The sequence below is a fragment of the Microbacterium sp. A84 genome (assembly GCF_051842815.1).
GTDB lineage: Bacteria > Actinomycetota > Actinomycetes > Actinomycetales > Microbacteriaceae > Microbacterium.
The window spans coordinates 111,330-342,015 of sequence record NZ_JBPXMS010000001.1 but is presented as its reverse complement, the minus strand read 5'-3'; the positions used below and the strand labels follow the sequence as shown (position 1 = coordinate 342,015).

Here is a 230,686-nt window from a genome sequence, read left to right as displayed (position 1 = left end):
GCGGAAGTACTCGTTCAACGAGAATCCGTTGAACTCGCCCTCGTCGGCCTCCGCCTCGGCGTCAACTGACATCTTGTAGGTGTACATCTCCATCCGCGGGAGATCGATGTACGGGTTCTCGCCACTAGATGCTGGCCATGCTGCCTTCTCGCGCTGTTCGTCGATATAGGTCCAGTTATAGATTGCGTCCTCGTTAAACTCACCGTTGGTGATTGCGCGGAACGGTGTGCCCGACAGCAGCAGATAGTTCTGAGTCTGCATGCCGAGACTTTCGGCGGTGACGTCTTCGTCCGGCTCTTCAGCGGCCGCAAGCTTGCTGTCAGCAGGGTCGTACATTTCGCGGGCAGAGTCCCGCCACGCACCGAAATGGTATTCGTCGATGACGATTGCATCCCAGTCGAGCAGGTAGATGGGCTCGTTACGTTCCTTGACGGCTCCGCCGGTCTTGCCGTTCAGGTCCTGGAATGACGCAAACCACACGAATGGTGCATCACCGTCGGCGATCTGAACCGCCTCAGTAATCGGCGTCTTCGCATCGATGAACCGCCACCCTTCGAAGTCCACGTGGCTGTTGAGATCTTCCTCCCATGCCGTTTGCACGGCGGGCTTGTAGGTGAGTACCAGTACCTTCGACCACTCCATCTCACGGGCGAGCTGGTAGCTCGTGAACGTCTTGCCGAAACGCATCTTCGCATTCCAAAGGAACCGTGCGGGCTTCGAATCGTTCGCGTGCTCGCGGAAGTACGCAGCCGTCTCAGCGACAGCTTCTTCCTGCTCGGGCCGCATGCCGAAATCGGCAGTTCGCGTCGAATCGAAGCGCCGCCCTGCGCGGACAACGCTGATGGCTGCCTTCACCTCGTCAAGGGTGGCTTCGAACCATTCACCATTAGGACGGCGGATGCCCGCTGCGACGAGAGCGCGGTGCACATCATGATCGCGGAAGAATGTTCCGTCTGTGCGCTGGGCGTTCTCGTCGAGCAGTATGTCCACGCCGACCAAGTCGGGATACGCGGTCCCGAGCTGTTGATGAATGCGTTCGCGTGCCGTTGCGCGAGTCGTTTCACCGACCTTTATGAGGCCCGTACCGCTAACTACGGTGCCGGCTTGGTCCCGGGTCCAGGCGACATCGTTGCGGCCGGGAGCCGTGTACGCGTAGACGCGACGGGCAACTGGCGCGGATCCGACTGTCTCTTCGACGTCGTCAGAGGTCAGGATCGTCATCCTTCTACCTCGATAAGAGCTTCTGGCATCTCGCGAACCTGCGACTCGATGAATGCGATCTCGTCGTCGGTGAGACCGTAGCGCTCGTAGAGCTTCTTGTCAGTCCACTCGCGGTCGAGAGGAACCTCCGGAATGAACGAATAGACGCCCTTCGCCGCGTCCTGCGTGGACTTGCGCAGCGACACCAAGAATCGGGCGAAGCGCGTGCGCAGGTAGGCCGCGTACCACTGAGCATCGATGCTGTTGCTGAACCGTCCGGTGACAAGGTATGTCTCGGTGCAAGCGGTGCCGGGTCCTGCGACGATGGGCTTGCCCAGGAACTGTGTCTCGATGGCCGAGCTCGTTCCTTGGACGCGTGTGACCAGTACCTTCCAATCATCCACCCAAGCGCCGTTCTGCGGGATGGTCTCGCGGGACACCCACGAGATGCGTTGCGATCCGAATAGCTTGACTGGTTTCTCCAAGCCGTCGCCGGCCTTTGCGCCGTGGAAGTTTGTCGGATAGCCGAAAGGCTTACGGCTTGACACCCGCTTATCGAGAGTCGCTTCGTCTTTGGCGCGCACCTTCTCGAGGATGGAGACCGCTTCGTTGCGGCGCACGAGCACGTCGTAGGCGTTCAGTTCACGTTCCACGGGTTCTCCGATGGGCTTGCCGTCCCACATCGTCTGAATCGTGCAAGGTCCGGAGTATTCGCGATCCCAGAGAAAGTACGAGACACCGCCGCGGATCTTCACACCCGGAAACCCGTCATAGAGCTTTGGATAGTCCACCAGTTTCTTCATCCGGCGGTCATTGAGCATGCGGTCACGATAGGTGTCCAGCCCTTTGCCGCCAGCGAACCATCGGCTCGGTGTAATCATCAGGACGTAGCGCGGATCCATCTCGATGGCCGCTTCAACGAACCGGTGATAGATGGGACTAGCGCTGGCGCCGTTGCCACCGTCGTCCATCTGGAATGGCGGATTTGACACGATTACGTCGAATTTCATGTCCTGCAGCTCCTTGGGAGGGAACGCGTCGTGAATAAACGCGTAGGCGTGGGATTCGCGGGTATCGCCGCGGTCAATGGTGTCGGCCGCGCCACAGACGCTGCACCGACCCTTCTTGAAGGTGTGCGCTGCGGGAACGAGTGGAAGGTTGCCGGCTTCCGTGCCGAACTGCAGTACAGAGTGCTCGCTAGATGCGTCACGCGAGTAGTAAAGACTGCGGCGTCCGATGAGCGCGGTCATCTCCGTAATCGGGAGTCCAAACAACATGTTCTCGAAGATGTGCCGCCGGCGCTTAGTAAAATCGGGTTCCCAGTTCGCCAGGCCGTCAAGCAACCGGCGGGCAACCTCTCGGAGCAGGACGCCCGACTTCACACCCGGGTCAAGCCAACGCAATGCCGGGTCGCTCCATACTTCGGCAGGGAGCAGATCGAGCATCGCGCGCGCAAGTTTTGGCGGCGTGGGAACTTCGTCATTAGATAGCTGCGCCAGGCAGTCCAGGATGTCCGGGACATGGCGGCGCTTGCGAGTGATCGTCATTTCACAGCTCCGGCGGTCGTCGGTTCAGGCATCGAACTGAGTGTCGTGTAATGCACTGGTGTTTCGTCCCGCCTGGTCTCAAACATCGAGAACAGGCCCATCGTTTCTGCTTCTGCCTGCATCGGAGACCACTCGCGAATGAAGGTACTGCCGCGGCTCGGATGGTAATCCACGAAGGTAATGGAGTCCACGTCGGCCAAGGAATCAGCGTGAAGGATGTTGGTGTTCAGAATGGCGTCAACCGCGGCAACGAATCCTTCGGTTGCTGGCTTCGTGTTGAGCTCCATGTCGATGTGCGATGCGACGAGCGAACGCAGTCGATCCCTCGACTCTTCGACATTCTCATCGTTGATGTCGATGGCGTAGATGCTCGCAAGAGCGCGCAGGGTTCGGTGCTCAAACGTCGCGCCGGTGCCGTAGGCGGCGGTCGTCACGAACTCTAGCTTGCGCGTCAGAATCTCCTCGAGAAAGTTGCCGCTGCCGCACGCTGGTTCAAGAAACTTCTTGTCGATGTCACCCGGCCGCTCCGCGTTCGGAAACATGTCAGGCACCAGATTGAGCATCGCGTCGACTTCGCGCTTGTGCGTGTAAACCTCGGCGAGGTCACGCACCCGCTCACGCGATTTGATCTGCCCGCGGTGAGAGGACTCGTCACGAGAAATCGGTGTGGCCATTGCTCCTGCTTCATACAAGTTTCGACGTCGGCGTGCTCGTGTCGCCGACGAGTCAGTGGTAGCGATTCCACCGGCTCAAGCCCAGCGTATCGACAGTCACCTACGCTGGGCTCATGACAGGCGCAATGATGTGTCCGAACGGCTGCGGACCCTTGGAGCTGTACATCATCGAGGCTGGCCCGTATGTAGGCTGTCCGAGTTGTCTCTACGCATCACATCTGCACGCGGACGATGAACTGCCGCCGCGAATCGAGCCGCACATCGGTCCAGGCGAGACGGTCTGAGTCGCGCGTCCAGCAGGACATCTCCGTGAACGCCGCCATCACCAGTGCTCCGGGTACGTCTGCTGAAGCTTTCGATCCCGCTTGCGCGCGTCGTGCACGCGGATTAACCAGCGGCGTGCGGTCCAGTCGTCAGCGTCACATACCGCGACGGTGAACGCGATGTGCGGGAATCGTTCGCGCAGTGGCGTCACGTCAAGCATCGAATCGTGAATGATAATGAATTCCCGAACCCGCACAGTTGCTCGTTCCAGGGCACTCTCTGCGAGATCGATGAGATCGAGCGGTGTCATCGTCATATCCGTTTCGCCGTCCCGGCGGAAGGCCGTGAATACGTCCGCCGACAACGCCGCCGGCAGGTACTTCTGGATCTGAATGGAATCGAGAAGCGGATGAAGATGCACGGGTGGTGTGACGAAGACAATGGCTGGCTTGTCGTAGGTGGTGGGCTCGCTCATAGGTCACCCATGCGCAGTGCGCTTCGGACCGCTAACCTGTCGACCATGCAAAGCGCTCTCCACGTGGCCACATTTTGGCCACATCTTCATTTCAAACCAGTGATGCTGAGAGATGCTGAGAGAGCCGAAAACCGCGAGAACACGCACATTTCCACACCATCACTGGGCGCTGTTTTTCCTTCACACGGAAGAGGTCATCGGTTCGAGTCCGGTATCGCCCACCACAAAGGAAATCTCAGATCGTCTGAGATGATCATCCGCTCCCCGCCGCAGCGCTTCAGAGAAGATCTTCCGGGCTGACCTGCAGATTTGACTGCTACGGTGAGCAAAGTCGGCATATTGTCGACATCAGGGAAGACTTCTTGTCGACCAACGGGCCGCATCTGCCATTTCGTTCTCCGTCGCCTCCTCTGTCTGATCTGAGGAGACTTGATTTCTGTGTACCCGTATACCCATTTCGCTGACACGAGTTCAGACGATAAGCCGGGCTCGATCCCGGTACTCCCGGCCGGCTCATCCGCGATCGTGTACTGCGAAGGCCAGTTCGGCGAGCAGGACGGCAAGACGGCGAACGGCCTCGTCCGCCACTCCGAGAAGTACGACATTCTCAGCGTGCTCGACAGCCGCCATGCCGGGGCAGACGCAGGCACATTCCTCGATGACATTGCGAACGGCATCCCGATCCTCGCGAGCCTGCCTGAAGCCATCGCGCACGCGGGCCATGTTCCGGACTACCTCATCTGCGGCGTCGCGCCAGCGGACGGCCTCCTCTCCCCCGCACAACGCGTCGTGCTGCTGGATGGCATCGCCCGCGGCATGCACATCATCAACGGCCTCCACGAGTTCCTCAACGACGACGTGGAGTTCGTCGCGGCCGCACTCGTTGCGGGCGTCACCATCACCGACGTGCGCCGCCCGCGGGATAAGAAGGATCTGCACCTGTTCTCTGGGCGCATCTTCGACGTCACCTGCCCGAGGATCGCTGTCCTCGGCACCGACGGTGCCATCGGCAAGCGCACGACCGCGACGCTCCTCGTTCAGGCGCTCCAGGACCACGGCATCCGCGCGGTGATGGTCGGCACCGGACAGACCACGATCATCCAGGGCGGTCGCTACGGCGTCGCACTCGACGCCCTTGTCCCGCAGTTTTGCTCGGGCGAAGTCGAGCATCAGGTCGTCCGCGCCTTCGAAGGCGAAGATCCCGACATCATCATCGTGGAGGGCCAGGGCGCACTCAGCCACCCCGCCTATCTGACCTCAGCGCACATTCTGCGCGGCAGCCGCCCTGCGGGTGTGATTGTTCAGCATGCGCCGGGCAGGCGCGTGCTCGGAGATTTCCCGATGATGCCCATGCCCGACGTCGCCAGTGAGATCGCCCTCATCGAAGCGTTCGCTGACACCAGGGTGATCGGTGTGACCGTCAACCACGAGCACCTCACCGACGCCCAGGTCTCGGCGGCGATCGATGAGATCGAACTGGACCACGGAGTTCCCGCCACCGATCCACTGACCCGCCCACTGAGCAGACTCGTCGATATGGTGCTGCAGGCATTCCCTGAGCTGGAGAAGGCACTACCCGCCCAGCGTGTGTGAGACACGCCAGGCGCGTGAGGCCTGTTTAGCTGTTCCTGGCCCAGCCGTAACGCGTCGTCAGCGCTTTCGATACCCTGTCGTACCGTCCACGGTCGAGAACAGCAGCTTCACGCCGCATCCCATCCTCGTGCACGCTGTACAACTGCTCTATGTCCACCCAGGACTCACGGCCCTGCGCGTCCCATTCCCCGCTGCCGATCGACAGGTAGTCACGGTCGCGGTCGTGTGTCTTACTGGTCATCCGCACCGCGTACACGCGTGACGACGACTCCCGTCCGATCACGAGCACCGGGCGATCCTTGCCACGCCCATCGTTCTCCTCGTAGGGCACCCAGGTCCAGATCACCTCTCCGGCATCCGGTGCGCCGTCCTTCTTCGGCGCGTAGCGGACAACAAGCCCCGGGATGCGATCAGGGTCCACACTCACCGTCTCACTCCCCTGCTGACGCCCCAGATCCGAGCCGGTTGAAGAATCAGAGGACGACGCGCCAGATCGCCTCGGCTCCTGCTTGGCAGGCCGAGACGATCTGGGCAGAAGGGCTTTGAGGACGAGCTCGACAAGCTGGCCGAGGATGCTCTGGGAAGAACTCACCCCGTCACCTTATCGAGACAGCGGCACGCTACCGAGACAGTGGCACCCTTTCGAGACAGGATGCGCTCACGCGTCGACGAGCGCGTAACCTTCCTCGCCGTGCACGACCGAGTCGACACCGGCGATCTCGTCTTCGTTCGTGATGCGGAAGCCGATCGTCTTCTGGATCACCGTTCCGATGATGAAGGCGATGACGAAGGAGTAGATCAGCACGCCGAGTGCGGCAATCACCTGGACGGCAAGCTGACTTGCGTTGCCGCCGACGAACAGACCGGTCTCCGTGGCGAAGAAGCCCAGGTAGATCGTGCCGAGCAGGCCACCGACGAGGTGAATGCCGACGACATCAAGCGAGTCGTCGAAGCCGAGGCGGAACTTGAGCTCGACGGCCAGCGCGCAGGCGATACCGGCGAGAGCGCCGAGCAGGAGCGACCACCCAGGCGTGAGGTTTGCGCACGCGGGGGTGATGGCGACAAGACCGGCGACAGCACCGGAAGCAGCGCCGACCGAGGTGGCCTTGCCGTCTTTGATCCGCTCAACGAGAATCCAACCGAGAATCGCGGCCGCCGTCGCACCGAGTGTGTTCAGACCGATGAGGCCGACACCGCCCATGTCCTCCGACAACCATTCGGCACCGGCGTTGAAGCCGAACCATCCGAACCACAGGATCGCCGCACCAATGAGCGTCAGCGGCACGTTGTGGGGCTTCAGGATGCCCTTCTGGAAGCCGATCCGCTTGCCCAGCACGAGTGCCAGCGCCAGCGCTGCTGCGCCGGCGTTGATGTGCACCGCGGTACCACCGGCGTAGTCAATGACGGAAATGCCGCTGTCGGCGCCGAAGAGCGTGGTGCCGAGTTCCATGATCCAGCCACCGCCCCAGACCCACGCCGCGATCGGGAAGTAGCCGACGGTGGCGAATACACCGGCGAAGATCAACCAACTGCCGAACTTCGCGCGATCTGCGATTGCACCGGAGATCAGGGCGATGGTGATGATCGCGAAAGTGGCGCCGTATGCGACACCAAGCAGCGCGACGTTCGACCCCTCACCTGATGCGAGCGAGCTCAGACCGAAGTCCGCAAAGGGATTGCCGGCGAACTGACCGGGGCCGTCGACAGCGCTCATGGAGAAACCAAAAAGAATCCACAGCACCGCGACCAGGCCGATGGAGCCGAAGCTCATCATCATCATGCTGACGACGCTCTTCGCCTTGACGAGCCCGCCGTAGAAGAACGCCACACCAGGCGTCATCAGCAGAACCAGCGCCGTGGCGGTAATACCCCACGAAATGTTGCCGGGAGCATCCATAGGAAAACCTCACATCCGAAGTAATTGAGAACTTCAGTGTGGCGATGCTCGATTTCCGGGATGCGCGTCGCGTGTTTCCCCGTTGTTACACGCTGGTCCGGCGTGTAACCATCGCGTTACGCGTTGCTCGGCGCTGTCGCAGAGTGTGTCAGCGCGTTCAGGCGAGAGAGCGCACGGAGGTACTTCTTGCGGTAGCCACCGCCGAGCATCTCTTCGGAAAAGACCTGGTCCAAAGCGCCGCCGGTCGCGATGATCGGGAGCTGGGCGTCATAGACCCGGTCGACGAACGCCACGAATCGCAGCGCCTCGGACTGATCAGTCAGCACGCGCACGTCACGAAGTCCGACCAGCGTCAGGTCATCGATCAACCGGATGTACCGCGAAGGGTGCACCTTGGCGAGGTGACGGATGACATCATCGAACAGGTCATCGGATGCTGTGCCCACTGCCGCGGCAGACGCGATGCGCTCGTGGTACTCGGCATCCTCGAAGATGACCGCCTGGCCGTCCAGTGCACGCTGGCGGAAGTCGACACCGTCGATGCGGATCGTCTCGAAGCTGTCCGACATCGCATGGATCTCTCGCAGGAAGTCCTGTGCAGCGAAACGTCCCTCACCGAGTGCGTTTGGCGGGGTGTTTGATGTCGCGGCCAGCCGCGTGCCGGTCGGAACCAACTCAGCCAGCAACCGGGTCATGACCATGGTGTCGCCTGGGTCATCCAACTCGAACTCATCGATGCAGATGAGATCAGCTCCACGCAGGAGGTCGACGGTGTTCTTGTATCCGAGTGCCCCGACCAGCGCGGTGTACTCGATGAACGAACCGAAGTACTTCCGACGCGCGGGCATCGCGTGGTAAATCGATGCGAGGAGATGGGTCTTGCCCACGCCGAATCCGCCATCGAGGTAGACGCCGGGCTTCAGCGCCGGCTCTTTCTTGGCACGGCCGAAGAATCCGCTTCGTTTGGCCGGAGCACCTCGCCCGGCGAACCGCTCCAAAAGGCCCTTGGCATCCGCCTGCGACGGGTACGCATCATCCGACCGGTAGCTCTCAAACGTCGCGGAGTCGAACTGCGGCGGAGGCACCATGCTCGCGAGCATCTCGGCGCCGGTGACCACTGGCTGTCGGTCAGTGAGGTGCACGGCGTTCGGGCTGAGGATGTCGGGCATACGTTTCCTGTGTCGAAGTCTTACAGAACGGGTCCGGAGCAGACCAAACCGCTCTATCGTCGAAGGGACGGCTCAACACTACGCCGTCGCAGCCAGAGCCTTCGCTCGCTTACCCATCGAGGAGCGCCACGTGTCCATCGAGTTCGATTCTTCTTCTGCAAAGTTCGCCGAGTATTCCGAGCCTGGCCGGCTCGTCACCACCGAATGGCTGGCGGATCATCTCGGTGACCCAGGGCTCGTCGTCGTCGAGTCCGATGAAGACGTGCTGCTGTATGAAACCGGGCACATTCCTGGCGCGGTCAAGGTCGACTGGCACACCGAGTTGAACGACCCGGTCGTTCGCGACTACGTCGATGGTGAAGGTTTTGCAAAGCTGCTCAGCCGCAAGGGCATCTCCCGCGATGACACCGTCGTCATCTACGGCGACAAGAACAACTGGTGGGCCGCCTACGCCCTCTGGGTGTTCTCCCTATTCGGCCACGAAGACGTGCGCCTCCTCGATGGTGGCCGCGACCGCTGGATCACCGAGGGCCGCGACACCACGACCGCAGCAACGACGCGTGCCGCGACCGAGTACCCGGTCATCGAGCGCGACGACTCGCTCCTGCGTGCGTACAAGGACGACGTGCTCGCCCACTTGGGCAACCCGCTGATCGACGTCCGCTCCCCCGAGGAATACAACGGTGATCGCACCACTGCTCCCGCATATCCTGAGGAGGGCTCACTGCGCGCCGGCCACATTCCCACGGCGCAAAGCGTGCCGTGGGGCAAGGCTGTCGCAGAAGACGGCGGTTTCCGGCCGCGCGCTGAGTTGGATGCCATCTACCGTGACGGCGCCGGGCTGCGCGACGGCGATGATGTCGTCGCCTATTGCCGCATCGGTGAGCGCTCCAGCCACACCTGGTTCGTGCTGAAGCATCTGCTGGGCTTCGAGAAAGTACGCAACTACGACGGCTCCTGGACCGAATGGGGCAGCGCCGTCCGTGTGCCGATCGTCACCGGGTCTGAGCCCGGCACGCTCTGAGCGTGGGAGAATTGCAGGGATGAGCACCACGCACCTTCCTGACACCCTCGCGCAGATCCGCGACGACTTCCTCGAACTCCCCGAGTCCGAGCGTCTTCAGCTGCTGCTGGAGTTCTCCTACGAGCTCCCCGCTGTGTCCGAGGCGGTCGCGAGTCATCCAGAGATGTACGAGCGCGTGGCCGAGTGTCAGTCGCCCGTCTACATCTACGTCGAAGTCGCTGATGGCGTTGTCACCATGCATGCGACGGCGCCACCCGAGGCTCCGACGACGCGCGGATTCGCCAGCATCCTGGTGCAGGGCATCACCGGTCTCACTGCCGATGAAGTACTCGCGATCCCGGACGACTACTCACAGTCGATCGGGTTGACCCGCGCCGTGTCGCCGCTGCGAATCGGTGGAATGACCGGGATGCTGCTGCGCGTGAAGCGACAGGTCACTCAGAAGCGCTGATCAGTCAGAAGGGCTGAAGCCGTTCGCGCTCGTCCAGTCGGTGATCGCCCCGGTCCAGCTCATCTGGTCGTAATTCCAGAGCTTGGTGTGCCGCGCCACGGTGAATCGTGGCATGGTGACGAGGTCCGGTCGTGCTTCGGCAAGCGCGTGCGAGGCATCCGCAGGCACAAAGCCGTCATCGTCGCTGTGCAGCACGAGAATTGGCACGGTGAGCTCATCGGCTCGCGCGACCATGTCGAGTTTGTCGAAAGGGATCGTTTCGCCTGACCCGCTTAGACGCGCCGTCAATGGAGACGACAGTGCGTTCATCGCCAGGGCAGGGAACGGAGCGCGGATGCCGGATTCTCGTGCCTGGAATCGCAGCACCGTACGCCAGTCGACGACAGGAGACTCCAGTATGAGACCGGCGATCTTCTCTCGGTGCGCGGATGACACAGCGGTCTGCAGCGCGATCGCACCGCCCATCGACCAGCCCATCAGCAGCACTCGCGTGGCACCGTGGCGAAGCGCGTAGCCGATCGCCGCGTCCACATCTCGCCATTCCGATGCACCCAGCGCGTAGGAGCCACCACGCACGCGCGGTGCTTCGCCATCGTTGCGGTAGGAGACGACAAGGTTGGGCAGCCCCATCCCGTGAAACACCGGCACCGCACGTAGGCACTCAGATCGAGCCCCACCGCGGCCGTGGACCTGGATCACCCAGGTCGTCGATTCGGCAGGAAAGAGCCAGGCAGGACAGGGCCCTGCCGGCGACCCGATCAACAAAGATTCCCACGGCAGGTGCAACTCGCTCGGTGTGGAGTAATACCAGCCACTGAACGATGCCGCGCGATCGAGCTTCGCACCCGTCTCGACCTGTGTGAGCAGCTTGCGCCGTACTCGCTTTTTGTCCGCGCTCAGCACCGCACCGAGCTTCACATAGCCCGTCGTGCCGGTGGTGAACAGGCCATACCGGCCCGGCAACTCGGTATCGGGCGTGCGAGTGAGCTCGATCGTCTGTGCGCCGGTATCTACCGCGAGGATCTCGGTGTCAGTGACACGAACACCTGGTGTGACCACCTTTCGGGCGATCGCGAACACAAGAAACATCGCTGCGGCGCCCAGAGCGAGCAGTGCGGGTACCAACAGCGCAACGGCGTGCCTGAGACTCTTCATCGCTTCCTGACTCTAGCCTGTTCCCGTGACCGCACATCCCGATGCCGGAGCGCACTTCGAACGTGCCGCAGCAGAACTGCGCGACACGGTGTTCCGTGATGACATCGTGGTGCGTGAGATTGCGGCACCGCAGGGGCTCGCGCCCTTCGCGATCGCGCTCGCCGCTGACGTACGCCCCGATGACCATGGCGACTCGATCTACGGCACCGGGCGCTTCGTGCTTCTGCATGATCCGGAGGAGCCCAATGCGTGGGGCGGCGCATGGCGCGTCATCACGTTCGCTCAAGCGCCCCTGGAGCCTGAGATCGGCACCGACCCACTGTTGGCGGATGTGACCTGGTCGTGGCTCGTGGATGCACTGGCGTCACGAGATGCGGTCTACCACGCAGCATCCGGCACCTCAACGAAGACCCTGTCAAAGGGGTTCGGCGGTTTGAGCGATGAAGGCGACGGGGCGCAGATCGAACTACGCTCGTCTTGGACACCGGAAGAACCATTCCGGCCACACGTAGAAGCATGGGCCGAACTCGTCGGCATGCTCGCCGGGCTTCCGCCCGGGTCAGAAAACATCGCCGTGTTCGGCGCACGAAGGGCAGGTCGTGACTGAGTACACCGTCATCGACGATCCGATCGAGTTCAAGGCAGCCTGCGAGCTGCTCGCGGCGGGAACCGGACCGGTTGCTGTCGACGTCGAACGCGCTTCCGGTTTCAGATACTCGCAGCGCGCCTACCTTGTGCAGGTATTCCGTCGCGACGTCGGCGTTTTCCTCTTCGACCCCCCTGCGATAGGTGACTTCTCGCCTCTGCAGGACGCCATCGGGAACGTCGAATGGGTTTTCCACGCCGCCAGCCAGGACCTCCCGTCTCTGCGTGAACTCGATTTAGACCCGGCGAGCATCTTCGACACCGAGCTCGCCTCCCGCTTGCTCGGCCACGATCACGTCGGTCTCGCGGCCGTCGTCGAAGAGACCCTCGGCATCACGCTCAAGAAAGAGCACTCCGCAGCGGACTGGTCGACCAGACCGCTGCCCAAGACGTGGCTGGACTACGCGGCTCTCGATGTACTCCACCTGATCGATGTGCGCGATGCGATCGCCGCTGAACTCGACGAGCAGGACAAGACCGAGTTCGCACGACAGGAGTTCGCTGCGACCCTGGCGCAGCCGCCGCGACCACCGCGTGAAGACCCCTGGCGTCGCCTGAGCGGTCTGCATCAGGTCAAGGGCGCGCGCGGTCTCGCCATCGCCCGATCAATGTGGGAAGCGCGCGAAGAGTACGCCCAGCAGGAGGACACCTCTCCGGGACGCCTCGTCCCCGATCGCTCGTTGGTCGCCGCTGTGCTTGCGAATCCTCAGAGCAAACAGGCACTCGCCAGCGTGCCGGCTTTCACCGGACGTGCCAGCCGTTCGCAGCTGGATCGATGGTGGCAGGCGATCGTGCGCGGTCGCGAGGCGGAGATCCTCCCCCGCGTGCGAGTGTCCAACGATGCGCTCCCGCCCGCGCGGGCGTGGGCCGAACGCAACCCGGAAGCTGACGCACGGCTCAAGCTCGCGCGGCCTGTTGTCGAGGCTCAGGCCGAAGAACTGGCGATGCCCACGGAGAATCTGCTCAAGCCGGACACCCTGCGCCGCCTGGCCTGGACGCCCCCGGAACTGACGACGGATGCCATGTCGACTGCGCTCGAAACGCTCGGCGCGCGCGCATGGCAGATTGAGCAGACTGCACAGAAGATTGTGGATGCCTTTGTAGAAGCAGCGCAATCGCCTGAACCGGCCGTCGTGTCGGAGTCGTAGGTTCAATCCAAGCGATTCCATTCGCATCGCTGCGACTCCTAGGCTGAGGTCATACCTAACCTTGGAGGCAGAGTGGCCGAGATCTCGGACGTCTTCTTCGTCGATGGCGTGCGCACCCCGTTTGGGCGCGCCGGCGAAAAAGGCATGTACTGGAACACCCGCGCAGACGATCTCGCCGTGAAGGCGACGATCGGTTTGATGGAGCGCAACACAAGCGTTCCCGCGGACCGCATCGATGACGTCGCAATCGCGGCGACATCCCAGACCGGTGACCAAGGACTGACCCTTGGTCGCTCTGTGGCCATCCTCGCAGGACTCCCCAACACCGTTCCCGGCCTCGCCGTCGAGCGTATGTGTGCGGGTGCGATGACCAGCGTCACCACGATGGGCGCTTCCATCGGCATCGGCATGTACGATTTCGCACTCGCCGGTGGCGTCGAGCACATGGGGCATCACCCGATCGGCGCCAATGCCGATCCGAACCCGCGTTTCGTGTCGGAGAAGATGGTCGACCCCGGTGCACTGAACATGGGTGTCACCGCCGAGCGGATCTTTGACCGGTTCCCGCATCTCACGAAGGAGCGTTCCGACCGCTACGGCATGCTGAGCCAGCAGAAGGTGCAGGCAGCGTACGACGCGGGCAAGATCCAGCCCGACCTCGTGACTGTGGCCACCAAGGGCGCCGACGGCGCCTGGGGACTCGCCGCCGAAGACGAGGGGCGCCGCCCGCAGACCACGATGGCAGACCTGGCATCGCTCAAGACGCCGTTCCGTCCGCACGGTCGTGTGACCGCTGGCACTTCATCACCGCTGACCGACGGCGCAACCATGTCGTTGCTGGCCGGTGGTGGCGCGGTCAAGGAGTTCGGGCTCGCGCCCAAGATGAAGATGGTCTCGTTCGCCTTCGCCGGCGTGCAGCCGGAGATCATGGGCATCGGTCCGATTCCATCGACGGAGAAGGCACTGAAGAAGGCCGGTCTCTCGATCGCTGACATCGGGCTGTTCGAGCTCAACGAGGCGTTCGCGATTCAGGTCATCTCGCTGCTCGATCACTTCGGCATCGCGGACGACGACCCGCGAGTCAACCAGTGGGGCGGCGCGATCGCGATCGGGCATCCGCTCGCCGCTTCTGGGGTGCGGCTGATGATTCAGCTCGCGGCGCAGTTCGCCGAGCGTCCCGACGTGCGCTACGGCCTGACCGCCATGTGCGTGGGTCTGGGCCAGGGCGGCTCTGTCATCTGGGAGAACCCCCACTACGACGGCAAGAAGCGGAAGTGACGAACGTGACCGATTACGAATTGATCGATTTCTCCCCCATCGTCGCTCTGGCCGATGACGAAGTCATCACGCACTCCATCGTGCGCGATGTCCGCCTCGCATCCGGCAAGGTGCTGGCGCTGATCACGCTCGACAACGGCCGCGATCACAACCGACCGAACACGCTGGGTCCTGCCACGCTCACCGAGCTCGGCGAGACCCTGTCGACGCTCAAGGCGCGCGCAGCGGCTGGCGAAATTCAGGCGGTCGGCATCACCGGTAAGCAGTACATCCTCGCTGCCGGTGCCGATCTCTCCGACATCTCCAAGGTCGGGTCGACGGATCAGGCTCTGCTCATTGCGCAGCTCGGGCACAAGGTCATCGGCTCGCTCAGCGAACTCGGCGTTCCCTCGTTCGCGTTCGTGAACGGACTCGCACTCGGTGGTGGACTCGAGATCGCACTGAACTCGACCTACCGCACAGTGGATGCCTCAGCGGCCGCCATCGCGCTGCCAGAGGTGTTCCTGGGGCTTATCCCCGGCTGGGGTGGCGCGTACCTGCTGCCGAACCTCATTGGCATCGAGAATGCCCTCGAGGTCGTGATCTCGAACCCGCTGAAGCAGAACCGCGTCCTGAGGCCGCAGCAGGCCTTTGACCTGGGTATCTTCGATGCGATCTTCCCCGCGTCGACCTATCTGGAGAAGTCCCTCGCCTGGGCGGATGCAGTTCTCGGCGGCAAGAAGGTCGAGCGTAAGAACGAACCTGGCAAGATCGAGCGCCTCACCAAGTGGCCCATCGCCATCAAGATGGCGCGCGGAATGCTGGAGTCGAAGATCGGCACCGTTCCCAAGTCGCCATATGCTGCGCTCGAACTGCTCGACAAGGCGAAGAGTGGCACGAAGGCCGAGGGATTCGCGCGTGAAGACGCGGCGCTCGCCGAGCTCGTGACTGGCGATCAGTTCGCGGCATCCATGTATGCGTTCGATCTCGTGCAGAAGCGTGCCAAGCGTCCTGTCGGCGCGCCGGACAAGGCGTTGGCGAAGAAGGTCACCAAGGTCGGCATCATCGGCGCTGGCCTGATGGCCAGTCAGTTCGCGCTGCTCTTCGTCCGCAAGCTCCAGGTGCCGGTGCTCATCACCGATATCGATCAGGCGCGCGTCGACAAGGGCGTCTCCTACATCCATGAGGAGATCGGCAAGATCGAAGCGAAGGGACGTCTCGACAGCGACAGCGCCAATAAGCTGCGCGGTCTCATCCACGGCACCGTCGACAAGAGCGAGTACGCAGACTGCGACTTCGTCATCGAGGCAGTGTTCGAAGAGATCGGCGTCAAGCAGACGGTGTTCGGCGAGATCGAGAAGTTCATCGCTGACGACGCCATCCTTGCCACGAACACCTCGTCGCTGTCGGTCGAGGAGATCGGCGAGAAGCTCGCTCACCCCGAGCGGCTCGTCGGATTCCACTTCTTCAACCCGGTTGCGGTCATGCCGCTGATCGAGATCGTGAAGACGCCGGCCACCAACGAGCAGACACTGGCCACCGCGTTCGTGGTGTCTCGCGGACTCGGTAAGAACGGTGTTCTCACGGCCGACGCACCGGGCTTCGTGGTCAACCGACTGCTGGCGAAGGTCATGGGCGAGGCAGCTCGCGCCGTCTACGAAGGCACGCCCATCGTCGACGTCGAGAAGGCGTTCGGTCCGCTGGGCCTGCCCATGGGGCCGTTCCAGCTCATCGACCTCGTCGGCTGGAAGGTCGCCGCGCACGTGCAGGACACGATGGTGCGGCATTTCCCGGAGCGCTTCTACGCGAACGAGAACTTCCACGCACTGGCGGAGCTGGACAAGGTCGTCGAGAAGGACAAGGGCGGCCGGATCACCGGTTGGACGAAGGCCGCTGAGAAGGCACTCAAGGGCGCTGTGGGCTCCTCTCCTGCATCCGCTGACACGATTCTGCGCCGTGTGCAGGACGGTCTGGCACAGGAGATCAAGCTCATGCTCGACGAGGGCGTCGTCCCAGAGGTCGAGGACATCGATCTCTGCCTGATCCTCGGTGCAGGTTGGCCGTTCATCGACGGCGGCGCCTCGCCGTACCTCGATCGTGAGGGCGCTGCGGAGCGGGTCTTCGGTGGCACGTTCCACACTCCGCCGATCCGCGGCATCGCGAACAGCTGATCAGTTCACGACGAGAGCGGGGTGGCCTTCGGGCCGCCCCGCTTTCGCGTTGTCGGCACGTCGCTCAGCGTCGTTCGTGCAGCGGCAGGTCGATTGCGCCGGTCTCTCCCGCGTTGCGCGCGACCGGAATGCGGGTGCCGAGCACCTGCGCGACGACATCCTGAGCGATCTTGGAGGCCGTGAGTCCGGCATCCGCGAGGATCTGGTCACGGGATGCGTGATCGATGAACTCGTCGGGCAGACCGAGCTCATCCACAGCCGTGTCGATTCCGGCCTCGCGGAGTACCTGACGCACGCGCGTGCCGATCCCCCCGACGCGGATGCCGTCCTCCAGCGTGATGACGAGGCGATGGCGAGCGGCGAGCTCGACGACAGATTCCTGTACCGGAATCGCCCATCTGGGGTCGATCACGGTGGCACCGATGCCCTGCGCACGCAGGCGCTGGGCAACATCCATCGCCATGGCGGCGAACGGACCGATCGCGACGATCAGCACGTCTTCGCTCTCGCCACGCGAGAGCACATCGACGCCATCGCGCAACCGCTCGATCGCAGGCAGATCTTCGGCTACCGAACCCTTCGGGAAGCGGATCACCGTCGGCGCATCGTCGACTGCGACAGCCTCGTCGAGTGCTTCCTGCAACCGCGCGCCATCACGAGGCGCAGCAATACGAATGTGCGGCACGATCTGCAGCATCGCCAGATCCCACATGCCGTGGTGGCTTGGCCCGTCAGGACCGGTCACCCCTGCGCGATCCAAGACGAATGTCACACCGGCCTTGTGCAGAGCCACATCCATCAATACCTGGTCGAATGCGCGCCCCATGAATGTGGCATACATCGCGACGACAGGATGCAGTCCGCCGAAGGCGAGCCCGGCCGCCGAAGCCACCGCATGCTGCTCGGCGATCCCGACGTCGTAGACACGGTCGGGGAAACGCTCGGCGAACGGTGCGAGACCGGTCGGGCGCAGCATGGCAGCGGTCATGGCGATGACCTTCGGGTCACGCTCGCCCACGCCGACGAGAGCGTCAGCGAACACGTCCGTCCACCCCGTGCCACTGCTATTGAGCGGCTCACCGGTCACCGGATCCATGCTGTTGACGGCATGGAACTGATCTGCCTCGTCATCCAGCGCCGGCTGGTACCCGCGGCCCTTCTCAGTGATCGCGTGAACGATCACCGGCGCGCCATAGGACTTCGCGAGCTCGAGCGTCTCGATGAGTGCAGGAAGATCATGACCGTCAACGGGGCCGAGGTACTTGATGTCGAGATTCGAGTACAGCGCGACGTTGTTCGTGAAGCGCGACAGGAAGCCGTGCGTGCCACCGCGGACGCCACGGAACACCGCGCGTCCCACCGGCCCGAACAGACGGAAAAAGCGATCGGAGCGGTGGTGCAGGTCTTTGTATGCGCCGGCGGTGCGCACACGGTTCAGGTACCGCGACATTCCGCCGATCGTCGGAGCGTAAGAGCGGCCGTTGTCGTTCACTACGATGATGAGATTTCGGTCGTTGTCGTCGGAGATGTTGTTCAGCGCTTCCCAGGTCATCCCCCCGGTGAGCGCGCCGTCTCCGACCACTGCAATGACGTGGCGATCGGCGCGTCCGGTCGCCGTCAGCGCACGAGAGACGCCATCAGCCCAGCTCAGTGAGCTGGACGCATGCGAGGACTCGACAACGTCGTGCGGGCTCTCACTGCGCTGCGGGTAGCCTGCCAGGCCGCCACGCACGCGTAAGGCAGAGAAGTCCTGGCGCCCCGTGAGCAATTTATGCACATACGACTGATGGCCGGTGTCGAAGATGATCGGATCATCAGGTGACTCGAAGACACGATGCAGAGCGAGCGTGAGCTCGACGACACCGAGGTTGGGGCCGAGATGACCGCCTGTGCGCGAGACGTTCTCAACGAGGAAGGAGCGAATCTCCTCCGTCAACGTGATGAGTTGAGCGGGGCTCAGCTCGTCGAGATCTCGTGGACTCGTGATGCCGGGAAGAATGGGCATCCGCACCTCCTGAACGTCTTCGCCGATCGCCTCCTCGGAAACGGACGACGACCATCCGATCCTACCGCCGCGGGCAGAGAATCCCCCGAGGATGAACCGTAAAGGGCTCGGATGCCGAAGCATCCGAGCCCTTTATGCGATCAGAGTGGATCAGACCAGCGAACGCAGCACGTACTGCAGAATGCCGCCGTTGCGGTAGTAGTCCGCCTCACCGGGGGTGTCGATGCGGACGACCGCGTCGAACTCCACGGTCTGCTTGCCCTCAGCCGAGTGCGCGCTCGGCACTGCCGTGACGCGGACCGTCTTGGGCGTGGTGCCGTTGTTGAGCTCCTCGAGCCCGGTGATCGAGACGATCTCGGTGCCGTCAAGACCCAGCGTCTCCCAGCTCTCGCCGGCCGGGAACTGCAGTGGGACAACACCCATGCCGATCAGGTTCGAGCGGTGAATACGCTCGAAGCTCTCGGTGATGACTGCCTTGACGCCCAGCAGACTCGTGCCCTTGGCCGCCCAGTCGCGCGACGAGCCGGAGCCGTACTCCTTACCACCGAAGACGACCAGCGGCGTGCCCGCATCCTGGTAGTTCTCGCTGGCATCGTAGATGAACGTCTGCGGGCCATCCGGCTGCGTGAAGTCACGGGTGAAACCGCCCTCGACCTCTGCACCGTCGTTGACGGCGCGGACCAGCTGGTTCCTCAGGCGGATGTTCGCGAACGTGCCACGAATCATGATCTCGTGGTTTCCACGACGCGAACCGAAGGAGTTGAAGTCCTTCTGACGCACCCCGTGCGCCTCGAGGTACTTCGCCGCGGGCGTGCCGGACTTGATGTTTCCGGCAGGGCTGATGTGGTCGGTCGTGACCGAGTCACCCAGCGTCGCCATGACACGTGCACCCTGGATATCCGCGACCGGGGTCAGATCCATCGACATGCCGTCGAAGTACGGTGCCTTGCGCACGTACGTCGAGTTCTCGTCCCACTCGAAGATCGGTCCGGTCGGCGTCGGCAGGCTCGTCCAGCGCTCGTCACCGTCGAAGACAGTGGCGTACTGCTTGATGAACTGTTCACGCGAGATCGAGGAATCGACGATCGCCTGCACCTCATCAGGAGCGGGCCAGATGTCCTTGAGGAACACCTCGTTGCCATCGGTGTCAGTGCCCAGCGCGTCGACGTCGAAGTCGAAGTGCATGGAACCTGCCAGCGCATAAGCAACGACCAGCGGGGGCGATGCGAGGTAGTTCATCTTGACGTCGGGGCTGATGCGGCCCTCGAAGTTACGGTTACCCGAGAGCACCGCGGTCACAGCGAGGTCGTGTTCGTTGATCGCAGCAGACACTTCTTCGATCAGCGGACCGGAGTTACCGATGCAGATCGTGCAGCCGTAGCCGACGGTGTAGAAGCCGAGGCCTTCGAGATCCTTGTCGAGACCCGACTTCTCGTAGTAGTCGGTGACGACCTTGGAGCCGGGGCCGAGCGTGGTCTTGACCCACGGCTTCTGCTTCAGGCCGCGCTCGCGCGCCTTGCGTGCGAGCAGACCTGCCGCGATCATCACCGAGGGGTTCGAGGTGTTCGTGCACGACGTGATGGCGGCAAGAGTCACCGCACCGTGGTCGAGGATGTACTTCTCGCCGGAAGGCGTCGTCACCGGAACCGGCTTCGAGGAACCGTTCACACCGCTGGAAATGTGCACCGGACGGGTGTCGTGATCTTCCTCACCGGGGACTGCACCCGGGTCAGAGGCCGGGAACGAGTGCTTCGATTCCAGGTCAACGATCGAATCCGAGGTGCACGGCTCGGCGTAGTTGACGATGTCCTTCTCGAACTGCGACTTGGCATCCGAGAGCAGGATGCGGTCCTGCGGGCGCTTGGGGCCTGCGATCGACGGCACAACCGTGCCGAGGTCGAGCTCCAAGTACTCGCTGAAGATAATTTCGCTGTCCGGGTCGTGCCAGAGCTTCTGCTGCTTGGCGTAAGCCTCCACCAGCGCGACAGCCTGCTCGTCACGACCGGTGAGACGCAGGTAGTCCAGCGTCACATCGTCGATGGGGAACATCGCCGCGGTGGAACCGAACTCCGGGCTCATGTTTCCGATGGTCGCGCGGTTCGCGAGCGGCACGGATGCAACACCAGCGCCGTAGAACTCGACGAACTTACCGACCACACCGTGCTTGCGCAGCAGTTCGGTGATCGTGAGCACGACGTCGGTGGCGGTGACGCCGGCCGGGATCTCACCGTTCAGCTTGAAGCCGACGACGCGCGGGATGAGCATCGACACGGGCTGGCCCAGCATGGCTGCCTCTGCCTCGATGCCACCGACGCCCCAGCCCAGCACGCCAAGGCCGTTGACCATGGTGGTGTGTGAGTCGGTGCCGACGCACGTGTCGGGGTATGCCTGGAGGACTCCGCCGTTGGTTCGGTCATAGATGACCTTGGCGAGGTGCTCGATGTTCACCTGGTGCACGATGCCGGTTCCCGGAGGAACGACCTTGAAGTCGTTGAACGCGGTCTGGCCCCAACGCAGGAACTGGTAACGCTCGCCGTTGCGCTCGTACTCGATCTCGACGTTGCGTTCGAGCGCGTTCTCCGAACCGAACAGGTCGGCGATCACAGAGTGGTCGATGACCATCTCAGCGGGCGAAAGCGGGTTGATCTTGTTCGGGTCGCCGCCCAGAGCAGTCACGGCCTCGCGCATGGTGGCGAGGTCGACGATGCAGGGCACACCGGTGAAGTCCTGCATGACCACACGGGCCGGCGAGAACTGGATCTCCGTTGTGGGCTCTGCCGCGGCATCCCACGAACCGAGCGCCTCGATCTGCGACTTCGTCACGTTGGCACCGTCTTCGGTGCGAAGAAGGTTCTCGAGGAGAACCTTCAGGCTGAACGGGAGCTTGTCGAAGCCCGGAACCGTGTCAACCCTGAAGATCTCGTAGTCGGTACTGCCGACTGTCAGGGTGCTCTTGGCACCGAAGCTATTCACCGTGGACACGAATCCGTCTCCTTCTTGTCTGATGGAAGCGATAGGCGAATCCATCTTGCTCGCCTGCGGCGCCCGCTGCCACCAAGGCACACCTAACAGTGTGCGCCGTTTGGTACGGAAGCGAAAGCCTACAATTTATCTTGATATCAAGATAAATCTATCACGAAGCGGATGCCTGATCCAGGCGCGACTCGCGTGGATAGAGCCGGCGAGACAGAATCCAGGTTCCCGCCAGAAGTGTGGCGAAGAACGGGATGCCCATGATGATCTTCACCGTGCCAAGGGTGGCCACGTCTCCGGCGAAATAGAACGGCAACTGCACAGTGAGGCGGGCGAAGAAGAGCACGGCCCAGGCGACGGTCAGCCAGAAGAACGTGCGACGCTTGCGCCGATCGCTTCGCCATTCGAGACCCTCACCCACGAGAAAGCCCACGAGAACGCCGATCAGCGGCCACCGCACGAATGCGGAGATCAGAAAGGCAGAGCCGTACGCGATGTTGGTGATGAAACCGATGACAAACTGATCCTCTGCGCGCCCGGTGAAAAGCGGCAGTCCAGCGGCGACGACGGCAGCGACTAGCCCGGACAAAGCGGCGACCGGTGGTGATTTGGTCAGCAGTCGGATCAGGGTAAACACCGCTGCCGCACCCACGGAGAGCGCAAGCGCGAGCAGCAGATTCTGCGTCGCGGTGAATGTGATGATGAAGGCGAGCACCGGCAGAACCGACTCGGCTACGCCTCGCCAGCCGCCAATGACCTGCCAGACGATCTGGCCAGCCGGCGCATCCTTCTCGGGATCGAGCCCTGCCCTGCGCGCGGCGGAGCCGATGGCCGCACCGACCAGATCAGATGCCGAGGGCTCCTGCTCTTCCGCGTCGTTCGGGTCCTGCGAATCAGGTGCAGCGGATGCGTCAGAGGTGTTCACGCGGATCCGGGAGTGGCCGGCATCTTCAGCGGGATGAGATCCCGCGGGGGCATTGGCGAATTACCGCGAACGACAACGATCGAGCGGAATAGATCCTCGACCTTCGCCGCAGCCTCTGGGTCGGATGCGGCGGACCCGCCGATGACGCCACGCAAGAACCATCGTGGTCCATCCACTCCCACGAAACGAGCCAGGCGAAGCGTCGACCCTTCCGATGCTGGGCCGGGTACCTCGGCGAGCAGCTCATGACCGAGTGGCCCCTCGCGCTCCTCGACACGTCCACCCTGCTGGCGCACCTGATCGACCAACTGCATGCGCGTCTCGTGCCAGAGCCCGAGCGTGCGCGGTGCAGCGAACGGCTGGACCTGCAGTGAGGAATTTTCGTAGTCGAGCCCGACAGCGACGATGCGTTTGGTCTGCTCTTCCACCTCGAGGCGCAGGTTCAGGCCCTCGCGCGGGAGGATCTTGATGCCGCCGAGGTCGATGTACGGGCGAATCGGGTTCGCTTCGCTTTCATCGAACGGACCCTCGGTGGCACGGTTCACTGGAGCCGATTTTGACGACGGCTGGGTGATCTCTTCAGTCATTTACAAGTTCCTGCCTACTCGGCTGCCTGTGTGGGCACCTGGGATCCGGTGGAGCCGAATCCGGCTGCACCACGCACACTGTCCGGAAGCTCCTCAACCGGAATAAAGTTCGCGCGGGTGACCGGCATGATGATCAGCTGGGCGATCCGGTCCCCAACCGCCACATCGTACGCGCTGGAACTGTCTGTGTTGAGCAGACTCACCTTGATCTCGCCGCGGTAACCGGCATCAACGGTTCCCGGCGAGTTCACGATCGTGATGCCGTGCTTGGCTGCGAGACCACTTCGTGGCACCACGAAGGCCGCATATCCGTCGGGCAGTGCGATTCTCACGCCCGTAGGGATGAGCGCACGCTGTCCCGGCTCGAGGCGCACGGCCTCGGCCGACACCAAGTCTGCGCCGGCATCACCCGGATGGGCGTAGTGCGGCATCACAGACGCGATAATGGGAAGATCAACGGAATCACTCACCCCAAGAGGATAATGCAGAAGCCCACACCTGACACACGTGTCCGCTATCGCGAGCGTCTTTCGCCAAGTCTGTGGCTACTCGTGACCGCGGCAGTCATTGCCCCGATGGTCACGCTCACGCTCACACCACTGGGATCACTTCCGGCACTGTTCATCGGCATCGCTGCGGGTGCACTGCTGATCACCGCGCTCATCGCCTGGTCACCGATGGTGCGTGTCGACGGCGCTGTGGTCCGCGCCGGCCGGGCGCACATCGATGCGCGCTGGCTTGGCCCGGTGACTGTCCTTACCGGTGCTGACGCGCAAGCGGCGCGAGGCTCCGTGCTTCCCGCGCGCGGCTGGCATCTGATCCGTAGCGGCATCGACGGGATCATCGTGGCTCCGAACATCGACCCAGATGACCCGGCGACGCACTGGACGATCTCCACGCGAACGCCCGACCGTTTGGCGGCCGCGATACGCGACGCACAAGCCGCGGCATCCACACCGGTCTGAGTCAGCACCGGGAGACGACAACGCGCCCCAAGCCAACTGGCCGGGGCGCGTAAACATGAGGTCGACTGCTGTCAGGCAGCGCACTCCTTGCAGATGAGACCGTCTGCTCCGTCGTGATCAAGCTGTGAGCGGTGCTGCACAAGGAAGCAGCTCATGCAGGTGAACTCGTCCTGCTGCGCTGGCAGCACGACGACATCAAGGTCGAGGTCGGAGAGGTCTGCACCCGGGAGGTCAAAATTCGACGGGTTGTCAGAGTCCTCGTCGCCGGTCGTGCCAGACAGTTTGTCCGGCACACGCTCCTTCAGAGCTTCGATCGACTCAGAGTCGTCTTCGCTCTTTCTGGGGGCGTCGTAGTCGGTTGCCATGCGGTAGATCTCCATTTATGGTGCTTGTGGGTGGTGTGCCAACGGGTAGTGGCGGGCATAGTTTGCCCGACGCGAGAGCAAATAGCAAATGCGGTCGCGCATACGAGATCAAACTGACGGCGCGCCCAGGCTATTCCCTGGTCTGCGGTCACTCCCGTGACACCATGAAACAACACCCATTCAGAGGGGCATTCGCATGGAAAACGTCACTATCATCGGCACCGAAGACGACCTGCTGATCCTCGCCACCGAATCCGGCGAGCGATTCACACTCGCCATCGACGATGTGCTTCAGCGTGAGATCCGTCGCGCCCGCCGGAGAGACACACAGGAGTCGCCGCGCCTTGCCGCGAGCCCCCGTGAAATCCAGGCACACATCCGATCTGGCCTCGCCGCGGCCGAGGTCGCTGAACTTCTCGGCATCAGCCTCGACGATGTCGCGCGCTTCGAGGTCCCCGTACTCGCAGAGCGTGAGCACGTCATTGGTCAGGCACTCGCCGTCCCCGTGCTCATCGGCAGCGAAGTCGAGCCCGACGCGCAACCCACGTTCGGCGTGGCGATTCGGGCGAAGCTCGCCCAGCTCGGTGCGTCAGATGAACGATGGGCAAGTTGGAAAGACGACTCCGGCTGGATCGTGAAGCTGGAGTTCACCGCCAACGAGGTCGCACACGACGCTCGGTGGGGCTTCGACCCGCGCCGCAGTTCGCTGTCTCCCGTGAACGCCGATGCCACGCAGCTCTCTCGCCAAGGGTCATTACCGGAAGGTCTGATCCCTCGCCTTCGTGCAGTGGACAGCGAGCGGGTCGAATCGCCGTACAAGGACGAAAGCCGATTCGATTCCGGTGCGTTCGGTCCAAGGCTGCTGCCCATTCTCGACGCGGATGTCGAAGAATCAGCGGTACCGGAACGTTCAAACGCTGCTGCGCAGCAGGCTGCCATCAAACGCGCTCCCGACCAGTCGACGACCAGCGCTGACACAGCCGACCTACTGGAGGCGCTGCGCCGCCGCCGTGGTCAGCGAGAGAACGCGCCATTACTCGACGACGAGGACTCCGAGCCCACAGAGCGCCCGAGAAGCTCCAACCCGATCGCCCTGTTTGATGCCTTCGGACAAGACTCCGACGCTCACGACGAAGAGCCGCAACCCGAACCGGCCCCGCAGGAGACCACATCCGATGCCTCTGGTCGTCGACGGCGCCGCAATGCGATGCCGTCGTGGGATGAGATCGTCTTCGGCGCCCGCACTGACGACTGATTAACTCGCTCGACTGATCCGCACTGACGACTGATCCGCACTGACGACTGATCAGCTCGCGAAGGCGCCGCGCCTGATGTACGGCACCTGGCGTTCCTCTGGCGTGCAGGCACCGTGCTGCCCGATCATTTCGCGTGCGCGCAGGTCACCTGCCGTACCGTCGTAGAACGCACGGTTGCCGCGTGCGATCACGAGCAGGTCTCCGATGCGTGACTTCGCATCGGGCGTGAGCACCACGCCGAACAGGTTGGTTGTCTCCGCCTCGGCCCGGCTGAGCACGTCCGCCTGCCCTTCGCTCTCGCGCCGCCAACAGGCCAGTACAGCATCGGGGTCTGCACCCTGCTCCAGATAGATATGGAGCATGCGCGGCTCTCCCCCGATATGACGGATGCCGGCGAAACGCGGATCGCCTTCTTCCAGAACCACCTGGCGGTGGGCAGGGACGTCGATCATGCCGTGATCCGCCGTGATGAGCACGCCGACCTGGCGCGGAACTGTCAGCGCCAGCGCCGCATCGATCTCCTCCAACGCAGCGATCCATTCGGCGGAGTCCACGCCGTGTTTATGTCCCGCCTTGTCAACCTCCGGCAGGTAGCAGTACACGAGCGATCCTGGCGTGTCTGCGGCCAACTGATACGCGATGGAAACCCGCTCAGCCGGCGACTTCGCTGCCACGAACTGAGCCCCTCGCAGCGTCGCCTTTGTGAATCCGCTCTGTGCGTAAGCGGAGATCCCCACCGCATAGCTGGCGTGGCCTGCCGCCGCCGCTCGCTCGAATATGGTCGGCGTCGGCTGCCAGACGAGCGGGTCGATGCCGTCGCTCTCCCACCCCGAGAGCTGGTTCACCAGCACATCGCGCGAGCGATCAAGTACGCGGTAACCGACGAGCCCGTGCACGCCGGGCTCTGCGCCGGTGAGCGTGCTCGTCAGCGCTACGGCCGTGGTCGTCGGAAATACCGAGTAGGCGACGTCTTTCTTGCCGAGCCCAGACGTGAGATGCCTGGCGTGCCCAGCGTGCCCGCGTAGCTGAATGGCGCCCAATCCGTCCACGATGACCAGCACGACCGATCTGGCAGCTGCCAGTGGCCCGTCTGGGCCCTCGAGCGCAGCGATCAGGTCGCCCGCCACCCCGCTCAGAATCCGAGCGGAGGGTGGCGTGGTCGGTAGAATGAGAGACATCAAAGCCAGTCTTTCACAGGCCCAGCAACGTACCCAGGAAGTCCATGCCCCGCACCGAATCTGCCGAGCCCGTCGAGGAGCGCATCCAGGACATCGATCTGTCCAGCGAGATGCAGGGATCGTTCCTCGAGTACGCCTACTCGGTGATCTACTCCCGCGCGCTTCCCGATGCTCGCGACGGGCTCAAGCCCGTGCAGCGCCGCATCCTCTACCAGATGGCAGAAATGGGCCTGCGCCCCGAGCGCGGGCATGTGAAGAGCGCGCGTGTCGTCGGCGAAGTGATGGGAAAGCTCCACCCGCACGGTGACTCCGCGATCTACGACGCCCTTGTTCGCCTGTCTCAAGACTTCGCGCTGCGCGTGCCACTTGTGGACGGCCATGGAAACTTCGGATCTCTGGATGACGGCCCAGCGGCCTCTCGCTACACCGAAGCTCGCCTTGCCCCGTCAGCCTTGGCGCTGACCGAGAACCTCGACGAGGACGTCGTCGATTTCGTGCCGAACTACGACGGCCAGTTCCAGCAGCCAGCGGTGCTTCCCGCGGCCTTCCCCAACTTGCTCGTCAACGGTGCCAGCGGCATTGCCGTGGGTATGGCGACGAACATGGCCCCGCACAATCTCATCGAGGTTGTCGGGGCAGCAATACATCTGCTCGAGAACCCGGATGCGACCCTCGACGAGCTCATGGAGTTCGTGCCTGGCCCTGATTTCCCCTCCGGCGGCATCATCATGGGCCTGGACGGCATCAAGGATGCCTACACGAACGGCCGCGGCGCATTCAAGGTGCGTGGCAAGATCTCGGTCGAGCCCATCGGACCTCGGCGTACGGGAATTATCGTCACCGAACTGCCGTACATGATCGGCCCCGAGCGACTGATCGAGAAGATCCGCGATGCGGTGCAGGCGAAGAAGCTGCAGGGCATCAGTGATGTCCATGACCTCACCGATCGCCAACACGGGCTTCGTGTGGCGATCGGCATCAAGACCGGTTTCGACCCGAATGCCGTGCTCGAGCAGCTTTACCGGCTCACCCCGTTGGAAGACTCGTTCAGCATCAACAACGTCGCACTCGTTGAGGGCCAGCCCCGCACGCTGGGCCTCCGCGAGATGCTCAGCGTCTACGTCGGCCACAGACTCGAGGTCATCACCAGGCGCAGCCGTTACCGGCTCAACCGCCGGGAGGAGCGCCTGCACCTCGTTGAGGGCCTCCTCATCGCGATCCTGGATATCGATGAGGTCATCCAGGTCATTCGTTCATCCGATGACTCCGAGCAGGCGCGCTCGCGACTCCGGTCGGTGTTCGATCTTTCTGAAGCTCAGGCTGAGTACATCCTCGAGCTGCGCCTGCGGCGTCTGACGAAGTTCTCCCGTGTCGAGCTCGAGACCGAGCGCGATGCACTGCAGGCCGAGATCGCGCAACTGCGTGAGCTGCTGGGCAGCCCCGTGCTGCTGCGAGCTCAGGTTGCGAAGGAATTGGATGCCGCAGCCGAGGCCTACGGCACACCTCGGCGCACTCTGCTGATGAACGCGAAGCCGGCGGCACCTCGTCGAGCGAAGCCGGGTGAGTCCGACCTGCAGATCGCGGATGCCCCGACCATGATCGCTTTGTCGACGACCGGTCGCGCAGTGCGTGTGGATTCCACAGAGGGTCAGGAACTGAGCCGGCCGGTGCGCCGCAGCAAGCACGATGCGATCCTCTCGACGGTGTCGGCGACCGTGCGTGGTGAGGTCGGTGCGATCACCAGTACCGGTCGCCTCCTGCGCTTCTCCCCCGTCGATCTGCCGTCTGTACCTGCGACGTCAGTGCAACTGGGTGCCGGCGCACCCCTGCGGGATTATCTCGGCATCACGTCTCGTTCCGAGAAGGTGCTTGCGCTGGTTGATCTCGCCTCCGAAATTCCGATCGCGATCGGTACCGCACAGGGAACCGTCAAGCGCATCGTTGCCTCGGCTCTCCCCGTGCGTCAGGAGCAGGAGGTCATCGGCCTCAAGTCCGGTGACAGCGTGGTGGGTGCGGCAGCCGCCCCCGATGACGCCAACGTCGTCTTCCTCACGACGGATGCGCAGTTGCTGCACTTCCCGGCTTCCGCAGTGCGTCCACAGGGCGCGCCAGCAGGCGGCATGGCCGGCGTCAAACTCGGAGCCGGTGCATCGGTGTTGTTCTTCGGCGTCGTGATTCCGTCCGAAGAGGTCACTGTCGCCACCGTCTCCGGCACCGACGGCATGATCGCCGGAACGGACGCTGGTCGGGCCAAGGTCTCCGCATTCTCCGAGTTCCCTGCCAAGGGTCGTGCGACTGGCGGTGTGCGTGCGCACGCCTTCCTGAAGGGCGAGGATCGCCTCACCGCTGCATGGGTAGGCACAGAGCCCGCCTATGCCGTCGGCAGCGACGGTGCCGTGCGCACGCTTCCGGAGACTCCGGCGAAGCGCGATGCATCAGGCCAGCTCATCGACGGCGTGATCGGCTCGATCGGCCGCCCGGTTATTTAGAGTGTGTCTCCCCTGCGGGGAGACACACCCTAGTCACCCGCCATCGCCCGCAGCGCCGCGAGGTGCCCATCGAAGGCACGGCGCCCCTGCGCGGTGAGCTTGACTGTGGTCGTCTGGCGCGCGTCCGTTCGCTGAGGCGATGCCTGCTTGCTCGTGACGAGATAGCCAATTTCGACGAGGTTTCTCACGGTTTTTGACAGGTTTGCCTCACTGAGCTCTAGCGTCGCGGCAATCGCTGCGAAATCCGCGTCGGCGAGCGGGCGCAGCATCGCACACAGACGCAGCCGGGTGGGCGCGTGGATCGCCTCGTCAAAGCGGGGTTTAGCCCGCATGGCGCACCTCGGCAGCATACGCACGGTCATAGGCCACGACGATAAGCGCGGTGACGACGCCCACGGCCACAGCGACGGCAACCACCCATCCGGTCAGCCCGAACAGCGCGAGTCCCAGGCTGATCACAAACGAGAAGAAGAAGATCAAGAAGAGCGCAACCAGCAACCACCACCCGCGAGGACCAGCCGGTCGGGTAATGCCGAAGCCACTGCGCTTACGAAAGAGCACCTCAACGCCGACGAACACCCCCACGCTGAGCACAAAGGGTAGCCACGCCCATGCTAGTCCGGCCGCGGGGGCCACGAGGATAAGCGCCGCACCCAAGCCCTGCGCAGGTGCAGCCCACCAGGTTTCGGCCGTGATCCGTTCGCCGATTCGGCCACGGTCGATGCTGAGCGTCTCGAGCATGCCTGCCGGGTCACGCTGATCCTCGAAGTTACTTTCCATGTAGTTGAGTTAATCACTTAACCAAGGGTTAAGCAACTTCGCACTCACATGAGCCGCCCAAAGGGCCACCCCACGCGTTACGCGTCGATCGCCTCACGCGACAGCTGATCTGACGAGTCGATAATGAACTCACGACGCGGCGCAACCTCATTGCCCATCAGCAGTTCGAACACGCGACCAGCTGCCTCGGCATCTTCCATGCGCACTCGACGCAGCAGACGGCCGGACTTCTCCATCGTGGTGTTCGCCAGCTGATCAGCATCCATCTCGCCGAGACCCTTGTAGCGCTGGATCGGCTCATGCCAACGCTTGTTGGTCTTGCGGAGCTTCGCGAGCAGCGTGTGCAGCTCCTGCTCGCTGTACGTGTAGAGGGTCTCGTTCGGCTTAGAGCCGGGGTTCATCACGATCACGCGGTGCAGCGGCGGCACAGCGGCGAAGACACGGCCCGCCTCGATCAGCGGCCGCATGTACCGGAAGAACAGTGTGAGCAACAGCGTGCGGATATGCGCACCGTCGACGTCGGCATCGCTCATCAGGATGATCTTGCCGTAACGCGCGGTATCAATGTCGAACGTGCGACCAGAGCCGGCACCGATCGTCTGGATGATCGCGGCACACTCCGCGTTCGAGAGCATGTCCGCGACCGAAGCGCGCTGCACGTTCAAGATCTTGCCGCGGATCGGCAGCAGCGCCTGAATCTCGCTGTCGCGCGCACGCCGAGCGGTTCCCAGTGCCGAGTCACCCTCGACGATGAAAAGCTCACTGCGTGAGACGTCGTTCGAGCGGCAGTCGACGAGTTTCACGGGGAGCGAGGAAGATTCGAGAGCGTTCTTCCGGCGCTGCGTCTCCTTGTGCGTGCGCGCAGAAACGCGAGCCTTCATCTCGGAGACAATCTTGTCGAGCAGTTGGCTCGCCTGGTTCTTGTCGTCTCGCTTGGTCGAGGTGAAGCGTGCCCCGAGTTCCTTACGAAGTATCTGCGCGACGACTTGGCGCACGGCCGGAGTGCCGAGCACTTCCTTGGTCTGACCCTCGAACTGCGGTTCTGGCACCTCGACGGTGAGCACCGCGGTCAGCCCCGCCATGACATCGTCTTTCTCAAGTTTGTCGTTGCCGACCTTCAGTCGACGCGAGTTCTGATCGACCTGTGCACGCAACACCTTGAGCAGTTCCTGCTCGAAGCCCTGCTGGTGCGTACCGCCCTTAGGCGTCGCGATGATGTTCACGAACGAGCGGGTCGCCGTGTCATAGCCGGTACCCCAGCGCATCGCGATATCGACGCGGCACTCGCGTTCGACCTCCTGCGAGGCCATGTGCCCATTGGCCTGCAGCACCGGGACGGTCTCTTTGAAGGAACCCGTGCCCTGGATGCGCCAGGTGTCAGTCACCGGAGCATCCGTGGCGAGGTAGTCGACAAACTCAGCAATGCCACCCTCGTAGCGATACGAGGTCTCTACCTTCTCTTCGCCCCGTTCATCACGGATGACGAGTTCGAGCCCCGGCACGAGGAAGGCGGTCTGACGCGCGCGGGTCTCGAGCTCGGCGAGCTGGAAGGCCGCATCCTTGGTGAAGATCTGTCGATCCGCCCAGTAGCGCACCCTGGTGCCGGTCACGCCACGCTTGGCCTTGCCGATGACCTGTAGCTCGCTGCTCTTCTCGAACGGGGTGAACGGAGCATCCGGCCGTTTCTCGCCACTGTCAAGGAAGGAGCCAGGCTCACCACGATGAAACGACATGCCGTAGGTCTTGCCGCCGCGATCGACCTCGACGTCGAGCCGCTCAGACAGCGCGTTCACGACCGAGGCACCAACACCGTGCAGACCGCCGGATGCTGCGTACGATCCGCCGCCAAACTTTCCACCCGCGTGCAGCTTCGTGAAGACGACCTCGACACCGGTGAGACCGGTGCGCGGTTCGATATCGACCGGGATACCGCGACCGCGGTCGTGGACCTCGACGCTGCCGTCGGCGTGCAGGATGGTGTCGATGCGAGCGCCATTGCCGGCGACTGCCTCGTCTACCGAGTTGTCGATGACCTCCCAGAGGCAATGCATGAGCCCGGGTGAACCGTTCGACCCGATGTACATGCCGGGGCGCTTGCGGACCGCTTCGAGCCCTTCAAGCACCTGAAGATGGTGGGCGGAATACTCGGAGGTCACAATCATCAATTCTATTCTCGACAGCCCCCGCAGGTCCGCAGACACTCCCCACTGCGGGCATGCCTGGGCCCGCGCGCTACGCGGTGAGCGAAACACGCCGCCTTCCGGGCATGACTCACAGTGGTTCGTGGTTGTATTGAGCACATTCCAACCGGAAGCCGATACCCGAGGAGGCACCGAGATGAACGCTACAACCGAACGTGAGACCTCCACTGTCGAGTACCGTCTGAGCGCGGCCGACCGTTGCGACTCTTGCGGCGCACAGGCCTATATCGCCGCCGAGGTCAACGGTTCCGAACTGCTCTTCTGCGCCCACCACGGCCGCAAGTACGAAGAGAAGCTTCGGAGCGTCGCGACCTCTTGGCATGACGAGACTGCCCGTCTCGTCGACGCCGTCTGACAGTCGACTTCTCAGCCCACTATCACCCGTCGCTTATCACCCGTCTAACCCTTGAGGTGAGGCGGGTGATTATTTCTTCCCCGACGGTGTCGATGTGCTCGGCGAGTGTCGTGGCCGTCTGCTCCCCGTGTTCACCGGGTCCGAGTATCCACACCGCATCGCCGATCGACGCCCCCGGCCAGGTGGAGACCTCTGAGGTCGTCTGAGCGACACTTCGCAGTTCCCTGCTACCGGCAGGTGTGCCCACCTGTATGCCGCTGAGCGTGGAGGGCAACCCATCGAACGCGCCGATTCCCACGACCACATGATCGTCGTGAACTTCCTGCACAGAGGCGCTGAGCGCACTGATCGGTCGGATCCCTTCGAGCTCGGGACCATCAGCGGAGCGGATGCCATAACAGAAGGCTCCGATCCGTGACAGTGATCCGCGCAGCTCTGGCCGCCACCAGGATGCTGCCGAGGCAGTGAGGTGCAGAGCCTCCGGGGTCGAGCCGGTCGCACGCACCGCAGCCACTGCGTCAACAAAAATTGTCTGCGCCTCGTCGTCCTCATCGTCGCTGGCCTCTGCGAGGTGGCTCCACACGCCAACAACGGCCGGCGCACCGGTCAGCTCTGCCGCACGTGCCAGCGCCGCAGTGGCCGCCCAGGCTTCCGGGCGGATGCCACTGCGGTGAAGCCCGGTATCGATCTTGAGATGCACTCTGGCGAGAACGCCGATGCGCTCGGCCGTCGCGATCACGAGTCGCAGGTATTCCTCCGTGCCGACTCCGAGATCGATATCCGCCCGCACTGCTGCTTCGACTTCTTCGACTGTCGATGTCGCCCAAGCGAACACACGACCAGCCCGGTCGCCCAGTGCTTCCCGGATGCGGATGCCGGTGCGCACGTCGTAAGACCCGTACCACTGGACGTCAGCGGTGGCTGCGGCATCCACTGCCCAGTCGATGCCGTGGCCGTAGGCGTCGTCCTTCATGACGAGCATGAGCGCAGACGGAGAAATCCGCGCGCGCACGGCGTCAAGATTCGTGAGGAACTGCGCTCGTGAGATGTGAAGGATCGGTTGCATCAGTCCTCTTCCCCGCGCACGGCGTGTTTCGCTGCAACGGTGAGCAGCTCTGCGGACGTCATCCCGGTCACACTGGCCCATTCCGCTAGCTGGTGTGCCGCGGGGCCTTGACCGCCGAAGAACGTGATCTCATCGCCAGGCGCGGCGTCCACGCCATCCAGGTCGATAACGCACACATCCATCGCGACGCGCCCGATGATGGGCCGCAGCACCCCATCGATCTCCACGTGCGCACGGTTTCCCAGAGCACGGACTATCCCCTGCGCATAGCCGCCTGTCACAAGGGCTACGTTGCCGTCGGAGGGCGCGCGATAGGTGTACCCGTAGGAGACGGCATCGCCGGCTTGCAGTGCCTTTGTAGAGAGGATGCGCCCGGTGAGGCGCAGCACCGGGCGTGGGTCCGATCGGCTCGCCGCATCAGGAATGCCGTAGAGCAGCCGCGCGTCGATGTCAGGGGCGCCTGACGACGTCGACGCAATGCCCTCCCGATTCAGGAGTCTCGCTTCTTCCAGAGAATCAACGACCACCGATTGTGCACCGGCCGCGATGACTGCACGCGCGACTATCAGCACGCCATGCCCGTAGGCGTCACCACGCAGATCCGCGATTCGTCCTCCGGCTGCGACAGCAACAACCGCGGCATCCGCCAACGCCGAGCGTGAAATCAGGGCCCGTATCGCCGAGCTGGAAGTCATTTCACCCACGCCCTCCACACTAGCTTCGCCCACCAGCTTCTCCGGCGCACCCCACGTAGACTGGTGGAATCCCCAACCTCCGGAGCCTCATGTCACGTCTTTCCCTCGCGCCCCGCGTCCGCTACTTGATCGCTCGCGCCCGCCGCATCGACACCGGCTCAGTGTTCGAGCGTGCAAAGGAAGCCTCTGCGCAGCACCACAAGGCCGTACCGGGGATCGTCATCGACATGCTGTGGTCTGCTGCACGGCACAACGTCGGTTTCCAGGACTACATCGATTACGACTTCGCCATGCTCACGCGCGCCGAGCGCGCCACGTTCATGACGCACCCGGTGTCGAATGAGCTGTCACAGAAGTACGATCACCCTGATTTTCGCTGGATGTTCCAGGACAAGGTCGAGTTCGACAAGATATTCTCCACGCACCTGCACCGCGACTGGATCATCGTGGAGGAGGGCAATGCCGAAGCCGTTCGTGAGTTCACCCAGCGCCTGGGCACGATTGTAACCAAGGAGCCGGTGGGTCAGGCCGGCACCGGCGTGCACCGCTATCACGCCGCAGACGTCGAGGATTGGGAAGAGTTCCACCGGGGCCTTCTCACTCGCGGTGAGCTGCTGATCGAAGAAGTGATCCGTCAGCACGAAGACCTCGCGGCTGTCTGCCCTGGCACGGTCAATACGACCCGCATCACCGCGTTCTTCGACGGCGAGAAGGCACACATCCTGGCGATGGCGCAGAAGTTCGGCCGCGGTGAGGTGAGCGATCAGATGACCTTCGGTGGCTTCTACACGATGCTCGACGAGAACGGTCACGCAGTGAGCGCCGGCTACGACTCGCACGGTCATGTATACGAGACGCACCCTGACTCCGGTTTTCCGATCGCGGAGTTCCAACTGCCACATATGGACAAAGTGCGTGCGTTCATCGACGAGGTCGCCCGCGTCGTGCCGCAGATCCAGTACGTCGGCTGGGACATCGTGGTCTCCCCCGATGGTCCCGTACTCGTCGAGGGCAACTGGGGTGCCGGCGTCTACGAGAACAAGCCCAGCGTGACCGGCATCCGCACCGGACACAAACCGCGTTACCAGCAGGTCATCGGGTTCTGACGGCACCCAACGAAAAACCCCGGATGCTCAGCATCCGGGGTTTCTTTCGTGTGAAAGCGTGCGTCAGACTTCGCGAACGATACCGAGAGGTGTCGACTGGCGTCCCTGCCCCAGCGGATTGTCGCCGAGGACCTTCACAAGACGCTGCTCGCCAGCCTTGTCGAGGGTGGAACCGAGGATGTTGCCGCCGAGGTCATTAATATCGACCACTGCGACATCGGCGATTCCGCCGATGAGCTTCTTCACGTGCGCTGCGACGCCATCCGGATCATTCGGTCCCAGCACGACCGCCTCGTTGTAGGGCGGGATGGTGTGCTTGGTGGGACCGTCGATCGCACGTGCCTTGTCACCGGCGATACGGTAGAAGTCGCCCTTGCGTCCGAAAGCCTTGGTCACCGCCGCGACGGCAGCCGCGAACAGGATGCGCGGCGTGCCGCACTCTCGAAGTGCCATCTCCATCGTCTCTGGCATGCCCAGGCCGATGCCGTAGGGCGTGCGCGTGACGTACTTCGACAGGAACAGTGCGAGCTTACGAGGCTCGATCTCGTCGAGTCGGAAGGACCGACCCTGCGTGATCGCGACGATCTTCTCGGTGACGAACAGCAGGTCACCGGGCTGAACGGCAGCGGCGGCATACTCCGTGATGATCTCGTCGAGATCGTCATCGGGCATGACGACGCGCGTACGCAGCGGGATGCGCGCGTACTTCTTGCCGTCGACGCTCGTTTCGAGCGCCTTACCGTCGTTCGCCTGACTCATTCGAGGTAGTCGCGCAGCGACTGCGAGCGGCTCGGGTGACGAAGCTTCGCCATCGTCTTCGACTCGATCTGGCGGATGCGCTCACGCGTCACGCCGAAGGTGTCACCGATCTGGTCGAGCGTCTTGGGCTGACCGTCGCCGAGACCGAAGCGCATGCGAATCACGCCGGCCTCACGCTCGGAGAGCGAGTCAAGAAGCTGCTCGAGCTGGCGCTGAAGCATCGTGAAGCCCACCGCGTCGGCAGGTACGACAGCCTCGGTGTCCTCGATGAGGTCACCGAACTCGCTGTCACCGTCTTCACCGAGCGGAGTGTGCAGCGAGATGGGCTCGCGGCCGTACTTCTGCACCTCGACGACCTTCTCCGGCGTCATGTCGAGCTCACGGCTGAGCTCTTCCGGAGTGGGCTCGCGACCGAGGTCCTGCAGCATCTGGCGCTGCACGCGGGCCAGCTTGTTGATGACCTCGACCATGTGCACCGGGATGCGGATCGTGCGAGCCTGGTCAGCCATCGCGCGAGTGATCGCCTGACGGATCCACCAGGTGGCGTACGTGGAGAACTTGAAGCCCTTGGTGTAGTCGAACTTCTCGACCGCACGGATCAGGCCCAGGTTGCCCTCCTGGATCAGGTCGAGGAACTGCATGCCACGGCCGGTGTAACGCTTGGCGAGCGAGACCACGAGGCGGAGGTTTGCGCCGAGCAGGTGGCTCTTCGCTCGCTGACCGTCACGTGCGACCCACTGCAGGTCGAGACCCAGCTGGTTGGTCTTCTCGGTGTCCGTCATGTCCGAGAGCTTCTCTTCGGCGAACAGGCCAGCTTCGATGCGCATCGCGAGCTCGACCTCTTCGGCCGCGTTCAGCAGTGCGACCTTACCGATCTGCTTCAGATAGTCCTTGACCGGGTCAGCGGTAGCACCGGTGATCTGCGACGAATAGACAGGGACATCGTCTTCGTCTTTCGACGTGAGAACGATAGCGCCGGTCGGCAGCGGCTCGGTGAAGACAGGCTTCTTGTCCTCGTCCTCGTCCTCTGCGACGGCATCCGCGTCAACGGCATCATCGTCGACGAGGTCGTCGGCCTTCTTGCGCTTGACAGGGGCCTTCTTCGCCGCCGGCTTCTTCGCGGCAGGAGCCTTCGCTGCGGCAGCAGCCTTCGTCGCAGCAGCCTTCGTCGTAGCTGGAGCCTTCTTCGCCGCCGGCTTCTTCGTGGCAGCGGTGGCTTCTTCGGTCTCGACAGCCTCACCCTCGGCTGCGGTCGTCGTCGTCCTGGAGTTTTTGGTCGCGGCAGGAGTCACGTTTCGCCTTTCACGGGGCATCGTTACCCGCCCCGGGACATTTCGGACACTAGTAAGACCCTTGTCAAGTCGCCAGCCTTACGGCAGACGATTGACAACGGGTCAGACAACCAGTATGTCACACGAACTGCCATCCGGTCACATTCGGCGGCCTGAGATCAGGAACGCGGACGCTTGTCGTCGTCGCCCGGCGGGCGCGTGGCGAGATAGCGCTCCAATTCGGCGGCCAGTTCATCTGCACTCGGCAGATCCCGCTCATCAAAACCGCCCTCGTCGAAGCGATCCATATCGCCTGGAGTGTGCCCTGCCATATAAGAGTCGTAACGATGCTCGAGCGTCTGCACCATCTGGCGCAGCTCGTCATTGTGCGCCACCTGATCATTCACCTTGGCGAGGTACTCCTCACGGCTCTCGCGCAAGTCGTCGAGCGCCAGCACGATGCCGGTAGCGCTCATGACACGGTCAGCGGCAGCGATCACCGCATCAGGGTTCTCGGTCTCAGCCAGGTAGTGCGACACGAGCAGTACGAAACCGACCACGCGGTCGCCACGCTCGGCGAAGCGGTACTCGAGAAGATGTCCCGCTGTCGCTGGCACCTGCGTGCGCGGGCGCCACACCGACAGACTCGCTGTGAGCTCCTTGCGGTTGCCGCTGACCGTCGTGCTGATCGGTCGGGTGTGCGGCACCGGCATCGCGATCGAATGCACCCAGCTGACGCCGGAGACGCCGAACTCCGTGGCGAGATCAAGCATCGTCTGGGTAAACGCGTTCCACGCGAAATCCGGCTCGTAGCCGGAAAGCAACAGGAACTGCTGACCCAGCGTGTCGTGCGCCAGCGACAGCTCTAGCCGTGCCGGCCGAAACTCGGTCAGGTGGTCCTGCTCGAACACGATGATCGGGCGGCGCGCACGGTAATCAAGGAGCACATCATTGTCGAACATCACGATGGGCTGCAGGTCGCTCACGTCCCGGAGGTGGTCGATGAGCCCGGAGACAGCGTTGCCCGCATCCGTGAATCCAGTCAAAAGGATCACCAGTGGAAGCCCCTGCGGGACGGCGGGGGCATTCGAGACGCGTTCGTACAGCTCTCCGGAGACGGGCATGCATCCATGCTACGAGCCGGTGAAGTCCGAGGGGGCGCCATCGTGATGCTCACAGCGAACACATCTGGAGGCATGGGCCAGCCGGGCGCATAGGATGGATGCATGTCGCTTCCTGCGCTCTCGCACACCATTGATCCATTTCCCGGGGGCGCTGCCGACGCAGCAGTGCTCGTCGTTCCGGACACCACCGCGTTCCCCCAGGCCTTGGATGCGTATCCCGGCCTTGCAGAGGTCCTGAGCGGGATCGGCTTCACTGGCGCCGCGGCGGCATTCGCCCGCGTGCATCTGCCGTCGCTCACGACGCTCCCCTTCGCCGTAGTCGGAACCGGCAGCACTGTGAACGCTGCATCGGTCCGCGACGCGTCTGGCGCCGCGCTGCGTACGCTGACCGGATTCGAGAACGTCGCGCTCGGCCTCGCCGGGCCGCTCGATGAGTTCGCGGCCGCAGCCGCTGAGGGCGCAGCGTTCGGCGGCTACCGGTTCGAGGGGTACCGCGCGAAGCCGGGCAAGTCACGCGCAACGACCGTCGCTGTGCACAGCTCGACGATCACCGACGACGACGTATCCCGTGCACGAATTCTCGGCGAGGCTCTCGCACTGGTGAAGGATCTCGTATCGGTGCCGGCGGAATGGCAGAGCCCGGCTGATCTCGCGCAGAGTGCCGTCGATGCTGTCGCCGGACTCGATGTCACTGTCGAGGTACTTGATGAGAAGGCACTTGCCGCACAGGGATACGGCGGCGTTCTCGGCGTCGCTCAGGGTTCGGACCGCCCGGCGCGCGTTGTGCGCCTCGAGTACTCGCCGGCCGACTCAACCCGCCACATCGCGCTGGTCGGCAAGGGCATCACCTTCGACACGGGTGGGCTCTCGCTGAAGCCCGCCGCCAGCATGGTCGGAATGAAGTTCGACATGGCAGGCTCCGCCACGGTGCTCGCCTCCATCCGCGCAATCGCCGAGCTCCGCGTGCCGGTGCGCGTCACCGCCTGGATGCTGATCACCGACAACATGCCCTCCGGAAAGGCGACACGCCCAGGAGATGTGCTGCGGATGCTGGACGGCACGACCGTTGAGGTACTGAACACCGATGCCGAGGGCCGGCTCGTCCTCGCCGATGGACTGGTCGCCGCGAGCCGGGAGAAGCCCGATGTGATCTTCGACGTCGCCACCCTCACCGGCGCGATCCTTGTCGCGCTCGGCCACCGACACACCGGTGTCATGGGCGATGACGCGGCGGTCACCAAGTACCTCGCGGCTTCTGAAACGGCCGGCGAGCTCGCCTGGCCGCTGCCGCTGCCGGAGTACATGGAAGACAGCCTCGACTCCCCCATCGCTGACATGATCAACGCCAACATGAGCGACCGTGCCGGTGGTTCGATGTTTGCTGGCCTCTTCCTGCAGCGCTTCATCGGCCGCACCAGCGATGCAGAGGATGCTCCGCGCATTCCGTGGGTCCACCTCGACGTCGCCGGATCCGCTGAGCACAACAGCGCACCGTTCGGCTTCACAGACAAGGGCGCAACGGGCGCAACAGTTCGATCGCTGGTCGCATTCGCAGAGGCAACTGCCAAGGAGTCATGATGACCACTCACACCTTCGACATCGTCGTGCTCGGTGGCGGCAGCGGCGGATACGCCGCCGCCCTGCGGGCAGCTGAGCTCGGCAAAAGCGTCGCGCTCATCGAGAAGGACAAGGTCGGTGGCACCTGCCTGCATCGCGGCTGCATCCCGACGAAGGCGCTGCTGCATGCCGCCGAGGTGGCAGAACATGTCCGTGACGCGGCGTCCGTCGGGGTCACGGCAACGTTCGAAGGCGTCGACGCCGCCGGTGTGCGCGCATACCGCGAGAACATCGTCGCCAAGAAGTTCAAGGGTCTCGAAGGCCTGATCAAGGCGCGTGGCATCACCACCATCGCCGGCACGGGTCGTTTGAACAAGGACCGCAGTGTGAGCGTCGGCGACGATGTGTACGTGGGCGCCGATGTCGTGCTCGCCACGGGGTCGTACAGTCGGTCATTGCCGGGACTGGAGATCGGTGGCCGAGTCCTCACCAGCGAGCAGGCCCTCGCACTCGATGTCATCCCGGAGCGCGTTCTCGTACTCGGCGGAGGGGTGATCGGAGTCGAGTTCGCCAGCGTATGGCGCTCTTTCGGCGCCGAGGTCACCATCATCGAGGCACTTCCACATCTGGTTCCCAACGAAGACATCGCGCTCAGCAAGGGACTGGAGCGCGCGTTCCGGCGCAGGGGCATCAAATACTCCCTCGGCACGCGTTTTCAATCTGCAACACAGGATGATTCCGGTGTGACCATCACACTCGAAGACGGTCAGAGCTTCAGCGGTGAGTACCTGCTCGTCGCTGTCGGCCGCGGACCCGTCACCGAAGGTCTCGGTTTCGAGGATGCCGGCGTCACTATGGATCGCGGATTTGTCATCGTTGATCCAGAGCTTCGCACCGGTGTTCCCGGCATCTGGGCGGTCGGCGACATCGTCCCAGGACTCCAGCTGGCACACCGTGGATTCCTGCAGGGGATCGCCGTTGCAGAGCGCATCAGTGGGCTCTCGCCAGCGCCGATCCCCGAATCGCAGATTCCCAAGATCACCTACTGCAACCCGGAAGTGGCATCAGTGGGAGTCACCGAAGCGGCTGCCATCGCCGAGCACGGTGCGGACTCGGTCATATCTTACGAATACAACCTCGCCGGAAACGGCAAGAGCGAGATCATCGGTACAAGCGGCCTCGTCAAGGTCGTGCGACTGAAGGACGGGCCTATCGTAGGTATGCACCTTCTCGGCGATCGTGTGGGTGAGCTCATCACTGAAGGGCAGCTCGCCGTTGCCTGGGAAGCGCACCCCGAAGACCTCGCCCCGCTCATCCATGCGCACCCCACGCAGAGCGAGGCCCTGGGCGAGGCATTCCTCGCACTCGCCGGAAAACCATTGCACGCCCTCTGAACACCAAACGGTGTCAGGGTCACTAAGCTGAATACGTCACAAACATTCTTGAAGGAGACTCCGTCATGAGCACATCCGTGGTCCTCCCCGCTCTCGGTGAGAGCGTCACAGAGGGTACGGTCACCCGCTGGCTGAAGCAGGTGGGAGACACCGTTGAGGCAGATGAAGGCCTCCTGGAGATCTCGACCGACAAGGTCGACACCGAGATCCCTTCGCCGGTCGCTGGCATCGTCGAAGAGATTCTGGTCGCCGAAGATGACACCGTTGAGATAGGCGCGCTTCTGGCCCGAATCGGCGATGGCAGCGGTACCGCACCCGCAGCGGATGCTCCGGCAGCCGCAGAGGCTGCGCCCGCACCGGCCGAGGTGGCTCCGGCCGCCGCGCCTGCCCCTGTCGCCGCACCGGCAGCTGAGGTTGCACCGGCTCCTGCGTCCGCACCTGCTGCTGAGGCTGCACCGGCAGCTGCCGCACCCGCTGGCGACACGACCGATATCGTGCTCCCCGAGCTGGGCGAAAGCGTCACCGAGGGCACCGTCACTCGCTGGCTGAAGCAGATCGGCGACGAGATTGCCGTCGACGAAGCGCTGCTGGAGATCTCGACCGACAAGGTCGATACCGAGATCCCTTCGCCGGTCGCTGGCGTGCTCCAGGAAATCCTGGCCGCTGAAGACGAGACGGTCGCCGTCGGCAGCGTCCTCGCCCGTGTCGGCTCTGGCGCTCCTGCGGCTCCAGTCGCTGAAGCTGCTCCGGCTGCGCCTGTCGCTGAAGCTGCTCCGGCTGCCCCGGCTCCAGCGCCCGCACCGGCTGCACCCGCACCGGCTGCTCCGGCTCCTGCTGCTCCTGCTCCGGCTGCACCCGCACCGGCTGCTCCGGCGGCACCTGCTGTTGCCGCACCGGCTGCTCCTGCACCCGCCGCAGCTGCAGACAGCAACGACGGCATCTACGTCACTCCACTTGTGCGTCGTCTCGCCTCCCAGCAGGGTGTCGATCTGGCGGCTGTCACCGGATCCGGCGTCGGTGGACGCATCCGCAAGGAAGACGTTCTGAAGGCCGCTGAAGCCAAAAGCGCTGCTCCGGCCGCGGCGGCTGCCGTTGCTGCCCCCGCACAGCTCGAGGCCTCGCCGCTGCGCGGCACGACCCAGCCGATGTCGCGTCTTCGCAAGGTCCTCGCAAAGCGCGCGGTCGAGTCGATGCAGCAGACTGCTCAGCTGACCACCGTGGTTGAGGTAGACGTCACGGGCGTGGCGAACTACCGCGACAGCGTCAAGGCAGAATTCCTGCAGAAGACGGGCGACAAGCTCTCCTTCCTGCCGTTCTTCGCCCTGGCCACGGCGGAGGCCCTGCGGGCATTCCCGATCGTCAACTCCACCGTCGATGGCGAGAACATCGTTTATCCGGCGACGGAGAACGTCTCGATCGCAGTCGACACCGAGCGCGGTTTGCTCACTCCGGTGCTGCGTGATGCTGCATCGAAGACCATTGCTCAGATTGCGCACGAGATCGCTGATCTCGCTGCACGCACGCGTGACAACAAGCTGAAGCCCGATGAGCTTGCCGGCGGCACGTTCACGTTGACCAACACTGGTTCACGTGGCGCGCTGTTCGACACGCCTGTCGTGTTCCTGCCGCAGTCCGCAATCCTTGGCACCGGCACGGTCGTCAAGCGGCCCGGTCTGGTCAAGGTTGATGGCGTCGACGCGATCGCTGTCCGTTCGTACGTCTACCTTGCACTGTCGTACGACCACCGCATCATCGACGGCGCAGACGCTGCACGCTTCCTCGGAGCGATGAAGGCGCGCCTTGAGGCTGCGAACTTCGCAGGCAACCTCGGCGCCTGAGCACAGGCACGCATTCACTCTGGCTGGTGCGCGACGTCATACACGTCGCGCACCAGCCAGATGTCGTTCCGGCGCTCCAACACCAGCATCTGCTCCCCTGCCGAAGCAGGATCGGCGCCCACCGGTGTGAGCCTGATGACAGCCACATCACCGTAGTCGTCGACCAGCGCTGCTGTGCTCGCATCCGAACCCTCACCCGCGGCACCTTCCGTCGGCATTCGCGCGCCTTCCGCAACCGCATCGAGGCACACTTGTGCCGCTGCATCCACGCAGGCCCGGATCGTATCCAGCAACGCGGGGACGGCACCCAGCGCATCGTCTTCGCTGACAGCGGCATCACTAGGCTCGTCGGGAGCCGACGATTCTTCCGCGGGTGGTGCTTCTGCCTCCTCCACCGATTCCTCGATCTCGGTCGTTCCCGGCGCCGTCGGCACCACCGTCTCCGCCGTCTCCGCATTCGCACCGTCTGAGCTATCTCCGCTTGGCCACATCAGCCCCACCACCAGCACTGCTGCGGCGAGGGATCCGGCCAGGATCAGCGGTCTTCGACGAGAGGCCTTCGGCGAGTCGACTGCTGTGCGGGCTTCATCCCGCCGGAAGTGTCCGAGCAACACCCGCCCCCGTTCGCTGGCGTCGAGGACACGCTCTCTCACACGGTTACGGAGATCGCGCCTCGGTCGCAACGCTCTACTTCTCGCTCGACGGGTGCCAGGTGCGTCAAGAGGAACAACCCTTCTCGGCATCCGGTGCGCGACGATATCAGCGGCGCGCTCCGGCGCGAAGACGTCGAGCCTGAGTGCACGCGGTGCCGCAAGCGCGAACAGCTGTTCCTCCCACCGCTGGTCATCCGCGACGTGGTGACGCGGTTGACGCAATGCCGCCGCGATCTCTTCAAGGATGCGCACCGTGGCACGGTCCGTGTTGTGCTGGATGACCCGATCGACGAGGGCTGCGGTGCCTGCTCGAGCGGCTCCGCCCTCGCCATGCACGAACAGCGGCCGCCCGTCATTGGTCAGCCACCAACAGCCGATCACACTGTCTGCCTCGTTTCCCAGCTCACGCATCCCACGAAGCAGACTCACGACGAGCGTTCCCAACTCGCCCGCCGTGAGCCGTGCCTCGGCGACCTGCCTGCGCCCCAAGAACGTCTCCACACGCTGCGTGCACCATGGCAGGAGCACATCATGACCGTCGGTGCGACGACGAACATCCATCACCCCACAGATGTGTTCGGCATCCGAGAACGCCCACCCATCCCAACTGGCGAGCGACTCAGCATCCACGCACACTGCCATACCGTCATCCCCCGTGACGAGCGCGCCGGCAAATGGGCCTTCTCGCCCGTCCACAGCACGGATCAGTCGATGGGCCCCAGGCACCAACGACGAACGATCTGCGACAGTATTCGTCTCGGTCATCGCTTCATCACATCGGATCCTGAAGGTCGGCAGGGTGAGAACGCGAAAATGTGGACAGATATCTCACCGACCGAAATGTGCAGAACCAGTGCGCCTCCCGCGAACGCGCACATTCAGGCGCCGCCGAGTCGGTAGTCTTGTATGCATGGCTAAGAGTGCTCCAGAACCCGAGAAGCGTCCTGGGTTCTTCTCCCAGATCAAGTCCCTGTTCCGGTTCACCCGTGAGGTGTACGGCTGGTTGCCCTGGGCCCAGATCGCGATCCTCGTCGGCGGCGTTCTGCTCGGACTTGTCATCGGATACATCATTCCGCCATTCCAGGTATGGACTCTCGTCCTCTGGGCCGTCACCGGTCTGATGCTCGGTGTCCTCGGAGCACTGTTCCTGATGACACGCCTGTCGACGAAGGCCATGTACGCCAAGATCGATGGCATGCCCGGGGCTTCCGGCCACGTCCTGAGCTCCAGCCTCGGCCGCAACTGGCAGGCATCGGATACCCCGGTCGGCATCAACCCGAAGACGCAGGAAGCGGTCTATCGCGCCATCGGCCGCGGCGGGATCGTTGTCGTCGGTGAAGGCACACGCGGGCGGCTCACACGGCTCGTCAACGAAGAACGCACCAAGGCGCAGCGCGTCGCACACGGCGTCCCCGTGCACGTCTTCTACGTCGGTCACGGCGAAGAGGACGTCGCGATCGCCGACCTCGCGAAGACCATCAAGAAGCTTCCGAAGGCGATCAACAAGACCACCCTGGCCGCCGTCATCCGCCGTATTGACTCGGTCTCACAGTCGGTCTCATCGCTGCCGATCCCGAAGGGCATCGACCCGACCAAGGTTCGGGCACAGCGCCCGCGTTGAGCAGGTACCGGCCCTGAACCGGGTCGCTGTCAGCTCAACGGCTCTTTGGGAAGTCGTCGCACCTTCGCGCGGCGTCGCCGACGCTCAGGAATCATCCCGCGCATCTCGTCGAGCTTTCCGAAGCAGAGCAGGCGGTCGTCCGCTTCAAGGACGACGTGCTTTCGCGGGTTCGGAATCACGCCGACCCCGCGGTGCAGCGTGAGCACTGTGATGTCCCGCTCCCACAGGCCCGATTCGCCCAGCGTTCTTCCGACCAGTTCTGCGGCGTTGTGCACGAGCAGTTCTGCAACGCCGTATCCGGTCGACACGGTGAGTCGCTGGCGCACGTCGATCTCGGGGAACGCCACCTGCGCCGAGATGTAGTCGATGATGGCGCCGGCGACATCGAGGTTCGTGGCCTGCTCGATTCCCTGCAGCCCCGGCGAGGAGTTGACCTCCATCACCAACGGACCGTCGTCGCCCTCGAGCATGTCGACACCGGCGACGCGCAGCCCCATGATCTGCGCGGAGCGGACGGCGACCTGCTCATAGATCGGGTCAAGCTCGACAGGCTCCACACTGCCGCCGCGGTGCACGTTGGAGCGGAACTCGTCGCCGGCCGCCACGCGCCGCATGGCAGCGACCACACGGTCTCCCACGACCAGCGCCCTGATGTCTCGTCCCCGACTCTCGGCGATGAATTTCTGGATCAGCACGTTCTGCTTGGTGGAATGCAGGGTCTCGATGATCGCTTCGGCAACTTTGACCTGGGGTGCCAGGATCACGCCGATCCCCTGCGTACCCTCGAGGAGCTTGATGACGACGGGCGCACCGCCTACGCGCTCGATCGCTGGTCGCACATCGGCGCGGTTGCGTACGAATGCGGTCGGTGGCATCGCGATGTTGTGGCGCGAGAGGATCTGGTTCGCACGGAGCTTGTCTCGCGCGTTAGAGATACCGTTCGCCGTATTGGGCGTGTAGACATCCATCTGCTCGAACTGGCGCACGACGGCGGTACCGAAGTACGTGATCGAGTTGCCGATGCGAGGCAGGATCGCGTCATAGTCGCTCAGCTGCTTGCCCCGAAAATGCAGGTCAGGTTCGTCTGCGGTCAGATCGATCGCGAACCGCAGTGTGTTCAGTACCTTGACGTTGTGACCACGCTGAAGTGCGGCCGCGCGTAGTCGCTGCGTCGAGTAGGCGTGCGGGGCACGAGAGAGAACTGCAAGCTTCACGAACTTTTCCTGCCAAGATGTATCGAGTGGATAGGACTTCTCATTCAAACACTCTTACGGGGTGGCGTGAATGGGTGAGCCTGCCGGATGCGGGTGTCGACTGGATCAAAGCCAAGATTGACACCGGCGCACGCACGTCGTCTCTGCATGCGTTCGATATCGAAGAGTTCGAACGCGAGGGCGAGGAATGGGTGCGCTTCCGCGTGAATCCCTGGCAGGACACCGATGCGGATGCCACGTTCGTGGAGTGTCCTGTCCATGATCGCCGGGAGATCCGAAGCTCCTCCGGCCATGCGCAGCAACGTTTGGTCGTACTGCTCGCGATCCGTCTCGTTGAGCGATTGATCGTCTCCGAGGTGACGCTCAGCAACCGCGACGAGATGGGCTTTCGAATGCTGATTGGCCGCGAGGCCTTGCGACGCGGGTTCATCATCGATCCTGCACGTTCGTTCCTCGGCGGACGTGCCCCGAAGGAAGCGCGGCATCGCAACCGCGGTCGCCTCTGATTCACGTCACGCCCGGATCAATACCGCGCCCACGGCCTTGTCGTGCAGGCCTCGTTGATCTGGATCCCAGATGACGGCCGGGATGACCAACACCAGCAGGAACGTGCGTACCAGCGGACGCCACAGCCCCACCCAGGCTCCGTTCAACATCACCAGTCGCATGCCGAGGATGCGGTGCCCAGGGCTACCGCCGAGCGTCGGAATGAACACGATCTGTACGATCGCGAAGATCAGCAGCGTGGCGATCGAGTCGTATTGGAAGAACGCCACCGAGATGATCACCGCAGCGGCCCAGTCAATAGCGAGAGCGCCGATCCTGCGGCCGACCCTGCCGATGCTTCCGGTGCCGGTTTTGGGAAAGCCAAGACGCTCTCCGGGGTACATGTTCTGAGCATCCGTCACGGTTCAAGTCTACCGAGGGTCTGTAACATGGCCGAAACAAGGAAGACACGGCGGAGTAATCCCTCCCGCCTAATCTTCGTTTAGGTCTGAAGACAAAAATCCGCATTACCCAGGAGTGATACATGTTCACTGATTCGTCCGAGGTGCTGAGCTACATCAAGGAACACGACGTCAAGTTCCTTGACATCCGTTTCACTGATCTGCCCGGCGTGCAGCAGCACTTCAACATCCCCGCAGCGACCGTCGATGAGGCGTTCTTCACCGAAGGCCAGCTGTTCGATGGTTCCTCGATCCGTGGTTTCGCGAGCATCCACGAATCTGACATGCAGCTCATCCCGGATGTCACGACCGCATACGTCGACCAGTTCCGCGAGGCGAGCACCCTCGTGATGCTCTTCGACATCTATAACCCGCGCACCGGCGAAATCTACTCGAAGGACCCCCGTCAGGTCGCCAAGAAGGCCGAGAAGTACCTGGCCTCCACAGGCATCGCCGACACCGCGTTCTTCGCGCCAGAGGCCGAGTTCTACATTTTCGACGACGTCCGCTACTCGGTGAACTCGAACTCGAGCTTCTACAGCGTCGACTCCGAAGAGGGCGCGTGGAACACCGGCCGCGAAGAAGAAGGCGGCAACCTCGGCAACAAGACGCCCTACAAGGGTGGCTACTTCCCGGTCGCACCAGTCGACAAGACTGCGGACCTGCGCGATGAGATGACGCTCAACCTCATCGAGGCGGGCTTCGCCCTCGAGCGCTCGCACCATGAGGTCGGCACCGGTGGCCAGCAGGAGATCAACTACCGCTTTGACACGATGGTGCACGCGGCGGATGACATCCTGAAGTTCAAGTACATCGTCAAGAACACTGCCGAGCAGTGGGGCAAGACGGTCACCTTCATGCCGAAGCCGCTGTACGGCGACAACGGCTCTGGCATGCACACCCACCAGTCGCTGTGGAGCGACGGCAAGCCGCTGTTCTACGACGAGGCAGGTTACGGCCAGCTCAGTGACCTCGCCCGCTGGTACATCGGTGGCCTGCTCAAGCACGCGAACGCGGTCCTCGCGTTCACGAACCCCTCGCTGAACAGCTACCACCGTCTGGTCAAGGGCTTCGAGGCACCGGTGAACCTGGCGTACTCCGCCGGAAACCGATCGGCTGCGATTCGGATCCCGCTGACCGGCTCGAACCCGAAGGCCAAGCGCATCGAGTTCCGCGTTCCTGATGCCTCCAGCAACCCGTACCTCGCGTTCGCCGCCCAGCTGATGGCAGGCCTTGACGGCATCAAGAACCGCATCGAGCCGCTCGCGCCGATCGATAAGGACCTGTACGAGCTTCCGCCCGAGGAAGCCAAGAACATCCCGCAGGTTCCGAACTCGCTGCTCGACTCGTTGGAGGCACTGCGTGAGGATCACCAGTTCCTGCTCGAGGGTGGCGTGTTCACGGAAGAGCTGATCGAGACCTGGATCTCCTACAAGATCGACAACGAGATCATTCCGACTGCACAGCGCCCGCACCCGTTCGAGTTCGAGCTCTACTACGGCGTGTAACACTCGCTGACGAGACATCCAATGCCCCGGTTCTTCACGGGCCTCTCCATGGAGGGGCCGGTGCGGACCGGGGCTCTGTCGTGAACGCTACGCCGAGGAGGCGATCGCCGAGGCCAGGAACTCGCGGGCCAGCCGGTTGAACTCGTCGGGCTGGTCGTATGTGACGATATGACCGGCATCCGTCATCGTGACCAGGCGAGAGGCGGGCGCGGCGTCGGCAGCGGCCACCAGCTCGGCGTGACCGACGAGCTGGTCCTTGTCACCACGGATCCAGAGCGTCGGCACGGACAGCTTGTGCAACAAAGGGAGCAGATCGAGGCGCATCGAGAATGGTCCGTAGGATCGGATCTGCCAATCGTCCAGCGCCCGCTCTCGATGCTCTTGCTTGGCTTGCGCTTCTTCGGTGACGAGATCGACGATCGTCTCGAAACCCCGGGTGTCCGCGCCAGCCGTGAGGAACCCGAGCATCGATTTCCTGATCGCCTGCGGAAACCGTGCCAGATACCAGGTGGTCATCCGCATCACACCGGGCGTGCGGATGCTCAGCCAGGTGATGAACTGCGCCTGACGTTTCGCGCCGATGCCTCCAGGGCCGATGGCGATCAGCGCACTCACTCGTTCCGGATGATCGATTGCATACCCGGCCGCGATACCCCCGCCCATCGACAGTCCGATCAGCGCCACCCGCTCCAGCTGGAGCGCATCGAGCAGCTCATGGATGAATCGCCGGTAGAACACATCGTCCAGCGTTCCGCGCCAGGGCCGGCTTCCGCCGTGCCTGGGCATGTCGATGAGATGCACATGGTAATCAGCGGCAAGCGCCGGGGCGACTTCTCGCCACACTCCCCGTGCGGTGTCGAACATCGCGCCGTGCAGGAGAAGCAGAGGCGGACCCTTGATGTTGCCTCCCCGATACAACCGCACCGGGCCTCCTGCCACGGTCAGATCAGTGTGCGTCTCGAATATTGCACTCACGTGGTGCCTTCCCGCTGTCGCAGTGCGCGTGCTCAGTGCACCTGCAGCGCGCCGGCCTGCACCCGCACCTCGAATGCGGAGACCTCACCGACCTCTTCACCGTCGATTTCAAAGGCGAGCGGCGTCTCGAGCTCGATCTTCACGCGCTCTGCTGTCAGGTGCCGGGTCGACTCCGTGCTCACTGCACTTTCCTCGCCCTTGAAGAGGCGGCGGATGCCGTTATCCCAGATCACCGAACGCGCGGTGTCCAGCCACTGCAGTGCGCCGTCCGCACTCACGAGCAGAAGGTCGAGCACCCCGTCGTCAACCTTGGCATCCGGCAGAAGACGAATGCCTCCCTGCACCATTCCGCAGTTGCCGATCAACAGTGTGTGTCCCCGGAGTTCCTGCGGTTCTCCCCCGTCGATCGTCATGGTGATGCTGGTCATCTCGGTGCCAGCCATCGCACGCCCCATCGCCTCGATGTAGGCGAGCCAGCCCGCACGATCCTTCAAGTCGTCGTCGGTTTCGACCAGCATCTGCGCGTCGACGCCGAACCCGACCATGACCGCGAAAGCCCGCTCCTCGCCGTTGAATTCAACCCAGCCGAGATCGATCGTCCGCGGATCACCTGTGCTGATCCGCGCAAGCGCTGCAGGGATATCATCGAGCGGCACCTCGAGGTTGCGAGCCAGCAGGTTCCCGGTCCCCTGCGGCACGATGCCGAGCGTGACCTCGGTTCCAGCGAGAGCCTCCGCGACGGCACGCACGGTACCGTCGCCGCCGACGGCGATCACCGTCGTGCACCCTGCTTTCACCGCATCCTTCGCCATACCGAGACCAGGATCATCCTTGCTCGTCTCCCACCACTGAACGGTGACTTCGTCGCCGGCGGTTCCGGTGAGGTGCGCGTCTACGGCGGAGCGCAGCTCGCCCTCATCGATCTTCGACGGATTCCAGATGATGCCGATTTTCGTCCCTGTCATATGCTCAGCCTGAGCCTGCAGCTGCGAATCTGCAACTCATCCGTAGAAAAGGTGCTCGAAGACTCGCCGTGCGCGCCTGGTAACGCCGGAGAAGTCCTCTTCGACCGCCGTCGCCGAGCGGTCAGGGTAACCGAGTAGCCGCCCGATAGCGTCAAGTTCTCGGCGGTCTTCGGGCAGGATGTCGCTGGTCTTTCCGGTCAGGAGAGTCATGGCCGAACGCAGCCGACTCGACAACAGCCAGGCTTCGCGAAGCAGCTCGGCGTCTTCGGCCGGGATGAGCTCGGCATCCACCGATGCCTGCAACGCGCCAAGAGTCGAGGTGGTGCGCAACGCCGGTACCTGGTGGGCGTGCTGCAGCTGGATGAGCTGTACCAACCATTCCACGTCGCTGAGCGTGCCCGGACCGAGCTTGAGATGACGATGCGGATCGGCGCCCTGTGGGAGCCTCTCGCCCTCGACTCTCGCCTTGATCCGCTTGATCTCGCGCAGGCCTTGCTGATCAGTCTCCTCGGGATACCTGATCGTGTCGGCCAGCGCGGTGAACTTCTCGATCAGCGGTTCGCTGCCCGCCACTCCTCTGGCACGTAGCAGCGCCTGTGCCTCCCACGACACCGACCAGCGTCGGTAATACTCGGCGTACGCGCCGATCGAGCGCACAAGCGGGCCCTGACGACCCTCGGGTCGAAGATCTGCATCCAGGTCAAGCGGGACCCTGTGGTCGGTGAGGTGATCCCGTAACCCAGAGACAAGTTTCGTTGCCAGTGCCTGCGCTCGTTCCGGATCGATTCCGTTCGCGTCATACACGTAAAGAATGTCGGCGTCCGATCCGAACCCGAGCTCGGCGCCACCGAAACGCCCCATGCCGATCACAGCGAATTCCAGCGCGTCATCTTCGGCCGACACCACCTCGCGGCGCACGGCACGCAGCCCAGCCTGAATCGTCGCGTCAGTGATGGCGGTGAGCGCGGTTGCCAGCTCTTCGATCGTCAGCACGCCCAGCACAGCGCCCATCGCGGTACGCAGCAGTTCACGACGCCTCAGCGCCCGCACAGCCTTGAGCGCAGACGCCACCGAACTGTGCCGTGTCTGGATCGCCCGTGCCTCCTCGTACAGTTTCGCTTCGCCACGCGGGCGAAGAAGATCGGCACTGTCGAGCCAGGCGACTGATTCGGGAATCCACTCCATCAACTCGCCGATGTATCGCGAGGACGACAAGAGCCGAGTCAAGCTCTCCGCTGCTCCTGACGAATCCCGCAGCATGCGCAGGAACCATGAGCTGTCGCCCAGACGCTCGCTGATGCGGCGGAAAGCGAGCAGTGCATAGTCGGGATCACTGCCGTCGGCGAACCAGCTGACCATGACCGGGATGAGGTGGCGCTGGATCGTGACCTTTCGGCTGATACCCGTGGTGAGTGCGCCGATATGCCGCAGTGCGCCCGCAGGGTCGCGGAATCCGATGGCCGCCAGGCGATCTCGTGCGTGCTCTGTGGTCATCGTGCGCTGATCTTCCGGCAACTCCGCGACAGCGCTCAGCAGCGGCCGGTAGAACAGCCTCGTGTGGATCTCCCGCACTTCCCGCCGTACCCGGTCCCACAGCGACCAGATGCCGGCACCGTCTTCCGCGAGACCGGTCGCTCGTGCGAGCACACGTAGCCCATCGGGAGTGCGCGGCATCAGATGCGTGCGGGACAGCTCGCGCAGCTGCAGGCGGTGCTCCAGCAGACGCAGCATGCGGTAGTCAGCGGCGAACGTCGCCGCATCATCGCGGCCGATGTAGCCCCCTGCAACCAGCGCATCCAGACTTTCCAGCGTTCCCCGTGTACGGATGCTGGGATCGGTGAGTCCGTGTACCAACTGCAGCAGTTGCACGGTGAATTCGATGTCGCGCAGACCTCCGGCGCCAAGCTTGATCTGGTAGCCGGCGTCTTCCGGGTCGATGTGCTCGGTGACTCGCTCCCGCATTCGCTGCACGCTGTCGACGAAATTCTCACGTGCTGCGCTCGACCAGATCTTCGGTTGCACTGCTTCGATATACGCCTGCCCGAGCTCCGGGTCCCCGGCAAGTGGCCGCGCCTTCAGAAGGGCTTGGAACTCCCAACTCTTCGCCCACCGGTCGTAATACGCCAGGTGCGACCCGAGCGAACGGACCAGCGCTCCCTGCTTTCCTTCCGGTCGCAGGTTCGCGTCGACCTCCCACAGGGGCGGTTCGATCTCGGCGGCCGACAGCGCCCGCATCATCTCTCTTGCGAGCTTCGTCGCGATGTCGATGGCGCGCGATTCCTCGAGCCTCGCTTCGTCTGCGGTGCCGCCGACAAAGATGACATCGACATCGCTCACATAGTTGAGTTCCCTGGCGCCCGCTTTACCCATGCCGATGACGGCCAGTTGGGTGAGCGCGACTTCTTCACGTGAAATCACGCCTGAGACACGTGTGCGCGCGATTGTCAGTGCGGCTTCCAACGCGGCCCCGGCCGCATCCGCAAGCGCCGCAGAGACAGCCGCGATCCTGGAGGCCGGATCCGTCGTTGTCAGGTCGATCGCCGCGATCTCGGCAATGGAGCGTCGATAGGCGACGCGCAACGCAACCCAGGCGGATTCGTCACCGGCAGCGGCGAACCCCTGTTCCGCTCCCACGGCGTGCAGCATCCGTTCGGTGAGAGTTGTTGCATTCGGCACGAGTGCGCCGACCTCGCCCAGAACTTCAAGCTCCGAAGGGTGGCGGAGAAAGAAATCCGCCAGCCCGAGGGAGGCACCGAACACACGCCAGACGATCGCGCGCGACTCGTCGTCACGCATGATCCGTCCCAGCGCGACCGCATCGCGGCGAGCCACGTGCAGCATTCCCGCGACAGCAGCATCCGGATCCGCCGCCGAGGCGCCGCTGACCAACACTTCACGTTCGAGTCCGATCAGACTCGACAACTCATCGAGCGCCGCAGAACCGGCACTGAGCCTGGTGAAGCCCAAACGCGCAAGCGCCGACAGTGTGAAGGCAGAGCCTGACCGAGCCATCGGCTCAGAGAAGCTCGAGGTTGCTCTTCAGCTCGAACGGAGTGACCTGGCCACGGTAGGCCTCCCACTCCTTGCGCTTGTTGAGCAGCACGTAGTTGAAGACCTGCTCGCCCAATGTCTCCGCAACGAGCTCAGAGCTCTCCATGAACTCCAACGCGTGGTCGAGGCTGGCAGGCAGAGACGAGTAGCCGAGAGCACGGCGCTCGGCATCGCTCAACGACCACACGTTGTTCTCTGCCTCGGGCGGAAGCTCGTACTCGTTCTCGATGCCCTTGAGCCCGGCTGCGAGCAGCAGCGCGTAAGCGAGGTACGGATTCGCCGCGGAATCCAGGCCGCGGTACTCGACACGAGAGGACTGGCTCTTGTTCGGCTTGTACATCGGCACACGCACCAGCGCGGAGCGGTTGGTGTGGCCCCAGGTGACGAAGCTCGGTGCCTCGTCACCACCCCAGAGGCGCTTGTACGAGTTCACGAACTGATTGGTGACAGCCGCGATCTCGTTCGCGTGCTTCAGGAGGCCTGCGATGAAGTGACGGCCGGTTTTGGAGAGCTGATACTTGGCGCCCTCTTCCCAGAAGGCGTTCTGGTCGCCCTCAAACAGCGACATGTGCGTGTGCATGCCGCTGCCGGGCTGATTGCTGATCGGCTTCGGCATGAACGTCGCGTACACGCCCTGCTCGATTGCGACCTCTTTGATCACGGTGCGGAAGGTCATCACGTTGTCTGCGGTCGCCAGAGCATCGGCGTAACGCAGATCGATCTCGTTCTGACCAGGGCCGCCCTCATGATGGCTGTATTCGACCGAAATGCCCAGATCTTCCAGCATCCGCACAGAGCGTCGGCGGAAGTCGTGCGCCGTGCCACCCGGAACGTTGTCGAAGTACCCAGCGGAGTCGACGGGAACCGGCCCGTCCGGGCCGAGTTCCGAAGACTTGAGGAGGTAGAACTCGATCTCAGGATGCGTGTAGAACGTGAACCCGGCATCGGCGGCCTTGGCCAGCGCGCGCTTGAGAACATGCCGCGGGTCAGCGACGGCAGGCTGACCATCGGGGGTGGTGAGGTCGCAGAACATGCGTGCTGTCGGGTCGATCTCACCGCGCCACGGCAATGTCTGGAAGGTTGTCGGGTCCGGCTGCGCGAGCAGGTCGGACTCGAAAGTCCTCGTCAGACCCTCGATGGCCGACCCGTCGAAGCCGATGCCCTCTGCGAACGCACCCTCCACCTCGGCGGGCGCGATCGCCACCGACTTGAGAGTTCCGATCACATCGGTGAACCAGAGACGAACGAACTTCACGCCGCGCTCTTCAATCGTGCGCAGCACGAAGTCTCGCTGCTTATCCATGCCCATGTGGTGCGCTACTTCCCATCAACTTCGGTCGCCTTGCGCCAGTCTTCATCGATTGCTTCTTCGACGGCCCAGGCTTCGGAGCGCTCACGCAATGTCTGCAGGGCGTGCGCAGCCTGCTCTTTCGTATCGAAGGGACCGATCCGATCGACGGCGGGTGAGATGTACCCGTACTCAACCTCGGTGGTGTGAGTGTTGTACCAGTACTTGCGTTCACCGCTGGACATGTACACATCTTTGTCCTCAGACATGGCGCCATCCCTTCGTAAGCATCTGTCACGATCCTACTGTCGCATTGCAGTCTCGGTAGGCTATTGCTCATGGCAAAAGCGATCGGCGTCGACATCGGCGGCACAGGTATCAAAGCAGGCATCGTCGACCTCGAGCACGGAACGATGGCATCCGACCGTGTGCGCGTCCCGACGCCGGAGGGCGCGTCCCCGCAGGACGTCCTCACGGCAGTGCAGACGGTTCTGGAAGAGCTTGATGTACACGACGCGACGGTGCCGCTTGGCGTGGCTTTTCCCGCCATCGTCAAGCGCGGAAAGACGCTGTCTGCAGCGAACGTTTCTCAGGAATGGGTGAACTTCGAGGCAGAACAGTTCTTCCGCGACGGACTCGGACGCAACATCGTCTTCGTGAACGATGCCGACGCAGCAGGCGTCGCCGAAGCGCGTCACGGTGCGGCCAGGGACGTCAGAGGCCTCACGCTGCTGACCACTCTCGGAACCGGAATCGGGTCGGCGTTCCTCTACGACGGCGTGTTGATCCCCAACACCGAACTCGGGCACCTGAACTTCCGCGAGTACGAGTCCGTCGAGCGTTGGGCCGCCACTTCGGCACGCGAACGCGAGGGACTCTCGTGGGAGGCGTGGGCCGAGCGTCTGCAGGCGTTCTACTCGCACATCGAGTTCCTGTTCAGCCCTGACCTGTTCGTGGTCGGCGGCGGCGTGTCCAAGAATGCCGCCGATTTCCTCCCGCTGCTCGAACTCAAGACGCCGATCGTCCCGGCGATCCACCGCAACAACTCAGGCATCATCGGCGCGGCGTCGCTCTCCGGAGACTGATCCCGCGAAACCACAAAACCACGCCGAGACAGCACGGAATCGTGCATGTTTCGGCGTGGTTTTGTCGTTTCGGGAGCTGTAATGCGAATGGGCCAGCCTGTACGCCGGGTTCTGTTCCGGGGCCCCTCTCGGGGATTCCCTTCGACGGCCATCTCTCTACGCGACACGTTGCCATGCCGCTCTAGCGGTCTACCCGAGGACTCAGCGAGCCGCGTCAACATCCTCTGTCTGACCTTGCTCCGGACGAGGTTTACCTGGCAGGTCATGTCACCATGACCCCCGGTGGTCTCTTACTCCACCCTTTCACCCTTACCTCGACGCCACTGAGACAAGCTCGGTGTCGGCGAGGCGGTCTACTCTCTGTGGCACTATCTCGCGGATTGCTCCGGGTGGGTGTTACCCACCGTCCTGCCCTGTGGAGCCCGGACGTTCCTCGGTACGGTTGCCCGCAACGCGGCCGTCCGGCTGACCCATTCGCGTGCCCAGTCTACTTCTCTGCGGTCTGAACGATCTGCAGGTCCAGTGGCACGTCGATGGGGAACGAACCGAAAAGACGCCTGGTCGCGATGGCCGCGGCCTCTCTGACAACGCTTGCCGCAGCCTCCGCCTGTTCTTGCGGCACGTGCAGGATCACCTCATCGTGAAGGAAGAAGGCCAGGTGCGCGTGGCGTGCAAAAGGACCGGATGCCGCGGCCTCTGTCTGCGCATCTCCCAGCTGGCGCAGTCGATGCCGAATCTCCGCCAACCAAATCAGCGCCCACTCGGCTGCCGTGCCCTGCACGACAAAGTTGCGAGTGAAGCGACCGCGCTCTCTGGCGCGCTGCCGGGCCTGCTTCACTGCGGCGGGATCGACATCGGCGCCAGTGGCCTCTGCCTGCTGAGCCGTCCAGTCGCTATCCGGGCGTGGCGAGGAGCGTCCGAGACTGGTCGAGACTGTGCCGCCGTCCTCGCCTTTACGGGCCGCGTCATCTACGAGGTGCATCGCTCTGGGATATACCTTGCGCAACCGAGGAACAAGGCGCCCGCTGTCTCCAGTTGTCGCTCCGTACATCGCACCGAGCACGGCGTACTTCGCCTCCTCGCGTGTCTTCACCGCACCGGAGGCGACCACACCCTCGTAGAGATCACGCCCGCGGGCTGCTTCCGCCATCACTTTGTCCTGCGCCATCGCGGCCAGCATCCGGGGCTCGAGTTGCGCGACGTCCGCGACGATCAGAGTCCACCCCGGATCGGCGCGTACCGCGGGGCGCAGGATGCGCGGAAGCTGCAACGCTCCCCCGCCTGCGGATGCCCATCTGCCGGTGACGACACCACCAGGGATGTAAACCGGGCGAAAACGTCCGTCATGCACCCACTCAGCGAGCCACGCCCAGCCGTTCGCACTGAGCAGCCGGGACAGCTTCTTGTAGGCGAGCAACGGCGGGATCACCGGGTGGGAGATCTCGCTGAGCTCCCACTGGCTCGTCGACTCGACGTTCACACCAACTCGGTGCAGCGCGCGCAACATCTTCACGTGACTTTCGAGGTGTAGTTGCGGGTCTCCCAGGTGGAAGCGCACCGCGTCTGCGTGTTCGGCCATATGAGCCGGCAGTCCGCCGCCAGCGGGCCTCGCACCGAGCACCTCGGTGAGGATCCTGTCGTGCTCGTCCGGATCCCAGGGAAGCCCTGCCGCGCGCATCTCTTCCGCGATGAGACCGCCGGCCGATTCTGCCGCGCACAGCAGGTTGAGACGCCCGCTGCGATCCGCTGCGATGACGCGACGCTGCTCCGAGTACTGCTCGAGGAGTGCTTCGACCGAGTCGGTCGCCTTCTCATCGATCACGTCGAACAGGGCTGGTGCGGGCGTGTCGAGGTCTGGTTCCCGCGGAAGCCAGGCCGACGATGGCGCCAGCGGACGCGCCACGCGGTCGGTGTCTCGAAGAATCGCATGGCACAGCAGCAGGTCATGCGTTCGCGCGAGCTGCACGCCCTCGGCCAGAAGTCGCGGGTAAATCTCACGCGCGCTGCGGATCACCCAGCGCGGCGCGCGAGCCGATTCGATGTCGCGCACCCAACCAACGAGATCAGCGCGGAGCAGACTCGTTCGATTGATCTCTGTTCCTTCGCCGTCGAATTCAACGGTGAGGAAGTCGCCAGAACCGGTTGTTGCCAACAGGATCATGACAGGTGAGTCACAAGCCCGATTCGTCGGTGCGAACCAGGATGGCGCCACATTCGGGGCAGGAAAGCACGTCGTCAGGCGCGGCACGGCGGACATCGTTGAGATGGACGCCGGAGAGCATCATGCGGCAGCCTTCGCAGGTGCCACGGCGCAACAGGCCGACACCGATGCCGCGCGACGCGCGCCGGGCGTAGTCCGCGAGCAATTCGGCCGGGATGACTGCGCTGATCGCCTCACGATCGCGCGTGAGGTGCTCAACCTCGGTCGTTGCAGCTGCCACGCCCGCCTTTGCCTGCGCGGTGAGCTCAGAACCTTCCGCGGTGATCACATCGATCAGCGCCTGCTGGGTGGCAACGGCAGCGTCTGCCTCTTCGACCTTGGACATCACCTCGAGCTCGATGTCTTCCAGGTTGCTGACACGCTTGGCGAGGCTGGCAAGTTCGCTCTCGAACGCCTGCGCGTCTTTCGCATTCGTGGCGGATGCCAGCCGCTCCGAGTCGCGCGTTCGGCGCTGCTCAACCACCTTGACGTCAGACTCGATACGCGTCAGCTCGGTGCGCGCATCATCACGAACGCCGGCCAGAGTGGTCAGCTCGCGCAGCTGCTCTTGACGCTCTTTCACGAGCTCGTTGATTCGCGGCCCTTGCGGTGGCGTCGTACGCGCGCGCTCGGCCTGCTGGATGCGCAGATCCAGGTCGGCGACGTCGAGAAGGATGCGCTGGTGCTCAGGGCTGGCTTTCACATGTCCAATCTACCTGTGGCTGGGGACATCCGCCGATCGGATCGGTCAGCCGGGCGCGCCATCCAGGTACGTCCAGGTGCGGTTCTCCCGTGTGAACCGGCTTCGCTCAGTCATAGATTCCTGTCGTCCATCCTCCCGATAGAACGCCTCAAACTCGACAACACCTGTCATGTCGAACGGTCCGCCGGATTCAGTGCCGAGGATATCCAGCCGCGTCCAGCGAATCGCCGGGTCTAGTTCGAGCTCTGCAGGCCTGGTCGATGGATGCCACGAGCGCAGGAGGTATCCGGCATCACCAACGGCGAAAGCACTGAAGCGCGAGCGCATGAGTCGCTCGGCGGTGGGCGCCATCGCATCACCCGCGTGGATAGGACCGCAGCACGACTCGTATGTGTCGCCGGATAAGCAGGGACAGCGCATGAGTCCATTGTGCCGCGTACGCTGATCGCAGACGTCGAAGGAGATTACAGATGACCACGATTCCCACCCGCACCGCCCACAACGGATTCGAACTTCCCGCGATCGGCTTCGGCACGTATCGCCTGAACGGAGATGCGGGGGCAGCCGCGATCGCGGCTGCAATCGACGCTGGCTATCGACTGATCGACTCCGCATTCAACTACGAGAACGAGGGCGCGGTGGGCCGCGGTGTAGCGGATGCCGTCACGGATCGCGCTGACGTCATCGTCACGACGAAACTCCCCGGTCGCCACCACCCATCCCAGAAGGCCCGCACCAGCATCGAGGAGAGTCGCTTCCGCCTCGGTCTGGATGTTACTGACCTGCACCTGATCCACTGGCCGAACCCGATCCAGGACGAGTATGTGCAGGCGTGGGCCGCACTGGTTGATGCGCAGCAGCGTGGCGTCGTCCGTCAGATCGGCGTGTCGAACTTCCTCCCCGAACATCTCGAACGCATCGAGCGCGAGACGGGCGTGCGTCCGGTGGTGAATCAGATCGAACTGCACCCGTACTTCCCGCAGTCCGAGCAACTCGCCTACCACCGCGAGCACGGCATCATCACTGAGGCTTGGAGCCCGATCGGTCGTGCCAGAGAGCTGATCGAAGAGCCGGTGATCACCGAGATCGCCGCGGCCCGCAGCATCTCCCCCGTGCAAACGATTCTCGCCTGGCACGTGGCGCGCGAGACGGTCGCGATTCCCAAGGCGTCTTCGCTTGAACATCAGCAGGCCAACCTCGCTGCCGCATCCGTCGTTCTCGATGACGCGGAGGTGGATGCGATCACCGCGTTGGGACGGGCCGACGGCCGTTTGTTCGACGCCGATCCCCGTACGCACGAGGAGTCCTAAGCCCGCAAGCCTGACATAGCGGTCGGCGGTCTCCGCGAGGGCCATCTGTACGATGTCGAACGGCACCAATGGGCGCTTCGCGGATTCACCGCTGGTGAGATCTGTTCAGAATGTAGGGCGCGGGCAAGGGCGCCGCCGAACCAAGCGGGTGACACGCTCAGCTACCGTCCCGGGTCTGGTGCACTGCCGGGTTCAGCAGATGGCTCACACTCACCCAAATCGGCCAGCCGACCAGCCAGATCGCGGTGACTAACCAGACCCTGAGGAACCAGCTTGACAATTCCTCAGTGCGAGACGGGTCGTTCACCAGCACAATGATGGCCCCGAGCACCGCACTCGCGAGCACCGCACACCACAGCATGCGGAACCACTGATTCCACTCGTACCTCACGTGCGGGAGTCCAGATTTCGGAGGCTTGACCGGTTGCGGGCCGTCTGCAAAACGGTGCGCTGACCATGCGTCGACGCGGACGATGATCTGGTGGCCGAACGCGACCGTGAAACCGAGATAGACCGCCCCCAGCCCGTGCGCAAAGTCGGCAGTCGTTCCATTCGCCAGCAGATCCCAGGCAATCAGCGAGAGCAGGAACACATCAAGCAGGGGTACGCAAAGAAGCAAGATGGTCGAGAGCCTCTGCAGCTTTAACACGTATCGAGCAAAGAGCCCGAGAGCAAGCACGAGCCAAAAGCCGATCTCGCACGCCACGATTCCGATCACGATGATGTTCATTCCGCCAGTCTGTCGGCGGTCAGCATCCGTTGGATCCTGCGGGTGGCCGGTCGGCCTCCTCCGAACGGATGAGACGAAAAAGTAGCCTTCCGGCAGACTATGAGGCATGGTGGCGCGCTGGTGGGAACGATTGAACGCGCACCCCGCGAGCCGAGACGCGGTCGTCGCTGCGGTGTGGCTATTGCTCGGCCTTGCGCTCTTGCAAGCGGGCGGCTACCACTTGTGGCGCGACGTCGTGATCTTCGACACCAACGGAAGCGCATTTATCGTCATCCTTGGATGTATGGTCGCCGTCGCAACGCTGCGATCACGACGACCGTTCGTCGCTCTCGCCATCGGGATCGTCGGGGCCGGAGCGGACCTCCTCTTTGGCGGCAGCGTCGGCGTGGTGCTGATCCTCACCGACCTCATCTACGCGGCCATGAAGTACGGGAGTGATCGCGGCGTGCGGTACCTGCTCTGGGCCGCGGTCGCCGGCGCAATCCTGCTGGGAACGGGACTGATCGTCTTCCGCCCCGAGGGGAATATGGTTCCGGTCATCGTCGTCCAGTGGGTGCTCATTGTCACGGTCTCTGGCGCATGGGGATGGAACGTGCGCAGCGAACGGCTGCGCACCCACGCCGCGATGGCCGAGCAGCATAGCCGGGGCACACGGCAACTGCGCCAGAGTATCGCCCACGACCTGCACGACCTCGTCGCGAACCAAATCGCGGTGGCGGGCCTGCACATCGAAGCCGCGAAACTCCTGGCCAGGCCGGCGGCGAGCGATGTCACCTCGCTGGTCCAAAGCTTGGAGCAGTCCAAGCGCGGAACCGACCAGGCGTACCGTGAACTTCGAAACCTCATCACGGTGCTCACCGCGGTCGACGATCTCGAAGAGCCTGTCCCGGTCCAGTTCGAGAACGAACTCGACCAGTTGACGCAGTTGCTCCCGGCAGGCCGCTCACTGGTCTGGATCGAAGGCGGCGCAGGGGCCATGAAGGCTGCCCTGCACCCGCAACCCGATTCGTGCCAGCGCATCGTGCTGCGAGTGCTCCAGGAACTCGTGTCGAATGCCGCCAAGCATGGGGTCGGCGACGTTACCGTGTGCGTCACCGGCGAGCAGCCCGAACCGCGGCACTCGGATGCTTGGAGGGAGCCCACGGAAGCAGTCGTCACACTCTCGAATGCCCGTGCCGCTCACGGTTCCACTGTTCCTGGCACAGGGCTCGGCATCGGTGGCGCGAGACTACTGCTCGCCGGCATCGGCGCGAATCTCATGACAGAATCCGGCGCACGCGGCGAGCCTTGGCGGGCAATTCTTACGATCCCGACGACCCCGAGCGAAGAACAGAGGAAGTGGAAGTGACCAACAAGGTGAGGGTCATCATTGCGGACGACCACGAGGCGGTGCGCAGCGGAGTCGCTGCGATCCTCGGCACCGATCCTGGTTTCGAGATCGTGGCAGAAGCCGAGAATGGTTTCGACGCTCTCGCCGTCTGCATCCGGCACGCTCCCGACGTCGCTCTGGTCGATCTGCGGATGCCCGGCACCGACGGCATCTGGGCGACTGAGCGGATCACCGCTGAGACGACCACCAGGGTCATCGTGCTCACTACCTACGATTCCGATGACCTCATCGCGCGGGCGCTGACCTCCGGTGCGCGCGGCTACTTGCTGAAAAGTACGAGCGGGGCCGAGTTGATCCAGGCTGTCCATCACGTAGCCGCGGACCGACACGTCATCGACCCGGCGATTGCGGGCGGCGTTATTGCGCGTCTCACCGCCGCACGACACGCGGGACACGGTGCGGAGGATGCTCCGATGCTGGATCCTTCCCAGCTCACGTCACGTGAACGCCAAGTGTTCGACCTTCTCACAACGGGCATGACCAACCAGGCGATCGCCGAGCGGCTGGGTGTCGGGATCACAACGGTGAAAACCCATGTGGGCGCACTCTATGCAAAGACGGGCGCGGACTCACGCGTGCAGCTCGCGCGGCTCGGCGCGGTGTGATCTCCCGCCACGACTAAGAACTAGCACCAGGATCACAGACTGTCCCGGCAGCGATGAAGGATCGCCTACCAGTCCGCTTGAGTGGTTCACTGCCGTGCTCTTAGACGCGCCGGCTCGACCACTTGCGTGCCGGTCTCACCCAGCTCAACTGACAGTGCGAGACGGGAATACCCGAGTGCGCTGCCTGCTTGCATTCGGCATGAGAGCAATCGTGTACACAGGCAAGGGCGACTCAGAGACGCTCACGTTGATCGAGCGCGAGGCGGGACAACCGGGCACCGGTGAGGTGCGCATCCGCATCCACGCCTCGGGAGTGAATCCCACCGACTGGAAGGCTCGAGCGTCCTCGGGAACGCCGATGCCGTTCGATCAGATCGTGCCGAATCAGGACGGTGCCGGCGTCGTAGATGCGGTCGGTGACGATGTCGGTGACCTGCAGGTCGGAGATCGTGTGTGGGTATATCTCGCGGCACACGAACGTCCGACCGGGACCGCTCAGGACGTCACGGTCGTTCCCGCTGCTCGCGCCGTCCGACTTCCGGATGGGGTCGGTTTCGACGTCGCTGCGAGTCTCGGCGTACCGGCGATGACTGCGCATCGCGCGCTAACCGTGCATGAGTACGGCCCATCGCGGCTCTCCCCTGGCGCTCTTGCCGATCGGACGGTCCTCGTTCAGGGTGGAGCCGGCGCCGTGGGTCATGCTGCTATCCAGCTCGCCGTCTGGGCAGGCGCAAGAGTTCTCACGACCGTCAGCAGCGACGAGAAAGAGGAGCTCGCCCGCGCAGCCGGCGCGCACCATGTGTTCCGCTATCCCGATGACCGGCTGGCCGAACGAATTCTCGACGTCGCACCGTCGGGCATCGACCACGTCGTCGAGGTCTCGCCCGCCATGAACGCCGCTTTGGATGTCGCGGTGCTGGCGAACCACGGTTCGATCGCGTTCTACGCGAACGACAAGGGCGACACGATCACAGTCCCCATCATCACCAGCTTCGCGAAGAACGCCCGCTGGCAGGGATTGCTCCTGTACACAGTCGGAGTGGAGGCTCTCGCCACGGCGGTCGAAGACATCACGGCTGCACTGGAGGACGACGCGCTTCCCGTCGGCGCGGCAGCGGGGCTTCCCCTCACTTGGTTTCACCTAGAGGAGACCGCCGCCGCTCACGACGCGGTGCAACAGGGCACGATCGGCAAGGTCCTCATTCGCGTCACGGAAGACGACGCCTGAGCGGGAACTGATGTGGTGGGCCTTCGTAGGTGCTTCTCACACCCGTTTGAGTGCCTCGAATCAAAAGGAGGGGCTCGATGGTTATGCGGTTGCCGTGCCGGTTCAGGATCTAGCAGCGGGGCTCCGCATTCCGGCCAAGTTCGCGTGTCTATTCAGGCCATGCTGAGCCTCGAATGACCTCCACGAAGTCACCACGTTTGAACCCGGGCACGAAGTGCGCCAGCACATCCGCCTTCACGTTCCCGAATGTTGTGTCTGGCCGATCCTTGAGCCCATTGGTGAAGGCTGCGAGAATCTGATTCTTGAAATTAGGGCGTGGGTGCGCCTCGACAACGGCCTGGCGCTGCTCGTCATTGATTGCGTTGTAGCCGAGCCCGAGCACATCCAGCTCTACCCCACGCGTGACAAGTGCGATCTCCGGTGCCATATGCAGGGGGATTTCCGGGGTTGTGTGCAGAGCGATCGCTGTCCACACGGTGTCAGCGTCGTTGGCGTCAATTCCGTGTTCGTGGAGGAATCGACGCGCTTCATCGGCAGCGTCGATCTCGAATCGCTGGTCCGTGCGTCGGTACTTATCGGTCAGTCCGAGGTCGTGGAACATCGCGCCGACATACAGCAGCTCGGGGTCGTATTGCAGCCCCTGCTCCTGGCCGCGAAGCGAGCCAAAGAGGAACACCCGTCTGGAGTGGTGATACACAAGCTCGGATGCGACATCCTGCACAAGTGCAGTGGCGTCCTTAACCATGGGGCTATCCGGAATTGCGATCCCGGCAATCGTCTCTGTCATCTTTTGGTCCTTTCGACGAGATACGTCGTTCTGTCGGTTCTCGTTCAAGGATCGCAAGATCAGGTAGTGTGTGCGTATGTCATTTTTGACCAGTTCCCCTCAGATTCAGACATGACGCATCGAATCGGCCTTATTGTCTTTGACGGGATGACGCTTCTTGATGTCTGCGGTCCGGCCGAAGTGTTCCGACTCTCAGACCGCGCTAATGATACGTACAAGCTTGAATTCATCTCGCCGCGCGGCGGGCGGATTCGTACGTCGTCTGGCATTCAGATCGACAGCACTGCTAGTACGCAGATAGCTGGGCTCGACACTCTCCTCGTCGCGGGTGGGGAGAATCTCGTCGATCAGCCTTTGGAGTCTGATCTACTCGCTACGGTCGAGCGGCTCGCAGCAGGTGCAGAGCGTGTGGCATCTGTGTGCACTGGAGCGTTCGTGCTGGCGCAGTTGGGGCTTCTCGATGGTCGGCACGCTACCACTCACTGGCGATACGCCACTGAGTTGGGCCGCCGCTATCCGAATGTCAAGGTTCAACCAGATGTGATTCACATTCGAGACGGCCGGTATATGTCGTCAGCGGGGATCACGGCTGGGATTGACCTCGCACTCGCGATGGTCGAAGACGATCTGGGCGCAGAAGACGCGCGAGCAGTGGCGCGCGAACTGGTGATGTTCATGCAACGGCCTGGTGGACAGAGCCAGTACTCGACCGCCCTGCGTCGACCCGCAGTGAACAGTGAGCCATTGCGCAGACTCATGGATGAGGTAGTCGCTGCTCCCGGCAAGGAGCACACACTACCTTCAATGGCCAGAACGATTGGAGTCAGCACCCGCCACTTGAATCGGTTATTCCAGGCCGAAGTTGGGATGACGCCCTCACGCTGGCTTGAAGAAGCCAGGGTGGATGCGGCTCAGGCACTGATTCTCGACGGGTACCTAATTAACCAGGTGGCACATCTGAGCGGTTTCGGCTCTGACGAGACACTACGGCGTGCTTTTGCGCGTCACTTCGGCACTACACCCAGCGCGTTCCGTGATCGATTCGCAACGACTCGAACAGCCAGCAGGCTGTAGCGACGACAATTCCGAAGCTCATTCCTCAGGCCGGGGTGCCGATGCGAGTTCCAGGACTGAATACTGAAAACCAAACTCGCACAAGGGATGGGTCCCCTCGCCCTGTGCGGGTAGCACCGTCGCTGCCAAGATCGATCTAGACCCACCTTGGCAGCTGTGACGGCGCGAGGACAGCCCCAACATACGAGATTATTGCGTACGAGCCGGGTACTTGCGGCCCAACCACCCGCTCACCAAGCACCCGCTGATCAGGCTCCGGTTCCCTACGCCTGACGTGTGCGCCGCGCTCGCTGCCTAGCGACCAGCAGTATCGCGCCCGCCGCAATCGTCAGCCCCCCGCTGAGGAGCCCAAGCTGCCCTAGCGGCAACTCTGCCCCGGTAGCCGCAAGTTGCTTGGCAGAGGTGTCATTCTTCGCAGGCTCCGGCTTGACGACCGGGGTCACCGGCACAGGCGCAGGTGTCGGATCGGGGGTTGGTGCCGGCTCAGGTGTTGGTGCCGGCACAGGCGCAGGCGCCGGATCGGGGGTTGGTGCCGGCACAGGCGCAGGTGCCGGATCGGGGGTTGGTGCCGGCTCAGGTGTTGGTGCCGGCTCAGGGGTTGGTGCCGGCTCAGGGGTTGGTGCCGGCTCAGGTGTTGGTGCCGGCTCAGGTGTTGGTGCCGGATCGGGGGTTGGTGCCGGCTCAGGGGTTGGTACCGGATCGGGGGTTGGTACCGGATCGGGTGTTGGTGCCGGCTCAGGATCCGGCACCGCGGTCACCGTCACTGTCAGTGCAACGAGCGACGTCGATGCCGCGTTGTTGAGATCTCCGCCGTAGGTTGCGGTGATCGAGTGAGTACCGACCGCGAGCGAGGCGGTGGCGAGGATCGCGCTCGCCGTTGTCGCCGACGCGCCGGCAGTTGTGCTTGCGCTACCCAGCGAGGTGCCATCGGCGAAGAACTCGACGGTGCCGGTGGGCATCGCCCCCGTTACCTCGGCGTTGAAGGAAACCTCAGTGCCGGCTTCCACAGACGCGTTGGCTGCAGTCACGACCGTCGTGGTCGCCGCTACTGGTGGTTCTACTTCGACAGTCACCGGCGCTGATATCGATGGTAAAACCCAAGTGTTGCCCGCATAGTGGGCGGTGATCTGGTGGGATCCGCTGGTCAAAGCCACGTTAGGGAGGGCAGCCTGGCCCGTCGCGGACACCGGAACCTCCCCGAGGCTGGTAGCACCATCGAAGAATTCGACACTGCCCTCGAAGTTCGCCGTAAACCCCGGGCGTGCAACCGTTGCAGTCAGGTCAACAGGGTCTCCCGCAGCGACCGTGCCACTGCTGGCGGTGAGCGCGGTGGTGGCACCTAAGAGGGTGGTGGCGGTACCAAAAATTCCGGGGCCCGAGGCGCGGTAGCTCACAGTGCCCGATTGGCCCCCGAACCCAGCGAGCACCATCGTGTACTCCACGTCAGCTTCGAGATTCACCAGCCCGAAGTCGTCAACCTCCGCAACACAGTTACTGACGTCATTCCGGTCGAAGGCTCCTTCAAATATTATGAATCGCCCATCCACCGGACTCTTTAAGTCACGGAAGGTGTACAGACCGGTTGCACTCACGACGGCCACCGAGGTGATCGCACGACGTCCACCGCCATCCCAAGCCGCCTCCGTTGAGCAGTCGCCGCCACTGGGCCAGGCGACGGTGCTCGGGTCTTCGTTAGTGACGGTGTATTTGAATTGGTAAGAGATGGCATCCGCGTAGGCGGGAGTGCTGATGAACAGGGCACCAGCGGCGAGTGCAACGACGGCGCTCGCGCTCAAAAATGATCGACGCATAATGCTCGATTTTAATGTGCATTGGGGGGTGCATATTTCAACAACGCGAAGAACAAGACCGCATCACCAGGCGGCTCGCGTTCCTCGACCAAGCGTTCTTTGAACGCATCAATGTCTACGAAATCGAGAACATCGACACTGTGGAAGGCGAACCCGGTGAATCGTTCGATTCGCTTCTTGATCCGAAGCTCCACGCGGCAGCGCTGGCCTACGAGGCCAGCGTGCGCGCGGAGGGAGGATGTCAAACCTGCGGACCTCGCAAGTTTGAACATCGACTACTGGGTGGGCCCGGCCGGGATCGAACCGACGACATCCACGGTGTAAACGTGGCGCTCTACCAGCTGAGCTACAGGCCCTGGTGCATCCATTCTATCCATGCCGAAGATGTGCGCCGACACCGATGAACAGGACTAGGCTAAATGCGGCGCGCGTTGTGCCGAGCCGACAAGGCTCCCCGCGTCGCTTCCCGTTTCCTTGGCAAGACCTGCCAGCTTGACGAAAGGCTCCACGTGACCGTTCACGACCAGGATCCGTACTCCCAGAGCCCCCTCGACAGTGATCCGGAGGAGACCGGCGAATGGCAGCAGTCACTCGACGAGCTCGTCGATGTGAAGGGCCCGGGGCGTGGTCGCGAGATCATGCTCAGCATGCTCAAGCGTTCCAAGGAACTGCACCTCAACGTTCCGATGGTTCCGACCACGGACTACATCAACACGATCGCGTCCGAAAACGAGCCGGACTTCCCCGGTGATGAAGAACTCGAGCGTCGTTACCGTCACTGGATTCGCTGGAACGCCGCGATCACGGTGCACCGCGCGCAGCGCCCCGGTATTGGAGTCGGCGGTCACATCTCGACCTACGCCTCAGCGGCGTCACTGTATGAGGTCGGCCACAACCACTTCTTCCGCGGTCAGGGCGACGCGGCCGGCGGCGACCAGATCTTCTACCAGGGTCACGCCTCCCCCGGCATGTACGCCAGGAGCTTCCTCGAAGGTCGTCTGAGCGAGGACCAGCTCGACGGCTTCCGCCAGGAGAAGTCCGCGTCGCCGAACGGCATCCCCTCCTACCCGCACCCGCGCATGATGCCGGAGTTCTGGCAGTTCCCGACCGTATCGATGGGTCTCGGACCGATCAACGCCATCTACCAGGCGATGACGAACAAGTACCTCGCCAACCGCGGCATCAAGGACGTCGCAGACTCCCACGTGTGGGCGTTCCTCGGCGATGGCGAAATGGACGAGGTCGAGTCCCGCGGTCAGCTGCAGGTCGCAGCAAACGAGGGCCTCGACAACCTGACCTTCGTGATCAACTGCAACCTCCAGCGCCTCGACGGCCCGGTACGAGGCAACGGCAAGATCATCCAGGAGCTGGAGTCGTACTTCCGCGGCGCCGGCTGGAACGTGATCAAGGTCGTCTGGGGACGCGAGTGGGATGACCTGCTCGCCCGCGACACCGACGGTGCGCTGCTGAACCTCATGAATGTCACCCCCGATGGTGACTACCAGACGTACAAGGCTGAGAGCGGCGCCTTCGTGCGCGAAAACTTCTTCGGTCGTGACGAGCGCACTGCCGCCATGGTCAAGGACTACACCGACGACCAGATCTGGCACCTGCGCCGTGGTGGCCACGACTACCGCAAGGTCTACGCCGCCTACAAGGCAGCCACCGAGCACAAGGGCCAGCCGACCGTCATCCTCGCGAAGACGGTCAAGGGCTATGGCCTCGGCCCGCACTTCGAGGGGCGCAACGCGACGCACCAGATGAAGAAGATGACGCTGGACGACCTCAAGTTGTTCCGCGACACCATGCAGATTCCGATCACGGATGCTCAGCTCGAAGCCGACCCGTACCGCCCGCCGTTCTACCACCCCGGCGCGAAGGACGAAACGATCCAGTACATGCTGGACCGTCGTCATGAGCTCGGCGGCTTCCTTCCGGAGCGGCGCACCACGCACGTGGGCCTCACGCTCCCCGAGGACAAGGACTACGCCTTCCCGAAGAAGGGCTCTGGCAACCAGGAAGTCGCCACGACGATGGCGTTCGTCCGCATGCTCAAGGACCTCATGAGGGTCAAGGGCTTCGGCGAGCGAATCGTGCCGATCATCCCGGACGAGGCTCGCACGTTCGGCATGGACGCCTACTTCCCGACCGCCAAGATCTACAACCCGAACGGTCAGAACTACACGGCCGTCGACCGCGAGCTTCTCCTTGCTTACAAGGAGAGCCCGCAGGGTCAGATCATGCACGTCGGCATCAACGAGGCCGGTGGCACCGCGGCCTTCACCGCGACCGGCACCTCGTACTCAACGCATGGCGAACCTCTGATCCCGATCTACATCTTTTACTCGATGTTCGGATACCAGCGCACCGGCGATGCCTTCTGGGCTGCGGGTGACCAGATGGCACGTGGCTTCGTCATCGGCGCCACCGCGGGTCGCACGACTCTGACCGGCGAGGGTACGCAGCACGCCGACGGTCACTCTCCGTTGCTCTCATCGACTAACCCGGTCACGGTCACGTACGACCCGGCCTACGGCTACGAGGTCGCGCACATCGTGCAGGCCGGTATCGAGCGCATGTACGGCGGGAACCACCCGGACCCCGACGTCATGTACTACATCACGGTCTACAACGAGCCGTTCAAGCAGCCCGCTGAGCCGGAGAACGTTGATGTCGAGGGCATCCTCAAGGGCATCCACCGCGTCGCGCAGGGCGAGGGCGATGGCCCCCGCGTGCAGCTTCTCGCATCCGGTGTCGGTGTGCCGTGGGCGCTAGAAGCGAAAGAGCTGCTGGCCAAGGACTGGGGCGTCACCAGTGATGTCTGGTCGGTCACCAGCTGGAACGAGCTGCGCCGCGACGGACTCGCTGCCGACGAGCACAATTTCCTGCACCCTGAGGAAGAACCCAAGGTGGCCTACCTCACGCAGAAGCTGCAGGGCGCTGCGGGTCCGTTCATCGCGACGAGCGACTTCATGCACGCCGTGCAGGACCAGATCCGCCAGTGGGTACCAGGCGACTACTACACGCTCGGCGCCGACGGCTTCGGCTTCGCTGACACGCGTGCAGCAGCCCGCCGCTTCTTCAAGATCGATGGTCCGTCGATGGTGGTCCGCGCCCTTCAAGGCCTCGCTGACAAGGGACAGGTTGACCGCTCCGTGATCGCGCAGGCGATCGCGAAGTACGACCTGCACAATGTCAACGCAGGAGCGAGCGGAAACGCCGGCGGCGATAGCTGAGCCGCGCGTGACTGGATCGTCTCCCGCGTCGATGGATAAGCCGACGACGCTCGCCTGGCTTCGCCGGATCTCCGGCGATCTCGCTACGGCGACCATTCAGCGGCTAGAAGACACGCTGCCCTGGTACGCCGATATGCCACCAGCCCGCCGCTCTGCGGTCGGGCTGGTGGCCCAGGCGGGCATCACGTCGTTCATCCAGTGGTTCGACGATCCAACTTCGACGCCGTGGATCGCTGCCGATATCTTCGCCGCCGCTCCCCGCGAGTTGCTCCGCAGCGTCAGCCTGACCCAGACGCTGCAGCTGATCCGTGTCACGGTCGAGATCACCGAGGAACGCATCGCCGGCAAGGGCGAGAACCTCCGCGAGGGAATCTTGCTGTACTCCCGTGATGTCGCTTTCGCGGCCGCCGATGTCTATGCGCGCGCTGCCGAGGCACGGGGGCTGTGGGATGCGCGTCTGGAAGCCCTCGTCGTTGACTCGATCCTCACCGGTGAAGCCGATGAGGAGCTTCCCAGCCGCATCGCAGCCCTCGGCTGGCACGGTCATGGTGAGGTCTGCGTCCTCGTCGGCACCACGCCCCCGCAGTTCGATGTCGATCACGTGCGTCGCACTGCACGCAAGCTGTCTGTCGACGTACTCATCGGAGTACAGGGGTCACGTCTCGTGCTCGTACTCGGACGCGCCCGCATCGCCGGGCGCGAAGAGGAAGATGACGATCTCTCCTTCGATGAGATCGCCACGCGACTCGAGCCGTCATTCGGGCCCGGGTATGTCGTGCTCGGCCCTCCTGTTGCGGCGCTGGTGGATGCAGGGCAAAGCGCCCGCGCGGCACTGGCCGGATTCGCTGTTGCACGCGCGTGGCGCACCGCACCACGGCCGGTCGAAGCAGACGACCTGCTGCCCGAGCGGGCCCTCGCCGGCGATCCGCTCGCGAAGCAGACTCTGATTGACCGCATCTACCGCCCACTTCAGGCGCATTCCACAGACCTCGTCACGACTCTGTGGAGCTATCTCGACAACGGCCGGTCTCTCGAAGCAACCGCCCGTGAGTTGTTCGTGCATCCCAACACTGTCCGCTACCGGCTCAAGCGCGTCAGTGAGGTCATCGGCTGGGATGCCACCGGACCACGCGAAGCATTGATTCTGCAGACCGCTTTAATTCTGGGCTCCATCGGCACCACAGAATCGGTGCGCCGTCGGTCCACTGGACGCCGCTCACGCTGAAGCCGCCAAACCCGCTGTACGCCACACACAAACGATTTGCACAATCTTGTGATGGATCATCCACCGAATCCGGCGGATCGTTGGCAGACTGGGTAGGTGATTGTCGTCGCTTGCCCTGGACAGGGCTCACAGACCCCCGGCTTCCTTGCCCCTTGGCTCGAGCTGGATGGTGTCGCGGACACCCTTGCCATTTATTCCGAGGCCGCTGAGGTTGATCTCGTCCTCCACGGCACGAAGTCGGATGCCGACACGATCCGTGACACCCGTATCGCGCAGCCACTCATCGTCGCCGCTTCCCTCATCGCCGCGCAGGAACTGGAGCGGCGCTCTGTGCGCCGCCCGGACGGTATCGCCGGACACTCGGTCGGAGAGCTCACCGCCCTCGTGGGAGCTGGCATCCTCACGGCCGAAGACGCGATGCGCCTGGTTGGTGTGCGCGGCCGCGCGATGGCCGATGCCGCAGCAATGACGCCGACCGGAATGAGCGCTGTGCTGGGCGGTGATGAGCAGGCGCTGCTCGCCCGCCTCGCCGAAATCGACCTCTCCCCCGCGAACTTCAACGGAGGCGGCCAGATCGTCGTCGCCGGATCGCTTCCCGCACTCGCCGAACTGGCAGAGCAGCCACTGAAGGGCACCCGAGTCATCCCGCTCCAGGTCGCGGGCGCGTTCCACACCGCATACATGGCGCCGGCAGTCGCCACCCTCCAAGCTACGGTCGCCGCACTCGCACCGGCAGATCCGACCATCACGCTGTGGACCAACAAGGACGGCTCGATTGTGACGTCCGGCGCGAAGGCACTCGAACTCATCGTCAATCAGGTCTCATCTCCCGTGCGCTGGGATCTGTGCATGTCGTCGTTCGCCGACGGCGGCATCACCGGCCTGGTCGAGCTGGCTCCGGCCGGGGCACTGACCGGCCTCGCAAAACGAGGACTGCGCGGCACGCCGACCGTCGCCGTCAAAACACCCGAAGATCTCGATGCAGCGGCTGAGCTGCTGATTGGAGCAGCCGCATGACCGCTACGTTGAAGCAGGCCACAGGCCCGCAGTACACCCGCATCCTCGCCTACGGCGCAGCTCGCGGTGAGAACTTCGTGCCGAACGAAGACCTGATCGGTCCGATCGACTCCAGCGATGAGTGGATCCGTCAGCGTACGGGCATCATCACGCGAACGAGGGCCAACAAGGGTACCAGTGCGATCGACCTCGCATCCCTCGCCGGCGCTGAAGCGATTGAGAAGTCAGGGGTTGCGGCATCCGATGTCGACCTCGTCATCGTCGCCACCATCAGCAACCCGAAGCAGACGCCCTCGGTGTCAGCGATCGTCGCAGACCGCGTCGGCGCTAACCCAGCCGCGGCGTACGACGTCAACGCAGCGTGTGCTGGCTACGCCTACGCGATCGCGCAGGCCGATGCCCTCATCCGCGCCGGCGCTGCCCGCTACGCGCTCGTGATCGGCACGGAGAAGCTTTCCGATGTCGTCGATCCCACTGACCGCAGTATCTCCTTCCTTCTCGGTGACGGCGCAGGCGCCGCGCTGATCGGCCCGAGCGACACGCCCGGCATCGCACCTGCCGTATGGGGTTCGGATGGCTCAAAGTCAGACGCCGTCGGTATGAACGGCACCCTGACCCAGTTCCGTGATGGCGAAGTTGAGTGGCCGACCCTGCGTCAGGAAGGTCCTACGGTGTTCCGTTGGGCTGTCTGGGACATGGCAAAGGTCGCCCGTCGAGCGCTCGAGGCTGCCGGCATTGAGGCATCCGACCTCGCCGCCTTCATCCCACACCAGGCGAACATGCGCATCATCGACGAGTTCGCAAAGCAGCTGAAGCTTCCTGAGACCACGGTGATCGCTCGCGACATCGAGACCACAGGCAACACGTCAGCGGCATCAATCCCCCTGGCAAGTCACCGTTTGATGGCTGAGCACCCCGAGCTTTCGGGCGGTCTCGCGCTTCAGATCGGCTTCGGTGCCGGACTCGTTTTCGCGGCACAGGTCGTCGTCCTTCCCTGATCTACCTCTACCGTTGCCTAAACTATTCAACGGTTCCGATTACAACCCGCAAGAAAGAGGAAAACCACATGGCTTTCACCAACGATGAGGTCCTCGCAGGCCTCGCCGAGCTCGTCACCGATGAGACCGGCATCGAAGCATCCGAGGTCGCACTCGCGAAGTCCTTCACCGATGACCTCGACATCGACTCGATCTCGATGATGACGATCGTCGTCAACGCAGAAGAGAAGTTCGGCGTCACGATCCCCGACGACGAGGTCAAGAACCTCAAGACCGTCGGCGACGCCGTCAACTTCATCGTCGCTGGCCAGGCGTAACACCTGATGGATGCCACCCCCCGTCGTGTGCGGGGTGTGGCATCCTCTGCTTTCCCTTCACTCGAGAACTACCCGTTCGACAAGGAACCCCACGCAATGACCAAGCGCATCGTCGTCACCGGTATCGGCGCCAGCTCAGCCATCGGCGGAACGGCCCCAGACAACTGGACCAATCTGCTCGCTGGTATGTCCGGCGGAAAATCCTTGGAACACGAGTGGGTTGCCGAGTTGGAGCTGCCTGTCACCTTCGCAGCTGAGGCGATGGTTCGCCCCGAAGAAGTGCTGGCGCGGCCTGTGGCCAAGCGCCTTGACCCTTCCTCGCAGTTCGCATTGATCGCGGCGATGGAAGCCTGGGCAGACGCAGGCTCCCCCGACGTCGATCCCGAGCGGCTCGGCGTCGACTTCGCCACTGGTATCGGCGGCGTGTGGACTCTGCTGGATGCATGGGACACCCTTCGTGAGAAGGGCCCGCGTCGCGTCATGCCCATGACGGTGCCGATGCTCATGCCGAACTCTGCAGCCGGCAACCTTTCACTTCACTTCACCGCTCGCGCCTTCGCCCGCACCGTCGCCTCGGCGTGCGCGTCGAGCACCGAATCTCTCGTCAACGCCTACGAGCACCTGCAGTCAGGGCTCGCCGACGTCGTGATCGCCGGAGGCACGGAGTCTGCCATCCACCCGATCACGATCGCATCCTTCGCCTCGATGCAGGCGCTCTCGCGTCGCAACGATGATCCGGCGACCGCATCGCGTCCCTATTCCGAGGACCGCGACGGCTTTGTCATGGGTGAGGGCGCTGCTGTGCTCATCCTCGAAACAGAAGAGCACGCTAAGGCACGCGGCGCGAAGATCTACGCGGAACTCGTCGGTGGTGGTGTCACGGCCGACGCGTACCACATCACCGCGAACGCTCCCGAGGGCGCTGCGCGTGCGGTCAAACTCGCGCTGGATGCCGCTGGCCGCACTCCTGACGACATCACGCACATCAACGCGCACGCCACCTCGACTCCGGTCGGAGATCCGAACGAGTACGCGGCGCTGAAGAGCGTCATCGGTGATCGCGTTCATGAGATTCCTGTGTCGGCGACCAAATCGTCCACCGGCCACCTGCTCGGCGGCACCGGGGCGCTCGAGGCGATCTTCACGATCCTGGCCATCAAGAACCGCGTCGCTCCCCCGACAATCAACCTCACCACCCAGGATCCTGAGATCCCTCTGCTCGTCTCCGGTGACCCGCAGCCTCTCGGCGACGGCCCGCAGCTAGCTATCAGCAACTCCTTCGGCTTCGGCGGCCACAACGCCGTCGTCGCGTTTGCCGACTACGAGGGCTGATCTCATGTCGAAGGCCTCGTCCCCGATTCTCTCGGGGCGAGGCCTTCGTCGTACGGGGCGGGATTCGCGTTCTCAGAGTCCGGGATCACTCACCGGCATCCGATACTGACGCCTCCCGACGCCCGGGTCCATGCGCGGCCGAGACGATCAGCCGACCTTGTGCAGCCAGACGACGCTGGCGTCATCACTGGCGTGACGGAAGGGCTCGAGTTCCACGTCCCATGCCGAGCCGAGTGCGACATCGAGTTCGCGCTGAAGCTCCACTGCGCTGCCTGCGGCGATCTCCATCGCGTAGCGGATGCGATCCTCACCGATGACGATGTTGCCGGCAGCGTCCGTCTGCGCGTAATGGATGCCGAGATCTGGCGTGTGCAGCCAACGGCCACCGTCACTGCGCGGCGTGGGGTCTTCAGAAACCTCGAACCGCAGGTGCTCCCAACCGCGGATCGCGGTCGCGAGAGTGGCGCCTGTACCGACCGGGCCATCCCAGTAGAACTCGGCACGACGAGACCCTTCGAGCACGGGCTGATCAGCCCAATCGAAGTTCACCGCGCGACCAATAGCGCGACCTACCGCCCATTCAAGGTGCGGGCAGAGCGCGCGAGGTGCAGAGTGGATGTACACCACTCCGCGAGCGTATGCCGTCGCCATGATCTCTCCGTTTCTTCAGGTGCGTCTTCCCCAACGACCTGAGCCAACGAAGTGTGGCGAGAATATGCGGTTATATGGCGATTATCGCCCAGTCCAACGGAAATCACAAGCGTGTGATTATGACGGAAGCCCCGGTCATCCGACCGGGGCTTCCAAATCATGCGTAGTGAGGCGCAACGAGCGGAGGTTTACGCCTCGCTCATCGCCAGCTTGGCCTGCTGGCCTTTAGCCGCGTAGTACGCGTCACGGGCGGCATCCTTACGAGCCTGCTCTGCATAGCCAGCCTCAAGAACCTCCTGCGGGACGTGGTAGTTCTCAACATCGTCAGTACCGTGGTACTTCTCGATGTAGGCGTCGAGCTCCGGACCCGACGTCCACGACGTGATGAGGTTGTAGCGCGGCTCGGAGCCCGTGTGGGTCGCGGCGTGCCAGAGACGCTGCGTGTCGACGATGAGCTGCGCGCCGGCCGGAAGTGCAAGGCGCACCTCACCAGCAGGGTCTGTGCGGTTCTCACGCAGGACGAAGAAGCTGTCCTTGTCATCGCTGAGGTTGAAGAATCCTCGCACCACCCAGCCAGTACCATCCGGGTTCAGGCGGTTGTTGTCGTCCTGGTGGAGGTTGTAGAGGCAGTCACCATAAGGAGTGGGCTGCAGCTCGATCACGCGGCAACGGCCGACGTTGGCACCAGGTTCCTGTGCGCGGCGGGTGAGGTTCGGTGCCTTGGCGACCTGTGAGTCGATCCAAACGCCGTCCTTGTCAGTGCGCGGCGGCTTGTGGTTCCAGAAGCCGTTGCACTCGATTTCGCCCTTGGCGCTCGCCAACGGAGCAAAGCGAGTGTCGCCCGAGGACTTCCAGTCGTTGTACTCGATGTCCAACCACTCTTTAGGGTCGAGCTCCTGGTTGTAGCCGTCGAGGACGACGAAGCCCTTTTCTTCAAGGGCTGCTGATTTGATATATCCCATGATTAGGTCATGTCCTTTCATCGGGGGCCAGCACGTTTTAACAGGCCCTGATAAGGCAAGCCTAACAGCGGAGGCTGAGCACTCCACGGAACGCAACCGGAGAAAATCAGCGACGGCTAGACTCGATGGCGGTGGATCGCAGGTACCCGCCGCTGTGAGGAGCAAGAGCGAAGAACATGGCAACTGCCACAAATGTCGAAGCGACCGCCGTCAATACGATCGAGTGGCTTTCCGCCCCAGCGACGACAATCGTCGTTCCGGTCTATCAGCGCCAGTATCGCTGGGATATCGGCGGATGCGAGCGTCTGCTTGCTGATATCCGCGCTGTCGCTCATGAGGACGACACGCACCGCCACTTCATCGGTTCGATCCTCTCGGCTCAGGATGCCTCCGAGACAGATCTGATCCTCATCGACGGCCAACAGCGCATCACGACGTTGATGCTCCTGGTCGCGGCCTTGCATCATGCTGTCCGCGATGCCGACCCGACGATGGCAGCTGAACTTGAGCGTGTGCTGGTTCGCGCTGACGACACCTCGCGCACCAAGCTGCGTCCGCACCATGCCTGGGCCGAGTACTACGAATCGGTCATCCTCGATCGTCGCGGCGACGAGGAACGCGAGTCTCGCTTCGATGACAACTACGCGTTCTTTCGCAGTCAAGTGCACGCCGACGAGGCACCGAGAATCTGGCGCGGACTGCAGAAGATCGAGCATGTCTCGATCACTCTGAGCGCGAATGCCAATGCGCAGCAGATATTCGAGAGCCTGAACTCCACTGGCGAGCCTCTGCGTGATCACGAGCTGATCCACAACTACATCCTGATGGGGCTCAGCCATGCCGAGCAACTCGATGTGGAGGAGCGCTTCTGGTTGCCGATCGAACGCCACACGGGCGAGGCGATTGGCGCGTTCTGGCGACACTACCTGGTGATGACGACCGGTCGCGAGGTCGCCGCGAATGGCGAGCACGGCGTGTACAGCGCGTTCCGTCACTCGTTCCCTCGCGTGAACGTCGAGCGTCTTCAGGCGGATGCCGAGACCTGGCGGCACTACGCCGAGATCTACGGCATCCTGTTGGATCCGACTCTGGAGAAGGACGCGGAGCTGCGCCGTCAGCTCGAACACATCAACACCTTCGGCAAAGCAGCCTATCCCCTGGCGATGACCGCCTACAGCGAGCATGCCCGCGGCCTCATCAGCCGAAACGAACTGCTGGAGACGTTGGAGTGGACCCAGGCGCTGTACTTGCGGCGTGCACTGGTGAACCTGCCGACAGAGCGACTTATCGCCCGACTCTGTCGCGCACGCACAGCGGGTCGTGATGCGCTCATGCGCGCCTTTGCACGGATCACGCCGTCAGATGAACGGGTCAGTGCTGTCCTGAAGTATATCGAGCTCCCCCACGCCGCGTACGTACTGGGGCGACTCGAAGGCGTCGATGACACCTCAGCATTCGATGTGGAGCACATCGTTCCCGTGGCCCCCGGCGAAGCCTGGTCTGGCGATGGTTCGCGAACGTGGAGCGAATACTCCGAAGATGAGCAGAACAGCCACCGCACATTGGCCCCGACGCTCGGAAATCTGACGCTGCTGGAGCAGTCACTCGCGGAGCGAGTTTTCGGAGCTTCGTACCCGGACAAGCTCACAGATGCGTACGCACGCAGCGCCGTTGCGGCGACGAAGCAACTTTTTGAGACGCCCGCCTGGGGCACGGCCGCGATCTCGCAGCGCACAGCGCGACTCAGCGCAGAACTGCTGCGTATCTGGGCGCGCCCTACCCTTCCCGAGATCGACGACGATGGCTTGACACCGGTGCTGGATGCCGTGCGTCGACGCGGTTGGCCGGCCGGATGGGATCGCGAGTTCGACTATGTCGAGTACCGCGGCGAGCATTGGGAAACCAAAGACGTTCGCGCGCTGTTCAACCGTGTGTTCCGCCGTGCATGGACCGATGACCGCCCGGCTGCCATCGCTTACTGCACGAAACACGGCGGACCGATTTACAATGAGATGGCGTGGAAGGGCCAGTGGGACGCACTGGATGACGAGAACTTCCTCTACATGGGCTGGGACTCGAACTATATGATGAGCGCCGCGCAAGGAATGTTGGAAGAGTCGGGCATCGCCGCCGAGGTGTTCGTGAAGTACTCGTATATCGGCAACGTGATGTGATGCGACAAGAAGCTCCGACCCAGGTTCCGGTTCTACCGGATCTCAGTGCTGACCCTTTCGACCAGGCTTTCGCCGACCTGTCACTCGGCTGGGACGATGACGCACCTCAGGAATGCGAGTGCGATCACGGCGATGAAGCGGCGTACGCACCATGCGGCCGTCGCGCCAAGTGGCGAGTGACGATCGACTGCACCTGTGGCGAAGACCACCCGCGCACGGTAGAGCTGCTGTGCACCAAGTGCCTGCGCACCGCGCGCAAGGATCTCGGCAAAGAGTCGGTCACCGCGCGTCCGCTGTAACCGACCCGTTGCTACTCGGTCGCGAGGCGAACTGTCGTCGTTGTGCCCAACGCCGTCACCTCGTATGAGATCTCGCCATCGTCGTATGTGAACGTCTTTGTGGTGTCACCGGAGGCGAGCAATGCACTGTCGGTCTTTGTGGTGTCGTTCACGGAATCCCAGGAGAATGTCTCTGAGCCATCCTCGGGAACCTCGATGGTCCCAGACCAGTACAGGGACTTCGAATCAGGCGCGTTCCAGAACACCTCAATAACGTCCACGGTGATCGTCGCTGTCTGAAAGCTGTCAGCACTGTTCGAATTCATCTGCTTCCACTCCCCGACGAGATCGACCGGCTCAGGAGCTTCCTCGACGACATCCGCCTCTTGTGACTGCTCATCGCTGTCTTTAGGTGTTGACTCAGCAGAGCTTGAGCATCCGGCCATTCCTAGTCCGAGAATCGCCAGCAGTGCGATTGATGCGGTAACGGTCGGCTTATACAGATTCATTTGTGCCTCTCGGGTGCAGATATCTATTCCTTTGAATCTATCAGGAGCGGCATACACTCTCGTTCTGCGGGTGTCGTGAGGCGGTCGGACCGCGCGTCCGCTGTGACCGACCCGTTGCGCCGACCTGGCTGAGGTCAGTATTCGATCTGCCCCAAGCGGTCGAAGAACGCTCCTGTAGGCCCCTCGAGGCCGAGCTGGGCGAGCATCACTGTGGCGTCTGTGCCCTCTGTCACGCTCTGGTGACCGGAGTGATTATTGAAGTCCGTACTCGTGTACCCGGGGTCGCTCGCATTGACGCGGAACGCAGGGAGAGATTTTGCGTACTGCACCGTCAGCGCAATCACCGCAGCCTTAGAACTGGCGTAAGGAACTGCCTTCACCGGGTACTCATCCGCGTCCGGAGTCATGAGCTTCCGGGGAGAACCGACGCCGGAAGCGACGTTCACGATGACAGGGTTCTGCGATCGCTGTAGCGCCAGGAGGAATGCCTGCGTCACGCGCACCAAGCCGATGACATTCGTCTCCATCACCTCTCGCATGGTTTCGGCGCTCAGATCCTCGAGCGCGAGGCTGCGCCCCAGGATGCCGGCATTGTTGACGAGCACATCCAGTGCGGGCAGTGCTGCGGCCGCCGCATCGACACTGTGCTGGTCGGTCACATCCAGTGCGATCGGGGTCGCACCGATGCGTTCGGCCTCCGCAGCAGCGGTCAGGTCTCGCATCCCGGCGTAGACGGTGTGGCCCGCCTCGACGAGCCGTCGAGCGGTCTCCAGTCCAAGGCTTCGATTGGCTCCTGTGATGAGTGTTGTTGTCATGTGTCCAGGTTCACAGCGATGTGAGTGATGACCCAGGCCCCGCTTGACAGTGGGTCTGGCAGTGCCACCCACAGCGATCGAATCGGCCCCATGATGGAAGGGTGGAAGAATTTGCGACCGTACTGCGCGCCTGGCGTGACCGGGTGAGCCCAGAGCAGCTCGGTTTCCCTCATGGCTCGAATCGCCGGACGAAGGGACTGCGTCGGGAAGAACTCGCGCTCACAGCCGGCGTGAGCGTCGACTACTTGGTGCGGTTGGAGCAGGGACGCGCGACCAATCCCTCCCCTCAGTTGCTCGGGGCGCTGGCCAGGGCGTTGCAGCTCACAGTCGACGAACGCGATCATCTGTATCGCCTCGCCGGTGCCGCCGTCCCGAATCTCGCTTCCGTCCCCATGCACATCGGACCCAGCGTGCAGCGAATCGTCGAGCGACTCGGCTCCCTGCCAGTGGCCATTTACAGCGCCGCTCAGGATCTGTTGTGGTCGAGTCCGCTGTGGGCAGCATTATTCGGAGACCCGACATTGCACACCGGCGACGAGGCGAATCTCGTCTGGCGCGTGTTCGTCAGCCACGATGTCTTGGTCACCCACGATGGAGGTGAAGAGAAGTTCCTTGCCGCGATCGTGGCAGATCTACGTGCCGTGACAGGCCGCTATCCTGACGACCTCCGGCTGCGCGGACTCATCGAGCGGTTGCGAGCAGCTTCCGACTCCTTCGCTGAGCTCTGGGCTCGAGCGGACGTCGCCAAGCAGCACTCCAGCCACAAGGTCGTCCATTCGGCTCTCGTCGGCGACATCACCGTCGACTGCGACATCCTCAGCATTCCCGACAGCGGAGATCTGCGGATCGTCGTCTACACGACTGAACCTGGATCGGAAGATGAGCAGAAGCTCAACCTCCTGCGCGTGATCGGCTTACAACAGTCGCCAAGCTGGCACGCATCTTTGTAGGGCGGGTGAGACTTGAACTCACGAATCGTCGGGTTATGAGCCCGCTGCCTTAACCAACTTGGCCACCGCCCCTAGCGGAACGATTCTATCCGAGCGGAACCGCGTCCTGATGCACCCTCAGATGCGAGTGATAGGTCTCAGCGTTCTGGATGAGGCTCGCGCGCTCCTCGTCGCTGAGCTCGCGCCGCACCTTCGCGGGCACACCAGCGACCATCGAACCGTCAGGGACTTCCGTGCCTCCGAGGATCACTGCTCCCCCGGCGATCAGGCATCCCTTGCCGATCACCGCGCCGCTCAGAATGACCGCGCCCATGCCGACGAGCGATCCGTCGCCGATCGTGCAGCCGTGCACGACCGCATTGTGACCGATGGAGACGTTCTCGCCGATCACGACGGGATGCCCGCTGTCGACGTGGACCGACACGTTGTCCTGCACATTGCTGCCTCGTCCGAGAGTGATTCCGGCGGAATCCCCCCGCAACACCGCGTTGTACCAGACGCTCGAACCCGCCTCGAGAGTGACGTCGCCGACGATACGGGCACCGTCTGCGACGAAAGTATCGTCTGCGATTCTCGGGGTCTTGTTCTGGAGGGCGAGTACGGATGCTGATGACGAGATGCTCATGAGGTGAGACTACCCTCACTTCCGCATGATTCCGCGGCATTTAGACCCGATAAGCCGAGCCTCAGCTTGCTTGCGGAATGTCTGAGGCTGAGTAACGTTGTATCTATCAGGCACGAAACATCCGTTCTGGAGGAGCAAAAATGAGCAAGGCACAGACAATTTCCACCACAGCCAGCGACCCGACGGTCGCCGCAGCTGCGGCGCAGTTCCTGTCCCCTGTCGTTCTTGGACTGCAGGCTCTCACCATCAACACGAAGCAGGCCCACTGGCACGTCCGCGGCGCCAACTTCGTCGGCGTACACGAACTGTTCGACACAATCGTCGCTCACGCAGGCGCCTTCGCTGACACCGCAGCAGAGCGCATCGTCGCTCTGGGCTTGCCGATCGATGCACGCGTGAGCGCTGTCGCTTCGAAGGGCTCCGCATCCGAGGTGCCGGCTGGCTTTGCACAGTCGAGCGCGCTGATCCGTAACGTGATCGCCGACATCGACGCGATTCTGGTCGACGCCAAGGCGGCCATCGAGGGCCTCGACGAGATCGACCTCACCAGCCAAGATGTCGCGATCGAGGTCATGCGCGGCCTCGAGAAGGACCGTTGGTTCCTCGTCGCACACATCGCCGAGTAAGCATTCCTCTAGAAATGGGGCACCGGGATTCGTCCTGGTGCCCCATTTTCGTTGAAGAGGAAGAGCCAGATCAGAACGGCGCCGGATCCGGATCCGGCATTCGATCTTGGATGTCCTCGAACGTGACGTGGGTAGCGACGCCGGGAGGTCGGTCGACGTAGGTCCTGCCGGTGGGACTGGTCCATTCGAGTAGCCCACCGCCGAGTTGTCGCACCTTCCACGGAGTGCAGTGCTTGGTCACATGATGTCGTCGACAGAAATCTGCCAGATTCGACAGTGCTGTCGGTCCGCCCAGAGCATGATCGATGGTGTGATCGCCGTCGCACAGCCGGGCGAGCATGCGGCATCCGGGAAAACGGCACCGTCGGTCCCTCGCTCGCAAATACCGTCGCATCTCGGCGGAGGGTCGGTAGCGGTCCACCGCGACCACCGTCCCCGAAACTGGGTCGGTAAACACCCGGTCGAATCCCGGCGTCTGTCCGACCAGAATCCGCGCCGTTTCCGGATCGATCGGCCCGATGCCTTCGAGATGACCGGGCGCCGCCAACGCATCCGGGTCGGTCAGGCTCAACGCTGGCACTGTGATGTCGATGTGCGCCTGGATCTCTCCCAGCAGGCCGTCGGTGGTGGTGTGTCCCTTCGGAACACCGGTGAGGATCAGATCGCTGAGAATGTCGCAGCGTAACTGCGCCATCATCCGTTCATCGGCGAAGTCATCATTCTTGGACTCCTTCGCGATCCGCTTGTTCTCGGTCTTCTGCGCGAACGCCATCTGCGTCAATCGGTCATGCTCGGCATGAATCAACGCACTCGGTCCGAACTGCACGAGTTCGGCCATGCCGTCGTCAGCCTCGCGCACCCACACGCCACGCCGCTCACGCGCCTCACTGTGGCGCTCGGTGAAAGAGACCTCCCGCAGCCGCTCGGCCGCCTGCTTCGCGAAGGGGCGCAACCTGTTGGGAGACTCAGACTCAGCACGCGGCAGAACGATCTTCTCGAAACGCGCACGCCCCTCCGCAGTCTCGATCGGCTGGCCCGCTGCGAGAATGATCCGCATGTGCGCGTATGAGATGCGACCTGCGCCGAATGCCGCTGCCGTCGCCGGGAAGGCGTTCACCAGCAGCGCGGCGTCGCCCATCTGCGCTTCCACTGCACGGTCGCTGATCCGAAGCACCGCGGCGAGTTCTGTCGCCACGGCGCGGTGCGACATCTCGCGGGAGTCGACCGAGTCGAAGGGCTCGTCATCCGCGATCCGCGCGGCTGTCGCCAGCAGAGCAGTCTTAACGGCCATCATCTGATTGATCGTCTGATCCACCGACCCCAATGTCGTCGCGACGTCGTCCAGCAGCACGTTCAGTGCTGGGGACGTCATCGCCGAAGTGGTCATATCCCCATTCAACAGGGGACCACCGACATTAGAACATCCCTACGCTAAGAACTTTCAACCTCAAGTTGAAGTCGAATCAAGCGAGGTGCGTCAGACGACCATCCCGCAGCGTCGCCATCACCGGCATACGACGCAGCGTCCCGCCTGAAGCCAACCGCGGATCCGCACCGCAGAGCACCAGATCGGCGATCTCCCCGGGTCTCATCGTGCTGCGCACACTCGCTGCCAGCGCCTCATCAATCGTGAGCTGCTCCTCCGGATGCCACGGCTCGCGCTCATCATCAGTGCGTTGCACTGCTGCGGCAATCGCCTGCCATGGATCCAGCGGCGCGACCGGAGCATCCGACCCCAAGCGCACATCGACGCCTGCACGCAGCAGCGATGCCATCGGGTATCCGATGGACGTCTGCGCGGCCCAGTACCCGTCCACGAGATCACGGTCATCCACAGCGTGTTGCGGTTGCACGCTCGCTGCGAGTCCCAGCCGCACGATCCGTGCGATATCGACGTGCCGCACCAGTTGTGCATGCTCAATCGTGCCGGTGGCGCCGGTCACGGTGACAGCATCCAACGCGGATGACACCGCACGATCTCCGATGGCGTGAATCGCTGCGGCGAAGCCGGCTCCGCTCGCCGCGGTCAGCAGCTCGATCAGATCATCGGGCGAGACGTTGAGTACGCCGAAGTCTGCGTCGTCTCCCGGATAAGAATGCATGCACGCCGCCGTCCGCGTACCGAGTGACCCATCGGTGATGACCTTCAACGAACCGACATGCACCAGGCCGCCTGTTCCTGGCAGTGGCTCACCGGTGCGAAGACCGGCCATGATCGCGCGACCAAGCCCCGCCGGATAGACCGCGAACTCGACCCGCTGGGATGCGAAGCCACTCGCCACGCGCCGCGCCCACGCATCGGCGTTCCATGCCATGTCAAAGTCGACGATCCCGGTGACTCCACGCGCAGCGGCCGCGCCGCCGGCGAGCTTGACCGCACGGTCGCCATGGAGGGGCTCCACCGCGTTCAGGCGCCGGGAGATCTCGAAGGCGTCGTCCTCGCGCAGCATCCCGTCCGTCGCGGAGAAGCCCTCGCGACGCAACGCCGCGGAGTTCAGCCAGACGCTGTGCACATCGGCATTGATCAGATAGGTCGGCACATCTCCGGTGCTGGCATCCAGCACCTCGAGCGAAGGATCATCCGGCCAGAGCGCATCGCGAAATCCGGTGCCGACTCGCCGACCGTCAGTGAGAGCCGCCACTGATGCCATCCGCGCCGCAGCCTCCGCAGCGGAGTCCGTCGCACCCAGCTGTTCACGCTCTGACCCCAGTGCCCACTGCAGCGCGTGTACGTGGTGGTCCCACAGACCAGGAACGACCCAGGCGCCATGCCCCTCGAGTACCTCGCCAGCCGCCTTCAGGGCGCCGGTGGGTGCGATGTCGACGATTCGACCACCGCTCACGTGCACGTCAACCGGCTCGTCATCCATCAGGAACTCTCGCCCTGGCCCCGCGATCCGCACCTCGCGGATCATCGCGACGGCGTCACCGACGGCCATCATGCTCGTTTACTGAGCCTCGCGTCGTGGGCACGCTGCATCTCTGCCGCGAGAGCAGGATTCGAGTATTTGCCATCACGTGTCAGCTCGAGAATGACGTTTTCAATGACGTCGTCGGACTTGTTCTGACTGAGCTTGCGCTTGGCCACGATTCGCGTCGGTGTCAACCGGAAACCGACCGTTCCTGATTCAAGCCGCCGCACAAACGTCTCATCGTTGGGCAACTTCCACATCCCCCGAGGTGAGGGGAAGCGGCTCTCGAAATGATCGACCAAGTGCTCCAGCACCCGCAGGTTCTCTGCAGTCTCAAGAACCTCGGGCACCCCTGAAAGGTGTACCGAGACATAGTTCCAGGTCGGAACCGCTTGAACATCCCCGTACCAGTTCGGCGAGACGTAACCATGCGGCCCTTGGAACACGAGCAGGAGCTCCTGCTCCCCCAGTCCGAGGACGAGGTCATCAGGACGGCCGACATGGCCAACGACGGTGAGATCATCCCGATCGGGGTCGAGCAGGACCGCGTAGTGCGATGCCGTCATACCGTCGGCATCGCGCCCCACCACGGTCGTCCATGGATTGGCCGAGATGACACGACGCAACTCAGTGACATCGGTCATCGCGAAACTCGGATTCTGGCGCATACCCTCAGCCTAAGACCGAAAAGTCGTTCAGGCCTGGCACTTCGGACACCAATAGAGCTTGCGCGCACCGATCACTTCGAGCGCGATCTCCGTGCCGCAGGTACGACAAGGTAGACCCGCACGGTGGTACACCCAGTGTCTGTCGTCTCGGCTGGCCATCGCCGCACGGTAGCCCTCCGGCGACAGGTCGTCCATCGTCATCATCTGCCCGGTCTCCACACCCACAGGCAACAGCCTCGCCCAATCGTGCCAGAGTTCGCGAACCAGCTGCTCCGGCACAATCTTGCCCGGTGTGTGCGGGTTCAGCCGCGCGCGGTACAGCATCTCCGCGCGGTACACATTGCCGATCCCGCTGACGACAGACTGATCCATCAGCAGCAGAGCGATCGCCGTGCCCTTCTTGCGTACGGTGCGCACGAAACGCTCTTCGTTCTCGGCAGGATCGCCGACAAGAGGGTCCGGACCCAGCTTCGCCACCGACGCCAGCATCTCGTCGGGCGTCTGCAATGCGCAGGCGGTAGGGCCACGAAGGTCGGCCGCGGTGATGTCGGTCATTAACCGGAGCCGTACCTGCCCGACAACTGGCGGCGGCCAGTCCATATCTGTGTCCGCCAGACCCTTGGTCTGCTCGGACATGCGAACATGCACGCGCGTGCGCCGAGGCGCCCCGATCGATGCAAGTGAGTTCTCGCCGGCACTGTCCAAGATCGGCGCGCCATCCAGCGCATCAAGATCCGTGCCGCGCTGGTTCGTCTGCCCCATCCGGCCGTTCGCGGAGGCGATCGTCGGATCGAGCATGATCTCACCGGCGAAGTCCCAGGCGCCGTACAGCCCGAGATGCACGCGCAGCCAGAGATCCCCCTCGACCTCGAAGAACATCTGCTTGCCGACCGCCTTCACGCTCACCGCTTCACGGCCGTCGAGCATGGCCGCCCCCTCCAGAAAGCGTCCCTGCGGACTCGACGCGTGCAGCGTCTTGCCGATGAAGTTGCGATCGAACTGTCGAGCGATCCGGTGAACGGAATGTCCCTCGGGCATCTCAGGCGCGCGGGTCCGGAAGCAGCGAGCCGTCGCGCTCGAAGTCTGCGATCTGACCGATGCGTCGCACGTGACGCTCTTCGTCAGAGAACGGAGTGCCGATGAAGCGCTCGATGAAGGAGACGACCTCTTCGAATGTGTGCTGACGCGCTCCGATGGAGATCACGTTGGCGTCGTTGTGCTCGCGAGCGAGTTCAGCAGTCGACAGGTTCCAGACGAGTGCCGCGCGGATGCCCTGAACCTTGTTCGCCGCAATCTGCTCACCGTTGCCAGAGCCGCCGAACACAACCCCGAGCGCCTCGACGCCGGCCGTCTGATCAGCGACGACGGCCTGCGCGGCGCGGATGCAGAACGCCGGGTAGTCATCGACCGCGTCGTACTCGATCGGGCCGTGGTCGATGACCACGTGCCCGAGAGTACGCAGGTGGTCCTGCAACTGTGTGGAGAATTCCAGTCCCGCGTGGTCTGTGGCGATGTGGATGCGCATGCTCACCATCCTAGAAGCGTCCTGAGCCTGCGCACGTCAGGGCGCGATACCTGCGGCTGCGGGCTTGAATCCGAGGCGCACGTTCTCGCAGTCGCCGGGGCGGGAGACGTCGTTCCAGGGCCCCAGAGCGGTGAGATGCGGACGCTCGGATGCTGGCGTTCCCTCAATCCGCTCGATCACGAGGTCGATGAGACCCGAGACGAATGCCGGGTGCACACCGGGGGTCTGAGTGCGCACAGAGGGAAGACCTGCTTCAGCGGCCGATTCCGTCGCCTCGGTGTCGAGATCCCACAGCACTTCCATGTGGTCACTGACGAAGCCCAGCGGCACGATGACGACCGCCTTCGCGCCGGCCGCAGGGAGCTCAGCGATCACATCGTTGATGTCCGGCTCAAGCCAGGGCTGCGTGGGCGGGCCGGAGCGCGACTGGAACACCAGCTGCCAAGGCACGGTGGTACCGCCGGTGACCGCCGCAAGCTGCTCGATGATGTGCTCAGCTACCGCCCGGTGCTGTGCCTCATATGCGCCGCCTGGTCCCCAGTCCACATCGCGGGGGCCTGAGCGCTCGGCATCCGCCGTGGGAATCGAGTGCGTGGAAAACAGCACGTGGATATCGGCTGCCGCGATGCCCTGTGCGAGGAAGTCCCTCACTGCGGCGTCCACGCCCTCCTGGAAGGGCGCAACGAAACCGGGGTGATCGAAGTAGAGGCGCACCTTGTCGGCGGTGACGCGTTCTTCAAGCCCTGCTTTGGTGATCGCCTGCGCGATGTCTTCGCGGTACTGGCGGTCGCTGGAACACGAGCTGTAGGCGCTGGTTGCCAGAACGAGAAGGGTGCAGTGGCCGTCAGCTGCAGCCTCGGTGAACGCCTCGTCGAGGAACGGACCCCAGTTGCGGTTGCCCCAGTACACCGGCAGATCAATGCCGCGGCGGGCGAGTTCGCCCTCAAGCGCAGCTTTCAGCTCACGGTTCTGCCCGTTGATCGGGCTCACTCCTCCGAAATGACGATAGTGATGGGCCACCTCTTCCAGTCGCTCATCCGGGATGCCGCGCCCCCGAGTCACATTACGGAGGAAAGGAATGACGTCATCCTGCCCCTCTGGGCCACCGAAGCTGGCGAGCACCAGGGCGTCATAGGCCACCGGGGTCTCGACGAACTCGGCACCGGTAGCGGCGGCAGCGGAAGCGAACGGAACGACAATCTGATCGGGCACAGTCACCCCTCCATCATTTCATCTCCTTGCAGTCGCGGTCGCCCGAGTGCGGTCCTGGCGTAGGCTGTCATGGTTGCCGTCGACGCCAGCCGCGTCGAGCCTGGGTAGCGCCCCCGAACCCCTGGGAGAAACAGCTGTGCCTGGAGAGAACCTCACCCGTATTGAAGCGCAGGAGCGCCGAACTCTCATCGACACACAGTCGTATGAGATCTCGCTCGATCTGACGAAGGGCGCCGAAATCTTCGGTTCTCGCAGCGTCGTCCGCTTCACCGCAAAGGCGGAAAGCTTCACATTCATCGATCTGATCGCACGCGACGTGCGTGAGATCTCCCTCAATGGGGAGCAGCTTGACCCGAACGAGGTGTTTGCTGACTCTCGCATAACGCTGACGAACCTTCAGGAAGAGAACGTCCTCGTCGTCGACGCTGACTGCGCCTACACGAACACCGGCGAAGGACTGCACCGCTTCGTTGACCCGGTGGACGGTGAGGTCTACCTTTACTCGCAGTTCGAGGTTCCTGATTCCCGCCGCGTGTTCGCGGTGTTCGAACAGCCCGACCTGAAGGCCACCTTCCAGTTCACTGTGACAGTCCCCGCGGCATGGCAGGTCATCTCCAACTCCCCTGCCCCCGAGCCGATCAAGCACGACGCGAATGACACCGCGACCTGGGGGTTCGAAGCAACGCCTCGCATCTCCTCGTACATCACGGCCATCGTCGCGGGCCCGTACGAATCGACGTTCTCCGAACTCACCAGCACTGACGGACGTGTTATTCCGCTCGGCGTGTACGGCCGCAAGAGCCTCTGGCAGCACGTCGATGCCGACTACCTCTTCGACAAGACGCGCGAGGGCTTCGCGTACTTCGAGTCGAAGTTCGGCGTGCCGTACCCCTTCGCCAAGTACGACCAGCTCTTCGTGCCGGAGTTCAACGCCGGCGCCATGGAGAACGCGGGCGCAGTCACGTTCACCGAAACCTATGTCTTCCGCAGCAAGGTGACGGACGCCGTCAAGGAACGTCGCGTCGTCACGATCCTGCACGAACTGGCACACATGTGGTTCGGCGATCTCGTCACCATGAGGTGGTGGAACGACCTCTGGTTGAACGAGTCGTTTGCCGAATGGGCATCGACGATCGCAACGGCCGAGGCCACCGAGTGGACCGAGGCGTGGACGACGTTCAACTCCTCGGGGAAGTCCTGGGCATACCGCCAGGATCAGCTTCCCTCCACACATCCGATCGTCGCCGAGATCAATGATCTGGAGGATGTGTACGTCAACTTCGACGGCATCACCTATGCCAAGGGTGGGTCGGTGCTCAAGCAGCTCGCTGCTTGGGTCGGGATCGACGCCTTCTTCGCCGGAGTCGGCCAGTACTTCCAGAAGCACGCGTGGGGCAACACCGAGGTCACCGACCTGCTCACCGAACTCGAGGCCACCAGCGGCCGCGACCTCAGCGCGTGGTCCAAGAAGTGGCTCGAAACTTCAGGAGTGAACACGCTCTCTCCCGTCATCGCCGAAGGAGCGGATGGTGTGATCTCCCGCTTCGCCATCACGCAGACCGCCCCCGCTGACTACCCGACGATTCGCCCGCACCGCCTCGGCGTTGGCTTCTACACGCTCGCTGATGGCTCGCTCACCCGCACGCACTATGTCGAGATCGACGTAGACGGCGACCGCACAGAGGTTCCGGAACTCCAGGGTCAGAAGCGCCCCGATCTGGTGCTGCTCAATGACAACGACCTCGCGTACACGAAGATCCGCCTCGACGAGCGTTCACTGGCCACCGCCATCGCGCACCTCGGCGACATCACGGACCCGCTCGCGCGTTCGCTCATCTGGGGTGCGGCCTGGGATCAGACTCGCGACGCCGAAAGCCCTGCATCCGACTATCTGGATCTGGTTCTCGGCAACATCGGCCGCGAGACCGAGTCGACCACGGTACGCACCACGCTCGCACAGCTGCGCACTGCAGCGACGTTGTATGTGACGCCCGCAGACAGGGACGCAGCGCGCCGGAAGATCGCTGATGGTCTGTGGGACCTCGCTCACAGTGCCCAGGCCGGCAGCGACAATCAGCTGCAGTTCGTTACCGCGTTCTCCAGCACGTTGGTGGATACGGAGCATGCCGGCATCATCGGTCGGCTTCGCTCCGGCGAGGAGACTCTGCCCGGGCTCGAGATCGACACCGACCTCTCCTGGCAGCTACTCGTCGGACTCGCGTCGATTGGCGCGACGGATGCCGCTTCTATCGACGCCGCACTCGCCGGAGACAACACGTCCAAGGGCGCGGAGTTTGCCGCTCAGGCGCGCGCGGCGCTGCCATCGGTCGCTGACAAGCGGATCGCCTGGGAAACGCTTGTCGAGAAGGACGATGCACCGAACACGATCGTGCGTTCTGCCGCTCTCGGCTTCGTACACCCGAACAGCGCAGGCGTGCTCGGCGACTTCGTGCAGAGCTACTTCGACATGCTCCTGCCGGTGTGGGAGTCCCGTACCTACCAGATCGCAAGTTACCTCATCGTCGGCCTCTACCCGACGTCGCTGGCCAATACAGAGCTCCGCGATGCGACGCGGGCATGGCTCTCCGCCAATACGGATGCCGCACCGGCACTGCGCCGCCTGGTAAGCGAGGGGCTGGCCGATGTCGAGCGCGCGCTCGCGGCGCAGGCGCGCGATGCTGAGGAAGACGAGTCTGACGACTGAACTGCCCCGTTACCGATCGGGCCACTCCCGAGCGGGCATCTGCCGCTGCGCTTTCCAGCCAGCGCAGAGGCCCGCTCAGTAGGATCAGAGGGTGCTGAACCCTCCGTTTGATTCCTCCGATGCTCCGGCCGATCCGCTCCCTCCGGAAGTCGATACGGTTTTGACCGGGTTCCTCGCCGTTCTCCGTGATGTTGGACTGACCGCACTCCACGTCGCGATCGTCATCGCCGCCGCGCTCGTCATCGCGTTCGTACTGCGCATCGTCATCCGGCGAGTCGTCGGGCGGATCGTCAACGGCGCGAAGTCCAAGGCAAATGTCGAAGACACACAGGCGTTGGAGCGCTCACCCCTCGCGGACATGCGTCTGATCCAGCGCACGAGGACCCTCGGATCGATCCTGCAGAACATCATCAACGTCGTGATCGTCGTGATTGCGCTGCTGCTGATCGTATTGATCCTCTCGCCTGGACTGCTCAGCTCACTCACGCTGCTGACCGCAGCCGTCGGCGCTGGACTCGGCTTCGGCGCGCAGAACATTGTCAAGGACGTACTGAACGGCCTGTTCATCGTCGCCGAAGACCAGATCGGCATCGGCGATGTAGTGGATACCGGGCTCGCCAGCGGCGTCGTCGAGCACGTGAGTGTACGCGTCACCCAGGTGCGCGATGTCAACGGCACGCTTTGGTATGTGCGCAACGGCGAGATTCTCCGCATCGGCAACATGTCGCAGGGCTGGGCGCGCGCGATCATCGACCTCGGTGTGCCCGTCGACGCCGATGTGCCAGAGGTGGAGAAGTCGTTGCTCGCCGCCGCCGATGGCCTGTCCAAGGAACCAAGGTGGCGCACGCGCATCATTGAGCGTCCCGAAGTATGGGGCTTGGAATCAGTCTCGGGTGAAGCAATTGTCATCCGTGTCGTTCTGAAGACCCGCGCTAATGCGAAGGACGATGTCGCACGCGAACTGCGCATGCGCCTCAAGAACGCAGTCGAGGATATGGGACTCGCCCTGCCAAGCCTCGAATCCGTCGTCCCCACGGGCCCTGAGGGCGCGCGCCGCGTGCGTGGGGCGAATCCTCCGACGACTCGCCCGAACGCGGTGACCGGTGTTCCCGCGGTATCACGCGGTATCTGGCGCAAGAAGGATCCGGACCCGCAATCGCCGAAGCCCGAATCACCGAAGGACACCGAATGACGTTCTATGACGAGGTCGGCGGCTACGCCACGTTCGAGCGGATCGTGGACGGCTTCTACCGCGAGGTGGCCCTGGACCCCGTGCTGAAGCCGATGTATCCGGAAGAGGATCTCGGCCCCGCAGCTGAGCGGTTCACGCTGTTCTTGGTTCAGTACTGGGGAGGTCCGTCAACGTATAGCGAGCGTCGTGGGCACCCCCGACTGCGCATGCGCCATCAGCCTTTCCATGTCAACCCGGATGCGCGCGAGCGTTGGCTGCGCTGCATGCGCACGTCATTGGATGAAGTGCGGCTGTCACCGCTGCACGATGCCACACTCTGGGACTACCTGGAGCGGGCAGCATATGCAATGGTGAACACCATGGAGTCGTCAGGCATCGGTCCCGCACCGGCGGGCCGGCCGACACTCGAGACCCGCAGCAGCAGTCAGGATTCAACGGAGAACACATGACGACTACGCCCCTATCCACAGACGTCCTAGTGATCGGATGGGGGCTGGCCGGGCTTGTCGCCGCATCCGAAGCCGCCGCCTCAGGCAAGCGTGTGATCCTGATCGATCAAGAGCCGCGCTCGAACCTCGGAGGACAGGCCTGGTGGTCGTTCGGTGGCCTGTTCTTCATCGACTCCCCCGAGCAACGACGCCTCGGCATCAAAGATTCTCTGGAGCTTGCCACCCAGGATTGGTTCGGCAACGCGGCGTTTGACCGCGCGGAAGACCACTGGCCACGCAAATGGGCAGAGGCCTATCTGCAGTTCGCGGCAGGCGAGAAGCGCGCATGGCTGCGTGAACGCGGCGTCGGGTTCTTCCCCGTGGTCGGCTGGGCGGAGCGCGGCGGTTACGGTGCGATCGGGCCGGGTAACTCGGTGCCGCGATTCCACATCACCTGGGGTACCGGTCCTGGCATCGTCGCGCCTTTCGCTGATGCCGTGCACAAGGCTGAGGACGCCGGAACACTGACAATCCTCCCCCGGCATCGGGTGACGGAACTTGTGGTCAGCAATGGCGCGGTCGTTGGCGCACGGGGCGAACGACTCGCCAACAGTTCAGCGGAGCGCGCGGTGCCCTCCTCCCGCGAGGTGGTGGGCGACTTCGAGATCTCGGCTGCTGCAACGATCGTCTCCTCGGGCGGCATCGGTGGAAACCATGACCTTGTACGCGCGGCCTGGCCAAAACGGCTGGGCACCCCGCCCGCACGTATGCTCACCGGCGTGCCTGCATACGTCGATGGCTCGATGCACGCCGTCTCGGAAGCTGCTGGCGCGCATCTGATCAACGGTGACCGCATGTGGCACTACGTCGAGGGCATCACCAATTGGGATCCGGTGTGGCCGGCTCACGGCATCCGTATTCTTCCTGGTCCTTCGTCTCTCTGGCTGGATGCGACGGGCAAGCGGTTGCCTGTCCCGCTGTTCCCCGGATTCGACACTTTGGGAACCCTTGAACACCTCCGTGCGACCGGGCACGATCACTCGTGGTTCGTCACTTCTCGACACATCGTCGAGAAGGAGTTCGCGCTGTCGGGTAGCGAGCAGAATCCAGACCTCACCGGCAAGGATGTACGCCTGCTACTCAAGTCACGGCTGGCGAAGGGTCCGACAGGACCGGTGCAGGCGTTTCTCGACGAGGGCGAAGACTTCATCGTCGAGAACGATCTGGAAAGCCTGCTCGCGCAGATGCAACAACATGACGGCGGCGAGGTACTTGACATCGACGCGGTCCGACGAGAGGTCGTCGCGCGAGATCGCGAGATCGAGAATGACTTTACGAAGGACGCTCAGATCGGGATGCTGCGTTCGATGCGCGGCTATCGCGGCGACAAGCTCATCCGTACCGCGGCTCCCCATCGTCTGCAGGATCCGTCGGCAGGTCCGATGATCGCGGTGAAGCTGCACGTATTGACCCGCAAATCTCTGGGCGGCATCAAGACAGACCTCGATGGGCGTGCACTCAACGTCGATGGCACTGTGATTCCGGGCCTTTACGCCGCCGGTGAGGCGAGCGGTTTCGGCGGTGGAGGTGTGCACGGATACCGCGCGTTGGAGGGCACTTTCCTCGGCGGATGCCTTTTCTCCGGCAGGCAAGCAGGGCGCGCTGCAGCGCGCTGAGACCTCTAGGCGAGTGTTCCGGTTCCGCGCACCGCGGTCAGACCGCTGACCATGGGCCCGCGGGCCAGCACATGTCCGCGGCTAAAGGCCAGGCGCGTCCACCGGCCAGATGTAGTCACGGCGACGTCCTCTTCGCCGGAGATAAAGCCGAAGGCGTGCGCGGCGAAAGCCACCCCACGCGGCAGGCCCGCAAGATCTTCATCCGGCTCCCCCCAGATCGCAGCTCTGAGTGCGCGTACCGCTTCTTCACCCGCGCCGGGAGTAGCTCCGCGCGCAACCGCAGAGATCCCCCACTGCGCGCGCTGTGCCACTGTCGCGGCCTCCAGTGTGCCCGTGCGCTCCCAGCCGCCGCGAGGCGGCGCCACGCCCGCCCAGGCGGGTGACAGCCCGGTGTCAGGAAGTCGGAGCATCCGCTCGTCATCGTCCGCAGTCAGCGCGTCGATCACGATGTCGCATTCGAGATCGGGGTCAGCACGAACGACGCGCATCGCGAGAATGGTCGGTGTCTGATCGAACAGTCCTTGCGGTGCCAGCGCAGCGGCTGTCAGCGCGAGGACGCCGCCAGCGCCCTGCAGCCGCACGCCCTCATCCGAAATCAGTGCCGTACGTCCGACGAAGGTGAGAACATCTCGAGCGGTATCGGAATCGGCGAGGACAAGGCGTTGGTGCACGCGTTCTAAACTATCAACGATGCGATCGATGGTCGCGGGAGGAGCGCCATGAACGTAGACGCACAGGCTCAGGCATCCGTTGACAATCTGATCGACGTGCTGGATCTCGATGAGAGCAGCGCACGCACGGAAGAAGACATCTTCACCGGAAAGTCGCAGAGCATGCCGACCGGGCGGATCTATGGCGGACAGGTGCTCGGTCAGTCGCTGATCGCGGCAGAACGGACCATGCCAGAGGACCGGGCGGTGCACTCGATGCACGGGTACTTTTTGCGACCAGGCGATGCCACACGTGGAGTGACGATTGCTGTCGACCGTATTCATGACGGAAGATCCTTCTCGACCCGTCGGTCACAGGCATACCAAAATGGTGTCCCGATCTTCTCGATGATCGCGTCGTTTCAAGACGAAGCGCCGGGAATCGAGCACGCAGCACCAATGCCAGAGGACATACCGGGCCCCGAGCAACTCGACTCTGACGAACGATTCGCCGCTGTACTGGGAGCCGGAATGGGTCAGATGCTGGCTGAGCGGCCCGTCGAGATCCGTCATTTGGACGAGCCGGTCTACCTCTCCGTGGACGGAAGCCGTTCCGCACAGCAGGCCGTCTGGATGCGCTTGCGCGCCCCGATGCCAGATGATCCGAGGCTCCACCGTGCCGTTCTCGCGTATCTCAGCGACATGACGATCCAGGAGTCGATCCTGCGCGCGCATGGTGTGTCGTGGGCGACGCAGGGGCTGAAGGTGGCAAGCCTCGACCACGCAATGTGGTGGCATCGCGCCGCCCGCGTGGACGAGTGGCTGCTCTACGTGCAGGAATCGCCGAACGCCCGAGGTGGTCGGGGACTCGCCACTGGACGCGTCTACACACGGGAGGGCGCACTCGCGGCCAGTGTCGCGCAGGAGATCATGATCCGGGTGCCGGACGCGGATTAGCGCGGGCTTCGCACACCAGTCTCAGCGGTGTGCGTAAGTGTTCGGCTTGTCGATGTACGGCGCCCACGCCTCGCGCATCTCTGCAGTCACGCGGGTCGGGCGTCCGGTATCGGCATTGACGAGCACAAGCACGGCCGTTGAGCGCGCGTACAGCACTCGTGTCGCGTTCGCAGGGTCGTTGAACACCTCGTAGCAGACGTCGACACTGGAGCCGCCGATCTTGCCGAACCACAGCTGCACGTCGAGCGGGCGGCGCTGGTATGGCACCGGCGCCAGATACTCGATCTCCTGGCGTGCAATAAGCGACAGCGTGCCCGACGCGATCCCGGCCTGCAACACGGCGGTGGGGGGTGCTTCTTCGCCCTCATCCGGCGCCCAGAAGGCCCGCACGCGCGCTTCTTCCAGGAGCTTGAGCATCGAGGTGTTGTTGACGTGGTTGTAGGCGTCAAGATCACCCCAGCGCAGCTGGATCGGAATGGAGATGCGCGAGGCGGGCGCCGACACTGTCGAAACGCCCGCCTCGTTGGGCGTATCAGTCACGCGTCAGCTTGCGGTGCGTCGAACGGTGCGGGTTCGCGGCGTCGGCACCAAGGCGGTCGATCTTGTTCTTCTCGTACGATTCGAAGTTGCCCTCGAACCAGTGCCACTGTGCCGGATTCTCGTCCGTGCCCTCGTACGCGAGGATGTGCGTGGCGATGCGGTCGAGGAACCACCGGTCGTGAGTGATGACCACGGCGCAGCCGGGGAACTCAAGCAGAGCGTTCTCGAGCGAGCTCAGGGTTTCGACGTCAAGGTCGTTGGTGGGCTCGTCGAGCAGTAGCAGGTTGCCACCCTCCTTCAGCGTCAGCGCCAGGTTCAAGCGGTTGCGCTCACCACCGGAGAGCACGCCGGCTTTCTTCTGCTGGTCAGGGCCCTTGAACCCGAACTTGGAGACATACGCGCGGGAAGGAATTTCAACCTTTCCGACCATCATGATGTCGAGACCGTCTGAGACGACCTCCCACAGCGTCTTGTCCGGGTCGATGTTTGAGCGTGACTGGTCGACGTAGCTGATCTTGACCGTCTCACCGATCTTGAGTTCGCCGCTGTCGATCGACTCGAGACCAACGATCGATTTGAACAGCGTGGTCTTACCGACGCCGTTGGCGCCGATGATTCCAATGATGCCGTTCGGAGGCAGGTTGAAACTCAGGCCTTCGATGAGCGTGCGATCGCCGAAGCCCTTCTTGAGGTTCTTCGCTTCGATCACGAGGCTGCCGAGGCGAGGACCGGCGGGGATCTGAATCTCCTCGAAGTCAAGCTTCCGAGTCCGCTCCGCCTCCGTGGCCATCTCTTCGTAGCGAGCCAAACGCGCCTTCGACTTCGTCTGACGTCCCTTGGCGCTCGAGCGTACCCACTCGAGTTCGTCCTTGAGTCGCTTCGCGAGCTTCTGGTCCTTCTTGCCCTGGATGTTGAGGCGCTCCGCCTTCTTCTCCAGGTAAGTCGAGTAGTTGCCCTCGTAGCCGATCAGACGGCCACGGTCGACCTCGGCGATCCACTCTGCGACATTGTCGAGGAAGTACCGATCGTGAGTGACCGCGATGACGGCACCCTTGTAGTCCTTCAGGTGCTGCTCCAGCCAGAGCACACTCTCGGCGTCAAGGTGGTTGGTGGGCTCGTCAAGCAGCAGCAGGTCAGGCTTCTGCAGCAGCAGCTTGGCGAGAGCGACCCGGCGACGCTCACCACCAGAGAGAGGAGCGATCTCAGCATCTCCAGGAGGAGTGCGAAGAGCATCCATGGCCTGTTCAAGCTGGGAGTCGAGGTCCCAGCCATCAGCGGCGTCGATCTCTTCCTGCAGCACACCCATCTCAGCGAGGAGCGTGTCAAAGTCCGCATCCGGATCGGCCATCGCTGCAGAAATCTCGTTGAAGCGGTCGAGCTTGGCCTTGATCGCGACGCCCTCCTGGATGTTCTCCAGGACAGTCTTCGATTCGTCGAGCTCGGGCTCCTGCAACAGAATGCCGACAGTGAACCCCGGGGAGAGCTTGGCTTCACCGTTTGACGGGATGTCGAGGCCTGCCATGATCTTGAGGATCGTCGACTTACCGGCACCGTTCGGGCCGACCATACCGATCTTCGCTCCGGGGAGGAAGGACATCGTCACGTCGTCAAGGATGAGCTTCTCGCCCACGGCCTTACGTGCACGAACCATCGAGTAGATGTACTCTGCCATGCCGTTGAACACCTTTACTGGTCAGAATTGGATCGGATGCTGTGCCACAAATACCGCACGAAAGTCTCCCTCCAGCCTACCCGGGAACGGCGCAGCACTCACCCGACAGTCAGAGCGTGACGCACCGACGATCCCAGCCGCCAACGATCCCGATCGAGCGGCTGTGACTCACCAGTCGATCGAGCGCGTGTTGCCGATGAGGCAACGCCCTTCGGCAAGCTGATCCATGATCGCGGTGACCGGTGCACCGGTCGACGGACCGACCTGCCCGATGAGGCAGAGGTCGTCGCCCCAGCGCACCGAGAACTGCAGACTCTCGGCAGGGTTCCCCACCGTTGTTGCATCCTGAGTGACCTGCATACCGGCCCGGTCAAACCCTGCTGCGACGAGGGCGTCGATGTATGCCCGGCCAGCGGCGTTCTCCGGCGACGCCGAGACCTGTTCAACAACCGCAGTGAAGATCGGAAGGTTGTCTTCAGCGGTGCCGTCGATATGAAAGGTAGGGCCCTCGGGCGTCGACGACGCGGTTGGCGCAGGAGCGCTGGTCGTGGTGTCCTCGGGCTCCGGCGTGGCCTCGGATGTACATGCGGCCAGCGCGAGTCCGGCCAACAGCATCGATGTGGCGATGACGGAGCGACGGCGGGCGGTGAGGATTCGACGGGGCACGCTCCGATCTTAGGGGCGCACCCCGTCATCCCTTCCCAGGCGCCGCTCGCCGGCGCCAGGACCGGCCGGAACTTCACCACGAATTCACTGGCGTGACGTCCATGAATCGCCTGAGAATGCCATCTCCGACTCTTCATGGTCTGCGCCTTCTTCAGCCTCGGCTCCCTCTGCCCCTTCTACGCCCTCTGCCCCCTCTAAGGCTGCTGTGGCTGACTCGTCGGGGCCGCCTGGCTCGTCGGACGAGGAATCGTCAGCGGGTGGGAGGGCGTTCTCGTTCGGCACGGGCCGCGACGCGGGCGTCGCACTGTTCGCCTTGATATAGGCACTCGCACCCCAGCGCAGGTCATGCCCGATGGCCTCGGCGTCGATATCTGCGCTCATCCCCTTACGTCCGCCGCTCTCCCACTCGCGAAGCTTGAGCCGGCCGGTCACGATCACGCCATCGCCTTGGCGCAGGGAGGCCTTCGCGTGGTCGGCGAGCTGGCGGAACGCGGAGACGTTGTACCAGTTGGTGCCGGTCTCGATCCATGATTGCGACTTCGCGTCGTACCTGCTCTGCGGGCTGGCAACACGAAAATTCACGATCGAATCTCCGACGCTCGTCGCACTCCGGTTCGGATCTGCGCCCACACGGCCAAGGATCGTCACTGTGTCGTTCATTTCGGTCTCCTCTGTTTGCCCGGGACGCGCCCGGATCACAACAGCGTGCTCTCTGCGACGGCCTGTCCGGGGCCCGAAAACCACGTTCAGTGGAGAAGTCACCCAATCTGCTGGTCAGTGCAGGAAAGGACGCAGCCCCCGAGCCCGGACAATGTCGGAGGTCGGTCATATGTTCGAGACGAAAGGAGAACCCGATGTCCGACACACTGACTCAACACCTGCCCGAGGTGCCGTACGCGACACCCCATCTCTCTTCGAAGCGCGAACAGCTTGTCCGTGCATCGGATCATCTCTGGCGCGTGCAAGACGCGGCGGGCAGCATCAAGGGCCACCTGCGGCTGGTCGCAGATCCCCACGGGCTGCGCTACCGCGCCGAGCGCTTGCACCTTGCGACCGGTGCCTTCCGCCTCATCGGCGAGTTCTGGCGAGCTGACGACGCCGTGCAGGCACTACGCAACGGGTGATCCCACGCTGCGCAATGGATGATCTTTGTGGTGTCCTGGCTGGATGACGTTCGAAGCTCGTCACGTGCATTGAAATCGTTGATTTCACTCGCGAGTTCGGGGATACCGATGGTACGTAAGGTAGGTGCACGGACGCCTATTTCAGACTCTCGAAGACGAGTCATTGAGTCGGTTGGGAGGGTTCAAACCTCTGTCACCCTAGAAATCGTCGTTCAAATGGTCGAGTTGCATGAGGCCGGAATGAGTGCCCGCCAGGTCGGTCTTGAGGTGGGGTTGCATCGCGAGTCAGTGATGCGCCATCTTCGTAGTACAGGTGCATGGGTCCGGCGGCAAGGGTTGGACGCGGACGCTTTTGAACAGGCGCGGGCGCTCTGCTTGGGAGTGCTTTTCCTGGTTGATTCACGCACGAGGACTACGTGCGCCGCACATCATGTGGCCGCCCTACAGTGCGGCTCTGCACCGCGGCTCTGCCTCAGGCTGTGCTGGGGCAGAGCCGCGGTGTGCCCGTGAGGTTACGTGTCGCGTCGTCGCGTGCCGAGAATCATGATTGCAGCGCCCACGAGCAACGCGGCGACTCCTGCGAGCAACCCCCAGCCTAAGTCGCTACCTGTCATGGCTAGCGCTCCAGGAGTTGGCGCTGTTGCAGGGGCTTTCGGCGGCGTGGCCCCGGAGGGGTCTTTGACTGGGATGAGGGCCCAGGTCGCGGTATACGTCCGGTCACCCATAGATTCCGTAGCGATGGTCACCGACGAAGTCGGCTCAGTGAGACCGGTCCCCTCCCAACCAGTGAACGTGTACCCCTCGCGGGTGGGATTCGTGAGGGTCACCGCGTCCGACGTGATCGAGTACGTTGCAGGGTTCGCCGGAGTACCGGCAACACCACCATCGAGGTCATAGGTGATCGTGTAGTCGCTGACCACCCAGATCGCTGTATAGGCGCGGTCACCTGTAGACCCCGTAGCGATGGTCACCGACGAAGTCGGCTCAGTGAGACCGGTCCCCTCCCAACCAGTGAACCTGTATCCGTCGCGGGTGGGATTCGTGAGGGCCACCGCGTCCGACGTGATCGAGTACGTTGCAGGGTTTGCCGGAGTGCCGGCAACACCACCATCGAAGTCATAGGTGATCGTGTAGTCATTGACCGCCCAGACCGCGGTGTAGGCGCGGTCACCTGTTGAACCCGTAGCGATCGTTACCGAGGGGGTTGGGTCAGCGAGGTCGGTGCCTTCCCAACCAGTGAAGGTGTATCCCTCGCGGGTGGGATTGGTGAGGCTTATCGGGTCCGACGTGACCGAATACGTTGCCGGGTTTGCCGGGGTCCCTGCGACACCACCGTCAAAGTCATACGCGATCGCGTAGTCATTGACCGCCCAGACCGCAGTGTAGGAGCGGTCGCCAGTTGAACCCGTAGCGATCGTCACTGACGGAGTCAGTTCCGTCAGGCCGGTGCCTTCCCAACCAGTGAAGGTGTATCCCTCGCGGGTGGGATTGGCGAGAGTCACCGCATCGGACGTGATCGAGTATGTTGCCGGGTTCGCTGGAGTGCCGGCAACACCGCCACCAAAGTCATAGGTGATCGTGTAGTCATTGACCGCCCAGGTCACGGTGTAGGAGCGGTCACCTGTTGATCCCGTTGCGATAGTCACCGGCGAAGTCGGTTCGGTGAGGTCGGTGCCTTCCCAACCAGTGAAGGTGTATCCCTCGCGGGTGGGGTTGGTGAGGGTCATCGGGTCGGACGTGATCGAGTACGTTGCCGGGTTTGCCGGAGTACCCGCAACACCACCATCGAGGTCATAGGTGATCGTGTAGTCGCTGACCACCCAGGTCGCGGTGTAGGAGCGGTCACCAGTAGAACCCGTTGCGATAGTCACCGGCGAAGTCGGTTCGGTGAGGTCGGTGCCTTCCCAACCAGTGAAGGTGTATCCCTCCCGGGTGGGGTTGGTGAGGGTCATCGGGTCGGACGTGATCGAGTACGTTGCCGGGTTTGCCGGAGTACCCGCAACACCACCATCGAGGTCATAGGTGATCGTGTAGTCGCTGACCACCCAGGTCGCGGTGTAGGAGCGGTCACCAGTAGAACCCGTTGCGATAGTCACCGGCGAAGTCGGTTCGGTGAGGTCGGTGCCTTCCCAACCAGTGAAGGTGTATCCCTCCCGGGTGGGGTTGGTGAGGGTCATCGGGTCGGACGTGATCGAGTACGTTGTCGGATTCCCCGGGGTCCCCGCAACACCGTCGTCAAGGTCGTACTCGATCGCGTAGTCATTGACCGCCCAGACCGCGGTATAGGAGAGGTCACCAGTAGATCCCGTTGCGATAGTCACCGGCGAAGTCGGTTCGGTAAGGTCGGTGCCTTCCCAACCAGTGAAGGTGTATCCCTCGCGGGTGGGGTCGGTGAGGGTCACCGCATCGGACGTGATCGAGTATGTTGCCGGGTTCGCTGGTGTACCGGCAACACCGCCGTCAAGGTCATACGTGATCGCGTAGTCACTGAGCGCCCATATTGCGTACAGGGTGAGGTCAGATTGGAGCACCGAGCCGTACACTCCACCTTCCTCGTATGAGGTGCCGGTGTTATTCGTGGTGGTGTTCCAACCGGCAAAGGTGTACCCGGCACGGGTGAAGCTATTTGGCGTAATCGCTATGGGGGCAGCGGCATTCTCCTGGGGCGGCATTGTGCCGTCGCCACCATTCGCGTCGAACGAAACCGTGAAATAGGGGTAGGTGTTGTAGCCGTACCACTTAGGGGTGGTGTATCCGGGACCACTCTCGACTGATTCGTGAGCCTTCGGGTAGTACACCTTGACCTCCGCCGGGTCCCCCAACCAGTCAGCAGCGCCCGCAATCAATGTGGGCGTCGGGCCAGTGAACCGCATCTCGGCGAGAGAAGGGTTACCGAAGAACGCCGCGCTGCCGATTGTGGTGACTGAATCGGGGATCGTCACCGACGTCAGCAGGTTGACGTAGAACGCCCCCACGCTGATTGTGGTGACTGAATCGGGGATCGTCACCGACGTCAGTAGGTTATTGGCGAACGCCTGGAGGCCGATTGTGGTGACTGAATCGGGGATCGTCACCGACGTCAGTCGGTTACTGAAGAACGCCTCGTGGCCGATTGTGGTGACTGAATCGGGGATCGTTACCGACGTCAGTAGGTTGTTGGAGAACGCCCAGGCCTTGACTCTGGTGACGTCATACGTGGTGCTGTCAATGGTGACCGTCTCGGGGATGTCGACAACTGCTCCGGCACCCGTGTCGTAGTCGGTGACGGTTGCCCCGGCTGAAACATTGGTGTTATCGGCGGAGTAGCTGATTCCGTTTTGGGTGTCGTCGACAGTGGCTGCGTGTGCTGGGGCCGCTGTGAATACGAGACCGACCGAGGCGATCAGTGCTACCAGCGCCACCATGACCGGTGCGCGAAACAACTTCGTGGTGAACGTGCGTGGTGTGGCGGTGTTCACTGGGTCTGCGTCCTTGATCTTTGTGACTGTTCAGTGGCGTAGGCGAAATGCGTAGCGGGGCCGGCAGCAGATCCAACGCTGGGTGGGTTGTGTGCCACCAAGCTCGGCTGCGCACCCCTGATCGCACTCATTCAGACACCAGTTTCGGCGTGAGTGTCTCGAGGACAGCTTCGAGCCCGGCGAGCCCGCTCGATGCGGCGATTTCTTTGCCGAGCGCTCGGCTGCGTTCGGCATAGCTGGGATCAGCGAGTACCCGCCGCACTGCAACACCGACCGCGTCAGGGGTGGGCTTGTTCGTGCGGAGGTTCACACCCACACCAGCCCACTGAACCCGGGCGCTGACTTCGGCTTTGTCCTCAGTCATGCCCGCAACAACGAGGGGCACCCCGTGTTCGAGGGCGTAGTGCACGCCGCCGTAGCCGCCGTTACTGACGTACACGTCGGTGAGCGGCAGCAGTCGGTCGTGTGGCAGGTATTCGGCTGCCCGCACGTTCGCGGGAAGCGGCGACGGCAGTGTCGAAAGCGGACGCCCGCCCGTGCTCACGACGACGAGTACGTCGTCATCAGCGAGCGCCGTAATGGTTGGGGTGATGAGCTCGTCGTAGTCAGTGTTCGCGATCGTGCCCTGACTCACGTGCACAACCGGGCGAGAACCGTCGAGCTCTGACCACCACTCGGGCAACTCCCCGTCGCTCTTCGTGACACGCGACATGGGGCCCACAAAATGCACGGTGTCAGGGAGGTCGCTGCGATCGTACTCGAACCCGGGAACCGTGAACTGCACGATCGCGTCAGCCCGAGATGCGCCTGCCATGAAGAACCCATCAAGCTTTTCCCCAGTGGCATCCAAGATGATCTTCTCGGCCTGCCGTTGCACGCCACCAAAGATGAGTTTCTTCGTGAGCACGCCAAGTGCTGCGTTCCGGATCCGCCCGAGCACGCCGGGCTTGGGGAGGATCCCGAGCCCAAACGGTGCCGTATCGACGCTCTCCACGCCGAGCGGGATGATCCCGAGGTTCACGATCGCAGGGCGCTCTTCGCGGGGTCGCGCCAGGAGCCCGACCGCGCCGATGAACATGTTCTCGATGAGGATCACATCAACCTGTTCCTGCTTGATCGCCTCATCGACCGCACGGATTTGAGCCGGCGCAGGCTTCAAGAAGATGTTGCTCACGTCCCAGCGGATCCCGGCGACCCCAGACTTTCCCGCCTTGCCAGGGAAGGCAGCATTCATGTCACTGTCGTCGAAGTCTGCTTCGTCTGGCAGTGCAACGAACTCTGCGCCGGTACTGCGCACGGCGTCTGCGTAGCGACGCCCGGTCATGAAGCGCACCCGGTGGCCTTGCTGCGCGAGATGCCGCGAGACGGCGAGCAGCGGCGTAACGTGGCCGTGCACTGGGGTGCTGCAAATGAGGATCGAGTTCATGCGTGGCCCTTAAAAAGTATCGGGTCAGGGTAGTCTGGCCTCACGAAAGTATTCACTACCCTGAGAGGTTAGTCAATATGGTGGGCGAAAATCCACGACCTAATAATCGCCGTTATCACTCCGAGTTGCGCACGGGTCAGGCCGCCGAGACACGATTGCGGATACTTGACGCCGCAGCTCGGCAGTTTGCTGTCGCGGGCTACGCTGGCACCTCACTTGCTGACATCGCGCAGGCGGCGGGCGTCTCAATCGAAACCGTGAAGCTTAGCGGGCCGAAACGTCAACTGCTGCTCGCCGCGTTCGAGCACAGCTTCGCCGGGAGTGAAGGAATCGACTCCCTCGCTGCCCATGAGCCGGTCTCTCAAATCACTGCCGACACCGACAACACTCGCTATCTGGCAGGAATCGTGCATTTTGTTGCCGAGTCAAACAGGCGAAGCAGCCTTCTCTGGTCTGCACTGCTGTCTGCCGCCGCCTCAGACACGATCCTCGGCACCGAACTCGCCGCGCTTCAGCGTCGCCGCCACACCGACATGTTGATCCTCGTCGATGAACTGTGCAGCCGCCGGCTCGCCTTCGTGGCGACATCGCGTGAGCAACTCGCAGACGCGGTTTCGTTCCTGCTGTCGCCCGAGGGGTATAACCAGCTTGTGCTCGGCGCGTGCTGGAGTCAGGTCGATTACGAGGCATGGCTCGTGCGCTCGGTAGTGCTCCTTGCCGACGACGCCAGCGCGACAATGCAGCCGGACAGGTCCCACGAGTCACGCTAGGTTGCACCCAACTCGGTAGAGTCCGACCCACAACACTCAAGGAATAGGGAGACTAAGCCGTTATTGTGTGCGCTCCCGTTTGCTTCGCAGCCGCAGGCCGCGACACCACGCGACTCCGACCAAGCCCTTCAACGTAATTCTCGAGCCCGAGGTACAACTCGAAGCGATCGCCTGGACTGAACGCCGAGGCAGTCTGGAAGACGAGAACGAAACTGCGCCACGGTACACCGTGTCGCAGTTTCGAACATCGCATATTAAGTGCCCCCGGCAGGAATCGAACCTGCGACCGACGGATTAGAAAGCCGTTGCTCTTCCTCTGAGCTACGAAGGCGTATCTCTCTACGATATCAGGGCAATGTCCGCGCTCTCAGTAGAATGGGGTCATGGTATCTGCGTCTGACAACGACCGACTTGTTTGGATCGACTGCGAGATGACCGGTCTTGATCTCGCGACAGATGAGCTTGTCGAGATCGCGGTCGTCATCACCGACTTCGAACTGCGCATACTCGACCCCGGCTTCCAGGTCGTGATCAAACCGAACGACGCCGCATTGGCGAACATGAATGACTTCGTCACCAAGATGCACGAGACATCCGGCCTGATCGAAGAGATTCCACAGGGCGTATCGCTGGCGGATGCCGAGGCGCAGACTCTCGAGTACATCAAAAAGTTTGTGCCCCTTGAGCGCAAGGCGCCCCTCGCCGGCAACACCATTGGCACGGATCGCATGTTCCTTGCCAAGTACATGCCGCAGATCGACAACTGGCTGCACTACCGCAACGTCGATGTCTCCAGCATCAAGGAACTCTCCCGGCGCTGGTACCCGCGCGTCTTTTTCCAGGCACCAGAGAAGAACGGAGGGCACCGCGCCCTCGCAGACATCCTGGAGTCGATCCGCGAACTGCAGTACTACCGCGAAGCAGTCTTCGTTCCAGAGCCCGGGCCCACAAGTGACGAGGCACGCGCGATCTCCGAGCGCACCGTGTCGTCGTTCACCTCAGACGTGTAATAGACTTGTCTGGTTGCCTGTTTCGGCAGGCACATGGTGGCTATAGCTCAGCTGGTAGAGCACCGCGTTGTGGTCGCGGGGGTCGCGGGTTCAAGCCCCGTTAGCCACCCCAATACGAATGCCCGGGTAAAATCCCCCGGGCATTCTGTGTTTCTGCTGGCTCGATCGATCCTGCCGGTCTCCACGTCCCCGCAACCTAGGATCGATACGTGACTCTGACGGTCTGGCTCTCCCTGCTCACAGCATCCGTGATCATCAGCTTCACTCCAGGAGCCGGGGCCATCAATACGATGTCGAACTCACTTGCCGTGGGCTGGCGACGCTCCTTCTGGGGAGTCGTTGGACTGCAAGTCGCTCTCATCGTCCACGTCGTCATCGTCGCGGCCGGGGTCGGGCTGATCGTTGCCAGCTCTCCCCTCCTGTTCAACGTGATCCGTTACGCAGGATCCGCCTATCTCGCGTACCTCGGACTGCGTTTGATCTTCGCTCGCACGGCCCCGGACGTGGAAGGTGAAGAGAGTACCCCGCCGCTCAGGCAGAGCCGTTGGTCGATGATGCGACGTGGTTTCTGGGTGAACCTGCTCAATCCGAAGGCGATCGTGTTCTTCCTCGCCTTCATCCCGCAGTTCATTCGCGTGGATCAGCCCGCACTCCCGCAGTACCTCATCCTGGTGATCACAGTCATCCTCGTCGACGTCATCGTGATGTGGGGGTTCTACGCGACAGCGGCGAAGCCGTTCCGACGCGTCACTCACACCGCACGCGGGCAGCGTGCTCTCAACGTCGTTTTCGGTGCCCTCTTCCTCGCTGTAGCCGCCCTGCTGCTTTTCATCCACTGACCTCACGGGGCAATAGGCTGGGCAGTGATGGAGATGGATGCTACAGCTTTCGAGGAACTCGTCATAGACGAGCTCGATCAGCTGCCCGATGAGATGGTCGACGGACTCGACAACGTCGTGTTTGTCGTTGAAGACCGCCCGGAAGACGGCAGCCTCGGCATCCTGGGCCTCTACGACGGTCTCGCACTGACCGAACGCGGGCAATACGGCATGGGAGAACTTCCCGACCGCATCGTGGTGTTCCGCGAACCGCACCTCGCCCAGTGCGAGAACGAAGAGGAGCTGCGCGATGAGGTGCACACGACCCTGGTGCATGAGATCGCGCACTTCTATGGCATCGACGACACGCAACTGCACGAGATGGGGTGGGCATGAGCACACCGGTAGCAACGCCTGACATCGAGGATGTTATCGATCTGCAGGCCGCGCCTCTCGAGCCCTGGGAGGTTGTCGTGTGGAATGATCCAGTGAACTTGATGAACTACGTGGTTCGCATATTCCGCACCTATTTCGGGTACTCAATGGATCGGGCCACTCAGCTCATGCTTGCCGTGCACCACGATGGACACGCGATCGTGGCCACCGGGCCTCGCGAGACCATGGAAGTTCATGCGCAGGCTATGCACGACTATGGCCTCTGGGCGACCGTTCGAAAGGTGCCGTCATGAGCGAAGAGGCGCTACTGGTACCCCTCTCATCCATCGAGGGAACGCATCTGGTGAATCTTCTGGACGAGTTCCGAGAACTGCTCTCGACGGAGATCATGGGCGACGGGCCACATGACCCAGGGCTCGCAAGGCTCACGCCGAATCCGTACCCGGACGACGCTGAGGCCGCTCAGTCATTCACTGCGGTGACCCGCGAAGAACTCCTGGATCGCCGCTCGGCCGACGCCGCCGTGGTGCGCGCGTCACTCTTCTCATTCGCCGTCGACCCCTCCGACCTCGAAGATGACGAAGTGCTCGCCTCCCACCAGGTCATCATCCCGGAAAGCGAAATCGACGCGTGGATGCGCACGCTCACGGCGCTACGACTCGTGATCGCGGCCCGCCTCGGCATCGCCCACGAAGACACCATCGACGATGAAGACCCGCGGCGCGGTGTCTACGACTGGCTCGGCTACCGGTTGGATACGCTCATCGACGCCGCGGACGCGCTGATCTGATCTGAGTCCAGCTCAGCTCAGACTCCGAGCTTGTCCCGCCAGTACGCAAGCAGAGCGGCTCCGGCCTCGTCGTGGATGAGATCCCCCTCCGTGACGATCTCATACGGGCGGTCCAAGATCCCATCTGCCGGGCGCACGTCAACGTGCGCCACGTCGAAGCCATCCGCATGCAGTTGGTCCGCCATCTTGTAGTCGCTGCGAGAGTCTCCGACGGTGCGCCACGTGCGCGGCAGGTCGCCCGCGGCTGCGAAGTGCTCCAGCGCGCGCCGCGCACCGGTGTCCTTGTCCAGTCGCACCGATTCGATATCCGTGGAGATGATCGTCGGATCGATGCGGAACGGCACATCCCCCGCGGCATCCGCATGCTCCAGCGAACCGTAGCGCAGGCCGAGGCCCATGGCGGTGAGCAGTGCGAACGCGGCATCCTGAAACGGCCCCTGCGCAGAGCGATATGCCGCAGCGGTGACGTCTGTGCGCTGCTCTACCGAGATCATGGCGCGCTTGGTCTCGTCGAAGAACATGGTGTCGCTGAATCGCTCCGCCACAAGGGAGCGGATGCTGTCGATCGCCGCATCCGGAAATGCCACGTCGCGGTCGATCACGACCTCCCCCATGCCTGCGGAGTTGACCTCAGCCCACGTCCCGCCCTTCTCGAAGACCCCGAACATGCGTGACGTCGGCAGCTCGAGGGCGTCGGCGAGTCCAGCGGCGAACAGCGGCGTCATCACCTGCTCGCGAATGAACTCTGAGGATCGGCCGGTGATAAACGCGATCGGCACGCCGGCAGCGGTCAATGCGACGAGGTCCGTGATGATCTGAGGGATGCTGATCGCCCGGGTGACAGGGCTCGCGATCGGGCCGTCGACGTCCAGCAGCAATCCGAGGTCAGGGAGAGAGGTGTTCACCCATCCACCCTAAAGCGCGTAGCGATCGCTACGGGACGGTGATGGTGATATCGGCGAGAGCACGAGGATCGTCGCGGTCGATGTGGCGCTGCTCCTGCACTGCCCAGCGATCCCAATGCGGACGGAACCCGTCTCCGTCACGCTCGAACGCACGGCGCTTTCGAGGCGCCTCTGGTGATTCCACCCACACGCGCACGTCGGCAATACGCGCCGTAGCGGGATTAAGCGCTCCGCAGCCTTCGAGGATCACCCCGAGAGCGGGTGTGACAGCGCTGGCTTCTGCCTCGGTCTCCTGTTCCCAGTCCCATCGGCGCCAGGTGCTCAGCAGTCCCCTGGCGTGCGGGCGAAGAATGTCATGCAGGGCACGTTCAACGCCGGCGTCGAGTCCGTCCCAGCCGGGGTACAGCGAGTCCAGGGCGATGAGCTGCGGACGACCAGCAAGGGGCCAGTTCGCTGCCACTATGCGTGCCAGGGTGGATTTTCCCGCGCCAGCTCTGCCGTCGATCAGAACGACGGGGTTCGCTGCGGCGACGGCGACCACGGCATCGAGAATGCCTGCCGCAGCGCGCTGTAGAACCTGCGCGACGGGGTCGTTACTTCTTGAGGGCACGGATCACGCGTGCGAGCGCCCTGCCTGCGACACAGACGAACGGAATCCCGACCGCAAGCAGCGTCACCAGGTTCGGCTCGAAACGCAGGCCCTCTTCGCGACGTACATATACGCCAAGGGGAATAGAGATGCCTCCACCTGTGCCGCCTTCACCGTTGCCTGCGCCTTCACCATCGCCGGCACCACCGGCACCGCCGGCGAATCCCGACATCGTCAGCGCGACAGGAGTGATGCTGACGCCGTCGACATCCTGCGGCTCACCGTAAGCGCTCTTGACCCCGAACGAGGCGGCCTGTTTTCCGAGTTCCACTGCGATGTTGGGCATGGTTCCACGCTATCCCAGAGACCCAACAAAGTTGCAGTCAATCCAGGATGACTTGTGTCTACCTACACTCAGCGCCGCAGACCCTGGAACGTCTCGAGAATGAGCTCGACGCTGACCGGCGACGGCACCTCAGGCGCGCCATACTCGAATTCGGCGAGCTCCACTCCCCTGACGCGATCCACCGGGAGCGCCGCGAAGATGTCAGCAACCTGATGCGGCAGCAGCCCGTCCGGCACACGGTAGGCCGCGGGGATGTACCCCGGCTCGAGCACATCCCAGTCCACATGGATCCACACTTCACGGCCGGCTACAAGTTCCGCCACGCGTGCGGGTGTGCTTTCGATCGGGGACAGCACGCGAACGCCGGCTTCTGCCAGTAAGTCAGCTTCAGTCGGGTCGATGTCGCGTCCACCCACGACGATGACCTGCTCCGGGTTCAAACCTGCGCCGTGGCCGCTGTCCCACAGCCCGCATGCGGCCGCGAGGACCATTCCGCCGAGATAGCCGGATTCGGTGCTCGCAGGTGTGTTGAAGTCGCCGTGGGCGTCGATCCACAGCACGACCGCTCCGGGGTAACGGGCTGCCGCAGTCGGCAGTGTTCCCAGGCTCACCGCGCACGTGTTGGTCAGAAGCAGAGGTACTTGACCGGCATCCAGGACAGCGGTGACGGCATCCCGCAGGCCCTCCAGCGTCTGCCGCGCGGCGGGAAGCGCGACAGTCCAGTCATCCACCGTGCCTGGAGACGGCGTCCCGACGACGACCGGGGTGCGATCGAGGTATGCGCTCAGCGCCTCGCCGGCCGCGCGCGCTCCTCTCAATGCGCCATCCGTGCGATCCGCCACGCGGCCCTGCGAGATGATGATCCCGAAATCCTGCGTCATGTCTGTTCCTTCCGAAAACTGCCGCCGATCACCGGCCATGCTACGTCCAGTACGGGTCCACAAGGCGTTCGTTACACTGCGTGAAGTGGTCGCGTCGTGAGCGTCAGTCGAGGCCGTGGGCTTTGGGATGCCGCGGCGCACCGCGCCCATCACCGCGGCCCACGTGACGGGCGCGCGTGATCGTGGCGTTGCCGAAGCGTGCTCGTGCGTCATCCAAAGCACCTTCGACCTTTCGCCAGTGCTCGTCTTCATCCCAGAGGGCGAACGCCGCGCCTCCTGCCGGCCGCAACTTCTCAGCGCGCACGCCAACGAGCCGCACGGGGTCGCGACGGTCGATCGATTCGAAGAGCGTCTGAGCCGCCTCGCCGATGCGCTGGCCGACCGAGGTCGGCTCCGCCAGAGTCTGCGAACGACTCAACGTCGTGAAGTCGTCGAAGCGGATCTTGATCGCAACCGTGGCGCACTCCCACCCCGCTCGCCGAAGCCTGGCCGCCACACGGTCGGCGAGGCGCAGGAGTTCGGCGCGCAGGAATTCTCGGTCTGTGACGTCCTCGTCGAAGGTCTCTTCATGCCCAATGCTTTTCTCGACACGTTCGGTGTCGACAGCGCGTGCATCCTGGCCACGAGACAGCAGAACAAGCCGGCCACCGAGGGCGCGGCCAACCGCACGGTCGAGCACGTCCGGTGGAGATTCACGGACGTCTCCGATGGTGCGGATGCCGCGCGCCTCAAGAGCTTCCGCTGCTTTCGGGCCGACACCCCACATCGTGCGTACCGAGCGTGGTGAGAGAAAGTCAAGAGTGTCGGCGGCAGCGATGATCAGCAGCCCGTCCGGCTTTGAGATCGTCGACGCCATCTTCGCCACATGCTTTGTGGCCGCAACCCCCACACTGCAGACGATCCCGACCTCGGCCTGCACGCGCTCACGAACGAGCCGAGCGATCTCGCCTGGACTCCCCCACAGTCGTCGCACGCCCTGCACATCGAGGAATGCCTCATCCACCGACAGCGGCTCGACCAGCGGCGTGATCGACTCGAAAACCGCCATCACCTGACGAGAGATCTCCTGATACCGCTCGAAATGAGGCATGACGATCTTTGCGCTCGGACACAAGCGCATCGCCTGGCTGACCGGCATCGCTGCACGTACGCCGTACTGACGCGCCTCGTAGGACGCGCTGGACACGACAGACCTGCCATCGGGCGCACCGATGATCAGCGGCAGCCCGCGCAGCGACGGATCATCGAGCACCTCGACGGCCGCGTAGAACGCATCCATATCGACATGCAGGATGCGCGTGCCGGTGTCGTCCGCTCCGTCGGGAGAGACAAGCCTGCCTCGTCCGTCTCCGCGCCCCATGATTCCATTCTCGCTGACGCCACCGACACCGGGGCGTCAGCGAGAACAAGACGTTACTGCGCTGCGCGCTCCAGGACGAGCTCGCGCACGCGGGCGGCGTCGGCCTGACCCTTCATCGCCTTCATGACCGCGCCGATCACGGCGCCGGCGGCCTGGACCTTGCCGTCCTTGATCTTGGCGAGCACATCGGGCTGAGAAGCCAGGGCTTCGTCGATCGCGGCGATCAATGCCCCGTCATCCGAGACGACAGCGAGGCCACGAGCGTCGACGACCTGCTGCGGCGTGCCTTCGCCGGCGATGACGCCTTCGAGCACCTGGCGTGCCAGCTTGTCGGTGAGGGTTCCCTCATCGATGAGCTTCTGCAGGGCGGCAACGTTCTCCGGCGTGATGAGGCCGGCGGCATCCTTGTCCTGCGTGTTCGCGAGACGAGAGATTTCCCCCGTCCACCACTTGCGTGCGGCGGCGGGTGTCGCACCGGCGGCGATAGTGGCCTCGACCTCGTCGATCAGGGCGCCGTTGCGAACATCCTGGAACTCGAGATCAGTGAAGTTCCACTCCGCCTTCAACCGGCGGCGACGTGCCACCGGCTGCTCTGGCAGGGCCGCACGCAGTTCCTCGATCAGCTCGACCGCAGGCTGCACTGGCAGCAGGTCAGGCTCCGGGAAGTACCGGTAGTCATCCGCGTCCGACTTCGGGCGACCGGGTGACGTGGTGCTGGTGTCCTCGTGCCAGTGGCGCGTCTCCTGGGTGATCGTGCCGCCGTCGGCGAGGATCTGTGCCTGGCGCTGGATCTCGTGGCGAACAGCACGCTCGACCGATCGCATGGAGTTGACGTTCTTGGTCTCGGTGCGGGTCCCCAGTGGTGCGGGCTCCTCGCCCTCCGCTACGCGCGGGCGCAACGAGACGTTCGCGTCACAGCGAAGGTTTCCCCGCTCCAGACGCGCCTCAGAGATGCCGAGGCTCCGCACGATGTCACGGATCGTGGAGACGTACGCCTTCGCGACCTCAGGAGCGCGGTGCTCCGTGCCGTAAATGATGTTCGTGACGATCTCGACCAGCGGGACGCCGGCACGGTTGTAGTCGACGAGCGAGTATTCAGCGCCCTGGATGCGACCGGTCGCGCCGCCCATGTGGGTGAGCTTTCCGGCATCCTCCTCCATGTGCGCGCGCTCGATCGGAATCGTCACGAGCGTGCCGTCCTCGAGCTCGACCACGACGGATCCCTCATACGCGATCGGCTCGTCGTACTGCGAGATCTGGTAGTTCTTACCGAGGTCAGGGTAGAAGTAGTTCTTCCGCGCGAAACGGCTGGATGCTGCGATCGAGCAGCCGAGCGCCAGGCCCAGGCTGATCGATGAGCGGATCGCCGTCTCGTTCACGACCGGCAGCGAGCCGGGAAGACCGAGATCAACCGGGGCGATCAGCGTGTTCGGCTCTGCGGCGTGATACTTCTCGTTCGCCGGGTTCGGCGCATCCGAGAACATCTTCGTGTTTGTGTTGAGTTCGACGTGCACCTCGAAGCCGAGCACCGGCTCGAACAGTTCGAGGGCCTTGTCGTAGTCCATCAGCTTTGCCGCAGCCATTAGCGGTTCCCTCCTGCGAGCTGGGGAGCTCGGGTCAGCAACGGTGCGCCCCACGAATCTACGAGCGCGGTCTCCAGCGCGGCACCCACACGGTACAGACGAGCATCTTGGTGCGCGGGAGCGATGAACTGGATGCCGACGGGCAGGCCGTCGTCATCTGCAAGACCCGAAGGGATCGAAATCGCGGGAACACCGGCGAGGTTCGCCGGAATCGTGGTGACATCGTTCAGGTACATCTGCAGCGGATCGTCGATCTTCTCGCCGATCTTGAACGCTGTGGTCGGCGCGGAGGGTGTCGCGATGACATCGACCTGCGCGAAGGCATTGTCGAAGTCCTGCTGAATGAGCGTGCGAACCTTCTGCGCGCTGCCGTAGTAGGCGTCGTAGTACCCGGCCGAGAGTGCGTACGTGCCGAGGATGATGCGGCGCTTGACCTCATCGCCGAAGCCGGCTTCACGCGTCGCCGACATCACGTCTTCGACGGTTGCGGCGCCTTCGGGGGTGACCCGCATGCCGAAGCGCACGGAGTCGAACTTCGCCAGGTTGCTGGATGCCTCGGCGGGCAGGATCAGGTAGTAAGCCGCAACACCGTACTCGAAGTGCGGGGTGGAGATCTCGACGATCTCCGCACCGTTCGCCTCGAGGAGGTCGAGAGAGGCACGGAAGGATGCCGCCACGCCGGATTGGAAACCCGAATCCGGCAGCTCCTTGATGACGCCGACCTTCAGTCCCTTGAGCACATCTCCGCGGGCGCCCTCACGCGCAGCATCCGCGAACGACGGCCAGGCGTCGGTCAGTGAGGTGGAGTCCTTGGGATCGTGACCGCCGATGATGTCGTGCAGGAGCCCCGAGTCGAGAACAGTTCGTGTGACGGGACCCACCTGGTCAAGGCTCGATGCCAGCGCAATCGCACCGTAGCGGCTGACGCCACCATAGGTCGGCTTCAGGCCGACCGTGCCGGTCACATGGGCGGGCTGGCGAATCGAGCCGCCCGTGTCTGAGCCGAGCGCGAGCGGCGCCTCGAACGCGGCGACGGCGGCAGCGGATCCACCGCCAGAGCCACCGGGAATCCGATCCAGATCCCATGGATTGCGGGTAGGACCATATGCGGAGTGCTCTGTGGAGGAGCCCATCGCGAACTCGTCCATGTTGGTCTTGCCCAGCGGCACGAGGCCGGCAGCACGCGAACGCGCGACGACGGTGGCGTCGTAGGGCGACATGTAGCCCTCGAGAATCTTCGAGCCGCTCGTCGTGGGCTGATCTGTGGTGACCAGGACGTCCTTGATGGCGAGCGGAACACCAGCGAGGGGGCCGAGCTTCTCGCCTGCGGCGCGTCGTGCATCAACGGCGTCGGCGGCAGCCAGCGCACCCTCGTTCACGTGCAGGAAAGCATGGACGTCGCCGTCAACGGCTGCGATGCGGTCCAGGTGTGCCTGGGTGGCTTCGCGGCTGGAGACCTCGCCTGCGGCGAGCTTGTCTCCGAGTTCGGCGGCCGTCCAGCGGATGATGTCGCTCACTGCTCTTCTCCCAAGATCGCGCTCACGCGGAACCGGCCGTCCACGGCATCCGGCGCATTCTGCAGCACCTGTTCATGCGTGAGCGTCTCGCCGACCACGTCGGGACGGAAGACGTTCGCAAGCGGAATCGGGTGGCTCGTGGCCACCACATCGGAGGTCGCAACCTCCGACACCTTCGCGATGTTGTCGACGATGGCGTCGAGCTGGCCCGTGAGCCGCGTCACCTCGTCGTCTTTTAGCTGGATGCGCGCGAGCACGCCGAGATGGCGCACGAGCTCAGGGGTGATTTCAGACACCACCCCAGTCTAGTTCGCCGCGTCGGATCCCCCGCGCGCCCCGAGGCTCCCCATAGGCTGGTCGGCATGACGACGTTCGATCCCCCTCGCCCCTGGGTCGCCAGCTACGCCGATGGCGTTCCAGAAGACCTCGCCCCTGTCGATGGCTCACTCATCGATATCGTTGCGGCGTCAGCTCGCGACTATCCGGATGCTGTCGCCCTGCAGTTCTTTGGCCAGGAGACGACGTACGCCCAGATGCAGGATGCGATCGAGCGCGCGGCAGCGGGGCTGCGGGACCTCGGCATCCGAGCCGGAGATCCGGTCGCGATCGTGCTGCCGAACTGCCCGCAGCACATCATTGCCTTTTACGCGGTGCTGCGGTTGGGCGCTGTCGTCGTCGAGCACAACCCGCTCTACACGCCTCGCGAACTCCGCAAGCAGTTCGAAGACCACGGGGCAAAGCACGCGATCGTGTGGAACAAGGTCGTGGGAATGGTGCAGGAGTTCCCCGCCGACCTTACGATGAAGACCCTGATCGCCGTCGACATCACCAAGGCGATGCCGTTCTTCACGCAAATCGCACTGAAGCTGCCGATCGCGAAGGCCCGGGTGTCACGCGCCGCTCTCACCGAGAAGGTGCGCGGCGCGATCGACTGGGAGCAGGTCGTCCGCTCTGCTCCCCTGCCTTCCTCACATCCGAAGCCGGACACGGACGACCTCGCGATCATCCAGTACACCTCTGGCACGACGGGAAACCCCAAGGGCGCCTCCCTCAGCCACCGCAACCTGCTCTCGAATGCAGCACAGGCACAGGCCTGGGTCCCATCGATCCAGCGCGGACACGGTTGCGTCGTATACGCAGTGCTCCCCATGTTCCACGCCTACGGCCTCACCCTCTGCCTGACATTTGCGATGTCGATGGGTGCCCGCCTGGTGCTGTTCCCGAAATTCGACCCAGACATGGTGCTCGAGGTAGTCAAGAAGCATCCGGCGACCTTTCTTCCTCTCGTTCCCCCGATCGCGGAACGGTTGCTCGCGGCCGCCGAGGCGAAAGGCATCTCGCTACGGGGCATCGACGTGGCGATCTCCGGTGCGATGGCGCTCCCGCACGAACTCGTCGTTCCTTTCGAAGAAGCATCCGGAGGTTTCCTTGTCGAGGGTTATGGACTCAGCGAGTGCTCCCCCGTACTGATGGCAAACCCCGTGGCACAGAGCCGCGTGCCCGGAACGATTGGCCTGCCGTTGCCAGGCACCGAGTGCCGCGTTGTCGACCCAGACAACCCCACGCAGGATGTCGAGCCTGGAGCGCCTGGTGAGCTCGTCGTCCGCGGCCCGCAGGTGTTCTTGGGCTACTACGGCAAGCCGGAGGCCACCGAGGAGTCCTTCGTCGACGGCTGGTACCGCACCGGCGACATCGTCACGATCGATGAGGCCGGGTTTGTGCGGATTGTTGATCGCATCAAGGAACTCATCATCACCGGCGGCTTCAACGTCGCGCCCACTGAAGTCGAGAACGCTCTGCGCCAGCATCCGTCCGTGGCAGATGCCGCTGTGGTCGGATTGCACGATGATCACTCGGGCGAAGAGGTCGTCGCCGCGATCGTCCTCGACGCCGGCGCACAGCTGGATGAGGCGTCGATCAGGGAGTTTGCGCGCAGCATCCTGACTCCGTACAAGGTGCCACGTCGGATCTTCGTCGTCGACGAATTGCCCAAGTCGATCATCGGCAAGGTGCTGCGCCGACAGGTGAAGGAAAAGCTCATCGCGCTCACCACAAGTGCCTAAGAGTGCGTCTTCACAGACAAGCGTCATCTCGGGGCGCTACCCTTTGGAAGTGACCCCTGAAGATGCAGCGCTGAGCGAGCCCACCGACGAATCCCCAACGACCCCCGGATTCGAGGAACTAGGCATCACCGGCCCCGTCCTCGCGGCAATCCGCGGCCTCGGTTACGAGACCCCTTCCCCCATCCAGGCAGCGACGATCCCGACTCTGCTCGGTGGACGCGACGTTGTCGGCATGGCGCAGACCGGAACCGGCAAGACTGCCGCTTTCGCGCTGCCGGTGCTGGAGCGTCTCGACATCTCACAGAAGATCCCCCAGGCCCTCGTTCTCGCTCCGACCCGTGAGCTCGCGCTTCAGGTGTGTGAGGCTTTCGAGTCGTACGCCTCGAAGATGAAGGGCGTGCACGTGCTGCCCGTCTACGGCGGACAGGGATACGGCGTCCAGCTGTCGGCGCTTCGCCGCGGCGTGCACGTCATCGTCGGTACTCCCGGCCGCATCATGGATCACCTCGCCAAGGGCACCCTTGACCTCTCTGAGCTGAAGTACCTCGTTCTCGACGAGGCCGACGAGATGCTGAAGATGGGCTTCGCCGAGGATGTCGAGCAGATCCTTGCTCAGACGCCGGCCGAGAAGCAGGTCGCACTGTTCTCCGCGACGATGCCGCCGCAGATCCGCCGCCTCGCTCAGAAGTATCTGCAGGATGCTGAAGAGATCACGATCAAGTCGAAGACCGCGTCGAGCACAAACATCACTCAGCGGTACCTCATCGTCTCGTACCAGCAGAAGGTCGATGCGCTCACGCGCATCCTCGAGGTCGAGAACTTCGATGGAATGATCGTCTTCGTCCGTACGAAGAACGAAACCGAGACTCTTGCCGAGAAGCTGCGTGCGCGCGGATACTCTGCCGCCGCCATCAACGGTGACGTCGCACAGGTGCAGCGTGAGCGCAGCATCAACCAGCTCAAGGAAGGCAAGCTCGACATCCTCGTCGCGACCGATGTCGCCGCGCGTGGTCTCGACGTTGAGCGCATCAGCCACGTCGTCAACTACGACATCCCCACCGACACTGAGTCGTACGTGCACCGCATCGGCCGCACCGGCCGCGCAGGTCGCACCGGCGACGCGATCAGCTTCATCACGCCGCGCGAGCGTTACCTGCTCAAGAGCATCGAGAAGGCCACCCGTCAGGCTCCGGCGCAGATGACGTTGCCGAGCACGGACGACGTCAACACCACTCGACTGGCGCGCTTCGACGATGGCATCACGGCAGCACTCGCGGAGACCGCCCGCATCGAGGCGTTCCGCGACATCGTCGCGCACTACGTACGCAACCACGATGTGCCTGAGGGAGATGTCGCCGCGGCTCTCGCGGTCGTCGCTCAGGGCAAGACCCCGCTGCTGCTGGATCCTGCGAACGACCCGCTGACCGCTGCCGTCGAGCGCGACAACCGCCCGCGTCGGGACTCGGGAGACCGTCCAGAGCGAGGAACAGGCCCACGCACAGAGCGCCGCAGTCGCGGTGACTACGCTGCTTACCGCATCGAGGTCGGGCGTCGTCACAAGGTGGAACCGCGTCAGATCGTCGGCGCGCTGGCGAACGAGGGCGGCCTGGGCCGCGACGATTTCGGCGCTATCGCCATCAAGCCTGACTTCACCATCGTCGAGCTGCCGTCAAACCTCGACCCGTCGGTTCTCACCAAGCTCAAGGACACCCGGATCTCGGGTCGCCTGATCGAGATCAAGGCGGACCGTGGGGTTCCCAGCCGTCGCGACACCGGTGGCAGCTACGAGCGTCGCGACCGTCCGTCGTATTCCGACCGCTCGGACCGCAAGCCGCGCCACAAGGACTGATCACACTGGGCCCGAGCACAGCTTCGGATGCCAGTCCCGAAACGCCGTGAGAACACCTCGTTCTCACGGCGTTTCGTGTTTCCGCTCCGAAGTTGTGCACGGGCCAATCCAGGGCGGACTAGTCCAGCGCGGCCGGGCCTTCGGTCACCAGGATGTGGAACTGGGCGGCGTCGAGGATGCGGAGACCGAGATCCTCAGCCTTCGCCAGCTTTGAACCGGCACCGGGGCCCGCAGCGACGAAGTCTGTCTTCTTCGAGACGCTGGATGCCGCCTTGCCACCTGCTTTGATGATCGCTTCTTGCGCGCCATCGCGGGTGTAGCCATCGAGCGAACCGGTGGCGACGACGGTGAGCCCGTCGAGCACTCCCCCCTGCACGACCGCCGCTCCAGGGCCAGGGTGACCGGGCGTCGTCCACTGCACGCCGGCCGCCGACCATTGCTCGACGATCTCGACATGCCAGTCGATCTCGAACCAGTCCAGCAGCGAATCGGCGATGATCCCGCCGACCCCTTCGACTGCGGCGAGTTCCTCGCGGGATGCCGCACGGATCGCGTCGAGCGATCCGAACCACTGCGCCAACGCACGCGCAGCGACAGGCCCGACGTGACGGATGTTCAGCGAGACCAGCAGACGCCAGAGTTCCTTGGTCTTCGCCTTCTCCAACTCGGCGAGCAGAGTCACCGCCTGGGAGGAGGGCTGCATCGCGTTGATGCCGTTCTTCTTCTCGGTAGGCGTGGGGTTACGGCGGAACGGTGAGCGGGTCTTCACCACTCCGTCATCGTCTTCCTTGGGCAGCCCGGTCTCGGCATCCCTGATGAAGAGTTCGATCGGCACGATCTCGTCCAATGTCAGCGAGAACAGCCCCGCTTCGGTGACGAGCGGCGGGACAGCGGGGAACGTCGGCTGTGTCAAGGCCGCAGCCGTCACCTCGCCCAACGCCTCGATGTCGAGCGCACCGCGCGAGCCAATGTGTTCGACCCGCCCTCGCACCTGCGCTGGGCACGAGCGGGCATTCGGGCAACGGAGGTCGATGTCGCCCTCCTTCATCGCGCGCAACGGCGTGCCGCACTCCGGGCATCCGACCGGCATCACGAATTCGCGTTCGGTGCCGTCGCGCTTCTCGACCACCGGACCCAGAACCTCGGGAATGACATCGCCCGCCTTGCGCAGCACGACTGTGTCGCCGATGAGTACTCCCTTGGCCTTCACGACATCCTTGTTGTGCAGCGTCGCCTGCCGAACGACGGAGCCGGCCACATGAGCCGGTGCCATCACGGCGAATGGCGTCGCGCGACCGGTACGACCGACAGAGACGACGATGTCGAGGAGTTTGGTCTGCACCTCTTCCGGAGGGTACTTGTAGGCGATCGCCCAGCGCGGGGCGCGGCTCGTCATTCCCAGTTCATCATGCAGCGCCAGCTCGTCGACCTTGACGACGATGCCGTCGAGCTCGTGCTCGATGTCGTGCCGGTGCTCGCCGAAGTACTCGACGAACGCTGAGACCTCATCAATGCCTCGGCACACCTTCGAATGCGGGCTGGTGGGCAAGCCCCATGCTGCGAGCAGATCGTAGACCTCGCTCTGCGCCGCCACCGGCGGGTTCTGCCACGCACCGATACCGTGCACATACAGTGACAGCGAGTTCACCCGCAGAAGGCCCGCTTCGAGCTCCAGGCCGTCCTTCTTGTCAATCTGCTGGCGGAGTCCACCGCTGGCAGCATTGCGCGGGTTCGCGAACGAAGGGAAGCGCCGTGCAGCAGCCGTTCGCGCTTTCTCCTCTTCGAAGGGCTTCTTAGCGCCGCCGCGGGCTTCCCAGCGCGCCAAAGTGTCGGCATACGCACGCTCGCGGAACGATGCTTGAGCGGCGTTCAGCCGTTCAAAGGCCGCAACTGGGATGAATACCTCGCCACGCACCTCGACGATCGACGGATGCCCCTCGCCACTCAACCGTTCGGGGATGTCTGCCAGCCGCAGCGCGTTCTCCGTCACGATCTCACCGACGCGGCCATCACCACGCGTGGCCGCCGAAGTCAGCACACCGTTCTCGTAGCGCAGGTTGATCGCGAGACCGTCGATTTTCAGCTCGGTGAGCCAGGCAACTTCACGCCCCGAAGCCGCCGTCGTCTTCGCAGCCCATTCACGCAGTTCCTCGATGGAAAAGACGTTGTCGAGGCTCAGCATCCGCTCGGCGTGCTCGATCGTCGCAAGACCCGTGGATTCGGCGGCCCCGACCATCTGCGTCGGCGAGTCCTGACCCTGCAGCTCGGGGTGCAGCCGCTCGAGCTCTTCGAGCCGGTTCATCCAGCCGTCGTAGGTCGCATCATCGACGACCGAGGTGTCGCGTCCGTAGTACGCGTCTTTCGCGCCCAGAATGCGCGTCGTCAGCTCTTCGGCTTCTACGCGGGCGTCTTCCAGCAGGTTGTTGTCCGGCACCCTCTCAGTCTACGAGCGGGTGCCGACATCCGACGAGCGGCTCACGCCCCGACGGGCACCGCCGACACGGTCCGATCGATCGTGAACTGGCCGAGCACGCGGGTGCCGAGATAGAGCACCGCGGTCTGCCCAGGGGCGACTCCGTCGAGCGACACTTCGGGCACGACCGTCACTCCGGAATCCGAAACGGTGGCACGAGCGGGTACGGGCTCCGAATGCGCGCGAATCTGCACGTGACACTCGAACTCAGCCGCCACCGGCGCAGCGCCCGCCCACGAATAGCGCTCCCCCGAGATCTCCGCGATCGCGAGCGCTTCCTTCGGCCCAACGACGACAGTGTTCGACACCGGTCGCACCTCAAGCACAAACCGAGGCTTGCCGTCATCCGCCGGGACGCCCAAGCGAAGGCCGCGACGCTGACCGACCGTGAATGCATGCGCGCCGTCGTGCGAACCGACAACGGAACCAGAGCGATCGAGAATTTCGCCCTGCTCGGCGCCGACCTTGTCTGCCAGCCAGCCACGGGTGTCGCCGTCAGGGATAAAGCAGATGTCGTGACTGTCCGGCTTCTGCGCGACGGTCAGACCGCGCTCCGCGGCCTCCGCCCGCACAATCGCCTTCGACGGCGTCGTGCCCAGCGGGAAGTAGGTGTGCGCCAACTGCTCAGTGGTGAGCACGCCCAGCACATACGACTGGTCCTTGGCATTGTCCGAGGCACGGTGCAGCTCCAGCCCGCCTTCGCCATCGACCAGCGTCGCGTAATGTCCGGTGCAGACCGCGTCAAAGCCGAGCTCGATCGCTCGTTCGAGGAGCGCTGCGAACTTGATCTTCTCGTTGCAGCGCATGCACGGATTCGGTGTGCGCCCTGCCTGATACTCGCTGATGAAGTCGTCAATGACCTCGTCACGGAAGCGCTCGGAGAAATCCCACACATAGAACGGGATGCCGAGCATATCGGACGCACGACGCGCATCCATGGCGTCTTCGATCGTGCAGCAGCCGCGGCTGCCGGTGCGCAGTGTTCCACCTGCCCGAGAAAGGGCCAGGTGCACGCCGGTGACGTCGTGCCCAGCATCGACAGCGCGCGCTGCCGCGACGGCAGAGTCCACTCCACCACTCATCGCCGCAAGAATTCGCATTGTTCCAGTTTACGAGCGTGTTCCTGTGCTGGCACCGGATGCCCGCAAAAAGGCATCAGCGATCGCTGCGAGTACCGCATCGACGTCGGCCTCGCTCGATGTACGTCCGAGCGTGAACCGCAGCACGCTGCGAGCGTCTTTCTCACTGCGCCCCATCGCCATCACGACGTGCGAGGGCTCTGCGACGCCCGCCTGACACGCAGAACCAGTGGATGCCGCGACCCCAGCGACGTCCAGCAGAAAGAGCAGACTCTCCCCCACCGCACCCGGAAACAGCACATGTGCGTTGTTCGGCAGTCGGCCGATCGGGTCTCCCAGAAGCTCGGCTGAGGGGACGGCCGAGCGGATGCCTTCGATCAGGCGGTCGCGCAACACGCGCAGCCGCATGCCCTCCGCTTCGCGTTCTGCCTCGCCGCTCTCCAGCGCCACGGCGAAAGCTGCGGCCCCAGCGACATCCTGAGTACCGGCGCGCAGTCCACGCTGCTGTGCGCCTCCATGCAGAAGCGGTGCCATCCGAGCCGTGCGTGCCACGACCAGCGCACCGACTCCGACGGGTGCACCGACCTTGTGACCGGCGACACTCATCGCAACCAGGCCAGCACCCGGCGCAGCATCCGCGCGCAGTTCGCGAAATGACAGCGGCAAATGACCGATCGCGGCCACAGCATCCAGATGCAGCGGCACATTCGCAGCGGCGGCTGCAGCCGCCAGCATCGTCGCGTCATTCACCGTGCCGACTTCGTTGTTGGCGATGAGCGCAGTGGCCAGCGCCGCACCGGGCAGCGCCTCAGCGAACCGCGCAGCCTCAATGCGTCCGATGTGGGAGATCGGCACCGCGCGCACCGCTGCGCCTTCACGCGCAAGCGCCGAGGCCGTGTCCATCGTCGCGTGATGCTCGCCGTCCGGAAGAACGATCGCGTCTGCACCCGCGCGACGAGATGCCCACATCCCATGCAGCGCGGTGTTGATCGACTCGGTCCCGCCCGAGGTCAGCACGACTTCGATCGGGTCACAGCCCAGCACTGCGGCGATCCGCTCACGTGATTCCTCGAGCAGTCGCCGCGCGTCTTGCCCTGCGCCGTGCGTCGACGAGGCGTTGCCGACGACATCAGTCGCCGCCAGCCACGCCTCACGTGCCTCGGGGCGAAGCGGCGTGGTGGCCGCATGATCGAGATAGAACCGCATCCCTTAACTCTCCCCCATTTTTCGCGGCTCGGTGCATGGAACTGAGTGCGACCTGACATGAGACTTCAATGCATCCCGCCTAATGTGTACTCATGCCCGCGTCCCGTCAGCCCGCCGTTCCCGGTGGCACCACCCTCGACAACCTCGGCGTGCGTCTGCACGACGACACCGCGACCTTGCGGGTCTGGTCGCAGAACGCCTCGTCGATCGAGCTCGTCACCTTCGACGAGACCGACCTCGATTGGGTGACGGATCAGGTCGCGCTGGAGCGCCAACCAGGCGGTGTCTGGGAAGTGACGACGCAACTGCTGCAGCCCGGCACGCGATATGCAATCCGGGTCGGCGGCCCCCATGGCCCCGGCAACACCTTCAACCCCGAGACTCTTCTGCTCGACCCCTACGCGCGCGGTCTCGCGCAGGGCGATGGCTACGAAGAGTGGCGCTCCGTCGTCATCGTCGACGGCTTCGACTGGGGCGCGTCCAAGAAACCACAGGTTCCCCTCGATCAGACCGTGATCTACGAGGCTCATCTGAAGGGCATGACCAAGCGGCATCCGGATGTCCCACCCGCGCTGCACGGCACCTACGCAGGACTTGCCCACCCCGCGATGATCGAGTACTTCCAATCTCTCGGCGTCACGTCGATCGAACTGCTCCCCGTGCACGCTTTCGTGCCCGAGCCTCGTCTACTCGAGCGTGGACTCACCAACTACTGGGGATATAACACCCTCAACTTCTTCACTCCGCACGCCGCCTATGCCACCGACGAAGCCCGCAAGGAAGGTCCGGAGGCGATCCTCACCGAGTTCAAAGGCATGGTGCGGCTGCTGCATGAGGCCGGTCTCGAAGTCATCCTCGACGTCGTCTACAACCACACCTCCGAAGAGGGCATCGGCGGGCCGCGATCGAGCCTGCGCGGAATCGACAATGCCAGCTACTACCGGCAGCAGCCCGACGGCGTCTATATCGACACCACCGGGGTCGGAAATACGCTGAACACCGCGATGGATGCCGGCGCCAGGCTCGTCCTCGACTCCCTCCGTTATTGGGCCGACGAGATGCAGATCGACGGATTCCGGTTCGATCTGGCCGCAGCGCTCGGCCGCGACGCATCGCACGAGTACACGCCGGAGCATCCGCTTCTCCTTGCGATCCGCGACGACCCGGCGTTGCAGGACGTCAAACTCATCGCTGAGCCATGGGATGTCGGTCTCGGCGGCTGGCAGACCGGCAACTTCACCGCCGGCTGGCACGAGTGGAACGACCGCTACCGCGACCGCGTGCGCAACTTCTGGTTGAGTGACATCGACTACGCACGCCGCGCCTCGGCCCCAGTCGGCATCGGCGGTTTTGCGACACGCCTCGCCGGATCCTCAAACACCTTCAGCGAAGATCGTGGCCCCCTCGCGAGTGTGAACTTCGTCACTGCACACGATGGATTCACGCTGCGTGACCTGGTCTCCTACGACGTCAAGCACAACGAAGCCAACGGCGAAGACAACCGCGATGGTGCAGACATGAACCGTGCGTTCAACCACGGCATCGAGGGTCCGACGAACGATCCAGCGATCAAGGCCACCCGCCGTAAGGCGATGCGCAACCTGCTGGGTACTCTGCTGCTGTCCGCCGGCATCCCCATGCTCACGGCCGGTGATGAGACCGGCCGCACACAGCGCGGCAACAATAACGCTTACGCTCAGGATTCCGCTCTCACCTGGCTCAGCTGGGAGCACGAGGACTGGCAGGAGGATCTCCGTGCCCACGTCCAGGCGCTGACCAGGCTGCGACGTGAGAACCCCGCGCTGCGGCCAAGTCGCTACGCGCGCGCCGGCGAGCACACTCCGAATGCCTCCGTCATGGACTGGTACAACCAGGACGGCGAGACGATGGAACAGTCCCATTGGACCGATCCGGGCAACCGCACGCTGCAGTATGTCGCAGCATCCACGCCGGTCGACGAGCAGTTCAACCGCATCCTGCTCATCGTCCACGGCATCGAAGCACCCATCGATGTGACCCTGCCAGACAAGGTCGAAGGTGCCACGCGATTCGTGTCGCTGTGGTCGAGCGCGGACGAACGCCCCAGCGCCACGGCGGAGACGTTCGCGCCCGGGGATGTGCTCCCGACCCCCGGCACATCCATGAGGTTGTTCCGCGTCGAGTGACGTTAAGCGGAATTGCTTTACCGGACGGGTGTCCAGGACATGCCAGGCGCGGTACATTCAGGGTGTGGCTGCACGTTCTGGCAATCGTCCCGCGGCGCTGAGAAGCCCCGCACAGATCCCGTTGCGGCCTTCTGCCGTCGAAGAGCGCGAAGGGACGGCAGTCCCCGAGCGCGAAGGCACGCTGACCGGGCGCATCCCGCTGGCCGATCCCCGCCCTAGTGCCCCAGGCGGGTTTGCGGCGAAGGCGTTCTCCGGGGAGGTCGTGCCGTTCCGCGTCGTCGCTTTCCGCGAGGGACATGATCTGATCGGCGTACACGTTCGACTCACTGCGCCCGACGGCGAGGAGAGCCTGCATCGCCTGAGCGCGTTGGAGGACGGCTCTGACCGCTGGCAGGCTGAGATCGTGCTGCATGCACAGGGCGTCTGGCACTATCGCTTCGAAGCATTCGCCGATGACTACGCGACCTGGGCACACGCTGCTGCGGTGAAGATCGCCGTAGATGTCGACGTCGAGGTGATGGCGGCCCTCGGTCGGGATCTGTTCACGCGCGCGGCGACCGACAAGACGCGCACCCCGGCAGAACGCAAGCGCCTCGCGTCGACCTCGTCGACGCTCAGCACAGCGGATGCCGAAACCGCGCTGGCCGTGGCCACCGACCCCGACCTCGCTGGTCTCTTCGCCGTACGCCCGCTCTTCTCGATGTCCTCAGCAACTACTGATCAGACCATCGTGGTCGAACGCACGCGCGCGGGGGTCGGCGGTTGGTACGAGTTCTTCCCCCGCTCCGAGGGTGCGAAGCGGCAGAAGGACGGCACGATCAAGAGCGGAACATTCCGCACCGCCGCGAAACGGCTTCCCGCCGTGGCCGACATGGGCTTTCAGGTGCTCTATCTGCCGCCGGTCCACCCGATCGGACGAACGCACCGCAAGGGACCGAACAACACTCTGGATGCCGGACCCACCGACCCCGGATCGCCCTGGGCGATCGGAGCGGCAGAGGGTGGTCATGACACCGTACATCCCGATCTCGGAACTCTTGCCGATTTCCGCTACTTCGTGCGCGAGGCGCGAAAGCTCGGTGTCGACGTGGCCCTTGATCTGGCCTTGCAGGCCTCCCCCGACCACCCGTGGGTGCGCTCGCACCCGGAGTGGTTCACCACCCTCCCCGACGGCACGATCGCCTATGCAGAGAACCCGCCGAAGAAGTACCAGGACATCTATCCGCTGAACTTCGACGGTGATCCGATGGGCTTGCGCGACGAAGTGCTGCGGATTGTGAAGCACTGGATCGCTCAGGGCGTGGAGATCTTCCGGGTCGACAATCCCCACACCAAACCGCTGTGGTTCTGGGAATGGCTGATCCTCCGGGTGACCACTGATCATCCGGATGTGGTCTTCCTCGCGGAGGCGTTCACGCGTCCGGCTCCCCTGCGCGGCCTCGCCGCTGTCGGGTTCCAGCAGAGCTATACCTACTTCACCTGGCGCAACACCAAGCGGGAGCTCGAGCAGTTCCTCACCGGACTCGCCGAGGAGACCGCCGACTATCTGCGTCCCAACCTGTTCGTGAACACGCCAGACATCCTCACCGAGTATCTGCAGTTCGGGGGCAGGGCCGCATACCGGATCCGCGCTGCCATCGCAGCGACAGCGGCGCCGACGTACGGCGTATATGCCGGGTACGAGCTGTACGAGAACGTGGCGCGTCCTGGCTCCGAGGAGAACATCGACAACGAGAAATACGAGTACAAGCTGCGTGACTTCGCCGCTGCCGAGGTCGCCGGCGATTCGCTTGCTCCGTACTTACGCCGCCTGAACGAGATCCGCCGTCAGCATCCGGCACTTCTCCAACTGCGCAACCTCGCGGTGCATTGGAGCGACGACGACGGCATCCTCGTCTATTCGAAGCACCTCGACGGCGCGTTCACCGAAGACGGCAAGCCAGACACGATCATCGTCGTCGCCAACGTCGACCCGCACTCCGTGCGAGAGACCACGGTGCACCTCGACACCCGCATCTGGGGTATAGAACCCGGTGTGCAGTATGACGTCGAGGATCTCGTCACCGGTGCAGTGTGGACCTGGGCAGACCACAACTTCGTGCGTCTCGACTCTTTCGCCGAGCCGGTGCACATCCTCAGGGTGAAGGAGCGATCATGATCGACACCACCGGTATCGCCACCGCCGAATGGGCGGCGATCTCTACGGGTTCTCACCATGCCCCGCATGATGTGCTCGGCGCTCATCCAACGACAGACTCCGCGGGTCGAACCCGCACGACGATTCGAGTCCGACGGCCATTGGCGGACGAAGTGACTGCGGTATTCACGGATGGTGCTCGACTCCTTCTGAAACATGTCGCTCACGGCATATGGGAGGGGCAGCACGACGGCGCCCCACTCTCCTATCGCGTCGCAACGATATACGACGGCAGGGAAGAGGTCGCAGGCGACCCCTACCGCCATCGCCCCACCACCGGTGAGCTCGACCTGCACCTGATCGCGGAGGGACGGCATGAGCGGCTCTGGGAGGTCCTCGGCGCGAACTCCCACCCGATCGACGGTGAGATCGGCGTCTCTTTCGCCGTCTGGGCACCGAATGCTCAGGCCGTGCGAGTGGTCGGTGAATTCAACGCCTGGAATGGCGAGGGACACAGCATGCGATCGATGGGTGGCAGTGGGATCTGGGAGTTGTTCATCCCCGACGTCACCCCCGGTGCGCAGTACAAGTATCAGATCCTCACGCCGGAGGGTCGCTGGATCCTCAAAGCAGATCCGATGGCTCGGCGCACGCAGATACCTCCGGAGACAGCATCCATCGTGCCGTTCTCAGCATATTCGTGGCGCGACGGCGCGTGGATGACCAGGCGCGCGGCCACTCATGCCGTCGCCCAGCCGATGTCGATCTACGAGGTGCACCTCGGCTCCTGGCGCGAAGGGCTGGGGTACCGCGAGATCGCTGATCCTCTCATCGAGCACGTCATAGAAACCGGCTTCACTCACGTCGAGTTCATGCCGCTCCAGGAGCATCCATTCGGCGGGTCCTGGGGGTATCAGGTAAGCGGCTACTACGCGCCCACCGCGCGCTTCGGTGCCCCCGACGATCTGAGATATCTCATCGATCGGCTACATCAGGCTGGCATCGGCGTACTGCTGGACTGGGTACCAGGGCACTTCCCCAAGGACGAATTCGCGCTCGCCCGGTTCGACGGACGTCCGCTGTACGAGCATCCGGATCCCCGACGAGGCGAGCACCAGGACTGGGGCACGCTGATCTTCGATTACGGCCGTCCCGAGGTGCGAAACTTTCTCGTCGCGAATGCCCTCTACTGGCTGGATCAGTTCCACATCGACGGGCTACGCGTGGACGCCGTAGCATCGATGCTGTACCTGGACTACTCCCGCAATGACGGCGAGTGGGAGCCCAACGTCCACGGCGGCCGGGAGAACCTCGAGGCGATCCGGTTCCTGCAGGAGGTCAACACCACCGCGTACCGCGCGCACCCCGGCATCGTCATGATCGCTGAGGAGTCCACCAGCTTCCCCGGCGTCACCGCCCGTACCGACAGCGCCGGCTTGGGCTTCGGGTTCAAGTGGAATATGGGCTGGATGAACGACTCGCTGCAGTACATTGCGCGCGATCCGATGTACCGCGCACATCACGAGGGCGAGATGACATTCTCGTTCGTATACGCGTTCGGCGAGAACTACCTGCTACCGATCAGCCATGACGAGGTCGTGCACGGCAAGGGAAGCCTGCTGTCGAAGATGCCGGGCGACCACGCGCACAAACTGGCGAATGTCCGCGCATACCTGGCCTACATGTGGGGGCACCCCGGTAAAAAACTGCTCTTCATGGGGCAGGAGTTCGGTCAGCTGTCCGAGTGGTCAGAGGGCAGGGCTTTGGACTGGTGGCTCCTCGAACAGCCGGCGCACGCGCAGCTTCAGCACTTCGTCGGCGCGATGAACACCGTCTACCGGAGCACTGCGCCGCTCTGGGAACGCGACAGCGACAGCACTCGTTTCCGCCGGTTGGGTGCCCCATCCTGGGACCCGAACGTGATCGCGTTCGAGCGACGGGACTCGCATGGCGGACGCGTGATCGTGATCAGCAATTTCGCCGGTGTGGAACGCACAGGTCTTGCACTTGATCTGCCGGTGGCAGGTGTCTGGGACGAGATCCTCAACACGGATGCCACCGAATACGGCGGACACGGCATCGGCAATTACGGCCGCGTGGCTGCCCACATCACCGGAGACCACGGCACACCGACGACGAAGATCACACTGCCAGCGCTGTCGACGATCTGGCTGCGCCATCGCACCGAGCGGCTGACTGCCTGAGGGCTCAGAACAAGAGCGATGACAGCCGGTTGCGCGCCGCGGCCACGCGCGGATCCGCATCGCCGATGAGACCGAACAGTTCGACGAGGCGTTGCCGCACCGGGACCCGCTCATCGGCGGGCAATTCTGCGAAGAGATCGAGCAGCCGGCCGAAAGCATCGTCGACGTGCCCGCCGGAGATGTCGAGGTCGGCAACGGTGAATTGCGCCTCCAGGTCGTGCGGAGCGGCAGCGGCGGCGGCACGCGCTTGCTGCAGATCCACTCCCTGCACACGGTCGAGCAATCGAACCTGGCCAAGACCCGCTCGAGCATCCTCATCACGAGGGTTCTCTGCCAAAGCCTTCTCATAGGCTGTGATCGCCGTGGCGAAATCACCTGTTTCGATGGCGGCAAAGGCTTCGGCATGCAACGGCGGTAACGGAGCCTCCTGAGGCTCCGCTTCTTCGTTCTGCTCGGTCGCTTCGCCGCTGACCGATCCGGTCACACCGTTCTGCGCAGCCATCTGCAGGAGCTGGTCGAAGACCTGGCGGACCTGCTCCTCTGGAACCGCACCCGTGAACATGGGCACCGGTTGTCCCGCGATCAGCGCGACCACCATCGGGATCGACTGTGCCTTGAAGCTCTGTGCGAGCTGAGGGTTTGCGTCGACGTCGACCTTCGCGAGTACAACCCGGCCGCCGAGTTCGGTGACGACCTTCTCCAGCACAGGGCTGAGTTGCTTGCACGGACCGCACCACTCGGCCCACAGATCCACGACGATCGGTACCGTGCGCGAGAGTTCCAGGATCTGTCCGAACGTGGCGTCGGTGACGTCCACGATGAATCCGCCCGTGGCCACTGCTCCTGCCTCGGTAGACGCCGTGGCAGGATTCTGAGGAGCCACTGGGCGATTGCGCAGGGTCGAGAGGTCTACGGCACCACGAAGGGCCGAAGCAGAGATATCGCTCACTTGATCACTTCCACATTGAGAATGTCTTGATGCACGGCAAGAAGGTGAACCTGCGCCGTCGAGCCCTGGCTGGGAACGGAGAAGAACAACTGCAGGCCGTAGGTGGTCACGACGCCCTTTGACGCTTCCTCGGCGCCGGTGAGAGTCTTGGCCTCTGGGTTGTCACCGAATCTGATCACCGCGTCGTCGGAGGTGGGCGAGATGGTTTCGCTGTCGACGAGAGATACCGCGACGATCGCTCCACTGTCGAGCGTGGCCAGTGCAACCGGCGATGCTGCGCTGGGGGCGATATCGAATGCAGTACTCGAAGTCTCGGCGGCACCATTGTCGACCAGCGACTGGACGACGGCATCGCGACTGGCCTTGATCGAGTCTGCGAGCGTGATCGCCACCGGGTCGAAGAGGGAGTAATACTCGCTTGCCTCGCCCTCATCGACCACATCAGCGAATGCCGCGGAGAGCTCATCCGGAGATAGCGCGAGGAAGGCCGCTGCGCTTTCAGTAATGAGACTGGTTCCCAACCACGCCGGAGCCAGCTGCGGCACCTCGGCCGATGCCTGCATCTCAGCGATGTTGGTGACCTTGTAGTCCGACCAGGGGTCGCTCTGCGTCATCGTGAGGATGACGGGGGGCACGGTGTCGTCGCTCTTGCTCTTAGTCAGAGCGAGGACAGTTCGCGGCCAGTTGTCGGTCGCCTGCGGGAGCAGCACTTCGATCGCGTCGGTCGGGATGGCGGACGGCAGCACACGGTCGGTGAGGGCCGCGCGCAACGTGTAGTCCGTGCGTCGGGCGTCCAACGGAGCACCATCCAGGCGCGTGGCTGCAAGGTCGATATCGAGCGCGGCGTCCGCCTCGCTGAGCGTCGTCGCGATGTTCTGCAGAATGCGGGATGCCTGCGCTTCGGTGACCGCCGGCGGCTTCTGATTCTCCGGCGTGATCACAGTAGGAGACGGCGACGGCGACGGTGTCGCCCCACCGAACTGCGGCCATGAGTCGCTCGAGCAGCCGGCGAACAGCAGCGCTGCGACGCCGAGCGCAGGAAGGGCAAGCAATCTTCTGCGCATTGGGGAAGCCCGACGTTCGGTCGTGGACTCGTCCTTCTTCTGCGTCGGTTCTGCGTCGGCCACCGGTGCGTCATCCGCGGGGGCTTCGATCTGCGCACGGACGGGTGCGGGCTCCATCGCGAGATCAATCGGCTCCGTGGGCGGAAGCGGTCCAGGTCCCTTTCGGCGCGGACCGCGGCCCCGACGCTGATGACCGATCGCCAGAACATACATGACGAGGCCGAACAGCAGCACCGCAGCGCCTACGGCGATGAGCGGCCCCACCAATGGCGTAGAGGTGTCCAGCGGCCAGGAGACCACAATGTCCTCCGGAGCGTCTGCAGTGCCGTCTTTCGCGATCAGCACGCTCATGCCCTCGGGCAGCTGCATGTCGGTGATCAGCTGATCCGGTTCGCTGAATGAATCGAGCCAGAGGTCAGAGCCTGCCGGGTTTCGGCCGGTCTCCTCAGCCGGGACTTCCTCTGCAGGAACTTCCTCAGCCGGGACCTCTTCAGTGACGATCGGCTCGACCAGCGTGGTCACTGTCGTCCCGTCATCGCCAGGTGTGACCGAGTTGTATGTGGCATCCGACAGCCAGGCTTCAAGATCGGCCGTGCGTCCGTAGGCGGCAAAGATGTCGCCTTCTCCGCGAATGAGCAGCGTCTGCTGACCGGCGTGCTCGCGAAGCACTGCACCGTCAACAAGCAGATATGGAGCCGATTCCTCGACGCTGATCTCTACTTGCTGCGCCGAGGGTCCCATGAAAATGGTTCGCTGAGCGATGCCTGCTCCGATGAGAAGCGTGGCCAGGACGAAGGCCACGACGGCCCAAACAAAACGCACGAAAAGTCTCCTTACGTGACCCGGACGCCTCGTCCGTGTCTCCGCTCGACATTTCAGACTATCGAAACTGGCTGAGTGTTGACTACCAGGAGTTCCGGACGTATCTGATCGGCACGTCGCAGAAGCTGACCGCCCGATGGCTACTACCCTGAGATCAGTTGTTGTCGAGGAGAAGCATGAAGGTTCATAACCCGTTCCGCACCGCGCTGGTGGCAACGCTTGGCGTGGGGCTCGGCATACTGCTCATCGGCAGTGTCGAGTCGTTGTCGACAGTGCTGCTCTACGTCGGCACCGCCCTGTTCATCAGCCTGGGCCTTGATCCCGTCATTTCGTTCCTCGAACGCCGAAAGCTCCCCCGTTGGCTGGCCGTGCTGATCACGATCGTCGGAGTCCTGGGAATCTTCGCAGGGATCGTTCTGATCGTGTTGCCCATCATCATCGACCAGGTGTCACAGCTGGTCCGGCAAATCACACGGCTGGTGCAGAGCAGCAATAACATCTGGGAAGATCTTCGCGAATGGCTGGAGGGTGTCTTTCCCGCACTTGATGTCGATCGAGTGCTGGACGAGTCGCAGAGCTGGTTACTCGAGAACATGGGTGACATCACCGGTAGCTTGATCGCCGCGAGCGTGAACATCGTCACCGGATTGTTCGGGGCCTTCATCGTGCTGATCCTGACCATCTATCTGACGGCCTCGACTCCCTCACTCAAACGATCCGTGTACCAGCTGATACCGGCATCCAAGCGTCCTCGTTTCATCGATCTCGCGGAACAGATCACAGACTCGGTCGGCTACTACGTGATGGGCCAGGTGACGCTCGGCGTCATCAACGGGATGCTGAGCGCGATCTATCTGAACATCATCGGTGCGCCGTTCGCTGCGGTGCTGGCCGTCATCGCGTTCTTCTTCTCGCTCATCCCCCTGGTCGGCACGCTCACCGGCTCGACGATCATCGTGCTGGCCTGCCTGATCCCCGGACTCGGCTCGCCTGCCACCGCTCTGGCGGCCGCGATCTACTACCTCATCTACATGCAGATCGAGGCGTACCTGATCTCGCCGCGCATCATGAGCCGCGCGGTCTCGGTACCGGGTGCCGTCGTCGTCGTCGCGGCCCTCGCCGGCGGTTCACTGCTCGGGTTGCTCGGCGCCCTCATCGCGATTCCGGTGGCGGCGAGCATCCTGATCATCTACCGTCAGGTACTCATTCCACGGATGAACGAGCGCTGAGGCTCGGTCGACGTCAAATCGGCCATTCATTCGACAGCGGAAGTGCCTCTGGGCGCACCGCAGCGACGATTTCGGTGAGCACTCGGCGAGTCTGACTCTCACCCACCCACAGATGCTTGCCGCCTTCGACATCGATCAAGGTGATGTCGGGGATTGACGCGAAGCGTTCGCGAGCTTCAGCGGGGCGCAGGTAGTCATCGAACTCCGGAATGAGCGCGATCAGACGGCGCTCATTCCCCGCCCACGCAGCCACATCCTCGGCGGTCGCACGGTGCAGTGGCGGCGAAAGCAGGATCACGCCCTCGACCTCGTGGTGACGTCCGTACTTCAGCGCCAACTCGGTACCGAATGACCAGCCCACAAGCCACGGCCGCGGCAGCGACCGCTCGCGCACGAACTCCATTGCGGCAGCGACATCGAACTGCTCCGATGCGCCGCCGTCGAAATGTCCCTCACTCGTGCCGCGCGCCGATGTTGTGCCCCGCGTGTTGAAACGAAGCACGGCGAGATCCGCCAGTGCAGGCAGGCGTCCGGCCGCCTTGCGAATAATGTGCGAATCCATGAATCCGCCGGCTGTGGGCAGCGGATGCAGGGTGACCAGCGTCGCAACGGGCGCGGCGCTTTCTGGCGTGGCCAACTCCCCCACAAGTGTGAGACCGTCCGCGGTGGACAGTTCGATGTCCTCGCGCGTCGCAGGCAACTCCAGTGGTCCGCGGATTTCCATGCTCATGCCATTCTCCAGCAGTGCGTGTGCCAATGCCGGCGCGCCGCGAGATCGGCAGCGTCACCGAGCACGCCGTCTGCGCGCCAGACCACCAGGTGTGCGGTACCGGGCGTGATCGCACGGCCGCATCCAGGACAGGTGTATTCCTTCTGCGCCTGCTGCGCCGAGATCGGCTGCACCGTCCAGTCGCGGCCTTGGCGAATCTCACTCCGCTTCCAACCAGCAAGCAGACGCTCAAAAGAGTCGTCAGTGCTGGGGCGCTCCTGGCGCCGTCGGTGAGGACGTGGCATGTCGAAGCATTACCACCAGTGGTTGTTGATCCAGAAGTTGTAGGCGCCGGCCCAGCTGCCGTACCGACCCGTGGCGTAGCCGTTCGCCCAACGAAGATTGTCGACGGGGTTGTACCCGTTGCCTGGCACCTTGCTGCACGGCAGTGCCTGCACCAAGCCGCACGCGCCGGAGGAGCTGTTCGTCGCGTTCGGGTTCCAGCCGCTTTCCCTGGACACGACGTAATCGACGTAGCCCCAATCGCCGGAGGCGATACCTGCAGCGGCCATCCACTCTGCGGGAGCGCCACCGCCCGTGTAGTAAAGCGGTCCACCGCCACCGCCACCGCCGCCGCCAGATGAGGCGGGCTCTGGCACCGGCTCAGGCGTGGGCGTCGGAGTCACGTAGACCTCGAATGCCCCGCGATCGATCGGTGCGAATGCCGCAGCTTCTACGGAGACCGTGAGGTTCTGGGCGTCCTGCGCCGCGAGAGAGAACGATGTTTCGACGTCAGCCGCCGGCGGGTCGGCCAAGGCCATACCCGTCGGAGTGACAGTCACGGCGGTGAATCCGATGACCGCGAATGCCGCCAGAACTCCGACCACGCCTCGACGCTGGCTCCAGCGGCGTCGCGCGGGAATGGGCAATCTCGGGGCCGCGTGGGCCACCGTCGCGCTGTGCGCGCTGACGAGATCTATCTCATTACCGGAAGTCACAATAGCTCCAGTGTATCCAGGCGCGCCTGAGTCCACCATGCGAACGCTCAGCGAACAGCGAGAATCACGTCGATCGTCGCATCCAGAAGTGCGTCGACCTGCTCTTCGCGGTAGCCGCGTCGCTGCATCCGAAAGGCCGCTGACCGCAGCTGCTCAACCGAAAGCGCGTCACCATCGCGCAGATAGCGCACGATTCTCTGGGCGACATGGTCGACCTCGTCAACGCGATACCCGAAGGAGAGGATGCCAGTGCGAGCGAACTTGCGTCGGCGACTGCGAGCGAGGTGATCAAGAATGGTCTGCGCCCCGGAACGTGCCTGAACGACCCATGCGTCAACGCCGACTTCATGCACGACGCGTTGACGTTGCCTAGCTGCGAAGGCATCCTCGATGCGGCCCAGCGCCGCATCCACGTCGCTGACGACATATCCGGCTTTGACGAGGGGGAAGGACGCCACCCGAACATCGGTGGCTGTCAGCTCATCGAGACCACGCTCGAAACTGTCGCGTGCAGCAGCAAGGAAGGTATCCACCGCGGCGCGATGGTAGCCGCGTTCGCGTCCACTGGTCACGCGGAACGCAGGCTGCGCCTCGTCGTGTTCGATCTCAGTCACATCGTTCACCGTATCCGAAGTCATCAGAGAACCGCCCAGGGGGAAAGGAGGAAATAGAGGCTCAGGGCGGGGATCGTGGAGGGCAGGATGCTGTCCAGCCGATCCAGCAGGCCACCGTGCCCCGGCAACCAGGAACTCATGTCCTTGATGCCGATATCGCGTTTGATCATCGATTCGCCGAGATCGCCGAGCGTGGCCGAGAGCAGAATTGCGACGCCGAAAATCACGCCACCCCACCAGGGCAGCTCCAGAAGGAAGATAGCAAGAAGCACACCGGCGGCCACCGCCGCCACGACCGCGCCGGCAAAGCCTTCCCAGGTCTTCTTTGGGCTGATTCTTGGCGCCATCGGATGCTTTCCGAACGCGACGCCGGCCGCGTAGGCACCCGTGTCGGCGGCGACAGCGATACCGATGAAGCTGAGCACCCACCACTGCCCGCCCTCTTGCACGAGCAGCATGACCGCCACGCTGGCCAGGAATGGCACGTACACCTGTACGAAGCCGCCGACCACGGCATCCGTCAACACGTCACCGTAGGTGCGACCGTCTTTCGCGATCATCTGAGCGACCAGCCGCCAGACGATCACGAACGCGACGGAGAACAGCAGCGTGACCCAGCTGAGCCACGCGGGTGCGAAGTAACCGGAGAGCACCAGAACGACACCCGCGATGACCTGCGGAATGATATCGATACGGCGACCTGCCGTACGCAGCGCGCGTGCGAGTTCGAAGATGCCGAGCACCGCGATCGCCAGGGCGATCGGAACGAACAGCTCCTTGATGAACATCAGCGAGCCGAGCATGACCGCGGCGAAACCCAGCCCGACGAGGATCGCGAGGATGAGGTCCCGCCCGGTGCGGGCCTTGATCCGCTCGTTTGCTTGATCGAGGTGCTCGCGCGCCTGACTGACGTGCGTCTCGAACTCGCCTCTGGCCTGGCGAAGCTGCTCGCGCACCGCTGCTGCAGCATCAGTGGTGAGGTCGTTCTGACCCGGCAGCGGCGGGCGCGGCGGAATCACGCGCTCGTCTGCGACGGGAAGACTCTTGGCAACAGGAACGCCTGCTTCCGGGGTCGCCGCATCAGAAGAATCGCGTCGCATCAGCGGGCGTTCCTCATCGGCGTCTCCAGTTGCATTGCTCATCCCGGTTAGACCTCGAGAAGCTCGGTCTCTTTGCGCTTGAGAGCGTCGTCGATCAGATCGACATGCTGACGAGTCAGCGCGTCGAGTTCCTTCTCACCGCGGGCGATCTCATCTTCGCCGACGTCGCTCTTGAGCGCGTCCAGCTCGTCCTTTGACTTGCGTCGGATGCCGCGCAGATGCACCTTCGCATCCTCACCCTTGGTGCGGACGAGCTTCACATACTCTTTACGGCGCTCTTCGGTCAGCTCCGGCATCGTCACGCGGACGATGTTGCCGTCGTTCGTCGGATTAGCGCCGAGGTTGGGCATGTCACGAATAGCCTGCTCAATGGCTTTGAGCGCAGTCTTGTCGTAGGGCGTGACGATGATCGAACGCGCCTCCGGACTCGCCAGCGAGGCAAGCTGAGCCAGTGGCGTAGGCGAGCCGTAGTAATCGACCATCACCTTCTGGAAAAGCTGCGGGTTCGCGCGTCCGGTGCGAACGGTGGCGAAGTCCTCCTTGGCAGCTTCGACCGCACGAGTCATGCGGGAGGTGGTTTCAGCGAGGACATCCGCGATCACGGTGACTCCTATCGTCGGTTTGTGCTTGCAATTCTATCCAGGTGCGCGCCGTGCACGTGGCACCGCGCTCAGGAGGTGACGAGGGTACCGATCTGCTCACCGAGCAGAGCGCGGGTTACGTTGCCGGCCGGTTCCATCCCAAAGACGCGCATATCCATGTTGTTGTCCATGCAGAGGCTGAACGCGGTGGAGTCGACGACCTTGAGTCCGCGCTGGAGAGCGTCCCGATACGTGACCTTCTCGATGCGTGTCGCCGAGGAATCCGTTTTGGGGTCGGCCGTGTAGATCGCGTCGACGCCGTTCTTCGCAACCAGCACCTCGTGCGCGCCGATCTCGAGTGCGCGCTGTGCGGCGACGGTGTCTGTCGAAAAATATGGCAGGCCTGCACCGGCGCCGAAGACGACAACGCGACCCTTCTCCATGTGGCGCTCCGCGCGCAGGGGAATGTATGGCTCGGCTACCTGCGTCATCGAGATGGCGGATTGCACGCGTGTCGGTGCTCCTGCCTGCTCGAGAAAGTCCTGCAGGGCGAGCGCGTTCATGACAGTGCCGAGCATGCCCATGTAGTCGGCACGACCACGGTCCATGCCTCGCTGGCTCAACTCCGCGCCGCGGAAGAAGTTACCCCCACCAACGACGATGGCGATCTCGACCCTGTCGACCGCGGCCGCGATCTCGCGGGCGATTTGGCTCACGACATCCGGGTTCACTCCGACCTGTCCGCCTCCGAAGGCTTCACCGGAAAGCTTGAGAAGGACGCGGCGGCGTCCGGTGCGTTCAGTCATGGGTGTGATGTCCTCTCGTCCCGATTCAAGATACTGCCTTTTGGGCATAAAGAAGGGGTTCGGACCCTTGTGGATCCGAACCCCTGTACAACTGCTACGCGCCGACCTTGAAGCGCGCGAAGTCCGTCACGGTAATACCGGCGTCCTTCGCGACCTGGGCGACAGAGAGCTTGTTGTCCTTGGCGTAGTCCTGCTCGAGCAGGGCAACCTGCTTGATGAACGCAGAAACGCGGCCTTCGACGATCTTCGGAAGAGCAGCCTCAGGCTTGCCCTCGTTGCGCGAGATCTCAGTGACGATCTCTCGCTCCTTCTCGACTGCGTCGACGGGAACATCCGCGCGGGCGAGGTAGGACGGGTTCGCAAACGAGATGTGCTGCGCGATGCTACGAGCAGTCTCGGCGTCATCACCCGAGTAGGCGACGACAACACCGATCTGCGGGGGCAGATCCTTGCTCGTGCGGTGCAGGTAGACCTCGACTGCATCACCCGAAATGGTGCGAACCTGACGCAGTTCGACCTTCTCGCCGATGATGGCTGCCTCGTCCGAGATCAGCTCACCGACGTTCTGGCTGCCTGCTGTAGCTGCGAGGCCTTCGTCGACCGTGTTCGCCTTTGTGGCGGAAACGGCATCTGCGACCTTGTCTGCCAGCGCGATGAAACGCTCGTTCTTCGCGACGAAATCGGTCTCGCATGCGAGCTCGATCAGCGTCACGCTGCCTGCCTGTTCGCGAGCGGCGATGAGGCCCTCGCTGGTGGAACGGTCAGCGCGCTTTGCGTTGCCCTTTGCACCCTTCAGGCGAAGCAGCTCAACTGCCTTTTCGCGGTCGCCGTCGGCCTCTTCGAGAGCCTTCTTGGTGTCGACCATTCCGGTGCCGAGCTGCTCACGCAGTGCCTTGATGTCAGCGATGGTGAAGTTGGCCATGTGTGGTGGCTCCTTGCTTCGTAAGGTGTGTGTAAGGAATTACTTGGCGTCGGTGGCGTCGACAGCTTCCGCTGCTTCGACGACCTCAGTTGCCTCGGCGGGAGCCTCGACGACCTCGGTTGCCTCGGCGGGAGCCTCGACGGCCTCAGTTGCCTCGGCCGGAGCCTCGACGACCTCGGTTGCCTCAACGGCAGCAGCCTCAACGGGAGCCTCAGCGCCCTCGGCCGGAGCCACGAGAAGTTCCTGCTCCCAGTCAGCCAGCGGCTCGACGTCGCCCGACTCGGGGTTGTGCTTCTGCTGCAGGCCCTCGGCCGCGGCGTCAGCGATGATGCGAGTCAGCAGCGAGACGGAGCGGATCGCGTCATCGTTACCGGGGATCGGGTACTGGAAGTCATCCGGGTCGGCGTTCGTGTCGAGGATGCCGATCACGGGGATACCAAGCTTCTTGGCCTCGTCGATGGCGAGGTGCTCGCGCTTCGCGTCGATGACCCAGAGAGCCGAAGGCGTCTTGGTCAGGTTGCGGATACCGCCGAGCGACTTGTGCAGCTTGTCGAGCTCGCGCTTCTTGAGCAGGAGCTCCTTCTTCGTGAAGCCGCTGTTCGCAGGAGTCTCGTAGTCGAGTTCCTCGAGCTCCTTCATGCGCGCAAGACGCTTGGAGATCGTCTGGAAGTTGGTGAGGAGGCCACCGAGCCAGCGCTGGTTCACGAAGGGCTGGCCGACACGAGTCGCCTGCTCTGCAAGAACTTCCTGCGCCTGCTTCTTGGTGCCGACGAAGAGGATGGTGCCACCGTGGGCGACCGTCTCCTTGACGAAGTCGTACGCGCTGTCGATGTAACCCAGCGACTGCTGAAGGTCGATGATGTGGATGCCGCTGCGCTCGGTGAGGATGAAGCGCTTGACCTTCGGGTTCCACCGACGAGTCTGGTGTCCGAAGTGCACGCCGCTGTCGAGCAGCTGGCGGATGGTGACCACAGCCATGGTCGTCTCCTGGTTCTGGCGCTGTCGCGCCGTTGAGGTTATTTCGCCGATCGGGTGATCGGCACTCCTGGTGCCCGGCACACGCCCACCCGTTCTTGCGAACAGGACCTATGGGAGTGGATGCCACGACCGAAGTCGCTCTGGGCACGCGTAGTCACCCCGAGATCGAGGTGCGACCTCCAGTGTACAGGATCGACACCCGTCCACAGGTTCTGCACCGCTACCGCATCTGCGCGTGTTCTCCACGGAAAGGGTGTCCTCGACTCACACGCACAGACAGGAACAGCGACGATATTCGAATGCGAGTATCGAAGGTGAGCAAATGGTGCGGCACGGTCCTGCTGATGGCCGCGCTGCTCGTCATGCTTCCCGCCGCCGCACGGTCCCCTTCGCCCGAGAGCCCATGGCAGTGGCCGGTGGATGGCGTCCGTCAAGTGGTCACGCCCTTCCGCGCCCCCGCTCATGATTATGGGCCGGGCCATCGAGGCATCGATTTGTCGGCGCCGACCGGTACCGTCGTTTATGCGCCCGCCGCAGGAACTGTGGCTTTTCGAGGCACCGTAGTCGATCGACCGCTACTCACAATCGATCATGGCAACGGGCTCGTGACGACCTTCGAACCGATGGATTCGACGCTCGTGCCAGGCGCGGTAATATCCACCGGCGATGAGATCGGCACCGTCGCAAGTGGCGGGCACTCCCCCGCAGACCAGCTGCATCTGGGCGTGCGATTGGACGGCGTCTACATCAATCCGATGCTGATGTTCGGTGATGTTCCGCGGGCCATTCTGCTGCCGTGCTGTGCAGCGAACGCGCTCATGCGCGCGGGTGTGCCAGTCGGTAGGTCGCTGTGAGGCGTTCGGACGAAACATGCGTGTAGATCTGAGTGGTTCCCAGGCTCGCGTGACCGAGGATCTCCTGCACCGCGCGCAGGTCTGCGCCCCCATCAAGCAGGTGGGTGGCGGCAGAATGACGCAGTGCGTGGGGGCCGACGGTGTCAGCACCGATGATCGGTCCGAGCGCGTCGGCGACGAGCGTGTATACGGCTCGCGGTCCGAGGCGGCCACCTCGCGCACCGAGTAGCACCGCCGGCGTGGCCTTCGATGCGCGCGCAATCAGCACCGGACGTCCGCGGGTGAGATACGCCTGCACCGCGTCGCGGGCCGGAATACCAAACGGCACCACGCGTTCCTTGGATCCTTTTCCGAGTACGCGCACTGTTGCCCGGTCCAGATCGAGGTCGTCGACATCGATACCGCAGAGCTCTGAGACGCGCACACCAGAGCCATAGAGAAGTTCGAGAATCGCATGGTCCCTGAGCGGCATGGCATCGCCATCGGCCGCAGCGTCGCGTCGTGAGTCCAGCAACGAGCGCATCCCCTCTTTGGACGCGACTGCCGGTAACGTGCGTCCGCGCTTGGGGGCGATCAGCCGCAGGCTCGGGTCGATGCTGATCAGCTCTTCATCCTTCGCCCACGCGAAGAACGAACGCGCCGCGGCAGCTCTACGCGCGAGCGTCGATCTGGCATCGCCTCGCTGTGTCGCGCGCCATAGCCAGTCACGCAGGCTTTCCAGGTCGACCTCGCCCAGACTCGCTCCACCAACGGCATCCGCAAGGTCGCGGAGGTCAGAACGGTAGGCGCGAACCGTCGCGGGAGACAGCCGGCGCACCTGGGTGAGGTGCGTCGAGAATGCGTGTGTCGCGGCATTCAGCTCCATGTCCTCCAGCATGCCGTGCCCGGTCCGGGCGACGACAGTGCCTCGCCGCGGATACGCCGACGCCCCGAGGGCCGGGGAGGGGATTTGGTCTCGGGGCGTCGGCGGGTAGGGGGATCAGTCGGATGCCGCGGAGGCGACTGACGCTGCGCTCGGCGCCGAGGCGGGACTCGGTACTGAGACCGCGCTGGGGGCGGAGACCTGGGTGGGCGCGGAGGGAGGACTCGGTACGGAGACAGGGCTCGGAGCGGACTCCTGCGGGGCGGGGGCCGGGGCCGGGGCTGGAGCGGGCGCGGAAACCGCGCTGGCGACACTGGCAATGCTCGCCACGCTCGCCACCGAAGCGACGCTCGCGACGGAGGCAACGCTGACCGAGGACACGGTCGCAACGGAAGGAGCGCTGACGACGGTGACCGAAGAGTTCGTCTGTCGAAGCTGCACGATCTTGCTGTCGAGCACGCTGCTGCGGTCGGTGATCGCACCGCCCGGCTGCACTGTGCCGTCGGTGGTGCGCAGCTCCATCGCGTTGGCTGCTGCGGCCGCGCCGCCTGCGACCATGCTCAGGCCGGCGAGTCCGGTGACGCCGAAGACGATCCACTTCTTATTACTCATTACAACTCCTCGATCTGTTTCCGGCGCCATCGGCTCCGGAGGGGATGATTCCAGTCTGCTCGCCAGAGCTAAGGCGAATCGAAAACGTCCGTGAGAGGGCTCTTAGACTCACTCGTCGATGGCGCGCGTGCGTCCAGTAGCGCCTCGGCTGCGGCCTCGATCTCTGCAGAGGCGCGCGCGTCACCGCGATCGCCGGCTGCCATCGCGTGTCCGATCAGGTGCACGAGAGTCAACCCCAGCGTCAGCTGATCCCCCGCCCAGCGCGCTGCCGCCAGGTCTGCAAGTGCCCACACTCGTCCGCGATTGTGCGCCTCGGTGAGTCGCGCGCTGGCGATCGTGTGCGAAAGGAAGGCGGCAGCATCCTCGGCAGGATCTGCAAGCCCGAGCGTGTCAATGTCGATCACTGCACTGATTCCGTCTTCGAGGAAGAGCTGACCGAAATGCAGGTCGCCGTGCACGACGACCCGTGGTCGTTCGCCGACTTCTGCCGCGCGAGCGAGAATTGCACGGGTGCGCGGAACCAGCCGAGCCACCGCAGCGTCACCACGGCCCGCATACCAGTCCAGTCGATGTGCCGCGCTCCGAGCGGGGGCATCCCAATCCACGGCCGCAAACTGCTCACGCAGTGCATCCACCTGATCGAGCAGGGCACCAGGATCCCAGTCCACGTCTGCGGCTGGAGTGCCTGACGCACTCGCCATCACCAGGAGTCCCTCGTCGGACCAACCGTGGATCTCGGGGACGCGAATTCCCGCACTCGCTGCCGCCTCGTGCGCGCGTACGATCCGCTGGACTCTCGACGGGCGAACCACCTTGATCCAAACCGCTCCGTCGATGATCGGCACCCGCAGCACGGCGCGACGACCGGGCCGGTAGCCGATGAACTCCGGTTTGCCGATCGCCGTGATGCCCAATCGATCGAGAAGTGTGCGCGCGGCGTCGTCGAATGCGACGGGCGCGAGCGCCGGCAGATGCGGGTCGGCGGGGTGCAGCCAGATCCGGGTGGACGGAGACTCCACAGCATCGGCGAGACCCGTCTCGGCAGCGACAGACAGCCCCGAGGTGTCGACGAAGTAGTGCAGCGATTCTTCCGCATCCACCTGCAGCCCGGTCACCGACCCCGTGCCCAGCGGCTCACGCGAGTGCACCGTCACGCTTTCGGCGGACACGCCGAGCGCCTCAGCCAGGACGCGCACTTCGTAAAGATTGGGCGTTATGGGCATCTATCGATTCCAACACGTCGAACGCACCCGTGGGATGAGATATCTCTTATGTATGGATCGCGCCCGTGCCGCACACGGGATACTTGATCTGTGACCGAGTCGGAACCGATGCCAGGGCGCCGCCGCAGGAAGCTGGCAATATCGGTGCGTACTCGCATCGTCGCCGCGATCACCGCCGTCGCTGCAATCGGCCTTCTCGCCGTGGGGTTCTCGGTATACATCGTCGAGAGGCAGCGGATCCTCGAGCAGGTGGATGCACGCCTGCAGGACAACTTGGAGTCAGCGCGGTTCCTCGTCGCTGAGGGCGATGAGGGCGATGGCGCGTGGGCTTCGTCGTCCGATGCGCTAGCCGCCGTAGTGCAGCGCATGAGCCCGGATGACAACACCGGCGCCATGGGCATGGTCGACGGCGTCATCACCATTGTTCCTGGCGTCCAGCTGGATCTCGATCTGCAGTATCAGGCAATGTTTGCGCAGCATGTCGATCGGCTGCTCGATGAGAGCCGCCCCTTCATCGCGACCTACGCGGACAGCGATGACCGCTGGCGCTATCTGGCGGCGCCCATCATGGTGCAGGACTCACCGGCACCCACTGAAGTCGTGTTCGTGCTGGTGTACGACCTAAATGCGGAGCTCGCCGAGACCACTGACTCGGCGAAGATGTTTCTGCTTGCATCCGGCATCACGTTGATCGTGATCGCGGCGACCGGAACCATCGTGGCAACCAGGCTGTTGCGCCCGTTGCGCCGGATGCGAGAGACCGCCGCGCGCATCTCCGCGCAGTCACTCGATGAGCGTCTTCCCGTCATGGGAAACGACGACGTCGCTGAGTTGTCCGAGACGATGAACGACATGCTCGACCGCATAGACGACGCCCTGGACTCGCAGCGTCAGCTGCTGAGCGATGTGGGACATGAGTTGAAGACCCCGATCACCATCGTGCGCGGGTATCTCGAGGTCATGGATCCCGCCGACCCCGACGATGCCCGCGAGACGCAGGAGCTCGCTGTAGACGAACTGGAGCGTATGGGACAGCTCGTGCAGGATCTTGCTTCCGCGGCAGCGCTGCACGGCCCCAGCCCGGTGCAGCTGGGCCGGGTGGACACCGCCGATCTCGTGCGACAGATCGTGCGCAAGGCTCAGGGCATCGTCGGAGCGGATGTCTCGATCGGCCCCGTCGCCGTTAGCGTCGCGACGCTCGATCCGGCCAGGATGACGCAGGCGATGCTGCAGCTGTCTCAGAATGCGGTGACGCACGGCGGTGGTCGCGTGGAGATCGGCAGCCGAAGTGATGGCGAACGGATCGAGTTCTGGGTCCGTGATTTCGGCCCCGGTGTCCCCGATAACGCGAAGCAACAGGTGTTCGAGCGATTCCGGCGTGGCGCCGACACGCTGGGCCACACCGGCAGCGGGCTCGGCCTGCACATCGTGCAGGTCATCGCGCGCGCCCACGGCGGCTCGGCAGAGGTGCGCGATGCGCCAGGAGGCGGCGCATTGTTCGTCCTCAGCGTGCCGCAGATCGCGGCGACACCTGTCAGCGAAGATCCTGTCATCCCACCCCGCCCGCCGCTTCCGGCGCCCGCGCTGCCAGGCGAGACACCGACGGATGTAGGAGGATAAACCGTGGCATCCATTCTCATTGCAGACGACGAACCGCGAATCTCCGGCTTCATCGAAAAGGGCCTGCGAGCGGCCGGATTCGCGACGTGCGTCGCCGCGACCGGCCCTGAGGCATTGGACCTGGCTCAGACTGGCGAGTTCGACCTTTTGGTCCTCGATGTGAACATGCCCGGTTTCGATGGGTTCGAGGTGCTGGAGCGCTTGCGCGGATCAGGGTCGAAACTTCCGGTGATCATGCTCACGGCACGCGTCGAGTTGCACGACACAATCGCGGGTCTCGAGGGTGGTGCCGACGACTATCTTGGCAAGCCCTTCCGCTTCGACGAGTTACTCGCGCGGATCCGTCTGCGGATGCGCCGCGATGAAGCGGTCGCCACCGCCGATCTTGTCCACGGTGATCTGCACCTTGATATCCGCACACGGCGAGCACGCGTCGGCGATCACGCGGTGGAACTGTCCGCGCGCGAGTTCGCGCTGGCGGAAGAGCTCGTGCGCAACGCAGGGCAGGTGCTCAGCCGTGAGCAGTTGCTCAGCAGAGTGTGGGGCTACGACTTCGACCCTGGGTCGAACGTGGCCGATGTCTACGTCGGCTATCTGCGCCAGAAAATCGGCGCCGATCGTATCGAGACGGTGCGCGGCGCGGGATACCGGCTGACCTGATCAGCCCGCCCCGAGTCGCCATCCCGACGCCTGCTGTTGCACCTGTGCGTCCAGCGACAGCATGCCCAGCATCGAACGGACTCGCTCTTCGGACAGGCCAGAGATTCGCGCGAGTTCCGTGGACGATCGCGCCGTGCGCGCGCTCATGGCGTCGAGCAGTCGCAGTTGATCAGGATCTGTCCGGACCTCGCCACTGTCGGCACTTGCGCCGATCTCGATGCCCAGCAACTCCCGCACCTCGGCCGTGCTGGTGACGCAGCGCGCGTCGTACTCTCGCAGCAGCCGGTGGCATCCGGCCGACGCGGCGGAGGTCACTGGGCCCGGTACGGCACCCAATGGGCGTCCGAGCGCGGCGGCATGGCCCGCGGTGTTCAGCGAACCGCTGCGCCAGCCGGCCTCGACGACGACCGTCGCCATCCCCAGGGCTGCGATCAGGCGGTTGCGAGCGAGGAATCGCCATTTGGTCGGTGCGGTGCCGCATGGCAACTCGCTCACCATGGCCCCCGACGTCTGGATTCGCTCGAACAGCTGCTGATGTCCGGCAGGGTATGCACGATCGACGCCGCCCGCAAGGAACGCGACAGTTCCGCCACCGGCACCGAGAGCCGCTCGGTGCGCGGCTCCGTCGATTCCGTAGGCGCCGCCAGAAACGATCAGCGTGCCGCTGGCGGCGAGATCGCCCGCGAGCTCAGATGCGATCGAGTCTCCATATGCGGTCGCTGCCCGTGCGCCCACCATCGACACGCGCTCCCGCCGCGTCAGCTGCGCCACGTCTCCCCGCACCCACAGCAGCGACGGTGCATGATCACCGAGATCGTCAAGGCCGCTGGGCCACTCGTCATCGCCAGGCAGGAGCAGCCTTGCCCCGACCTCGCTCGCACCGCGCAGCGCGTCTGACACAGCACGCGGTTGCGCCCGTGGTCGCCACCGTCGCCGAGCCTCATCCACTGCACGCTCGGACAGCTCGAATCCGGAATCGGACAGACCGTAGCGCAGTGCCTCCACCGCCCCGAACTGGGCGATCATCGCCCCTGCCACACCATCGCCTGGTTCCGCGACGACTCCCCAGGCGACACGCGCCAGGGTCTCGCCAGGGTCATCCTGTGGTCGAGCAGATTCAGCTGCCTTCCGTGTCTCGACATCGCCGAGCAACACATCCATCATGCGATCAGTCCTCTCTTCAGAAATAGCGCCCGCCCCAACTCGTCACGCCCCGGTACGTCCACCCCTGTGAGATCAGCCATGGTCCACGCCAGACGAAGCACCCGGTCATAACCCCGCAGGGTGAGCTGGCCTCGTTCAAGCGCGCGGTCAAGCGGCCCGCGCACTTCGAGTGGCAGCCGATGATCGCCCTGCCGTAGCCACGCGCCGGCAACGTCGGCGTTCACGCTCCACGGCGTATCCGCCCACCGCTCAGCCGCGCGTTCTCTGGCGGCCAGCACTCTCCCCCGAGCTGTCATCGTCGTCACTGACGAGCGTTCCGCCGACGTCGCCCGAGATGCCGCGACCCTCGCCACTTGGAGGTCGATATCGATCCGATCACGCAGGGGTCCCGATAATCGAGCGGAGTAGCGACGAATTGCCATCGGCGGGCAGATGCACTCTGCTCCTCGCACCCCGTAATTGCCGCAGGGGCAGGGGTTCATCGCCAACGCAAGCTGGAAGCGGGCGGGAAAGCGCACATGGAATCCGGCGCGATCGATCTCGATACTCCCCGATTCCAGCGGCTGACGCAGAGCGTCCAGCGCGGCACGCGAGAACTCGGCTGCTTCATCGAGAAGCAAAACGCCTCGGTGTGCCCGAACGATCGCACCAGGTCGCGCAGCCCGCGAACCACCGCCCACGAGTGCCGCCATCGATGCGCTGTGATGCGGCGCCTCCAACGGCGGTAGATCGTCCAGCACGTTAACCGCAGCGCCAGACAGCGAGCGAATTGACGCAACTTCGAGCGCTGCTTCCTCTGTCAACGGCGGAAGAATGCCGGGCAGCCGCCGTGCCAGCATCGTCTTTCCTGCTCCGGGTGGACCGCTCATCAGAATGTGATGTCCACCCGCGGCCGCGACGATCAGCGCGTCCACCGCCTCTTCCTGGCCCACCACGTCGGCAAGATCCAGCTGTTCTGCCTCCGATACCTGCCGTGCCGCGCCGGCGACCGGTTCGACGTCAGCGACGGCAATATCCGCGCCATGCCACATCGCCACTTCGGCCAGCGTGGTGGCAGCCCGCACATGCATCCCCGGTACCAGCCGCGCCTCGGCCTCGTTCGCATGCGGAACGATGACGTGTTCGAACCCCGCTCGCGCCGCCGCGAACACGGCCGGGAGCACCCCGGGAACCGGCCGCACCCGACCATCAAGTCCGAGTTCGCCGATGTGCACGGTCCGCGCGATCGACGCAGGGTCGAGCACTCCTCCGGTTGCCACCGCCGAAATCGCGATACCAAGATCGAACCCGCTGCCGTGCTTGGGCAGACTCGCCGGCGACAGATTAACGGTGAGCCGCCTGCGTGTCAGTTCAAGGTCTGCGTTCGTGACGGCGTTATGCACACGCTGTGCCGCCTCACCCAGTGCTTTGTCCGGCAGTCCAACGATCTTGAATCCCGGTGTCTGATTCGATACGTCCGCTTCGATCTCGACCAGGTGTCCGTCCACGCCAGTCAGTGCAACAGCCCAGGTACGCGCGGTCCTCATCGCAGATCCACCAGGTGCTCGAGCGTGCCCTCGGCCGGATCAGCACCGATGACGCCGATCACGTCAACGCGGAGCATCCGATTTCTGGCCAGCTCGTGATGATCTCTGCACCACGCATACGCGAGCCGCCAGAGTCGTTCCCGCTTGCGGTCGTCGACCGCCTCAAAGGGATGACCGAAGTCGAGACTGCGCCGCGTCTTGACCTCGACGACGCAGAGCACGCCTTCGCGTTCGGCGATGATGTCAATCTCGCCCTGCGCACACCGCCAGTTGCGGTCAAGAATCTGATATCCGCGCTCTGTCAGATGCTGTGCGGCGCGGTCTTCACCTGCACGTCCAAGGTCGTCTTTCGCAGCCATGCAGACAGCCTGCTCGAATCGCGCAACACGCGCGCCCGAGAATCACACGACCGGTGCAGAGGACAGCTCAATTCCCTAATTGTTGATAACTAGTGAGCCCGTTGCCTCGTGGACAACTCGTCACTTACCGTCGAGAGACAGCTCCTCCGGAAGCTCGAACTCGCGAGCCTGCAGTTCCTCGACGTTGACATCCTTGAACGTCAGCACTCGCACCGTCTTGACGAAACGGTCCGCACGATAGATGTCCCAGACCCAGACATCACTCATCGAAATCTCGAAGTAGAAGTCATGCTCAGTGTCACGACGGACGACATTCACCTCGTTGGCGAGATAGAACCGACGCTCGGTCTCCACAACGTATTTGAACTGCCGCACGACATCGCGATACTCGCGGAACAGCGCAAGCTCAAGTTCGCGGTCGTAATCGTCGAAGGCCTCTTCATCCATGATGACTCCATCCTACGAGTTCAAAATGAATCGGAGCTCAGAACAGCGCTGGGGCGTCGGTGATTGCCCATGATGCACGGTGAAAACCAGACAATCCCTGCTCTCGGATCGCCGCCCGGTGTTCCACACTCGCGTATCCCTTGTTGCGATCCCACCGATAGGTCGGATGCTGCAGGTGAAGTTCCGCCATGTACGTGTCGCGGGCAACCTTGGCGATGACGGATGCCGCGGCCACCGAGGCGCAGTCCCGGTCGCCCTTGATGACCGAACGCACCTCAAGCGGGACAGGATGCACGCGTGACACGTAATCGTGATTGCCGTCCAGGATCACAAGCGTCCGCTCGAGGGTCGCCCCCTGCGCCAGGACCGCATCGATTGCGCGGGATGCCGCGAGCCCCAGCGCGCGCATGATTCCGCCCTCATCGACCTCGGCAGCAGTTGCCCAGCCGACGCCAGATGCCTGCACCCATGCTGCGGCCCGGACTGCGACGTCGGGTCTGCGCTTCTCTGTGACGAGTTTCGAGTCACGCAATCCCTCCGGCACGCGGCGCCGAGACCCCGCGGCATCCATCACCGCGGCACCGACCGCCACCGGCCCTGCCAGCGCACCACGTCCGACCTCATCCAGCGAGATGATCAGGTCGTACTCAGTCAGAAGCTTGCGCTCCAGTGAGAGTGTGGGCGCGACAACCGTCATTCTGGATCCGGAACGCCGTTGAAGATGTCGTGATGGCCGTCGATCGTGCCGATGCGCGAGAGCGGCCAGGTGGTCAGGAAAGCTTTGCCGACGAGATTCTCGAGTGGCACAAAACCACCGCTCGGAAGGCCTTGATGGGCACGTGCGTCCTGCGAACGGTCACGGTTGTCTCCGAGTACCCAGAGTGCATCCGCCGGGACGGTGACATCGAAGGGTTCGTTGGATGCCGCGGTATCGCCCTCTGGCAGGTTCAGGTACGAAAGTTCATCGATCGGCGCACCGTTGATCTCAATCTGTCCGAGCGCGTTGCAGCACACGACATGATCACCGGCGGTGCCGATGATGCGCTTGACGAGATGATCCTCACTATCGGATGTGGACAGACCGATCGTTGTGAGCAGCGAATCGAACGCCTCCAACAGCGGGGGGCCCGCGGGCTTGTGTACCTGCACCGGTAGCCACCCGCCCGGATCTTCGAACACGACGACGTCGCCACGTTCGTAGCCGGTCCAGCGTGGAGTGAGCTCATCCACCAGAATGCGATCGTCCACGATGAGCGTGCGCTCCATCGAGGCTGACGGAATGTAAAAAGACCGCACGATGAAGCTCTTCACCAAGAACGACACGAGCGCAGCGATCACGATGATCACCAGCACGTCTCGCAAAAAGATCCAGAAACCGCGACGCCTCTTCTGAGGGACATCGCGGGCGGAATCAGTCGTCATCGCATTCCTTCACGGGGTTCTTCGCACCGCGCACTGACGGCTCATTCTAGGTTCGCATACTCCGGATGAAACAAAGCACCCCGGGACGCTGTGTCCCGGGGTGCTTCAGAAAAGCATGCTTCAGAAATAGCGTGCTTCAGAAATAGCAGCGATCAGTGGTCGCGCTTTTCCTTGATCTTGGCCTTCTTGCCACGCAGTTCGCGCAGGTAGTAGAGCTTCGCGCGGCGCACGTCACCGCGGGTGACGATCTCGATGTGATCGATCACCGGGCTGTGCACCGGGAAGGTACGCTCGACGCCCACCTGGAAGCTGATCTTGCGGACCGTGAAGGTCTCGCGAACGCTATCGCCCTGGCGGCCGATGACGATGCCCTGGAAGATCTGGACACGAGAGCGCGTGCCCTCGGTGATGTTGACGTGCACCTTGACGGTGTCGCCGGGGCGAAAATCGGGAATGTCGGAACGAAGCGAAGCCGCGTCGACGGCGTCCAGGATCTGCATGATCGTCTCTCTCTGCACTCGCCACAGGTCGGATGCATGGGATGGAAGGAATACGTAGGTGTGTGCTGAACGGCGCTTGAGGCGACCGCGGACTCCCCTGAGGCAGAGTCGGTCACGGCACAAAGATCTATTCTGCCATGGAACGGGCAGTGTACAAAACCAGGTCAGCTGCGGGAAGCAGGCTTCTCCCGGATGACGAACACTTCTTGGTCTGCCTGGGTGTGCCGCGGCGCTTCTTGCTCGGCATCCGTCGGCAGCGATGTGGTGATCCGGATGCCGGAACTCGCACCCTTTGCTTCACTCCAGAGCTGCCACAGCATGAGCCAGAACATCGCGAGGGCAGCAGCGATCGCGCCGGTCAGCAGCAACGGGAACCACGTCTGCGGGTAACAGCCGACTGCGATGGTGAGAGCATGCCACACGCCGAAGCCCAGCACGTCCCACCACGAGACCATGCCGGTTTCACGCGCCGAGGGCCGCGCACGGACGAGCAACGTGAGCACCAACTGCCCCAGAAAGACCGACGGGATCGCGATGAAGAGCACCCAGAGGAACGCCCAGCCACCCGCGTTGAAGATGCCCCAACCGACCAACAGCCACAGCGGCAGCACAACGGACGCCGGGAACAGCCAGCGATAGAACGCTCTTCGCAACCACATGCTCCGATCGTATGACGCTCACCTATGCCCATGTCGGATGTTCGCTGTGAGCGACCTCAGCCGAGATCGGAGAGAATAGACAAGACGAAAGGAACACCCATGATCGAATTGCGCACCCCTGCTGAGATCGAGGAGATGCGAGCTGCGGGACGATTCGTTGCCGAGACTCTGGCGACATTGCGCGATGAGACCAAGGTGGGAACGAATCTGCTCACGATCGACCGCAAGGCTCATGATCTGATCCGTAAGGTCGGCGCGGAGTCCTGCTACATCGATTACGCCCCGTCGTTCGGCAACGGCCCCTTCGGGAAGGTCATCTGCACCTCGATCAACGATGCCGTGCTGCACGGTCTCCCCCACGACTACACGCTGCGCGACGGTGACCTCGTGTCGCTCGACTTCGCGGTGTCGGTCGATGGTTGGGTTTCCGACTCGGCGGTGTCCTTTGTGGTCGGTTCGCCTCGCGAGGAGGACCTGCGTCTGATCGACACGACCGAGCGCGCCCTCGATGCGGCAATCGCTGCCGCCACCATCGGCAATCGCATCGGTGATATCTCTGCTGCCGTCGCCGCGATCGCGCATGGTGAGGGCTACTCGATCAATACCGACTTCGGTGGACACGGTGTCGGCCGTACGATGCACGGTGACCCGCACGTGGCAAACGACGGACGCCCCGGCCGCGGTTTCCCGCTGCGCGACGGCCTCGTCCTGGCGTTGGAGCCGTGGTTCCTCGCGACGACCGACGAGCTACGTACCGACGCAGACGGTTGGACACTGCGCAGCGCAGACGGCTCGCGTGGCGCACACTCCGAGCACACCGTCGCGATCACCGCAGACGGCCCCATCGTGCTCACCGACCGTTCTTTCCTCGGGGTTCGCTGAGTTCTCCGCGTCTGCGCTCCGATGTGACATTCTGAGTGCATGATGCCGCAGGATCGTCACGTGCCAGAGCGACTGATGCTCGCGCGTCACGCTCAGGCGGTCTGGAACGTCGAGGGGCGGCTGCACGGACAACGGGATTCCTCGCTGACCGCGGAGGGCATCGCACAGGCGTCGGCGATCGGCGATCGACTCGTCCCGTTCGGTGTTCAGACGGTCTTCTCCAGCCCCTTGGGCCGCGCTCTACGGACTGCGGTCATGATCGCCGATCGCCTCGGGGCCGAACTCATCGAGGTGCCGGAGCTCACCGAATTGGATCTCGGCGAGATGGCGGGTCTCACACGCGCCGAGATCGAGGAGCGCTTCCCCGGTGCGCGTGAGGCTCGGGCTGAGAACCGGTACGGCTGGGCATTCCCCGGCGGCGAGAGCTACGCACAGGCGCGCGGCAGAGCACGAGCGGCACTGTCGTCATGCGGTTGGGAAGCACACGGGCTGGCTTTGATCGTGACCCACGAGATGATCGGACGGATGCTGCGTGCCGAGTTGCGCGGCTTGAATCCTGCCGAGGCGCTCGCGCTGCGGCATCCGCTCGGCGCCGTCTTTGAAATTGAGGGCCGCGCGGAGCGCCTGGTCTAGCTCGCCCCGCCGCCGAGAATGGGTTTGCAGCATGAGAATGGATGCACCAGCCCCGGTCTCGTGCAGCAAACCGATTCTCGAGGTCAAGCGGCGCGGTAGACGAACACTTCAGTTATCTGCGGCAGCTCGAAGTCCTCTTTGCCCGCAGTCTCGGGGTCGCGGTCGAGCACCTGCTCGACCGCGCGCAGCATCGCGGCGTGTGTCGGCCCGTCCGCGACCAGGAAGCTGCTGACCGTCAACCAGCGCGCGATATAGTCACCGCGGGTGATGCGCTCCGACCACGCGATCTCGGCACGATGTGAGAATGCGAAGCCCGGCAGCACGTCAGGTTCTGGTTCGGGCGGAATCTCGTCATCGTCGCTGCGGTAGGCGGGATGCACGATCCGCGAGCAGGCAAAATCCCAGGAGCAGGATCGATCCGCGCGATTCCAGAGCAGACCGAGGATGCCACCGGGCACCAGCACGCGCGCGATCTCAGCACACGCGGCATCGCGTTCGAACCAGTGGAATGCCTGCGCCACGGTCACCGCGTCGACCGAGGCATCCGGCCGAGGAATATCTTCCGCTCCCCCAACGATCGCTTCGACCTCGGGCAGCTTCGCCCGCAGCACATCGAGCATCGCGACGGACGGTTCGACCGCGAACACTCGATCGGCGCGGCTCAGCAGCAGTTCAGTGAACTTTCCTGTCCCTGCGCCCAGGTCGAGCACGCTGGAGACTCGTGTCGGGATGATCTCCGCGGCCGCAGCATCCGGAAACCCGGGCCGGTACCGGTCGTACTCCTCGCCGATGTTCTCGAATGACTGCGCGAGCTGCTGATCCACCATGCCTCGACGCTAACAGTCGTTCAGACCAGCGCCAGCACCTCGCTCAACGACTCGATCGTCTCCAGCCCCGTCTCGCCGGACAGGTCCTGGTGTCCGAACGAGCAGTGCACGAAGCGTGTCCCGAGTGCTTCCGCGATTTCCCGGTCGTGGTTGGTGTCCCCGACCAGGAGCACCTCTTGAGGTGCGGCGCCGATCCGGCCGATCCACTCTGCGATGACGTCGGCCTTTGATGCCGCGTGCGCGTCTGCGATGCTCAGCACTTCATCGAAGACATCGGTGATCGCGTGCGGATGCAACTGTCGGTGTAGGGCGTCGGTGACCGTGGCGGACGCGAGGATCTGCGGGACGCCGCGGCGGGCAAGCTCCGCGAGAGTGGAGCGAGCATCCGGCCTCAACTGAGCATCCGCCACCGCGAACTCGAGGAGGGACAGATAGCGATCAGCTGCTGGCACGAACTCGTCGTCGGAGATCCCCGCATCCGCATAAAACTCACGGATCGGGAATCGGAAGCTGCGACGATAGCTCTCCCGGTCGGAGAACGCCAGCTGCGCCCGCTCGAAGAGCACCTGGTTCATGACCGTGCGACAGATGTCGACGTCATCCAGCAGGGTCCCATTCCAGTCCCAGCACACAACGCTCGTTCGCATCCCTCGACGCTAACAGTGTTGAGCTACGCGAGCTCGATGAGGTCCTGGTACTCCTGGCTCCAGATGTCCTCGACACCGTCCGGAAGGATCAGCACGCGCTCGGGGTTCAGCGACTGCACGGCCCCCGGGTCGTGCGAAACGAGAACGACGGCACCCTCGTAGTGCGCCAGCGCGTCGAGGATCTCCTCGCGCGATGCCGGGTCGAGGTTGTTCGTGGGCTCATCGAGCAGCAGCAGGTTCGCGGATGACACGACCAGCGTCGCCAGCGACAGACGAGTCTTCTCGCCACCGGAGAGAACTCCGGCCGGCTTCAGCACATCGTCGCCGGTGAACAGGAACGATCCGAGAACTCGGCGCGCTTCCATCTCGGTGATGTGCGGGGCCGCAGAGACCATGTTCTGCAGCACAGAGCGCTTCACGTCTAGGTTCTCGTGCTCCTGGGCGTAGTACCCGATCTTCACGCCGAACCCGGGCTCGAGCACACCGGTATCCGGCTCGTCGACACCGGCGAGCATGCGCAGCAGCGTCGTCTTGCCCGCACCGTTGAACCCGAGCACGACGACTTTGGAACCGCGATCGATCGCGAGGTCGACGTCGGTAAAGATTTCCAGCGAGCCGTACGACTTCGACAGGCCGGTGGCCATCATCGGCGTCTTTCCGCACGGTGCCGGCTTCGGGAAGCGCAGCTTCGCGACGCGGTCCTCCTGACGCACGCCGTCAAGACCCGCGAGCAACTTCTCCGCGCGGGCGACCATCTGGTGTGCAGCGGCGGCCTTGGACGCCTTCGCGCCGAAGCGGGCTGCCTGCAGCTGTAGCGAGGTGGCCTTCTTCTCGGCGTTCGCACGTTCTTTCTTACGACGCTCGGCGTCGGCTACCCGCTGATGCAGGTAGTTCTTCCAGTTCATGTTGTAGATGTCGATGCACTGACGGTTGCCGTCAAGGTAGAACACCCGGTTCACGGTCTCGCCGACGATATCTACATCGTGACTGATCACGATCAGTCCGCCCTTGTAGTTCTTCAGGAACTCACGCAGCCACACGACACTGTCGGCATCGAGGTGGTTGGTCGGCTCGTCGAGGATCATCGTCTCGGCATCAGAGAACAGGATGCGAGCGAGCTCAATGCGCCGACGCTGACCGCCGGAGAGAGTGGACAGCGGCTGATCGAGGATGCGGTCGGGCAGCGAGAGGTTGTTGGCGATGGACGCCGCCTCTGCCTCTGCCGCATAGCCTCCGAGGCCTTCGAACTGCTCGGTCAGGTTGCTAAAGCGACGCATCGCCTTGTCGGCAACAGCCTGGTCAGTGGATGCCATATCTTCAGCGGCTTTGGTCAAGCCCAGCTGAATCGTGCCCAACCCTCGTGCATCCAGGATGCGCGTACGCGCGAGCATCTCCGGGTCACCGGTGCGCGGATCCTGCGGCAGATATCCGAGCTCACCCGATTTCGTGACCTTCCCACCGGAGGGCAGCAGTTCACCTGCGAGCACCTTGGTGAGGGTGGTCTTGCCGGCGCCATTGCGTCCGACCAGTCCGATCTTGTCGCCGTCGGAGACGCGGAACGACACGCCATCCATAAGGAGGCGGGCGCCAACGCGTATCTCGAGTTCGTGCACGGCAAGCACAGCAATGGTCCGATCGTCAGGGAGGGGATGGATTGGCCCGCGTGTCGTGGAGACACTGGTTTGATACAAACGCTGGGCCAGCCTCTCAGTATAGATCGCCCCGCCTGTCAGGACGCCGACAGCCAGCGAACTGATCACCCTGAAGTATGACGAGGTCGATACCTCAGAGTGATGTGCTGGCCGAGGCCCAATACGTAGGTTCTACAGGTGGACATCCTCAATGAACTCATCCTGCAGGCCGCTGCCTCCCCTTGGCTGTACTTAGTGATGTTCGCGACGGCCGTCATTGACGGCTTCTTCCCGCCGATTCCGAGCGAGACGGTGCTGGTCGCCGCGGCCGCCGTCGCTGCATCCACCGGCGAGGTCAATCTGCCGCTCCTCATCGCCGTTGCCGCGCTCGGAGCCGTGATCGGCGACAACATCGCCTACGCGATCGGCCGTTCTGTGGGCACCAGACGTTTCGCCTGGATGCGCCGTCCTCGAGTCGCCGCGGCGTTCGAACGCGCACAGCGCACGCTCAACGGCAATGGTGCTCTGCTGATTCTCGGCGCCAGATACATCCCGGTCGGCCGCGTCGTAGTGAACATGTCTGCAGGCGCACTCGGATACTCCTGGCGACGTTTTCTGCCAATCAGCGCCGTCGCCGGACTCACCTGGGCGATCTACAGCGCTCTGATCGGGATGCTCGCAGGCCACTGGCTGGAAGATCAGCCGTTTCTCAGCGTGGTCTTCGGCGTCGCCTTCGCTCTCGTGATCGGACTGATCATCGACCGCGTCGCTGCTGCTCGCCGCCGCCGCGTCGCGGCCGTGGTTGCGGACACCGCGGCGGTAACGACAGCGCCAGTTGCAACGACGGTGGCAAGATGACACTCATGGATCGACCACGCGGGCGTCTTGAGCGCCGCACCATCGCCGTGATCATTCTGGCGGCCGTCATGGTCGTGCTGTTCTCGATCATCGTTCCGATCCACACGGGTCTGTATGGGACGTACGTTCCGCTGGCATTCCTACTCGGAGCGGCGATCTGCGCTGCCCCGCTGGTTGCGCTCACCCACCCCCGAACTGGCATCGCCCTGTTCTGCGTCCCCACATTCCTGCTTCCGCTGTTCGTCGCGGCCGATCGGGATCCGTTCTGGCCATGGCCATGGTCGGTACCGGCGCTGCTCGCCTTCGTGGTCTTCGTCGCGGTTGTCACCTACCAACATGGCTGGCGGCTTGGACTCGTTCCGCTGCTGATCAGCCTCGCAGGATCCCTCATCGCACCCCTGCAATTCCCCCAGGCTGCGACAGCCAACAGCGTCACCGCTGACCTCATCGTCACCGCATCCGTCACCGGCGTCGCCTACCTCCTCGCTGTGCTGCTCGCCGGCCGCGTCCGCCTCGGCGAGGAGCTCGACCGAGAGCGTGAGGTCTCCGCCGGCGAGCAGTCGCGCCGGCTGATGGTCGAGGAACGCACCCGCATCGCCAGAGAGCTGCACGACGTGGTCGCTCACAGCATGTCGGTCATCCAAGTACAGGCATCCACGGCGCGCTACCGGATGCCGAATCTCCCTGCAGATGCCATCGCAGAGTTCGATGACCTCGCCGCCACCGCACGTGGCTCCCTCACCGAGATGCGCCGTCTGCTTGGCGTGCTGCGCACGGAGGATCAATCCGCTGAGCTCGCGCCACAGCAGGGAATCGAAGACATTCCGGCGCTTGTCGATAGCATCCGCCGCGCTGGAGTCGACGTCGGTTTGGAGCTCGTCGCTGCCCACGTCGCCGCGGCGCCGGCCGGTGTGCAGATCGCCGCGTTCCGCATCGTTCAAGAATCGTTGAGTAATGCCGTCCGCCACTCGCCAGGCTCGAGCATCTCGGTACGCGTGCACATGGACGACGTCACCGTTCGCCTCCGCGTGCACAACACCACGTCCACGGGCGACGCGCCCACCCAGTCGAGTGGACATGGACTTCGCGGGATGCAGGAACGCGTCGCCCTCGTCAACGGTAGCCTTGAGGCCGGTCCTGACGCGGATGGTGGATGGACCGTCAACGCTGTCCTCCCCTGGGCTGCGTAACCGGTACGGCACACCCGCCGAAGGAGACTGCGTGAGCATCGAAGTACTCATCGCCGATGATCAGGCGATGGTGCGTGCCGGATTCGCGGCACTCCTCGACGCACACGACGGCATCACCGTGACGGGCCAGGCGGCCAACGGCACAGAGGCCGTGTCGCTCTCGGCTCGGCTCGATCCCGACGTGATCCTGATGGATGTGCGGATGCCGGAGCTCGACGGTATCGAGGCCACCAGGCGCATCCTGGGCCCGTCTTACCCGGCGGCCAAGATCCCTCGCATCCTCATGCTGACGACGTTTGACATCGACGACTATGTCTACGACGCGCTCCAGGCCGGAGCCAGCGGGTTTCTTCTGAAGGACGCCCTGCCGGAGGAACTCGTGCACGCTGTCCGCGTGATCGCCGCGGGCGATGCGCTGCTCTCTCCGAGCGTCACCCGCCGGATGATTGCACAGTTCGCGTCTCAGAAGCCGAGAGCCACAGCATCCACGAATCTGCTGGCTGACCTGACCGATCGTGAGCGAGAGGTGCTCGTACTCATCGGACAGGGCCATTCGAACAGCGAGATCGCCGCCGCCCTGTTCATTGCGGAGCAGACTGTGAAGACACACGTCGGCAAAGTGCTCGCGAAGGTCGGCGCACGCGACCGCGTGCAGGCCGTGATCTTTGCCTATAACACTGGGCTCGCCGAACCCGCCTGACGATACTTCAGTAGGGGCGTGACAACACCATGGGGTGATGTGACGGCCTGCGCCTGATCCATAACCTCCTCGAATAGCCACCGAGGAGGAGCCCATGTCCATCATGGATCTGCGACGAGTCAAGGTCGCCCCCGTTCAACAGCACTCACACACCCCACGTGACACCGGCATCGACCTCGTGCGTGCCCTGTGCGTACTCGGCGTGGTCATGCTGCACGCACTGATGGTCGGAGTCACCGTCACCGACGCCGGTCCCCTGTTCGCGAATGCGAGCGACGGAGCCTGGTGGACCACGCCGCTCAGCTGGGTGCTGCAGGTGATGCCTTTGTTCTTCGTGATCGGCGGCTTCGCCGGGTACACGTCCTATCTGCGTGCGGGGCAGCGTGGCGGCGCGGCGACGGAGTTCGTCGCCGCACGCATCCACCGACTGCTCCTGCCCGCCGTGTGCACGATCGCGACGGTCGGCATCGTCCTGACGGCGTTGCTGCTCAACGCCGTTCCCGCAGACCTGGTCTCGATCGCCGGCTACCGCTTCGGGCAGCCACTGTGGTTCCTCGGCGTCTTCCTACTGTGCCAGGCGTTACTCCCTGCCCTGGCCACCGCACATCGCCGCGCGCCGTGGCTGACGATCGGGCTGCTCGCTGCCACCGCCGCTGCGGTAGACGCGGTACGCAACACAACCGGAATCGACGGCATCGGCTTCGTGAACCTCGCGTTCGTCTGGCTTGCACTGCAGCAGCTCGGTTTCTTCTTCGCCGATGGACGCATCGACGCCCTCACCCGTCGCACTCGGATGCTGATCGCCGGTGCTGCGGTCGCCGCGTTGCTGCTCAGCTTCGCACTCGGCGTGCATTCCCCCGACCTCATCGCGAACATCAACCCACCCACAACGGCGTTGCTGCTCGTTGGCGTCGCGCACACGATGGTGCTGTCGCTGATGCGTCTCCGCCTGGCCGAGTGGAGCCTGCGCCCACTCCCCACCGCGTTTCGGAAATTCGTGACACCACGTGCCATGACCATCTATCTCTGGCACATGCCGATATTGCTCGCGATGGCGGGAGCGAGCGCGGTGTTCGCAATTGTGACGGGTGTCGCCCTACCGGTGCCGAGCAGCGTGGAATGGTGGATGACCCGGCCACTGTGGCTCGCGGTCGTTCTCGTGCTGACGGCAGGCGTCGCCTATCTTCTCGCCGGGATTGAATCGCGGCGCGTCCCCGCATCGACGCGCTCGTCGCGGCGTCTATTCGTCGCCACGACGATGGGACTCATCGCCATCGTCGAACTGCTGGTGTTCGGTGCGACACCGCTCACCACCGCCATCGCGGCCGGTCTCCTCGTCGTCGCCCTCCGCCTCGCGCGGCTGGGCTCACGGAGGACGGATCAGTTCCGACCGGCGACAATCGGTCGTGATGATTCCGCTGCGTGTCCGAGCCGGAGCCCAGGAACCACCGCGACGATCGCCAGCACGATGCAAAACACGAACACGACGACGAATGCGTCGGGGCCTCCGCCGAGTGTCGCCACGCCGAGCCCCGCGAGTGCAACCGCGACGGCCGAGCCAGTGGCATCCGAAATCGAGAGCGCGGAAGAGTTGAATCCCTCGCTCCCCGGAGCCGAGTACGCCAGCGTCAACACGGTGAGCCGCGGGTAGAACAGACCCATGCCTCCCCCTGCGAGTGCCCACCCCACCACGATGATGATCGGCGACGCCTCGGTGACTGCCGTGACCAGGACCGCAAGCAGTGCGGCGAGAACGAGCGCAAGGCTGATCATCGCGATGCGGCGATTCCCGAGCGATTCTCCGTATCGGCCCTGCAGCGCGGATCCTCCGGCCCAGGTGAACGCCGCCAACATCAGGGCGATGCCTGCCCACGTCGGCGAGAACTCGAACTGGGCCATGAGCAGGTACGGGATGTATGCCTCGGTGGCGAAGAACGCACCGGCGACGAGTCCACGCACGAGCACGACGCTCGGTAACCCACGCGCCGAACGCAGTGTTCCCCTGGGCACGAGTGGAAGAATCGCGATGCCGATGATGAGAACGGCGACGGCGGCGGTCGGCCAGCCGATGAGCGGAGGAGCATCGGCGGCAAGTCCGACGCTCACGGCAGAGACCGCGAGCACGACGGCGAGCATGAGCCGCACCCAGACGCCTCCGGCCTGGCTCGCTGCGCCGGCTCCGAGATCGAGCCCGCGCAGCCGCACGGCGATCACCATAAACGCACCGGCGGTGAGCACAGCCACCCCAAGGAAGGCCCAGCGCCAGTCCAGGAACTCAGCCACCGCACCGGCGAGGAACGGCCCGATCATCGATGGCACCACCCAGGCGGCCGCGAAGGCTGCGAAGACCCGTCCATGCAGGTGAGGCGGGTACAGCCTCGCGACGACGACGTAAAGCGCGACGGTCTGACCGCCCGCGCCCAGCCCCTGCACCAGCCGGCCGAGGAGGAACTGCTCCATCGTGATTGCGAAACCGGAGATGAGGAGCCCGATGATGAACAGGGACACCGCCGCGTACAGAGCACCACGTGGCCCGCGGGCATCTGACCACGCACCACAGGCGACCATGCCGATGACGCTGGTGGCGAGCGTGCCCGCGAATGCCACAGCGAAGAGCGCCTCGCCGTCCAGCGCCTCGCTGACCACAGGCATGACTGTCGTCATCGCGAGAGCCTCGATCGCGCCGAGGAAGATCAGCGCGATGGCACCCACTGTGACCCAGAGACGTTCCCGGTCCCAGATCGAGGCCGGCTGTGTCTCATTCATGCGGCGCCGAGCGCAGCCATGCGGGTGATGGCCTCAGTGATGATCTCTGGGCTGGTGCCGAAGTTCAAACGCACGTGTCCGGCGCCCTCTACTCCGAACGCTGGTCCATAGTGCAGTGCCACCTTCGCTTCACGCAGGATGCGCTTGGAGGGGTTGTCGCCCCAGCTGAGGGCTGTGAGGTCGATCCAGGCGAGGTATCCGGCATCTGGAATCCGAAAACGCGCCGCGGGCAAATGTTCGGCGAGCAGCCTTGCAACCAGTCGCCGGTTCTCGTCGAGCGTGAGCAGAAGGTCGTCCAGCCACTCGTCGCTGGACTCGGAGAACGCCGCGATCGCAGCAAGCAGACCGAACTGTCCGGTGCGCCAGAACACTTCAACAGGCATCCCGCGCACCACCCGAGTGGTCTCATCGGATGCCGTGACCATCAGCGCGCATTTGAGACCCGCGAGGTTGAACGCCTTGCTGGCGCTCACGACGGCGTAGCCGACGGCACGTGCGGCATCAGACACATTCAGGAATGGCGTAAATCCTGCATCCGGCTGCGCGAGCGGTGCGTGGATCTCATCGGAGACGACAACCGCACCATGCGCTGCGGCGATCTCAGCGAGGGCAGCAAGAGATGCGGCAGAATGAACGGTGCCGGTCGGATTGTGTGGGTTGCACAGTAAAACTGCACGCGCACCAGAGTGAACCTGGTCACGGATCGCGTCGAGATCCAATTCCCATTCTGCGCCCGTGTCGCGTAGCGGCACACGCTCGACGATGCCACCAGCCTCCTCGACGACATCGAAGAACGGCGGGTACACCGGAGTGGTGACGATCACGCGATCGCCGGGAATGATCACACGCCGCAGAATCTCGACGATGCCCATGCTGACGTCTGCGGTCGAACGAATCCGCTCCGGATCCACCGTCCAGCCGAACCTCCGTTGCGCAAAGCCCGCATAGGACTCGGCGAGCGGCGTGCGCGAGGCCGTGTAGCCGGTGTCACCACTGGCGACTGCACGCTCGAGCGCCGCCGTGATCGCGGGCGCGAGCGCGAAGTCGGTCTCCGCGACGAACAGCGGCAGCACGTCGGCGGGGTACTCCCGCCACTTCGCGCTGGTGCGCTCACGCAGCTGCTCGAGCGGGAGCGCCCTGACCAACCCGGTCACGTCACTTCTCCGTTACGTCGCTACTCGGTCACGTCAAATAGCGAAGCCGAGGGCGCGCATCATGTCGCGTCCGTCGTCCGTGATCTTCTCAGGACCCCACGGCGGCATCCACACCCAGTTGATGCGGAACCGATCGACGACGGCGTCCAGCGCCTGCGCCGTCTGCTCTTCGAGCACGTCGGTGAGCGGGCACCCTGCGCTGGTCAGCGTCATGTGGATGACAAGAGCGTCATTCTCGTCATCCCAGCCGAGGTCATAGATGAGCCCGAGGTCGACGACATTGATCCCGAGCTCAGGATCCATAACGTCCTTGAGCGCTTCGGTGACCTCGTCGAACTTCTCTGGTGCAAGCGTCGCGGTCATGTCCTCAGCCTACGCTTCGATTGGGGCCGAGGGGTCAAGGAAGCGGTCGTAACCTTCGTCCTCGAGGCGGTCAGCCAACTCAGGTCCGCCTTCTTCCACGATCTTTCCCCCCACGATGACGTGTACGAAATCGGGGCGGATGTAGCGGAGAATGCGGGTGTAGTGCGTGATCAGCAACACACCGAGCCCGGTGTTCTCCTTCGCCCGGTTCACGCCTTCCGACACGATCTTCAGCGCATCAACGTCAAGGCCGGAGTCCGTCTCGTCCAGCACAGCGAACTTCGGCTTGAGAACCTCGAGCTGAAGAATCTCGTGACGCTTCTTCTCGCCACCGGAGAAGCCTTCGTTCACGTTGCGCTGCGCGAACTTGGGGTCCATGCGCAGGTTCGTCATCGCGGACTTGACGTCCTTGGTCCAGGTGCGGATCGCGGGCGCTTGGCCGTCGAGTGCCGTCTTGGCCGTACGCAGGAAGTTCGTGACCGTCACGCCAGGAATCTCGACCGGGTACTGCATCGCAAGGAAGAGTCCGGCGCGGGCGCGCTCGTCGACCGTCATCGCCAGCACATCGGTGCCGTCGAAGGTGATGGTGCCACTGGCAACGGTGTACTTCGGGTGCCCGGCGATCGTGTACGCGAGGGTCGATTTTCCTGAGCCGTTCGGGCCCATAATCGCGTGGGTCTCACCGGTCTTCATGGTGAGGTTGATTCCGTTGAGGATCGGGGTCGTACCCGCCTCGGTGTCGACCGTCACATACAGGTCGCGGATCTCAAGAACAGACATTCAAACTTCCTTCGTCACAGTGGGATCAATGAGCACATCGTCGCCGTCGATCACGACGACGTAGACCGGAACGGGCTCATAAGCGGGGAGATTCTGGGGGATGCCGGTGCGCAGCGAGAACGCCGAGCCGTGTGCCCAGCATTCCAACGTGTCGCCTTCGACGAAGCCCTCGGACAGCGAGATCTCTCCGTGGGTGCAGACATCGCCGATGGCGTGGACCTCACCGGCGGAGTCGAGAACGACCGCCATGGGCACGCCGTCGAGCTCTACCCGCATCGGGGCGTCCTGTTCGAGCTCGCTGAGTGCGCATGCGCGCTGAGCGCTCATACGTCGGCCTTTGCAAGCTCGGTGTCGATCGCCGCGAGCAATTCGCTCTCCAGCGTCGGGAGGCCGAGTCGCAGCACGACATCCACGAGGAAACCGAGCACGACCAGTCGACGGGCTTCTTCCTCGGAGATACCGCGAGACTGCAGGTAGAACAGCTGCTCATCGTCAAAGCGTCCGGTGGCGCTGGCGTGGCCCGCACCGAGGATGTCTCCGGTCTGGATCTCGAGATTTGGGATCGAGTCGGCGCGTCCACCCTCAGTGAGTACCAGGTTTCGGTTGGCCTCATAGGAATCGGTGCCGGTGGCATCCGCTCCGATCAGGACATCGCCGATCCAGACGCTGTGTGCGCCCTTGCCCTGGAGTGCGCCCTTGTAGAGCACGTCGCCGATGGTGTGCGCACCCTTGTGGTGCAGATACACCTGGCTCTCGAGATGCTGGCCGGCATCCGCGTAGGTCAGACCGTACATCTTTCCTTCGGATCCGGTGCCGGCGAGCTCGACGTTCGGGTTCACTCGCACGATGCCACCGCCGAAGCTGATGACGAAGTGCTTGAGCGTGGCGTCGTTGTCGACGCGCGCCTGGTGTGATGCCGCGTGCACGGCGTCATCTTCCCAGCGCTGGACGGAGATAACCGTCAGATGGGAACCGGCGCGGGCGATGATCTCGACGTTCTGCGCGTACTGGGCCGAGCCCAGGTGACGCAGAACAACGGTTGCGGCACTGTGCTCGAGAGCCTCGATCACGATGTGCGCGTCAGCACGCTTGTCAGCGCCCTGGCCGGTGATCGTGATGAAGATCGGCTCAGCGACCTCTTCATTACGTGGGATGCGCACGTGCATACCCTCGGCGGCACCCTGCCATGCCACGGCCGCGACGATGTCTTCAGGAACGAAGAACTCGCCGCGCGGAGCGACACCAGCAGCCAGCGGCTCGCCGATGTACTGCGCACCCGTCGTGATCTCGTAGGTGACGCCGTCGTTCTGCTCAGCCGGTGCGAACAGGCTGGTGAGCTTTGCTACCGGCGTGTGCTTCCAGTTGACCTCGCGGCCGGTCGGCGTGCCGAAGTCTGCAGGCTCAAAGGAGCGCGGGCGCTCCGAGCGAGTCTGCACGGGGACGAATCCTGCGTCGGCCACCTTGGCGGCCGGGTCAATGTGCGCGTTCGTCTGCTGCGCCTCGCTGGGCGCTGTCGTAGAGGCGGTCATTCAGCCGACCGATCCTTCCATGCCCATTTCGATGAGCTTGTTCAATTCCATCGCGTACTCCATCGGCAGCTCGCGTGCGATCGGCTCGATGAAGCCGCGGACGATCATCGCCATGGCTTCAGTTTCTGCCAGGCCGCGCGACTGCAGGTAGAAGAGCTGCTCTGCGCTGACCTTCGAAACCGTGGCCTCGTGGCCGAGCTGCACATCGTCGACACGAATATCGATCGACGGGTATGTGTCCGAGCGCGACTGAGTATCAATCAGCAACGCGTCGCAGACAACCGAGTTCGCCGAGTGATGAGCGGCAGGATCGACCCGCACCTCGCCGCGGTAAGCGGAACGGCCGCCCCCGCGAGCGATCGACTTCGAGACGATCGATGACTGCGTGTACGGCGCCATGTGCACCATCTTTGCGCCGGCATCCTGGTGCTGGCCCGGTCCGGCGAACGCAACAGAAAGAGTCTCGCCCTTGGCGTGCTCCCCCATCAGGTAGATCGACGGGTACTTCATCGTCACCTTGGAGCCGATGTTGCCATCGACCCATTCCATCGTCGCGCCTTCGTGCGCAACTGCACGCTTGGTAACGAGGTTGTAGACGTTGTTCGACCAGTTCTGGATCGTCGTGTAGCGAACGCGTGCGTTCTTCTTCACGATGATCTCAACGACAGCCGAGTGCAGCGAGTCCGACTTGTAGATCGGGGCCGTGCAGCCCTCGATGTAGTGGATGTAGCTGTCTTCATCGGCAATGATCAGCGTCCGCTCGAACTGACCCATGTTCTCGGTGTTGATGCGGAAGTACGCCTGTAGCGGGATCTCGACGTGCACGCCCTTGGGGACGTAAACGAACGAGCCACCAGACCACACGGCCGTGTTAAGGGCGGCGAACTTGTTGTCGCCGGCGGGAATGACGGTGCCGAAGTACTCTTCGAAGAACTCGGGGTGCTCGCGCAGCGCCGTGTCAGTGTCCATGAAGATGACGCCCTGTGCTTCCAGATCCTCGCGGATCTGGTGGTAGACGACCTCGGATTCGTACTGAGCGGCGACACCGGCGACAAGGCGCTGGCGCTCAGCCTCGGGGATGCCGAGCTTCTCGTAGGTGTCGCGGATCTCCTTCGGGAGATCTTCCCAGGACTGTGCCTGCTTCTCCGTCGAGCGGACGAAATACTTGATGTTGTCGAAGTCGATACCGCTGAGGTCTGCACCCCAGGTCGGCATCGGTTTGCGGCCGAAGAGCTGATAGCCCTTCATGCGGTTCTTCAGCATCCATTCCGGCTCATTCTTGAGAGCCGAGATGCCGCGCACGACGTCCTCGGAGATTCCGCGCTTCGCGATGGCACCTGCGGCGTCTTCATCGTGCCAGCCGAATTCATACACCCCCAGACCATCGAGTTCTGGGCGGTCGATCAGCACATCCGACATCACACTCTCCTTGTTGGGCCTCAACGGTGTCATCCGCCCCGACACCTCGGCCTCGTCGAGTACGCGAGGTGGGTGCCGCTGGTGGGCCTCATCACGGACGCATTCTTCGCGCCTAAACTGTTGCTGATGCGTCTCGCGCTGAGCGCACGCATCGCAACAATCCGATTCTACAGGTTCCCCCTGACAAACGGGCCGCGCCCGTCTGCCTGCGCGTGGACCGGAGGACATATGCACGACACCACTGCACTGGTCGACTCTCCCGCACGGATCGGCGGGCCCATCAAGATTGGTCGGCCGCTGCGGGTGTTGGCGTGGCTTTCCTTCCTCGCCGAGGTCATCATCATCGGTACCGGCGGTGCGGTGCGGCTGACAGGATCGGGCCTCGGATGCTCCGAATGGCCGTTGTGCACGCCGGAATCCCTGGTACCGACGCCCGAACAGGGCATCCACGGCATCATCGAGTTCGGAAACCGCACGATGACCGGGCTGGTGGGAATCATCGCCATCGCCGTACTCCTGCTCGCGCTGCACGCGATCGGCGGACGGCGCTCTGTCGTGGCCGCACTGTGGTTCGCGCTGGGCGGCATCGCCGCAGGCGTCGTGTGCTTCGTGATCGCCTATCTGCTCGGGCTGCCCGGGTTCCCATTCTTTTCACTGGGGCTGCTGCTGGTGACTGTCGCCGGTGGCATCCATTCACTGTGGATCACCCCTGCCAGGCGTGACCTGACCTCACTCGCCTGGATCATCCTGATCGGTGTGGTCGCCCAGGCCTTCGTCGGCGGCATCACGGTACTTACCGGCCTCAACCCCTCCATCGTGGGCTTCCACTACGCGTCGTCGCTGCTTCTGGTGTGCGTCGCCGCGGCATTCCTGGTGCGGATGCGCGAGTCGGATGCGGTGCGCGAACGCGTCGTCCCGCTGTGGTTCGCGATGCTGTCGCACCTCACCGGCCTCGCCCTGGCCGTGACGATCTTCTTCGGTGTGCTCACCACCGGCTCGGGTCCGCACTCGGGCGATGTGAACGTGATTCGGGACGGCTTCGACGCCACTTTCCTGGCTCACGTGCACTCCTGGCCCGGCTACATCCTCGCCGGCCTCGTCGCTGTTCTGACGATTGCGGCATGGGTTCTTCGGCTTGAGCCTCGACGCTGGCTGCTGGTGCTTGTTCTGGCGATCCTGGTGCAGGTCGGCGTCGGCGTGTGGCAGGCACGCGATGGGCTGCCCGAGATCCTGGTCGGCATCCACATGGTCCTCGCGGCTCTGTCGGCCGCCGCCTACACAGTGTGTGTCCTCCGCCAAAAGCGCCCCCTCCCCTAGCCCCTAACCCCCTTGCGAGTGGGCAGGTGTGGCTCGAAAATCACGCGCAACAGAGCCACAACTACCCACTCGCAGAGGGCTTGCGCGTGCTGCGCGCACATGCTGCGCATAGGAATCGCAGGGGGTACGCATTGGCGAGACAGGGACGCTGGGAGCATGAACAAACTCACCCGCAACATCTCGTACTGGCTGCTTCTCGTCTTGTCTCTCGCATCTGCCGCGGTCGGTGGATGGATCATCACCAACCAGAGCACAACGATGAGCACCGCACTGCTGGATGGAACGGCGACTGGCGTCGAGGTCTACGTCGGGCAGTCTTTGATCGTCACCGGTGCCGTGATTCTCGGCGCAGGCATCATCGGCCTGCTCCTGGCTCTTGCGCTGGCCGCGGCGAAGGCTCTGCTTCCCGCCACCGCACCGGCCGTCGTCGCGCCGATCGATTGGACAGCCGAGGATGCGGATGCCTCGGACGCTGCGCCAGCAGAAGCGACGGCCGCCGCTACCGAGGACGAGCTCGCTACCCGCTGACTCAGCCTTCAGATCCCGGGAGAACGCAGCATCTCCCGGGATCTGCCGAGCTAGGGCTTGTCCAGGTCTTCTTGAATCACGTCCACCCAAAAATCGGCGAGCCTACCGAGAAGTTCCGCTTCTGTGGGCTTGATCCGATTGATGATAAATCCGCCGTAGTCGTTGACGTCAACCCGTTCGAGCAAGTCAGCGTCACCGGCAAACTGCTTCCGGAACTTCTCGTAGAAGAACTTCGGATTCTTCTCTTTGAACCAGCGAGGCTCGAGGGAAACGTGCACGAACTTTTGGCGCACATGCAGCATCCCAACACGCTTACGCGCAACCTCGATGACCCAGCCTTGGGTGTCGCTTTCCGGGACGCCGATACGCACCTGCTCTGAGGAGTCCTCCAATCGAGTGCAGAACTGTTCCGGTAGCGCCAGCGCCCCGGGACGAGCCGCCCATGGCGCCTTCTGCGCAATGCGCTGCTGACGCGCATCCGCACCGTATACCTTCGGTCCGCGCCGCGATGTGGATGGCGTGGAATCAGCACCAGAGCTCGTGGTGATGGCCTGCCTCAACACTGATTCGAACGCTCCAACGTCGAACCCGTCGCGGTTCTTGAACTGGCTCATGATTTCGCTGGCCAGCTGACCAAAACGCTTGCCGCCTGCTTCGATACCGGCCTCGACAAGAAGCTTTTCAGCGTCTGCGGAATTTTGCACTTCGTCCGCTTCAGTCGAGTTGCCTTCACTTGCCACGAAGAATCTTTGGAAAATAGATGACTCTTCGACGTCGCCCGACACGAGTTCCAGATATGCATCAGGATAGGCCGTCTGCAGGCACAGAATCGCGAAGAGTTGCAGGTCGGTGGATTGTCCGGTTGCACCCCGTTCATCGCTCTGCTGGCGGCCGATCGTGGAAATGCCGCGCAGGAGCATGAATGTATTGATCAGGCGCTTGATCGATCGCGGGTTGCTCCCGACCGAATACTGGATCAGGCCCAAGAAGCTCGATCGTTCGTCGTCCGAGAGCACCAACCTCGTTTCCTTGATCAACTCGTCGAGGAAGACCTCCAGTCGATACGCCCCGACGGGCATCTGGAACGGCACCTGGATGATCTTGTCGAAGAACGATCGGGCCTTCGCCCGGCCCATGCGCGAACCGTACTTATCGATGACGCCCTGCTGCACGACCGAGAAGTCGATGGCAAGCACAAACACACAGTGCGGCACATCGAGAAACAGCTTCAGCGACTCCATCAGTTCAACTGCTTTACGCGGCTCGAGCCGGTCGAGATCGTCGATGAATACGACCAATCGTCCCGTATCTGCGTCACCGTCCGCCGTGACGAGCTCTTTGACAGCCGCCGCGAACTTGGCCTTCACGTCCACGAGAACCGCCGCCACGTCTTCAACGGGCGCTCCACCGTTGCGTTTAGCGAGAGCCACGCGCGCCTCGGCTGACACTTCTTGCACGACGCCGCTGAGTGCGCCCAGCCCGACGAACCCTAGTCCGGTTTGTAGCACGCTCAACCCGGCCGTAGAGGCGATCGGCAGCAGTGCGTTCAGAAACTCTTTGCGCTTTTCCGCACCCTTCTTGCCTGGTTCCGCGAGCAGAAGATGCGCGCCAATGTTTTCGAGCAGGCTTCCCACCAGCCGACCCTGCATTTCGAACTGCGAGTACTGCCAAGTGTTGAATCGGATCGTGTACACCGGCGCTTCTTCGGTGGCCTCCGGTGCGTTCTTTGGCGGGTCGGAGAGGCGGAAGTGTCCGTGCGGCGCAAGCTGGCGCTCGGCAAGCAGCATCATGTTCGTCTTGCCGGTACCCCAGTCGCCCTGAACGGCGATCGTCATCGGAGTCTGGCATCCACCGATGAAGCCGCTCAGCCCTTCGACGTACGGCTGAATGCTCAGCCAATCCTCGCCGAGCGGAGTATCGATGACTCCCCGCGTGTCATCCGAACCGTTCTTGGCTTTCTTGTCCCCCGACGACACTGTGGCTCCTTCTGCTCGACGACGATTCCCGTCATCGTAGCGTCAGAAGGAGCTGCCTCGTGCGCCTAGAACGGAAGCAGCGGGTCGATCGCTACAGCGACGAACAGCAGCGTCAAGTAGCTGATCGAGGCGTGGAACACTCGCATGGGCCGCGGCTGTGTTCCACGTACCGCTTCGCTGTACAGGCGGTGCGACTCGTAGACGAACCATCCGCCGAAAACGACTGCGGAGACGGTGTAGACCAGGCCCATGCCTGCGATCGGGATCAGCAGCAGCGAGCAGACCAGAGTGGCCCAGGCGTACAGGATCACCTGAAGGCCGACCTGCGAAGCGTTACGCGTGACACCGAGCATCGGAACGTCCGCACCCTCATAGTCATCGCGGTACTTCATCGATAGCGGCCAGTAGTGCGCGGGCGTCCACAGGAAGATGAGCACAAACAGCACGATGGCCGGCCATGCGAGCTCTCCGGTGACGGCAGACCAGCCGATCACCACGGGGAAACATCCTGCGATGCCGCCCCAGATGATGTTCTGCTCGGTGCGACGCTTGAGGATCATCGTGTAGATCACGACGTAGAAGAAGATCGCCGCGACCGAAAGCGTCGCTGTCAGCCAGTTGGTGGTGGCGAGCAGCCACACCGTGGATGCCACGGCGAGGACCCACGAGAAGATCAGTGCGGCGCGCGGTGAGATCTCACCTGTGACGAGCGGCCGGTTCTCGGTTCGGTGCATGTGCGCATCCATGTCCCGGTCCAGGTACATGTTGAACGAGGCGGCGGAGCCGGCACTGAGTGAACCGCCGATGACCGTGGCGAGGACGAGCCAGAGATTCGGCATCCCGCCTTCGGCGAGGAACATGACCGGCACGGTGGAAACGAGAAGCAACTCGAGCACACGGGGCTTGGTCAGCGACACGTACGCCTTGATCGTCTTAACAATCGGACGTTTCACCGCCGTCGTCTGCGACATGGTCGAGATAACGATCGCCTCCTCAGCACACACCAACGACAACCCTCTCAGTCTAGAGCAAGCAAACTGAACGACTCGCAACGTAAGAAGCATTTGATGGCTGACCTCACCCCGCTATGCTGAAAACCACTCGCGCGCCCGGCGCTGTGCACCTATCCGTGACGATGCGGAGGCGCCAGGGGAATTCGGGCGCCCTCGAAGTTGTTTGAAAGGGCATGACCGTGACGGAATTCCAGTGGGCTGAGATCGATCGACGTGCGGTTGACACCGCGCGACTTCTTGCGGCGGATGCCGTAGAGAAGGTCGGCAACGGCCACCCCGGCACAGCGATGAGTCTCGCTCCGGTCGCTTATTTGCTCTACCAGCAGGTGCTGCGCCACGACCCGACGGATACCGATTGGCTGGGTCGCGACCGTTTCATCCTTTCGGTCGGCCACTCCTCACTCACGCAGTACGTGCAGCTTTACCTGGGCGGCTTCGGCCTCGAGCTCGACGATCTCAAGGCGCTGCGCACCTGGGGGTCACTGACTCCTGGACACCCGGAGTACGGCCACACCAAGGGCGTCGAGATCACCACCGGCCCTCTCGGCCAGGGCCTCGCCTCTGCCGTGGGCTTCGCCTACGCCGCCCGCTACGAGCGTGGCTTGTTCGACCCGGAGGCAGCGGCGGGTACGAGCCCGTTCGACCACTTCGTCTACGTCGTCGCCGGTGATGGAGACCTTCAGGAGGGTGTGACCAGCGAAGCAGGGTCCCTCGCCGGACACCAGCAGCTGGGTAACCTGATCGCGATCTACGACTCGAACCAGATCTCGATCGAAGACGACACGGACATCGCCTTCACCGAAGATGTGGCGGCTCGCTACGAGGCCTACGGCTGGCAGGTCATCACCGTCGATTGGAAGAAGACCGGCGAATACGTCGAAGACGTCGCCGAGCTGAACGCGGCAATCGAGGCTGCCAAGGGCGAGGCCTCCAAGCCGTCGCTGATCATCCTCAAGACCATCATCGGCTGGCCGTCGCCCGGCAAGCAGAACTCCGGCAAGATCCATGGATCTGCGCTCGGCGCCGATGAGCTCGCCGCGACGAAGAAGGTGTTGGGCTTCGACCCTGAGCAGCACTTCGCTGTCGCCGACGATGTCATCGAGCACACCCGCGCCCTCGCGGCCCGCTCGGCCGAAGAGCGCGCTGCCTGGCAGACGTCCTTCGACGCCTGGGCTGCTGCGAACCCGGAGCGCAAGACACTGCTCGACCGGCTTGAGGCTCACGAGCTGCCCGCCGACATCGATGCGGCTCTGCCAGTATTCGAGGCCGGCAAGGATGTCTCCACACGAGCAGCATCGGGTCAGGTCATCAACGCGCTGGCCGCGGAAATGCCCGAACTCTGGGGTGGTTCCGCCGATCTCGCCGAATCGAACCTCACGACCATCAAGAACGCATCGTCGTTCGTCCCGACCCAGTGGTCTACGCACGAGTGGTCTGGCAACCCGTACGGACGCGTCCTGCACTTCGGCATCCGCGAGCACGCTATGGGCGCGATTATCAACGGCATCGTGCTGCACGGTCCGACCCGCGCTTTCGGCGGAACATTCCTGATCTTCAGCGACTACATGCGCCCCGCCGTACGTCTCGCGGCGCTCATGAACATTCCGAGCATCTACGTCTGGACGCACGACTCCGTTGCACTCGGCGAAGACGGTCCGACCCACCAGCCGATCGAGCAGCTCGCGACTCTGCGTGCGATCCCGAACTTCACGGTGGTGCGCCCGGCCGATGCCAACGAGACCTCTGCCGCGTGGCTCGAACTGCTGCGCCGCAACGGCGGTCCGGCCGGCATCGCACTGACGCGTCAGAACGTTCCGGTGTTCGAGCGCGGCGACGACGCAGCCTCCGGTGACGTCTTCGCGTCCGCGAGCAACACCTCCAAGGGCGCCTACGTGCTCGCTGAGGCTCCGAACGGCACCCCTGACGTCATCCTCATTGCGACCGGCTCCGAGGTGCAGCTTGCCGTCGCCGCACGCGAGACGCTGGCAGGCGAGGGCATCAACGCCCGCGTCGTCTCGGCCCCGTCACTGGAGTGGTTCGACGAGCAGGATGCCACGTACCGCGAGTCGGTACTTCCGGCAGCTGTCACTGCCCGCGTTTCGGTCGAGGCAGGATCATCCCTCACCTGGCACGGCATCGTCGGCACCCACGGCCGTTCCGTCGCGATCGACCACTTCGGTGCATCCGCCGACTACAAGACTCTTTTCCAGCAGTTCGGCATCACCGCCGAAGCCGTCGTCGAGGCGGCACGCGAGACAATCAAGGAGAACGCATGAGCACCCCCACTTCTCAGCTTCACGACGCCGGCGTCAGCATCTGGCTCGATGATCTCTCCCGCACCCGAATCAGCTCTGGCAACATCGCAGAGCTGATCGAGTCCCGTAACGTCACCGGCGTCACGACGAACCCGACGATCTTCGCGAACGCGATCACCAACGCGGATGACACGTCATATGACGCGCAGGTCGCAGAGCTCGCCGCGTCCGGTGCCACTGCTGTGGAAGCGGTATTCGCAGCCACCACGCAGGACGTCGGCGCAGCGCTCGATGTCTTCCGCCCCGTGTGGGAAGCATCCGGTCACGTCGACGGTCGCGTCTCCATCGAGGTCTCCCCTGACCTCGCGCACGACACCGACGGCACCGTGGCACAGGCCAAGGAGCTGTGGGCAAAGATCGACCGCCCGAACCTGCTCGTGAAGATCCCCGCTACCAAGGCGGGTCTGCCCGCGATCGCCGAGACGATCGGCGCTGGTATCAGCGTCAACGTCACCCTGATCTTCAGCCTGGAGCGCTACGCCGGAGTCATCGACGCGTACCTCACGGGTTTGGAGACGGCCAAGGCCGCTGGCGTCGACCTGTCGACGATCCAGTCCGTCGCCTCGTTCTTCGTCTCGCGCGTCGACACCGAGACCGACAAGCGTCTCGAGACCATCGGCACCGATCAGGCTCTCGCTCTCAAGAGCAAGGCCGGACTCGCAAACGCGCGCCTCGCCTACGAGCTGTTCGAGCAGACGTTCGCCGGTGACCGCGCCAAGGCGCTTCTGGATGCTGGCGCGAACCTGCAGCGTCCGCTGTGGGCTTCGACCGGCGTGAAGGACCCCGCGTTGCCCGACACCCTCTACGTGACGGAACTCGTTGCGCCGGGCGTCGTCAACACGATGCCGGAGAAGACCCTCGAGGCAACCTTCGACCACGGCGTCATCACCGGCGACACCATCACTGGTGGCTATGAGGCGGCACGTGCAGTCTTCGCTGGTCTTGCTGAGGTCGGCATCGACTTCGCCGATGTCACCCAGGTTCTCGAGGACGAAGGCGTCGCGAAGTTCATCGATTCCTGGCACGATCTGCTGGCACAGGTTGCCAAGGGCCTCGAGGCCCAGCGATGACCTTCTCGATCCACGCCTCAGGAGCGGCGAAGGTTGCGATCGATGAGGTCGTACCTCGCCTGGTCGGCGATCTCATCGCCTCACGCATCACCGGGTTCGACGCCACGCTCTGGGGCGAAGCCGCGGAAGAAGAAGCGTCGAAGCGACTCGGCTGGGTCGAGGCCGTCTCGGTCTCCCGCCCGCTGGTCGCCGAGATCATCGCGCTGCGGGACGAACTGCATGCCAAGGGCGTGACTCGTGTGGTCCTCGCCGGCATGGGCGGCTCTTCGCTCGCTCCGGAGGTCATCGCCCAGACCGCTGGCGTCCCGCTCACGATCCTCGACTCGACGGCGCCCGGACAGGTGCTGGCAGCGCTCGATGAGGGCGTTGCTGACACTGTTCTTGTCGTGTCGTCCAAGTCAGGTTCCACCGTCGAGACTGATTCGGCGAAGCGCACGTTCGAGGCGGCTTTCCGTGACCTCGGTATCGACCCGAACGAGCGCATCGTCGTGGTGACCGATCCCGGCTCGCCGCTCGATGTCGCCGCTCGTGAGGGCGGTTACCGCGTCTTCAACGCCGACCCGAACGTCGGCGGCCGGTACTCCGCGCTGACAGCGTTCGGACTGGTGCCCTCCGGACTCGCCGGTGTCGACATCGCCGAGCTTCTCAATGAGGCTGAGGCGACCCTCCTGCAGGTGGCAGTAGATCGGGCAGACAACCCCGCATTGCGGCTCGGCGCTGCGATCGCAGCCACCACCCCGCGTCGGGACAAGCTCGGCCTGATCACGGATGGCACGCATATCAAGGGCCTGCCGGACTGGATCGAGCAGCTCATCGCAGAATCCACTGGCAAGGACGGCACCGGCATCCTTCCGGTCGTCTTGCTTCCCGTCTCTCCCGAGGTCGAGAACGTTCCTGCCGACCTGCAGATCGTGCGCCTGGTCGACGACGCGAACGAGTTCCACCTGCGCGAGCGTCACCAGGGTGAGATCCTCGTCAGCGGCTCGCTCGGCGCGAGCCTGCTGGTCTGGGAATATGCCACCGTGATCGCGGGTCATCTACTCGGAATCAACCCCTTTGACCAGCCTGACGTCGAATCGGCCAAGATCGCCACTCGCGGTCTGCTGGATGCTCGTCCAGAGCCGACCGCGCCAGCATTCGTGGAAAACGGCATCGAGGTTCGGGTGTCCGATCCGGCACTGGCCGCATCGGGCAACATCGAGGCAGTGTTGGATGCCCTGTGGGCACAGCTGCCGGAAGACGGCTACGTTTCGATCCAGGCATATGTCAACCGCCTCGAACTGCCACAGCTGCTGGGCCTTCGCGAGCTGGTCGCAGCCGACTCCGGTCGTCCCACCACGTTCGGGTGGGGCCCGCGTTTCCTGCACTCCACCGGTCAATACCACAAGGGTGGACCCGCGCAGGGTGTGTTCCTGCAGATCCTAGAGCGCACCGACGTGGATCTGGAGATCCCCGAGCGCCCCTTCACCTTCGGTCAGCTCATCCAGGCACAGGCCGCCGGCGACGCCGGCGTACTCGCCGAGCATGGTCGTCCGGTCGTGTCGCTCACGATCACAGACGACTCAGCCGACGTACTCGCTCTGTTCGAAGCCGCCCAGAAGTAAATTCGTAGGAGATTCCCCCGCCGATGACCGCTCCCGTATCACGCAGCCATAACCCGCTGCGCGACCCCGACGACCGTCGCCTCAATCGCATCGCAGGTCCCAGCGCGTTGGTGATCTTCGGTGTGACTGGAGACCTTTCTCGTAAGAAGCTCATGCCAGCGGTGTATGACCTCGCGAACCGGGGGCTGCTGCCTCCTGGGTTCGCGCTGGTCGGCTTCGCCCGTCGCGATTGGAAGGACCAGGACTTCGCCCAGGTCGTCTATGAAGCGGTGAAGGAGCACGCACGCACTGAGTTCCGCGAGGAAACCTGGCAGCAGCTGCTGCAGGGCATCCGCTTCGTCTCCGGTGAGTTCGACAACCCCGAGTCATTCGCGAAGCTCCGCGAGACGGTCGAAAAGCTCGATATCGAACGTGGCACGATGGGCAACCACGCGTACTACCTGTCGATCCCGCCGAAGTCGTTTCCGCTTGTCACCAAGCAGCTGAAGGCTTCTGGACTCGTCGGCGAGGAGCGCGGTGAGGACCAGTGGCGTCGGGTGGTGATCGAGAAGCCGTTCGGTCACGACCTGGACTCTGCTCGGGCGCTGAACCAGGCGCTGGAAGTGGCATTCCCTGCGGACTCGATCTTCCGCATCGATCATTACCTCGGCAAAGAGACAGTGCAGAACATTCTTGCTCTGCGCTTCGCGAACGAGCTGTATGAGCCGCTCTGGAATCGCAACTACGTCGACCACGTGCAGATCACCATGGCTGAAGACATTGGCGTTGGTGGACGTGCTGGGTACTACGACGGCATCGGCGCGGCGCGTGATGTGATCCAGAATCATCTTCTTCAGCTCCTCGCGCTCACCGCAATGGAGGAGCCCATCAGCGTCTCCGCCGAGCACCTGCGCTCCGAGAAGGAGAAAGTGCTCGCAGCCGTGAAGCTGCCTGACGATCTCTCCCTGGCCACCGCCCGCGGGCAATATGCCGGCGGCTGGCAGGGCGGCCAGGAGGTCGACAGCTTCCTCGGCGAAGACGGTATGAACCCTGACTCCGTCACCGAGACATATGCAGCCATCAAGTTGGAGATCGCGAACCGTCGATGGGCGGGCGTGCCCTTCTACCTGCGCAGCGGCAAGCGCCTGGGGCGTCGGGTGACCGAGATCGCCGTGGTGTTCAACCGCGCGCCAGAACATCTGTTCGGCCGAAGCAACGCATCGGAGCTCGGGCAGAATGCGCTTGTCATCCGTGTGCAGCCGGATGAGGGCGTCACGATCCGCTTCGGCTCGAAGGTTCCTGGGGCGGGCACCAACGTGCGCGACGTGACCATGGACTTCGGTTATGGCCACGCATTCACCGAAGCGAGCCCCGAGGCCTATGAGCGACTCATTCTCGATGTGCTCCTCGGTGACCCGCCACTCTTCCCCCGCCATGAAGAGGTGGAGCTGAGTTGGAAGATTCTCGACCCTGTGGAGAAATACTGGGCTGCTCAGGGCGGCCCCCTGGAGCAGTACGCCCCAGGATCCTGGGGTCCGGCATCCGCTGACGCCCTTCTTGCCCGCGACGGACGAGTCTGGAGACGACCGTGATCATTGACCTTCCCGACACGACCGTCAGCCAGGTCGGCAAGCATCTCGTCAAGGTGCGCGAAGAGGGCGGCGCTGTCGCCCTCGGCCGTGTGCTGACGCTCATCATCTCGGCGCGTAACGGTGTGGCCGAAGCCGCAATCGACGCGGCCAATGACGCTTCTCGCGAGCATCCGATGCGGGTCATCGTGCTGACCACAGGCGAGGGGCCCTCTCACCTCGACGCGCAGATCCGCGTCGGCGGGGATGCTGGCGCGAGCGAAGTCGTTGTCCTGCGTGCCTACGGCGCCGCCGCCAGCAACGAAGAAAGCCTCGTCACCGGATTGCTGTTGCCGGATGCGCCCGTCGTTGCATGGTGGCCTGAGGAAGCACCGATCGATCCGGCAGCCTCGCCGCTGGGTCGCATTGCGCAGCGCCGGATCACGGATGCCGCGACCACTCCCGATGTGCGCGATCGACTAGCACTGCTCGGCAAGACGCATGCCCCGGGCGACACTGATCTTGCCTGGACGCGTCTCACGCATTGGCGCGAGCAGCTCGCGGCAGTGCTCGATCAGCCTCCCTATGAGCCGGTTACCGCTGTTGAGGTGCACGGTGCCGCAGCATCGCCGTCAACCGCTCTGCTGGCCGCATGGCTGCGGCTTTCACTCAAGGTGCCGGTGACGTGGACGTATGAGAACCCAGGACATTGGGAAGCCGGCATCAAGTCGGTGCGTCTGACACGCGCCAGCGGCGACATTCTGCTGGAGCGACCGGAGACCAGCGTGGCGGTGCTCACACAGCCGGGCCAGCCTGATCATGAGTTGCATCTTCCTCGTCGCACCCTGCGCGAGTGCCTGGCGGAGGAGCTCCGGCGCCTCGACCCCGACGTCCTGTACGGTCGAGTGATTACCGAGGGCTGGGAGAAGCTGGGTCCGCCCGAGACTGGAGAGTGAACGGCATGCAGTCATCATCCGCTGAGAAGCTGGTCGTCGTCGAGCCGACCCCCGCTGCCCTCGCAACACGAGTGGCAGACCGATTCCTCACCCGAGTCAAAGCGCGCACGAAGAACGGTCGAATCGCGCATATCGCTCTCACCGGCGGTTCGATGGGTGGCGCGGTTCTGCGTGCAGTGGCGGAGCACCCGAAGACGAGCAAGATCGACTGGTCGCTCGTGCATTTCTGGTGGGGTGACGAGCGGTTCGTCGCCGCTGACGATGCGGATCGCAATGCGCTGCAGTCGCGCGCGGCGCTGCTGGATCACATCGAGCTGCCGGCCGAGAATATTCACGAGGTCGCAGCCGCAGACAGCGGCCTGACCCTCGACGAGGCTTCCGACGCATATGCCGCTGAGCTGGCAAAGTTCGGTACGGATGAGCACGCATGGCCGTCATTCGCGGTGTGTTTCCTTGGCGTCGGACCCGACGGTCACATCGCGTCGCTGTTTCCTGATCGTTCGGAAGTCACCGAGACGGTTGCCGCGACGCTACCTGTGCGCGACTCGCCCAAGCCACCGGCAGAGCGTGTGACGCTCACTCGTCCGGTGATCAACTCGTCCAAGCGCGTCTGGCTGGTACTCACGGGTGCCGACAAGGCCTCTGCACTCGGTCTTGCTCTCGCGGGCGCGAGCTACACCAGCGTGCCCGCTGCGGGCGCCAAGGGGCGCAAGCGCACCATCTTCTTCGTGGATGAGGCTGCGACCTCTGAGGTCTCCGAGGACCTCATCGACCAGGCTTACTGATCGCTGCGTTCGACGCCGGGGCCGTAACTGTCAGTCGATGATTCTGGCGCCTGCGCAGAATCGCCGCTCCCCCGGGGAATTCCGAGATCCTGGCTCTCGCTGAGCACCTGCGGGTGGTAGCGAGCGAGGCTGACAACGCCCCAGATTGCGATCGCGCCGGCGATACCGAAGCAGATCAGTGCCCAGCCTGGCGCCGCTGCAGCTTCGCCGAGTACGAGCATCCCGATCAGGACGGCCACCATCGGATCGACGACGGTGAGCCCTGCGATGACGAGATCGGGCGGCCCGGAGCTGTACGCGGTCTGCACGAAGTAGGCGCCCACCGCGGATGCGGCGACGAGTGCGATCACGCACACCAGGGTGACCCAGTCGAACTCACCTGCCTGCACACGCTTGATGACGGCCTTCGCCAACGTCGCCACGAATCCGTACAGGATGCCGGCGCCGACGACGTAGAAGAGCGCCCGCATGCGGTGGCGGAGGATCAGCCAGCATCCGCCGAGCACGATGATCACGACAAGGAGGATCGCGAGAATCGTGAAGAGCTCGCGATCGGCGATGTCCTGCTCTGTGGCGAAGATCGCCGCGAAGAAGACGAAGATGAAGATGCCGCCCACGCAGGCGCCGATGGCGATGAGGGATTTCTTTGTGGGAGTGTGTCCCGAAATGTGGGCGTTCAGCAGAGTCGTGATCACCAGCGCGATGGCGCCCAGCGGCTGCACGACCATCAATGGCGCGACGGACAGCGCAGCGAGTTGGCAGACGATCGCCAGCCCCAGCATCAGCGTGCCGATGAGCCAGGAGGGGCGAGTCAGCAGGTGCTTGAGCTGCCCGACGCTGAGACCGGTCGTACCGGCAGCGCCGCTGAGACGCTCGACCTTCGCGACGCCCCGGTACTGATATTGCGCGCCGAACGACATGAACACCGCACCCGCAAGAGCCAGCGGGATGCCAAGGAGCAGGCCCGGGTTCTCAAACGCACCGACGAGCTGGTCGCCGACATCAGCCGCTGTCATCCACACGCTCACGCTCACACCTAAAACCCTACCGGGCGCTGTGCTCACAGTAGGGTTATGGCGTGGCTGTTCTTCCGATTCGCATCATGGGCGATCCTGTCCTGCATTCCCCCGCATCCCTGGTCGAAGAGATCGACGATGAGATCCGCACTCTTGTCGCCGACATGTACGAGACCATGGATACCGCTCCCGGCGTGGGCCTCGCTGCCCCGCAGGTGGGCGTGCCGTTGCGCATCTACACGTACTCTTACCCCGACGATGATGACCAGCCGTGGCGTGGCGTGCTGATCAACCCCGTGCTGTGGATGTCGCCGCCCGAGCCTGGAGCGCCTGATCCCGACGAAGAATCCGAGGGATGTCTCTCCTTCCCCGGTGAGCGCTTCCCGCTGCGCCGCGCCGAGCGCGTGCTCGTGACAGGCCTCAATCTGGACGGCGAGCCGGTGCGCATCGAGGTCGACGGATGGCGCGCGCGCATCATGCAGCATGAATTCGATCACCTCGACGGCATCCTCTACGTGGACCGACTTTCCGACGGCGATTGGAAGACGGTGCAGAAGATCGCACGCAAGCAGAAATGGGGACGTCCTGGTTCAAGTTGGATGCCTGGCGTCGACGATCTGGAAAGCTAAGTGCGTACAGCTTTTCGATTGAAATTTCAAAGTTGCGGCATAGATTCGCACTGAAGTAGCGTTCCCTGGGCGAGGTATTCATCCTCGACCGACTAACCATCCTTGGAGGGGACACAGAATATGAGAATGCGCACACGTAGCGCGCTGGCCTTTGCCGGCACGGCTGTCGCGTTAAGCCTCGCACTGACCGGATGCAGCGCGCTGAGCGGCATCCTCGGCGGCGGAGACGCCCAGCGCGACGACGAGGGGAACGTCACCGAGGAGTCGACAATCGGCATCTTCGCGCTGAAGGTCGGCGACTGCATGCCCGCCAGCGACACAGACGGCGAGATCTCCGATGCCGATGTCGTGCCGTGCACTGAACCGCACGCGGATGAGGTGTTCTTCGAGTTCGCGCTTGCAGAAGGCGACCTGCCTAGCGAAGACGAGATCACCGCCGAGGTCGAAGCCCAGTGCGTCCCGGCATTCAACGACTTCGTCGGGTTCGACTACTACGAATCCGCCCTCGACTTCTGGTGGCTGACTCCCACTGAAGAAACCTGGACGCAGGCGGACGACCGCATGGTGCAGTGCGTGATCTACGAACCGGATCCCGCTGACGCAACAGGCCAGGCACAGCTCGATGTCACCGGCTCCCTTGCAGGCGCTGCGCGCTGATCCAGCCGCTCGTTGAAGAAGAGACTTCGCCATTCGGCGGGGTCTCTTCTTTGTTGCGCAGATCACAGGGCGGCGAGTACGCAGAAGGCCCCGTCGTGATGACGGGGCCTTCTGCGTTCTGCTCCCCGAATTGGACTCGAACCAATAACCTGCCGATTAACAGTCGGCTGCTCTGCCAATTGAGCTATCGGGGATCATGCGTCGTCGCCGAGGCAACTCTACGATCTTAGCAAACTCCACAGCGTGCTTGTGACATCGTCGAAGCCCTCGGGCGTGTCGTCACGCGCTTCACCGAACCCGCGAATCAGCCTCGGCATTCGGTACCCAGAGCAGGTCTTTGCCCACGCCGCGAGCGACGACGTGTCCGCCCTTCAACATGAGCGTTTCGGCGTTCAGTTCACGGATGAACGCGGCATCGTTCGTCACGAGCAGAGCGCCCATACCCTCTTCTTTGCGACGCCTGGTGATCGCATCGAACACAACCGGGCGCACCTCCAGATCGAGGTTAGCGAGCGGCTCATCTGCGATGAGTACGCGCGGCTCCAGCACGAACGCACGCGCGATCGCGACGCGCTGACGCATCCCGGCGCTGAGCTCGTACGGAAACTTCGCTGCAGTACCCAGCGGAAGGTGCATCTCGTCGAGCAGTGTCGCAACCCGGATCGCGAGAGCCTTGGTGTTGACTCGCTTCTCCCGGATCACGATCGGTTCGGAGATCACCTCGCTGACCGTCAGCGTCGGCGAAAGATCTGCGCCAGCACCTTGGGGAATGAATCCGGTGAGGTAGGTCAGTTCACGGTGCCTTCGACCAGGCTTGCGCACATTCACACCGCATACCTGTGCATGCCCGCCAACGATGCGCACTGACGGGTCAGTGGAACCTGCAAGGGCGGCGACCAGCGTCGATTTGCCAGAGCCTGTGGGCCCGGCGACGCAGATGAGTTCGCCGGGAGCGAGCTCGAAGGTCACCCCATCGACCGCGCGCGTCGCCAACCCGCGACCCATCCGATCAATGACGAGATCGGAACAGTCGATTGCGTGCGGAGAAGGAGACCGGCCAGACATAGGCTCCATCCTCTCCCGAATTCGGTATACCGGGCCGTTACGACTCGGTGAAGCGCTGACGCTCGATGTCGAGATCACGAAGTTTCATGCGCAGGGCACGTCCTCCATCGGAATCAGCAGACACTCGCTGCACAGCCCCGAGGAGCTCGTTCTTCTCGCGTTCCAGATTGCGCAGAATCATACGCCGCCCGAGATCTGCGGTCGATGCGACAGCACCGGCCTCATCGCGCGCGGGGAACGGCGTCATGAGCAACTCACCGGCGAGAGAGCGGTATGGCTCGCGCACCGCGTTCACCGCATCCATCGCCCAGCCGACGCGGGTGCGATCCGCGACCGCGATCACGACTTCGCGTACCGCTTCGAGAGCAGGATGCCGGAACGGCACCTCCAGCGCGCGCGAGAGCATCACCTGATCAACTTGGTGGCCGTACTGCAGCGCGCCCATGAGCGCGCCCCGTTCCATCGCGATATCCGCCGTGCGCGGCAGGCTCGACAATGTCACCGGAGCAATCTCTGACGAATCCGCCCCTGCCTGTGTCTGTGATGCCGGCTCTCGTCGCGCCGGCGCATGGCTCTGCCCGCGCGCTGCACGCTCAACTTCAGCGCGCACCTCGGTGGGATCCATGCCGAGTCGGCGAGCGAGTACCCGCTCATAACCAGGCCGCAGCAGCCGGTCACGAATCTCCGCGACGATAGGGGCAGCAGCGCGTAACGCCCCTACCTGGCCTTCTACCGTGGCCAGGTCGAATCCCGCAAGCTTGCGGTCGATCGCGAACTCGAACATCGGCACCTTGGTGTCCATGAGAGAGCGCACGGCGGCATCCCCACGCTGCAGGCGCAGGTCACAGGGATCGAGCCCATTGGGGGCGACGGCGACGAAAGTCTGCGCATTGAAGCGATCGTCCTCCGTGAAGGCGCGCAGCGCTGCCTTCTGCCCTGCCTCATCCCCGTCAAAAGTGAACACCACCTCGCCCGCGGCGGAATCGTCACCCATCACACGGCGCAGCACCTTGACGTGCTCAGAACCGAATGCCGTGCCACAGGTGGCGACTGCGGTCGTGATGCCCGCGAGGTGACATGCCATGACGTCGGTGTAGCCCTCGACGATCACCGCGCGCCTCGGGTCACCGCGTGAGATGTCGCGCTTGGCGAGGTCGAGCCCGTAGAGTACCTGCGCCTTCTTGTAAATCGGCGTCTCCGGGGTGTTCAGATATTTCGGGCCCTGATCGTCATCGAACAGCTTTCGCGCACCGAAGCCGATCGTCTGACCGGTGACATCTCTAATGGGCCACACCAGACGGCCTCGGAAGCGGTCGTATACGCCCCGCTGCCCCTGCGATACGAGTCCCGCCGCCAGCAGTTCGTCACGGGTGAACCCCTGCGTGGTGAGCGCCTTGAGCATCCCGTCCCAGCCGCGAGGAGCGAAGCCGACACCGAAGTGCGCTGCCGCACCGGCATCGAAGCCTCGCTCCCCGAGGAACCGGCGCCCCGTCTCTGCCTCTGTGCTGAGCAGTTGGCCACGGAAGAACTCCGCCGCCGCAGTATTCGCCGCGTAGAGACGGCTGCGGCCACTGTTTTCTGGTGCGGCACCGCCGTCTTCGTAGTGCAGCGTGTAGCCGATGCGGCCTGCGAGCTTCTCCACCGCTTCGGTGAAGCTGACATGGTCCATCTCACGCAGGAATGAGTACACATCCCCCGATTCGCTGCAGCCGAAGCAATGGTAGTAACCCACCTGCGGCCGCACGTGGAAGCTCGGGCTCTTCTCGTCGTGGAAGGGGCACAGGCCCTTGAGGGATCCGACACCGGCCGACTTCAACGCAACGCGCTCACCGACGATATCGGCGATGTTCGTGCGAGATTTGACCTCATCGACGTCTGCTTGAAGGATCCGCGCCATCAGTGAGCCCCCTCGACCAATCGGGTCGGCAGGTGCGCACCGGCAGCAGTGCGGGCAGTGCGCGGCGTCCAGATACCTACCTCGGCCGGGTCGATGTCGCCGACGAGCCTGCTGTGCCAGTCCAGCGCAGTCTGATCGGTGAGACTCGCAATCTGATCGACCACGACCCTGGCTCGCTGCGCGTCGGTGGACGCTGCCACGAAGTCAGCGGCGAAGGCCGGCTCGAGAACGTCAGCGCCGGCTGTCCACAGGGCATCGGTCGACCAGAGCGAATCGGCGAGCCGCTTCAACACTCGACGTTGCTCCTTGTAGACGCCCTTGCGCGCTTCGATGGTGACGATAGCCTGGCCCATGATTCCCTTGAGTACGGCAATCTCTGTCTCGACGACGCGCGGCACGACGACGTGCGCGTTGTACCGGGCAAGAGATGGCCCTCGATATGCCTCACGAGTCGCGCTGACCGAGGCACGCGCGAAGCGGCCGATCAAGTCACTTGTGAGGTTCTTGAGCCGGGCAAGGTCACGACGTGAGCGGTCAAACGACTTCAGCCACATCGGCTGACGTGTCAGCCGATACAGCGCATCAGCGAGCTCTTCTCGAGTGAAGTCGTACCCGACCCACTGCTGGATGCGACCGACCAGCGCATGATGTTCCGCGGGGTCGGAGAGCTGGGCGACATCGAGGTAACCGTTGACGATGGCATCCTCGAAGTCGTGCACCGAGTACCCGATGTCATCCGAGAGATCCATGATCTCCGCTTCGATGCAGCGCAGTCGGCCGGGGGTGCCTTCGCGCATCCATCGGAAGACCGGCTCGTCATCGGGATAGACGCCGAACTTCAGCCGACCCCCGGGGTCAGGAACAGGATTGTCAATCGTCCAGGGGTATTTGCAGGTGGCATCCAGGCTCGCCCGCGTGAGGTTGAGCCCGACCGAATGATCGTTCTCATCGAGCGCCTTCGCCTCGAGGCGGGTGAGGATGCGCAGCGACTGCGCATTGCCCTCGAAACCGCCGATAGGCTCCGCCCAATCGTTGAGGGCGCGCTCGCCGTTGTGCCCGAACGGCGGATGTCCGAGGTCGTGACTGAGGCAGGCGGTGTCTACGACATCGGCCGAGACGCCGAGCTCGACAGCCAGCTCACGGCCGACCTGTGCGACCTCAAGCGAGTGCGTCAGACGGTTGCGGGCGAAATCTGCCGTGCTCGCAGGGCTCAGCACCTGGGTCTTGGCGGCCAGTCGCCTCAGAGCGGCGGAGTGCAGCACACGCGCCCTGTCTCGGGCGAATCCGTCGCGCTCAGAACGATGAGTCTCTGCGACGAAGCGCTCGGTGTCGCGCGGCTCGTATCCGTCCAGAACTTTAACCACCGCTGTTCTCGATCTCCGCACCGCGCAGCATCTCGCTGGCGTCTGCCGCGACCTCGCGCGATTCCAGCCACTTGTCCGGCAGTGCTGTCCGCTTCGGACGACCGGAACGCCCGCGCTGACCCTCGGCATCCTCACCGGGGTATGGCGCGTCGTGGTCGAGCTGACCCAGCAGATCGTCGATGTGCGCAAGGCTCTGTGCGGTGGCAAGGCCGGTGCGCACGTCGCCACCGACTGGATAGCCTTTGAAGTACCAGGCGACGTGTTTGCGAATATCGCGGCATCCGTGAGATTCGTCGCCGAGGAACTCGACGAGAAGCTCGGCGTGACGACGGAACGCGTTCGCGACGAAGCCGAGAGTGGCATCGACCGGACGAGACTCCGCGCCGAATGCCTCAGCCAATTCTCCGAACAGCCAGGGGCGACCCAGGCAACCGCGACCGACGACGACCCCGTCGCAGTCTGTCTGCGCCATCATCTGCACAGCGTCAGCGCCCGACCAGATATCGCCGTTGCCGAGCACCGGGATGCTGGTGACAGCCTGCTTCAACTCGCCGATCGCATTCCAGTCGGCGTGACCGGAGTAGAACTCGTTCGCCGTGCGCGCGTGCAGCGCGACAGCTGCGGCGCCGGCATCCTCTGCGGCACGCCCCGCGTCAATGAAGGTGAGGTGATCGGGGTCGATGCCCTTGCGCATCTTGACGGTGAGCGGGATGTCACCGGCTGCTTTCACCGCCTGTGCGACGATGTCGGCGAAGAGTGTGGTCTTCCAGGGCAGCGCCGCTCCCCCGCCCTTTCGGGTGACCTTGGGTACGGGGCATCCGAAATTCAGGTCGATATGGTCAGCGTGATCTTCCGCGACGATGATGCGGACGGCATCGGCAATCGTCTTCGGGTCGACGCCGTACAGCTGGATCGACCGCGGCGTCTCACTCTCGTGATGCTGGATGAGACGCATGGTGGTCTCGTTGCGCTCGACCAGCGCACGCGAGGTGATCATCTCGCTGACGTAGAGGCCGGCACCGTATTCACGGCACAGGCGTCGGAATGCCGTGTTCGTGATCCCCGCCATGGGGGCAAGGACGACGGGCACGTCGAGGTCGATCGGGCCGATGCGCAACGCGCGCGCGGGAGCAGGAGCCATAGTCATATCCCCTCCATTCTCCCACCCTCCCGGCCTCCGGCGCCTCAACGCGACATAGGCTGTGGATATGACCGATTCCGCGCTGCGCCAGATCCCGTTCACGGATGCCCAGGGAGTTGAGAAGACCCTCAACGACTTCGGTGCTGATGTACTGCTCGTCGTCAACGTCGCGTCGAAATGTGGCCTCACGCCGCAGTACGAGCAGCTCGAACAGCTGCAGCGCACCTATGGCGAACGCGGCTTCAGTGTGGTCGGCTTCCCGAGTAATCAGTTCATGGGGCAGGAACCTGGTTCGATCGAGCAGATTCTGGAGTTCTGCTCGACGACGTACGGCGTGAGCTTCCCGATCAACGACAAGGTCAAGGTCAACGGCAAGAAGGCCGCTGACCTTTACAAGGCGTTGAAGCAGACATCAGATGCCGGTGGTAAGTCCGGCCGGGTGGAGTGGAACTTCGAGAAGTTCCTGGTGCTACCGGACGGCTCCGTGAAGCGCTTCCGCCCGAAGCAGAAGCCGGACGCCCCCGAGATCGTCGAAGCGATCGAGGGCGCCCTGACTCGCTAGAGCGCCCTCGCTAGACGGCCGTTTCTTCTACGACCGCGACATCGTCTGCTGACTCGCCGCGCTTGGCCCAGAGGTCGCGCAGCACGTTCTCAAACGTCTCCGGAGGCTGAGCGCCTGAGATGCCGTACTGTCCGTCGATGACGAAGAACGGCACGCCCTGGATGCCGTACGCCTGTGCCTGCGCCTGATCCTGGCGGACGGCGGGCACGTACTTGTCGTTGTTCAAGGCGTCGCGAGCGGCGTCAGCATCCAAGCCAACCTCAACGGCGAGTTCGACAAGGTCATCGACCCGGCCGACATGCTTGCCCTCGATGAAGTACGCCGACATCAGACGCTCTTCCATCTCGAGCTGGCGCCCCTCTGCCTTGGCATGGTGGAGAAGCTCGTGCGCCTTGATGGTGTTGGTGTGCTTGAGCAGGTCGAAGCGGTATTCGAGACCGGCGTTCTTGGCGACGTTCGTGACGTTGTCGAGCATCTGCACGACCTGCTCACGCGGCATGCCCTTATGTCCGGAAAGGAAGTCGATCTCGTCGCCTTCGAAATCGACGGGAGTGTCAGGTGCGAGTTCGAAGGAATGGAAGGTGACGGTGACCTCGGGGGCATCTGCATCGCCTGCGATGGCGTTGAGGCCTGTCTCAAGATTGCGCTTGCCGATGTAGCACCAGGGGCAGGCGATGTCGGACCAGATGTCAATTGAAATAGGTTTGCTCACATCAGGGGGAACCGACGCAAAGCCCCGAGTATTCCGTTGATAGCATCTTCGAGTGCTTACCGCCGATGACCCACTGCCCCTCGTGCCGCATCGTGTGCTGATCGCAGGGGTCACCGGAGCGGGCAAGACGACGCTCGCGAGCCGGATCGCTACGCTCTGTGGCCTTGTGCATCACGAGCTGGATGCCCTGCACCATGGGCCGAAATGGACGCCGCGGCCGGAGTTCCTCGACGACGTCCGCGCGTTCGCCGCGACGGACCGGTGGGTCACCGAGTGGCAGTACACCGGCAAAGGCACCGACAAGATCCTGCCGGTGCGCGCGGATGTGCTCGTCTGGATGGACTATCCGTATCCGCTCGTTCGGCGCAGACTGATCCGCCGCACGATGAAGCGCCGAATCTTGCGTACAAAGCTGTGGAACGGGAACGTCGAACTGAACCTGTGGCAGGCGTTGTGGGTTCGAGGCGACGAAAACATCCTCGACTGGCAGAAACGCACGCGCAATAAGTGGGCCGAGCGGATGCCGCACATCGAGGCAGAATTCCCGCAGCTGACGATCGTGCGACTGCGGCATCCCCGCGAGACGGAGCGGTGGCTGCGTGCTCAGGCGTCCGGCACATCGACCGCACCACCGAAGCGGCGATCCCGCGATACGTAAACCTCGATCGCGCGCCAGAGTTCCTCGCGCGAGAAGTCGGGCCAGAGCGTGTCGAGGAACACCATCTCGGCGTAGGCCGACTGCCACAGCAGGAAGTTCGAGGTGCGCTGCTCCCCCGAGCTGCGTAGGAACAGATCGACGTCGGGCATGTCCGGTACGTAAAGATTGCGACGGATCATCTTCTCGGTGATCGCATTCGGCTTGATCTTCCCCGCAGCAACCTCTCCCGCGATGTGACGCATCGCATCGACGAGTTCGACCCGGCCGCCGTAGTTGACGCACATCGTCAGCGTCAGCACATCGTTGCCCGCCGTCAGCTTCTCGGCATGCTGCAGCTCCTTGATCACCGAGCCCCACAGTCGCGGCTTGCGGCCAGCCCAGCGCACCCGCACACCCCACTCGTTGAGCTGGTCGCGGCGCCGATGCAGCACATCACGGTTGTAGCCCATCAGGAACCGCACCTCTTCGGGCGATCGCGCCCAGTTCTCCGTCGAGAAGGCGTACACGCTCAGGTGTTTGACACCGGCCTGGATGGCGCCGGCCACGACATCGAGCAGCACCTCTTCCCCGGCCTTATGACCCTCGATGCGGCTGAGCCCGCGGCGGTTCGCCCAGCGACCATTGCCATCCATGACGATTGCCACGTGCTCCGGCACCTTGGGAAATGCAGGAGGATGGATGCCCGTCCAGGCCAGCGGACGATACGCGACGGCATCCTTGTGCGTGTACGGCTTCGGAGTCAACGGCTTCCCTCTCGAGGCGAGTCGGAGATGTGAGCAAGCGAGCGGATGCCGCGTTCCAGATGGAACTGCACATACGCGGAGATGAGCCCAGAGCTGGCTGCGGTGTCGGAGTGAGCTGCGGCATCCACGGCATCCCACTCGCCGCGCATCAGCGACCGCATCAGCTGCAGCGTCGACTCCGAAATCTTGGGGCTGCCGGCCGGCGCGCAGTTCACGCACACCATCCCGCCGAGCTGGCCGATGAAGTTGCGGTGTGGGCCAGGAGTTGCGCATCGGGCGCAGTCTTTCAGTGAAGGCGCCCACCCTGACAGCGCCATCACACGCAGCAGGTAGGAATCCAGGATGCTGCGCGGAGCGTGCTCACCACGGGAGAGTGCGCGCAGCCCCCCGACCAGCAGCAGATACTGCTCGGGCGTGGCCTCGGCATCGCTCAAGCGATCCGCCGTCTCGACCATGGCGTTCGCAGATGTGTAGCGGTCGTAGTGTGCCGCAATCTCACTCCCGTAGGCACCGAGAGACTCCGCCTGCTGCACGATGTCGAGCGAGCGTCCCTGATAGAGCTGCACGTCGGCGACCATGAAGGGCTCGAGCCGCGAGCCGAACTTCGACGAGGTGCGCCGCACGCCCTTTGCGACGGCGCGGATCTTGCCGTTGCGCCGAGAGAGCATGGTGACGATGCGATCTGCCTCACCGAGTTTGTGAGTGCGCAGGATCACCGCTTCATCTCGATAGGTGGGCACCCCTCGATTATCCTCTGCGCAGGTCAGAATAGATGTGTGACCGAACCGCTCTTCACCATTCCGCTCTGGGCGGACCTGCTCGGCGTTGGCCTCGGCGGTATCCAGGGTGCGATGTTCGCTTCCGGATTCCAGGGACAGCGGCGCCTCGATCTGCTCGGTGTCGCGATCATCGGCATCCTGATCGGCATGGGTGGTGGTCTCATCCGCGATCTGCTGCTCGGGCAACCACCGGCGACGTTGCAGAACAACTGGTATCTCATCACCGCCGCCGGTGCCGCTCTCTTCGGCATGTTGTTGGCCGGTCTTCTCAACCGTGCGAACGCGGTCATCGTGGGTCTCGATGCCGTGGTCATCGGTATGTTCGGCGCGTTTGGCACCAGCAAGGCACTCGGACTGGGTGTTCCGGAAGTGCCCGCAGTCTTCATCGGAGTGTGCGCCGCCGTGGGCGGCAGCATCCTGCGCGACGTGATCATGGGGCTGCCCGTCGCGATCATGCATGTCGGGTCGCTGTACGCCGTCGCCGCGGCTCTCGGCTGCACGGTGATCGTGACGGTGCACTCGTTCGGTGTCGGCATCACGCTCGCCAGCGTGATCGGGCTGATCGTGACGGCTGTGATCCGTGTGCTGGCTGTGATCTTCGACCTGTCGCTGCCGGAACAGCGCCGCCTCTACCGCCGCAGAGTGGCGGCAGAGACGGGCGCGATCCCGATCGTGAAGCCCTGAGCCTGCTCGCTTAGACCGCAGCGAGCTCGCGCGTGCGGATCGAGCGGTTCACGCCGGACACGATCGCCTTCAGGCTTGCGGTCGAGATGTCGCTGTCGATGCCGACGCCCCACAGCCGCTGGTCGCCCACCTGCAGCTCGACGTATGCCGCGGCCTGCGCGTCGCCACCAGAGCTGAGCGCGTGCTCGACGTAGTCGTACACCGTGATGTCAAAGCCCTGCGCGCGCAGCACCTCGACGAACGCGGCGACCGGACCGTTGCCCGCTCCAGCAACGGCGAGCTGCACCTCTTCGTCACGGAGAGTGACATCGAGAACGACCTCGCCCGACATATCGCTGCGGGTCTGCGTGGCGAGAAGCTCGAACCGACCCCACTTGGCCTCGTCAACATCGGCTGGCAGATACTCGTCGTTGAAGATCGACCAGATCTGGTCGCTGGTGACCTCGCCGCCCTCGCTGTCGGTCTTGGACTGCACGACGCCGGAGAACTCGATCTGGAGCTTGCGCGGCAGATCGATCGCGTGGTCGGTCTTCAGCAGGTAGGCAACGCCGCCCTTGCCGGACTGCGAGTTCACGCGGATGACAGCCTCGTAGGAACGGCCAAGGTCCTTCGGGTCGATGGGCAGGTAAGGAACTGCCCATTCGATGTCATCGACGGTCTTGCCCTCAGCCTCAGCCGTGGCGGCCATCGCTTCGAAGCCCTTCTTGATCGCATCCTGGTGCGAGCCGCTGAACGCGGTGAATACGAGGTCACCGGCCCACGGGCTGCGCTCCGGAACGGGCAGCTGGTTGCAGTACTCGACAGTGCGCTTGACCTGGTCGATGTCGCTGAAGTCAATCTGCGGATCGATTCCCTGTGTGAACATGTTGATGCCCAGCGCGACGATGTCGACGTTGCCGGTGCGCTCACCGTTGCCGAACAGGCATCCCTCGATGCGGTCGGCGCCGGCCATGTAGCCGAGCTCTGCGGCCGCGATCGCGGTACCGCGGTCGTTGTGCGGGTGCAGCGACAGGATGATGTTCTCGCGATGTGCAAGCCGGCGGCTCATCCACTCGATCGAGTCGGCATAGACGTTCGGCGATGCCATCTCCACCGTGGCCGGCAGGTTGATGATGACTTTTCGTTCCGGCGTCGGCTCGAAGATCTCGATCACCTGGTTGCAGATGTCGAGGGCGAACTCGAGCTCGGTGCCGGTGTAGCTCTCCGGCGAGTACTCGTAGAAAACCTGCGTCTCAGGAACGCGCTTCTCGTACTCGCGGCACAGGCGCGCGCCTTCGAGGGCGAGGTCGATGATGCCCTGCTTGTCGGTGCGGAAGACGACGTCGCGCTGCAGGATGCTGGTCGAGTTGTACAGGTGCACGATGGCCTGCTTGGCACCGGCGATCGACTCGTAGGTGCGCTCGATGAGGTGCTCGCGTGCCTGAGTCAGCACCTGGATGGTCACATCGTCCGGGATGAGGTTCTCTTCGATCAGCTGACGTACGAAGTCGAAGTCGGTCTGACTCGCGGACGGGAATCCGACCTCGATCTCCTTGTACCCCATGTCCACGAGCAACTGGAACATGACGCGCTTGCGCTCGGGCGACATCGGGTCGATGAGCGCCTGGTTTCCATCACGCAGGTCGACCGCGCACCAGCGCGGCGCTTCGGTGATGCGGTTGGACGGCCAGGTGCGATCGGGAAGATCGACCGAGAACTGCTCGTGGTACGGCCGATACTTGTGGATCGGCATCGTGGACGGGCGCTGGGAGTTCTGCATGATGGGCTTCTTCTCTTCGTCTAAATGGTCAGGCCAACACAAGCGCCGCGACGAGAGAGGCCCTAGCTGTTAGGACTCGTCGCGGCAACTAAGAAGAAGCAGACCGCCGAAATGCATGGCCCCAGCGTACACCCGCACATATGCCTCCCGCCAAATCACGGATGCCTCGGACTGCTCGTCCGAACGGTGGTTGAGACGATCGCGCCGCTGTCGACACCTGGAAGTATGGACATCGCATCCGTTCGTCACACCGTCGCGCGCGTCGTTGCGCTCGGCAGCGTCGGAATCCTCCTCGCCCTCGTCGGATGCACGGCAAGCGCGGGGTCCCCCGCACCGAGCACCTCGGAAGCGGAGTACACCTTGGGAACGCAGCGCCCGACGCCGCCCGCCCTCGATGTCATTGCGACCGGAACCATCATCGACGTCGACGGAGACGCGAAGCTCTGCCTCGGCATTGTGATGGAGTCGTATCCGCCGCAGTGCGTCGGTATCCCACTCGAGGGCTGGTCGTGGGCCGATGCCGCACCCGATGATGAGTCCGGCACCACTCGATGGGGAGCGTATGGGATGTCTGGAACGTATGACGGCACCACCTTCACTCCGACTCACCCACCGATACCGCTCGCCCTGTTCGACCCGATCGCTTACCCCGATCCGGTCACGGGTACTCCAGGGGCAGCGGCCGAGGAGGATCTCGCGACGATCCAGGACACGGTCGCCGAACTCCTCGGACCCGATACATATCTCGCGAGCAGCGCGGAGAACGGCTATCTCGTCGTCGACGTCGTCTGGGACGACGGGACGCTCCAGCAAGCAGCTGACGTCGATTTCGGCCCGGGCTTCGTGGTCATCCGTTCCGCGCTCTGGACCGTCGCGATCGAGTAGCCGCTACGAGGGGCGGCCCGCCATCAGTTCACGGGATGAGCGCGATCTTTCCGCCTGGATGGCCGTCTTTGAGGAACGCGAGCGCGTCCGGCGCCTCGGCCAGCGGGTATGTACGCGCGAGCGGAACCTCGAGAAGACCCTGCTGGGCAAGATCAACCAGTTGACCGCGGATGCTGTCACGGAAGCGCGTGCTCTCCGGCAGCGAGCCCACAATCCAGCGGATGCCGTCCTGCTGCGCGCGCTGTGCCGCAGCGATCGTGACTATCCGTGCGCGATCCGCGACCAGCTCGAGCGACACATCCACGGCCTCATCGGTGCCGACCGCATCCAGTGCCGCCGCGATCTTGCCACCGGCGGCCGCACGCGCTCGGTCAGCGAGACCTGCACCGTACTCAACCGGGATACCGCCAAATCGACGCACCTCGTCGAATCGCGCCTCGCTCGCCGTACCGATGACCCGGATGCCGTGGTGCGCTGCCTGCTGCAGCACGCTGACGCCGACAGCACCGGATGCCCCGTGCAGCAGGATCGTCTCCCCCGCTGACGCTGCGGTGACAGCCAGCATCTCGGCCGCCGTCGTGCCCGCCAGCAGCAGGTTCGCGGCGGCGGCATGGGTCAGCGTGGTGGGTTTTGCGAAGGCTTTCTCTGCAGGCATCGTCAGCGCTGTGGCGTAACCGCCAGCGACACGGAATGCGATGACCTCATCGCCGACCTGAGCCACGCCTGAGCCGATCTCGGTATCACGCCCGATCGCGGTGATCTCGCCAGACACCTCATAGCCGATCGATACAGGTAGCGTGGCACCGCTGCGTGCCACAGCGACGTGTTTGTAGTCGGCCGGGTTCATCCCCGCTGCGTGCACACGAATGGTGATCTCGCCCTGCTCGGGCGCAGGCACGTCGTACTCGACGAACGACCAGGTCTCCGGCGTCCCCCACTCAGTCGCGATCCAGTGCTTGGCCACGTCTGGTCCCGTCACCATGTCAGAACCCGAGGCGTCCCAGCTGCTTCGGGTCGCGCTGCCATTCCTTGGCAACCTTCACATGCAGGCCGAGGAAGACACGGGTGCCGACGAGCTCTTCGATGCCGACACGGGCGCGCTTTCCCACATCTGCCAGGCGCTGGCCCTTGTGGCCGATGATGATCGCCTTCTGGCTGTCGCGCTCGACGACGATCTGCGCATGCACGTCGGTGAGATCTGTTCCTTCGCGCGGCGCGATGTCGTCGATGACCACGGCGATCGAGTGGGGCAGCTCATCGCGTACGCCTTCGAGGGCGGCCTCGCGGATCATCTCCGCGATCCGGTCCTCCAGCGACTCGTCGGTGGTGATGCCCTCCGGGTAGAGCGCGGGTCCCTTCGGCATCAGCCGGAGCATCTCGTCAGTGAGCACGTCGAGCTGATCACGGGTGAGCGCCGACAGCGGGATCACCATGTCCCAGTCTTCACGCAGCGCGTCAACCTCCAGCAGGCGCTCGGCGATCTGCTTGCGGGTCGAGGCATCCGTCTTCGTGACGATAGCGATCTTCTTAGCGCGTGCGTAGCCGTCCAGCGAGGCAGCGATCCGTCGATCACCCGGGCCGACTTTCTCGGTGGCTGGCACGCAGAAGCCAATCACGTCGACGTCGCCCAGCACCTGCTCGACCAGGTCGTTGAGCCGCTCGCCCAGCAGGGTGCGCGGCTTGTGGATACCCGGGGTGTCGACGATCACCAGCTGCCCTGAGGGACGATTCAGGATGCCACGGATGGCACGCCTGGTCGTCTGTGGCTTCTCGCTGGTGATGGCGATCTTCTCGCCGACCAGTGCATTCGTCAGCGTGGATTTTCCGACGTTGGGACGCCCGACGAAAGTCACAAATCCGCTGCGGTTGGTCTCAGTCATCGTCTGTCTCCTCTGTTGCGCCAGCGGCGCGCTCCACGAATACCGTGGCGATTCCCCGCCCGCGACCGCGCGAAGCGCCGCCGGTCAGGACCAGTCCTTCTATCGTCGCAGTGACCCCCGGTTGCGGGATTCTATCCACGGCCTTGCCGAGCAGTCCGCCGATCGAGTCGACGTCCTCATCCTCGAGTTCGATGCCGAACAGGTCGCCGACATCGTCAAGGGAGAGGCGCGCGCTGACGCGATAGCGGCCATCGCCGAGATTCACGACTTCCGCTGCTGCATGGTCGTACTCATCGGAGATCTCGCCGACGAGCTCTTCGATCAGGTCTTCCAAGGTGACAAGACCCGAGATCCCGCCGTGTTCATCGATCACGAGGCACACATGCACGGCGTCGCGCTTCATCTGCTGCAGAAGCGTCTCCGCCCGCATCGATTCCGGTACGAAGGTCGCTGGCCGAGCGATGGGACGAACGGATGCGGCGCGCCACGCGGAATCGTCACGATAGGCGAACTGCACGAGGTCCTTCAAATACAGCACACCGACGACGTCGTCCGCTTCATCATCAACCACCGGGATCCGGGAGACACCGCGATTCAAAAACAGCGACATCGCCTGGTCTGTCGTGGCGTCGGCATCCACCGTCACCATTTCGGTGCGCGGCACCATGACCGCGCGCACGAACTGATCGGTGAAGTCGAAGACCGAGTGGATGAGGTCGCGATCGTCCTCTTCGATCAGGTCATTGGAGGCGGCCTCATCGACCATGCTCAACAGTTGGTCCTCAGAGGCGAAGGAGCTGCGACCGGTGCCGGGGGTGACCTTGTTACTGATCACGACGAGTCCGTATGCGATGGGGCCGAGGATGAAACGCAGACCACGCACGATCGCTGCCGTCCCGCGGATCATGTCTTCAGCATGGTGCCTGCCGAACGTCCTTGGGCTCGCGCCGACGAGCACGAAGGTGATCCCGGTCATCAGGATCGCCGCGGCGAGCATTGCCCACCAGATGTTTTCGAACATGATTGTGAACGCCACGGTGACGAACACGGCCGCCGTCACTTCAACGAGCACCCGAATGAAGGAGATGGCGTTGACATGCGCGTCGAGGTCATTGCCAATATGGGTCAGAGCCTTGGCATTGCGGCCTTCGACAGCCATGTCGGCGAGGTCGGCACGCGAGGTGACACCGTAGGCGGCATCGGTCGCCGCGGCGAGGCCACCGAACGCCACAAGCAGGAGTGCGGCGAGAAGGAGGAGAATCTCGGTCATCGGCTGCGCTCAGCGTGCGCGAAAGCCTGGATCAGCTCCTTCTGCAGCCCGAACATCTCACGCTCCTCGTCGGGTTCGGCGTGATCGTAGCCGAGCAGGTGCAAGAGGCCGTGCGTGGTGAGCAGGATGAGCTCGTCCATCAGTGCGTGGCCCGCGCCCTGCGCCTGCGCCTGCGCGACCTGCGGGCACAGCACGATGTCACCGAGGAGCCCAGGAGGAGTCGGGCGATCTTCGGTACCAGGGCGCAGTTCGTCCATCGGGAAACTCAGCACGTCGGTCGGACCTGGCTCGTCCATCCATTGCACGTGCAGTGCCTCCATGGCACCCTCGTCGACGAGAACGATTGCAACCTCGGCATCCGGGCTGACGTGCAGCTGGGCGAGGTTGAAGTCCGTGAGTCGCTGCAGGACAGTCTCGTCGATGGTGATGGCCGACTCGTTGTTGATTTCGATCATGATGCGTGTCCTCGTTTGGGCGACCGATCCCGTGGTCCTGGGCGCTGGTTTGTGCGGCGCTCGGCGCGGTTCGCGAACTCGCTTGCCTGCTCACGCTCGTGACGGGCTGCCGTGCGCTGTTCGTCATACTCGCTGTACGCGTCGACGATGCGGCCGACCAGCGAATGACGCACGACGTCGGCGCTGGTGAGGCGAGAGAAGTGGATGTCTTCGATTTCGTCGAGCACGCGGGTCACCAGGCGCAAACCTGACGCGCCCTGCGGCAGATCGACCTGGGTGATGTCACCGGTGACGACCATCCTCGTGCCGAATCCTAGGCGGGTGAGGAACATCTTCATCTGCTCTGGTGTGGTGTTCTGCGCCTCGTCCAACACGACGAACGAGTCGTTGAGTGTGCGGCCGCGCATGTACGCGAGCGGGGCAACCTCGATCGTTCCGCTCGCCATCAGCCGCGGCACAATCTCCGGATCCATCATTTCGTTCAGCGCATCGTAGAGCGGGCGCAGGTACGGATCGATCTTTTCGTTGAGGGTTCCGGGAAGAAACCCCAGCCGCTCCCCTGCTTCAACGGCCGGGCGGGTCAGGATGATGCGAGCGACCTCCTTGCGTTGAAGCGCCTGCACCGCCTTCGCCATCGCGAGGTAGGTCTTTCCGGTTCCGGCAGGGCCGATGCCGAAGACGATCGTGTTCTCGTCGATCGCGTCGACGTATTCCTTCTGGCCGAGCGTCTTCGGGCGGATTGCCTTGCCACGCGTGGTCAGGATGGCTTCGCCGAGCACCTCGCTCGGACGCGGGCCGTCTTCCTGGCGCAGCATCCGCGCGGAGGTCTCGACGTCGCTGGGCGCGAGGTCATGGCCGTCACGCGTCATTACGAGCAGTTCCTCCACCAGGGTCTTCGCCGCGGCTACGCTCGCTGCGTCACCGCTGAGAGTGATCTCGTTGCCGCGCACGAGAATCTGAACATCCGGATGCTCTTTTTCGAGCATCCTCAGCAGTCGATCCTGTGGACCGAGCACCCGCACCATGGCGACACCGTCGACATAGATGCGTTCGGTGACGCTGTTCTGTTCGGGCTCAGGCACCGACGCTCTTTTCTGTCAGGCCGCCAGCGAGAATATGGGCGTGAACGTGGAAGACCGTCTGCCCCGAATTCGCGCCGGTGTTGAACAGCAGACGGAAGTCGCCATCGGAATGCTCCGCGGCGATCGTATTCGCGAACGCGATGAGTTCGGCCAGCAGCGTTGGGTCGCCAGCGGCAAGCTCAACAACGTCGCGGTACTGCTCAGTCTTGGGAATCACGAGCAGGTGCACGGGCGCCTGCGGCGCGATGTCGCGAATGGCGAAGAGTCGATCGGTCGACGCGATGATCTCACCAGGGATGTCGCCGGTGAGAATGCGGGTGAAGATCGAGGGTTCCGTCATGTCTCCAGTCTAGGCGAGCCGTGCATCTCCTGGTCTGAGACACCATCCCCCGCACACCACGTCACCACGAGCGAAAGACGACCATCACCACCGGCCGAGAGCGGCCGACAGCACGGCGATCGCCGCCGGGCCTGCCGTAGAGGTACGCAGCACCGTGTCGCCGAGTCGTACACGCTCGGCTCCGGCCTCGTCGAACCGAGAAAGCTCTTCCGGTGAGATGCCACCCTCAGGTCCGACGACGAGGAGTATGTCTCGCTCATCCGCGCGGATCGACGACAGCTTCGTGGTCGCCGTCGGCTCGAGCACCAGCATCCGCTGTCCGGCGGAGCGCGCGATCAACTGCGCGCTGGTCAGCGGCGAGGATACCTCGGGCACCCATGAGCGATGCGCCTGCTTCGCAGCCTCGCGCACGATTGACGCCCAGCGATCGCGACCCTTGACGGCCTTGGGGCCTTCCCAGCGGGAGATGCTCCGCGATGCCTGCCACGGCACGATCTCGTCCACGCCGAGCTCGCACGATGCCTGCACCGCGAGTTCATCGCGGTCGCCCTTCGCCAACGCCTGCGCGAGCAGGAGCCGGATGGCAGGAGGATCCTGCTCGGTGCGTTCAGTGACCTTCACGTCGACACGGGACGCCGAGACATCGGTCACCGTGCCCTCGAGCCACACGCCCGAGCCGTCACCGATCGTGACGGACTCTCCCACGCGCAATCGGCGTACGACCGCTGCGTGCTTCGCCTCGGCACCGGTCAGCGAGACGACGTCGCCGACTGCGGTAGCCGAGGAACTCTCGACGAGGAAGTGCAGAGCCACGGGGCCTCCGATTCGATGACGCTGAGCAGTAACTTACTTTCAGTGACGGAACCTGTCGCGCAGCTTCGAGAATAGCCCCTGCTGGAACTGCGCGAGCTGGGGCCCGGGAGCCTTCTGCTTCTTGGCGAAGTCCTCGATCAGCGCGCGCTGCGCAGAATCGAGCTTCGTCGGCGTCACCACTTGCACGCCGACTCGCAGATCACCACGCTGGTTGCCGCGCAATGGAGTGATCCCCCGGCCCTTGATCGTGAGCACATCGCCGGACTGCACACCCGAGCGGATTTCCAGATCCACCTGGCCGTCCAGTCCGTCGATCGATGTCTCGGTACCGAGAATTGCATCGGACATCGAGACTTCGAGGGTTGCAAGCAGATCATCGCCGTCACGGCTAAACGCGACATGAGGGGAAACTGTCACTTCGACGTACAGGTCGCCCTTGGGCCCGCCGGCCTTGCCGACCTCTCCGGAGCCCGGCAGCTGCAGACGCAGTCCGGTCTCAACGCCCGCAGGAATATCCAACGAGACTGTGCGGCGTGAGCGCACGCGTCCCTGGCCGGCGCACGTGCCGCACGGGTGCGGAATGACCGTGCCGTAGCCTTCGCAGCTGCCGCACGGCTGCGAAGTCACGACGTTGCCGAGCAGGCTACGCACCTGACGTTGCACGTGCCCTGAGCCACCGCAGATGTCGCAGGTCACGGGTGACGTACCCGGTTGCGTGCACGAACCATTGCAGGTTTCGCACAGCACGGCCGTATCGACCTCGATGTCGCGGTGTGCGCCGAAAACAACATCACCGAGATCGAGGGTGACGCGCACCAGCGCATCCTGACCGCGCTCCCTGCGCGACCTCGGGCGACCGCCTCGGCCACCGCCCTGCGCGCCGAAGAACGTTTCGAAGATGTCGCCGAAGCCCCCGAAACCACCAAAGTCTCCGCCTCCGTTGTTGGCACCGTCACCACCGCCCATGTCATAGCGTCGGCGTGAGTCGTCGCCACTGAGCACGTCGTAGGCGTGTGTAACGAGCTTGAACTTCTCAGCGGCGTCATCACCCGGGTTCACATCCGGGTGCAGCTGCCGAGCAAGCTTCCGATACGCCTTCTTGATCTCGTCCGTCGTCGCGTCACGTGACACTCCGAGAACCTCATAATGGTCCGCCACAATCACCTTTCTGCGTGTGCGTGCACGCGTGCAATCCGCTTCAGCGGCTCGCTTCGTCTTCATCGAGCATCCGCGACAGGTAACGGGCGACAGCCCGCGCCGCAGCAAGATTGCTCGGATAGTCCATACGTGTGGGACCCATGACGCCGACGCGCGCAGTGCCCCCCGGAGTGAGATAGTTGCTCGCGACGATCGACGCTTCGGGCAGCCCGAACGGTTCGTTCTCTGCCCCGATACTCGCTGCCAGACCGTGCTCGTCGGTCACCATCTCGCTCATGAGCCGCAGCAGCGTCACCTGCTCCTCGATCGCCTCGAGCAGCGGATGGATGCTGCCACGAAAGTCTTGCTCGCGCCTCGCCAGAGTCGCCGCGCCCGCCATCACCAGCCGTTCCTGTCGGAACTCTGCCAGCTCTTCGCCGATGATGCCCGCCAGCACACGAAGCACGATATCAGTGCGGCTCGCATCGGGTGTGCTGGCCATCGACTGCACTCGATCGGCGGCCTCGCGCACTGATTGGCTGGTCAACAGCGCAGACAGGCGGGCGCGAAGCACAGCGACATCAGAATCATCGAGATCGATCGGCAGCCCCGCGATACGTTGCGACACACCGCCGGCATCCGTCACCAGCACCACCAGTAACCTGTTCGGTGCGAGCGATACCAGCTCGATGTGGGTGAGGTGCGCGCGAGCGAAAGACGGATACTGCGCGAGCGCGACCTGCCCGGTGACTTGCGTCAGCACGCGCACGGTGCGCGCCATCAGATCGTCAAGATCGGCAGGATCCGCAAGAAACGACTCGATCGCCGTGCGCTGGGCGCCAGAAAGCGGCCGCAACTGCGAGAGATGGTCCACGAAGACCCGGTAGCCCTTATCCGTCGGCACGCGCCCTGACGATGTGTGCGGTGCGACGATGAGCTCTTCGTCTTCGAGCTGCGCCATGTCGTTGCGAATCGTCGCGGCGGAGACTCCGAAGGAATGCCGATCAACGATTGATCTGCTGCCGACGGGCTCGTGGGTCTCGACGTAGTCCTGCACGATCGCTCGGAGGACTTCAAGTCCACGTTCAGTGACCAACTTTCGCCCTCCCGTCTGGCACTCACATACTCAGAGTGCCAATTCTACCTTCTCCCGATCGCAACGGCGGAGTTCACCGCTCCCCGGTGCCGCCACCGCACCGTTTAGGATGACGCCATGACGGATTCCCTGACGCGCACGCTCAGCAATGGCGCTGTTCGCGGCACATACGAAGACGGGATTCGTCGCTTCCTAGGCATCCCCTATGCGGCCGCACCATTCGGCGAAAATCGCTTCCGCACTCCACAACCGCCAGCACACTGGGACGGCATTCGGGATGCGACGAGTTTCGGGCCGACGGCCCCGCAGCGCCCTTATCCCGGAGCGATCGGCGAGCTGCTCGGAACGGTGAAGATCGACGGCGACGACATCCTCACGGCGAACGTCTGGGCGCCGGAAGACGCCAAGGATGCTCCGGTCGTGCTGTGGATCCACGGCGGAGCCTTCGAACGCGGCACCTCGGCGCTGGGTGCCTACGACGGAACGACATTCGCTCGGAACGGCATCATCTTCGTCTCGATCAACTATCGCCTCGGCTCCGAGGGATTCTCTGTACTGGACGGTGTCCCCCGCAATCTCGGCCTTCGCGACGCTGCCGCGGCGCTCGAATGGGTGCACCGCGAGATTGCGGTTTTCGGTGGCGATCCAGCACAGATCACCGTGATGGGCGAGTCCGCCGGTGGCAGTCTCGTTGCCGCACTGCTCGCCGTCGACGACTCGCGTGCACGCATCCGCCGAGCGATCATCCAGTCCGGGCCGCTTGAGGCGCAGACTGCGGCCAAAGCAGGTCGAGTGAGCGTTCAAATGGCCAAGCGGATGTCTGTCAGCGCCGATCGTGTAGCCTTCGCCGCGCTCACTCCAGAGCAGTTGCTCGACGCCCGTCGTGAGCAGGCCGCCGGAGCATCGCCGCTGGGCGGGGCTCCTGGATTCCAACTCGTCCTCGACCCCGAGAGCTTGCCGCGCTCACCTCACGAGGTTCTGCCAGAAGTCAACACACCGATCCTCATCGGAACGAACACGGATGAGTATCGATTGTGGTTCACCCCGGAGGCACTGACTGGCGTCACGCGCGCAAAGCTCCTCCTGGCGCGACTGGCTATGCGCATCTCGGCGCGCGCCGAACGCGCGTATCGAAAGGACTGGCCAAACGCCTCCGCCGGCGAGATCTTCGGCCAGCTCGCCACAGACATGATGCTGCGCGCCCCTGCGACGCGCATCGCAACCGCACGCACGGCCTCCACCTACGTATACGAGTTCGCGTGGCAGAGCCCGGTCCGTGACCTTCGTGCCGCGCATGCGCTGGAGCTCGCATTCGTCTTCGACCATCTCGACGACGAGGATTCGAACCGGATGGCCGGACGCGACGCGCCTCGGGGACTGGCCACGAACATGCATGAGGCGTGGGTGAAGTTCATCACGACGGGTGATCCTGGGTGGCCAGCGTTCGACGCCGAGCGCGCCACGCGTGTGTTCGACACGGTCACCGCGACGCTTCCCCAGCGCCGCACCACAGGGCTGGATCTGTTGCCCTGATATACAGGGGCCACTTAGAAGGTGCGGATCGCACGCGGAAGAGCGAACTCGACTCTCGTAAGTCTCCGAGAGAGTCGCTAGCGTGGATGATCGCTGCCGGCCAGATGCGTGATCAGTCCGAGCTAGTCGGTCAGCTCGCGCACCACGGCATCGGCAAGAAGCCGACCCTTCAAGGTGAGACGAATCCGTCCCTTGAGCGCTGCCGCTGGATCCACCATGCCGTCAGCGATCAGCCCTGCTACTTTCGTGCGATTCTGCGCAGGAATGGCCGTGACCGCGATTCCCTCTGCCAGTCGGCTTTCCAACAGCACCCGCTCGAGCAGGTGCGCCTGAGCATCGGGCCGCTCCGTTCCCGCTGCAGGAGATTCGGATGCTGCCAGGCGCTGCGCGTATGCCGCCGGATGCTTCACATTCCACCAGCGAAGCCCCGCGACATGGCTGTGCGCGCCGGGGCCGAAGCCCCACCAGTCGCTCCCCCGCCAGTACGCCAGGTTGTGACGGGAGCGCTGCTCGCTGCTGCGCGCCCAGTTGCTCAGCTCGTACCACTCGAAACCCGCCGCGGCGAGACGAGAATCGGCGAGCTCATACATGTCGGCCTGCAGGTCGTCATCGGGCGTCGGCACTTCGCCGCGCCGAATCTGGCGGGCGAGCTTCGTCCCGTCCTCGATGATCAGCGCGTAGGCGGAAATGTGATCGGGCTCCAACTCGAGCGCAGCATCCAGAGAAGCTTCCCAATCTCCAAGAGCCTCCCCCGGCGCGCCGTAGATCAAATCGACGCTGACCGCGAGACCCGCGTCCTTCGCCGCTTCAACTGCAGTGCGCACATTTTCCGGCTGATGCGTGCGGTCGAGTGCTGCGAGCACGTGCGGCACGGCGGACTGCATGCCCACCGAGAGTCGCGTGACACCGGCATCCACCAGGGTGCGCACGACGTCAGGTGTGACCGTGTCGGGGTTCGCTTCAACCGTGATCTCGGCGCCGTCGCTCAGGCCGAACGCGTCCACAGCAGCATCCAGCATCCGTGCCAGATCCCCCGCCGGAAGCAACGTCGGCGTGCCTCCGCCGAAGAACACGGTGTCCATCGGTCGCAGCGCGCCAGCATCCGCCAGCACACGTCGCGCCAACGCGATTTCGATCCCAAGCGTATCGGCGTACTCGTCTTGCCGTGCCCCGCGCAGTTCACCGGAGGTGTACGTGTTGAAGTCGCAATAGCCGCAGCGCACCCGGCAGAACGGCACGTGCAGATAGGCCGAGAACGGCACGCTGCGATCGACTGGCAGATCCGCGGGGAGCCGGCCATCTGACGGCGCCGGATCACCCAGCGGAAGCGGACCCGCCATCAGAGTGGCGTCGCGTACAGCGGCGAAATGGCGCGCAGGTAACGAGCGAAGAGTTCCTTGCGGCGACGCTTCACAAGCCCGGGTACGAATCGGTAGAGCAGCGAGTTGGGCGCATCGAACGCGCGCACAGTGAACCAGACCTCATCGTTGTCTTCACGCCACTCGATCTCGAACAGTTCCTCACCGCTGACGACAGAACCGCCCACCGTGCCCAGGACGAAGCCGATCCGACGAGAGTCCTCCGTGACAGAGATCACGCGAAGCTCTGCGTCCGCGCGCATTCCTGAAACGCGTCCGCGCAGCTGCAGCGTCATACCGGCGCCCACGAACGGAGTACCCTCCGCGTCGAAACGCTGCTCGACCTCGCGTTTACTCGGCGCGACGGGGTTTCCCTCTGCGTCGAAGCTGACGCCCGCATAAGCCGGTCCTGCGGCCGGGCGCACATCCTCGAGGTTCAGCCCTGCTGCCCGCTGGGCCGTCCACGACAAAAGCGCGTCTCCCGCGGTGCGGAAGCGCTCTTCACCGCTACCCAGCCGCCACGCATCTTCCGCCGGGAGGCTGCGCTCCGGTGGATACTGCATCAAGTCGGGGGCATGAGTAGCCCCGACGGCTGCATAGTCAACCGTGTCGTCTCGGAAAGTCCCGCGCCGCATGAGTTCCAGACTACTTCGAGTTACCTGAGCGATCACCCCCCACGCGCCGCGGGAGGTTACATCGCTACTTCTTCTCTTTACCTTCGACGTCGCCGGAGAGCGCTGCGATGAACGCCTCCTGGGGGACCTCGACACGTCCAACCATCTTCATGCGCTTCTTGCCCTCCTTCTGCTTCTCCAGCAGTTTGCGCTTACGGCTGATGTCACCGCCGTAGCACTTGGCGAGCACGTCCTTGCGCAGAGCCCGGATCGTCTCGCGGGCGATAATGCGTGCACCGATGGCTGCCTGGATCGGGACTTCGAAGTTCTGGCGAGGGATGAGCTTGCGCAGTCGCTCCGTCATGAGCGTGCCGTAGGCGTATGCCTTGTCACGATGCACGATCGCGCTGAACGCATCGACTGCCTCACCCTGCAGCAGCACGTCCACCTTCACGAGGTCGGCTTCCTGCTGGCCGGAGGGCTCATAGTCGAGACTCGCGTAGCCCTGGGTCTTTGACTTCAGGTGATCGAAGAAGTCGAACACGATCTCACCGAGCGGCATGTTGTAGCGCAACTCGACACGATCTTCGGAGAAGTACTCCATACCCAGCAGCGTGCCGCGACGAGACTGGCACAGTTCCATGACGGTGCCGACGTAGTCCTTCGGCAGCAGGATCGCGGCCTTTACCATCGGCTCCGTCACCAGAGCGACCCGCCCGTCTGGGTACTCACTCGGGTTCGTGACAATGACCTTTTCGCCGGTGTCCGTGGTGACCTCGTAGATCACACTGGGTGCAGTCGTGATCAGGTCGAGATCGAACTCCCGCGTCAGTCGCTCCGTGATGATCTCCAGGTGCAGCAGCCCCAGGAATCCGCAGCGGAAACCGAAGCCGAGCGCCACCGACGTCTCCGGCTCATACGCCAGCGACGCATCAGACAGCTTCAACTTGTCCAGTGCTTCACGAAGATCGCCGTAATCGCTGCCGTCGATCGGGTAGAGACCCGAATACACCATCGGCTTCGGGTCGGTATAACCGGCCAGAGCCTCGGATGCTGGTTTCCGCGAAGTGGTCACGGTGTCGCCCACCTTGGACAGGCGCACATCCTTCACCCCGGTGATGAGGTAGCCCACTTCGCCGACGCCGAGCCCCAGGGAAGGCACTGGTTCCGGACTCGATACGCCGATCTCGAGGAGTTCATGGTTCGCATGCGTCGACATCATCTGAATGCGCTCTCGCGGCTCCAGACTGCCGTCGATCATGCGCACATAGGTGACGACGCCACGATAGGAGTCGTAGACGGAGTCGAAGATCATCGCGCGCGCCGGGGCATCCGGGTCACCCTGCGGCGCCGGAATCTCCTGCACGATCCGGTCGAGCAATTCCTCGACGCCGACACCGGTCTTGCCCGAGACGCGCAGCACATCCTCCGGCCGTCCGCCGATCAGGTTGGCCAGTTCCTTCGCGAACTTCTCCGGATCTGCCGCGGGAAGGTCGATCTTGTTCAACACCGGGATGATCTTGAGATCGTTCTCCAGCGCGAGGTAAAGGTTCGCAAGAGTCTGCGCCTCGATGCCCTGCGCCGCGTCAACAAGGAGGATGGCGCCCTCGCAGGCTGCCAGCGACCGAGAGACCTCATAGGTGAAGTCGACGTGCCCCGGGGTATCGATCATGTTCAGGGCGAACGTCTGCTCACTGTCTGCCCACGGCATCCGCACGGCTTGGCTCTTGATCGTGATGCCGCGCTCACGCTCGATGTCCATCCGATCGAGATACTGTGCGCGCATATCCCGATCCGAGACGACGCCCGTAATCTGGAGCATGCGGTCGGCAAGGGTCGACTTGCCGTGATCGATGTGGGCAATGATGCAGAAATTGCGGATCTGCGAAGCCGGGGTCGCGGCAGGCGCGAGCGGGGTGAGAGCGCGTGGTGACATGTCCTGTCGATTGTACGGTGAGCACCTCCTAATCATCGATTCGCGCGCACCGGTGATAGTCTCGCGAGGTTGCCCTGTACGAACTCGGCGAGACCGAGTGCCAGACAAAACCCGACTCCGTATCAGTCGTTCTGAGGGAGATCGGTCGCACAATCGGGTTGAAGATGTTTGAATACATCCCGACTCAGCGTTGCGTCGGCCGATCCCGAGCGCGCCTGTAATAGAGAAAGACAAAACCTTGATCAAGTATCTTCTGCGCCGTACCCTCGGCTGGCTGTTGATGATCGTGATCGCGACCAACATCACGTTCTTCCTGGCTTGGGGCTTCCTCAATCCACGGAATAACTACGTCGGTCGGCGTCCACCGCTCTCTGAAGAGCAGATCACCAATCTGCTCGAGCCTCGCAATCTCAGCGATTCCGTCCCGATCTGGGAGCGGTGGTGGAACTGGTTCAGCGGCATTCTCTTCCGATGGGACTGGGGCGTGAGCCCGACCGGCGGCTCCGTCAACGAACAGGTCGCCTACCGGATGTGGGTCAGCGCGGAACTCGTGCTTGGCGCGACGATCATCATGACCGTCCTCGGCATCGCCCTCGGCGTGTACACGGCTTCACGGCAGTACAAGCTCGCCGACCGGATCGGTCAGGCGACCTCGATCATCACGATGAACATCAACATCATCGTCGCGGCTTTGGGCTTGGTGCTTCTCGCTATCGGGCTGAACAACCTCGTCGGTATCCGCATTTTCTTTGTGACCGGCGCCGCCAGCAAGGGGGTGGAGGGGTTCTTCCCACTTCTCATAGACAAACTGCAGCACATAACTCTGCCCACGATCGCTCTGGTGATCGTCGGGTACGCCGGCACGCACTTCCTGCAGCGCTCGCTCCTGCTGGACAACATCAACGCCGATTACGTGCGCACGGCACGAGCCAAGGGCCTCACGAAGCCGCAGGCGATTCGCAAGCACGCCCTGCGCACCTCGCTCATCCCCGTCGCGACGCAGGTGGCGTTCAGCATCCCCGCGGTATTCACCGGCGCGATCCTGACCGAAACGATCTTCGCGTGGAACGGTATGGGCAAGTACTTCATTGAGACCATCACGAAGAGCGACATCAACGGCGTGGTCGCAGTCGCTGCCTTCGCCGGCCTGCTGACCGCGCTCGGAGCGATCCTCTCCGACATTGTGGTCGTCGTTCTTGACCCGCGAGTGAGGGTGAACTGATCATGACAATCTCCGCAACTGAGACCTCCGTACTCGACACCAGCAAACCGATGTCGAAGTGGACGCTGTACTCGCGACGGTTCATGCGCAACAAGCCAGCGGTCGCCGGCATCGTCATTTTTGTGTTGCTCGTGCTGTTCGCGATCATCGCGCCACTCATCGCGAAGTACGACCACATCGAGCTCGACTTCCTGAACCTCAGCCGTCCCCCCTCGGCAGAACACTGGTTCGGAACCACCGCATCAGGTAACGATGCCTTCGCCCAGGTCGCCATCGGCCTGCAGCGCTCGCTCATGATCGCGGTGAGTGTTTCTGTGGGCACCACGGTGCTGTCTGCGATCATCGGCACGGCTGCGGCCTACTTTGGCGGCTGGACCGAGAAAATCACCCTCACCATCATCCATTTCATGATGGTGATCCCCAGTTTCCTCATCCTGTCGCTGCTGTCCAACAAGTCCGGCGGTGACTGGCGAGTCATTGCGTTGATCTTGATCTTCGTGGTCGGCTGGTACTTCCCCGCTCGTGTCGTCTGGACGACCGCACTGTCGTTGCGCGAACGCGAGTACGTGCACGCGGCTCGCTACATGGGCGTCTCCGGCATGAGGATCGTCATGCGCCACCTGCTGCCGAACATCGGCTCGTTGCTCGTGATCAACTTCACTCTCGGCATCGTCGGCGCGGTGATGGCCGAGACCGGCCTCTCCTTCATCGGCTTCGGTGTGAAGATCCCCGATGTCTCACTCGGCTCCCTGATCGGCTCAGGCGCGAACACGATCACCAGCGCCCCATGGCTGTTCTACTTCCCGGCAGCGGCACTCACGCTGCTCACCGTCTCGATGGCACTCGTCGCCGACGGTCTGCGCGACGCCCTCGATCCCACCTCGGCTGCAGGAGGACAAGCATGAGCGCCATCATCTCGGTACGCGACCTCAAGGTCAGCTTCGCATCAGAGGCCGGCCGGGTCGACGCTGTGCGTGGTGTCTCCTTCGACCTCGAAGCAGGCAAGACTCTCGGCATCGTGGGCGAGTCCGGTTCCGGCAAGTCCGTCACCTCGCTCGCCATCATGGGCCTTCTCGATGAGAACGCCCGTGTCTCCGGCTCGATCATCTATGACGGCCAGGAACTGCTCGGGAAGTCCGACAAGCAGATGTCGGTCATTCGCGGCAATGGTCTGGCGATGATCTTCCAGGATCCACTCACCTCGCTTACTCCGGTGTTCACCGTCGGCGATCAGCTGATCGAAGCACTCACGGTGCACCGCGGGCTGTCGAAGAAGGATGCTTGGGATCGCTCGGTCGAGCTTCTGCGACTTGTCGGCATCACCGAGCCGGAGAAGCGCATGAAGGGCTTCCCCCACGAGTTCTCCGGCGGTATGCGCCAGCGCGTGGTCATCGCGATCGCCATGGCGAACAATCCGAAACTCATCATCGCCGACGAGCCGACCACGGCACTTGACGTGACGATCCAGGCGCAGATCCTCGACCTGATCGAGAAGGCGCAAGATGAGACCGGCGCCGCCACGATCATGATCACCCACGACATGGGCGTGGTTGCGCGCATGGCGGATGACGTCATGGTGATGTATGCGGGCCGCCCCATCGAACACGCTCCGGTGGGCGAATTGTTCCACCACACCCGGATGCCGTACTCGATCGGGCTCCTGGCCGCGATTCCTCGCGTCGACAAGGCAGAGAAGGAGCCGCTGGTTCCGATCAAGGGAAACCCTCCCCTGCTGATCAACCTGCCGGATGCATGCCCGTTCGCGGACCGCTGCCCGATCGTCATAGACGCTTGCCGCACCCGCGAGCCTGATCTGGTGCCGGTGCACACGGGAACCGGCAATCCGCATCAGGCCGCCTGCATTCGTGCGAATGAAATCGACGATGGCGGTCTCCTCGGAGGCCTCCCGGTGTTCCCTATCCCGGAACTCCCGGAGAGCGACCTCACCCGCATGCCGCGCGAGGAGCGTGCCATCACGCTCGACGTGCGCAACATGAACAAGACGTTCCCGCTCTTGAAGGGCGCGTTCTTCAAGCGCAAGGTCGGTGAGGTGCACGCCGTCAGGGCCGTCAGCTTCGACGTGCGCGAAGGCGAGACGATGGCCATCGTCGGCGAGTCGGGTTCCGGCAAGACGACGACGCTGCTGCAGATCATGGATCTCGTCAAGCAGCATGATGGCGACATCATCATCAATGGCACGAGTGTCAATGACATCACCAGCCGTTCCATCGAGCGTCAGGTACGTCGCGACATTCAGATCGTGTTCCAGGATCCGATGGGGGCACTCGACCCGCGAATGACTGTTGCTGACGTCATCGCGGAGCCACTGCGTGCCATCGGCACGCCCAAGGCAGAGGTACACCCCCGCGTCAAGGAACTCATGGATCTGGTTGGGCTGAACCCCGCCCATATCGATCGTTTCCCTGGCGCCTTCTCAGGTGGGCAGCGTCAGCGCATCGGCATCGCCCGCGCGCTGTCGACGAATCCGAAGATCATCGTCCTCGATGAGCCGGTCTCGGCGCTCGATGTTTCGATTCAGGCCGGTGTCATCAACCTGCTCGATGAGCTGAAGGTGAAGCTCGGGTTGTCGTATTTGTTCGTCGCGCACGATCTCTCAGTGATCCGTCACATCGCTGACCGTGTTGCCGTGATGTACCTCGGCGACTTCGTCGAGCACGGTGAGGTCAACGACATTTTCGAGAACCCTCAGCACCCGTACACGAAGGCGCTGCTCTCGGCGATCCCGGTGCCAGATCCTGACATTGAGCGCACCCGCGACCGCCTCGTGTTCAACCCGGAAACGATGCAGGCCGAGCCCGTCTCACGCTAAGCGTGTTACCGGTAGGTAACGCTCGGTCACCGTCCGATAACAGTTAGCCATGATTCACTGTGATCACTGCAATTTGGCCGGTGTGCGAACTATTCTCGCCTTATGACACGCCGAAAGGCGAAAGGAGCACCATGAAGCAGCACAAGCTGATGGGGGCGCTCGCATTCAGCGGAGCCCTCGCACTTGCCCTCTCGGGCTGTGCAGCCGACACCGGCGACAACGGTGACGGCGGCGACAACGGAACAGCGCCCGTTGAGACCAAGTCCGCGGACTACAACCCGCAGGAGCGCGAGAATCTCGCTCAGGGCGGCGAAGTTCGCTTCCAGCTCACCGAGATCCCCGAGCAGATGAACGCATTCAACGGCGATGCCTCTGCAAACACCACGCGCGTCGCATCCTGGTACATGCCCCAGATGATGCTGATGGAGGCCGACGGCACGCCGTACAAGAACGACGCGTACCTCGATGCCTGGGAGCTCGACACTGTCGACGGCAATACCCAGATCACCTTCACCTTCACGGATGAGGCGCACTGGAACGACGGCACCGACATGGACTGGACTGCCATCGACGCCACGTGGAAGGCCAACCGTTCCACGGACGAGGGCTTCACTCCCAACGCGACCGACGGTTACAAGCAGATCGCCTCGGTTGAGCAGGGCGACACCACGAAGACCGCGATCGTCACCTTCGACGGTGAATTCGCATGGCCGGAGATGCCCTTCCTCACCGGCATCATCCACCCCGCGCTGGCTGACCCGACCACCTTCAACGAGGCAATGATCGGCGACCCGCACCCCGAGTGGGGCGCCGGCCCGTACAAGATCGACGAGTTCGACGCGAACTCCCAGTACATCTCGTACGTTCCGAACGAGCTGTGGTGGGGCAACGAGCCGCTTCTCGACAAGGTCTCCTTCCAGGCAATGGATGCCGCGGCCTCGATCAACGCCTTCAAGGCCGATGAGATCGACTCTGTCGAGGTCACCAGCAATGACCGCCTCGAGCAGGTCAAGGACATGGAAGGCATCGAGCTGTACCGCGCAACGCAGACCGCGAGCACGCTGATCCAGGTCGACGCTGACAAGCCGCAGTTCGAGGATGTCAGGGTCCGCGAGGCGTTCTTCAAGGCGATCAACGTCGACCAGCAGAAGGAAATCGCTTGGAACGGTCTGGACTACGAAGAGGAGCCGGCAGGCTCGCTCACGCTGTTCCCGTTCCAGCCTGGCTACAGCAACGCTCTTGCTGAGGCCGGCTGGGAGTACAACCCTGAGGCCGCCAGCGCGCTTCTCGAAGAGGCAGGCTGGGAGCTGAACGACGACGGCATCCGCGAGAAGGATGGCGAGACGCTGACGGTCGTGTACCCGATCTGGAGCGACAGCCCCACCAACGAGGCGCTCGGAAAGGCGCTTCAGGCACAGCAGAAGGAAGTTGGCATCGACCTGCAGGTCGACGTTCGCCCGTCGACGGACTTCTCGAACGACTACGTGTCGAAGAACTGGGACGTCTCGTCGCTGCGCTTCACCTCATCTGACCCGTTCGGTGCTGCGTGGTTCTGCCAGCTGTACTGCATGGACATGGGCTTGAACCTCTCTGGCGTTCAGTCGGCTGAGATGGACCAGCGCATCCACGATGAGGTCGAGTCGCTTCCGACCGCAGACGAGCAGACGGCTGCGGCCATGAAGCTCGAGGCAGAGATCTTCCAGGACTGGGGCCTCATGCCGCTCTACAACGGTCCGATCATCTCGGCCGTCAAGACGGGTCTTGCGAACCTCACCCCCGAGCCTTACGTAGGCATGGATGGCTTCGGCGTCCAGCCCGTAGAGAACGTCGGCTGGGAGAAGTAAGCACCTCGCAACACTCAGCGGGGCCGGTGGTTCATCCACCGGCCCCGCTTTTTCTATGCTGGAGTACATGAGCATCCAGGTCGTCCTCGTGCATGGCATCCGTACCTCCCGCACGATGTGGCGCGCCCAGCTCGCACATCTCGCCGAGCGCGGTGTCGCCGCCACCGCGGTGGATCTCCCCGGACACGGTTCGCGCATGAAGGAGACGTTCACGCTCGACGTCGCGCTCGCGACGATCGACGCGGCCGTTCAGGATGCCGCCGTTCGAGGCCCCGTGCTGCTCGTGGGCCATTCCATGGGCGGGCTGCTTTCGGTCGCGTATGCCAGTGCCGAAGACGCACCGCCGATCGCCGGTTTCATCGGAGCCTCCTGCACCGGTCTCCCTCGGGGCACAGGGCTCAGCGCATATCGCTTCGTCGCGCGCACGTTCAACGCGCTCCCCGACCAGGGACAATGGCTCACCTCCCAAGTGCTGGCCGCAACGCTGCCCGATGACACCAGAGGTGATTTCGCCGCCGGCGGCTACGCGTTCGCCGCGCAAGACGTCGCGCTGGCGAGCCTCGGCACGCTCGATCTCTTAGCTGGCCTGCACCGGATGCGCATGCCGCTGTGGTGGATCAACGGCCAGTTCGACCAGCTGCGCACGCATGAGAAGCTCTTCCAGAGCCTCACACCGCACTCGGAGCTGATCGTCGTGCCACGCACCTCGCACCTGGTCACCGCGATGCGTCCGCGAGTGTTCAATGCGCTGCTCGATGTGGCTGTGGCAACGCTGCGGCAGGACGCACTCCCAAAGTCATAACCGCGCCGAGCACCGACAGGATGCCAGCGGCGAGGAACAGCAGCCAGAAGCCGCCCACCAGTGCGACCAGCCCCGCGCCCAGGAGCGGACCCAGCAGCTGTCCGAGACTGGCAGACACGTTCACGATGCCGAGGTCACGCGCATGGTGCGAGGCTTTCGGCAGCAGGTCGGTCGCAAGCGCCAGGCTCACGGCCATGTACGCGCCGTAGCCGACACCCATCACCGCGGCCGCGATTGCCGTGCCGATGAAGGTCGGCGAGATGAGGATCATCACGGCCGAGAGCGCCTGGATCAGCGCGGCGATGATGACGATCGGCTTTCTCTTTCCGGTGCGATCTGAGAGGGATCCTGCGATGAGGGATGCCGCAACCACGAAGATCGTGTAGATCACGATGAGCAGCAACAGGTCATCCTCTGCGGTCGCCGCAGGTGAGCCGACACCGTAGAGCAGGAAGAAGAGCAGCAGCGCGGTGCCCAGCGCATTGCCGATGTTCACCGTGAGCCGGCTGGCGAGCACCCAGACGAAGCTCCGGTCTTGGAGCGCCCCCATCCGCTCTCGCCAGTTCTCCTTCGCGATCTTCCGCGTCGACGCCGGCTGCGGATCGGGTAGCAGTACCGCGGTGCCCACCCCGATGACGAGGATCAGCCCCGCGAGCATGATGTAGCTCGCGGCCACACTGAGCCCCAGCAGAACGACAGCACCGACACCGACGACAATTCCCACTGCCTGTGCGGAGCTCACGAACGCAGACGCCGTGCCGCGCTGGGCGAAGACCTGGTCGGCGATCATCGCCGTGAGCGCGGCTGACACCACCGCGACACCGATCGAGACGCCCACCCACGCCGCGCCGACCGCAAGCGGCTCACTCACCGTTCCGGTGAGCACGAGGGATGCGGCAGACAGCACAGACCCGCCAATCGCCCACGGGCGTCGCCTGCCCCACCGCGACCTGGTGCGGTCTGACAGCAGGCCGGCGAGAGGTCCTGCGATCACTCCTGCCATGCCACCAACAGACAGGATCAATCCTGACCAGATGACACCGGTGATCCAATCGTTCTCTCCGCCCGGTGTGTCTAACTGAAGCGGAAGCAACAATTGCACCGGCGTGAGCTGCACGGTCCAGACCGCAAGCCACGCCACAGCGAACAACGTCAGCCATCCGCCGCCCACGCGGCCATCGCGCGGCATCAAACCCTTCATCGGCGCGCCTTTGCGATCAGCGCGCGATACCAGTCGTACGACGCTTTGGGCGTGCGATGAGACGTCTGCTGATTCACGTGGACCAGGCCGAAGCGCTGCGTGAATCCGTCAGCCCACTCGAAGTTGTCGAGCAGGCTCCAGACCGTGTACTCGTCGACGCGGACGCCCTGTGCCATGGCATCCGCAACCGCACCGATATGCCCCTCAAGGTAGGCAATGCGTCGGTCATCGTCAATCGGACCTGCGACCACGTCTGGCTCGGGGAAAGACGCACCGTTCTCACCGATGATGATCGGCGGCAGCCGGTCTCCGTATCGGCGGGCAGCATCAGCGAGGAACATCGTGAGCGTCGCCGGTTCGATGGGCCACAGCTCGCCGAAGCCGGTGTGCTCCACGCCGGGCGTTGGCACCTGGATGAACGGTACAGGTGCTCCGTCGGGTGCGGCCGCGATCGTGGTCGGGTTGTAGAAGTTCACTCCGTAGAAATCGGATGCCAGGGAGATGATGTCCATGTCGCCGTCTTGGACCGGCAACTCGACGCCGAGGGAGCTCAGATCTGGATAGTTGCCGGTCAGTACCGGGTCGGCGAACAGCCTGTTGTGAATCACGTCGTACACGTGTGCCGCGGTCTGGTCGGCGTCAGAATCGGTAGCGGGGCGCACCCAGGTGTGATTGTTCGCGATGCCGACGGTATCGGCACCGTGCGCACGCAGCACGGCGACAGCGCGTCCGTGTGCCAGCAGTTGGTGATGCACCGTGGGGAGCGAGTCGAACAGCAGCTGCCTACCAGGGGCGAGCTCTCCGATCGCGTAGCCCTGAAGCGCTGTCGATACCGGCTCGTTTATCGTGTACCAGTTCTTGACCCGATCGCCCAGGGCATCCGCCACGATCTCGGTGTACTCCGCGAATCGCTCTGCCGTGTCTCTCGCGAGCCAGCCGCCTGCGGTCTCCAGCGCGGAAGGGAGCTCCCAGTGATACAGCGTGGGGAAGGGCACTATTCCAGCGTCGAGAAGCCCGTCGACCAGGCGATCGTAGTAGGCCAAGCCCGCACGTTCCGCTGCGCCGCTGCCGGTCGGCTGCACGCGCACCCATGAGATCGAGAAGCGATACCGGTCAACTCCGAGTCCACGAAGCAGTGCGATGTCGTCCGCGTAGCGCTCGTAGCTCGCCGGCCCCGGCTCTGCTGTGGAGCCATCCTTCACCCGACCTGGAGTATCGACAAAATCATCCCAGATCGAGCGTCCGCGGCCGTCTGCGTGACGCGACCCTTCGACTTGGAACGCCGCAGTAGCCGCTGACCAGCGCATGCCTGCTGGTGGGACGAGGGTCCGCTCTCTTGCATCCGCCATGAAGAGCTCCTTCGCTCGGGTAGCGCCCAGCTTGCCGCATCCGAAAGGCTCAGCGCCAGTGGCGCGCGAATAACGCGCCGCAGACCTGGTAGAGTTGGTTCTTGGCTTGCGTGTGGGTTCGCCCCTCACGACCGTCGGACAGCGGCCCTCTTCCTGCTTACGACATACCCCATCCATCACTGAACGGAAGTTTCCACGCGTGGCAAACATCAAGTCGCAGATCAAGCGCAACAAGACCAACGAGAAGGCTCAGGCCCGCAACAAGGCCGTAAAGTCCGAACTCAAGACTGCCGTCCGCAGCACCCGCGAGGCTATCGCCAAGGGCGACAAGACCGCCGCCGAGGCAACGCTTAAGGTCGCTTCGAAGAAGCTCGACAAGGCCGTCAGCAAGGGCGTCATCCACGAGAACCAGGCTGCGAACCGCAAGTCGTCGATGGCTAAGCAGGTTTCGGCTCTGAGCTGAATAAAGCTGAGCTGAATTTTCTAAGAAGCCCGTCCCGTTCGCGGGGCGGGCTTTTTTGTTATCTCGTCGGTCGCTCCCCCGCCCGCGGGCCGTACACCTGCAGGGCGATCATACGGATGTACGGCGACACGCCGAGGGATGCCCCTGCATCCGTGCTTCGGCCCTGCAAGTGTGCGGGGCTGGAAGGGCGAAGGCGAGGGCCGAGACGGCCGGACGGCCTATTCCCCGAAAGGTGCCCGCGTGGCGATGACTGTGACCATGCGCTCGAGCGCGAAGATCGGGTCGCGCGCAGCACCCTTGACCTCGGCATCCGCTCTCGCTGTGGCCTGAATTGCCAGGCCCAGCGACCGCTCATTCCAACCGCTCAGGTCGCGACGGGCTCGGTCGACCTGCCAATCCTTCATTCCCAGTCGCTGCGCCAGGCTGCGGCTGGGCTCGCGCTGACCGGCGACGCGGGCCATCGTGCGCAGTTTCATCGCAAAGGCCGCGACCATCGGCACCGGATCGGCACCGGAGTCCAGCGCGTGGCGCAGTGCGACCAGCGCTTCGCCATAGCGACCAGCGATCGCCGTATCGGCAACCACGAAGGCTGAGACCTCGACGCGGCCACCGTAGTACTTGGTGACGGTCTCTTCGCTGATATCGCCCTCGATATCGCGGATCAACTGCTGGCATGCCGAGGCCAACTCGGTGAGGTCATCGGCGAACGCTGAGACAAGCGCTCGAAGAGCCTGAGGAGCGATCCGGCGCCGCGCAGCGGTGAACTCCCCCGCCGCGAAATCGACACGGTCGCTGTCGCGCTTGATCGTCGGGCACGCGATCTCGATACCACCGCCGGTGCCGCTGCGCAGCCCGTCCAGCAGTTTCTTGCCCCGCACACTTGCACCGGTGTGCCGCAGCAGCACTGTCGCACCGTCCTGCGGGTTGTTGAGATAGGAGACAGCCTCCTGCAGAAAGGCATCCGAGCATTTCTCGACGCCTGACACTCGCACGAGCCGAGGCTCACCAAACAACGACGGAGAAGTGAGCGCCAATAGCGTGCCGGGCGCGTAGTCGTCGGCACGCACGTCGCTGATCTCCAGCGCGGGGTCTTCCGCACGCAAATAGTCGCGGATGCCGGCGATCGCCCGCTCAGCACACACTTCTTCAGGTCCGAAGACGAGCACAAGAGGTGCCGGCCGCGGGTCGCGCCACGACACCTGCGCGATCTTCGTCGCTTTCGCGCCACCACGGGCTGAGGAACGAGGAGCGGCCATGATTCGAGCCTACCCGCGGTCACCGACGTTGGCGGTGCCGTCGGGGTGTCATCTCGTTCGCCCTGCGTCTGGGTAGCGCGTCCGCGCTCGGCGCGGTCTTACTCGACGACAGTGCCCTCGGGGATTACTCAGGCGCGGCAGACGGCGACGGTTCAGGCGTGTTGGCCGGTGCCGTCGGCTCTTGTGTTGGCTCCGGTGCGGCCGGCTGCTCAGGTGAGGCGGGCGGCTCCGTCGGCTCCGGTGAGGCAGGCGGATCCGTGGGCTCAGGCGAGACAGGAGGGTCCGTCGGCACAGGCGTGGTCGGCGGGTCCGTGGGCTCAGGCGAGACAGGAGGGTCCGTGGGCTCAGGCGAGACAGGAGGGTCCGTCGGCTCAGGCGTGGTCGGCGGGTCCGTGGGAGTCGGATCCGGTGTCGGCGTGCCCGGTGGGTCCGTCGGTGTCGGGGCTGGAGTCGGGGTACCCGTCGGGGCTGGAGTCGGGGTACCCGTCGGGGACGGGGTCGGTGTGCCACTCGGCATGGGGACCGGCTTCGGCGCCGTCGCGGGCTCCGGAGCCACGGGAACCTGCGCCGGCGTGCCGCCCGGCTTCGGCGTCCACGGTGCGACCTTGACGGGATCGCCTGCGCCGTCGAGGTAACCGCGCGGATCGACGGCCACGCCCTTGACCCGCACTTCGAAGTGCAGGTGGTCTCCGAAACTGTGGCCGGTGCTTCCCACGAGGCCGATCGGATCCCCAGCTTCTACCCAGTCGCCCTCTTCGACAACGCGGCTGCCGTAGGTCATGTGCCCGTAGAGCGTCTGCACGCCGTTGATGTGTTGGATGATGACGGCGACGCCATACCCGTAGTGCGACTCGCTCGAGAGTACGACGATGCCGGGCGAGGCGGCCGTGATCGGTGTGCCTCCTGCGGCTGCGAGGTCCATGCCGGCGTGCTGCCCGCCTCGCGTGCCGAAGTTGTCCGAGATCCTGGCGTTCGCGACAGGCCAGATGAACTCGCCGACGGACGACAGTACGTCGTCGTCTTTAAATCGTGAGAGGTCGACTTCCAGACCCGACTCGATGGCCGACCGGATGAGCGCCTCACGGGCTGCTCGGCCCTTCTCGGCGAGCTCTTTCGTCGTCGTCGCCGAGTAGACACTGGCGGTGCGCGCAGTCGCCTGGACGAGCGCGCGTTCGGCGAATCGTGTCGCCACGTCGGAGAACCCCGCGGTATGCGACTCGGGCGCCTCGATGTGATCCAACTCGTCGTGCACCACTAGCGAGGCGGCCGCCTCCGGCAGGTTCTCGTCAGGCGCGTCGATGAGTGTGCCCGCTCCGGTTGCCGCGATGACGATCGCAGCCGCGGCCACGCACGCATAAGAGACGCGCATCAGCCGCTTCACGCGGGTGGATGCGACGCCCTTTTCCCGATCTGATTCGCCCGCCTGCATAATTCCCCCACGCCCATCCTGAGCGCTCCGGGCGGATCCCACAAGGCCCACCTCACCGTCATACCGAAGACGACGAGGTCCGAGCGCTCCCCCGGATCCGTCTTCTTCACTTGTCCGCATCGGCGGTGCCGTCGGGTGTGCGATCTCGCTCGGTCCACACGGTCAGCTCGTCGTTCTTCAGCCCGATCAGGATGCGCCCCTGCAGATCGGTGCGCACGGTGAGAGCACCGGCGGCCTCTGCGAGGGCTATGGTCTCCGCGCGCGGATGACCGTAGTCATTGTCCTCGCCAGCGCTCAGGATCGCCACAGCGGGCCGCAGGAGCGTGTACAGGCCAGGGTCCTGGTCGGCGCTGCCGTGATGTGCGACCTTCACCACCGCATATGTTCCCCGGATCTGTCCGCTCAGCATGCGCTGCGGCACGGCGGACAAATCGCCGAGGAAGAGCGAGCGCGGCACCTCTCCCCCGGCGAACTCCACCACGAGGCTGGCGTCGTTGCCCGCCGGGAACGCCACAGAGTCTTTCCTCGGCCACAGCACGTTCCATTTTGCCGCCCCCAGCGTGCCGTGCATGCCGGCGGATGCCAGCACCAGATCCGCACCGCCCCGTGCCAGTCCCGCGAGTAGCTGTTCCTGCTGCCCGGAGTCGGTCGGCCCATGCAGCACGGTGTCCACGCGGCCTTCGACCACCGAGACGGCACCGACATGATCGGCATCGAAATGGGTCAGCACGAGCAGATCGATCCGGTCGATGCTCAGCGCGTTCAGACATGTCGAAAGCAGGTCCGGTTCCATGCCGGTGTCGATCAGCGCCACTTGTTCCTCTGAACGCACCAAGAGTGCATCCCCTTGCCCAACATCGCAGGCTGCGATCGCCCAGTTCTCCGGCACCATTGTGTGCGCCAATGGCTCGTCGAGCAGCATCCGTGCGCCGACCAGCGCGACAGCAACCACCAGCACGGTGGTCGACGCTCCGCGTACCCACCGAACGGCCGCGAAGCCGCCGGTGCACAGCAGCACACCGATCGCCACGCTCAGCAGCGCGACGATCAGTGCCGCACCGATCCCGGGGACGACCGCTGCGGTACCGCCTGGCACCGCTGCCGATACGGTCGCGGTCACCGAGATCCACGCCGCAGGAAGCCAGGCGGATGCCGCGAACAGATCCGCCAGCGGAGGAATCGGAGCCGCAAGACACGCGAGCAGTCCGATCACAGTCGCGATGGGGGCGGCCGGGCCCGCCAGCATGTTGGCCGGGATGCCGATGATCGACTGCTGCTCAGCGAACAGCGCGATGATCGGGCCGCAGGACAACTGTGCTGCGAGCGGAATGCCGATGGCCAGGCCCAGCGGCTGCGGCATCCATCGGGATAGGCCACGAGAAATCGGCGGTGCGAGCACGATCAGTGCCGCGGTTGCCGCTGCCGAAAGCACGAATCCCGGGGTTGCAGCAAGCCATGGATCGGCGACGAGAATGCCGACCACCGCGAGGCAGAGCACACCCACTCCCGCACTCGGGCGCCCGCACAGCAGCGTCAGCATCGCCAGGCCAGCCATCACGGCAGCGCGGATCACGCTGGGCTCCGGTGTCACCAGCACGACGAATGCGGCCAGCGCTGTCAGCGCCAGCACCACACGCAGCCACCGACCGCCTCCGCACAGCGCCACCAGCCAGAACACCGCTCCGACGACTATTGCGCAGTTTGCCCCGCTGACAGCCGTGAGGTGGCTGAGGCCTGAGCTGAGCATGGCCGCATTGAGCTCCTCCGAAACCGCCCTGGTGTCGCCGACGGCGAGCCCGGGCAACAGACCCGCGCCCGGTTCCGGCAACCGAGTCGCACGGTCGACAAAATCTGACCGCACCTGCGCGGCGACACCAAAGATCCCACGTGCGGGTTGCAGGATCTCCACGGTCGTGCCAAAGAGGACCAGCGCAGCGCGCTCCCCCGGATCCGTCGTCTTCGCCTGTCCGGTAACACGGATGACCGCGCCAAGATCGAGGCCGGGAACGCGCTCGACACCCACACGCATCGGCACAGAGAGCGGATCGGGTGAGCCGGGAGTGCCCGCGAACGAGGTTTGCACGTCGAACCAGAGCCGTCCGTCCCGGCCCACCGACGATGAGGACGATACCTCCGCGACGATGTCGATGACGCGACCATCGAGATCTGCCGCCCCTGCCCGCGCCGGTCCGGCGAATGCTGCGGTCATCGCGGCCGCCGCCATCGACAGCGCGAGCACGACGAGCAGTCCGTCCTTCGCTCGCACGCGCTGATCACCACCGCGAAGCATCAGGACCAGGATCGTGAAGCCAACGGCGATGCCGATCCCCACGCACCACCAGGCCAGCTCCGGCAAGAACACGCACAGCAGCGCCGCACCCCAGACCGCGAGTGCGAGCGGCACCAGCCGCAGGTCGCGCACCCGCGTGCTGCCGTTCACACCCGCACCAGGTCTCGGATGCCCGCCAGTAGCTTGTCCCCGATGCCGGGCACGGCGATCAGATCCTCCACGGACTGGAAGCGTCCATTGGTCTCACGCCAGTCGATGATCCGCTTCGCCAGCGCGGGCCCGATTCTCGGCAGCGTCTCCAGTGCCGCCTGATCCGCGTTGTTCAGGTCGATCAGCCCGTCACCGGCCGGCGTCGAGGATCCATCCTCCGGCGCGGCGGCACCGCTCACCGGCACGATGAGTTGCTCGCCGTCACTCAGCGGCCTGGCGAGGTTCACCGCCTGCAGGTCGGCGTCGTCGAGCGTTCCGCCGGCTGCCGCCAGGGCATCCACAACGCGGGCATCGCCATCGAGAACGTAAAGCCCCGGATGCGTGACCTGTCCGAGCACGTGCACGTACAGCTCGCCGGAAACGGCAGCCTCGCCAGAGGCGTTGATGGGCACCGTCTGCACCGGCTGTGCCTGTCCGCGCATGATGCCGAGCCCGACGGCCGCTGACAGCACGACGAGGCCGAGCACGACGGCAGCGCCGATGCTCAGCCGCAGGCGTGATCGCCCCGTGATGGCGGACGCCGAATCAGTCGCTGGCACCCCGCCACGGTAGGCGCTTCGACGCACCGACGGACGCCGGGATCACGGCATCCGTGGACAACTCGCGCAGGCGCTCACCTGTGCAGACGCAGAAGCACGACCCACGCCCAAACCCGTAATCAGAGTGGGTTCAGGACTGCTCAGCCCTTGACGGCGAAGCTCACGATCTTCGGAGCGCGAACGATCACCTTCACGATTTCCTTGTCGCCGATCGCCCGGATGACACGCTCGTCGGCGCGGGCGAGTGCTTCCAGCTCCGCCTCGCTGATCTTGGCCGACACATCGAACTGTGCCCGCACCTTGCCGCCGACCTGCACGACGGCCGTGATCGTGTCTTCGACCAGCAGCGCAGGATCTGCCTGACGCCACGTCACCAGTCCGACAGAAGGCTCGTGCCCGAGTGCCTCCCACATCTCCTCCGCGGTGTGCGGAGCGATGAGGTCGAGCATCACCGCGATGGTCTCCACCGCTTCACGAACAGCGGGGTCGGACGCGCCAGCACCGGAGTCGATCGTCTTGCGGGTGAGGTTCACCAACTCCATCAGGCGTGCGACGAGCACGTTGAACTTGGTCTGCTCGACCAGAGCCGGAGCTTCGGCGAGCAGGTGATGCGTACCTCGCCGCAGCGCAGCGTTGCCGTCCTTGAACAGCACGTCGACCGGGCTCGACACCTCGTGGCTCAGACGCATTGCACGCGCGAGGAACTTCTGGGCACCGGTCGTTGAGACGTCGGCCCAGTCCTTGTCATCTTCGACCGGACCTGCGAAGGCCATACCGACGCGCACCGCATCGGCACCGTGAGCGCCGAGTTCATCTTCAAAGAGCACCAGGTTGCCCTTGCTCTTTGACATCTTCGCGCCGTTGAGGATGACCATGCCCTGGTTGATCAGACTGCTGAACGGCTCGGTGAAGTCGATCAGCCCCATGTCGAACAGCACCTTGGTGATGAAGCGTGCATACAGCAGGTGCAGGATCGCGTGCTCGACACCGCCGACGTACGAGTCGACGGGCGCCCAGCGCGCGGCCTCAGCGGGGTCGAATGCGAACTGGTCACTGTTCGGCGAGAGGAAGCGCAGGAAGTACCACGAGCTGTCCACGAAGGTGTCCATCGTGTCGGCATCGCGCAGCACGGGGTCGCCGCTGATGGGATCGACCGTGCGTACCCAGGATTCCGCCGCGCCAAGGGGCGAGGTGCCCTTGGGCGAGAGATCCAGGCCCTCAACGCTCGGCAGCTTCACTGGCAGTTGGGCCTCGGGAACCGGAGTGACGTGGCCATCCTCGTGGTGCAGCATCGGGATCGGCGTGCCCCAGAACCGCTGACGTGAGATCAGCCAGTCACGCAGGCGGTAGTTCTTCGATGCACGGCCGGTGCCGGACGCAACCAGCTGCTCGATCGCGCGAGCGACGGCATTGCGCTTGGATAAACCGTTCAGATCGCCCGAGTTGATCATCCGGCCCTCGCCACTGAGCGCGACACCCGTGACGGAGGGATGCTGGTCGTCGACAGTCGCGGCGCCGGTGTCGATCGGCACGCCCTCTTCGTCGACTTCGATGACCGGCATCGCACCGGTGACCGGTGCGGTGGTGTCGACGACGACCTTGACCGGCAGGTCGAAGGCGCGAGCGAAATCGAGGTCACGCTGATCGTGCGCAGGCACCGCCATGACCGCGCCAGTGCCGTAGTCGGCCAGCACGTAGTCTGCTGCCCAGATCGGCAGCTTCTCACCGTTGACCGGGTTGATCGCGTAACGCCCCAGAAAGACACCTGTCTTCGGCCGGTCAGTGGCCTGGCGTTCGATGTCGGTCGTCTTCTGCACCGTAGCCAGGTACTCCGCGAACGACGTCTGCACCTCGGCGGGCGCGTCAGCGACGAGCTCCGTGGCGAGTTCTGCATCGGGTGCCACCACGAAGAATGTCGCGCCGTGCAGCGTGTCAGGGCGCGTCGAGAACACCGTCACCGGCTCCTCGCGTCCCTCGATGCGGAAGTCGACATCGGCGCCGATCGAGCGACCGATCCAGTTGCGCTGCATCTGCAGCACCTTGTGCGGCCAGCGACCCTCGAGCTGGTTCAGGTCATCCAGCAGGCGGTCGGCATAGTCAGTGATCTTGAAGTACCACTGCGTGAGCTTCTTCTTCACGACCTCGGTGCCACAGCGCTCACAGCGCCCGTCGACGACCTGCTCGTTCGCGAGGACCGTCTGGTCGTTCGGGCACCAGTTGACGGGGCTCTTCTTACGATAGGCCAGCCCACGCTCGTGCAGCTTCAGGAACAGCCACTGGTTCCAGTGGTAGTACTCCGGGTCGGAGGTGTGCAGCTCGCGCGACCAGTCGAACGAGACGCCATAGGACTTGAACGCCTGCTTCTGCTGATCGATGTTCTGATAGGTCCACTCGCGGGGATCGGCGCCACGGCGGATCGCGGCATTCTCCGCCGGCAGGCCGAACGAGTCCCACCCGATCGGGTTCAGCACGTTGTGCCCGCGGTGCCGCCAGAAGCGGGCCACGATGTCGGAGTAGAGGTAGTTCTCGGCATGCCCCATGTGCAGGTCACCGGAAGGGTACGGGAACATCGCCAGCACGAATTTGCGCGGCCGGGTGTCTTCCTCACCGCCCGCGAGGAAGGTCTCGTTGTCCGCCCAGTACTTC

The 230,686-nt window shown here is 63.7% G+C and carries 209 protein-coding genes, 5 tRNA genes, 1 other RNA gene and 1 pseudogene (2 of these 216 only partly in view); 83 read left to right on the top strand and 133 right to left on the bottom strand.

Annotated elements, in window-relative coordinates; all coding sequences use genetic code 11:
• From ACSU04_RS01670 to ACSU04_RS01655, 4 genes are all read right to left on the bottom strand, one after another.
• On the bottom strand, positions 1-1,221 hold the beginning of the coding sequence (locus ACSU04_RS01670; protein ID WP_439288218.1) for a DEAD/DEAH box helicase family protein. It extends 1,314 nt beyond the left edge of the window; only the first 1,221 of its 2,535 coding nucleotides appear in the window; its start codon is at positions 1,219-1,221; its stop codon lies off the left edge, out of view.
• A complete protein-coding gene (locus ACSU04_RS01665) occupies positions 1,218-2,747 on the bottom strand; it encodes an Eco57I restriction-modification methylase domain-containing protein (protein ID WP_439288217.1) in 1,530 nt (509 codons plus the stop codon). Before ACSU04_RS01665 ends, ACSU04_RS01670 begins: the two co-directional genes overlap by 4 nt.
• The gene (locus ACSU04_RS01660; RefSeq protein ID WP_439288216.1) at positions 2,744-3,421 is read right to left on the bottom strand and encodes a hypothetical protein; all 678 of its coding nucleotides are present in this window, start codon (positions 3,419-3,421) and stop codon (positions 2,744-2,746) included. The genes ACSU04_RS01665 and ACSU04_RS01660 overlap by 4 nt, the downstream gene beginning before the upstream one ends.
• 322 nt (positions 3,422-3,743) lie before the next feature.
• Positions 3,744-4,160 (bottom strand): hypothetical protein, encoded by a 417-nt coding sequence (locus tag ACSU04_RS01655; protein ID WP_439288215.1) that lies wholly within the window; start codon positions 4,158-4,160, stop codon positions 3,744-3,746.
• A 438-nt stretch (positions 4,161-4,598) separates the two neighbouring features.
• Here ACSU04_RS01655 and ACSU04_RS01650 point away from each other — a divergent pair, with 438 nt between their 5' ends.
• Positions 4,599-5,753 (top strand): DUF1611 domain-containing protein, encoded by a 1,155-nt coding sequence (locus tag ACSU04_RS01650; RefSeq protein ID WP_439288214.1) that lies wholly within the window; start codon positions 4,599-4,601, stop codon positions 5,751-5,753.
• Positions 5,754-5,778: 25 nt separating this feature from the next.
• On the opposite strand, the gene ACSU04_RS01645 is transcribed toward ACSU04_RS01650, so the two are convergent.
• The 3 genes from ACSU04_RS01645 to zapE form a co-directional block, all read right to left on the bottom strand.
• Positions 5,779-6,345: a type II toxin-antitoxin system PemK/MazF family toxin gene (locus ACSU04_RS01645; RefSeq protein ID WP_439288213.1), complete on the bottom strand. Its 567-nt coding sequence runs from the start codon at positions 6,343-6,345 to the stop codon at positions 5,779-5,781.
• Positions 6,346-6,411: 66 nt separating this feature from the next.
• Positions 6,412-7,650, bottom strand: coding sequence for an ammonium transporter (locus ACSU04_RS01640; protein WP_439288212.1), 1,239 nt, complete (start codon positions 7,648-7,650; stop codon positions 6,412-6,414).
• A 116-nt stretch (positions 7,651-7,766) separates the two neighbouring features.
• Entirely contained in the window at positions 7,767-8,819 is a 1,053-nt protein-coding gene (gene zapE / locus ACSU04_RS01635) for a cell division protein ZapE (RefSeq protein WP_439288211.1), read from the bottom strand.
• Positions 8,820-8,949: 130 nt separating this feature from the next.
• Between zapE and ACSU04_RS01630 the strand changes: the two genes are divergently transcribed.
• Together ACSU04_RS01630 and ACSU04_RS01625 are read left to right on the top strand one after the other, a co-directional pair.
• Positions 8,950-9,843, top strand: coding sequence for a sulfurtransferase (locus ACSU04_RS01630; protein WP_439288210.1), 894 nt, complete (start codon positions 8,950-8,952; stop codon positions 9,841-9,843).
• Between the two features lie 19 nt (positions 9,844-9,862).
• Positions 9,863-10,294 carry a SufE family protein gene (locus tag ACSU04_RS01625; RefSeq protein WP_439278141.1) on the top strand — a complete coding sequence of 144 codons (432 nt, stop codon included), beginning with the start codon at positions 9,863-9,865 and terminating at the stop codon, positions 10,292-10,294.
• Here ACSU04_RS01625 and ACSU04_RS01620 read toward each other — a convergent pair whose 3' ends face one another.
• Positions 10,295-11,449: an alpha/beta hydrolase family protein gene (locus ACSU04_RS01620; RefSeq protein ID WP_439288209.1), complete on the bottom strand. Its 1,155-nt coding sequence runs from the start codon at positions 11,447-11,449 to the stop codon at positions 10,295-10,297.
• A 25-nt stretch (positions 11,450-11,474) separates the two neighbouring features.
• Here ACSU04_RS01620 and ACSU04_RS01615 point away from each other — a divergent pair, with 25 nt between their 5' ends.
• From ACSU04_RS01615 to ACSU04_RS01600, 4 genes are all read left to right on the top strand, one after another.
• Positions 11,475-12,056, top strand: a complete 582-nt coding sequence (locus tag ACSU04_RS01615) for a DUF3000 domain-containing protein (protein ID WP_439278139.1) — start codon at positions 11,475-11,477, stop codon at positions 12,054-12,056.
• A complete protein-coding gene (locus tag ACSU04_RS01610) occupies positions 12,049-13,242 on the top strand; it encodes a ribonuclease D (RefSeq protein ID WP_439288208.1) in 1,194 nt (397 codons plus the stop codon). Before ACSU04_RS01615 ends, ACSU04_RS01610 begins: the two co-directional genes overlap by 8 nt.
• A gap of 72 nt (positions 13,243-13,314) precedes the next feature.
• Positions 13,315-14,520, top strand: coding sequence for a thiolase family protein (locus tag ACSU04_RS01605; protein ID WP_439278137.1), 1,206 nt, complete (start codon positions 13,315-13,317; stop codon positions 14,518-14,520).
• A gap of 5 nt (positions 14,521-14,525) precedes the next feature.
• Positions 14,526-16,670, top strand: coding sequence for a 3-hydroxyacyl-CoA dehydrogenase NAD-binding domain-containing protein (locus tag ACSU04_RS01600; RefSeq protein ID WP_439289400.1), 2,145 nt, complete (start codon positions 14,526-14,528; stop codon positions 16,668-16,670).
• Between the two features lie 64 nt (positions 16,671-16,734).
• On the opposite strand, the gene dxs is transcribed toward ACSU04_RS01600, so the two are convergent.
• The 5 genes from dxs to dut form a co-directional block, all read right to left on the bottom strand.
• On the bottom strand, positions 16,735-18,675 hold the full coding sequence (gene dxs / locus ACSU04_RS01595; RefSeq protein ID WP_439288207.1) for a 1-deoxy-D-xylulose-5-phosphate synthase: 1,941 nt from the start codon (positions 18,673-18,675) through the stop codon (positions 16,735-16,737).
• A gap of 150 nt (positions 18,676-18,825) precedes the next feature.
• On the bottom strand, positions 18,826-21,657 hold the full coding sequence (locus ACSU04_RS01590; protein WP_439278135.1) for an aconitate hydratase: 2,832 nt from the start codon (positions 21,655-21,657) through the stop codon (positions 18,826-18,828).
• Between the two features lie 151 nt (positions 21,658-21,808).
• Positions 21,809-22,573: a DUF3159 domain-containing protein gene (locus ACSU04_RS01585; RefSeq protein WP_439288206.1), complete on the bottom strand. Its 765-nt coding sequence runs from the start codon at positions 22,571-22,573 to the stop codon at positions 21,809-21,811.
• Entirely contained in the window at positions 22,570-23,160 is a 591-nt protein-coding gene (locus ACSU04_RS01580; protein WP_439278133.1) for a DUF3710 domain-containing protein, read from the bottom strand. Before ACSU04_RS01580 ends, ACSU04_RS01585 begins: the two co-directional genes overlap by 4 nt.
• A gap of 14 nt (positions 23,161-23,174) precedes the next feature.
• Positions 23,175-23,630, bottom strand: a complete 456-nt coding sequence (dut, locus tag ACSU04_RS01575) for a dUTP diphosphatase (protein ID WP_439278132.1) — start codon at positions 23,628-23,630, stop codon at positions 23,175-23,177.
• Between the two features lie 12 nt (positions 23,631-23,642).
• Between dut and ACSU04_RS01570 the strand changes: the two genes are divergently transcribed.
• A complete protein-coding gene (locus ACSU04_RS01570; protein ID WP_439288205.1) occupies positions 23,643-24,125 on the top strand; it encodes a DUF3093 family protein in 483 nt (160 codons plus the stop codon).
• A gap of 71 nt (positions 24,126-24,196) precedes the next feature.
• On the opposite strand, the gene ACSU04_RS01565 is transcribed toward ACSU04_RS01570, so the two are convergent.
• Positions 24,197-24,490: a DUF4193 domain-containing protein gene (locus ACSU04_RS01565; RefSeq protein ID WP_439278130.1), complete on the bottom strand. Its 294-nt coding sequence runs from the start codon at positions 24,488-24,490 to the stop codon at positions 24,197-24,199.
• 196 nt (positions 24,491-24,686) lie between these two features.
• Here ACSU04_RS01565 and sepH point away from each other — a divergent pair, with 196 nt between their 5' ends.
• Positions 24,687-25,745, top strand: a complete 1,059-nt coding sequence (gene sepH, locus ACSU04_RS01560; protein ID WP_439278129.1) for a septation protein SepH — start codon at positions 24,687-24,689, stop codon at positions 25,743-25,745.
• Positions 25,746-25,796: 51 nt separating this feature from the next.
• Here sepH and ACSU04_RS01555 read toward each other — a convergent pair whose 3' ends face one another.
• Positions 25,797-26,924: an alkaline phosphatase family protein gene (locus tag ACSU04_RS01555; protein ID WP_439288204.1), complete on the bottom strand. Its 1,128-nt coding sequence runs from the start codon at positions 26,922-26,924 to the stop codon at positions 25,797-25,799.
• 44 nt (positions 26,925-26,968) lie between these two features.
• Here ACSU04_RS01555 and ACSU04_RS01550 point away from each other — a divergent pair, with 44 nt between their 5' ends.
• Complete coding sequence (locus ACSU04_RS01550; RefSeq protein ID WP_439288203.1) at positions 26,969-29,413, top strand: DNA gyrase/topoisomerase IV subunit A; 2,445 nt, start codon at positions 26,969-26,971, stop codon at positions 29,411-29,413.
• A gap of 29 nt (positions 29,414-29,442) precedes the next feature.
• Here the strand turns inward: ACSU04_RS01550 and ACSU04_RS01545 are convergent, their stop codons facing one another.
• The 3 genes from ACSU04_RS01545 to ACSU04_RS01535 all read right to left on the bottom strand — a co-directional run bounded on the left by ACSU04_RS01545 (position 29,443) and on the right by ACSU04_RS01535 (position 32,355).
• Entirely contained in the window at positions 29,443-29,745 is a 303-nt protein-coding gene (locus ACSU04_RS01545) for a transcriptional regulator (protein ID WP_439278126.1), read from the bottom strand.
• The gene (locus ACSU04_RS01540; RefSeq protein WP_439288202.1) at positions 29,735-30,193 is read right to left on the bottom strand and encodes a hypothetical protein; all 459 of its coding nucleotides are present in this window, start codon (positions 30,191-30,193) and stop codon (positions 29,735-29,737) included. The genes ACSU04_RS01545 and ACSU04_RS01540 overlap by 11 nt, the downstream gene beginning before the upstream one ends.
• A gap of 77 nt (positions 30,194-30,270) precedes the next feature.
• Positions 30,271-32,355, bottom strand: a complete 2,085-nt coding sequence (locus ACSU04_RS01535; RefSeq protein WP_439278124.1) for a DNA gyrase/topoisomerase IV subunit B — start codon at positions 32,353-32,355, stop codon at positions 30,271-30,273.
• A 175-nt stretch (positions 32,356-32,530) separates the two neighbouring features.
• Here ACSU04_RS01535 and ACSU04_RS01530 point away from each other — a divergent pair, with 175 nt between their 5' ends.
• On the top strand, positions 32,531-32,749 hold the full coding sequence (locus ACSU04_RS01530; protein WP_439278123.1) for a DUF7455 domain-containing protein: 219 nt from the start codon (positions 32,531-32,533) through the stop codon (positions 32,747-32,749).
• Positions 32,750-32,771: 22 nt separating this feature from the next.
• Here the strand turns inward: ACSU04_RS01530 and ACSU04_RS01525 are convergent, their stop codons facing one another.
• Entirely contained in the window at positions 32,772-33,815 is a 1,044-nt protein-coding gene (locus ACSU04_RS01525; protein ID WP_439288201.1) for an alanine racemase, read from the bottom strand.
• Entirely contained in the window at positions 33,815-34,510 is a 696-nt protein-coding gene (locus ACSU04_RS01520; RefSeq protein WP_439289399.1) for an alanine racemase C-terminal domain-containing protein, read from the bottom strand. The genes ACSU04_RS01525 and ACSU04_RS01520 overlap by 1 nt, the downstream gene beginning before the upstream one ends.
• 89 nt (positions 34,511-34,599) lie before the next feature.
• On the opposite strand from ACSU04_RS01520, the gene ACSU04_RS01515 reads away from it, so the two are divergent.
• On the top strand, positions 34,600-35,616 hold the full coding sequence (locus tag ACSU04_RS01515) for a sugar-transfer associated ATP-grasp domain-containing protein (RefSeq protein WP_439288200.1): 1,017 nt from the start codon (positions 34,600-34,602) through the stop codon (positions 35,614-35,616).
• Between the two features lie 63 nt (positions 35,617-35,679).
• Here the strand turns inward: ACSU04_RS01515 and ACSU04_RS01510 are convergent, their stop codons facing one another.
• From ACSU04_RS01510 to ACSU04_RS01500, 3 genes are all read right to left on the bottom strand, one after another.
• Positions 35,680-36,375: a coenzyme F420-0:L-glutamate ligase gene (locus ACSU04_RS01510; RefSeq protein ID WP_439278120.1), complete on the bottom strand. Its 696-nt coding sequence runs from the start codon at positions 36,373-36,375 to the stop codon at positions 35,680-35,682.
• Positions 36,372-37,667 carry an RNA polymerase sigma factor gene (locus ACSU04_RS01505; protein WP_439278119.1) on the bottom strand — a complete coding sequence of 432 codons (1,296 nt, stop codon included), beginning with the start codon at positions 37,665-37,667 and terminating at the stop codon, positions 36,372-36,374. The genes ACSU04_RS01510 and ACSU04_RS01505 overlap by 4 nt, the downstream gene beginning before the upstream one ends.
• Positions 37,668-37,825: 158 nt before the next feature.
• Entirely contained in the window at positions 37,826-38,770 is a 945-nt protein-coding gene (locus tag ACSU04_RS01500) for a proteasome assembly chaperone family protein (protein ID WP_439278118.1), read from the bottom strand.
• Between the two features lie 102 nt (positions 38,771-38,872).
• On the opposite strand from ACSU04_RS01500, the gene ACSU04_RS01495 reads away from it, so the two are divergent.
• The 3 genes from ACSU04_RS01495 to sucB all read left to right on the top strand — a co-directional run bounded on the left by ACSU04_RS01495 (position 38,873) and on the right by sucB (position 43,559).
• A complete protein-coding gene (locus ACSU04_RS01495; RefSeq protein ID WP_439288199.1) occupies positions 38,873-40,348 on the top strand; it encodes a leucyl aminopeptidase in 1,476 nt (491 codons plus the stop codon).
• Complete coding sequence (lpdA, locus tag ACSU04_RS01490; RefSeq protein ID WP_439278116.1) at positions 40,348-41,721, top strand: dihydrolipoyl dehydrogenase; 1,374 nt, start codon at positions 40,348-40,350, stop codon at positions 41,719-41,721. The genes ACSU04_RS01495 and lpdA overlap by 1 nt, the downstream gene beginning before the upstream one ends.
• Before the next feature lie 65 nt (positions 41,722-41,786).
• Positions 41,787-43,559, top strand: coding sequence for a 2-oxoglutarate dehydrogenase, E2 component, dihydrolipoamide succinyltransferase (sucB, locus tag ACSU04_RS01485; protein ID WP_439288198.1), 1,773 nt, complete (start codon positions 41,787-41,789; stop codon positions 43,557-43,559).
• Between the two features lie 14 nt (positions 43,560-43,573).
• Here sucB and ACSU04_RS01480 read toward each other — a convergent pair whose 3' ends face one another.
• The gene (locus ACSU04_RS01480; protein WP_439288197.1) at positions 43,574-44,977 is read right to left on the bottom strand and encodes a hypothetical protein; all 1,404 of its coding nucleotides are present in this window, start codon (positions 44,975-44,977) and stop codon (positions 43,574-43,576) included.
• Between the two features lie 145 nt (positions 44,978-45,122).
• Between ACSU04_RS01480 and ACSU04_RS01475 the strand changes: the two genes are divergently transcribed.
• Positions 45,123-45,833, top strand: coding sequence for a DUF4191 family protein (locus ACSU04_RS01475; RefSeq protein ID WP_439278113.1), 711 nt, complete (start codon positions 45,123-45,125; stop codon positions 45,831-45,833).
• A 29-nt stretch (positions 45,834-45,862) separates the two neighbouring features.
• Here the strand turns inward: ACSU04_RS01475 and ACSU04_RS01470 are convergent, their stop codons facing one another.
• Positions 45,863-47,047 (bottom strand): RimK family alpha-L-glutamate ligase, encoded by a 1,185-nt coding sequence (locus ACSU04_RS01470; RefSeq protein ID WP_439278112.1) that lies wholly within the window; start codon positions 47,045-47,047, stop codon positions 45,863-45,865.
• 17 nt (positions 47,048-47,064) lie between these two features.
• On the opposite strand from ACSU04_RS01470, the gene ACSU04_RS01465 reads away from it, so the two are divergent.
• Entirely contained in the window at positions 47,065-47,553 is a 489-nt protein-coding gene (locus tag ACSU04_RS01465; protein WP_439278111.1) for an ATP-dependent zinc protease family protein, read from the top strand.
• A gap of 6 nt (positions 47,554-47,559) precedes the next feature.
• On the opposite strand, the gene ACSU04_RS01460 is transcribed toward ACSU04_RS01465, so the two are convergent.
• Positions 47,560-47,937: an RDD family protein gene (locus tag ACSU04_RS01460; protein WP_439278664.1), complete on the bottom strand. Its 378-nt coding sequence runs from the start codon at positions 47,935-47,937 to the stop codon at positions 47,560-47,562.
• 140 nt (positions 47,938-48,077) lie between these two features.
• On the opposite strand from ACSU04_RS01460, the gene glnA (ACSU04_RS01455) reads away from it, so the two are divergent.
• Positions 48,078-49,502, top strand: coding sequence for a type I glutamate--ammonia ligase (gene glnA, locus ACSU04_RS01455; protein ID WP_439278110.1), 1,425 nt, complete (start codon positions 48,078-48,080; stop codon positions 49,500-49,502).
• An 87-nt stretch (positions 49,503-49,589) separates the two neighbouring features.
• Here glnA (ACSU04_RS01455) and ACSU04_RS01450 read toward each other — a convergent pair whose 3' ends face one another.
• The 5 genes from ACSU04_RS01450 to ACSU04_RS01430 are packed head-to-tail and all read right to left on the bottom strand — an operon-like array spanning position 49,590 to position 56,050.
• Positions 49,590-50,477 (bottom strand): alpha/beta fold hydrolase, encoded by an 888-nt coding sequence (locus ACSU04_RS01450; RefSeq protein WP_439288196.1) that lies wholly within the window; start codon positions 50,475-50,477, stop codon positions 49,590-49,592.
• A 32-nt stretch (positions 50,478-50,509) separates the two neighbouring features.
• Positions 50,510-51,442 (bottom strand): diacylglycerol/lipid kinase family protein, encoded by a 933-nt coding sequence (locus ACSU04_RS01445; protein WP_439278108.1) that lies wholly within the window; start codon positions 51,440-51,442, stop codon positions 50,510-50,512.
• 36 nt (positions 51,443-51,478) lie between these two features.
• Positions 51,479-54,454, bottom strand: coding sequence for a bifunctional [glutamine synthetase] adenylyltransferase/[glutamine synthetase]-adenylyl-L-tyrosine phosphorylase (locus ACSU04_RS01440; RefSeq protein ID WP_439288195.1), 2,976 nt, complete (start codon positions 54,452-54,454; stop codon positions 51,479-51,481).
• A gap of 4 nt (positions 54,455-54,458) precedes the next feature.
• Positions 54,459-55,796: a type I glutamate--ammonia ligase gene (gene glnA, locus ACSU04_RS01435; RefSeq protein ID WP_439278106.1), complete on the bottom strand. Its 1,338-nt coding sequence runs from the start codon at positions 55,794-55,796 to the stop codon at positions 54,459-54,461.
• A gap of 14 nt (positions 55,797-55,810) precedes the next feature.
• Complete coding sequence (locus tag ACSU04_RS01430) at positions 55,811-56,050, bottom strand: SPOR domain-containing protein (RefSeq protein ID WP_439288194.1); 240 nt, start codon at positions 56,048-56,050, stop codon at positions 55,811-55,813.
• Between the two features lie 69 nt (positions 56,051-56,119).
• Here ACSU04_RS01430 and ppgK point away from each other — a divergent pair, with 69 nt between their 5' ends.
• The gene (gene ppgK / locus ACSU04_RS01425) at positions 56,120-56,866 is read left to right on the top strand and encodes a polyphosphate--glucose phosphotransferase (protein ID WP_439278104.1); all 747 of its coding nucleotides are present in this window, start codon (positions 56,120-56,122) and stop codon (positions 56,864-56,866) included.
• A gap of 84 nt (positions 56,867-56,950) precedes the next feature.
• Here the strand turns inward: ppgK and rnpB are convergent.
• The 4 genes from rnpB to ACSU04_RS01405 all read right to left on the bottom strand — a co-directional run bounded on the left by rnpB (position 56,951) and on the right by ACSU04_RS01405 (position 60,189).
• Positions 56,951-57,339, bottom strand: an RNA gene (rnpB, locus tag ACSU04_RS01420) — RNase P RNA component class A.
• A gap of 14 nt (positions 57,340-57,353) precedes the next feature.
• Positions 57,354-59,027 carry a bifunctional 3'-5' exonuclease/DNA polymerase gene (locus ACSU04_RS01415; protein ID WP_439288193.1) on the bottom strand — a complete coding sequence of 558 codons (1,674 nt, stop codon included), beginning with the start codon at positions 59,025-59,027 and terminating at the stop codon, positions 57,354-57,356.
• 10 nt (positions 59,028-59,037) lie between these two features.
• Positions 59,038-59,769, bottom strand: coding sequence for a zinc ribbon domain-containing protein (locus ACSU04_RS01410; RefSeq protein WP_439278102.1), 732 nt, complete (start codon positions 59,767-59,769; stop codon positions 59,038-59,040).
• 45 nt (positions 59,770-59,814) lie between these two features.
• Positions 59,815-60,189: a YchJ family protein gene (locus ACSU04_RS01405; RefSeq protein WP_439278101.1), complete on the bottom strand. Its 375-nt coding sequence runs from the start codon at positions 60,187-60,189 to the stop codon at positions 59,815-59,817.
• Between the two features lie 50 nt (positions 60,190-60,239).
• Between ACSU04_RS01405 and ACSU04_RS01400 the strand changes: the two genes are divergently transcribed.
• The gene (locus ACSU04_RS01400) at positions 60,240-61,079 is read left to right on the top strand and encodes an aldo/keto reductase (RefSeq protein ID WP_439278100.1); all 840 of its coding nucleotides are present in this window, start codon (positions 60,240-60,242) and stop codon (positions 61,077-61,079) included.
• A gap of 157 nt (positions 61,080-61,236) precedes the next feature.
• Here ACSU04_RS01400 and ACSU04_RS01395 read toward each other — a convergent pair whose 3' ends face one another.
• Positions 61,237-61,809 (bottom strand): hypothetical protein, encoded by a 573-nt coding sequence (locus tag ACSU04_RS01395; protein WP_439278099.1) that lies wholly within the window; start codon positions 61,807-61,809, stop codon positions 61,237-61,239.
• A gap of 106 nt (positions 61,810-61,915) precedes the next feature.
• On the opposite strand from ACSU04_RS01395, the gene ACSU04_RS01390 reads away from it, so the two are divergent.
• The 3 genes from ACSU04_RS01390 to ACSU04_RS01380 all read left to right on the top strand — a co-directional run bounded on the left by ACSU04_RS01390 (position 61,916) and on the right by ACSU04_RS01380 (position 65,032).
• Entirely contained in the window at positions 61,916-63,157 is a 1,242-nt protein-coding gene (locus tag ACSU04_RS01390; RefSeq protein WP_439278098.1) for a sensor histidine kinase, read from the top strand.
• Positions 63,154-63,804 carry a response regulator gene (locus tag ACSU04_RS01385; RefSeq protein WP_439278097.1) on the top strand — a complete coding sequence of 217 codons (651 nt, stop codon included), beginning with the start codon at positions 63,154-63,156 and terminating at the stop codon, positions 63,802-63,804. Before ACSU04_RS01390 ends, ACSU04_RS01385 begins: the two co-directional genes overlap by 4 nt.
• Positions 63,805-64,003: 199 nt before the next feature.
• Positions 64,004-65,032 (top strand): NADPH:quinone reductase, encoded by a 1,029-nt coding sequence (locus tag ACSU04_RS01380; RefSeq protein ID WP_439288192.1) that lies wholly within the window; start codon positions 64,004-64,006, stop codon positions 65,030-65,032.
• A gap of 148 nt (positions 65,033-65,180) precedes the next feature.
• Here ACSU04_RS01380 and ACSU04_RS01375 read toward each other — a convergent pair whose 3' ends face one another.
• Positions 65,181-65,819, bottom strand: a complete 639-nt coding sequence (locus tag ACSU04_RS01375; protein WP_439288191.1) for an HD domain-containing protein — start codon at positions 65,817-65,819, stop codon at positions 65,181-65,183.
• 111 nt (positions 65,820-65,930) lie between these two features.
• Between ACSU04_RS01375 and ACSU04_RS01370 the strand changes: the two genes are divergently transcribed.
• Positions 65,931-66,893 carry a GlxA family transcriptional regulator gene (locus ACSU04_RS01370; protein WP_439288190.1) on the top strand — a complete coding sequence of 321 codons (963 nt, stop codon included), beginning with the start codon at positions 65,931-65,933 and terminating at the stop codon, positions 66,891-66,893.
• A 263-nt stretch (positions 66,894-67,156) separates the two neighbouring features.
• Here ACSU04_RS01370 and ACSU04_RS01365 read toward each other — a convergent pair whose 3' ends face one another.
• Together ACSU04_RS01365 and ACSU04_RS01360 are read right to left on the bottom strand one after the other, a co-directional pair.
• A complete protein-coding gene (locus ACSU04_RS01365) occupies positions 67,157-68,704 on the bottom strand; it encodes an Ig-like domain-containing protein (protein ID WP_439288189.1) in 1,548 nt (515 codons plus the stop codon).
• Between the two features lie 283 nt (positions 68,705-68,987).
• Positions 68,988-69,060: transfer RNA gene (locus ACSU04_RS01360), tRNA-Val, on the bottom strand.
• A 153-nt stretch (positions 69,061-69,213) separates the two neighbouring features.
• Between ACSU04_RS01360 and aceE the strand changes: the two genes are divergently transcribed.
• The 6 genes from aceE to ACSU04_RS01330 all read left to right on the top strand — a co-directional run bounded on the left by aceE (position 69,214) and on the right by ACSU04_RS01330 (position 76,829).
• Complete coding sequence (aceE, locus tag ACSU04_RS01355) at positions 69,214-71,940, top strand: pyruvate dehydrogenase (acetyl-transferring), homodimeric type (protein ID WP_439288188.1); 2,727 nt, start codon at positions 69,214-69,216, stop codon at positions 71,938-71,940.
• 31 nt (positions 71,941-71,971) lie between these two features.
• Positions 71,972-73,165 carry a PucR family transcriptional regulator gene (locus ACSU04_RS01350; protein ID WP_439289398.1) on the top strand — a complete coding sequence of 398 codons (1,194 nt, stop codon included), beginning with the start codon at positions 71,972-71,974 and terminating at the stop codon, positions 73,163-73,165.
• Between the two features lie 96 nt (positions 73,166-73,261).
• Positions 73,262-74,182, top strand: a complete 921-nt coding sequence (locus ACSU04_RS01345; protein WP_439288187.1) for an ACP S-malonyltransferase — start codon at positions 73,262-73,264, stop codon at positions 74,180-74,182.
• Positions 74,179-75,180, top strand: a complete 1,002-nt coding sequence (locus ACSU04_RS01340) for a beta-ketoacyl-ACP synthase III (RefSeq protein WP_439278089.1) — start codon at positions 74,179-74,181, stop codon at positions 75,178-75,180. Before ACSU04_RS01345 ends, ACSU04_RS01340 begins: the two co-directional genes overlap by 4 nt.
• A 68-nt stretch (positions 75,181-75,248) precedes the next feature.
• A complete protein-coding gene (locus ACSU04_RS01335; RefSeq protein ID WP_439278088.1) occupies positions 75,249-75,497 on the top strand; it encodes an acyl carrier protein in 249 nt (82 codons plus the stop codon).
• Positions 75,498-75,593: 96 nt separating this feature from the next.
• Positions 75,594-76,829, top strand: coding sequence for a beta-ketoacyl-[acyl-carrier-protein] synthase family protein (locus ACSU04_RS01330; RefSeq protein ID WP_439278087.1), 1,236 nt, complete (start codon positions 75,594-75,596; stop codon positions 76,827-76,829).
• 147 nt (positions 76,830-76,976) lie between these two features.
• Here ACSU04_RS01330 and ACSU04_RS01325 read toward each other — a convergent pair whose 3' ends face one another.
• Together ACSU04_RS01325 and ACSU04_RS01320 are read right to left on the bottom strand one after the other, a co-directional pair.
• Positions 76,977-77,480, bottom strand: a complete 504-nt coding sequence (locus ACSU04_RS01325; protein ID WP_439278086.1) for a DUF3145 domain-containing protein — start codon at positions 77,478-77,480, stop codon at positions 76,977-76,979.
• Positions 77,481-77,668: 188 nt separating this feature from the next.
• Complete coding sequence (locus tag ACSU04_RS01320; protein ID WP_439288186.1) at positions 77,669-78,442, bottom strand: hypothetical protein; 774 nt, start codon at positions 78,440-78,442, stop codon at positions 77,669-77,671.
• A gap of 176 nt (positions 78,443-78,618) precedes the next feature.
• On the opposite strand from ACSU04_RS01320, the gene ACSU04_RS01315 reads away from it, so the two are divergent.
• Together ACSU04_RS01315 and ACSU04_RS01310 are read left to right on the top strand one after the other, a co-directional pair.
• Complete coding sequence (locus ACSU04_RS01315; protein ID WP_439288185.1) at positions 78,619-80,616, top strand: DUF262 domain-containing protein; 1,998 nt, start codon at positions 78,619-78,621, stop codon at positions 80,614-80,616.
• A complete protein-coding gene (locus ACSU04_RS01310) occupies positions 80,616-80,915 on the top strand; it encodes a hypothetical protein (protein ID WP_439278083.1) in 300 nt (99 codons plus the stop codon). Before ACSU04_RS01315 ends, ACSU04_RS01310 begins: the two co-directional genes overlap by 1 nt.
• A gap of 11 nt (positions 80,916-80,926) precedes the next feature.
• Here ACSU04_RS01310 and ACSU04_RS01305 read toward each other — a convergent pair whose 3' ends face one another.
• The gene (locus ACSU04_RS01305) at positions 80,927-81,403 is read right to left on the bottom strand and encodes a hypothetical protein (RefSeq protein WP_439288184.1); all 477 of its coding nucleotides are present in this window, start codon (positions 81,401-81,403) and stop codon (positions 80,927-80,929) included.
• A gap of 134 nt (positions 81,404-81,537) precedes the next feature.
• On the bottom strand, positions 81,538-82,218 hold the full coding sequence (locus ACSU04_RS01300; RefSeq protein ID WP_439288183.1) for an SDR family NAD(P)-dependent oxidoreductase: 681 nt from the start codon (positions 82,216-82,218) through the stop codon (positions 81,538-81,540).
• Between the two features lie 101 nt (positions 82,219-82,319).
• Between ACSU04_RS01300 and ACSU04_RS01295 the strand changes: the two genes are divergently transcribed.
• The gene (locus ACSU04_RS01295; RefSeq protein WP_439278081.1) at positions 82,320-83,168 is read left to right on the top strand and encodes a helix-turn-helix domain-containing protein; all 849 of its coding nucleotides are present in this window, start codon (positions 82,320-82,322) and stop codon (positions 83,166-83,168) included.
• Here ACSU04_RS01295 and ACSU04_RS01290 read toward each other — a convergent pair.
• Positions 83,166-83,240, bottom strand: a tRNA-Ile gene (locus ACSU04_RS01290). The two genes, ACSU04_RS01295 and ACSU04_RS01290, sit on opposite strands and share 3 nt — an antisense overlap.
• 13 nt (positions 83,241-83,253) lie before the next feature.
• Positions 83,254-83,793: a gamma carbonic anhydrase family protein gene (locus tag ACSU04_RS01285; protein ID WP_439278080.1), complete on the bottom strand. Its 540-nt coding sequence runs from the start codon at positions 83,791-83,793 to the stop codon at positions 83,254-83,256.
• Between the two features lie 140 nt (positions 83,794-83,933).
• Between ACSU04_RS01285 and ACSU04_RS01280 the strand changes: the two genes are divergently transcribed.
• Entirely contained in the window at positions 83,934-84,419 is a 486-nt protein-coding gene (locus ACSU04_RS01280) for a Dps family protein (RefSeq protein WP_439288182.1), read from the top strand.
• A gap of 70 nt (positions 84,420-84,489) precedes the next feature.
• On the opposite strand, the gene ACSU04_RS01275 is transcribed toward ACSU04_RS01280, so the two are convergent.
• The 6 genes from ACSU04_RS01275 to ACSU04_RS01250 all read right to left on the bottom strand — a co-directional run bounded on the left by ACSU04_RS01275 (position 84,490) and on the right by ACSU04_RS01250 (position 90,742).
• Positions 84,490-85,806 carry a DUF222 domain-containing protein gene (locus tag ACSU04_RS01275; protein WP_439288181.1) on the bottom strand — a complete coding sequence of 439 codons (1,317 nt, stop codon included), beginning with the start codon at positions 85,804-85,806 and terminating at the stop codon, positions 84,490-84,492.
• A gap of 76 nt (positions 85,807-85,882) precedes the next feature.
• Positions 85,883-87,361 (bottom strand): amidohydrolase, encoded by a 1,479-nt coding sequence (locus tag ACSU04_RS01270; RefSeq protein ID WP_439288180.1) that lies wholly within the window; start codon positions 87,359-87,361, stop codon positions 85,883-85,885.
• Complete coding sequence (locus tag ACSU04_RS01265; RefSeq protein WP_439288179.1) at positions 87,358-87,999, bottom strand: FMN-binding negative transcriptional regulator; 642 nt, start codon at positions 87,997-87,999, stop codon at positions 87,358-87,360. Before ACSU04_RS01265 ends, ACSU04_RS01270 begins: the two co-directional genes overlap by 4 nt.
• Positions 88,000-88,026: 27 nt before the next feature.
• A complete protein-coding gene (locus ACSU04_RS01260) occupies positions 88,027-89,037 on the bottom strand; it encodes an Fpg/Nei family DNA glycosylase (protein WP_439288178.1) in 1,011 nt (336 codons plus the stop codon).
• Between the two features lies 1 nt (position 89,038).
• Positions 89,039-89,524 carry a ribose-5-phosphate isomerase gene (locus ACSU04_RS01255; protein ID WP_439278074.1) on the bottom strand — a complete coding sequence of 162 codons (486 nt, stop codon included), beginning with the start codon at positions 89,522-89,524 and terminating at the stop codon, positions 89,039-89,041.
• Positions 89,525-89,560: 36 nt separating this feature from the next.
• Positions 89,561-90,742 (bottom strand): ferrochelatase, encoded by a 1,182-nt coding sequence (locus ACSU04_RS01250; RefSeq protein WP_439288177.1) that lies wholly within the window; start codon positions 90,740-90,742, stop codon positions 89,561-89,563.
• A 130-nt stretch (positions 90,743-90,872) separates the two neighbouring features.
• On the opposite strand from ACSU04_RS01250, the gene pepN reads away from it, so the two are divergent.
• From pepN to ACSU04_RS01230, 4 genes are all read left to right on the top strand, one after another.
• Positions 90,873-93,440, top strand: coding sequence for an aminopeptidase N (pepN, locus tag ACSU04_RS01245; RefSeq protein ID WP_439288176.1), 2,568 nt, complete (start codon positions 90,873-90,875; stop codon positions 93,438-93,440).
• A gap of 91 nt (positions 93,441-93,531) precedes the next feature.
• Entirely contained in the window at positions 93,532-94,632 is a 1,101-nt protein-coding gene (locus ACSU04_RS01240; protein WP_439288175.1) for a mechanosensitive ion channel family protein, read from the top strand.
• Positions 94,629-95,081 (top strand): globin, encoded by a 453-nt coding sequence (locus ACSU04_RS01235; RefSeq protein WP_439288174.1) that lies wholly within the window; start codon positions 94,629-94,631, stop codon positions 95,079-95,081. The genes ACSU04_RS01240 and ACSU04_RS01235 overlap by 4 nt, the downstream gene beginning before the upstream one ends.
• Complete coding sequence (locus ACSU04_RS01230) at positions 95,078-96,736, top strand: FAD-binding dehydrogenase (RefSeq protein WP_439288173.1); 1,659 nt, start codon at positions 95,078-95,080, stop codon at positions 96,734-96,736. Before ACSU04_RS01235 ends, ACSU04_RS01230 begins: the two co-directional genes overlap by 4 nt.
• A 5-nt stretch (positions 96,737-96,741) precedes the next feature.
• Here the strand turns inward: ACSU04_RS01230 and ACSU04_RS01225 are convergent, their stop codons facing one another.
• Positions 96,742-97,407 carry a hypothetical protein gene (locus tag ACSU04_RS01225; RefSeq protein WP_439278068.1) on the bottom strand — a complete coding sequence of 222 codons (666 nt, stop codon included), beginning with the start codon at positions 97,405-97,407 and terminating at the stop codon, positions 96,742-96,744.
• 48 nt (positions 97,408-97,455) lie between these two features.
• On the opposite strand from ACSU04_RS01225, the gene ACSU04_RS01220 reads away from it, so the two are divergent.
• Positions 97,456-98,343 carry an acyl-CoA thioesterase gene (locus tag ACSU04_RS01220; RefSeq protein WP_439278067.1) on the top strand — a complete coding sequence of 296 codons (888 nt, stop codon included), beginning with the start codon at positions 97,456-97,458 and terminating at the stop codon, positions 98,341-98,343.
• Between the two features lie 21 nt (positions 98,344-98,364).
• Here the strand turns inward: ACSU04_RS01220 and ACSU04_RS01215 are convergent, their stop codons facing one another.
• The 4 genes from ACSU04_RS01215 to ACSU04_RS01200 all read right to left on the bottom strand — a co-directional run bounded on the left by ACSU04_RS01215 (position 98,365) and on the right by ACSU04_RS01200 (position 101,881).
• On the bottom strand, positions 98,365-98,883 hold the full coding sequence (locus tag ACSU04_RS01215; protein WP_439288172.1) for an acyl-CoA thioesterase: 519 nt from the start codon (positions 98,881-98,883) through the stop codon (positions 98,365-98,367).
• Positions 98,876-100,555 (bottom strand): energy-dependent translational throttle protein EttA, encoded by a 1,680-nt coding sequence (gene ettA / locus ACSU04_RS01210; protein WP_439278065.1) that lies wholly within the window; start codon positions 100,553-100,555, stop codon positions 98,876-98,878. The genes ACSU04_RS01215 and ettA overlap by 8 nt, the downstream gene beginning before the upstream one ends.
• A 168-nt stretch (positions 100,556-100,723) precedes the next feature.
• Entirely contained in the window at positions 100,724-101,221 is a 498-nt protein-coding gene (locus tag ACSU04_RS01205) for a DUF6993 domain-containing protein (protein ID WP_439278064.1), read from the bottom strand.
• An 84-nt stretch (positions 101,222-101,305) separates the two neighbouring features.
• The gene (locus ACSU04_RS01200; protein ID WP_439288171.1) at positions 101,306-101,881 is read right to left on the bottom strand and encodes a single-stranded DNA-binding protein; all 576 of its coding nucleotides are present in this window, start codon (positions 101,879-101,881) and stop codon (positions 101,306-101,308) included.
• Positions 101,882-102,075: 194 nt separating this feature from the next.
• Here ACSU04_RS01200 and ACSU04_RS01195 point away from each other — a divergent pair, with 194 nt between their 5' ends.
• Positions 102,076-102,345, top strand: coding sequence for a hypothetical protein (locus ACSU04_RS01195; RefSeq protein WP_439288170.1), 270 nt, complete (start codon positions 102,076-102,078; stop codon positions 102,343-102,345).
• 512 nt (positions 102,346-102,857) lie between these two features.
• On the opposite strand, the gene ACSU04_RS01190 is transcribed toward ACSU04_RS01195, so the two are convergent.
• Positions 102,858-105,803, bottom strand: coding sequence for an InlB B-repeat-containing protein (locus ACSU04_RS01190; protein ID WP_439288169.1), 2,946 nt, complete (start codon positions 105,801-105,803; stop codon positions 102,858-102,860).
• 127 nt (positions 105,804-105,930) lie between these two features.
• A complete protein-coding gene (locus tag ACSU04_RS01185) occupies positions 105,931-107,229 on the bottom strand; it encodes a glycosyltransferase (protein WP_439288168.1) in 1,299 nt (432 codons plus the stop codon).
• A gap of 125 nt (positions 107,230-107,354) precedes the next feature.
• Here ACSU04_RS01185 and ACSU04_RS01180 point away from each other — a divergent pair, with 125 nt between their 5' ends.
• Positions 107,355-107,999, top strand: coding sequence for a TetR family transcriptional regulator (locus ACSU04_RS01180; RefSeq protein WP_439288167.1), 645 nt, complete (start codon positions 107,355-107,357; stop codon positions 107,997-107,999).
• A gap of 259 nt (positions 108,000-108,258) precedes the next feature.
• Here ACSU04_RS01180 and ACSU04_RS01175 read toward each other — a convergent pair.
• A tRNA-Arg gene (locus ACSU04_RS01175) sits at positions 108,259-108,330 on the bottom strand.
• A gap of 52 nt (positions 108,331-108,382) precedes the next feature.
• Between ACSU04_RS01175 and orn the strand changes: the two genes are divergently transcribed.
• From orn to ACSU04_RS01145, 6 genes are all read left to right on the top strand, one after another.
• Positions 108,383-109,009, top strand: a complete 627-nt coding sequence (orn, locus tag ACSU04_RS01170) for an oligoribonuclease (RefSeq protein WP_439278058.1) — start codon at positions 108,383-108,385, stop codon at positions 109,007-109,009.
• A gap of 36 nt (positions 109,010-109,045) precedes the next feature.
• A tRNA-His gene (locus tag ACSU04_RS01165) sits at positions 109,046-109,121 on the top strand.
• Positions 109,122-109,218: 97 nt separating this feature from the next.
• Positions 109,219-109,848: a LysE family transporter gene (locus ACSU04_RS01160; protein ID WP_439278057.1), complete on the top strand. Its 630-nt coding sequence runs from the start codon at positions 109,219-109,221 to the stop codon at positions 109,846-109,848.
• Between the two features lie 27 nt (positions 109,849-109,875).
• Positions 109,876-110,223 (top strand): metallopeptidase family protein, encoded by a 348-nt coding sequence (locus tag ACSU04_RS01155; RefSeq protein WP_439278056.1) that lies wholly within the window; start codon positions 109,876-109,878, stop codon positions 110,221-110,223.
• Positions 110,220-110,516, top strand: coding sequence for an ATP-dependent Clp protease adapter ClpS (clpS, locus tag ACSU04_RS01150; protein WP_439278055.1), 297 nt, complete (start codon positions 110,220-110,222; stop codon positions 110,514-110,516). The genes ACSU04_RS01155 and clpS overlap by 4 nt, the downstream gene beginning before the upstream one ends.
• Positions 110,513-111,013, top strand: coding sequence for a DUF2017 family protein (locus ACSU04_RS01145; protein WP_439278054.1), 501 nt, complete (start codon positions 110,513-110,515; stop codon positions 111,011-111,013). Before clpS ends, ACSU04_RS01145 begins: the two co-directional genes overlap by 4 nt.
• Positions 111,014-111,030: 17 nt before the next feature.
• Here the strand turns inward: ACSU04_RS01145 and ACSU04_RS01140 are convergent, their stop codons facing one another.
• From ACSU04_RS01140 to gatC, 8 genes are all read right to left on the bottom strand, one after another.
• Positions 111,031-111,918, bottom strand: a complete 888-nt coding sequence (locus ACSU04_RS01140; protein WP_439278053.1) for a hypothetical protein — start codon at positions 111,916-111,918, stop codon at positions 111,031-111,033.
• A gap of 28 nt (positions 111,919-111,946) precedes the next feature.
• The gene (locus ACSU04_RS01135) at positions 111,947-112,528 is read right to left on the bottom strand and encodes a hypothetical protein (protein WP_439288166.1); all 582 of its coding nucleotides are present in this window, start codon (positions 112,526-112,528) and stop codon (positions 111,947-111,949) included.
• Complete coding sequence (locus tag ACSU04_RS01130; protein ID WP_439278051.1) at positions 112,512-112,853, bottom strand: hypothetical protein; 342 nt, start codon at positions 112,851-112,853, stop codon at positions 112,512-112,514. Before ACSU04_RS01130 ends, ACSU04_RS01135 begins: the two co-directional genes overlap by 17 nt.
• 68 nt (positions 112,854-112,921) lie before the next feature.
• Positions 112,922-113,734 (bottom strand): arginase family protein, encoded by an 813-nt coding sequence (locus tag ACSU04_RS01125; RefSeq protein ID WP_439288165.1) that lies wholly within the window; start codon positions 113,732-113,734, stop codon positions 112,922-112,924.
• A 103-nt stretch (positions 113,735-113,837) separates the two neighbouring features.
• Complete coding sequence (gene dinB / locus ACSU04_RS01120; RefSeq protein ID WP_439278049.1) at positions 113,838-115,094, bottom strand: DNA polymerase IV; 1,257 nt, start codon at positions 115,092-115,094, stop codon at positions 113,838-113,840.
• A 53-nt stretch (positions 115,095-115,147) separates the two neighbouring features.
• The gene (gatB, locus tag ACSU04_RS01115; RefSeq protein WP_439288164.1) at positions 115,148-116,677 is read right to left on the bottom strand and encodes an Asp-tRNA(Asn)/Glu-tRNA(Gln) amidotransferase subunit GatB; all 1,530 of its coding nucleotides are present in this window, start codon (positions 116,675-116,677) and stop codon (positions 115,148-115,150) included.
• Positions 116,677-118,194 carry an Asp-tRNA(Asn)/Glu-tRNA(Gln) amidotransferase subunit GatA gene (gene gatA / locus ACSU04_RS01110; RefSeq protein WP_439288163.1) on the bottom strand — a complete coding sequence of 506 codons (1,518 nt, stop codon included), beginning with the start codon at positions 118,192-118,194 and terminating at the stop codon, positions 116,677-116,679. The genes gatB and gatA overlap by 1 nt, the downstream gene beginning before the upstream one ends.
• Entirely contained in the window at positions 118,191-118,490 is a 300-nt protein-coding gene (gene gatC / locus ACSU04_RS01105; protein ID WP_439278046.1) for an Asp-tRNA(Asn)/Glu-tRNA(Gln) amidotransferase subunit GatC, read from the bottom strand. The genes gatA and gatC overlap by 4 nt, the downstream gene beginning before the upstream one ends.
• Before the next feature lie 66 nt (positions 118,491-118,556).
• Here gatC and ACSU04_RS01100 point away from each other — a divergent pair, with 66 nt between their 5' ends.
• Both ACSU04_RS01100 and ACSU04_RS01095 read left to right on the top strand, forming a co-directional pair.
• Positions 118,557-120,257 carry a long-chain-fatty-acid--CoA ligase gene (locus ACSU04_RS01100; protein ID WP_439288162.1) on the top strand — a complete coding sequence of 567 codons (1,701 nt, stop codon included), beginning with the start codon at positions 118,557-118,559 and terminating at the stop codon, positions 120,255-120,257.
• A gap of 49 nt (positions 120,258-120,306) precedes the next feature.
• A complete protein-coding gene (locus tag ACSU04_RS01095; RefSeq protein WP_439278044.1) occupies positions 120,307-122,106 on the top strand; it encodes a DEAD/DEAH box helicase in 1,800 nt (599 codons plus the stop codon).
• A gap of 118 nt (positions 122,107-122,224) precedes the next feature.
• On the opposite strand, the gene ligA is transcribed toward ACSU04_RS01095, so the two are convergent.
• The 3 genes from ligA to ACSU04_RS01080 are packed head-to-tail and all read right to left on the bottom strand — an operon-like array spanning position 122,225 to position 126,864.
• Positions 122,225-124,540, bottom strand: coding sequence for an NAD-dependent DNA ligase LigA (gene ligA, locus ACSU04_RS01090; RefSeq protein WP_439288161.1), 2,316 nt, complete (start codon positions 124,538-124,540; stop codon positions 122,225-122,227).
• A 41-nt stretch (positions 124,541-124,581) separates the two neighbouring features.
• On the bottom strand, positions 124,582-125,679 hold the full coding sequence (gene mnmA / locus ACSU04_RS01085) for a tRNA 2-thiouridine(34) synthase MnmA (protein ID WP_439288160.1): 1,098 nt from the start codon (positions 125,677-125,679) through the stop codon (positions 124,582-124,584).
• Between the two features lie 9 nt (positions 125,680-125,688).
• On the bottom strand, positions 125,689-126,864 hold the full coding sequence (locus ACSU04_RS01080; protein WP_439288159.1) for a cysteine desulfurase family protein: 1,176 nt from the start codon (positions 126,862-126,864) through the stop codon (positions 125,689-125,691).
• Positions 126,865-126,956: 92 nt separating this feature from the next.
• Here ACSU04_RS01080 and glgX point away from each other — a divergent pair, with 92 nt between their 5' ends.
• The 3 genes from glgX (at position 126,957) to glgB (ending at position 133,370) form a co-directional block, all read left to right on the top strand.
• The gene (gene glgX, locus ACSU04_RS01075) at positions 126,957-129,029 is read left to right on the top strand and encodes a glycogen debranching protein GlgX (RefSeq protein WP_439288158.1); all 2,073 of its coding nucleotides are present in this window, start codon (positions 126,957-126,959) and stop codon (positions 129,027-129,029) included.
• Between the two features lie 199 nt (positions 129,030-129,228).
• Positions 129,229-131,187, top strand: a complete 1,959-nt coding sequence (locus ACSU04_RS01070) for a maltotransferase domain-containing protein (protein WP_439289397.1) — start codon at positions 129,229-129,231, stop codon at positions 131,185-131,187.
• Complete coding sequence (gene glgB / locus ACSU04_RS01065; RefSeq protein WP_439288157.1) at positions 131,184-133,370, top strand: 1,4-alpha-glucan branching protein GlgB; 2,187 nt, start codon at positions 131,184-131,186, stop codon at positions 133,368-133,370. Before ACSU04_RS01070 ends, glgB begins: the two co-directional genes overlap by 4 nt.
• Positions 133,371-133,374: 4 nt before the next feature.
• On the opposite strand, the gene ACSU04_RS01060 is transcribed toward glgB, so the two are convergent.
• Together ACSU04_RS01060 and ACSU04_RS01055 are read right to left on the bottom strand one after the other, a co-directional pair.
• The gene (locus ACSU04_RS01060; protein WP_439288156.1) at positions 133,375-134,319 is read right to left on the bottom strand and encodes a tetratricopeptide repeat protein; all 945 of its coding nucleotides are present in this window, start codon (positions 134,317-134,319) and stop codon (positions 133,375-133,377) included.
• Positions 134,316-136,205 (bottom strand): glycosyl transferase, encoded by a 1,890-nt coding sequence (locus ACSU04_RS01055; RefSeq protein ID WP_439278036.1) that lies wholly within the window; start codon positions 136,203-136,205, stop codon positions 134,316-134,318. The genes ACSU04_RS01060 and ACSU04_RS01055 overlap by 4 nt, the downstream gene beginning before the upstream one ends.
• 176 nt (positions 136,206-136,381) lie before the next feature.
• Between ACSU04_RS01055 and ACSU04_RS01050 the strand changes: the two genes are divergently transcribed.
• Positions 136,382-137,434 (top strand): AI-2E family transporter, encoded by a 1,053-nt coding sequence (locus ACSU04_RS01050; RefSeq protein ID WP_439278035.1) that lies wholly within the window; start codon positions 136,382-136,384, stop codon positions 137,432-137,434.
• Positions 137,435-137,447: 13 nt separating this feature from the next.
• Here the strand turns inward: ACSU04_RS01050 and ACSU04_RS01045 are convergent, their stop codons facing one another.
• The 9 genes from ACSU04_RS01045 to rpsB all read right to left on the bottom strand — a co-directional run bounded on the left by ACSU04_RS01045 (position 137,448) and on the right by rpsB (position 144,142).
• Positions 137,448-138,158: an alpha/beta hydrolase gene (locus tag ACSU04_RS01045; protein WP_439278662.1), complete on the bottom strand. Its 711-nt coding sequence runs from the start codon at positions 138,156-138,158 to the stop codon at positions 137,448-137,450.
• Between the two features lie 2 nt (positions 138,159-138,160).
• Positions 138,161-138,448 carry a hypothetical protein gene (locus ACSU04_RS01040; RefSeq protein ID WP_439278034.1) on the bottom strand — a complete coding sequence of 96 codons (288 nt, stop codon included), beginning with the start codon at positions 138,446-138,448 and terminating at the stop codon, positions 138,161-138,163.
• A 9-nt stretch (positions 138,449-138,457) separates the two neighbouring features.
• Positions 138,458-139,141 (bottom strand): transglycosylase SLT domain-containing protein, encoded by a 684-nt coding sequence (locus tag ACSU04_RS01035; RefSeq protein WP_439288155.1) that lies wholly within the window; start codon positions 139,139-139,141, stop codon positions 138,458-138,460.
• A gap of 47 nt (positions 139,142-139,188) precedes the next feature.
• Positions 139,189-139,779 carry a DivIVA domain-containing protein gene (locus ACSU04_RS01030; protein WP_439288154.1) on the bottom strand — a complete coding sequence of 197 codons (591 nt, stop codon included), beginning with the start codon at positions 139,777-139,779 and terminating at the stop codon, positions 139,189-139,191.
• On the bottom strand, positions 139,779-140,897 hold the full coding sequence (locus ACSU04_RS01025) for a phosphatidate cytidylyltransferase (RefSeq protein ID WP_439288153.1): 1,119 nt from the start codon (positions 140,895-140,897) through the stop codon (positions 139,779-139,781). The genes ACSU04_RS01030 and ACSU04_RS01025 overlap by 1 nt, the downstream gene beginning before the upstream one ends.
• Before the next feature lie 5 nt (positions 140,898-140,902).
• On the bottom strand, positions 140,903-141,457 hold the full coding sequence (gene frr / locus ACSU04_RS01020; RefSeq protein WP_439278030.1) for a ribosome recycling factor: 555 nt from the start codon (positions 141,455-141,457) through the stop codon (positions 140,903-140,905).
• Between the two features lie 68 nt (positions 141,458-141,525).
• Positions 141,526-142,242 (bottom strand): UMP kinase, encoded by a 717-nt coding sequence (gene pyrH, locus ACSU04_RS01015; RefSeq protein WP_439288152.1) that lies wholly within the window; start codon positions 142,240-142,242, stop codon positions 141,526-141,528.
• A 94-nt stretch (positions 142,243-142,336) separates the two neighbouring features.
• Positions 142,337-143,164, bottom strand: a complete 828-nt coding sequence (gene tsf, locus ACSU04_RS01010; protein ID WP_439278028.1) for a translation elongation factor Ts — start codon at positions 143,162-143,164, stop codon at positions 142,337-142,339.
• A 39-nt stretch (positions 143,165-143,203) separates the two neighbouring features.
• A complete protein-coding gene (gene rpsB / locus ACSU04_RS01005; protein WP_439278027.1) occupies positions 143,204-144,142 on the bottom strand; it encodes a 30S ribosomal protein S2 in 939 nt (312 codons plus the stop codon).
• Between the two features lie 299 nt (positions 144,143-144,441).
• On the opposite strand from rpsB, the gene ACSU04_RS01000 reads away from it, so the two are divergent.
• Complete coding sequence (locus ACSU04_RS01000; protein WP_439288151.1) at positions 144,442-144,996, top strand: M23 family metallopeptidase; 555 nt, start codon at positions 144,442-144,444, stop codon at positions 144,994-144,996.
• Here the strand turns inward: ACSU04_RS01000 and ACSU04_RS00995 are convergent.
• The 3 genes from ACSU04_RS00995 to ACSU04_RS00985 form a co-directional block, all read right to left on the bottom strand.
• Complete coding sequence (locus ACSU04_RS00995; RefSeq protein ID WP_439278025.1) at positions 144,959-145,861, bottom strand: tyrosine-type recombinase/integrase; 903 nt, start codon at positions 145,859-145,861, stop codon at positions 144,959-144,961. The genes ACSU04_RS01000 and ACSU04_RS00995 overlap by 38 nt on opposite strands.
• A 114-nt stretch (positions 145,862-145,975) precedes the next feature.
• Positions 145,976-146,470 carry a hypothetical protein gene (locus ACSU04_RS00990; protein ID WP_439288150.1) on the bottom strand — a complete coding sequence of 165 codons (495 nt, stop codon included), beginning with the start codon at positions 146,468-146,470 and terminating at the stop codon, positions 145,976-145,978.
• Between the two features lie 68 nt (positions 146,471-146,538).
• Positions 146,539-147,693 (bottom strand): phosphotransferase, encoded by a 1,155-nt coding sequence (locus ACSU04_RS00985; RefSeq protein ID WP_439288149.1) that lies wholly within the window; start codon positions 147,691-147,693, stop codon positions 146,539-146,541.
• A 90-nt stretch (positions 147,694-147,783) separates the two neighbouring features.
• On the opposite strand from ACSU04_RS00985, the gene ACSU04_RS00980 reads away from it, so the two are divergent.
• Together ACSU04_RS00980 and ACSU04_RS00975 are read left to right on the top strand one after the other, a co-directional pair.
• On the top strand, positions 147,784-149,313 hold the full coding sequence (locus ACSU04_RS00980; RefSeq protein ID WP_439288148.1) for a HAMP domain-containing sensor histidine kinase: 1,530 nt from the start codon (positions 147,784-147,786) through the stop codon (positions 149,311-149,313).
• Positions 149,314-149,316: 3 nt separating this feature from the next.
• Positions 149,317-149,973, top strand: coding sequence for a response regulator transcription factor (locus ACSU04_RS00975; protein ID WP_439278021.1), 657 nt, complete (start codon positions 149,317-149,319; stop codon positions 149,971-149,973).
• On the opposite strand, the gene dprA is transcribed toward ACSU04_RS00975, so the two are convergent.
• From dprA to ACSU04_RS00935, 8 genes are all read right to left on the bottom strand, one after another.
• Positions 149,974-151,137, bottom strand: coding sequence for a DNA-processing protein DprA (dprA, locus tag ACSU04_RS00970; RefSeq protein WP_439288147.1), 1,164 nt, complete (start codon positions 151,135-151,137; stop codon positions 149,974-149,976). It lies immediately after the preceding gene.
• The gene (locus tag ACSU04_RS00965; RefSeq protein WP_439288146.1) at positions 151,134-152,663 is read right to left on the bottom strand and encodes a YifB family Mg chelatase-like AAA ATPase; all 1,530 of its coding nucleotides are present in this window, start codon (positions 152,661-152,663) and stop codon (positions 151,134-151,136) included. The genes dprA and ACSU04_RS00965 overlap by 4 nt, the downstream gene beginning before the upstream one ends.
• A complete protein-coding gene (locus tag ACSU04_RS00960; RefSeq protein WP_439278018.1) occupies positions 152,660-153,022 on the bottom strand; it encodes a YraN family protein in 363 nt (120 codons plus the stop codon). The genes ACSU04_RS00965 and ACSU04_RS00960 overlap by 4 nt, the downstream gene beginning before the upstream one ends.
• 120 nt (positions 153,023-153,142) lie before the next feature.
• A complete protein-coding gene (locus ACSU04_RS00955; RefSeq protein ID WP_439278017.1) occupies positions 153,143-153,469 on the bottom strand; it encodes a DUF2469 family protein in 327 nt (108 codons plus the stop codon).
• Between the two features lie 37 nt (positions 153,470-153,506).
• Positions 153,507-154,166 (bottom strand): ribonuclease HII, encoded by a 660-nt coding sequence (locus ACSU04_RS00950; protein WP_439278016.1) that lies wholly within the window; start codon positions 154,164-154,166, stop codon positions 153,507-153,509.
• Complete coding sequence (lepB, locus tag ACSU04_RS00945) at positions 154,163-154,891, bottom strand: signal peptidase I (RefSeq protein ID WP_439278015.1); 729 nt, start codon at positions 154,889-154,891, stop codon at positions 154,163-154,165. Before lepB ends, ACSU04_RS00950 begins: the two co-directional genes overlap by 4 nt.
• 152 nt (positions 154,892-155,043) lie before the next feature.
• Entirely contained in the window at positions 155,044-155,391 is a 348-nt protein-coding gene (gene rplS / locus ACSU04_RS00940) for a 50S ribosomal protein L19 (protein ID WP_439278014.1), read from the bottom strand.
• 164 nt (positions 155,392-155,555) lie between these two features.
• Entirely contained in the window at positions 155,556-156,050 is a 495-nt protein-coding gene (locus ACSU04_RS00935; protein ID WP_439278013.1) for an MFS transporter permease, read from the bottom strand.
• 99 nt (positions 156,051-156,149) lie between these two features.
• Between ACSU04_RS00935 and map the strand changes: the two genes are divergently transcribed.
• Positions 156,150-156,932, top strand: coding sequence for a type I methionyl aminopeptidase (gene map, locus ACSU04_RS00930; RefSeq protein WP_439278012.1), 783 nt, complete (start codon positions 156,150-156,152; stop codon positions 156,930-156,932).
• Between the two features lie 39 nt (positions 156,933-156,971).
• On the top strand, positions 156,972-157,565 hold the full coding sequence (locus ACSU04_RS00925; RefSeq protein WP_439288145.1) for a histidine phosphatase family protein: 594 nt from the start codon (positions 156,972-156,974) through the stop codon (positions 157,563-157,565).
• 83 nt (positions 157,566-157,648) lie between these two features.
• On the opposite strand, the gene ACSU04_RS00920 is transcribed toward ACSU04_RS00925, so the two are convergent.
• Genes ACSU04_RS00920 through ACSU04_RS00910 form a run of 3 tightly spaced genes read right to left on the bottom strand, consistent with a single transcriptional unit; the run spans position 157,649 to position 160,661 of the window.
• Positions 157,649-158,392 carry a class I SAM-dependent methyltransferase gene (locus tag ACSU04_RS00920; protein WP_439288144.1) on the bottom strand — a complete coding sequence of 248 codons (744 nt, stop codon included), beginning with the start codon at positions 158,390-158,392 and terminating at the stop codon, positions 157,649-157,651.
• Between the two features lie 20 nt (positions 158,393-158,412).
• Positions 158,413-159,039 carry an HAD family hydrolase gene (locus ACSU04_RS00915; RefSeq protein ID WP_439288143.1) on the bottom strand — a complete coding sequence of 209 codons (627 nt, stop codon included), beginning with the start codon at positions 159,037-159,039 and terminating at the stop codon, positions 158,413-158,415.
• 23 nt (positions 159,040-159,062) lie between these two features.
• Positions 159,063-160,661 carry an ABC-F family ATP-binding cassette domain-containing protein gene (locus ACSU04_RS00910; RefSeq protein WP_439278008.1) on the bottom strand — a complete coding sequence of 533 codons (1,599 nt, stop codon included), beginning with the start codon at positions 160,659-160,661 and terminating at the stop codon, positions 159,063-159,065.
• A gap of 207 nt (positions 160,662-160,868) precedes the next feature.
• Between ACSU04_RS00910 and ACSU04_RS00905 the strand changes: the two genes are divergently transcribed.
• The 4 genes and pseudogenes from ACSU04_RS00905 to ACSU04_RS00890 all read left to right on the top strand — a co-directional run.
• Positions 160,869-161,528: a DedA family protein gene (locus ACSU04_RS00905; RefSeq protein ID WP_439278007.1), complete on the top strand. Its 660-nt coding sequence runs from the start codon at positions 160,869-160,871 to the stop codon at positions 161,526-161,528.
• Between the two features lie 5 nt (positions 161,529-161,533).
• Complete coding sequence (locus tag ACSU04_RS00900; protein ID WP_439288142.1) at positions 161,534-162,718, top strand: sensor histidine kinase; 1,185 nt, start codon at positions 161,534-161,536, stop codon at positions 162,716-162,718.
• A 31-nt stretch (positions 162,719-162,749) separates the two neighbouring features.
• Entirely contained in the window at positions 162,750-163,418 is a 669-nt protein-coding gene (locus ACSU04_RS00895; RefSeq protein ID WP_439288141.1) for a response regulator, read from the top strand.
• A gap of 94 nt (positions 163,419-163,512) precedes the next feature.
• Positions 163,513-164,598, top strand: a pseudogene (locus ACSU04_RS00890) (acyltransferase family protein); the annotation flags it as partial.
• Between the two features lie 200 nt (positions 164,599-164,798).
• On the opposite strand, the gene ACSU04_RS00885 reads toward ACSU04_RS00890, so the two are convergent.
• From ACSU04_RS00885 to sufB, 7 genes are read right to left on the bottom strand one after another with little or no spacing between them, the layout of a single operon-like run.
• A complete protein-coding gene (locus tag ACSU04_RS00885) occupies positions 164,799-166,184 on the bottom strand; it encodes an MFS transporter (RefSeq protein ID WP_439288140.1) in 1,386 nt (461 codons plus the stop codon).
• Positions 166,181-167,338, bottom strand: coding sequence for a MalY/PatB family protein (locus tag ACSU04_RS00880; protein WP_439288139.1), 1,158 nt, complete (start codon positions 167,336-167,338; stop codon positions 166,181-166,183). Before ACSU04_RS00880 ends, ACSU04_RS00885 begins: the two co-directional genes overlap by 4 nt.
• Before the next feature lie 33 nt (positions 167,339-167,371).
• The gene (locus ACSU04_RS00875; RefSeq protein ID WP_439278002.1) at positions 167,372-167,701 is read right to left on the bottom strand and encodes a metal-sulfur cluster assembly factor; all 330 of its coding nucleotides are present in this window, start codon (positions 167,699-167,701) and stop codon (positions 167,372-167,374) included.
• A 9-nt stretch (positions 167,702-167,710) separates the two neighbouring features.
• Entirely contained in the window at positions 167,711-168,481 is a 771-nt protein-coding gene (sufC, locus tag ACSU04_RS00870; RefSeq protein ID WP_439278001.1) for a Fe-S cluster assembly ATPase SufC, read from the bottom strand.
• Positions 168,482-168,808, bottom strand: coding sequence for a non-heme iron oxygenase ferredoxin subunit (locus ACSU04_RS00865; RefSeq protein WP_439278000.1), 327 nt, complete (start codon positions 168,806-168,808; stop codon positions 168,482-168,484).
• Positions 168,805-170,010 (bottom strand): Fe-S cluster assembly protein SufD, encoded by a 1,206-nt coding sequence (gene sufD / locus ACSU04_RS00860; protein ID WP_439288138.1) that lies wholly within the window; start codon positions 170,008-170,010, stop codon positions 168,805-168,807. Before sufD ends, ACSU04_RS00865 begins: the two co-directional genes overlap by 4 nt.
• On the bottom strand, positions 170,011-171,429 hold the full coding sequence (gene sufB, locus ACSU04_RS00855) for a Fe-S cluster assembly protein SufB (RefSeq protein ID WP_439277998.1): 1,419 nt from the start codon (positions 171,427-171,429) through the stop codon (positions 170,011-170,013). It lies immediately after the preceding gene.
• Positions 171,430-171,657: 228 nt separating this feature from the next.
• On the opposite strand from sufB, the gene ACSU04_RS00850 reads away from it, so the two are divergent.
• Both ACSU04_RS00850 and ACSU04_RS00845 read left to right on the top strand, forming a co-directional pair.
• On the top strand, positions 171,658-172,746 hold the full coding sequence (locus tag ACSU04_RS00850) for a COX15/CtaA family protein (protein WP_439288137.1): 1,089 nt from the start codon (positions 171,658-171,660) through the stop codon (positions 172,744-172,746).
• Positions 172,747-172,902: 156 nt separating this feature from the next.
• A complete protein-coding gene (locus tag ACSU04_RS00845; protein WP_439277996.1) occupies positions 172,903-173,274 on the top strand; it encodes a hypothetical protein in 372 nt (123 codons plus the stop codon).
• 50 nt (positions 173,275-173,324) lie between these two features.
• Here the strand turns inward: ACSU04_RS00845 and ACSU04_RS00840 are convergent, their stop codons facing one another.
• The gene (locus tag ACSU04_RS00840; RefSeq protein ID WP_439288136.1) at positions 173,325-175,250 is read right to left on the bottom strand and encodes a KAP family P-loop NTPase fold protein; all 1,926 of its coding nucleotides are present in this window, start codon (positions 175,248-175,250) and stop codon (positions 173,325-173,327) included.
• A gap of 65 nt (positions 175,251-175,315) precedes the next feature.
• Positions 175,316-176,221: a heme o synthase gene (locus tag ACSU04_RS00835; protein ID WP_439289396.1), complete on the bottom strand. Its 906-nt coding sequence runs from the start codon at positions 176,219-176,221 to the stop codon at positions 175,316-175,318.
• Between the two features lie 215 nt (positions 176,222-176,436).
• On the opposite strand from ACSU04_RS00835, the gene tkt reads away from it, so the two are divergent.
• From tkt to pgl, 6 genes are read left to right on the top strand one after another with little or no spacing between them, the layout of a single operon-like run.
• Positions 176,437-178,539 (top strand): transketolase, encoded by a 2,103-nt coding sequence (gene tkt, locus ACSU04_RS00830; RefSeq protein ID WP_439288135.1) that lies wholly within the window; start codon positions 176,437-176,439, stop codon positions 178,537-178,539.
• Positions 178,536-179,648, top strand: a complete 1,113-nt coding sequence (gene tal / locus ACSU04_RS00825; protein WP_439288134.1) for a transaldolase — start codon at positions 178,536-178,538, stop codon at positions 179,646-179,648. Before tkt ends, tal begins: the two co-directional genes overlap by 4 nt.
• Positions 179,645-181,252: a glucose-6-phosphate isomerase gene (locus ACSU04_RS00820; RefSeq protein WP_439288133.1), complete on the top strand. Its 1,608-nt coding sequence runs from the start codon at positions 179,645-179,647 to the stop codon at positions 181,250-181,252. The genes tal and ACSU04_RS00820 overlap by 4 nt, the downstream gene beginning before the upstream one ends.
• A 23-nt stretch (positions 181,253-181,275) precedes the next feature.
• Positions 181,276-182,823 carry a glucose-6-phosphate dehydrogenase gene (gene zwf, locus ACSU04_RS00815; RefSeq protein ID WP_439288132.1) on the top strand — a complete coding sequence of 516 codons (1,548 nt, stop codon included), beginning with the start codon at positions 181,276-181,278 and terminating at the stop codon, positions 182,821-182,823.
• Positions 182,820-183,755, top strand: a complete 936-nt coding sequence (locus ACSU04_RS00810) for a glucose-6-phosphate dehydrogenase assembly protein OpcA (protein WP_439288131.1) — start codon at positions 182,820-182,822, stop codon at positions 183,753-183,755. The genes zwf and ACSU04_RS00810 overlap by 4 nt, the downstream gene beginning before the upstream one ends.
• Before the next feature lie 5 nt (positions 183,756-183,760).
• Entirely contained in the window at positions 183,761-184,540 is a 780-nt protein-coding gene (gene pgl / locus ACSU04_RS00805; protein ID WP_439277988.1) for a 6-phosphogluconolactonase, read from the top strand.
• Here pgl and ACSU04_RS00800 read toward each other — a convergent pair.
• The gene (locus ACSU04_RS00800; protein ID WP_439289395.1) at positions 184,534-185,556 is read right to left on the bottom strand and encodes a DMT family transporter; all 1,023 of its coding nucleotides are present in this window, start codon (positions 185,554-185,556) and stop codon (positions 184,534-184,536) included. The two genes, pgl and ACSU04_RS00800, sit on opposite strands and share 7 nt — an antisense overlap.
• A 62-nt stretch (positions 185,557-185,618) precedes the next feature.
• On the opposite strand from ACSU04_RS00800, the gene def reads away from it, so the two are divergent.
• Complete coding sequence (def, locus tag ACSU04_RS00795) at positions 185,619-186,185, top strand: peptide deformylase (RefSeq protein WP_439277987.1); 567 nt, start codon at positions 185,619-185,621, stop codon at positions 186,183-186,185.
• Between the two features lie 126 nt (positions 186,186-186,311).
• Complete coding sequence (locus ACSU04_RS00790; protein ID WP_439277986.1) at positions 186,312-186,842, top strand: septum formation family protein; 531 nt, start codon at positions 186,312-186,314, stop codon at positions 186,840-186,842.
• A gap of 121 nt (positions 186,843-186,963) precedes the next feature.
• Here ACSU04_RS00790 and ACSU04_RS00785 read toward each other — a convergent pair.
• From ACSU04_RS00785 to dusB, 5 genes are all read right to left on the bottom strand, one after another.
• Positions 186,964-187,036: transfer RNA gene (locus ACSU04_RS00785), tRNA-Asn, on the bottom strand.
• Positions 187,037-187,130: 94 nt separating this feature from the next.
• Positions 187,131-187,907: an ATP-binding cassette domain-containing protein gene (locus tag ACSU04_RS00780; RefSeq protein WP_439277985.1), complete on the bottom strand. Its 777-nt coding sequence runs from the start codon at positions 187,905-187,907 to the stop codon at positions 187,131-187,133.
• A 37-nt stretch (positions 187,908-187,944) separates the two neighbouring features.
• Positions 187,945-189,804: a DNA primase gene (gene dnaG, locus ACSU04_RS00775; protein ID WP_439288130.1), complete on the bottom strand. Its 1,860-nt coding sequence runs from the start codon at positions 189,802-189,804 to the stop codon at positions 187,945-187,947.
• Positions 189,804-191,168: a deoxyguanosinetriphosphate triphosphohydrolase gene (locus tag ACSU04_RS00770; protein ID WP_439288129.1), complete on the bottom strand. Its 1,365-nt coding sequence runs from the start codon at positions 191,166-191,168 to the stop codon at positions 189,804-189,806. The genes dnaG and ACSU04_RS00770 overlap by 1 nt, the downstream gene beginning before the upstream one ends.
• Positions 191,161-192,315, bottom strand: a complete 1,155-nt coding sequence (gene dusB, locus ACSU04_RS00765; protein ID WP_439288128.1) for a tRNA dihydrouridine synthase DusB — start codon at positions 192,313-192,315, stop codon at positions 191,161-191,163. Before dusB ends, ACSU04_RS00770 begins: the two co-directional genes overlap by 8 nt.
• A gap of 61 nt (positions 192,316-192,376) precedes the next feature.
• Here dusB and ACSU04_RS00760 point away from each other — a divergent pair, with 61 nt between their 5' ends.
• A complete protein-coding gene (locus ACSU04_RS00760) occupies positions 192,377-192,871 on the top strand; it encodes a glutathione peroxidase (protein ID WP_439288127.1) in 495 nt (164 codons plus the stop codon).
• Between the two features lie 10 nt (positions 192,872-192,881).
• On the opposite strand, the gene ACSU04_RS00755 is transcribed toward ACSU04_RS00760, so the two are convergent.
• Positions 192,882-193,583, bottom strand: a complete 702-nt coding sequence (locus ACSU04_RS00755) for a DsbA family oxidoreductase (RefSeq protein ID WP_439277980.1) — start codon at positions 193,581-193,583, stop codon at positions 192,882-192,884.
• Positions 193,584-193,635: 52 nt separating this feature from the next.
• Between ACSU04_RS00755 and ACSU04_RS00750 the strand changes: the two genes are divergently transcribed.
• Positions 193,636-194,241 (top strand): AAA family ATPase, encoded by a 606-nt coding sequence (locus ACSU04_RS00750; RefSeq protein WP_439288126.1) that lies wholly within the window; start codon positions 193,636-193,638, stop codon positions 194,239-194,241.
• Here the strand turns inward: ACSU04_RS00750 and ACSU04_RS00745 are convergent.
• Positions 194,187-194,984 carry an isoprenyl transferase gene (locus tag ACSU04_RS00745; RefSeq protein WP_439288125.1) on the bottom strand — a complete coding sequence of 266 codons (798 nt, stop codon included), beginning with the start codon at positions 194,982-194,984 and terminating at the stop codon, positions 194,187-194,189. The genes ACSU04_RS00750 and ACSU04_RS00745 overlap by 55 nt on opposite strands.
• The gene (gene recO / locus ACSU04_RS00740) at positions 194,981-195,724 is read right to left on the bottom strand and encodes a DNA repair protein RecO (RefSeq protein ID WP_439288124.1); all 744 of its coding nucleotides are present in this window, start codon (positions 195,722-195,724) and stop codon (positions 194,981-194,983) included. Before recO ends, ACSU04_RS00745 begins: the two co-directional genes overlap by 4 nt.
• Before the next feature lie 36 nt (positions 195,725-195,760).
• On the opposite strand from recO, the gene ACSU04_RS00735 reads away from it, so the two are divergent.
• Positions 195,761-196,447: a trimeric intracellular cation channel family protein gene (locus tag ACSU04_RS00735; RefSeq protein WP_439288123.1), complete on the top strand. Its 687-nt coding sequence runs from the start codon at positions 195,761-195,763 to the stop codon at positions 196,445-196,447.
• 10 nt (positions 196,448-196,457) lie between these two features.
• On the opposite strand, the gene leuA is transcribed toward ACSU04_RS00735, so the two are convergent.
• Positions 196,458-198,206, bottom strand: a complete 1,749-nt coding sequence (gene leuA / locus ACSU04_RS00730; protein WP_439288122.1) for a 2-isopropylmalate synthase — start codon at positions 198,204-198,206, stop codon at positions 196,458-196,460.
• Between the two features lie 225 nt (positions 198,207-198,431).
• Here leuA and ACSU04_RS00725 point away from each other — a divergent pair, with 225 nt between their 5' ends.
• The gene (locus ACSU04_RS00725; RefSeq protein WP_439277974.1) at positions 198,432-199,091 is read left to right on the top strand and encodes a hypothetical protein; all 660 of its coding nucleotides are present in this window, start codon (positions 198,432-198,434) and stop codon (positions 199,089-199,091) included.
• Between the two features lie 28 nt (positions 199,092-199,119).
• Here ACSU04_RS00725 and ACSU04_RS00720 read toward each other — a convergent pair whose 3' ends face one another.
• From ACSU04_RS00720 to hrcA, 9 genes are all read right to left on the bottom strand, one after another.
• Entirely contained in the window at positions 199,120-200,073 is a 954-nt protein-coding gene (locus tag ACSU04_RS00720) for an NADP-dependent oxidoreductase (protein ID WP_439288121.1), read from the bottom strand.
• Position 200,074: 1 nt separating this feature from the next.
• Positions 200,075-200,971: a GTPase Era gene (gene era, locus ACSU04_RS00715; protein WP_439277972.1), complete on the bottom strand. Its 897-nt coding sequence runs from the start codon at positions 200,969-200,971 to the stop codon at positions 200,075-200,077.
• Positions 200,964-202,241 carry a hemolysin family protein gene (locus ACSU04_RS00710; RefSeq protein WP_439277971.1) on the bottom strand — a complete coding sequence of 426 codons (1,278 nt, stop codon included), beginning with the start codon at positions 202,239-202,241 and terminating at the stop codon, positions 200,964-200,966. Before ACSU04_RS00710 ends, era begins: the two co-directional genes overlap by 8 nt.
• Complete coding sequence (gene ybeY, locus ACSU04_RS00705) at positions 202,238-202,699, bottom strand: rRNA maturation RNase YbeY (protein ID WP_439289394.1); 462 nt, start codon at positions 202,697-202,699, stop codon at positions 202,238-202,240. The genes ACSU04_RS00710 and ybeY overlap by 4 nt, the downstream gene beginning before the upstream one ends.
• Positions 202,693-203,721 (bottom strand): PhoH family protein, encoded by a 1,029-nt coding sequence (locus ACSU04_RS00700; protein WP_439289393.1) that lies wholly within the window; start codon positions 203,719-203,721, stop codon positions 202,693-202,695. Before ACSU04_RS00700 ends, ybeY begins: the two co-directional genes overlap by 7 nt.
• A gap of 49 nt (positions 203,722-203,770) precedes the next feature.
• The gene (locus ACSU04_RS00695; RefSeq protein WP_439288120.1) at positions 203,771-204,118 is read right to left on the bottom strand and encodes an HIT domain-containing protein; all 348 of its coding nucleotides are present in this window, start codon (positions 204,116-204,118) and stop codon (positions 203,771-203,773) included.
• An 84-nt stretch (positions 204,119-204,202) separates the two neighbouring features.
• Positions 204,203-204,931, bottom strand: coding sequence for a 16S rRNA (uracil(1498)-N(3))-methyltransferase (locus ACSU04_RS00690; RefSeq protein WP_439277969.1), 729 nt, complete (start codon positions 204,929-204,931; stop codon positions 204,203-204,205).
• 39 nt (positions 204,932-204,970) lie between these two features.
• Positions 204,971-206,089 carry a molecular chaperone DnaJ gene (dnaJ, locus tag ACSU04_RS00685; RefSeq protein ID WP_439278658.1) on the bottom strand — a complete coding sequence of 373 codons (1,119 nt, stop codon included), beginning with the start codon at positions 206,087-206,089 and terminating at the stop codon, positions 204,971-204,973.
• A 40-nt stretch (positions 206,090-206,129) separates the two neighbouring features.
• Positions 206,130-207,164, bottom strand: coding sequence for a heat-inducible transcriptional repressor HrcA (gene hrcA, locus ACSU04_RS00680; protein ID WP_439277968.1), 1,035 nt, complete (start codon positions 207,162-207,164; stop codon positions 206,130-206,132).
• A 117-nt stretch (positions 207,165-207,281) separates the two neighbouring features.
• Here hrcA and ACSU04_RS00675 point away from each other — a divergent pair, with 117 nt between their 5' ends.
• The gene (locus tag ACSU04_RS00675; protein WP_439288119.1) at positions 207,282-208,697 is read left to right on the top strand and encodes a carboxylesterase/lipase family protein; all 1,416 of its coding nucleotides are present in this window, start codon (positions 207,282-207,284) and stop codon (positions 208,695-208,697) included.
• A gap of 122 nt (positions 208,698-208,819) precedes the next feature.
• Here ACSU04_RS00675 and hemW read toward each other — a convergent pair whose 3' ends face one another.
• The 3 genes from hemW to lepA all read right to left on the bottom strand — a co-directional run bounded on the left by hemW (position 208,820) and on the right by lepA (position 212,605).
• Positions 208,820-210,037 carry a radical SAM family heme chaperone HemW gene (gene hemW, locus ACSU04_RS00670; protein ID WP_439288118.1) on the bottom strand — a complete coding sequence of 406 codons (1,218 nt, stop codon included), beginning with the start codon at positions 210,035-210,037 and terminating at the stop codon, positions 208,820-208,822.
• Positions 210,037-210,690: a DUF1990 family protein gene (locus ACSU04_RS00665; protein ID WP_439277965.1), complete on the bottom strand. Its 654-nt coding sequence runs from the start codon at positions 210,688-210,690 to the stop codon at positions 210,037-210,039. The genes hemW and ACSU04_RS00665 overlap by 1 nt, the downstream gene beginning before the upstream one ends.
• 64 nt (positions 210,691-210,754) lie before the next feature.
• Positions 210,755-212,605, bottom strand: a complete 1,851-nt coding sequence (lepA, locus tag ACSU04_RS00660; RefSeq protein ID WP_439288117.1) for a translation elongation factor 4 — start codon at positions 212,603-212,605, stop codon at positions 210,755-210,757.
• Between the two features lie 238 nt (positions 212,606-212,843).
• Between lepA and ACSU04_RS00655 the strand changes: the two genes are divergently transcribed.
• From ACSU04_RS00655 to ACSU04_RS00635, 5 genes are all read left to right on the top strand, one after another.
• The gene (locus tag ACSU04_RS00655; RefSeq protein ID WP_439277963.1) at positions 212,844-213,827 is read left to right on the top strand and encodes an ABC transporter permease; all 984 of its coding nucleotides are present in this window, start codon (positions 212,844-212,846) and stop codon (positions 213,825-213,827) included.
• Between the two features lie 2 nt (positions 213,828-213,829).
• On the top strand, positions 213,830-214,732 hold the full coding sequence (locus ACSU04_RS00650) for an ABC transporter permease (protein WP_439277962.1): 903 nt from the start codon (positions 213,830-213,832) through the stop codon (positions 214,730-214,732).
• Positions 214,729-216,657, top strand: coding sequence for an ABC transporter ATP-binding protein (locus ACSU04_RS00645; protein WP_439288116.1), 1,929 nt, complete (start codon positions 214,729-214,731; stop codon positions 216,655-216,657). The genes ACSU04_RS00650 and ACSU04_RS00645 overlap by 4 nt, the downstream gene beginning before the upstream one ends.
• 131 nt (positions 216,658-216,788) lie before the next feature.
• Positions 216,789-218,501 (top strand): ABC transporter family substrate-binding protein, encoded by a 1,713-nt coding sequence (locus ACSU04_RS00640; protein ID WP_439288115.1) that lies wholly within the window; start codon positions 216,789-216,791, stop codon positions 218,499-218,501.
• A 67-nt stretch (positions 218,502-218,568) separates the two neighbouring features.
• Complete coding sequence (locus ACSU04_RS00635; protein ID WP_439288114.1) at positions 218,569-219,303, top strand: alpha/beta fold hydrolase; 735 nt, start codon at positions 218,569-218,571, stop codon at positions 219,301-219,303.
• Here ACSU04_RS00635 and ACSU04_RS00630 read toward each other — a convergent pair.
• Positions 219,242-220,504: an MFS transporter gene (locus ACSU04_RS00630; RefSeq protein ID WP_439288113.1), complete on the bottom strand. Its 1,263-nt coding sequence runs from the start codon at positions 220,502-220,504 to the stop codon at positions 219,242-219,244. The genes ACSU04_RS00635 and ACSU04_RS00630 overlap by 62 nt on opposite strands.
• Positions 220,501-221,853, bottom strand: a complete 1,353-nt coding sequence (locus ACSU04_RS00625) for a GH1 family beta-glucosidase (protein WP_439288112.1) — start codon at positions 221,851-221,853, stop codon at positions 220,501-220,503. Before ACSU04_RS00625 ends, ACSU04_RS00630 begins: the two co-directional genes overlap by 4 nt.
• Positions 221,854-222,052: 199 nt before the next feature.
• Between ACSU04_RS00625 and rpsT the strand changes: the two genes are divergently transcribed.
• Complete coding sequence (gene rpsT, locus ACSU04_RS00620; protein ID WP_439277956.1) at positions 222,053-222,316, top strand: 30S ribosomal protein S20; 264 nt, start codon at positions 222,053-222,055, stop codon at positions 222,314-222,316.
• A gap of 218 nt (positions 222,317-222,534) precedes the next feature.
• On the opposite strand, the gene holA is transcribed toward rpsT, so the two are convergent.
• The 5 genes from holA to leuS form a co-directional block, all read right to left on the bottom strand.
• Positions 222,535-223,572 (bottom strand): DNA polymerase III subunit delta, encoded by a 1,038-nt coding sequence (gene holA / locus ACSU04_RS00615; RefSeq protein WP_439277955.1) that lies wholly within the window; start codon positions 223,570-223,572, stop codon positions 222,535-222,537.
• Between the two features lie 124 nt (positions 223,573-223,696).
• Positions 223,697-225,043, bottom strand: a complete 1,347-nt coding sequence (locus ACSU04_RS00610) for a peptidoglycan DD-metalloendopeptidase family protein (RefSeq protein ID WP_439288111.1) — start codon at positions 225,041-225,043, stop codon at positions 223,697-223,699.
• A 64-nt stretch (positions 225,044-225,107) separates the two neighbouring features.
• Positions 225,108-227,441, bottom strand: a complete 2,334-nt coding sequence (locus ACSU04_RS00605; RefSeq protein ID WP_439288110.1) for a ComEC/Rec2 family competence protein — start codon at positions 227,439-227,441, stop codon at positions 225,108-225,110.
• Positions 227,438-228,040 (bottom strand): helix-hairpin-helix domain-containing protein, encoded by a 603-nt coding sequence (locus ACSU04_RS00600; protein ID WP_439288109.1) that lies wholly within the window; start codon positions 228,038-228,040, stop codon positions 227,438-227,440. Before ACSU04_RS00600 ends, ACSU04_RS00605 begins: the two co-directional genes overlap by 4 nt.
• A gap of 140 nt (positions 228,041-228,180) precedes the next feature.
• Positions 228,181-230,686 carry the 3' portion of a leucine--tRNA ligase gene (gene leuS, locus ACSU04_RS00595; protein ID WP_439288108.1) on the bottom strand. Its footprint extends 77 nt past the window's final position, so 2,506 of the gene's 2,583 nt are visible here — the last part of the coding sequence; its start codon lies off the right edge, out of view; it ends in the stop codon at positions 228,181-228,183.

Excerpts from the sequence above, each read along its gene's own strand:
- ACSU04_RS01665 (WP_439288217.1), bottom strand. The coding sequence starts at position 2,747 with ATGACGATCACTCGCAAGCGCCGCCATGTCCCGGACATCCTGGACTGC.
- ACSU04_RS01660 (WP_439288216.1), bottom strand. The coding sequence starts at position 3,421 with ATGGCCACACCGATTTCTCGTGACGAGTCCTCTCACCGCGGGCAGATC.
- ACSU04_RS01655 (WP_439288215.1), bottom strand. The coding sequence starts at position 4,160 with ATGAGCGAGCCCACCACCTACGACAAGCCAGCCATTGTCTTCGTCACA.
- ACSU04_RS01640 (WP_439288212.1), bottom strand. The coding sequence starts at position 7,650 with ATGGATGCTCCCGGCAACATTTCGTGGGGTATTACCGCCACGGCGCTG.
- zapE (WP_439288211.1), bottom strand. The coding sequence starts at position 8,819 with ATGCCCGACATCCTCAGCCCGAACGCCGTGCACCTCACTGACCGACAG.
- ACSU04_RS01625 (WP_439278141.1), top strand. The coding sequence starts at position 9,863 with ATGAGCACCACGCACCTTCCTGACACCCTCGCGCAGATCCGCGACGAC.
- ACSU04_RS01620 (WP_439288209.1), bottom strand. The coding sequence starts at position 11,449 with ATGAAGAGTCTCAGGCACGCCGTTGCGCTGTTGGTACCCGCACTGCTC.
- dxs (WP_439288207.1), bottom strand. The coding sequence starts at position 18,675 with ATGCCCATTCTTCCCGGCATCACGAGTCCACGAGATCTCGACGAGCTG.
- ACSU04_RS01580 (WP_439278133.1), bottom strand. The coding sequence starts at position 23,160 with ATGACTGAAGAGATCACCCAGCCGTCGTCAAAATCGGCTCCAGTGAAC.
- ACSU04_RS01570 (WP_439288205.1), top strand. The coding sequence starts at position 23,643 with ATGCAGAAGCCCACACCTGACACACGTGTCCGCTATCGCGAGCGTCTT.
- ACSU04_RS01565 (WP_439278130.1), bottom strand. The coding sequence starts at position 24,490 with ATGGCAACCGACTACGACGCCCCCAGAAAGAGCGAAGACGACTCTGAG.
- sepH (WP_439278129.1), top strand. The coding sequence starts at position 24,687 with ATGGAAAACGTCACTATCATCGGCACCGAAGACGACCTGCTGATCCTC.
- ACSU04_RS01555 (WP_439288204.1), bottom strand. The coding sequence starts at position 26,924 with ATGTCTCTCATTCTACCGACCACGCCACCCTCCGCTCGGATTCTGAGC.
- ACSU04_RS01550 (WP_439288203.1), top strand. The coding sequence starts at position 26,969 with ATGCCCCGCACCGAATCTGCCGAGCCCGTCGAGGAGCGCATCCAGGAC.
- ACSU04_RS01545 (WP_439278126.1), bottom strand. The coding sequence starts at position 29,745 with ATGCGGGCTAAACCCCGCTTTGACGAGGCGATCCACGCGCCCACCCGG.
- ACSU04_RS01540 (WP_439288202.1), bottom strand. The coding sequence starts at position 30,193 with ATGGAAAGTAACTTCGAGGATCAGCGTGACCCGGCAGGCATGCTCGAG.
- ACSU04_RS01535 (WP_439278124.1), bottom strand. The coding sequence starts at position 32,355 with ATGATTGTGACCTCCGAGTATTCCGCCCACCATCTTCAGGTGCTTGAA.
- ACSU04_RS01530 (WP_439278123.1), top strand. The coding sequence starts at position 32,531 with ATGAACGCTACAACCGAACGTGAGACCTCCACTGTCGAGTACCGTCTG.
- ACSU04_RS01525 (WP_439288201.1), bottom strand. The coding sequence starts at position 33,815 with ATGCAACCGATCCTTCACATCTCACGAGCGCAGTTCCTCACGAATCTT.
- ACSU04_RS01520 (WP_439289399.1), bottom strand. The coding sequence starts at position 34,510 with ATGACTTCCAGCTCGGCGATACGGGCCCTGATTTCACGCTCGGCGTTG.
- ACSU04_RS01515 (WP_439288200.1), top strand. The coding sequence starts at position 34,600 with ATGTCACGTCTTTCCCTCGCGCCCCGCGTCCGCTACTTGATCGCTCGC.
- ACSU04_RS01510 (WP_439278120.1), bottom strand. The coding sequence starts at position 36,375 with ATGAGTCAGGCGAACGACGGTAAGGCGCTCGAAACGAGCGTCGACGGC.
- ACSU04_RS01500 (WP_439278118.1), bottom strand. The coding sequence starts at position 38,770 with ATGCCCGTCTCCGGAGAGCTGTACGAACGCGTCTCGAATGCCCCCGCC.
- ACSU04_RS01495 (WP_439288199.1), top strand. The coding sequence starts at position 38,873 with ATGTCGCTTCCTGCGCTCTCGCACACCATTGATCCATTTCCCGGGGGC.
- lpdA (WP_439278116.1), top strand. The coding sequence starts at position 40,348 with ATGACCACTCACACCTTCGACATCGTCGTGCTCGGTGGCGGCAGCGGC.
- sucB (WP_439288198.1), top strand. The coding sequence starts at position 41,787 with ATGAGCACATCCGTGGTCCTCCCCGCTCTCGGTGAGAGCGTCACAGAG.
- ACSU04_RS01480 (WP_439288197.1), bottom strand. The coding sequence starts at position 44,977 with ATGACCGAGACGAATACTGTCGCAGATCGTTCGTCGTTGGTGCCTGGG.
- ACSU04_RS01475 (WP_439278113.1), top strand. The coding sequence starts at position 45,123 with ATGGCTAAGAGTGCTCCAGAACCCGAGAAGCGTCCTGGGTTCTTCTCC.
- ACSU04_RS01465 (WP_439278111.1), top strand. The coding sequence starts at position 47,065 with ATGTATCGAGTGGATAGGACTTCTCATTCAAACACTCTTACGGGGTGG.
- ACSU04_RS01460 (WP_439278664.1), bottom strand. The coding sequence starts at position 47,937 with ATGTACCCCGGAGAGCGTCTTGGCTTTCCCAAAACCGGCACCGGAAGC.
- glnA (WP_439278110.1), top strand. The coding sequence starts at position 48,078 with ATGTTCACTGATTCGTCCGAGGTGCTGAGCTACATCAAGGAACACGAC.
- ACSU04_RS01445 (WP_439278108.1), bottom strand. The coding sequence starts at position 51,442 with ATGACAGGGACGAAAATCGGCATCATCTGGAATCCGTCGAAGATCGAT.
- ACSU04_RS01440 (WP_439288195.1), bottom strand. The coding sequence starts at position 54,454 with ATGGCTCGGTCAGGCTCTGCCTTCACACTGTCGGCGCTTGCGCGTTTG.
- glnA (WP_439278106.1), bottom strand. The coding sequence starts at position 55,796 with ATGGATAAGCAGCGAGACTTCGTGCTGCGCACGATTGAAGAGCGCGGC.
- ACSU04_RS01430 (WP_439288194.1), bottom strand. The coding sequence starts at position 56,050 with ATGTCTGAGGACAAAGATGTGTACATGTCCAGCGGTGAACGCAAGTAC.
- ppgK (WP_439278104.1), top strand. The coding sequence starts at position 56,120 with ATGGCAAAAGCGATCGGCGTCGACATCGGCGGCACAGGTATCAAAGCA.
- ACSU04_RS01415 (WP_439288193.1), bottom strand. The coding sequence starts at position 59,027 with ATGATCCTGTTGGCAACAACCGGTTCTGGCGACTTCCTCACCGTTGAA.
- ACSU04_RS01405 (WP_439278101.1), bottom strand. The coding sequence starts at position 60,189 with ATGCGCTGTCCCTGCTTATCCGGCGACACATACGAGTCGTGCTGCGGT.
- ACSU04_RS01400 (WP_439278100.1), top strand. The coding sequence starts at position 60,240 with ATGACCACGATTCCCACCCGCACCGCCCACAACGGATTCGAACTTCCC.
- ACSU04_RS01395 (WP_439278099.1), bottom strand. The coding sequence starts at position 61,809 with ATGAACATCATCGTGATCGGAATCGTGGCGTGCGAGATCGGCTTTTGG.
- ACSU04_RS01390 (WP_439278098.1), top strand. The coding sequence starts at position 61,916 with ATGGTGGCGCGCTGGTGGGAACGATTGAACGCGCACCCCGCGAGCCGA.
- ACSU04_RS01380 (WP_439288192.1), top strand. The coding sequence starts at position 64,004 with ATGAGAGCAATCGTGTACACAGGCAAGGGCGACTCAGAGACGCTCACG.
- ACSU04_RS01375 (WP_439288191.1), bottom strand. The coding sequence starts at position 65,819 with ATGACAGAGACGATTGCCGGGATCGCAATTCCGGATAGCCCCATGGTT.
- ACSU04_RS01370 (WP_439288190.1), top strand. The coding sequence starts at position 65,931 with ATGACGCATCGAATCGGCCTTATTGTCTTTGACGGGATGACGCTTCTT.
- ACSU04_RS01365 (WP_439288189.1), bottom strand. The coding sequence starts at position 68,704 with ATGCGTCGATCATTTTTGAGCGCGAGCGCCGTCGTTGCACTCGCCGCT.
- ACSU04_RS01350 (WP_439289398.1), top strand. The coding sequence starts at position 71,972 with ATGGATAAGCCGACGACGCTCGCCTGGCTTCGCCGGATCTCCGGCGAT.
- ACSU04_RS01340 (WP_439278089.1), top strand. The coding sequence starts at position 74,179 with ATGACCGCTACGTTGAAGCAGGCCACAGGCCCGCAGTACACCCGCATC.
- ACSU04_RS01335 (WP_439278088.1), top strand. The coding sequence starts at position 75,249 with ATGGCTTTCACCAACGATGAGGTCCTCGCAGGCCTCGCCGAGCTCGTC.
- ACSU04_RS01330 (WP_439278087.1), top strand. The coding sequence starts at position 75,594 with ATGACCAAGCGCATCGTCGTCACCGGTATCGGCGCCAGCTCAGCCATC.
- ACSU04_RS01325 (WP_439278086.1), bottom strand. The coding sequence starts at position 77,480 with ATGGCGACGGCATACGCTCGCGGAGTGGTGTACATCCACTCTGCACCT.
- ACSU04_RS01320 (WP_439288186.1), bottom strand. The coding sequence starts at position 78,442 with ATGGGATATATCAAATCAGCAGCCCTTGAAGAAAAGGGCTTCGTCGTC.
- ACSU04_RS01315 (WP_439288185.1), top strand. The coding sequence starts at position 78,619 with ATGGCAACTGCCACAAATGTCGAAGCGACCGCCGTCAATACGATCGAG.
- ACSU04_RS01310 (WP_439278083.1), top strand. The coding sequence starts at position 80,616 with ATGCGACAAGAAGCTCCGACCCAGGTTCCGGTTCTACCGGATCTCAGT.
- ACSU04_RS01305 (WP_439288184.1), bottom strand. The coding sequence starts at position 81,403 with ATGAATCTGTATAAGCCGACCGTTACCGCATCAATCGCACTGCTGGCG.
- ACSU04_RS01300 (WP_439288183.1), bottom strand. The coding sequence starts at position 82,218 with ATGACAACAACACTCATCACAGGAGCCAATCGAAGCCTTGGACTGGAG.
- ACSU04_RS01285 (WP_439278080.1), bottom strand. The coding sequence starts at position 83,793 with ATGAGCATCTCGTCATCAGCATCCGTACTCGCCCTCCAGAACAAGACC.
- ACSU04_RS01280 (WP_439288182.1), top strand. The coding sequence starts at position 83,934 with ATGAGCAAGGCACAGACAATTTCCACCACAGCCAGCGACCCGACGGTC.
- ACSU04_RS01275 (WP_439288181.1), bottom strand. The coding sequence starts at position 85,806 with ATGACCACTTCGGCGATGACGTCCCCAGCACTGAACGTGCTGCTGGAC.
- ACSU04_RS01270 (WP_439288180.1), bottom strand. The coding sequence starts at position 87,361 with ATGATGGCCGTCGGTGACGCCGTCGCGATGATCCGCGAGGTGCGGATC.
- ACSU04_RS01265 (WP_439288179.1), bottom strand. The coding sequence starts at position 87,999 with ATGCGCCAGAATCCGAGTTTCGCGATGACCGATGTCACTGAGTTGCGT.
- ACSU04_RS01260 (WP_439288178.1), bottom strand. The coding sequence starts at position 89,037 with ATGCCCGAGGGACATTCCGTTCACCGGATCGCTCGACAGTTCGATCGC.
- ACSU04_RS01255 (WP_439278074.1), bottom strand. The coding sequence starts at position 89,524 with ATGCGCATCCACATCGCCACAGACCACGCGGGACTGGAATTCTCCACA.
- ACSU04_RS01235 (WP_439288174.1), top strand. The coding sequence starts at position 94,629 with ATGACGTTCTATGACGAGGTCGGCGGCTACGCCACGTTCGAGCGGATC.
- ACSU04_RS01230 (WP_439288173.1), top strand. The coding sequence starts at position 95,078 with ATGACGACTACGCCCCTATCCACAGACGTCCTAGTGATCGGATGGGGG.
- ACSU04_RS01220 (WP_439278067.1), top strand. The coding sequence starts at position 97,456 with ATGAACGTAGACGCACAGGCTCAGGCATCCGTTGACAATCTGATCGAC.
- ettA (WP_439278065.1), bottom strand. The coding sequence starts at position 100,555 with ATGGCAGAGTACATCTACTCGATGGTTCGTGCACGTAAGGCCGTGGGC.
- ACSU04_RS01200 (WP_439288171.1), bottom strand. The coding sequence starts at position 101,881 with ATGAACGACACAGTGACGATCCTTGGCCGTGTGGGCGCAGATCCGAAC.
- ACSU04_RS01195 (WP_439288170.1), top strand. The coding sequence starts at position 102,076 with ATGTCCGACACACTGACTCAACACCTGCCCGAGGTGCCGTACGCGACA.
- ACSU04_RS01185 (WP_439288168.1), bottom strand. The coding sequence starts at position 107,229 with ATGAACTCGATCCTCATTTGCAGCACCCCAGTGCACGGCCACGTTACG.
- orn (WP_439278058.1), top strand. The coding sequence starts at position 108,383 with ATGGTATCTGCGTCTGACAACGACCGACTTGTTTGGATCGACTGCGAG.
- ACSU04_RS01155 (WP_439278056.1), top strand. The coding sequence starts at position 109,876 with ATGGAGATGGATGCTACAGCTTTCGAGGAACTCGTCATAGACGAGCTC.
- clpS (WP_439278055.1), top strand. The coding sequence starts at position 110,220 with ATGAGCACACCGGTAGCAACGCCTGACATCGAGGATGTTATCGATCTG.
- ACSU04_RS01145 (WP_439278054.1), top strand. The coding sequence starts at position 110,513 with ATGAGCGAAGAGGCGCTACTGGTACCCCTCTCATCCATCGAGGGAACG.
- ACSU04_RS01130 (WP_439278051.1), bottom strand. The coding sequence starts at position 112,853 with ATGCCCAACATCGCAGTGGAACTCGGAAAACAGGCCGCCTCGTTCGGG.
- ACSU04_RS01125 (WP_439288165.1), bottom strand. The coding sequence starts at position 113,734 with ATGACGCAGGATTTCGGGATCATCATCTCGCAGGGCCGCGTGGCGGAT.
- dinB (WP_439278049.1), bottom strand. The coding sequence starts at position 115,094 with ATGGGGCGCGGAGACGGACGAGGCAGGCTTGTCTCTCCCGACGGAGCG.
- gatB (WP_439288164.1), bottom strand. The coding sequence starts at position 116,677 with ATGGCTGCGGCAAAGCTGATGGACTACGACAAGGCCCTCGAACTGTTC.
- ACSU04_RS01100 (WP_439288162.1), top strand. The coding sequence starts at position 118,557 with ATGACGACGTTCGATCCCCCTCGCCCCTGGGTCGCCAGCTACGCCGAT.
- mnmA (WP_439288160.1), bottom strand. The coding sequence starts at position 125,679 with ATGCGAATTCTTGCGGCGATGAGTGGTGGAGTGGACTCTGCCGTCGCG.
- ACSU04_RS01080 (WP_439288159.1), bottom strand. The coding sequence starts at position 126,864 with ATGCGGTTCTATCTCGATCATGCGGCCACCACGCCGCTTCGCCCCGAG.
- glgX (WP_439288158.1), top strand. The coding sequence starts at position 126,957 with ATGCCCGCGTCCCGTCAGCCCGCCGTTCCCGGTGGCACCACCCTCGAC.
- glgB (WP_439288157.1), top strand. The coding sequence starts at position 131,184 with ATGATCGACACCACCGGTATCGCCACCGCCGAATGGGCGGCGATCTCT.
- ACSU04_RS01050 (WP_439278035.1), top strand. The coding sequence starts at position 136,382 with ATGAAGGTTCATAACCCGTTCCGCACCGCGCTGGTGGCAACGCTTGGC.
- ACSU04_RS01045 (WP_439278662.1), bottom strand. The coding sequence starts at position 138,158 with ATGGAAATCCGCGGACCACTGGAGTTGCCTGCGACGCGCGAGGACATC.
- ACSU04_RS01040 (WP_439278034.1), bottom strand. The coding sequence starts at position 138,448 with ATGCCACGTCCTCACCGACGGCGCCAGGAGCGCCCCAGCACTGACGAC.
- ACSU04_RS01030 (WP_439288154.1), bottom strand. The coding sequence starts at position 139,779 with ATGACTTCGGATACGGTGAACGATGTGACTGAGATCGAACACGACGAG.
- ACSU04_RS01025 (WP_439288153.1), bottom strand. The coding sequence starts at position 140,897 with ATGAGCAATGCAACTGGAGACGCCGATGAGGAACGCCCGCTGATGCGA.
- pyrH (WP_439288152.1), bottom strand. The coding sequence starts at position 142,242 with ATGACTGAACGCACCGGACGCCGCCGCGTCCTTCTCAAGCTTTCCGGT.
- tsf (WP_439278028.1), bottom strand. The coding sequence starts at position 143,164 with ATGGCCAACTTCACCATCGCTGACATCAAGGCACTGCGTGAGCAGCTC.
- rpsB (WP_439278027.1), bottom strand. The coding sequence starts at position 144,142 with ATGGCTGTGGTCACCATCCGCCAGCTGCTCGACAGCGGCGTGCACTTC.
- ACSU04_RS01000 (WP_439288151.1), top strand. The coding sequence starts at position 144,442 with ATGCGAGTATCGAAGGTGAGCAAATGGTGCGGCACGGTCCTGCTGATG.
- ACSU04_RS00995 (WP_439278025.1), bottom strand. The coding sequence starts at position 145,861 with ATGGAGCTGAATGCCGCGACACACGCATTCTCGACGCACCTCACCCAG.
- ACSU04_RS00990 (WP_439288150.1), bottom strand. The coding sequence starts at position 146,470 with ATGAGTAATAAGAAGTGGATCGTCTTCGGCGTCACCGGACTCGCCGGC.
- ACSU04_RS00985 (WP_439288149.1), bottom strand. The coding sequence starts at position 147,693 with ATGCCCATAACGCCCAATCTTTACGAAGTGCGCGTCCTGGCTGAGGCG.
- dprA (WP_439288147.1), bottom strand. The coding sequence starts at position 151,137 with ATGATGGATGTGTTGCTCGGCGATGTCGAGACACGGAAGGCAGCTGAA.
- ACSU04_RS00965 (WP_439288146.1), bottom strand. The coding sequence starts at position 152,663 with ATGAGGACCGCGCGTACCTGGGCTGTTGCACTGACTGGCGTGGACGGA.
- ACSU04_RS00960 (WP_439278018.1), bottom strand. The coding sequence starts at position 153,022 with ATGGCTGCGAAAGACGACCTTGGACGTGCAGGTGAAGACCGCGCCGCA.
- ACSU04_RS00955 (WP_439278017.1), bottom strand. The coding sequence starts at position 153,469 with ATGGATGAAGAGGCCTTCGACGATTACGACCGCGAACTTGAGCTTGCG.
- ACSU04_RS00950 (WP_439278016.1), bottom strand. The coding sequence starts at position 154,166 with ATGACGGTTGTCGCGCCCACACTCTCACTGGAGCGCAAGCTTCTGACT.
- lepB (WP_439278015.1), bottom strand. The coding sequence starts at position 154,891 with ATGACGACTGATTCCGCCCGCGATGTCCCTCAGAAGAGGCGTCGCGGT.
- rplS (WP_439278014.1), bottom strand. The coding sequence starts at position 155,391 with ATGCAGATCCTGGACGCCGTCGACGCGGCTTCGCTTCGTTCCGACATT.
- ACSU04_RS00935 (WP_439278013.1), bottom strand. The coding sequence starts at position 156,050 with ATGTGGTTGCGAAGAGCGTTCTATCGCTGGCTGTTCCCGGCGTCCGTT.
- map (WP_439278012.1), top strand. The coding sequence starts at position 156,150 with ATGATCGAATTGCGCACCCCTGCTGAGATCGAGGAGATGCGAGCTGCG.
- ACSU04_RS00925 (WP_439288145.1), top strand. The coding sequence starts at position 156,972 with ATGATGCCGCAGGATCGTCACGTGCCAGAGCGACTGATGCTCGCGCGT.
- ACSU04_RS00920 (WP_439288144.1), bottom strand. The coding sequence starts at position 158,392 with ATGGTGGATCAGCAGCTCGCGCAGTCATTCGAGAACATCGGCGAGGAG.
- ACSU04_RS00915 (WP_439288143.1), bottom strand. The coding sequence starts at position 159,039 with ATGCGAACGAGCGTTGTGTGCTGGGACTGGAATGGGACCCTGCTGGAT.
- ACSU04_RS00900 (WP_439288142.1), top strand. The coding sequence starts at position 161,534 with ATGGATCGACCACGCGGGCGTCTTGAGCGCCGCACCATCGCCGTGATC.
- ACSU04_RS00885 (WP_439288140.1), bottom strand. The coding sequence starts at position 166,184 with ATGAATGAGACACAGCCGGCCTCGATCTGGGACCGGGAACGTCTCTGG.
- ACSU04_RS00875 (WP_439278002.1), bottom strand. The coding sequence starts at position 167,701 with ATGACCGCGACGCTTGCACCAGAGAAGTTCGACGAGGTCACCGAAGCG.
- sufC (WP_439278001.1), bottom strand. The coding sequence starts at position 168,481 with ATGTCTGTTCTTGAGATCCGCGACCTGTATGTGACGGTCGACACCGAG.
- ACSU04_RS00865 (WP_439278000.1), bottom strand. The coding sequence starts at position 168,808 with ATGAGCGCTCAGCGCGCATGCGCACTCAGCGAGCTCGAACAGGACGCC.
- sufD (WP_439288138.1), bottom strand. The coding sequence starts at position 170,010 with ATGACCGCCTCTACGACAGCGCCCAGCGAGGCGCAGCAGACGAACGCG.
- sufB (WP_439277998.1), bottom strand. The coding sequence starts at position 171,429 with ATGTCGGATGTGCTGATCGACCGCCCAGAACTCGATGGTCTGGGGGTG.
- ACSU04_RS00850 (WP_439288137.1), top strand. The coding sequence starts at position 171,658 with ATGCACGACACCACTGCACTGGTCGACTCTCCCGCACGGATCGGCGGG.
- ACSU04_RS00845 (WP_439277996.1), top strand. The coding sequence starts at position 172,903 with ATGAACAAACTCACCCGCAACATCTCGTACTGGCTGCTTCTCGTCTTG.
- ACSU04_RS00835 (WP_439289396.1), bottom strand. The coding sequence starts at position 176,221 with ATGTCGCAGACGACGGCGGTGAAACGTCCGATTGTTAAGACGATCAAG.
- tkt (WP_439288135.1), top strand. The coding sequence starts at position 176,437 with ATGACCGTGACGGAATTCCAGTGGGCTGAGATCGATCGACGTGCGGTT.
- tal (WP_439288134.1), top strand. The coding sequence starts at position 178,536 with ATGAGCACCCCCACTTCTCAGCTTCACGACGCCGGCGTCAGCATCTGG.
- ACSU04_RS00820 (WP_439288133.1), top strand. The coding sequence starts at position 179,645 with ATGACCTTCTCGATCCACGCCTCAGGAGCGGCGAAGGTTGCGATCGAT.
- zwf (WP_439288132.1), top strand. The coding sequence starts at position 181,276 with ATGACCGCTCCCGTATCACGCAGCCATAACCCGCTGCGCGACCCCGAC.
- pgl (WP_439277988.1), top strand. The coding sequence starts at position 183,761 with ATGCAGTCATCATCCGCTGAGAAGCTGGTCGTCGTCGAGCCGACCCCC.
- ACSU04_RS00800 (WP_439289395.1), bottom strand. The coding sequence starts at position 185,556 with ATGACAGCGGCTGATGTCGGCGACCAGCTCGTCGGTGCGTTTGAGAAC.
- ACSU04_RS00790 (WP_439277986.1), top strand. The coding sequence starts at position 186,312 with ATGCGCACACGTAGCGCGCTGGCCTTTGCCGGCACGGCTGTCGCGTTA.
- ACSU04_RS00780 (WP_439277985.1), bottom strand. The coding sequence starts at position 187,907 with ATGTCTGGCCGGTCTCCTTCTCCGCACGCAATCGACTGTTCCGATCTC.
- dnaG (WP_439288130.1), bottom strand. The coding sequence starts at position 189,804 with ATGGCGCGGATCCTTCAAGCAGACGTCGATGAGGTCAAATCTCGCACG.
- dusB (WP_439288128.1), bottom strand. The coding sequence starts at position 192,315 with ATGACTATGGCTCCTGCTCCCGCGCGCGCGTTGCGCATCGGCCCGATC.
- ACSU04_RS00760 (WP_439288127.1), top strand. The coding sequence starts at position 192,377 with ATGACCGATTCCGCGCTGCGCCAGATCCCGTTCACGGATGCCCAGGGA.
- leuA (WP_439288122.1), bottom strand. The coding sequence starts at position 198,206 with ATGCAGAACTCCCAGCGCCCGTCCACGATGCCGATCCACAAGTATCGG.
- ACSU04_RS00725 (WP_439277974.1), top strand. The coding sequence starts at position 198,432 with ATGGACATCGCATCCGTTCGTCACACCGTCGCGCGCGTCGTTGCGCTC.
- ACSU04_RS00720 (WP_439288121.1), bottom strand. The coding sequence starts at position 200,073 with ATGGTGACGGGACCAGACGTGGCCAAGCACTGGATCGCGACTGAGTGG.
- era (WP_439277972.1), bottom strand. The coding sequence starts at position 200,971 with ATGACTGAGACCAACCGCAGCGGATTTGTGACTTTCGTCGGGCGTCCC.
- ACSU04_RS00710 (WP_439277971.1), bottom strand. The coding sequence starts at position 202,241 with ATGACCGAGATTCTCCTCCTTCTCGCCGCACTCCTGCTTGTGGCGTTC.
- ACSU04_RS00700 (WP_439289393.1), bottom strand. The coding sequence starts at position 203,721 with ATGGTGCGGGTGCTCGGTCCACAGGATCGACTGCTGAGGATGCTCGAA.
- ACSU04_RS00695 (WP_439288120.1), bottom strand. The coding sequence starts at position 204,118 with ATGACGGAACCCTCGATCTTCACCCGCATTCTCACCGGCGACATCCCT.
- ACSU04_RS00675 (WP_439288119.1), top strand. The coding sequence starts at position 207,282 with ATGACGGATTCCCTGACGCGCACGCTCAGCAATGGCGCTGTTCGCGGC.
- hemW (WP_439288118.1), bottom strand. The coding sequence starts at position 210,037 with ATGGCGGGTCCGCTTCCGCTGGGTGATCCGGCGCCGTCAGATGGCCGG.
- ACSU04_RS00665 (WP_439277965.1), bottom strand. The coding sequence starts at position 210,690 with ATGCGGCGCGGGACTTTCCGAGACGACACGGTTGACTATGCAGCCGTC.
- lepA (WP_439288117.1), bottom strand. The coding sequence starts at position 212,605 with ATGTCACCACGCGCTCTCACCCCGCTCGCGCCTGCCGCGACCCCGGCT.
- ACSU04_RS00650 (WP_439277962.1), top strand. The coding sequence starts at position 213,830 with ATGACAATCTCCGCAACTGAGACCTCCGTACTCGACACCAGCAAACCG.
- ACSU04_RS00645 (WP_439288116.1), top strand. The coding sequence starts at position 214,729 with ATGAGCGCCATCATCTCGGTACGCGACCTCAAGGTCAGCTTCGCATCA.
- ACSU04_RS00640 (WP_439288115.1), top strand. The coding sequence starts at position 216,789 with ATGAAGCAGCACAAGCTGATGGGGGCGCTCGCATTCAGCGGAGCCCTC.
- ACSU04_RS00635 (WP_439288114.1), top strand. The coding sequence starts at position 218,569 with ATGAGCATCCAGGTCGTCCTCGTGCATGGCATCCGTACCTCCCGCACG.
- ACSU04_RS00630 (WP_439288113.1), bottom strand. The coding sequence starts at position 220,504 with ATGAAGGGTTTGATGCCGCGCGATGGCCGCGTGGGCGGCGGATGGCTG.
- ACSU04_RS00625 (WP_439288112.1), bottom strand. The coding sequence starts at position 221,853 with ATGGCGGATGCAAGAGAGCGGACCCTCGTCCCACCAGCAGGCATGCGC.
- holA (WP_439277955.1), bottom strand. The coding sequence starts at position 223,572 with ATGGCCGCTCCTCGTTCCTCAGCCCGTGGTGGCGCGAAAGCGACGAAG.